Origin of the sequence: Cellulomonas sp. ICMP 17802 (genome assembly GCF_041295535.1) — a bacterium.
Classification (GTDB): Bacteria; Actinomycetota; Actinomycetes; order Actinomycetales; family Cellulomonadaceae; genus Cellulomonas.
The window spans coordinates 330,601-558,372 of sequence record NZ_JBGFQZ010000001.1; the positions used below are offsets into that span (position 1 = coordinate 330,601).

199 protein-coding genes, 4 tRNA genes and 2 pseudogenes (1 of these 205 only partly in view) are annotated in these 227,772 nt (G+C 73.6%); 124 read left to right on the forward strand and 81 right to left on the reverse strand.

Going from position 1 to position 227,772, the window contains the following annotated elements; all coding sequences use genetic code 11:
• Window positions 1-703 carry the 3' portion of an MFS transporter gene (locus AB5970_RS01720; RefSeq protein ID WP_370502170.1) on the forward strand. It extends 581 nt beyond the left edge of the window, so only the last 703 of its 1,284 coding nucleotides appear in the window; its start codon lies beyond the left edge, outside the window; it ends in the stop codon at window positions 701-703.
• Here AB5970_RS01720 and AB5970_RS01725 read toward each other — a convergent pair.
• Both AB5970_RS01725 and AB5970_RS01730 read right to left on the reverse strand, forming a co-directional pair.
• Window positions 700-1,635 (reverse strand): phosphotransferase family protein, encoded by a 936-nt coding sequence (locus tag AB5970_RS01725; protein WP_370502171.1) that lies wholly within the window; start codon window positions 1,633-1,635, stop codon window positions 700-702. The two genes, AB5970_RS01720 and AB5970_RS01725, sit on opposite strands and share 4 nt — an antisense overlap.
• Window positions 1,632-2,945 carry an MFS transporter gene (locus AB5970_RS01730; protein WP_370502172.1) on the reverse strand — a complete coding sequence of 438 codons (1,314 nt, stop codon included), beginning with the start codon at window positions 2,943-2,945 and terminating at the stop codon, window positions 1,632-1,634. Before AB5970_RS01730 ends, AB5970_RS01725 begins: the two co-directional genes overlap by 4 nt.
• 58 nt (window positions 2,946-3,003) lie before the next feature.
• Between AB5970_RS01730 and AB5970_RS01735 the strand changes: the two genes are divergently transcribed.
• The 4 genes from AB5970_RS01735 to AB5970_RS01750 all read left to right on the forward strand — a co-directional run bounded on the left by AB5970_RS01735 (window position 3,004) and on the right by AB5970_RS01750 (window position 8,191).
• Window positions 3,004-3,300, forward strand: coding sequence for a GNAT family N-acetyltransferase (locus AB5970_RS01735; protein WP_370502173.1), 297 nt, complete (start codon window positions 3,004-3,006; stop codon window positions 3,298-3,300).
• 277 nt (window positions 3,301-3,577) lie between these two features.
• A complete protein-coding gene (locus AB5970_RS01740; protein WP_370502174.1) occupies window positions 3,578-5,071 on the forward strand; it encodes a glycosyltransferase family 2 protein in 1,494 nt (497 codons plus the stop codon).
• The gene (locus AB5970_RS01745; RefSeq protein ID WP_370502175.1) at window positions 5,064-6,797 is read left to right on the forward strand and encodes a glycoside hydrolase family 26 protein; all 1,734 of its coding nucleotides are present in this window, start codon (window positions 5,064-5,066) and stop codon (window positions 6,795-6,797) included. Before AB5970_RS01740 ends, AB5970_RS01745 begins: the two co-directional genes overlap by 8 nt.
• A complete protein-coding gene (locus AB5970_RS01750) occupies window positions 6,797-8,191 on the forward strand; it encodes a UDP-glucose dehydrogenase family protein (protein ID WP_370502176.1) in 1,395 nt (464 codons plus the stop codon). Before AB5970_RS01745 ends, AB5970_RS01750 begins: the two co-directional genes overlap by 1 nt.
• A 54-nt stretch (window positions 8,192-8,245) precedes the next feature.
• Here AB5970_RS01750 and pgm read toward each other — a convergent pair whose 3' ends face one another.
• Entirely contained in the window at window positions 8,246-9,919 is a 1,674-nt protein-coding gene (gene pgm / locus AB5970_RS01755) for a phosphoglucomutase (alpha-D-glucose-1,6-bisphosphate-dependent) (RefSeq protein ID WP_370502177.1), read from the reverse strand.
• A 270-nt stretch (window positions 9,920-10,189) separates the two neighbouring features.
• Here pgm and AB5970_RS01760 point away from each other — a divergent pair, with 270 nt between their 5' ends.
• Complete coding sequence (locus tag AB5970_RS01760) at window positions 10,190-11,014, forward strand: DUF5926 family protein (protein WP_370502178.1); 825 nt, start codon at window positions 10,190-10,192, stop codon at window positions 11,012-11,014.
• A gap of 66 nt (window positions 11,015-11,080) precedes the next feature.
• On the forward strand, window positions 11,081-11,992 hold the full coding sequence (locus tag AB5970_RS01765) for a glycosyltransferase family 2 protein (RefSeq protein WP_370502179.1): 912 nt from the start codon (window positions 11,081-11,083) through the stop codon (window positions 11,990-11,992).
• Here the strand turns inward: AB5970_RS01765 and AB5970_RS01770 are convergent.
• Window positions 11,955-14,258 carry a hypothetical protein gene (locus tag AB5970_RS01770; RefSeq protein WP_370502180.1) on the reverse strand — a complete coding sequence of 768 codons (2,304 nt, stop codon included), beginning with the start codon at window positions 14,256-14,258 and terminating at the stop codon, window positions 11,955-11,957. The genes AB5970_RS01765 and AB5970_RS01770 overlap by 38 nt on opposite strands.
• Before the next feature lie 90 nt (window positions 14,259-14,348).
• Between AB5970_RS01770 and pheA the strand changes: the two genes are divergently transcribed.
• Window positions 14,349-15,299: a prephenate dehydratase gene (gene pheA / locus AB5970_RS01775; RefSeq protein ID WP_370502181.1), complete on the forward strand. Its 951-nt coding sequence runs from the start codon at window positions 14,349-14,351 to the stop codon at window positions 15,297-15,299.
• 3 nt (window positions 15,300-15,302) lie between these two features.
• On the opposite strand, the gene AB5970_RS01780 is transcribed toward pheA, so the two are convergent.
• The gene (locus AB5970_RS01780) at window positions 15,303-17,165 is read right to left on the reverse strand and encodes a M48 family metallopeptidase (RefSeq protein ID WP_370502182.1); all 1,863 of its coding nucleotides are present in this window, start codon (window positions 17,163-17,165) and stop codon (window positions 15,303-15,305) included.
• Window positions 17,166-17,274: 109 nt separating this feature from the next.
• Entirely contained in the window at window positions 17,275-18,429 is a 1,155-nt protein-coding gene (locus AB5970_RS01785; RefSeq protein WP_370502183.1) for a diacylglycerol/lipid kinase family protein, read from the reverse strand.
• 82 nt (window positions 18,430-18,511) lie between these two features.
• Between AB5970_RS01785 and serS the strand changes: the two genes are divergently transcribed.
• From serS to AB5970_RS01815, 6 genes are all read left to right on the forward strand, one after another.
• Window positions 18,512-19,777 carry a serine--tRNA ligase gene (serS, locus tag AB5970_RS01790; protein ID WP_370502184.1) on the forward strand — a complete coding sequence of 422 codons (1,266 nt, stop codon included), beginning with the start codon at window positions 18,512-18,514 and terminating at the stop codon, window positions 19,775-19,777.
• A complete protein-coding gene (locus AB5970_RS01795; protein WP_370502185.1) occupies window positions 19,774-20,571 on the forward strand; it encodes an HAD family hydrolase in 798 nt (265 codons plus the stop codon). The genes serS and AB5970_RS01795 overlap by 4 nt, the downstream gene beginning before the upstream one ends.
• Before the next feature lie 229 nt (window positions 20,572-20,800).
• Entirely contained in the window at window positions 20,801-22,174 is a 1,374-nt protein-coding gene (locus tag AB5970_RS01800) for an ABC transporter substrate-binding protein (RefSeq protein WP_370502186.1), read from the forward strand.
• Window positions 22,175-22,266: 92 nt separating this feature from the next.
• Window positions 22,267-23,244, forward strand: coding sequence for a carbohydrate ABC transporter permease (locus AB5970_RS01805; RefSeq protein WP_370502187.1), 978 nt, complete (start codon window positions 22,267-22,269; stop codon window positions 23,242-23,244).
• On the forward strand, window positions 23,241-24,176 hold the full coding sequence (locus AB5970_RS01810; protein WP_370502188.1) for a carbohydrate ABC transporter permease: 936 nt from the start codon (window positions 23,241-23,243) through the stop codon (window positions 24,174-24,176). The genes AB5970_RS01805 and AB5970_RS01810 overlap by 4 nt, the downstream gene beginning before the upstream one ends.
• A 40-nt stretch (window positions 24,177-24,216) precedes the next feature.
• Window positions 24,217-25,086, forward strand: a complete 870-nt coding sequence (locus AB5970_RS01815; RefSeq protein WP_370502189.1) for an EamA family transporter — start codon at window positions 24,217-24,219, stop codon at window positions 25,084-25,086.
• Window positions 25,087-25,088: 2 nt separating this feature from the next.
• Here AB5970_RS01815 and AB5970_RS01820 read toward each other — a convergent pair whose 3' ends face one another.
• Complete coding sequence (locus tag AB5970_RS01820; protein ID WP_370502190.1) at window positions 25,089-25,625, reverse strand: bacterial proteasome activator family protein; 537 nt, start codon at window positions 25,623-25,625, stop codon at window positions 25,089-25,091.
• Between the two features lie 66 nt (window positions 25,626-25,691).
• Between AB5970_RS01820 and AB5970_RS01825 the strand changes: the two genes are divergently transcribed.
• Entirely contained in the window at window positions 25,692-26,921 is a 1,230-nt protein-coding gene (locus AB5970_RS01825; protein WP_370502191.1) for an AGE family epimerase/isomerase, read from the forward strand.
• A gap of 178 nt (window positions 26,922-27,099) precedes the next feature.
• On the opposite strand, the gene AB5970_RS01830 is transcribed toward AB5970_RS01825, so the two are convergent.
• Window positions 27,100-28,080: an NAD(P)H-quinone oxidoreductase gene (locus AB5970_RS01830; protein ID WP_370502192.1), complete on the reverse strand. Its 981-nt coding sequence runs from the start codon at window positions 28,078-28,080 to the stop codon at window positions 27,100-27,102.
• A 239-nt stretch (window positions 28,081-28,319) separates the two neighbouring features.
• On the opposite strand from AB5970_RS01830, the gene AB5970_RS01835 reads away from it, so the two are divergent.
• The 6 genes from AB5970_RS01835 (at window position 28,320) to AB5970_RS01860 (ending at window position 36,825) form a co-directional block, all read left to right on the forward strand.
• Window positions 28,320-33,080, forward strand: a complete 4,761-nt coding sequence (locus AB5970_RS01835; protein ID WP_370502193.1) for an ATP-binding protein — start codon at window positions 28,320-28,322, stop codon at window positions 33,078-33,080.
• Between the two features lie 85 nt (window positions 33,081-33,165).
• Complete coding sequence (locus tag AB5970_RS01840) at window positions 33,166-33,615, forward strand: roadblock/LC7 domain-containing protein (RefSeq protein ID WP_028051268.1); 450 nt, start codon at window positions 33,166-33,168, stop codon at window positions 33,613-33,615.
• Between the two features lie 21 nt (window positions 33,616-33,636).
• A complete protein-coding gene (locus tag AB5970_RS01845) occupies window positions 33,637-34,014 on the forward strand; it encodes a DUF742 domain-containing protein (RefSeq protein ID WP_370502194.1) in 378 nt (125 codons plus the stop codon).
• Window positions 33,995-34,606, forward strand: a complete 612-nt coding sequence (locus AB5970_RS01850) for a GTP-binding protein (RefSeq protein ID WP_055916480.1) — start codon at window positions 33,995-33,997, stop codon at window positions 34,604-34,606. Before AB5970_RS01845 ends, AB5970_RS01850 begins: the two co-directional genes overlap by 20 nt.
• 86 nt (window positions 34,607-34,692) lie before the next feature.
• Entirely contained in the window at window positions 34,693-35,280 is a 588-nt protein-coding gene (locus AB5970_RS01855) for a type II toxin-antitoxin system VapC family toxin (RefSeq protein ID WP_370502195.1), read from the forward strand.
• A gap of 51 nt (window positions 35,281-35,331) precedes the next feature.
• Window positions 35,332-36,825: a DUF2252 domain-containing protein gene (locus tag AB5970_RS01860; RefSeq protein WP_370502196.1), complete on the forward strand. Its 1,494-nt coding sequence runs from the start codon at window positions 35,332-35,334 to the stop codon at window positions 36,823-36,825.
• A gap of 4 nt (window positions 36,826-36,829) precedes the next feature.
• Here AB5970_RS01860 and AB5970_RS01865 read toward each other — a convergent pair whose 3' ends face one another.
• From AB5970_RS01865 to AB5970_RS01885, 5 genes are read right to left on the reverse strand one after another with little or no spacing between them, the layout of a single operon-like run.
• The gene (locus tag AB5970_RS01865) at window positions 36,830-37,555 is read right to left on the reverse strand and encodes a copper homeostasis protein CutC (protein ID WP_370502197.1); all 726 of its coding nucleotides are present in this window, start codon (window positions 37,553-37,555) and stop codon (window positions 36,830-36,832) included.
• A complete protein-coding gene (locus AB5970_RS01870; protein WP_370502198.1) occupies window positions 37,546-38,007 on the reverse strand; it encodes a PTS sugar transporter subunit IIA in 462 nt (153 codons plus the stop codon). The genes AB5970_RS01865 and AB5970_RS01870 overlap by 10 nt, the downstream gene beginning before the upstream one ends.
• A complete protein-coding gene (locus tag AB5970_RS01875; protein ID WP_370502199.1) occupies window positions 38,007-38,237 on the reverse strand; it encodes a PTS transporter subunit EIIB in 231 nt (76 codons plus the stop codon). Before AB5970_RS01875 ends, AB5970_RS01870 begins: the two co-directional genes overlap by 1 nt.
• 11 nt (window positions 38,238-38,248) lie before the next feature.
• Window positions 38,249-38,494: a glucose PTS transporter subunit EIIB gene (locus tag AB5970_RS01880; protein WP_370502200.1), complete on the reverse strand. Its 246-nt coding sequence runs from the start codon at window positions 38,492-38,494 to the stop codon at window positions 38,249-38,251.
• Window positions 38,491-39,294 (reverse strand): GntR family transcriptional regulator, encoded by an 804-nt coding sequence (locus tag AB5970_RS01885; protein WP_370502201.1) that lies wholly within the window; start codon window positions 39,292-39,294, stop codon window positions 38,491-38,493. The genes AB5970_RS01880 and AB5970_RS01885 overlap by 4 nt, the downstream gene beginning before the upstream one ends.
• Before the next feature lie 144 nt (window positions 39,295-39,438).
• On the opposite strand from AB5970_RS01885, the gene AB5970_RS01890 reads away from it, so the two are divergent.
• Both AB5970_RS01890 and ptsP read left to right on the forward strand, forming a co-directional pair.
• The gene (locus AB5970_RS01890; RefSeq protein WP_370502202.1) at window positions 39,439-40,755 is read left to right on the forward strand and encodes a PTS transporter subunit EIIC; all 1,317 of its coding nucleotides are present in this window, start codon (window positions 39,439-39,441) and stop codon (window positions 40,753-40,755) included.
• Window positions 40,752-42,443: a phosphoenolpyruvate--protein phosphotransferase gene (ptsP, locus tag AB5970_RS01895; protein WP_370502203.1), complete on the forward strand. Its 1,692-nt coding sequence runs from the start codon at window positions 40,752-40,754 to the stop codon at window positions 42,441-42,443. Before AB5970_RS01890 ends, ptsP begins: the two co-directional genes overlap by 4 nt.
• Here the strand turns inward: ptsP and AB5970_RS01900 are convergent.
• Window positions 42,440-42,703, reverse strand: a complete 264-nt coding sequence (locus AB5970_RS01900; RefSeq protein ID WP_370502204.1) for an HPr family phosphocarrier protein — start codon at window positions 42,701-42,703, stop codon at window positions 42,440-42,442. The two genes, ptsP and AB5970_RS01900, sit on opposite strands and share 4 nt — an antisense overlap.
• A 113-nt stretch (window positions 42,704-42,816) precedes the next feature.
• Here AB5970_RS01900 and AB5970_RS01905 point away from each other — a divergent pair.
• A tRNA-Ser gene (locus AB5970_RS01905) sits at window positions 42,817-42,908 on the forward strand.
• Window positions 42,909-42,991: 83 nt separating this feature from the next.
• Window positions 42,992-44,812 carry a bifunctional metallophosphatase/5'-nucleotidase gene (locus tag AB5970_RS01910; RefSeq protein WP_370502205.1) on the forward strand — a complete coding sequence of 607 codons (1,821 nt, stop codon included), beginning with the start codon at window positions 42,992-42,994 and terminating at the stop codon, window positions 44,810-44,812.
• Window positions 44,813-44,818: 6 nt separating this feature from the next.
• Here AB5970_RS01910 and AB5970_RS01915 read toward each other — a convergent pair whose 3' ends face one another.
• On the reverse strand, window positions 44,819-46,006 hold the full coding sequence (locus tag AB5970_RS01915) for an MFS transporter (RefSeq protein WP_370502206.1): 1,188 nt from the start codon (window positions 46,004-46,006) through the stop codon (window positions 44,819-44,821).
• 85 nt (window positions 46,007-46,091) lie between these two features.
• Here AB5970_RS01915 and AB5970_RS01920 point away from each other — a divergent pair, with 85 nt between their 5' ends.
• Together AB5970_RS01920 and AB5970_RS01925 are read left to right on the forward strand one after the other, a co-directional pair.
• Window positions 46,092-46,556 (forward strand): winged helix-turn-helix transcriptional regulator, encoded by a 465-nt coding sequence (locus AB5970_RS01920; RefSeq protein ID WP_370502207.1) that lies wholly within the window; start codon window positions 46,092-46,094, stop codon window positions 46,554-46,556.
• A gap of 44 nt (window positions 46,557-46,600) precedes the next feature.
• Window positions 46,601-48,088, forward strand: a complete 1,488-nt coding sequence (locus tag AB5970_RS01925; RefSeq protein ID WP_370502208.1) for an RNB domain-containing ribonuclease — start codon at window positions 46,601-46,603, stop codon at window positions 48,086-48,088.
• Here AB5970_RS01925 and AB5970_RS01930 read toward each other — a convergent pair.
• A complete protein-coding gene (locus tag AB5970_RS01930) occupies window positions 48,064-48,639 on the reverse strand; it encodes a glycosyltransferase (protein ID WP_370502209.1) in 576 nt (191 codons plus the stop codon). The two genes, AB5970_RS01925 and AB5970_RS01930, sit on opposite strands and share 25 nt — an antisense overlap.
• Window positions 48,640-48,812: 173 nt before the next feature.
• Here AB5970_RS01930 and AB5970_RS01935 point away from each other — a divergent pair, with 173 nt between their 5' ends.
• Both AB5970_RS01935 and AB5970_RS01940 read left to right on the forward strand, forming a co-directional pair.
• A complete protein-coding gene (locus AB5970_RS01935) occupies window positions 48,813-49,847 on the forward strand; it encodes a hypothetical protein (protein ID WP_370502210.1) in 1,035 nt (344 codons plus the stop codon).
• A 9-nt stretch (window positions 49,848-49,856) separates the two neighbouring features.
• A complete protein-coding gene (locus AB5970_RS01940; RefSeq protein WP_370502211.1) occupies window positions 49,857-50,453 on the forward strand; it encodes a YdeI/OmpD-associated family protein in 597 nt (198 codons plus the stop codon).
• On the opposite strand, the gene AB5970_RS01945 is transcribed toward AB5970_RS01940, so the two are convergent.
• Window positions 50,450-51,988 carry an MFS transporter gene (locus tag AB5970_RS01945; RefSeq protein ID WP_370502212.1) on the reverse strand — a complete coding sequence of 513 codons (1,539 nt, stop codon included), beginning with the start codon at window positions 51,986-51,988 and terminating at the stop codon, window positions 50,450-50,452. The two genes, AB5970_RS01940 and AB5970_RS01945, sit on opposite strands and share 4 nt — an antisense overlap.
• Window positions 51,989-52,287: 299 nt before the next feature.
• Here AB5970_RS01945 and AB5970_RS01950 point away from each other — a divergent pair.
• Window positions 52,288-52,376 (forward strand) — tRNA-Ser (locus tag AB5970_RS01950).
• On the opposite strand, the gene AB5970_RS01955 is transcribed toward AB5970_RS01950, so the two are convergent.
• Window positions 52,358-53,626, reverse strand: coding sequence for a low temperature requirement protein A (locus tag AB5970_RS01955; protein ID WP_370502213.1), 1,269 nt, complete (start codon window positions 53,624-53,626; stop codon window positions 52,358-52,360). The genes AB5970_RS01950 and AB5970_RS01955 overlap by 19 nt on opposite strands.
• A gap of 99 nt (window positions 53,627-53,725) precedes the next feature.
• Between AB5970_RS01955 and AB5970_RS01960 the strand changes: the two genes are divergently transcribed.
• A tRNA-Arg gene (locus AB5970_RS01960) sits at window positions 53,726-53,798 on the forward strand.
• Window positions 53,799-54,379: 581 nt separating this feature from the next.
• Window positions 54,380-55,066 (forward strand): NYN domain-containing protein, encoded by a 687-nt coding sequence (locus AB5970_RS01965; RefSeq protein ID WP_370502214.1) that lies wholly within the window; start codon window positions 54,380-54,382, stop codon window positions 55,064-55,066.
• 658 nt (window positions 55,067-55,724) lie between these two features.
• On the opposite strand, the gene AB5970_RS01970 is transcribed toward AB5970_RS01965, so the two are convergent.
• Window positions 55,725-56,480 carry a hypothetical protein gene (locus AB5970_RS01970; protein ID WP_370502215.1) on the reverse strand — a complete coding sequence of 252 codons (756 nt, stop codon included), beginning with the start codon at window positions 56,478-56,480 and terminating at the stop codon, window positions 55,725-55,727.
• 204 nt (window positions 56,481-56,684) lie between these two features.
• Here AB5970_RS01970 and AB5970_RS01975 point away from each other — a divergent pair, with 204 nt between their 5' ends.
• Window positions 56,685-56,825: a DUF3263 domain-containing protein gene (locus AB5970_RS01975; RefSeq protein ID WP_370502216.1), complete on the forward strand. Its 141-nt coding sequence runs from the start codon at window positions 56,685-56,687 to the stop codon at window positions 56,823-56,825.
• A 540-nt stretch (window positions 56,826-57,365) separates the two neighbouring features.
• Here AB5970_RS01975 and AB5970_RS01980 read toward each other — a convergent pair.
• The 4 genes from AB5970_RS01980 to AB5970_RS01995 all read right to left on the reverse strand — a co-directional run bounded on the left by AB5970_RS01980 (window position 57,366) and on the right by AB5970_RS01995 (window position 60,338).
• Window positions 57,366-57,788: a tyrosine-type recombinase/integrase gene (locus AB5970_RS01980; RefSeq protein ID WP_370502217.1), complete on the reverse strand. Its 423-nt coding sequence runs from the start codon at window positions 57,786-57,788 to the stop codon at window positions 57,366-57,368.
• On the reverse strand, window positions 57,785-58,429 hold the full coding sequence (locus AB5970_RS01985) for a phage integrase central domain-containing protein (protein WP_370502530.1): 645 nt from the start codon (window positions 58,427-58,429) through the stop codon (window positions 57,785-57,787). Before AB5970_RS01985 ends, AB5970_RS01980 begins: the two co-directional genes overlap by 4 nt.
• A gap of 81 nt (window positions 58,430-58,510) precedes the next feature.
• Window positions 58,511-59,935, reverse strand: a complete 1,425-nt coding sequence (locus AB5970_RS01990) for a PQQ-binding-like beta-propeller repeat protein (RefSeq protein ID WP_370502218.1) — start codon at window positions 59,933-59,935, stop codon at window positions 58,511-58,513.
• A gap of 10 nt (window positions 59,936-59,945) precedes the next feature.
• Entirely contained in the window at window positions 59,946-60,338 is a 393-nt protein-coding gene (locus AB5970_RS01995; RefSeq protein WP_370502219.1) for a hypothetical protein, read from the reverse strand.
• A 171-nt stretch (window positions 60,339-60,509) separates the two neighbouring features.
• Between AB5970_RS01995 and AB5970_RS02000 the strand changes: the two genes are divergently transcribed.
• Window positions 60,510-62,972 (forward strand): glycogen/starch/alpha-glucan phosphorylase, encoded by a 2,463-nt coding sequence (locus AB5970_RS02000; RefSeq protein ID WP_370502531.1) that lies wholly within the window; start codon window positions 60,510-60,512, stop codon window positions 62,970-62,972.
• A gap of 205 nt (window positions 62,973-63,177) precedes the next feature.
• Complete coding sequence (locus AB5970_RS02005; protein WP_370502532.1) at window positions 63,178-63,552, forward strand: DUF5997 family protein; 375 nt, start codon at window positions 63,178-63,180, stop codon at window positions 63,550-63,552.
• 10 nt (window positions 63,553-63,562) lie between these two features.
• Here AB5970_RS02005 and AB5970_RS02010 read toward each other — a convergent pair whose 3' ends face one another.
• Genes AB5970_RS02010 through AB5970_RS02020 form a run of 3 tightly spaced genes read right to left on the reverse strand, consistent with a single transcriptional unit; the run spans window position 63,563 to window position 65,897 of the window.
• The gene (locus AB5970_RS02010; protein ID WP_370502220.1) at window positions 63,563-64,351 is read right to left on the reverse strand and encodes a LysR family transcriptional regulator substrate-binding protein; all 789 of its coding nucleotides are present in this window, start codon (window positions 64,349-64,351) and stop codon (window positions 63,563-63,565) included.
• Complete coding sequence (trmB, locus tag AB5970_RS02015; protein ID WP_370502221.1) at window positions 64,348-65,088, reverse strand: tRNA (guanosine(46)-N7)-methyltransferase TrmB; 741 nt, start codon at window positions 65,086-65,088, stop codon at window positions 64,348-64,350. Before trmB ends, AB5970_RS02010 begins: the two co-directional genes overlap by 4 nt.
• A gap of 26 nt (window positions 65,089-65,114) precedes the next feature.
• Window positions 65,115-65,897 carry a VOC family protein gene (locus AB5970_RS02020; RefSeq protein WP_370502222.1) on the reverse strand — a complete coding sequence of 261 codons (783 nt, stop codon included), beginning with the start codon at window positions 65,895-65,897 and terminating at the stop codon, window positions 65,115-65,117.
• A gap of 106 nt (window positions 65,898-66,003) precedes the next feature.
• Between AB5970_RS02020 and AB5970_RS02025 the strand changes: the two genes are divergently transcribed.
• Together AB5970_RS02025 and AB5970_RS02030 are read left to right on the forward strand one after the other, a co-directional pair.
• On the forward strand, window positions 66,004-66,999 hold the full coding sequence (locus AB5970_RS02025; protein WP_370502223.1) for a cation diffusion facilitator family transporter: 996 nt from the start codon (window positions 66,004-66,006) through the stop codon (window positions 66,997-66,999).
• Window positions 66,996-68,300, forward strand: coding sequence for an ion channel protein (locus tag AB5970_RS02030; protein WP_370502224.1), 1,305 nt, complete (start codon window positions 66,996-66,998; stop codon window positions 68,298-68,300). The genes AB5970_RS02025 and AB5970_RS02030 overlap by 4 nt, the downstream gene beginning before the upstream one ends.
• On the opposite strand, the gene AB5970_RS02035 is transcribed toward AB5970_RS02030, so the two are convergent.
• Window positions 68,297-69,241: an alpha/beta hydrolase gene (locus AB5970_RS02035; RefSeq protein WP_370502225.1), complete on the reverse strand. Its 945-nt coding sequence runs from the start codon at window positions 69,239-69,241 to the stop codon at window positions 68,297-68,299. The two genes, AB5970_RS02030 and AB5970_RS02035, sit on opposite strands and share 4 nt — an antisense overlap.
• Before the next feature lie 102 nt (window positions 69,242-69,343).
• Between AB5970_RS02035 and clpB the strand changes: the two genes are divergently transcribed.
• Together clpB and AB5970_RS02045 are read left to right on the forward strand one after the other, a co-directional pair.
• Window positions 69,344-71,938, forward strand: a complete 2,595-nt coding sequence (gene clpB, locus AB5970_RS02040; RefSeq protein ID WP_370502226.1) for an ATP-dependent chaperone ClpB — start codon at window positions 69,344-69,346, stop codon at window positions 71,936-71,938.
• Window positions 71,939-71,994: 56 nt separating this feature from the next.
• Window positions 71,995-72,621 carry a TetR/AcrR family transcriptional regulator gene (locus tag AB5970_RS02045; RefSeq protein ID WP_370502227.1) on the forward strand — a complete coding sequence of 209 codons (627 nt, stop codon included), beginning with the start codon at window positions 71,995-71,997 and terminating at the stop codon, window positions 72,619-72,621.
• A 12-nt stretch (window positions 72,622-72,633) separates the two neighbouring features.
• Here AB5970_RS02045 and AB5970_RS02050 read toward each other — a convergent pair whose 3' ends face one another.
• The 5 genes from AB5970_RS02050 to AB5970_RS02070 form a co-directional block, all read right to left on the reverse strand.
• Window positions 72,634-73,197 carry a hypothetical protein gene (locus tag AB5970_RS02050; RefSeq protein WP_370502228.1) on the reverse strand — a complete coding sequence of 188 codons (564 nt, stop codon included), beginning with the start codon at window positions 73,195-73,197 and terminating at the stop codon, window positions 72,634-72,636.
• Between the two features lie 35 nt (window positions 73,198-73,232).
• On the reverse strand, window positions 73,233-75,470 hold the full coding sequence (locus AB5970_RS02055) for a beta-glucosidase (RefSeq protein WP_370502229.1): 2,238 nt from the start codon (window positions 75,468-75,470) through the stop codon (window positions 73,233-73,235).
• A 73-nt stretch (window positions 75,471-75,543) separates the two neighbouring features.
• On the reverse strand, window positions 75,544-76,158 hold the full coding sequence (locus AB5970_RS02060; protein ID WP_370502230.1) for a DUF4190 domain-containing protein: 615 nt from the start codon (window positions 76,156-76,158) through the stop codon (window positions 75,544-75,546).
• Between the two features lie 53 nt (window positions 76,159-76,211).
• Window positions 76,212-77,408 (reverse strand): DUF4190 domain-containing protein, encoded by a 1,197-nt coding sequence (locus tag AB5970_RS02065; protein WP_370502231.1) that lies wholly within the window; start codon window positions 77,406-77,408, stop codon window positions 76,212-76,214.
• A 70-nt stretch (window positions 77,409-77,478) separates the two neighbouring features.
• Window positions 77,479-78,270 (reverse strand): exodeoxyribonuclease III, encoded by a 792-nt coding sequence (locus AB5970_RS02070; RefSeq protein WP_370502232.1) that lies wholly within the window; start codon window positions 78,268-78,270, stop codon window positions 77,479-77,481.
• A 127-nt stretch (window positions 78,271-78,397) separates the two neighbouring features.
• Between AB5970_RS02070 and AB5970_RS02075 the strand changes: the two genes are divergently transcribed.
• A complete protein-coding gene (locus tag AB5970_RS02075) occupies window positions 78,398-79,153 on the forward strand; it encodes an SDR family NAD(P)-dependent oxidoreductase (protein WP_370502233.1) in 756 nt (251 codons plus the stop codon).
• 449 nt (window positions 79,154-79,602) lie between these two features.
• Here the strand turns inward: AB5970_RS02075 and AB5970_RS02080 are convergent, their stop codons facing one another.
• Window positions 79,603-80,202, reverse strand: coding sequence for a TetR/AcrR family transcriptional regulator (locus AB5970_RS02080; RefSeq protein WP_370502234.1), 600 nt, complete (start codon window positions 80,200-80,202; stop codon window positions 79,603-79,605).
• Between the two features lie 62 nt (window positions 80,203-80,264).
• Between AB5970_RS02080 and AB5970_RS02085 the strand changes: the two genes are divergently transcribed.
• Entirely contained in the window at window positions 80,265-82,556 is a 2,292-nt protein-coding gene (locus AB5970_RS02085) for an MMPL family transporter (protein ID WP_370502235.1), read from the forward strand.
• Between the two features lie 57 nt (window positions 82,557-82,613).
• Here AB5970_RS02085 and glpK read toward each other — a convergent pair whose 3' ends face one another.
• The 3 genes from glpK to AB5970_RS02100 form a co-directional block, all read right to left on the reverse strand.
• Window positions 82,614-84,137 carry a glycerol kinase GlpK gene (gene glpK, locus AB5970_RS02090; protein ID WP_370502236.1) on the reverse strand — a complete coding sequence of 508 codons (1,524 nt, stop codon included), beginning with the start codon at window positions 84,135-84,137 and terminating at the stop codon, window positions 82,614-82,616.
• A 98-nt stretch (window positions 84,138-84,235) separates the two neighbouring features.
• Entirely contained in the window at window positions 84,236-84,961 is a 726-nt protein-coding gene (locus AB5970_RS02095) for an MIP/aquaporin family protein (protein WP_370502237.1), read from the reverse strand.
• Window positions 84,962-85,034: 73 nt separating this feature from the next.
• The gene (locus AB5970_RS02100) at window positions 85,035-86,843 is read right to left on the reverse strand and encodes a glycerol-3-phosphate dehydrogenase/oxidase (protein WP_370502238.1); all 1,809 of its coding nucleotides are present in this window, start codon (window positions 86,841-86,843) and stop codon (window positions 85,035-85,037) included.
• Between the two features lie 146 nt (window positions 86,844-86,989).
• Between AB5970_RS02100 and AB5970_RS02105 the strand changes: the two genes are divergently transcribed.
• The 3 genes from AB5970_RS02105 (at window position 86,990) to AB5970_RS02115 (ending at window position 89,164) form a co-directional block, all read left to right on the forward strand.
• Window positions 86,990-87,979, forward strand: coding sequence for a sugar-binding transcriptional regulator (locus tag AB5970_RS02105; protein WP_370502533.1), 990 nt, complete (start codon window positions 86,990-86,992; stop codon window positions 87,977-87,979).
• A gap of 61 nt (window positions 87,980-88,040) precedes the next feature.
• Entirely contained in the window at window positions 88,041-88,544 is a 504-nt protein-coding gene (locus tag AB5970_RS02110) for an amino-acid N-acetyltransferase (protein WP_370502239.1), read from the forward strand.
• Between the two features lie 56 nt (window positions 88,545-88,600).
• Window positions 88,601-89,164 carry a GNAT family N-acetyltransferase gene (locus tag AB5970_RS02115; RefSeq protein WP_370502240.1) on the forward strand — a complete coding sequence of 188 codons (564 nt, stop codon included), beginning with the start codon at window positions 88,601-88,603 and terminating at the stop codon, window positions 89,162-89,164.
• Between the two features lie 24 nt (window positions 89,165-89,188).
• Here AB5970_RS02115 and AB5970_RS02120 read toward each other — a convergent pair whose 3' ends face one another.
• Both AB5970_RS02120 and AB5970_RS02125 read right to left on the reverse strand, forming a co-directional pair.
• On the reverse strand, window positions 89,189-89,704 hold the full coding sequence (locus AB5970_RS02120) for a DivIVA domain-containing protein (protein ID WP_370502241.1): 516 nt from the start codon (window positions 89,702-89,704) through the stop codon (window positions 89,189-89,191).
• Between the two features lie 35 nt (window positions 89,705-89,739).
• Complete coding sequence (locus AB5970_RS02125; RefSeq protein ID WP_370502242.1) at window positions 89,740-90,642, reverse strand: A/G-specific adenine glycosylase; 903 nt, start codon at window positions 90,640-90,642, stop codon at window positions 89,740-89,742.
• Between the two features lie 214 nt (window positions 90,643-90,856).
• Between AB5970_RS02125 and AB5970_RS02130 the strand changes: the two genes are divergently transcribed.
• Window positions 90,857-91,450: a hypothetical protein gene (locus tag AB5970_RS02130; RefSeq protein ID WP_370502243.1), complete on the forward strand. Its 594-nt coding sequence runs from the start codon at window positions 90,857-90,859 to the stop codon at window positions 91,448-91,450.
• On the opposite strand, the gene disA is transcribed toward AB5970_RS02130, so the two are convergent.
• Complete coding sequence (disA, locus tag AB5970_RS02135; protein WP_370502244.1) at window positions 91,447-92,517, reverse strand: DNA integrity scanning diadenylate cyclase DisA; 1,071 nt, start codon at window positions 92,515-92,517, stop codon at window positions 91,447-91,449. The two genes, AB5970_RS02130 and disA, sit on opposite strands and share 4 nt — an antisense overlap.
• A gap of 227 nt (window positions 92,518-92,744) precedes the next feature.
• Between disA and AB5970_RS02140 the strand changes: the two genes are divergently transcribed.
• The 6 genes from AB5970_RS02140 (at window position 92,745) to AB5970_RS02165 (ending at window position 99,364) form a co-directional block, all read left to right on the forward strand.
• Window positions 92,745-93,902 carry an ROK family transcriptional regulator gene (locus AB5970_RS02140; RefSeq protein ID WP_370502245.1) on the forward strand — a complete coding sequence of 386 codons (1,158 nt, stop codon included), beginning with the start codon at window positions 92,745-92,747 and terminating at the stop codon, window positions 93,900-93,902.
• Between the two features lie 67 nt (window positions 93,903-93,969).
• Complete coding sequence (locus tag AB5970_RS02145) at window positions 93,970-95,304, forward strand: ABC transporter substrate-binding protein (protein WP_370502246.1); 1,335 nt, start codon at window positions 93,970-93,972, stop codon at window positions 95,302-95,304.
• A gap of 5 nt (window positions 95,305-95,309) precedes the next feature.
• Entirely contained in the window at window positions 95,310-96,245 is a 936-nt protein-coding gene (locus tag AB5970_RS02150; RefSeq protein WP_370502247.1) for a carbohydrate ABC transporter permease, read from the forward strand.
• Window positions 96,242-97,072: a carbohydrate ABC transporter permease gene (locus tag AB5970_RS02155; protein ID WP_370502248.1), complete on the forward strand. Its 831-nt coding sequence runs from the start codon at window positions 96,242-96,244 to the stop codon at window positions 97,070-97,072. Before AB5970_RS02150 ends, AB5970_RS02155 begins: the two co-directional genes overlap by 4 nt.
• The gene (locus AB5970_RS02160; RefSeq protein ID WP_370502249.1) at window positions 97,069-98,334 is read left to right on the forward strand and encodes a 6-phospho-beta-glucosidase; all 1,266 of its coding nucleotides are present in this window, start codon (window positions 97,069-97,071) and stop codon (window positions 98,332-98,334) included. The genes AB5970_RS02155 and AB5970_RS02160 overlap by 4 nt, the downstream gene beginning before the upstream one ends.
• 61 nt (window positions 98,335-98,395) lie before the next feature.
• On the forward strand, window positions 98,396-99,364 hold the full coding sequence (locus AB5970_RS02165) for an N-acetylglucosamine kinase (protein ID WP_370502250.1): 969 nt from the start codon (window positions 98,396-98,398) through the stop codon (window positions 99,362-99,364).
• 3 nt (window positions 99,365-99,367) lie between these two features.
• On the opposite strand, the gene AB5970_RS02170 is transcribed toward AB5970_RS02165, so the two are convergent.
• The 4 genes from AB5970_RS02170 to radA form a co-directional block, all read right to left on the reverse strand.
• On the reverse strand, window positions 99,368-99,961 hold the full coding sequence (locus AB5970_RS02170; protein WP_370502251.1) for a dihydrofolate reductase family protein: 594 nt from the start codon (window positions 99,959-99,961) through the stop codon (window positions 99,368-99,370).
• A gap of 89 nt (window positions 99,962-100,050) precedes the next feature.
• Entirely contained in the window at window positions 100,051-101,115 is a 1,065-nt protein-coding gene (locus AB5970_RS02175) for a LacI family DNA-binding transcriptional regulator (protein ID WP_370502252.1), read from the reverse strand.
• Between the two features lie 68 nt (window positions 101,116-101,183).
• Window positions 101,184-101,399: a hypothetical protein gene (locus AB5970_RS02180; RefSeq protein WP_370502253.1), complete on the reverse strand. Its 216-nt coding sequence runs from the start codon at window positions 101,397-101,399 to the stop codon at window positions 101,184-101,186.
• Between the two features lie 312 nt (window positions 101,400-101,711).
• Complete coding sequence (gene radA, locus AB5970_RS02185; protein ID WP_370502254.1) at window positions 101,712-103,133, reverse strand: DNA repair protein RadA; 1,422 nt, start codon at window positions 103,131-103,133, stop codon at window positions 101,712-101,714.
• A gap of 77 nt (window positions 103,134-103,210) precedes the next feature.
• On the opposite strand from radA, the gene AB5970_RS02190 reads away from it, so the two are divergent.
• The 4 genes from AB5970_RS02190 (at window position 103,211) to AB5970_RS02205 (ending at window position 107,328) form a co-directional block, all read left to right on the forward strand.
• Window positions 103,211-103,852, forward strand: a complete 642-nt coding sequence (locus AB5970_RS02190; RefSeq protein WP_370502255.1) for a TetR/AcrR family transcriptional regulator — start codon at window positions 103,211-103,213, stop codon at window positions 103,850-103,852.
• Window positions 103,849-104,802 carry an ABC transporter ATP-binding protein gene (locus AB5970_RS02195; protein ID WP_370502256.1) on the forward strand — a complete coding sequence of 318 codons (954 nt, stop codon included), beginning with the start codon at window positions 103,849-103,851 and terminating at the stop codon, window positions 104,800-104,802. The genes AB5970_RS02190 and AB5970_RS02195 overlap by 4 nt, the downstream gene beginning before the upstream one ends.
• Window positions 104,799-106,424, forward strand: a complete 1,626-nt coding sequence (locus AB5970_RS02200; RefSeq protein ID WP_370502257.1) for an ABC transporter permease — start codon at window positions 104,799-104,801, stop codon at window positions 106,422-106,424. The genes AB5970_RS02195 and AB5970_RS02200 overlap by 4 nt, the downstream gene beginning before the upstream one ends.
• A 67-nt stretch (window positions 106,425-106,491) precedes the next feature.
• Window positions 106,492-107,328, forward strand: coding sequence for a hypothetical protein (locus AB5970_RS02205; RefSeq protein ID WP_370502258.1), 837 nt, complete (start codon window positions 106,492-106,494; stop codon window positions 107,326-107,328).
• 87 nt (window positions 107,329-107,415) lie between these two features.
• On the opposite strand, the gene AB5970_RS02210 is transcribed toward AB5970_RS02205, so the two are convergent.
• From AB5970_RS02210 to AB5970_RS02225, 4 genes are all read right to left on the reverse strand, one after another.
• Window positions 107,416-107,796 carry a VOC family protein gene (locus AB5970_RS02210; protein ID WP_370502259.1) on the reverse strand — a complete coding sequence of 127 codons (381 nt, stop codon included), beginning with the start codon at window positions 107,794-107,796 and terminating at the stop codon, window positions 107,416-107,418.
• 193 nt (window positions 107,797-107,989) lie between these two features.
• Window positions 107,990-109,537, reverse strand: a complete 1,548-nt coding sequence (locus AB5970_RS02215) for a sensor histidine kinase (RefSeq protein ID WP_370502260.1) — start codon at window positions 109,535-109,537, stop codon at window positions 107,990-107,992.
• Window positions 109,538-109,551: 14 nt separating this feature from the next.
• A complete protein-coding gene (locus tag AB5970_RS02220; protein ID WP_370502261.1) occupies window positions 109,552-110,289 on the reverse strand; it encodes a response regulator transcription factor in 738 nt (245 codons plus the stop codon).
• A 67-nt stretch (window positions 110,290-110,356) separates the two neighbouring features.
• Window positions 110,357-111,010 carry a TetR/AcrR family transcriptional regulator gene (locus tag AB5970_RS02225; RefSeq protein ID WP_370502262.1) on the reverse strand — a complete coding sequence of 218 codons (654 nt, stop codon included), beginning with the start codon at window positions 111,008-111,010 and terminating at the stop codon, window positions 110,357-110,359.
• A gap of 100 nt (window positions 111,011-111,110) precedes the next feature.
• On the opposite strand from AB5970_RS02225, the gene AB5970_RS02230 reads away from it, so the two are divergent.
• The 6 genes from AB5970_RS02230 (at window position 111,111) to AB5970_RS02255 (ending at window position 119,666) form a co-directional block, all read left to right on the forward strand.
• Window positions 111,111-113,624 carry a beta-glucosidase family protein gene (locus tag AB5970_RS02230; RefSeq protein ID WP_370502263.1) on the forward strand — a complete coding sequence of 838 codons (2,514 nt, stop codon included), beginning with the start codon at window positions 111,111-111,113 and terminating at the stop codon, window positions 113,622-113,624.
• Window positions 113,625-113,741: 117 nt separating this feature from the next.
• Entirely contained in the window at window positions 113,742-115,424 is a 1,683-nt protein-coding gene (locus AB5970_RS02235) for an ABC transporter substrate-binding protein (protein ID WP_370502264.1), read from the forward strand.
• A gap of 79 nt (window positions 115,425-115,503) precedes the next feature.
• Window positions 115,504-116,595 carry an ABC transporter ATP-binding protein gene (locus AB5970_RS02240; protein WP_370502265.1) on the forward strand — a complete coding sequence of 364 codons (1,092 nt, stop codon included), beginning with the start codon at window positions 115,504-115,506 and terminating at the stop codon, window positions 116,593-116,595.
• Window positions 116,592-117,569 carry an ABC transporter permease gene (locus AB5970_RS02245; protein ID WP_370502266.1) on the forward strand — a complete coding sequence of 326 codons (978 nt, stop codon included), beginning with the start codon at window positions 116,592-116,594 and terminating at the stop codon, window positions 117,567-117,569. The genes AB5970_RS02240 and AB5970_RS02245 overlap by 4 nt, the downstream gene beginning before the upstream one ends.
• A 1-nt stretch (window position 117,570) precedes the next feature.
• Window positions 117,571-118,563, forward strand: coding sequence for an ABC transporter permease (locus AB5970_RS02250; protein ID WP_370502267.1), 993 nt, complete (start codon window positions 117,571-117,573; stop codon window positions 118,561-118,563).
• Window positions 118,560-119,666: an ABC transporter ATP-binding protein gene (locus AB5970_RS02255; protein ID WP_370502268.1), complete on the forward strand. Its 1,107-nt coding sequence runs from the start codon at window positions 118,560-118,562 to the stop codon at window positions 119,664-119,666. The genes AB5970_RS02250 and AB5970_RS02255 overlap by 4 nt, the downstream gene beginning before the upstream one ends.
• Window positions 119,667-119,705: 39 nt before the next feature.
• Here the strand turns inward: AB5970_RS02255 and AB5970_RS02260 are convergent, their stop codons facing one another.
• Window positions 119,706-120,299: a helix-turn-helix domain-containing protein gene (locus AB5970_RS02260; protein WP_370502269.1), complete on the reverse strand. Its 594-nt coding sequence runs from the start codon at window positions 120,297-120,299 to the stop codon at window positions 119,706-119,708.
• A gap of 67 nt (window positions 120,300-120,366) precedes the next feature.
• On the opposite strand from AB5970_RS02260, the gene AB5970_RS02265 reads away from it, so the two are divergent.
• From AB5970_RS02265 to AB5970_RS02310, 10 genes are all read left to right on the forward strand, one after another.
• Window positions 120,367-121,305 carry an NAD(P)/FAD-dependent oxidoreductase gene (locus AB5970_RS02265; RefSeq protein WP_370502270.1) on the forward strand — a complete coding sequence of 313 codons (939 nt, stop codon included), beginning with the start codon at window positions 120,367-120,369 and terminating at the stop codon, window positions 121,303-121,305.
• A 118-nt stretch (window positions 121,306-121,423) separates the two neighbouring features.
• On the forward strand, window positions 121,424-121,774 hold the full coding sequence (locus AB5970_RS02270; protein ID WP_370502271.1) for a hypothetical protein: 351 nt from the start codon (window positions 121,424-121,426) through the stop codon (window positions 121,772-121,774).
• Between the two features lie 131 nt (window positions 121,775-121,905).
• Entirely contained in the window at window positions 121,906-122,853 is a 948-nt protein-coding gene (locus AB5970_RS02275) for a phosphatase PAP2 family protein (RefSeq protein ID WP_370502272.1), read from the forward strand.
• A gap of 77 nt (window positions 122,854-122,930) precedes the next feature.
• Complete coding sequence (gene topA, locus AB5970_RS02280; RefSeq protein ID WP_370502273.1) at window positions 122,931-125,645, forward strand: type I DNA topoisomerase; 2,715 nt, start codon at window positions 122,931-122,933, stop codon at window positions 125,643-125,645.
• Between the two features lie 30 nt (window positions 125,646-125,675).
• Window positions 125,676-126,683 carry a Gfo/Idh/MocA family protein gene (locus AB5970_RS02285; protein ID WP_370502274.1) on the forward strand — a complete coding sequence of 336 codons (1,008 nt, stop codon included), beginning with the start codon at window positions 125,676-125,678 and terminating at the stop codon, window positions 126,681-126,683.
• A gap of 40 nt (window positions 126,684-126,723) precedes the next feature.
• The gene (gene tmk, locus AB5970_RS02290; RefSeq protein ID WP_370502275.1) at window positions 126,724-127,365 is read left to right on the forward strand and encodes a dTMP kinase; all 642 of its coding nucleotides are present in this window, start codon (window positions 126,724-126,726) and stop codon (window positions 127,363-127,365) included.
• On the forward strand, window positions 127,362-128,501 hold the full coding sequence (locus AB5970_RS02295; RefSeq protein WP_370502276.1) for a DNA polymerase III subunit delta': 1,140 nt from the start codon (window positions 127,362-127,364) through the stop codon (window positions 128,499-128,501). Before tmk ends, AB5970_RS02295 begins: the two co-directional genes overlap by 4 nt.
• A 92-nt stretch (window positions 128,502-128,593) precedes the next feature.
• Window positions 128,594-130,162: an alpha/beta hydrolase gene (locus AB5970_RS02300; protein WP_370502277.1), complete on the forward strand. Its 1,569-nt coding sequence runs from the start codon at window positions 128,594-128,596 to the stop codon at window positions 130,160-130,162.
• Between the two features lie 78 nt (window positions 130,163-130,240).
• Window positions 130,241-130,313, forward strand: a tRNA-Thr gene (locus AB5970_RS02305).
• A gap of 418 nt (window positions 130,314-130,731) precedes the next feature.
• Window positions 130,732-131,853 (forward strand): YibE/F family protein, encoded by a 1,122-nt coding sequence (locus AB5970_RS02310; protein ID WP_370502278.1) that lies wholly within the window; start codon window positions 130,732-130,734, stop codon window positions 131,851-131,853.
• On the opposite strand, the gene AB5970_RS02315 is transcribed toward AB5970_RS02310, so the two are convergent.
• Both AB5970_RS02315 and AB5970_RS02320 read right to left on the reverse strand, forming a co-directional pair.
• On the reverse strand, window positions 131,830-133,110 hold the full coding sequence (locus AB5970_RS02315; RefSeq protein ID WP_370502279.1) for a YibE/F family protein: 1,281 nt from the start codon (window positions 133,108-133,110) through the stop codon (window positions 131,830-131,832). The genes AB5970_RS02310 and AB5970_RS02315 overlap by 24 nt on opposite strands.
• A gap of 232 nt (window positions 133,111-133,342) precedes the next feature.
• A pseudogene (locus AB5970_RS02320) lies at window positions 133,343-133,653 on the reverse strand (metal ABC transporter permease); the annotation flags it as partial.
• Here AB5970_RS02320 and AB5970_RS02325 point away from each other — a divergent pair.
• Window positions 133,632-134,232, forward strand: a pseudogene (locus tag AB5970_RS02325) (TetR/AcrR family transcriptional regulator). The pseudogenes AB5970_RS02320 and AB5970_RS02325 overlap by 22 nt on opposite strands.
• Before the next feature lie 51 nt (window positions 134,233-134,283).
• Here AB5970_RS02325 and AB5970_RS02330 read toward each other — a convergent pair.
• The 3 genes from AB5970_RS02330 to AB5970_RS02340 are packed head-to-tail and all read right to left on the reverse strand — an operon-like array spanning window position 134,284 to window position 137,220.
• Window positions 134,284-135,105, reverse strand: coding sequence for a carbohydrate ABC transporter permease (locus tag AB5970_RS02330; RefSeq protein ID WP_370502280.1), 822 nt, complete (start codon window positions 135,103-135,105; stop codon window positions 134,284-134,286).
• Between the two features lie 2 nt (window positions 135,106-135,107).
• On the reverse strand, window positions 135,108-136,073 hold the full coding sequence (locus tag AB5970_RS02335; RefSeq protein WP_370502281.1) for a carbohydrate ABC transporter permease: 966 nt from the start codon (window positions 136,071-136,073) through the stop codon (window positions 135,108-135,110).
• 7 nt (window positions 136,074-136,080) lie between these two features.
• Complete coding sequence (locus AB5970_RS02340; protein ID WP_370502282.1) at window positions 136,081-137,220, reverse strand: sugar ABC transporter substrate-binding protein; 1,140 nt, start codon at window positions 137,218-137,220, stop codon at window positions 136,081-136,083.
• 334 nt (window positions 137,221-137,554) lie between these two features.
• On the opposite strand from AB5970_RS02340, the gene AB5970_RS02345 reads away from it, so the two are divergent.
• From AB5970_RS02345 to AB5970_RS02355, 3 genes are all read left to right on the forward strand, one after another.
• The gene (locus tag AB5970_RS02345; RefSeq protein ID WP_370502283.1) at window positions 137,555-139,066 is read left to right on the forward strand and encodes an alpha-N-arabinofuranosidase; all 1,512 of its coding nucleotides are present in this window, start codon (window positions 137,555-137,557) and stop codon (window positions 139,064-139,066) included.
• A gap of 4 nt (window positions 139,067-139,070) precedes the next feature.
• A complete protein-coding gene (locus AB5970_RS02350) occupies window positions 139,071-140,087 on the forward strand; it encodes a LacI family DNA-binding transcriptional regulator (protein ID WP_370502284.1) in 1,017 nt (338 codons plus the stop codon).
• Between the two features lie 283 nt (window positions 140,088-140,370).
• Window positions 140,371-141,009 carry a DUF4203 domain-containing protein gene (locus AB5970_RS02355; protein WP_370502285.1) on the forward strand — a complete coding sequence of 213 codons (639 nt, stop codon included), beginning with the start codon at window positions 140,371-140,373 and terminating at the stop codon, window positions 141,007-141,009.
• A gap of 15 nt (window positions 141,010-141,024) precedes the next feature.
• Here AB5970_RS02355 and AB5970_RS02360 read toward each other — a convergent pair whose 3' ends face one another.
• Window positions 141,025-141,555, reverse strand: a complete 531-nt coding sequence (locus AB5970_RS02360; protein WP_370502286.1) for a hypothetical protein — start codon at window positions 141,553-141,555, stop codon at window positions 141,025-141,027.
• Window positions 141,556-141,775: 220 nt separating this feature from the next.
• Here AB5970_RS02360 and AB5970_RS02365 point away from each other — a divergent pair, with 220 nt between their 5' ends.
• Entirely contained in the window at window positions 141,776-145,219 is a 3,444-nt protein-coding gene (locus tag AB5970_RS02365) for a hypothetical protein (protein WP_370502287.1), read from the forward strand.
• A 43-nt stretch (window positions 145,220-145,262) separates the two neighbouring features.
• Here AB5970_RS02365 and AB5970_RS02370 read toward each other — a convergent pair whose 3' ends face one another.
• Window positions 145,263-146,441: an RtcB family protein gene (locus tag AB5970_RS02370; protein ID WP_370502288.1), complete on the reverse strand. Its 1,179-nt coding sequence runs from the start codon at window positions 146,439-146,441 to the stop codon at window positions 145,263-145,265.
• Between the two features lie 112 nt (window positions 146,442-146,553).
• Between AB5970_RS02370 and AB5970_RS02375 the strand changes: the two genes are divergently transcribed.
• Entirely contained in the window at window positions 146,554-146,853 is a 300-nt protein-coding gene (locus tag AB5970_RS02375) for a hypothetical protein (protein ID WP_370502289.1), read from the forward strand.
• A gap of 44 nt (window positions 146,854-146,897) precedes the next feature.
• Here the strand turns inward: AB5970_RS02375 and AB5970_RS02380 are convergent, their stop codons facing one another.
• From AB5970_RS02380 to AB5970_RS02390, 3 genes are all read right to left on the reverse strand, one after another.
• Entirely contained in the window at window positions 146,898-147,335 is a 438-nt protein-coding gene (locus AB5970_RS02380; protein ID WP_370502290.1) for a YdeI/OmpD-associated family protein, read from the reverse strand.
• 49 nt (window positions 147,336-147,384) lie between these two features.
• A complete protein-coding gene (locus AB5970_RS02385; RefSeq protein WP_370502291.1) occupies window positions 147,385-148,101 on the reverse strand; it encodes a DUF5701 family protein in 717 nt (238 codons plus the stop codon).
• 66 nt (window positions 148,102-148,167) lie between these two features.
• Window positions 148,168-149,295, reverse strand: a complete 1,128-nt coding sequence (locus AB5970_RS02390; protein WP_370502292.1) for a DUF3806 domain-containing protein — start codon at window positions 149,293-149,295, stop codon at window positions 148,168-148,170.
• A gap of 199 nt (window positions 149,296-149,494) precedes the next feature.
• Here AB5970_RS02390 and AB5970_RS02395 point away from each other — a divergent pair, with 199 nt between their 5' ends.
• The 3 genes from AB5970_RS02395 (at window position 149,495) to AB5970_RS02405 (ending at window position 154,431) form a co-directional block, all read left to right on the forward strand.
• Window positions 149,495-152,287, forward strand: a complete 2,793-nt coding sequence (locus AB5970_RS02395; protein ID WP_370502293.1) for an ATP-binding protein — start codon at window positions 149,495-149,497, stop codon at window positions 152,285-152,287.
• A gap of 38 nt (window positions 152,288-152,325) precedes the next feature.
• On the forward strand, window positions 152,326-153,171 hold the full coding sequence (locus tag AB5970_RS02400) for an alpha/beta hydrolase (protein WP_370502294.1): 846 nt from the start codon (window positions 152,326-152,328) through the stop codon (window positions 153,169-153,171).
• A 147-nt stretch (window positions 153,172-153,318) separates the two neighbouring features.
• Entirely contained in the window at window positions 153,319-154,431 is a 1,113-nt protein-coding gene (locus AB5970_RS02405) for a M15 family metallopeptidase (RefSeq protein ID WP_370502295.1), read from the forward strand.
• A 216-nt stretch (window positions 154,432-154,647) separates the two neighbouring features.
• On the opposite strand, the gene AB5970_RS02410 is transcribed toward AB5970_RS02405, so the two are convergent.
• The 4 genes from AB5970_RS02410 to AB5970_RS02425 are packed head-to-tail and all read right to left on the reverse strand — an operon-like array spanning window position 154,648 to window position 160,452.
• Window positions 154,648-156,090 (reverse strand): DHA2 family efflux MFS transporter permease subunit, encoded by a 1,443-nt coding sequence (locus tag AB5970_RS02410; RefSeq protein ID WP_370502296.1) that lies wholly within the window; start codon window positions 156,088-156,090, stop codon window positions 154,648-154,650.
• Entirely contained in the window at window positions 156,074-157,144 is a 1,071-nt protein-coding gene (locus AB5970_RS02415) for a DNA polymerase domain-containing protein (RefSeq protein WP_370502297.1), read from the reverse strand. The genes AB5970_RS02410 and AB5970_RS02415 overlap by 17 nt, the downstream gene beginning before the upstream one ends.
• 60 nt (window positions 157,145-157,204) lie before the next feature.
• Window positions 157,205-160,201: a helix-turn-helix transcriptional regulator gene (locus tag AB5970_RS02420; RefSeq protein ID WP_370502298.1), complete on the reverse strand. Its 2,997-nt coding sequence runs from the start codon at window positions 160,199-160,201 to the stop codon at window positions 157,205-157,207.
• Window positions 160,198-160,452: a hypothetical protein gene (locus tag AB5970_RS02425; RefSeq protein WP_370502299.1), complete on the reverse strand. Its 255-nt coding sequence runs from the start codon at window positions 160,450-160,452 to the stop codon at window positions 160,198-160,200. The genes AB5970_RS02420 and AB5970_RS02425 overlap by 4 nt, the downstream gene beginning before the upstream one ends.
• A 236-nt stretch (window positions 160,453-160,688) precedes the next feature.
• Here AB5970_RS02425 and AB5970_RS02430 point away from each other — a divergent pair, with 236 nt between their 5' ends.
• From AB5970_RS02430 to AB5970_RS02440, 3 genes are all read left to right on the forward strand, one after another.
• A complete protein-coding gene (locus tag AB5970_RS02430; RefSeq protein ID WP_370502300.1) occupies window positions 160,689-161,054 on the forward strand; it encodes a VOC family protein in 366 nt (121 codons plus the stop codon).
• Window positions 161,055-161,152: 98 nt separating this feature from the next.
• Window positions 161,153-161,593 carry an ATP-binding protein gene (locus AB5970_RS02435; RefSeq protein WP_370502301.1) on the forward strand — a complete coding sequence of 147 codons (441 nt, stop codon included), beginning with the start codon at window positions 161,153-161,155 and terminating at the stop codon, window positions 161,591-161,593.
• A gap of 209 nt (window positions 161,594-161,802) precedes the next feature.
• Window positions 161,803-163,563 (forward strand): chromosome partitioning protein, encoded by a 1,761-nt coding sequence (locus AB5970_RS02440; protein WP_370502302.1) that lies wholly within the window; start codon window positions 161,803-161,805, stop codon window positions 163,561-163,563.
• Window positions 163,564-163,721: 158 nt separating this feature from the next.
• Here AB5970_RS02440 and AB5970_RS02445 read toward each other — a convergent pair whose 3' ends face one another.
• Window positions 163,722-165,293 carry an HNH endonuclease signature motif containing protein gene (locus AB5970_RS02445; RefSeq protein WP_370502303.1) on the reverse strand — a complete coding sequence of 524 codons (1,572 nt, stop codon included), beginning with the start codon at window positions 165,291-165,293 and terminating at the stop codon, window positions 163,722-163,724.
• Window positions 165,294-165,637: 344 nt separating this feature from the next.
• On the opposite strand from AB5970_RS02445, the gene AB5970_RS02450 reads away from it, so the two are divergent.
• The 4 genes from AB5970_RS02450 (at window position 165,638) to AB5970_RS02465 (ending at window position 169,917) form a co-directional block, all read left to right on the forward strand.
• Window positions 165,638-166,315 carry an RNA polymerase sigma factor gene (locus AB5970_RS02450; RefSeq protein ID WP_370502304.1) on the forward strand — a complete coding sequence of 226 codons (678 nt, stop codon included), beginning with the start codon at window positions 165,638-165,640 and terminating at the stop codon, window positions 166,313-166,315.
• A gap of 253 nt (window positions 166,316-166,568) precedes the next feature.
• Window positions 166,569-167,957, forward strand: coding sequence for a hypothetical protein (locus AB5970_RS02455; RefSeq protein WP_370502305.1), 1,389 nt, complete (start codon window positions 166,569-166,571; stop codon window positions 167,955-167,957).
• 261 nt (window positions 167,958-168,218) lie between these two features.
• Window positions 168,219-169,169, forward strand: coding sequence for a 5'-3' exonuclease (locus tag AB5970_RS02460; RefSeq protein ID WP_370502306.1), 951 nt, complete (start codon window positions 168,219-168,221; stop codon window positions 169,167-169,169).
• A gap of 181 nt (window positions 169,170-169,350) precedes the next feature.
• Window positions 169,351-169,917: a DoxX family membrane protein gene (locus tag AB5970_RS02465; protein WP_370502307.1), complete on the forward strand. Its 567-nt coding sequence runs from the start codon at window positions 169,351-169,353 to the stop codon at window positions 169,915-169,917.
• Window positions 169,918-169,921: 4 nt separating this feature from the next.
• Here AB5970_RS02465 and AB5970_RS02470 read toward each other — a convergent pair whose 3' ends face one another.
• A complete protein-coding gene (locus AB5970_RS02470) occupies window positions 169,922-170,440 on the reverse strand; it encodes a hypothetical protein (RefSeq protein ID WP_370502308.1) in 519 nt (172 codons plus the stop codon).
• Between the two features lie 103 nt (window positions 170,441-170,543).
• On the opposite strand from AB5970_RS02470, the gene AB5970_RS02475 reads away from it, so the two are divergent.
• Window positions 170,544-171,044, forward strand: a complete 501-nt coding sequence (locus AB5970_RS02475; protein WP_370502309.1) for a ribonuclease H family protein — start codon at window positions 170,544-170,546, stop codon at window positions 171,042-171,044.
• 14 nt (window positions 171,045-171,058) lie between these two features.
• On the opposite strand, the gene AB5970_RS02480 is transcribed toward AB5970_RS02475, so the two are convergent.
• The 3 genes from AB5970_RS02480 to AB5970_RS02490 all read right to left on the reverse strand — a co-directional run bounded on the left by AB5970_RS02480 (window position 171,059) and on the right by AB5970_RS02490 (window position 176,584).
• On the reverse strand, window positions 171,059-171,565 hold the full coding sequence (locus AB5970_RS02480; protein ID WP_370502310.1) for a DUF3806 domain-containing protein: 507 nt from the start codon (window positions 171,563-171,565) through the stop codon (window positions 171,059-171,061).
• A gap of 114 nt (window positions 171,566-171,679) precedes the next feature.
• Window positions 171,680-175,837: a S8 family serine peptidase gene (locus AB5970_RS02485; RefSeq protein ID WP_370502311.1), complete on the reverse strand. Its 4,158-nt coding sequence runs from the start codon at window positions 175,835-175,837 to the stop codon at window positions 171,680-171,682.
• A gap of 162 nt (window positions 175,838-175,999) precedes the next feature.
• Window positions 176,000-176,584 (reverse strand): protein-L-isoaspartate O-methyltransferase family protein, encoded by a 585-nt coding sequence (locus AB5970_RS02490; RefSeq protein ID WP_370502312.1) that lies wholly within the window; start codon window positions 176,582-176,584, stop codon window positions 176,000-176,002.
• Window positions 176,585-176,628: 44 nt separating this feature from the next.
• On the opposite strand from AB5970_RS02490, the gene AB5970_RS02495 reads away from it, so the two are divergent.
• Window positions 176,629-178,317 carry an FAD-dependent oxidoreductase gene (locus AB5970_RS02495; RefSeq protein ID WP_370502313.1) on the forward strand — a complete coding sequence of 563 codons (1,689 nt, stop codon included), beginning with the start codon at window positions 176,629-176,631 and terminating at the stop codon, window positions 178,315-178,317.
• On the opposite strand, the gene AB5970_RS02500 is transcribed toward AB5970_RS02495, so the two are convergent.
• Window positions 178,314-178,661 carry a hypothetical protein gene (locus tag AB5970_RS02500; protein ID WP_370502314.1) on the reverse strand — a complete coding sequence of 116 codons (348 nt, stop codon included), beginning with the start codon at window positions 178,659-178,661 and terminating at the stop codon, window positions 178,314-178,316. The two genes, AB5970_RS02495 and AB5970_RS02500, sit on opposite strands and share 4 nt — an antisense overlap.
• A 242-nt stretch (window positions 178,662-178,903) precedes the next feature.
• Here AB5970_RS02500 and AB5970_RS02505 point away from each other — a divergent pair, with 242 nt between their 5' ends.
• The 4 genes from AB5970_RS02505 to AB5970_RS02520 all read left to right on the forward strand — a co-directional run bounded on the left by AB5970_RS02505 (window position 178,904) and on the right by AB5970_RS02520 (window position 184,954).
• Complete coding sequence (locus AB5970_RS02505; RefSeq protein ID WP_370502315.1) at window positions 178,904-179,989, forward strand: M15 family metallopeptidase; 1,086 nt, start codon at window positions 178,904-178,906, stop codon at window positions 179,987-179,989.
• A 65-nt stretch (window positions 179,990-180,054) separates the two neighbouring features.
• Window positions 180,055-181,215 carry an AAA family ATPase gene (locus AB5970_RS02510; RefSeq protein ID WP_370502316.1) on the forward strand — a complete coding sequence of 387 codons (1,161 nt, stop codon included), beginning with the start codon at window positions 180,055-180,057 and terminating at the stop codon, window positions 181,213-181,215.
• 68 nt (window positions 181,216-181,283) lie between these two features.
• Window positions 181,284-181,721 carry an OsmC family peroxiredoxin gene (locus AB5970_RS02515; protein WP_370502317.1) on the forward strand — a complete coding sequence of 146 codons (438 nt, stop codon included), beginning with the start codon at window positions 181,284-181,286 and terminating at the stop codon, window positions 181,719-181,721.
• Window positions 181,722-181,948: 227 nt separating this feature from the next.
• Window positions 181,949-184,954 carry an FAD-binding and (Fe-S)-binding domain-containing protein gene (locus tag AB5970_RS02520; protein ID WP_370502318.1) on the forward strand — a complete coding sequence of 1,002 codons (3,006 nt, stop codon included), beginning with the start codon at window positions 181,949-181,951 and terminating at the stop codon, window positions 184,952-184,954.
• On the opposite strand, the gene AB5970_RS02525 is transcribed toward AB5970_RS02520, so the two are convergent.
• Entirely contained in the window at window positions 184,936-185,364 is a 429-nt protein-coding gene (locus AB5970_RS02525; protein WP_370502319.1) for a DUF6174 domain-containing protein, read from the reverse strand. The genes AB5970_RS02520 and AB5970_RS02525 overlap by 19 nt on opposite strands.
• A gap of 79 nt (window positions 185,365-185,443) precedes the next feature.
• On the opposite strand from AB5970_RS02525, the gene AB5970_RS02530 reads away from it, so the two are divergent.
• Window positions 185,444-185,740 (forward strand): MTH1187 family thiamine-binding protein, encoded by a 297-nt coding sequence (locus tag AB5970_RS02530; RefSeq protein WP_370502320.1) that lies wholly within the window; start codon window positions 185,444-185,446, stop codon window positions 185,738-185,740.
• 183 nt (window positions 185,741-185,923) lie between these two features.
• Entirely contained in the window at window positions 185,924-187,228 is a 1,305-nt protein-coding gene (locus AB5970_RS02535; protein ID WP_370502321.1) for a hypothetical protein, read from the forward strand.
• Window positions 187,229-187,234: 6 nt separating this feature from the next.
• On the opposite strand, the gene AB5970_RS02540 is transcribed toward AB5970_RS02535, so the two are convergent.
• Complete coding sequence (locus AB5970_RS02540; RefSeq protein ID WP_370502322.1) at window positions 187,235-188,203, reverse strand: alpha/beta hydrolase; 969 nt, start codon at window positions 188,201-188,203, stop codon at window positions 187,235-187,237.
• Between the two features lie 18 nt (window positions 188,204-188,221).
• Window positions 188,222-189,181 (reverse strand): zinc-binding dehydrogenase, encoded by a 960-nt coding sequence (locus tag AB5970_RS02545; RefSeq protein WP_370502323.1) that lies wholly within the window; start codon window positions 189,179-189,181, stop codon window positions 188,222-188,224.
• A gap of 45 nt (window positions 189,182-189,226) precedes the next feature.
• Between AB5970_RS02545 and AB5970_RS02550 the strand changes: the two genes are divergently transcribed.
• Window positions 189,227-189,913: a DUF5995 family protein gene (locus AB5970_RS02550; protein ID WP_370502324.1), complete on the forward strand. Its 687-nt coding sequence runs from the start codon at window positions 189,227-189,229 to the stop codon at window positions 189,911-189,913.
• Between the two features lie 34 nt (window positions 189,914-189,947).
• Entirely contained in the window at window positions 189,948-190,763 is an 816-nt protein-coding gene (locus AB5970_RS02555) for a MerR family transcriptional regulator (protein ID WP_370502325.1), read from the forward strand.
• Window positions 190,764-190,776: 13 nt separating this feature from the next.
• Here AB5970_RS02555 and AB5970_RS02560 read toward each other — a convergent pair whose 3' ends face one another.
• Genes AB5970_RS02560 through AB5970_RS02570 form a run of 3 tightly spaced genes read right to left on the reverse strand, consistent with a single transcriptional unit; the run spans window position 190,777 to window position 194,110 of the window.
• Window positions 190,777-191,484, reverse strand: coding sequence for a maleylpyruvate isomerase N-terminal domain-containing protein (locus AB5970_RS02560; protein WP_370502326.1), 708 nt, complete (start codon window positions 191,482-191,484; stop codon window positions 190,777-190,779).
• 22 nt (window positions 191,485-191,506) lie between these two features.
• Window positions 191,507-192,784: a homoserine O-acetyltransferase MetX gene (gene metX, locus AB5970_RS02565; protein ID WP_370502327.1), complete on the reverse strand. Its 1,278-nt coding sequence runs from the start codon at window positions 192,782-192,784 to the stop codon at window positions 191,507-191,509.
• A 6-nt stretch (window positions 192,785-192,790) separates the two neighbouring features.
• Window positions 192,791-194,110, reverse strand: coding sequence for a bifunctional o-acetylhomoserine/o-acetylserine sulfhydrylase (locus AB5970_RS02570; RefSeq protein WP_370502328.1), 1,320 nt, complete (start codon window positions 194,108-194,110; stop codon window positions 192,791-192,793).
• Window positions 194,111-194,613: 503 nt separating this feature from the next.
• Between AB5970_RS02570 and AB5970_RS02575 the strand changes: the two genes are divergently transcribed.
• Window positions 194,614-196,023, forward strand: a complete 1,410-nt coding sequence (locus tag AB5970_RS02575) for an NlpC/P60 family protein (protein WP_370502329.1) — start codon at window positions 194,614-194,616, stop codon at window positions 196,021-196,023.
• Window positions 196,024-196,274: 251 nt separating this feature from the next.
• Here the strand turns inward: AB5970_RS02575 and AB5970_RS02580 are convergent, their stop codons facing one another.
• Together AB5970_RS02580 and AB5970_RS02585 are read right to left on the reverse strand one after the other, a co-directional pair.
• A complete protein-coding gene (locus AB5970_RS02580; RefSeq protein ID WP_370502330.1) occupies window positions 196,275-196,616 on the reverse strand; it encodes a hypothetical protein in 342 nt (113 codons plus the stop codon).
• Window positions 196,617-197,466: 850 nt separating this feature from the next.
• The gene (locus AB5970_RS02585) at window positions 197,467-197,964 is read right to left on the reverse strand and encodes an inorganic diphosphatase (protein ID WP_370502331.1); all 498 of its coding nucleotides are present in this window, start codon (window positions 197,962-197,964) and stop codon (window positions 197,467-197,469) included.
• 166 nt (window positions 197,965-198,130) lie between these two features.
• Here AB5970_RS02585 and dacB point away from each other — a divergent pair, with 166 nt between their 5' ends.
• The 20 genes from dacB to AB5970_RS02685 all read left to right on the forward strand — a co-directional run bounded on the left by dacB (window position 198,131) and on the right by AB5970_RS02685 (window position 217,403).
• The gene (gene dacB / locus AB5970_RS02590) at window positions 198,131-199,543 is read left to right on the forward strand and encodes a D-alanyl-D-alanine carboxypeptidase/D-alanyl-D-alanine endopeptidase (RefSeq protein ID WP_370502332.1); all 1,413 of its coding nucleotides are present in this window, start codon (window positions 198,131-198,133) and stop codon (window positions 199,541-199,543) included.
• 9 nt (window positions 199,544-199,552) lie between these two features.
• Window positions 199,553-200,605, forward strand: coding sequence for a zinc-dependent metalloprotease (locus AB5970_RS02595; RefSeq protein ID WP_370502333.1), 1,053 nt, complete (start codon window positions 199,553-199,555; stop codon window positions 200,603-200,605).
• A gap of 13 nt (window positions 200,606-200,618) precedes the next feature.
• On the forward strand, window positions 200,619-201,614 hold the full coding sequence (tilS, locus tag AB5970_RS02600; protein ID WP_370502334.1) for a tRNA lysidine(34) synthetase TilS: 996 nt from the start codon (window positions 200,619-200,621) through the stop codon (window positions 201,612-201,614).
• Between the two features lie 46 nt (window positions 201,615-201,660).
• Window positions 201,661-202,215: a hypoxanthine phosphoribosyltransferase gene (hpt, locus tag AB5970_RS02605; RefSeq protein ID WP_370502335.1), complete on the forward strand. Its 555-nt coding sequence runs from the start codon at window positions 201,661-201,663 to the stop codon at window positions 202,213-202,215.
• A 109-nt stretch (window positions 202,216-202,324) separates the two neighbouring features.
• On the forward strand, window positions 202,325-204,352 hold the full coding sequence (gene ftsH, locus AB5970_RS02610) for an ATP-dependent zinc metalloprotease FtsH (protein WP_370502336.1): 2,028 nt from the start codon (window positions 202,325-202,327) through the stop codon (window positions 204,350-204,352).
• Between the two features lie 2 nt (window positions 204,353-204,354).
• Window positions 204,355-204,966, forward strand: coding sequence for a GTP cyclohydrolase I FolE (folE, locus tag AB5970_RS02615; RefSeq protein ID WP_370502337.1), 612 nt, complete (start codon window positions 204,355-204,357; stop codon window positions 204,964-204,966).
• Window positions 204,967-204,997: 31 nt separating this feature from the next.
• Complete coding sequence (gene folP, locus AB5970_RS02620; RefSeq protein ID WP_370502338.1) at window positions 204,998-205,951, forward strand: dihydropteroate synthase; 954 nt, start codon at window positions 204,998-205,000, stop codon at window positions 205,949-205,951.
• On the forward strand, window positions 205,948-207,228 hold the full coding sequence (gene folK, locus AB5970_RS02625) for a 2-amino-4-hydroxy-6-hydroxymethyldihydropteridine diphosphokinase (RefSeq protein ID WP_370502339.1): 1,281 nt from the start codon (window positions 205,948-205,950) through the stop codon (window positions 207,226-207,228). Before folP ends, folK begins: the two co-directional genes overlap by 4 nt.
• On the forward strand, window positions 207,228-207,719 hold the full coding sequence (locus AB5970_RS02630) for a DUF3180 domain-containing protein (protein WP_370502340.1): 492 nt from the start codon (window positions 207,228-207,230) through the stop codon (window positions 207,717-207,719). The genes folK and AB5970_RS02630 overlap by 1 nt, the downstream gene beginning before the upstream one ends.
• Before the next feature lie 20 nt (window positions 207,720-207,739).
• Window positions 207,740-208,249, forward strand: coding sequence for a PH domain-containing protein (locus tag AB5970_RS02635; protein ID WP_370502341.1), 510 nt, complete (start codon window positions 207,740-207,742; stop codon window positions 208,247-208,249).
• The gene (locus tag AB5970_RS02640; RefSeq protein WP_370502342.1) at window positions 208,246-209,781 is read left to right on the forward strand and encodes a PH domain-containing protein; all 1,536 of its coding nucleotides are present in this window, start codon (window positions 208,246-208,248) and stop codon (window positions 209,779-209,781) included. The genes AB5970_RS02635 and AB5970_RS02640 overlap by 4 nt, the downstream gene beginning before the upstream one ends.
• Window positions 209,778-210,779 (forward strand): Rossmann-like and DUF2520 domain-containing protein, encoded by a 1,002-nt coding sequence (locus AB5970_RS02645; RefSeq protein WP_370502343.1) that lies wholly within the window; start codon window positions 209,778-209,780, stop codon window positions 210,777-210,779. Before AB5970_RS02640 ends, AB5970_RS02645 begins: the two co-directional genes overlap by 4 nt.
• Entirely contained in the window at window positions 210,776-211,690 is a 915-nt protein-coding gene (gene panC / locus AB5970_RS02650; protein WP_370502344.1) for a pantoate--beta-alanine ligase, read from the forward strand. Before AB5970_RS02645 ends, panC begins: the two co-directional genes overlap by 4 nt.
• Complete coding sequence (gene panD, locus AB5970_RS02655; RefSeq protein WP_370502345.1) at window positions 211,687-212,127, forward strand: aspartate 1-decarboxylase; 441 nt, start codon at window positions 211,687-211,689, stop codon at window positions 212,125-212,127. The genes panC and panD overlap by 4 nt, the downstream gene beginning before the upstream one ends.
• Window positions 212,124-213,863 carry an L-aspartate oxidase gene (locus tag AB5970_RS02660; protein WP_370502346.1) on the forward strand — a complete coding sequence of 580 codons (1,740 nt, stop codon included), beginning with the start codon at window positions 212,124-212,126 and terminating at the stop codon, window positions 213,861-213,863. Before panD ends, AB5970_RS02660 begins: the two co-directional genes overlap by 4 nt.
• On the forward strand, window positions 213,860-214,309 hold the full coding sequence (locus AB5970_RS02665; protein WP_370502347.1) for a GNAT family N-acetyltransferase: 450 nt from the start codon (window positions 213,860-213,862) through the stop codon (window positions 214,307-214,309). The genes AB5970_RS02660 and AB5970_RS02665 overlap by 4 nt, the downstream gene beginning before the upstream one ends.
• A 43-nt stretch (window positions 214,310-214,352) precedes the next feature.
• Window positions 214,353-215,252: a carboxylating nicotinate-nucleotide diphosphorylase gene (nadC, locus tag AB5970_RS02670; protein WP_370502348.1), complete on the forward strand. Its 900-nt coding sequence runs from the start codon at window positions 214,353-214,355 to the stop codon at window positions 215,250-215,252.
• A gap of 37 nt (window positions 215,253-215,289) precedes the next feature.
• Window positions 215,290-216,810 carry a lysine--tRNA ligase gene (gene lysS, locus AB5970_RS02675; protein WP_370502349.1) on the forward strand — a complete coding sequence of 507 codons (1,521 nt, stop codon included), beginning with the start codon at window positions 215,290-215,292 and terminating at the stop codon, window positions 216,808-216,810.
• On the forward strand, window positions 216,807-217,004 hold the full coding sequence (locus AB5970_RS02680) for a hypothetical protein (RefSeq protein ID WP_370502350.1): 198 nt from the start codon (window positions 216,807-216,809) through the stop codon (window positions 217,002-217,004). Before lysS ends, AB5970_RS02680 begins: the two co-directional genes overlap by 4 nt.
• A gap of 66 nt (window positions 217,005-217,070) precedes the next feature.
• Entirely contained in the window at window positions 217,071-217,403 is a 333-nt protein-coding gene (locus AB5970_RS02685; RefSeq protein ID WP_370502351.1) for a histone-like nucleoid-structuring protein Lsr2, read from the forward strand.
• 57 nt (window positions 217,404-217,460) lie between these two features.
• Here AB5970_RS02685 and xylB read toward each other — a convergent pair whose 3' ends face one another.
• Window positions 217,461-218,864, reverse strand: coding sequence for a xylulokinase (xylB, locus tag AB5970_RS02690; RefSeq protein WP_370502352.1), 1,404 nt, complete (start codon window positions 218,862-218,864; stop codon window positions 217,461-217,463).
• Between the two features lie 148 nt (window positions 218,865-219,012).
• Window positions 219,013-220,200, reverse strand: a complete 1,188-nt coding sequence (xylA, locus tag AB5970_RS02695; protein WP_370502353.1) for a xylose isomerase — start codon at window positions 220,198-220,200, stop codon at window positions 219,013-219,015.
• Between the two features lie 77 nt (window positions 220,201-220,277).
• Between xylA and AB5970_RS02700 the strand changes: the two genes are divergently transcribed.
• Window positions 220,278-221,486 carry an ROK family protein gene (locus AB5970_RS02700; RefSeq protein WP_370502354.1) on the forward strand — a complete coding sequence of 403 codons (1,209 nt, stop codon included), beginning with the start codon at window positions 220,278-220,280 and terminating at the stop codon, window positions 221,484-221,486.
• A 20-nt stretch (window positions 221,487-221,506) separates the two neighbouring features.
• Here the strand turns inward: AB5970_RS02700 and AB5970_RS02705 are convergent, their stop codons facing one another.
• Window positions 221,507-221,665, reverse strand: a complete 159-nt coding sequence (locus AB5970_RS02705; RefSeq protein ID WP_370502355.1) for a heme biosynthesis protein HemY — start codon at window positions 221,663-221,665, stop codon at window positions 221,507-221,509.
• Window positions 221,666-221,860: 195 nt separating this feature from the next.
• Between AB5970_RS02705 and AB5970_RS02710 the strand changes: the two genes are divergently transcribed.
• The 4 genes from AB5970_RS02710 to AB5970_RS02725 all read left to right on the forward strand — a co-directional run bounded on the left by AB5970_RS02710 (window position 221,861) and on the right by AB5970_RS02725 (window position 225,571).
• Window positions 221,861-222,898 (forward strand): lactonase family protein, encoded by a 1,038-nt coding sequence (locus AB5970_RS02710; RefSeq protein WP_370502356.1) that lies wholly within the window; start codon window positions 221,861-221,863, stop codon window positions 222,896-222,898.
• Between the two features lie 93 nt (window positions 222,899-222,991).
• The gene (locus AB5970_RS02715) at window positions 222,992-223,375 is read left to right on the forward strand and encodes a hypothetical protein (RefSeq protein ID WP_370502357.1); all 384 of its coding nucleotides are present in this window, start codon (window positions 222,992-222,994) and stop codon (window positions 223,373-223,375) included.
• 71 nt (window positions 223,376-223,446) lie between these two features.
• Window positions 223,447-224,781 (forward strand): glycosyltransferase, encoded by a 1,335-nt coding sequence (locus AB5970_RS02720; protein ID WP_370502358.1) that lies wholly within the window; start codon window positions 223,447-223,449, stop codon window positions 224,779-224,781.
• A 49-nt stretch (window positions 224,782-224,830) separates the two neighbouring features.
• On the forward strand, window positions 224,831-225,571 hold the full coding sequence (locus tag AB5970_RS02725; protein WP_370502359.1) for a phosphoglyceromutase: 741 nt from the start codon (window positions 224,831-224,833) through the stop codon (window positions 225,569-225,571).
• 120 nt (window positions 225,572-225,691) lie between these two features.
• On the opposite strand, the gene AB5970_RS02730 is transcribed toward AB5970_RS02725, so the two are convergent.
• A complete protein-coding gene (locus tag AB5970_RS02730) occupies window positions 225,692-226,102 on the reverse strand; it encodes an MmcQ/YjbR family DNA-binding protein (RefSeq protein WP_370502360.1) in 411 nt (136 codons plus the stop codon).
• A 234-nt stretch (window positions 226,103-226,336) separates the two neighbouring features.
• Window positions 226,337-227,002: a phosphate signaling complex protein PhoU gene (phoU, locus tag AB5970_RS02735; RefSeq protein ID WP_370502361.1), complete on the reverse strand. Its 666-nt coding sequence runs from the start codon at window positions 227,000-227,002 to the stop codon at window positions 226,337-226,339.
• Between the two features lie 234 nt (window positions 227,003-227,236).
• On the opposite strand from phoU, the gene AB5970_RS02740 reads away from it, so the two are divergent.
• Window positions 227,237-227,719 (forward strand): DUF1269 domain-containing protein, encoded by a 483-nt coding sequence (locus AB5970_RS02740; protein ID WP_370502362.1) that lies wholly within the window; start codon window positions 227,237-227,239, stop codon window positions 227,717-227,719.
• Window positions 227,720-227,772: the final 53 nt, after the last annotated feature.

Sequence of the window (227,772 nt, forward strand, 5' to 3'; positions counted from 1 at the left end):
GCCCCCGCAGCCGCCCGAGCACTCCGAGACGCGGCGGGAGCGGGCCGGACTGGCGTCGGTGGTCGACGGGTTCCGGTACCTGGGCACGCAGCGGAACGTGCGCATGACGTTCGCGGTCGACCTCGTGGCCATGATCACCTCGTCGCCGCGCGTGCTCTTCCCCGCGGTCGGCCTGGTCTACCTCGGCGGGGGCGCGACGACCACCGGCGTGATGGCCGCGTCCGCGGCGGTCGGCGTCGGCCTCGCGGGACTCTTCTCGGGCGGCCTGACCCGGATCCGCTGGCAGGGCCGGATCATCGCCGTGGCCATCACGGTCTGGGGGCTGGCGATCGCCGGCTTCGGGCTGGTGCTGGTCCTCGCGGGGCAGTCGCACCCCGACCAGGTGCTCTGGCTCGCGCTCGCGCTCGCGGTCCTCATGCTGGTGGTCGCGGGCGCGGCCGACGCGATCAGCTCGGTGTTCCGGCAGACGATCCTGCAGACCGCGACGCCGGACGACATGCGCGGGCGGCTGCAAGGCGTGTTCATCGTCGTGGTCGCGGGCGGCCCGCGGCTGGGCGAGGCGCTGCTCGGCGGGGCGGCGTCGAAGATTGGCGAGGGCTGGGCGGCCGTCGTCGGCGGCTGCCTGTGCGTGGTGCTCCTGTGGGTGCTCGTGCGGACGCAGCGCTCGTTCTGGGACTACGACGCCCGGCATCCCGTCCCCTAGGGCCGGGCCAGCGCCTCCAGCGCCCGGTGCAGGTTGGCCGTGACCGCCGCGCGGTGGGGCTCCACCCAGTCGCCCTCGAACCTGCGCGGCGTGATCTCGATCATCATCACGAGGCACAGCCGCATCCGGTAGAGCTCGAGCCGGGTGACGGCCGACGCGCTCGTGACGTCGAGCCCCGGCCCGTACCCCTCGAGCAGCTCGGGCGTCCCGACGGACCGGCTCATGGGGTCGACCCCCACCAGGTCCGCCAGCGGGTCGCCCCAGAACGCGCGCTCCGGGTCGATGATGCCGACCACCTGGCCGGTGGCGGGCTCGACGAAGACGTTGCCGGCCCAGAGGTCGGTGTGCACGAGGGACGGCCGCTCCACGTCCGCGAGCGTGTGGCCGTGCCGGGACATGGCGTCGCGCACCGCCGCTGCCGGCACCGCGACCGACCAGCGCGCGGCGTCGTCGAGCAGCTCGTCGATCATCGCCCCGAACGACTCGCGCCAGGTGCCGGCCTGCCGCCCGCAGGGGTACCCGAACGCCGGGCCGGTGACCGCGTGCAGGGCCGCGAGCACGGCGCCGACGTCGCGCATGGCTCGCGGGTCGTCCTGGTCGAGGCCGGAGTCCACCAGGGGCACGCCCGGCAGGTGACTGACCACGAGGGCGTCGCTGGGCACCAGGGTCCGGGAGAAGTCCGTCAGCAGCACCTGCGGCATGCGCAGGGCGGGCAGCGACGCGGCGAGGCCGTAGACCAGCGCCTCGGCCCGCAGGAGGTCGTGCTCGTAGGCCAGCAGCTGGTCGGTGCCCACCGGGGCGGTCTTCACCACCACGCGGGAGCCGTCGGTCAGGGTCACGCGGTAGGTGGTGGCGAACTGGCCGCCCGTGAGCAGCTCGGCGGAGGCCAGCTCCCCCAGGGGGCGGACGAGGTCGGGGAGAGCGTCGATCACGGCCCGAGGGTACCCACGGTCCGCGTGGGCTCGACGGACTCCGCCACCTCGCACGCCGCGACAGCCGCGCCGCCGGTCGCCGAGGGCGAGCCCGGCTCGACGGAGTCGCGCACGTGCTCGCCGACGTCGCCGCGCAGGGTGCGGAACGCCGCCAGCGTCGCGACCACCGCGCAGCCCGCCGAGACGACCACGACGAGGAACCCGGCGTGCGACCCGCTGGCGTCGATCTGCGCACCCGCGATGGACGACCCCACCGACACCCCGACGCCCAGCGACGTGCCCACCCAGGTCAGCCCCTCGGTCAGCCGCTCGCGCGGCACCAGGTCCTGGACCAGGCCGTTGCCGTTGATGAGGGTGGGCGCGATGGCGAACCCCGCGACGAACATCACGGCCGCGAGCGCGGCGAGCGACTGCACGAGGAAGAAGAAGCAGACGCCCACGGCGAGCGCGACGACGCCCGTGGCGAACCGCAGGTGCAGGGGGCGCCGCCACTGCCGCGTGCCGTAGAGCAGCCCGGAGATCAGCGAGCCGAGCGCGAAGATCGCCAGGATGATGCCGGCGGAGCCCTTGGAGCCGGACTCGTCGGCGAACGCCACGGTGGACACGTCGGTGGCGCCGAAGATCGAGCCCATCGCGACGAACACGATGGCCAGCACGATCATGCCCGGCCGCGCCAGCACCGAGCCGCGCGGGCGGGGGCTGCCCACCGGGGCCGGCGGGGGCTCGGTGTGCCGCAGGGACAGGAACCAGTAGCCGCCGACCAGCATGGCGACCAGCGGGACGAGCAGGCCGGCGGTCGGGGCCACGCCGGTGGCGAGCAGCGTGGCCAGCACGGGGCCGACGATGAACACCAGCTCGTCGAGCGCCGACTCGAGCGAGTAGGCCGTGTGCATGCGGTGCGCGTCGTCGCCCAGCACGCGGGCCCAGCGCGCCCGGACCAGCGACCCGAACGAGCCGATGGCCGCGCCCGTGACGACGGCGGCCAGGTAGAGCCAGACCTCGTGGGCCGTGGTGAGCGCGGCGGCGATCATGCCTACCAGCCCCACGGCCGCGATCGCGACGGCGGGTCGCATGATGCGCGACTGCCCGTGCCGGTCCACCAGCCGGGCCAGCTGCGGCGAGCACAGGGCCTGGGCGACCACGTAGACGGCGGACACCCGGCCGGCCAGCCCGTAGGAGCCGTAGAGGGTCGAGACCATGAGCACGATCCCGATGCCGACCATGGACATGGGCAGACGAGCGAGCACGCCCGCGCCGGAGAACGCGAGGGCCCCGGGACGCGTCAGCACGTCGCGGTACGGCTGGAGCATGGAGCCAGTGTGTCATCAGGCCTATCCACCCGGCCCGCGGTGCACCACGATCGCAGGTATGACGGACGTGCAGGTCAGCGACGCCCCCGACGAGCACCGGTTCGAGGCGCGCAGCCCCGACGGCGAGCTGCTCGGGTTCTCGGTGTACGACACGATCGGGCCGACGGTGGTCTTCACGCACACCGAGGTGGACCCGAGGTTCGAGGGTCAGGGCATCGCGTCGACCCTGGTGCAGGAGGCGCTCGACGCCGTACGGGCGAGCGGCCGGGACGTCGTCGCGTTCTGTCCCTACGTCAAGGCGTGGATCGCCCGGCACCCCGACTACCAGGACCTGCTGAGGGCCGGCGCGCGCTGACACCGACCGTTCAGCACGGCGTTACATCCGTTGCGTCCGTTTACACAGAGTTTTCCTAGGGCTCTAGGTGAAGTGGCTCCCGCCGTGCACAGTGGGCTCATCGCCCCGGCACGTCCGGGGGAACGCAGCCGTCACGCCGGGCCGATCCCGACCCCGTGACCTTCCGACGGACAGGTAGACCCGGCCACCGCGGCCGACGGCCCTGACGTCCTCGCTGCATCGTCAACGGCGTCGGTCAGCCGTCCCGTGCCCGCACACGGCCGCTTGGGGTACCGACATGTTCGTCTTCGTCCTGCAGCTCCGGGAGATGTTCGCCGGACAGTCCGAGATCTATCTCTTCGCGTTCTTCTCCACGCTCGTCTGGGCGTTGTGGATCGTCAAGGTCGTCCTGTCGCGCCGCTACCGGCCCGTGACGGCCCCCTACGAGGTCTCCACCAGCGTCGTCATCCCGGTCGTCGACGAACCCCTCGACCTGTTCCGCTCGGTGCTCGCGCGCATCGTCGCGCAGCGTCCCGACGAGGTCATCGTGGTCATCAACGGCGCCGTGAACCCGGCGCTGGAGCAGGTCAGCGACGAGTTCGCGCCGCTGGTGCGCTGGGTGCACACGCCCATCCCGGGCAAGCGGAACGCCGTGATGATCGGCACCCGCATGTCGACGGGCGAGATCACCGTGCTGGTCGACTCCGACACGGTCTGGACCGACGGCACCCTGCCCGAGCTGGTCAAGCCGTTCGCGGACCCCGCGGTCGGGGGCGTGACCACCCGACAGCGGATCCTCGAGCCCGAACGGTCCTGGATCACGCGCTGGGCGGACTGGCTGGAGAACACGCGGGCGCTCTACTCGATGCCGGCGCAGTCCGCGCTGGGCCAGGTGGGCTGCCTGCCGGGGCGCACCATCGCGTTCCGACGCCGCATCCTCATGCAGGTCATGGACGCGTTCATGAACGAGAAGTTCCTCGGGGTGTTCCTCGAGGTCTCGGACGACCGGACCCTGACCAACCTCACGCTCAAGGCCGGCTACCGCACGGTGTACCAGTACTCGAGCCTCTGCTACACGGACGCCCCGCTCAAGGTGAAGAAGCTGGCCAAGCAGCAGCTGCGCTGGGCCCGCGGCAGCCAGTACAACACCTTGCGGATGCTGCCGTGGATGCTCGGGCACGCCCCCGTGCTGGCGGTCTTCTTCCTGACGGACATCCTGCTGCCGTTCCTGCTGTTCGGGACGATCGCCGGCTGGGTCTACCGGTCCGTCTCGAACACCGGCACCAACCTGTACGAGGCCATCCTCGACACCTACACCGGCCTGAACGGCTGGTTCTGGGTGGTCGCGCTGATGATCGTCTCGTCCGTGCTGTCGATGTCGATCCGGCAGATCCGGCACCTGCACGAGAAGCCGTCGGACTTCTTCCGGCTGCCCGTGTTCATCATCGTCTCGACGTTCTTCCTCATGCCGATCCGGCTGCTCGGCTTCGTCCGCATGGCGCACGCCAGCGGCTGGGGCACGCGCGCCGGCGCGTACGGCGGCGGTCCCGAGAACGAGGACCTCATGGCCGAGCTGGAGTCCGCCCCCGGCGGCGCCCCCGTCGACCTGGTCGACCGGGTTCCCGACGACCACGGCCACGCCGTCCAGACCGAGGTGCGCCGCCGCCGCACGGCCGAGGCCACGACTCCCGCCACCCCGACCCCGACCCGACGACGACTGAACCCGCTCGCCGCGGTGCCCTACGGCATCGCGATCGCCCTACTGGCTCTGGAGGCGCTCGCCTATGTCTGAGCACACCAAGAACCGCGTCCTGCACGCCTCACCCCGCGCCCGGCTGGCCGCCTTCGCCGTGGCCCTCTCGCTCCTGCTGGTGTCGGCCGTCGTCTGGCTGTCGCCGTCCACCGCCCAACCGACCGCCGAGCCCAAGAGCGCCGAGCAGCTCGCCCTCGAGAAGGAGAACGCCGAGCTCAAGTCGGCCCTGGCCGCCCGCACCGACGAGGTCGACAACCTCACCACCTCGCAGCAGAAGGCCGCCGCGGAGCGCGCCGCCGGAGCCGCGAGCGGCAAGGCGAAGGCCGCGGCCGAGAAGGCGGCGGCCGCCGCCCGCGGCCAGCAGAAGGCTGCCGCGGAGCGCGCCGCCGCGGCGGAGTCGGGCCGGCTGAACGCCGCCGCCGCGCGGTCGACCGCAGCCGCGCGGGGCCAGGCCAAGGCGGCGGCCGAGAAGGCGGCCGCGGCGGCGAAGGGACAGGCCGAGGCGGCGAACGCCCGTGCGGCAGCCGCCGAGGCCGCGGCGGCACGGGCCAAGGCTCAGGCGGCCGCGGGCAAGCCGGCGACGGTCGTCGCCAAGCCGAGCGCGCCGCCCCTGTCGCAGCTGCTGGCGCCCACCAAGCGCCAGTTCGGCCTCTACACACCGCAGTCGCCCTTCAACTGGGCGGAGTTCGACAACGTCAGCTCGACGGTCGGCGTGACGCCGACGATCGCCGGGTACTTCCAGGGCTGGGACGGACCGTTCCGGCCCGACGCCGTGACGCGCTCGTGGCAGAAGGGCATGCTCCCGCTGCTCACGTGGGAGTCGCGCCCGCTCAAGGCCGCCAACGACCAGGCCGTCGACCCGAACTACTCGCTGCCCAAGATCATCGGCGGCCAGTACGACGACTACCTGCACCAGTACGCCAAGGACATCGTCAGCCTGGGCCTGCCCATGGCCATCCGCCTCGACCACGAGATGAACGGCAGCTGGTACCCGTGGGGCGAGCGGCAGTGGGGCGGCAACTCGCTCAACGGCAACGGCAAGGGCGACTACGTGAAGATGTGGCGCCACGTGCACGACATCTTCGAGGCCGAGGGCGCCAACGCCTACGTCATCTGGGTCTGGGCGCCGAACATCGTCAACGCGCTGCCGGACTGGGCCAAGAACTCGTCCTGGTACATGAAGAGCCTCTACCCCGGCGACGACTACGTGGACTGGGTGGGGCTGTCCGGCTACTACCGGCCGCCGTTCAAGTCGGACCAGACGCCGACCTTCTCCTACACCTACGACAGGTCGCTGCACCAGCTGCGGACCATCACCAAGAAGCCGATCCTCCTCGCGGAGATCGGCGCCACGGAGGTGGGCGGGCACAAGGCGGCCTGGGTCGCGGACCTGTTCGCGTCCTTGGCCAAGCCGGAGAACGCCGACGTCATCGGGTTCGCCTGGTTCAACCACACCGTCACCACGATCTCCGGCGGCCAGCGCGTCACCAACGACTGGCGCATCACGTCCCGGAGCGACTCGTTGCGGGCGTTCGTCGACGGCATCCACAACCCGGCGGCGGGCTTCGTCGACGGGCCTGTCGTGGCCGCGGCGCTCGCCGCACCCGAGCCGGCGGTGACACCGGAACCGACGCCGACACCCACGCCCACCCCGACCCCGACACCGACACCCACACCGACGGCAGCCGATGCCGCGGCCGCCACGGCGGAACCGACACCCGAACCGACGCCCAGCCCGACCCCGACGACCACCCAGGAGCCGTGATGAAGACACCCCGTGTCGCTCTCGACGCAGACGTCCGTCGTCCCTTCGACCCCGACGGCCCCCCGCCGCGCATCGCCGTCCTCGGCACCGGGTACCTCGGAGCCACGCACGCGGTGGCCATGGCCCAGCTGGGCATGGAGGTGGTGGGCGTCGACACCGACCCGCACAAGGTGGACATGCTCGCGGCCGGCAAGGTCCCGTTCTACGAGCCCGGGCTGCCCGAGCTGCTGGCCGAGCAGATGGCCACGGGCCGGCTGCGGTTCACCACCGACGTGGCCGAGGCGGTGGCCTGGGCGGACGTGCACTTCGTCTGCGTCGGCACCCCGCAGTCCAAGACCAGCCACGCCGCCGACCTGCGCTACGTCGAGGCGGCGACCACGGCCATCGCCCGGCACCTGACCCACGACGGGCTGATCGCCGGCAAGTCCACCGTCCCGGTGGGCACCGGCGCACGGCTCCGCAGCCTGGTGGCCCGCGAGGCGCCCTCGGGCGTGCGTGCCGAGCTGGTGTGGAACCCGGAGTTCCTCCGGGAGGGCAAGGCGGTCGCGGACACGCTGCACCCGGACCGGATCGTCCTGGGCGGCACGTCGCCGGAGGCGGAGGCGCTGCTGCGGCGCGTCTACGCAGGGCCGATCGCCGAGGGCTCGCCCGTCGTCGTCTGCGACCTGCCGACGGCCGAGCTGGTCAAGGTGTCGGCGAACGCGTTCCTGGCGACGAAGATCTCGTTCATCAACGCGATCTCCGGGGTCTGCGAGGCGGCCGGGGCGGACGTCACGGTGCTGGCCGACGCGCTGGGTCACGACGTCCGGATCGGGCGCCAGTTCCTCGACGCCGGCCTCGGGTTCGGCGGCGGCTGCCTGCCCAAGGACATCCGGGCGCTGATGTACCGGGCCAACGAGCTCGGCGCCGGCCGGGCCGCGGCGCTGCTGCAGCAGGTGGACGAGATCAACATGGGCCAGCGCGAACGGGTCATCGACCTCGCCGTGCAGGCCTGCGGCGGCTCCGTGCTGAACCGGCGGATCGGCGTGCTGGGCGCCGCGTTCAAGCCGCACACCGACGACGTGCGGGACTCGCCGGCGCTCAACGTGGCGGCGGCGCTGCACCTGCGCGGCGCGCAGGTGACGGTCTACGACCCGCAGGCCGGCGACACCGCGCGGTCGATGTTCCCGACCCTCGGCTACGCGACGAGCGTGGAGGAGGCGGTCGAGGGCACCGACGTGATCCTGGTGCTGACCGAGTGGGACGAGTTCCTCCGCGCCGACCCGGCGCACCTGGCCACCCTCGCGCACCAGGCGGCGGTGATCGACGCCCGCGGCAAGCTGGACGCCGCCCGCTGGCGCGCCGCCGGGTGGGCGTTCACCGGGCTGGGCCGCGCGGCGGTCGCCGCCGCCTGACCCGCACGGCACCGACGGCCCCGGGGTGGACCACCGCCTCGGGGCCGTCGGCCGCTAGGCGCCGAGCGCCGCCGACACCACGTCCTTGGCCTCGGCCTGCACCTGCGCGAGGTGCTCGGCGGACACGAACGACTCGGCGTAGATCTTGTAGACGTCCTCGGTGCCGGACGGCCGGGCGGCGAACCACGCGTTCTCGGTGGTGACCTTGAGGCCGCCGATCGCCGCGTCGTTACCGGGCGCGTTCGTCAGCTTCGCGGTGATCTGCTCGCCGGCCAGCGTCGTCGCGGTCACCTGCTCCGGCGTGAGCTTGGACAGCGTCGCCTTCTCCTCGCGCGAGGCCGCGGCGTCGACGCGCGCGTACCAGGACTCGCCGAACTCGGCGACGAGGTCGCGGTGGTGCTGGGACGGAGACTTGCCGGTGGTCGCGAGGATCTCCGAGGCCAGCAGCGCGGGCAGCATGCCGTCCTTGTCGGTGGTCCACACGGTGCCGTCCGTGCGCAGGAACGACGCGCCCGCGGACTCCTCGCCGCCGAACCCGACGGACCCGTCCACCAGCCCGGGCACGAACCACTTGAACCCGACCGGCACCTCGAGCAGGCGGCGGCCCAGCTTGGCGGCCACCCGGTCGATCAGGCTGGACGAGACCAGCGTCTTGCCGATCGCGGTGCCGGCCGGCCAGCCCTGGCGCGCGCCGCCGTAGAGGTAGGAGATGGCGACCGCGAGGTAGTGGTTGGGGTTCATCAGGCCGTCCGGCGTGACGATGCCGTGCCGGTCGGAGTCGGCGTCGTTGCCGGTCGCGATGTCGAACGGTGCCGGGTCGCCGGCCATGCGGGCCACCAGCGAGGCCATCGCGTACGGCGACGAGCAGTCCATCCGGATCTTGCCGTCCCAGTCGAGGGTCATGAACGCCCACTGCGGGTCGACCGTCGGGTTCACCACGGTGAGGTCGAGGCCGTAGTGCTCGCCGATCGCCCCCCAGTACTCGACGGACGCGCCGCCCAGCGGGTCGGCCCCGATCCGGACGCCCGCCGCGCGGATGGCGTCGACGTCGATGACGTTGGCCAGGTCGGCCACGTACGACGAGAGGTAGTCGTGCTTGAGGGTGGTGTCGGCCGCGAGCGCCGCCTCGGCGCTCAGGCGCGGCACGGCCTTCCAGCCGGTGGCGAGGATCTCGTTGGCCCGGTCGGCGATCCACCCGGTCGCCTCGGACCCCGCGGGTCCGCCGTGCGGCGGGTTGTACTTGAAGCCGCCGTCGCGTGGCGGGTTGTGCGACGGGGTCACGACGATGCCGTCGGCCAGCCCGGGCCCGACCGTGCGCACGCCCTCGGAGGTGCCGGCGCCGTTGTGCCGCAGGATCGCGTGCGAGACGCCGGGGGTCGGCGTCCACGAGTCGCGCGCGTCGACGTGCACCTCGACACCCGCGGCGGCCAGCACCTCGAGCGCCGAGCGCCAGGCGGGGTCGGACAGCGCGTGGGTGTCGCGGCCGATGAACAGGGGCCCGTCCGTGCCCTGCGACCGGCGGTACTCCACGATCGCGGCGGTGATCGCGACGATGTGGGCCTCGTTGAACGCGGTGTCCAGCGCGGACCCCCGGTGGCCGCTGGTGCCGAAGACCACCCTCTGCGCGGGGTCGTCCAGGTCGGGTTCGCGGTCGTAGTAGGCGCCGGTGAGGGCGTCCAGATCGACGAGGTCGGACGGCTGGGCGGGTGTTCCGGCGCGCGGGTCCATGCGGCGATCCTCCCGCACGCTCGGTGCGGGCGCACCCCCCGACCAGCGGCGACGTCGGTGCAGGGATGGATGCGGGCTCGGCGGCGCGGACGACTGCGGATCCTGCATCCATCCGTGCAGCCACGGTGTGTCCGGCCACGCGGGGCGTCGGGTCGCGCGAGCGGCAGAGCGCCGGAGCCGCAAAGAGTGCCGGAGCGGCAGCGCCGGGCGTGGTGGCCCGAGCGTGGTGACCGGCTGGTCGGTGCCGGAGGGACCGGTAGCCTTTCGGGCATGGCCAAGAACTCGTCCGACTTCGTGCTGCGCCCGTTCGAGGGGCTCCCCGGTGAGCCCGACTGGGTGGCGCTCAAGGAGCTCGTCCCGGCGGCGACCGCTACCGCCCGCACCACGAAGGAGTACGGCGCGCGCGAGGTGCTGGTCACCACCGTGCTGCCGACCAGCTGGCCCGCGCTGCACCGCGCCGACGGCGTGATCCTGCTGGCCCTGCAGACCACCAGCAGCTCCAACGACGTGAGCCGCGACCTCGCGCACGCGCTGCTCGAGGCGCTCGAGGTCGAGGCCGGCACCGCCGTGGAGACCGTCGGGCTGCCCGAGCCGGGCCCGCGCCTGCAGGACGTGCTCGACCTGTCGGTGCCGTTCGAGGTGACCGTGCAGGACTCGTTCGCGTACTGGCTCGCGCCCGACACGGAGCGCACCCCCGACCTGCAGGCGGCGATCGAGGAGGCCGACGGCGGCATCATCGACACCGTCAAGCTCGAGGCCGCCGACGCCGCCTACTGGTGCCGCATGGGCGCGCGCGAGTTCCTGCGCTGGGCGCAGCCGCACGAGGAGCAGGTGGTGCTCGACGGCCTGGCGCGCCTGCACGCCAAGCGCGCGTCCGGGTTCGAGGGCGCCAAGTTCGTCGGGTACTTCCGCTCCGCCGGCCTCGTGGTCCCCGTGTGGGAGCTGGCCAAGGGCTCGGAGGCCGAGGACATCGAGAAGCCGGTCGCCGACTTCCTGCCGGCGTTCACGGCCGCCCTCGAGGACACCACGCCGCTCGACGCCAACGAGCGCCGCGCCCGGGCCGGCCTGGTGGCCCGCCAGGTCACGCTGCGCTGACGCTCCTCCCCGGGCAGGGTGAACTGCCGGGCGGGACCCGTGGGGATCGATAGGGTGGCGGACGTGATGCGCAAGGGCCGACAGGCCGTCGACGAACCGGCGGGGACCGCCACGCCGACGGAGACCCGGGACGTCGCCGAGCCGACGGTGGACGGCATCCCGACCGCCGTCGACGCGCGCAAGGCGGCCGTCGACGAGCGCAAGGCGGCCGCCCACAAGGCCCGTCAGCGCGTGGCCGTGATCATCCCGGCCAAGGACGAGTCGCGACGCATCGCCGCGACGGTCCGGTCGGCCCGCGCGATCCCGCACGTGGACCTGGTGCTCGTGGTCGACGACGGGTCCGAGGACAACACGCAGCACGTGGCCCGCGAGGCCGGCGCCGTCGTCGTCCGGCACTCGCACAACCGTGGCAAGGCCGCGGCGATGGAGACCGGCGCCGCGGTGGTCGCCATGCGCGACGCGCCCGACCGGCAGCCGCGCATCCTGCTGTTCATCGACGGCGACCTGGGCGAGACCGCGGTCAACACCGCGCCGCTGGTGCCGCCCGTGTTCGAGGGGCACGCCGACCTCGCGATCGCCCTGATCCCGCCGCAGCCCGGCGCGGGGGGTCGCGGGATCGTGGTCGGCGCCGCGCGCCGCGCCATCGCGTCGATGACCGGCTGGACCCCGACGCAGCCGCTGTCCGGCATGCGCTGCCTGACGCGCGCGGCGTTCGAGGCCGCCACGCCGCTGGCGCACGGCTGGGGCGTCGAGACCGGCATGACCATCGACCTGCTGCGCCGCGGCTTCCGCGTGGTCGAGGTGCCGTGCGACCTGCGGCACCGGCCGTCGGGGTCCGACCTCAAGGGCCAGATCCACCGCGCCGCGCAGTACCGGGACGTGCAGCTGGCGGTCAACGCCCGTCGCGTCCGCCGCGCGGCCGGGGCCGTGAAGCGCACGGTCACGCCGGCGCAGAAACCTCCGCAGACGCACCGCTAGCGGCGTCGTCCAGCTCCCCGTCCGGGGCGCCCAGGCGCCACTGCGCGGCGGCGGCCACCAGGCACGGCACGGCGACCGCGATGCCGGTGGCCGGCACGACGATGCCCGAGTCGTTCATGAGGAACCCGACGGCGAGCGCGGCGCCGATCGCCGCGACCGCGGGCCGCAGGAGCGGGACCGCGTGCTGCAGGCCGGCCATCGAGCTGCCCGTGCCCATGAGCGCGCCGCGGCGCGGCCGGCCGCCGGCGATGACGAGCCACGTGAGCAGCACGCCCCCGATGGCCAGCACCAGGTACCGCCACGACGTCAGAACGCGCAGGTTCACGGCGATCTTGCGGCCGACGACGTCCCACAGGCCGCCGTCGAGCACCGTCGCGAAGAACCGGCCGAGGTGCGTCCGGTCGGCGGGCGGCCGCATCCAGTCGAGCACCGCGAAGCCGCCGACGACCACGACGCCGACCACACCGATCAGCGCGATCCACTTCCAGTTCACCTTGCGACCGCTGACGACGATGGTGAGCATCGCGAACGCGAGGATCAGCGCCGGGGGGCCGCCGAAGTCGCTGCCCAGCCCGGGGGTGCCGTCGACCACCACGAGCAGCAGCCCGAGGCCCGCGACCGCCGCGGTGGCGAGGCCACGCCGACCGCGCCGCAGCAGCGGGTCCGCGATGGCCACCGCCAGAAGCAGGCCCGCGGCCGTGAGCAGCGCGAACGCCTGGTTGCTCATGCCGTAGAACCGCGCGGCGAGCACCCGGTGGGCGCCCATGGGGGAGTCGATGACGAGCGTGGAGCCGGTGCACGCGTCGATCACGAGCACGGCGACGGTCACGCCGGCCACCACGCCGGCCGGTCCGAGCAGGTTGCGCCGCCACGGGCCCACCAGCGCCACCACGGTGATCAGCGCGATCCAGCCGAGCAGCACCCACCAGAACGTGGTGATCGGCATGTCCGACCGCCACCACGGGACCGTGTTGGTGAGGAACGACGCCACGGGGGCGGCCGCGAGGGCCAGCGCGGCGACCTGGAGCACGCGCAGGGCCGGGCGCAGCGGCGCGCGGTCGGAGCGCCCCTTGCGCGTGAGGATGATGGCCGCGGCGATGAAGAGCACGGCCTGGATGAGCACCAGGCGCGTGGAGTACGGGCCGCTGACGCGCGTGACCATCGTCGCGTGCCGCTGGATGTCGAGCAGCCGGTCCACGCGGGCGGTCGCTGCCGCGGTCGACGGGCCGGGCAGGATCTCGGCCCCGCTGAGCGCGGCGGCGCTGTCGTCGAGCCCGATGCCGTCCAGCAGCGTCGGCGTGACGTCGACGGACTGGATGAGGCCTGCCTGTCGGGTGGAGCCCGAGGTCAGCAGGCTCTCGGCGTACTGCTCGCCGTTCGGCGCCAGCCCCGTCGCGGCGGCCAGCTGCAGCGCGGTCCGGCCGGAGTCGGCCAGGGAGACGACGAGCACCGTGGCGCCCGACCGGTGCGCGCCGGCGATGGCGGCACCGATCCGGTCGTCGATCGCCTGCGCCTGCAGGGCCCGAGACGGCTCGATGATCGCGTCGGGGGTCGAGACGTCCGGCGGCGCGGGCTCGTCGAGCGTGCCCGGTGCCGTCTCGGAGGGCTGGGGGGTGGTCGGTCGCGCGGCGGTGGCGTACCCGGGGTCACGGAGCGAGCCGGCGTCGATGACCACCAGCTGGGAGACGTCGAGCGCGTCGCGCACCGCGCGCGTGATGCCGAGCGTCGTCGTCGGCAGGGTCTGGTGCGTGCCCACGGGGACGCCCTGCTCGTCGGCCAGCGCGATCGCGGCCCCGGGCCCGATGCCGGTGACGGCGGAGCCGGCCTCGGCGAGCATGCCCCCGAACAGCCCCGGCGTCGCGCCGTACGACTCGGCGTCCGCCGCGGCGACGTAGTCGTCCCAGCCCGGGACGGTGCCGGACTCGCCGGGCTCCCGCAGGGTCCGGCAGGTGCCGTCCGCCGCCCGCACGTCGGCGGCCCGGGTGCCGGTGGAGACGGCGAGCCAGCCGTCCGCCGGGCAGGACCGGGAGGCGACGCTGCGGGCCGCCACCAGCCCGACCGAGCCCTCGCGCGACAGGCTCCACAGCGCCGGCGTCGTGAGCGTGGTGACGTCGTCCCACCGCACACCGGTGACGCCGACCAGCAGCACCGGGGGCTCGTCCGCCGCCTGCGCCGGCGTCGCCAGCAGCATCCCCGCCACGGCCAGCAGCAGGACCAGCACGACGCCGCGGAACCGGGACGCGCGCGGGCGGGCAGGGGTCAGCACCGTTCCAGCCTACGGGCGCACTACCCTCGACCCCGGCGGCGCTGTGGGCTATCCGTGCAGCGTGCACACGATCTGCACGGGAGGAACGCCATGTCGAACGGGCTACCGCGGTACGCCTACCTGGGCCCGGCCGGCACGTTCACCGAGGCCGCGCTCCGCCAGGTGGTCGCCGTCGACGCCTGCGTCGACCTTCCCGTGGCCGACGTCGCGTCCGCCATCGACGCCGTGCGCACCGGGGAGGCCGACTTCGCGGTCGTCGCCATCGAGAGCACGGTCGAGGGCGGCGTCACGGCGACGCTGGACAGCCTGGCGGGCGGCGACCCCCTGGTGATCCTGCGCGAGATGCTCGTGCCGGTGCAGTTCACGCTCGCCGCGGCCCCGGGGGTCCGGCTGTCCGACGTGCGGCGGATCTCCGCGCACCCGCACGCCTGGGTGCAGTGCCGGCGCTGGCTCGCGCACCACCTGCCGTCCGTGGTGCACGTGCCCGCGACGTCCAACACGGCGCCCGCGGCGCTCATCGCGGAACGGCCCGCGGCCGACCTCGGCTTCGACGCCGCGCTCGTGCCCCCGGCCGCGGTCGACTCGTACGGGCTCGTGCCGCTCGCCACGGACATCGCGGACAACGCCTCGGCGCAGACCCGGTTCGTCGTGGTCGGCCACCCGGGCGACGTGCCGCCGCCCACCGGCGCGGACAAGACGACCCTCGTGGTGCACCTGCCCGACAACGAGGCCGGCGCGCTGCTGGCCATGCTCGAGCAGTTCGCGGTGCGGGGCGTGAACCTGTCGCGGATCGAGTCGCGGCCCATCGGCGACTCGCTCGGCCGCTACTCGTTCTCGATCGACGCGGAGGGGCACATCACCGACGAGCGCGTCGGCGAGGCCGTCATGGGCCTGCACCGCCGGTGCCCGTACGTCCGGTTCCTCGGCTCGTACCCGCGCGCGGACGCCGTCGAGCCGACCGTGCACGTGGGCACCGCCGACACGGACTTCGTCGGCGCCCGGGCCTGGCTGCAGGCCGTGCGGGGCGGCACCGCCACCTGACGGTCAGCCCTGCGCGGCGGCCTCCTCGGGCGCGTACGCGAGCAGGTGGCCGATCAGCTGCACGGCGCTGTCCTTGTCCAGCGTCTCGCCGCTCCACGTCTCCTTGAGCGAGATCGTCCGCCCGTCGTGCAGGGTCAGGTCGGCGTGCACCGGGGTCCGCTTGGTGACGACCGCCGTCGCGATCTCCTCGTAGGCCAGGAACCGGTGGTACGAGGCGAGCTGCACCACCGACCCGGACTGCAGCAGCGCGAGCATCCGCTGCTTGCCGTGCTCGTCGTTCTTGGGGGTCGGCACCAGGATCAGGCCGATGTCGAGCACGAGCACGTCGGTCTTGGTCCCGTCGACCTTGACGCTGGCCAGGCCGCCGAGCACCTCCCCGCCGTGCGCCGTGGGCGCCGCGGCCACCTGGCCGGTCGACTCCACGTCGACGCCGAGCCCCGCCAGCCGGTCCCGCGCGGCGGCCACCGTCCCGGGGGTCAGCGCGAGCGTCGCCACCGGGGTGAGGTCCAGCAGCGCGCCGTCCCGGTCGACCAGCTCGGCCGGCCCGCTCCACGAGTGCTGCCACCGCGCCGCGCCCGCCTGCACCGCGGCCTGGCTGACCAGCAGCAGCATGACGTCGGCCATCGGGTCCGCGCCGTCGTCGCCGGCGGTCAGGCCCAGGTCCTTGTCCAGGGCGGCCCGACGGCCGGTGGCGACCAGGTCCAGCACCGTGCCCAGGTGCGCGCGGGGCTGCCCCGCCGCCCGGGCCGCCGCCCGGTAGACGACGTCGGCGGTGCGCTGGCGGGTCACCACGAGCGAGGTCGCGGTCAGCTCGGCCCAGTCCAGCTGCGTGCGGCCGTCGAGCGACACCACGCGCGCGGCGAGCGCGGTGGCCGCGGCGTCGAAGCCGGGGACCAGCACGGTCGCGGGGCGCGTGTCGCGGGCCGGGGCGGGGTCGCTCATGCGGTCCATCGCGGTCACCCGCACGGCGATCGACGGGTGGCTGTCCCAGCGCGACTGCTCGGCGGGCGGGGCGTCGTCGCGCAGCCGGGCGAGCTCGCCCGAGCGGGCGGCCACCAGCTGGCCGAAGCCCCCGAAGAAGCCCTGCGCCGTCGGCGCGTAGCCGGACTCCCAGGCGTCGTCGAGGTACTGGCTCAGGTAGAACGACCACGCAGCGTCGGCCACCGGGAGCTCGCGCAGGGCGCTCTGCGCGGTCGCCCGTCCGGCGATCCGGACCGACAGCTGGTCGGCCTCGAGCTCCTGGCGGCGGTTCACCGCGGCCGCGACCATCACGTAGAGCCGCGCGTACAGGCCGAGGAACCAGCCGACGACGTTGCCGGACAGCTGGTCGAGCGTCGCGCCGATCGCCTGCTTGCCGCGGTAGGTGATCGGGCCCAGGCGCGTGTGGCTGCGCGAGTAGTGGCCCAGCTCGTGCGCCAGCACCGACCGCAGCTGGCCCACGTCGAGGGTCTGCAGCAGCGGCACGCCGAGGTACAGGTGCCGCGCCCCGCCGACGAGGCCCAGCAGCCGGGTGTCCTCCGAGACGGCGGCGTTCACCTCCGGGATCAGGCGGATGTCGTCGGGCACGCGCGTGTCCGCGGCCGCGGCGAGCTCCCGGACCGTCTCCCAGAGGGCCGGCGCGTCGGCGGGGGTCAGGGTCGGGCCGTCGTCGGCGGTCGGGCGGGCACGGGCGACCTTCCACAGGGCCACGACGACGGCGACCGCGACGGCGACCGCGAAGAAGCCCAGCTTGGCCGCGGCCGCCTCGGCGTCCGACTGGAACGCCCACCAGGCCAGCGCGCCCAGGCCGGCGACGATCGCCAGCGCGACGACGTAGAAGCCGGCCAGCAGGAGCACCGCGAGAGCGGCGCGCAGGGTCGTGGTCACGGGGGTCCTTCCGGTGCGGGTCGCCCGGTGCGACCGTCGTTCGCGGCGGAGCGTAGCGGTCGGGCGCGGGACCCGGAGGCGGGTTGACCCGAACGGGCGATCGCCGGTCTCAGACCAGCGCCACCCGGACCACCAGCGCCGCGGGGTCCACGCGCGCCGACAGCTCCGTGACCCGGCCCACGATGTCGCCGTCGACCTGCACGTGCTCGCCGCCCTGCACCACCACGCGCACCTCCTGGGCGCGCGTGTGGTCGATCCGGCCGATCTTGGCGGGCAGGTCGTTGCGCATCCCGGCGCCCTGCAGCACCACCTCGCCGAACAGCTGCGCCCACCCGGCGACGCCGCCGCGCGTGTCGATCGCGGCGATGTCCAGCCACCCGTCGTCGACGACCGCGTCGGGCAGCAGCGTGAGCCCACCGGGCAGCCGGCCGCAGTTGCCGATGAGCAGGCTGCGCAGGCGCGTGGTGGTCATGGGCTGGTCGTCGAGCCGGACGTGCACGCGGGTGCGGCGGCCGTGCAGGTGGCGCATGCCGGCGACGAAGTACGCGATCCAGCCCACCCGGGCCTTGAGGTGCTCGTCGGTGTCGGCCACCATCGCGGCGTCGAAACCCAGGCCCGCGATGACCAGGAAGATGTGGTCGCGCGGCAGGTCGTCGGGCTGCTCCTCGGCGGCCTCCGTCACCGGGTCGTCGAGGTCGGACTCCCAGCGCAGCACCCGCAGCCACCCGACGTCGATGGTGCGGTCCCGGCCTTCGAGCGCGATCCGCATGGCGGCCAGCGGGTCGCTCAGCGGCAGGTCGAGGTTGCGGGCCAGCAGGTTGCCCGTGCCCAGCGGCATGAGGCCCATGGGGATCCCGGTGCCGACCAGCCCCTCGGCGACCGCGCGGACGGTGCCGTCACCGCCCATGGCCACGACGACGTCCGCGCCCTCGCCGACCGCCTTGCGGGTCTGCCCCACGCCGGGGTCCGCGATCGTCGTCTCGTACCAGAGCGGCTCGGGCAGCCCCTGCTCCTGGCAGGCCCGCAGCACCGCGGCGCGCAGCGCGGGGACGTCCGGCTTGGACGGGTTGGCCACGAACGCGACGAGCTGCCCGGTCTCCTCGACGTCGCGCGCGAGCCGCAGCGCCCGCGCGCTGGTCCCCGCGCGGGGCGACTCGATGCGGCGGCGCAGCTCGCGCTGCCGGAGCCAGAGGACCAGCACCAGCAGGAGCGCCGAGAGCGCGGCGACGGCCGCGCTCACGGCCACCCACGCCTCCCACGTCATGGGCAGAATCTACGACCCCCGCGGTCGGCGCCCCCGGAGGCGCCGGTGCGGGACGCTGCGCGCGGGTCTGTAGGGTTCTTGGGTGATCGATCTGCGGCTCCTGCGGGAGGACCCCGACCTCGTCCGGGCGAGCCAGGTGGCGCGCGGCGACGACCCCCACCTCGTCGACCAGGTGCTCGACGCCGACGCCCGGCGGCGCTCGGCGCTGACCCAGTTCGAGACGCTGCGGGCCGAGCAGAAGTCCCTGGGCAAGCTGGTCGCGCAGGCGCAGGGCGAGGAGAAGCAGGCGCTGCTCGTCCGCGCCAAGCACGTCGCGGAGACGGTCAAGGCGCTGCAGACCGATGCCGACGCGGCGGAGGCGCACGCCACCGAGCTGAGCCGCCGGATCTCCAACATCGTGGAGGACGGCGTGCCGCCGGGCGGCGAGGACGACTACGTCGTGCTCAAGTACGTCGGCGAGACGCGCGAGTTCGACTTCGAGGTCAAGGACCACCTGGCGCTGGGCGAGGGCCTCGCCGCGATCGACACCGAGCGCGGCGCCAAGGTCTCGGGCGCGCGGTTCTACTTCCTCACCGGCGTCGGCGCGCGTCTCGAGCTCGCGCTGCTCAACGCGGCGGTCGACAGGGCCCTGGCCGCCGGGTTCACGCCCGTCATCACGCCGACGCTGGTCAAGCCCGAGATCATGGCCGGCACCGGCTACCTCGGCGCGCACGCGGACGAGGTCTACCACCTGCCCGCCGACGACCTGTACCTCGTCGGCACCAGCGAGGTCGCGCTCGCGGGCTACCACTCGGGCGAGATCCTCGACCTGTCGGGCGGTCCCCAGCGGTACGCGGGCTGGTCGGCCTGCTACCGCCGCGAGGCCGGCTCGTACGGCAAGGACACCCGGGGGATCATCCGGGTGCACCAGTTCCACAAGGTCGAGGCCTTCAGCTACACCACCGTCGAGGACGCCGCCGACGAGCACCGCCGCATCCTCGCGTGGGAGGAGGAGATGCTCGCGCTCGCCGAGCTGCCGTACCGCGTGATCGACACGGCCGCGGGCGACCTGGGCTCGAGCGCCGCCCGCAAGTTCGACTGCGAGGCGTGGCTGCCCAGCCAGGAGCGGTACCTCGAGCTCACGTCGACCTCCAACTGCACGACCTTCCAGGCCCGCCGACTGGGCATCCGCGAGCGCACCGCCGACGGCTCGACCCGGGCCGTCGCCACGCTCAACGGCACCCTCGCCACCACGCGCTGGATCGTCGCTCTGCTCGAGAACCACCAGCAGGCCGACGGGTCGGTGCGCGTGCCCGCGGGGCTGCGCCCGTACCTGGGCGGCCTCGAGGTGCTGGAGCCCGTGCGATGACCCGCTGCCGCCTCGTCGCCCTCGACGTCGACGGGACGCTCATGTCCTACGACGGCACGATCTCCGACGAGGTGCGGCAGGCGGTCCGGGACGTGCGCGACTCCGGGCTGCACGTGGTGCTGGCCACCGGCCGCGGGGTGCACTCGGCCGCGCCCGTGGCCAAGGAGCTCGGGCTGACCGACGGCTGGGTCGTCTGCTCGAACGGGGCCGTCACGGCCCGGCTCGACCCGTCCGTCGAGCTGGGCTACGAGATCGTCCGCGTCGTCACGTTCGACCCCGGGCCGGCGCTGCGGGCGATCGCGATGGAGCTGCCCGACGCGCTGTACGCCGTCGAGGACCTCGGGCTCGGCTTCCGGGTCTCGGCCGATTTCCCCGACGGGGAGCTCTCGGGCGACCTCGAGGTGGTCTCGTGGGACGACCTGGTCTCGACGCCCGCCACCCGCGTGGTCATCCGCAGCCCGCAGAGCACGCCCGAGGAGTTCCACGAGCTGGTCGAGCGGGTCGGCCTGCACGAGGTCGAGTACGCCGTCGGCTGGTCCGCGTGGCTCGACCTGACCCCCGGCGGCGTCTCCAAGGCGAGCGCGCTGGAGGAGGTCCGGCAGCACCTGGGTGTGCAGCCGCACGCCACCGTGGCCATCGGCGACGGCGGCAACGACGTGCAGATGCTGCGCTGGGCGGCCCGCGGGGTCGCGATGGGCCACGCGCCCGCCTCGGTCCGGGCGGCGGCCGACGAGGTCACGGGCGGCATCGAGGACGACGGCGCGCTCGAGATCCTGCGCAGCCTGCTGGTCTGACCTGCGCCCTCGCGCCGACGACGTCTCCGGTCGACGGCGGACCTGCTCCGTCCGACCCCGGATCGAGAACGATTTCCGTCGTTCTGGCCTCCGACGCAGGGCCGTGACTGAATCGTGACCGGATTGCCCAGGCTTGCCGGTTGCGCCCGTCTTGCGTAAGCGATTGCATCGCTTGCAAGGGCGCGGGGGAACCGCTCGCGCCATTCCGACATGACGACGTGGAGGTCTCATGAACGGCACGCGCACGCGCCGCAGCTACCAGGCGGCAGCAGCCGCAGGGGCGGGGTTCGCACTTCTTCTCGCCGGGTGCTCCGGCGGCGACAACGGCGGCGGCGGCGGAAGCACGGGCAGCGCGACGTCGGACTGTGCGGACTACTCGCAGTACGGCGACCTGTCGGGCAAGACGATCTCGATCTACGCGGGCATCGTCACCCCGGAGGACCAGCCGTACATCGACTCGTTCAAGGGGTTCGAGCAGTGCACCGGCGCCAAGGTGGACTACCAGGCGGACAAGCAGTTCGAGCAGCAGATCCTCGTCCGCGCGCAGGCCGGCAACCCGCCGGACATCGCGATCGTCCCGCAGCCCGGTCTGCTCGCCCAGCTGGTGGCCACCGGCACGGTCGTCGCCGCGCCGAAGGGTGTCGCGGACAACGTCGACGAGTTCTGGGACCCGGCCTGGAAGGACTACGGGTCGATCGACGGCACGTTCTACGCGGCCCCGTCGGGCGCCAGCGTGAAGTCGCTCGTCTGGTACTCGCCGAAGCAGTTCAAGGACAACGGCTGGGAGATCCCCAAGACGCTCGACGAGCTGAAGAAGCTGTCGGACACGATCGCGGGCACCGGCATCAAGCCGTGGTGCGCGGGCATCGCGTCGGGTGAGGCCACGGGCTGGCCGATCACCGACTGGATGGAGGACATGATGCTCCGGGTCGCCGGGCCCGAGTCCTTCGACAAGTGGGTCTCGCACGAGGAGGCGTTCAACTCCGCCGACCCGACCAAGGCGCTCGACGCCGTGGGTGACTACCTCAAGAACGACAAGTACGTGAACGGTGGCTTCGGCGACGTCACGTCGATCGCGAGCACCGCGTTCCAGGACGGCGGCCTGCCGATCCTCGACGGGCAGTGCGCCCTGCACCGCCAGGCGAGCTTCTACGCGGCCAACTGGCCGGAGGGCACGAAGGTCGCCGAGGACGGCGACGTGTTCGCGTTCTACCTGCCGAGCGAGAAGGCCGACGACCACCCGGTGCTCGGCGCCGGCGAGTTCGTCACCGCCTTCTCCGACCGTCCCGAGGTGCAGGCGCTCCAGGAGTTCTGGTCCACCGACACCTGGGCCAACCTCAAGGCCAAGGCGAGCTCCGACGAGACCGGCGGCGGCTGGCTCACGGCCAACAAGGGCCTGGACAAGGCGAACCTGGTGAACCCGATCGACATCCTGTCGGCGGACATCCTCCAGGACCCGAACGCCGTGTTCCGGTTCGACGGTTCGGACCGCATGCCGGCGGCCGCGAACAGCGCCTTCTGGAAGGAGGCGACCGCGTGGATCACCGGGCAGTCGACCTCCCAGACGCTCGACAAGATCGAGGCGGCCTGGCCGACGTCCTGACGTGAGTCCGGTCCCCGGGGCGTCCGAACGGCGCCCCGGGGACCGGCCTGCCATCGACTCGTCCACCTCGTCCTCGCCCTCCGGGAGGTCCGATGCAGCTCGCCGACAAGCTCGGCGCGATGGTGCTGGCTCTGCTCGCCTTCACCGCCGTGATCGGCTTGATCCTCTTCGTCGTCGCAGTCCTCGAGAAGCGGGGCGTCCGCCGCGTCGCCTGGTTCTTCGTGGGCCCGACCGTCCTGCTCCTGATCGTCGGTCTGGTCTACCCGGCCGCCAAGACCATCGTCCGGTCGTTCTTCGACGCGGCCGGCAAGACCTTCATCGGCGTCGACAACTACACCGCGATCTTCACGTCGCCCGACCAGCTCATCGTGCTGCGCAACACGGTGCTGTGGGTGCTCGTCGCGCCGTTCGTCGCGACGGCGGTCGGCCTGCTCTACGCGATCATCGTCGACGGTGCGCGCGGTGAGGCGTTCGCCAAGGCGCTGATCTTCCTGCCCATGGCGATCTCGTTCGTCGGCGCGTCGATCATCTGGAAGTTCGTCTACGAGTACCGGTTCTACGACCCGTCGCTCAAGGTCAACCCGCAACAGATCGGCCTGCTCAACCAGATCGTCGTGTGGCTCGGCGGGCAACCCCAGCAGTTCCTCATCAACCAGCCGTGGAACAACTTCTTCCTCATCGTCGTGATGATCTGGATCCAGGCCGGGTTCGCCATGACCATCCTGTCCGCGGCGATCAAGGCGATCCCCGCCGACATCGTCGAGGCGGCGCGGCTGGACGGGGTGTCGGGCTTCCGCATGTTCCGGTTCATCACCGTGCCGACCATCCGGCCCACGCTCGTGGTCGTCCTGACGACGATCGCCATCGGCAGCCTCAAGGTCTTCGACATCGTCCGCACCATGACCGGTGGTCTGTACGGCACGAGCGTCGTGGCCAACGAGTTCTTCACGCAGAGCTTCAGTGCCGGCAACCAGGGGCTCGGTGCGGCGCTCGCCGTCCTGCTGTTCGTCCTGGTCGTGCCGATCATCGTCTACAACGTCCGCCAGATGCGCGCCTCGGAGGCACGATGACCGCCACCGGCCCCCAGCTGGACCTCAGCGGGATGCAGCTGCCGTCCGAGATCCGCGACGGCAGGCCCGCCACCATCGCCGAGGCGACCAAGAAGAGGCTCACGTCGCCGTGGGCCTCGCTCGCCGCCGTCGTGCTGGCGGTGCTCTGGACCATCCCGACGTTCGGCCTGCTGATCAGCTCGTTCCGGCCCGCCCGAGACATCAGCACGTCGGGGTGGTGGACCGCGTTCACCAACCCCAACTTCACGCTCGACAACTACAAGCTCGTGCTCGCACCCGAGGGCACGAACTCGCTCGCGCCGTACATCGTCAACTCGGTGGTCATCACGATCCCCGCGGTGATCATCCCGATCCTCATCGCCTCGCTGGCCGCCTACGCGTTCGCGTGGATGAACTTCCGGGGCAAGAACGTGCTGTTCGTCGCGGTGTTCGCGCTGCAGATCGTGCCCATCCAGGTCACGCTCATCCCGCTGCTCAGCCTGTACGCGGACATCGGGATCGCGGGCACGTTCTGGTCGATCTGGCTGTCGCACACCATGTTCGGCCTGCCGCTGACCGTGTTCCTCCTGCACAACTTCATCCGGGAGGTGCCCGGCGAGCTGCTGGAGGCCGCGCGCGTCGACGGCGCGGGGCACGTGACGATCTTTTTCCGGCTGATGCTGCCGATCCTCAAGCCCGCGCTCGCGGCCATCGGGATCTACCAGTTCCTCTGGGTCTGGAACGACCTGCTGGTCGCCCTGACCTTCGCGGGGTCGTCGCAGGACGTCGCGCCCATGACGGTCGCGCTGTTCAACCTCACCGGGCAGCGCGGGTCGCAGTGGTTCCTGCTCACCGCCGGGGCGTTCGTGTCGATCATCATCCCGGTACTCGTGTTCCTCAGCCTGCAGCGGTACTTCGTGCGCGGCCTGCTCGCCGGGTCGGTCAAGGGGTAGTCGTCGCTCGGCGGGTGCGGGCACGGCCTAGCCTGAGGCCGTGCCCGCACCCCTGCTGTTCGTCCTCTCGGGGCTGACGCAGTACCTCGGTGCGGCGCTCGCGGTCGGCCTGTTCGGCACGATCGCCGCCTCCAGCGTGGCGTGGCTGCGCATCGCGGTGGCCGCCGTCGTCCTGCTGGTGTGGCGACGCCCCTGGCGGTCCCGGGGACTGTGGACGCGCCCCCAGCTGCGCACCGCCGTCGTCTTCGGCGTCGTGCTGGCCGTGATGAACGTGGCGTTCTACGTCGCGATCGACCACCTGCCGCTGGGCACGGCCGTGTCCATCGAGTTCCTCGGTCCGGTGGCCGTCGCCGCGGTGACCGGTCACGGGTGGCGGGACCGCGTGGGCATCGCGATCGCGGCGGTCGGCGTCGTGCTGCTGGCCGGGGTGAGCCTGGACGCCGGACCGGACGCGGTGGTCGGCCTGGTGGCCATCGGCGTCGCGGCGGCGTGCTGGGCGGCCTACATCCTGCTCGGGCGGCGGGTGGCCCGCGCCGCCTCCGGCGGGATCACCGGGCTGTCGGTCGCGATGGCGGCCGGCGCCGTGGTGCTCGCGCCCTTCCTCGTCGCCGGCGCCGCGCCCGTGCTGCACGACGCCCGGCTGGCCGCGCTCGTCGTCGCGATCGCCGTGTGCTCCTCGGTGATCCCCTACGCGCTCGAGCAGGTGGTGCTGCGGCGGGTGCGCGCGGCCACGTTCGCCGTCCTGCTGGCCATGCTCCCGGCGACCGCGGCCGTCGTGGGCGCCGTCGTCCTCGGGCAGGTGCCGCACGGGCTCGAGGTGGTCGGGCTGCTGCTGGTCTCCGGCGCGATCGTGCTCACGGGTCTGGACCGCGAGGAGCCGGCGGCCGACGAGGCGCCGCCGCCGGCGTAGCGCTATAGGTACTGCCCGGTGGACGGGTTGGGGTTGTTCGGGTCCGCCTGCAGGCCCGGCACCGGCCCCGCGGGGAGCTGGCGGCGCATCCCGGACAGCTGCGACTGCGCGGCCATCTGCTGGGCCACCAGCGCGGTCTGGATGCCGTGGAACAACCCCTCGAGCCACCCGACCAGCTGAGCCTGCGCGATCCGCAGCTCCGCGTCCGACGGGGCCTGGTCCTCGACGAACGGCAGCGTGATGCGGTGCAGCTCGGCGACGAGCTCGGGGGACAGGCCCTCCTCGAGCTCGTGCAGCGACCGCTCGTGGATCTCCGCCAGGCGCGCGCGGGCGGCGTCGTCCAGCGGCGCGCTGCGGACCTCGTCGAGAAGCTGCTTGATCATGGTGCCGATGCGCATGACCTTGGCGGGCTGACCCACCAGCGAGGTGATGTCCTCGGGCTCGTCGTCCTCGGGCGTGCCGCCCGGGGTGCCGGGGTCGAGCACGACCACGCGCGGCTCGTCGGGGGTCGGGGCGTCCTGCGCGTCGTTGTCGGTCACCCGGGCATTCTCACCGACTCCGGGCCCGAGCGCAGCGGGTCCGGGCGCGTCAGTAGGGTGGGCGCCATGGCCTGGCTCACCACACCCGCTCATGCCCGGTGGCTCGAGGACGAGACCGACCGGCTGCTCGACTTCGGACGGGCGTCGGTGGTCCCCGGGGGGTTCGCCCGCCAGGACGAGGCCGGAGCCGCCGTCGACGGTCCGCTCGAGCTGTGGATCGCGTGCCGCATGACGCACGTCTACTCCCTGGGACACCTGCTGGGCCGGCCGGGCTCGGCGGCGCTGGTGGACCACGGGCTCGCGGCGCTCGCCGGTGCCTTCCACGACGGCGAGCACGGCGGCTGGTTCGCCGAGGTCGAGCGCGACGGCACCCCGCGCGACACCGACAAGGCCGCGTACCCGCACGCGTTCGTGATCCTGGCGGCGTCGAGCGCGACGGCTGCCGGCCGGCCCGGCGCCCGGGAGCTGCTGGACGACGCGCTGGCCGTCTCCACGCGCTGGTTCTGGGACGACGAGGCCGGCATGGCGGTCGAGCAGTGGGACCGGACGTTCAGCACGCTCGACGGCTACCGCGGCGTCAACGCGAACATGCACACGGTCGAGGCCTACCTCGCGGCCGCCGACGTCACCGGGCAGCGCGTCTGGCTGGACCGCGCGGTGCGGATCGTCGAGCGCGTCGTGCACGGCTGGGCCGCGGGCAACGCGTGGCGCATCCCCGAGCACTTCGACGCCGACTGGGTGGCGGACCTCGAGTACAACGTGGACACGCCGGCGCACCCGTTCCGGCCGTACGGCGCGACCATCGGCCACTGGCTCGAGTGGGCCCGGCTGACCCTGCACGCCCGCGCGGCGATCACGGCCCGCGGCGACGTCGCGCCCGCCTGGATGCTCGAGGACGCGGTCGCGCTCTTCGACGCCGCCGTCCGCGAGGGGTGGGACGTCGACGGCGCCCCCGGCTTCGTCTACACCGTCGACTGGTCCGGCGCGCCCGTGGTGCGCGAGCGCATGCACTGGGTGGCCGCCGAGGCCGTCGCCGCCGCCGCGGCCCTGCACGCCGCGACCGGCGAGGACCGGTTCGACGACGCCTACACCCAGTGGTGGGAGTACATCGGCGCGCACGTGCTCGACCGGGTGGGCGGGTCGTGGTGGCACGAGCTCGGCACCGACAACGAGGTGTCCCGCACCGTGTGGGCCGGCAAGGCCGACCTCTACCACGCGGTGCAGGCGACCCTGATCCCGCGCCTGCCCCTCACCCCGGTGATCGCCCCGGCCCTCGCGGCTGGCCTCCTCGACTGACGGCCCCTGCGGCGTCCGCACCTCGGATCGCCCGGACGATCGAATCTGCGGACGCTAGCTCCTGCCACCCGCAGCGTCCGCACATCGTGTCGCCCGGACGCTCGAATGTGCGGACGCTAGCTTCCGCCAACCGCAGCGTCCGCGCATCAGGTCGCTCCGGCGCTCGAACGTGCGGACGTCAGGGGAGCAGGAGGACCTTGCCGAAGGCCTCGCCGGTCTCCAGCAGGCGGTGGGCGTCGGCGGCGCGGTCGAACGGCAGGCGCGCGTGCACGACCGGCCGCACCGAGCCGTCGGCGACGAAGGGCCACACGTGCCGGCGCACGCCGTCCATGATCGCGACCTTCTGGTGGAGGGGACGCGATCGCAGCATGGTGCCGACGATGCTCGCCCGCTTGGACAGCAGCACCGAGAGGTCGAGCTCGCCCCGGCGGCCCTGCTGCATGCCGATGACCACGAGGCGGCCGTCGTCGGCGAGCACGGCGAGGTTGTCGGCCAGGGCGCCCGCGCCCAGCACGTCGAGCACGACGTCGACCCCGCGTCCGTCGGTGGCCTCCAGCACGCGGGCGACCAGGTCGGGCTCGCGGTGGTCGAGGGCGACGTCGGCGCCGAGCGCCCGGACCCGGGCGGTGCGCTGCGGTCCGCCGGCGGTCGCCACGACGCGGACGCCGAGCGCGTGGCCGAGCTGGACCGCCACCGACCCGACCCCGCCGGACCCGCCGCGCACGAGCAGGGTCTCGCCCGGGGACAGGCGGGCGGCGCGCAGGTTCGACCAGACCGTGGCCAGCGCCTCGGGCAGCGCCGCGGCGTCGACCAGGGGCAGCCCCTCGGGGATCCGGAGCGCGAGCGCAGCCGGCACGGCGACCCGCTCGGCGTAGCCGCCGCCGGCCAGCAGCGCCGCCACCCGGTCGCCCGGCCCGAGGTCGTCGGGACCGAGCCCGTCTCCGCGCGCGACCACCGTGCCGGACACCTCGAGCCCCGGCCAGGCGGGAGCACCGGGCGGCGGGGGATAGCTGCCGGCGCGCTGGAGCAGGTCCGCCCTGTTGACTCCGGCCGCCGACACCTCGACGATCAGGTCCAGCGGTCCGGGGGCGGGTTCGGCCACCTCGCGGACGGCGAGGACGTCCGGATCGCCCGGCTTCGTGATCACGACCGCACGCACGTCCGCACAGTAACCCCCGCACGACCCGCGCTCCGCTGCTAGCACACGACACCCGAAAGGGGTGTCATGTCGCCGTATCCCAGTGGGTGAGGTCCATGGCAAACTCTGCCGCGGGCTAATGGTCCGTCGTCCAAGAGCCGATGAAGGGCAACGGGACACCTCGTGGGTCGTTCGACCTGAGGGCACGACCGGTACGACCTGGCGGAGACGCCTGTTGTCGGAAGACGGAAGGGAACGACATGCTGCGACGGCTCGGCATCCGCGCCAAAGTGATGGCTGTCCTCGCCGTCCCCATGATCGTGCTGCTCGCAGCCGGCGGGTACATCTCGTGGAACGCCCTCTCCGAGCTGCGGTACGCCAAGGCGGCCGACAGCGTCGTGACCACGCTGCAGGCCTACGCCCCGGTCGCCAGCTCGCTCCAGGCCGAGCGGCTCCTCTCGCTGAACGGCGGCGCGCCCGACCAGATCGCTGCCGCGCGCGCCGAGACCGACAAGGCGTTGGCGGCCGTGCGGCCGATCACGGCGAAGCTGGACCTGAGCCAGTTCCCCAAGCCCGTCGTCGACCAGTTCGTCGAGGTCCAGCTGGCGCACAACACCCTGCTGCCGGCCGTCCGTACCGGTGTCGACATCAAGGCCCAGCGAGCGCAGATCGAGCGCAACTACTCCCAGATCATCGAGGGCCAGCTCGGCCTCATGGAGCAGGTGGCCAACAGCCTCCAGAACCGTGACCTGGCGCAGTACGTCACCACCTACCGCGAGATCGGCACCACGGCCGACGGCCTCGTGGTCGAGCTGATCGACGGCATCGCGCTCCTGAGCAACCCCCGCTCGCCCTCGCCGGCCGCCGTCCGCGGGTACGCCTCGCAGGCGGCCTCCGTGGAGCTGGCCCGCACCCGGGCCCACGCCGCGGTCACCGCGCTCGGCATCGACAGCCTGACCATGCCGTCCAAGGACCCGACGTCCAGCTTCACGCGGATGCGGGCCATGATCCAGCAGGGCAACACGGCCGGACTGGTGCAGGTCGACCCGGCGCGGTACGTCGAGGAGATCCAGAACCAGCTGACCACGCTCTCCGCGCTGAACACCGACGTCCTCGGAACGGCGCACGACGTCGCCAGCAAGGCCGCCGACGACGCGCAGGCCCGAGCCTTCATCACCATCGGCATCGTCATCGCGGCCGTCGTGGCCTCGTTCTTCTTCGCCCTCCTCGTCTCCCGAGGCATCGTCGTCCCGCTGCGCCGCCTGACCAAGGCCGCCGCCGACGTCCGCGAGCAGCTGCCGCGACTGGTCGAGCAGGTGGCCGTGCCCGGTGAGGGCCCGGAGATCACGCTGGCGCCCATCCCCGTGACGTCCCGCGACGAGGTCGGCCAGCTGGCTGCCGCGTTCAACTCGGTGAACTCGACCACCGTCGCGGTCGCCCAGGAGCAGGCCGCCCTGCGTGGCTCGATCGCGGAGATGTTCGTCAACGTCGCCCGCCGCGACCAGGTGCTCCTCAACCGCCAGCTGTCGTTCATCGACTCCCTCGAGCGTGCCGAGGAAGACCCGAGCACCCTGGCGAACCTGTTCCGCCTCGACCACCTCGCCACCCGGATGCGTCGTAACGCGGAGTCCCTCCTCGTCCTCGCCGGCATCGACTCGGGCCGCCGCCTGCGCGACGCCATGCCGCTGTCCGACGTGGTCCGCACGGCCTCCTCGGAGATCGAGCAGTACGACCGCGTCGAGCTCGACCTGCAGGTCGACCCGCACATGCACGGGTTCAACGCCCTGGGTGCCGCGCACATGCTCGCCGAGCTCCTCGAGAACGCGACGATCTTCTCCGAGCCGGAGACGCCCGTCATCGTCACCACCGGCGTCTCGGGCCAGTTCGTCGTCGTCCGCGTGCTCGACCAGGGCCTGGGCATGAGCGACCAGGAGCTCGAGGCGGCGAACGCGAAGATCATCTCGACGTCCGCCAGCGACTCCCTGGGCAACCAGCGCCTCGGCCTCTTCGTCGTCGGCCGCATCGCCCAGCGCCTCGGCGCCGAGGTCAAGCTGCTCAAGGCCGCGCACGGCACGGGCACCGAGACCATCGTCAAGTTCCCCGCCACGCTGTTCGTCGCCAACGAGACCGCCCTGTACGGCTCCGGCGCGCCGGCCGCCCTCGCGGCGCCGCGCAACGACCCGGGCCTGCCCCAGATCGAGGCGCCGGTGGTCGAGGAGGTCGACCTCGCCGCCCTGACCGACGGCCAGACCTCGCTCGGCCTGCCCCACCGTCGTCGTCGTGAGGACGGCTCAGACGAGCCCGTGGGCCCGATCCCGGTCACCGAGCTCGCGCAGTCGACCGGCCTGCCCTCGCGGTCCAAGAAGACGTTCGACGAGGACAACCTCGTCCTGCCCGAGGCCCCCGACGGCCACATCGCGCCCGAGATCCAGGCCGCCGGCTCCGACTGGAAGCCCGAGACCCTCGCGCCGCTCAAGGGTGGCCTGCCGAGCCGCAGCCGCGCCGCCACGTCGGCCTGGGCCAAGCCGGAGGAGCAGACCCCCGCCGCCTCCGCCGCCGCGCCCGCCCCGGCCGCCCGTGCCGGCCTGTTCTCCGGCTTCCGTGGCCGCACCGAGGCGGCCGCCGCGAGCACCGACACCGACGCCAACCTCGTCGTGCCGGCCCTCGCGTCGGACGACGACGAGCGCTCGCTGCCCCCGGCCCAGTCCAACGCGGTCCGGGCCCCCTGGATGTCGAGCGGTGCGCACGCGGCGCCGGTCGAGCCCGTGGTCGTCCCGCAGCTCGTCGACGACGAGGACACGTGGGAGGCGCAGGAGGCCGAGAACCGCGAGGCGCAGAACGTCGCCGCGGCCGCCGCCGCGCAGGCCGAGGCCGCCCCGGAGCAGGAGGAGGCGCCCGCGTGGGAGCCGACGCCCGCCTGGGACACCCCGGAGTCCGCGGAGCCCGTCGCCGAGGCTCCGGCCTGGGACGCGCCCGCCGCCGAGGAGACGCCCGCCTGGGCCACCCCCGCCGCGCAGGCTCAGGCCTGGGAGGCGCCCGTCGCCGAGGAGACCCCGGCGTGGGAGGCCCCCGAGGTCGCTGCCTGGGACGCCCCGGTCGCCGAGGAGGCCCCCGAGTGGGAGCCCGTCGCCACGGCGTCGGCTGCCCCCGTCGCCGAGGAGACCCCGGCGTGGGAGGCCCCCGAGGTCGCTGCCTGGGCCGCCCCGGTCGAGGAGAGCCCCGCGTGGGAGCCCGTCGCCGCGCAGGCTCCGGCCTGGGAGGCGCCCGTCGCCGAGGAGGCTCCCGCGTGGGAGGGCCCCGCAGCGTCCGACGCCCAGGCGTGGGACCAGGCGATCGTCGATGACGAGCCCGCCTGGGAGGCGCCCGTCGTCGCTGAGCAGGCCCCCGCAGCCCTGACCGCCCGCGTCGCCGCGCCGGTCGCCGAGCCGGTTGCCGAGCCCGAGCCGGAGGCCCCCGCCGCCGAGGTGGCGGCCCCCGCCGCGCCGGTGCGGAGCTTCACCTCCTACAGCGGCTACGCCGGCTGGGGTGCCCCCGCCGCCGACGCGAGCGCACCGTTCGAGCGCACGCTCGACGAGGCCCGCGCCTGGCACACGGGTGCCATGCCGATCGTCCCGGCGCCCGCCGCCGAGGTCGCCGCCCCCGTCGAGGAGCCGGCCGCGCCGGCCCCCGTCGAGGAGCAGGAGACGCCGGAGCCCGTCGCCGACGACGCCGCCTGGCCGGCACCCGCCTGGGAGCCGCCGACCTGGCAGGCGCCGCAGTGGGACACGGAGGCCGCTGAGGTCGCCGAGGTCGCCGAGCCTGCCGCCGAGGTCGCCCCGGAGCCCGAGGTCGCCCCCGAGCCGCAGCCCGAGCCGGAGCCGGAGCTGGCCGTCGTCGACGGTCTCACGTTCCGCCGCGTCTACCTCGAGCCCGACCCGGAGCCCGAGTACGAGACCGAGGACGAGGCCGCGTACGTGGCCGAGGTCGCCCCCGAGCCGCAGCCCGAGCCCGAGCCCGAGCCGCAGCCCGTCGCGCAGGAGGAGGCGCCCCTCTGGGCCGCCCCCGTCGCCGAGGCCCCGGCGTGGCCGGCGCTGCAGGCGCCGAGCGCCCCGGTCGAGCAGCCGACGCAGCTGTTCACGCCGATCGAGGCCGTGGCCGCCGTCACGCCCGAGCCGGTCGCGTTCGCGCCGCAGGCACCCGTCTACGACCCGGCGCCGGTCACGTTCGCCGCGCCCGACCCGGTCGCCGCCCCCGCGTGGGCGCCCACCGCTGCCGCTCCGGCGGCGCCGGCCGCGCCCGAGGCACCGTTCTCCCAGCTGGTGCAGACGCCGTCGGACGATGCCAAGGGGCGTCGCCGGTGGGGCCTGTTCGGCAAGAAGAAGGGTGAGGAGGCCGCTCCCGAGATCGCCGCGGCCCCCGTCGCGCAGGCGCCCGTCGCCCCGGAGCCCGTCAGCCAGGTCGCCCCCGTGCGCACCTCGGCGTGGACGTCCGAGGCCGCGGCCCCGCAGTCGCCCGTCGGTGCCGACTCGTCGCAGTCCTGGATGGCGTCGACCGCGTGGCCGGCACCGCAGGCCCAGGCCCCGGCCGCGCCGGCGCAGCTGCCCAAGGCTCCGGCCCCGCTCGAGCCCGCGCCGTCCGGCTCGTGGCAGCCGCCCGAGTGGGCCGCTCGTCCCGGTGGCAACCCGGCCCCCCTGTCGACGGTCCCGCAGCCCGCGCTGCCGCCGTCGGTCGCCCCTCGGATCGGCACGCTCGACGACGAGGTGGCGGCCATGCTCGCCCTCCGGTCGGACATCCAGGAGCAGGCACTCTCCGAGCTCTCCCAGCTCTCGGCCTACCGGCCGGCGGCGACGGGTGGCAACGCGGAGCGCCTGACCAAGCGAGTCCCCACAGCTGTCCCGGCGACGACCGTCGCCGAGGACGAAGGGAAGCCCGTGCAGCGTGATGCGGACCAGCTCCGGTCGCGTCTGTCGAGCTTCCAGTCCGGGACCTCCCGTGGCCGTCGTGCCACGGAGGACCCGTCCGGCCAGAACGGCGTGAGCTGATGACTGCCCTCGATCCCACAACCGTCGTCCCCACCATGGTGACGTCTGACCCCGCAGTCACCGACTGCACCAGCAAGGAGGAAGTGTGACCGCGCTCAGCACCGAGGCAGCCAACTTCGGCTGGCTCCTGGACAACTTCGTCCGGACCGTGCCCGGCACCCGCCACACACTCGTGGTGTCTGCGGACGGTCTTCTCATGGCGATGTCCGAGCAGCTCGACCGCACCAGCGGCGACCAGCTCGCGGCCATCGTCTCCGGGATGTCGAGCCTGACCCGTGGCGCCGCGCGCCAGCTCCGTGCGGGGGAGGTGCGTCAGGCGATCATCGAGATGGACAACTTGTTCCTCTTCCTCATGAGCGTCTCGAACGGCTCCGTCCTCGCCGTGGTCGCGGAGTCCAGCTGCGACGTGGGCCTCATCGGCTACGAGATGGCGATGCTCGTCTCTCGTACCGAGGCGACCCTCACGCCGCAGCTCATCTCCGAGATGCGGGGTCAGCTCCCTGTCGACGGCGCCACGCGCGCGCCGGTGGCCTGAGCCACGGAGAGAGACTGATCAATGAGCGAGCACATCGAGTACGAGGCCAGAACGGTCCGGCCCTACGCCGTGACCGGTGGCCGCGTGCGCTCGGCGCGCTCCGACCTGCCTCTCGAGGCTCTGGTCGAGGTGATGCCCGGCGCCGTCACGAGCCAGGGTCTGCCGCCCGAGAAGCGGGCGATCCTGCAACACGCAGCGTCCAACTACATCTCGGTGGCTGAGCTCTCCGCTCTGCTCCACCTGCCGCTCGGCGTCATCCGGATCCTCGTGTCCGACCTCGCCGACCAGCAGTTCGTGCGTGTGCACACCTCACAGCCGGTCGAGGTCAACACCGGTGAGTCACCTGCCCTGTCCCTCAGCGTGCTGGAGAGTGTTCTCAATGGCATTTCCGCCCTCTGACGCCGCTGTGGCCGCTCCGGCGGGCACGGCAGGGAGCGTCGCACCCACCGTCGTCAAGATCGTCGTCGCAGGCGGCTTCGCCGTCGGCAAGACGACCTTCATCGGTTCCATCTCGGACATCGAGCCTCTCAACACCGAGGCCGCGATGACCGAGCACTCGGTCGGCGTCGACGACGCCGGCGGTGTGTCGGACCGCAAGACCACCACCACGGTGGCGATGGACTTCGGTCGCATCGCCCTGCCGGGGTCGCTGTGGCTCTACCTGTTCGGCACCCCTGGCCAGGACCGGTTCCTGTTCATGTGGGACGACCTGGTCCGCGGCGCCATCGGTGCCGTCGTCCTGGTCGACACCGACCGGCTCGACCAGTGCTTCCCGGCCGTGGACTACTTCGAGAGCCGCGGCATCCCGTTCGTCGTCGGCGTCAACTGCTTCGACGGCGTCGCCAAGCACCAGCTGGACGACGTCCGCGAGGCGCTCGCCATCCCGGCGCACGTGCCGGTGCTCTACACCGACGCCCGGTCGCGCGCGGCCACGAAGCAGGCGCTCATCTCGCTCGTGCAGCTCGCGATGGAGCGTCTGCGCAGCCGGTGACCCTCGAGGTCTCACCCGACCGCGGCCGGCCCCTGCAGGGGGGCCGGCCGCCGTCGTTGGCCGACGCGGTAGGGGATCATGGAGGCGTGACCGCCTCGTCCTCCGTCCCGCCGCCGCGTCCGCGTGGCGACGACGGGGGTGCGGTCCTGCCGCAGCCGCGGGCCGCGCGCGACGACGAGCAGCCGGTGGTCGACGCGCCCCCGGCCCGGCCCGCAAGAACGACCTCCCGACCGCCGCTCCCCGCGGCGCCGCGCACCCAGCGTGTCTACGCCGACGGGTCGGCGCTCTCCCGGTACCTCGACGGTGCCCCGTGCCGCGAGCAGTGGCTGGAGTGGGCCGCGGACCACGAGTCCGAGCTCCTCACCACGCCCCTCGGCCTCACCGAGCTCCGGCGGGCGGCCCGGCCGCGCGGGGTCGAGGCGAGCGGGGTGGCCCACGACGTCGAGGAGCGCGTCGAGGTCATCCGCTTCTCGGACCAGACGCTGCGCGCGGCCACGAAGGTCTCCGGCGTGCTGCCCCCGTTCATCGCCCTGCACATCGGCGCCGCGCTGGCCCACCCCGACGTCGCCAGCGTCGCCACGTACGACGTGCAGCTGGCGCAGGTGTCCGCGCTGCACGGGCTGGCTGTCGTCTCGCCGGGGTGGCCCACGCGCTGGTGGGAGCGTGCGGGCTAGCCGGACGCCCCAGCCCTTCCGCCCAGCGCGTCGGCGGCCTAGTTTCGGAACGTGACGGACATCGACCGCGCACCGACCGACGCAGTCCTGGCCCCGGGGGCCATCGGGCCCGCACCGCCGCTGCGGCCGCACCGGCGTCGAGCGGCCGATCCGGTCACGCACCTGACCCGCGACGAGCGGGCGGCCCGCGGTGCCGCGGCCCGGGTGCTGCTGCCGCGCGAGGCCCTGGCCGACGTGGGCGCGGGGGAGTCTCGGCCCGACCCGATCGACCTGTTGGTCGCGCAGGGGCGCACGCGGCTGCCCGAGCTCGTGCCGCTGCGGTACGGCCGCATGATGGCCACGCCGTTCACCTTCTACCGGGGCGCGGCGCTGATCCAGGCGTCCGACCTGGCCGCCACGCCGGACTCGGGCCTCGACGTGCAGCTCTGCGGTGACGCGCACCTGTCGAACTTCGGCCTCTACGGCACCCCCGAGCGCCGGTTGCTGTTCGACCTGAACGACTTCGACGAGACGCTTCCCGGACCGTTCGAGTGGGACGTGAAGCGCCTGCTGGCCAGCGTCGAGATCGCGGCGCGCGGCAACGGCATCGAGGGCAAGGAGCGCCGCCGGCTGGTGCAGGGCGTGGCGAAGGAATACCGCACGACGATCCGCGACTTCGCCACCAAGCCGAACCTCGAGGTCTGGTACGCGCGCCTGGACGTCGACGACTTCATGAAGAAGTACAGCGGGAGTTACGGCAAGACCCAGGTGAAGCGGACCGAGTCCTCCGTCCGCAAGGCGCGCTCGCACGACCACCTGCAGTCGGTGGCCAAGCTGACGACGGTGGTGGACGGCCAGCGACGCTTCCGCTCGGACCCGCCCCTGGTGACCACCCTGGCCGAGCTGCTCGGCGCCCCCGAGGCGGCCCGGTTCACCGAGGGCATGTCCGAGCTGGTCCGCGCGTACCAGTCCAGCCTGCAGCCGGACCGCCGGCACCTGGTGGGTCAGTACCGCGTGATCGACATGGCCCGCAAGGTGGTCGGCGTCGGCAGCGTGGGCACCCGGGCGTGGATCCTGCTGCTGGAGGGGATCGACGACGGCGACCTGCTGATCCTGCAGGCCAAGGAGGCGCAGGCGTCGGTCCTCGAGCAGTTCCTCGGCGCCAGCGAGTACACGCAGGCCGGGCAGCGGGTGGTCGAGGGCCAGCGGCTGATGCAGGCGGCCAGCGACTCGATGCTCGGGTGGCAGCGGAGCCACGGCATCGACGGCGTCACGCGCGACTTCTACGTGCGCCAGCTGCGCGACTGGAAGGGCTCCGCGGTGATCGAGACCATGCTGCCCGCCGGCATGCGCGACTACGGGGCGCTGTGCGCGTGGACGCTGGCGCGCGCGCACGCCCGCTCGGGCGACCGCGTGGCGATCGCCGCGTACCTGGGCAGCGGCAAGGCGGCCGACGAGGCGTTCGCGTCCTTCGCGTCCGCGTACGCGGACCGGACCGAGAGGGACCACGCGGCCCTGGTCGCGGCCGTGGGCTCGGGACGCCTCGAGGCGATCCAGGGGGTCTGAGCGGTCAGCGCCCGCCGAGCGCCGCGACCGCCTCCGCCACCAGCGCGGGGTCGGTCGTCGTGTACCCGGCGCCGCCCCCGCCCCCGGGGCCGCCGTCCTGGGCCACGTGCCGGCTGGCGGACAGGTGCACGGCGTCGACCCCGGCCGCCACCAGCGCCGGGATGTGGGCGGGCAGCACGCCGCCACCGGCCATGACCTGCAGCCGGCCGGCGGCGAGGGCGACGGTCGCCGCGAGCCGGTCCACGCCGTCGATGCTGCGGGCGGCGCCGCCGGACGTGAGGACGCGGACGACGCCCGCGGACACGAGCGCGTCGAGGGCGGGCCCGAGCCTGTCGACGGTGTCCAGGGCGCGGTGGAACGTGACCTCGCGCCCGTCGGCGGCCTCGACCAGCCTCGTGACGGCGGGGCCGTCGACGGCCCCGGCCGGGGTGAGCGCGCCGAGCACGACCCCGGCGGCCCCGGCCCGGACGGCCGACCGCACGTCCCTGACCTGCACGTCGAGCTCGTCGGCGGAGTAGACGAACGACCCCGCGCGGGGGCGCACCAGCACGTGCACGCCGACCGCGGCGGGGGTGGCGGCGAGCACGGCGTCGAGCAGGCCGATCGACGGCGTGATCCCGCCGGTCGCGGCGAGCGCGGCGCACAGCTCCAGCCGGTCGGCGCCCAGCCCCCCGGCGACCGCCGCGCCGGAGACGTCCTGGACGGCGATCTCGAGCAGCGTCACGCCCACAGGAGCAGCGGCTCGCCCGCGGCGACGGTGTCGCCCGGGCTGGCCAGGCGGGTCACGGCGTCGGCGGGCGCCTCGAGGCCGACCACGGGGCACACCGGTGACCGCCCGCCCGACGCCACGGCCTCCGGGTCCCAGGTCACCACGACCTGACCGGCGGTCACGGTGGCCCCCTCGGAGGTGTGCAGCGTGAAGCCCGATCCGCCCAGCTCGACGGTGTCGATGCCGAGGTGCACCAGCACCGCGCGGCCGTCGTCGTGCTGGACCACGAACGCGTGCGGGTGGAGCTTGAGGATCGTGCCGGCGATCGGGGCGATGACCTCGGACCGGACCGCGTGCTCGGGGTCGAGAGCCAGGCCCGGACCCACCAGCTCGGCGGAGAACACCGGGTCGGGCACCTCACCGAGGCCGAGCACCTGCCCGGCGACGGGCGCGAGGACGGTGAGCGTGCCCATCAGCGCAGGTCCTCGATGTCGGAGGCCAGCGTGTCCGCCTCCGGCCCGACGATCACCTGCACGGCGACGCCGGAGCGCACGACGGCGATGGCGCCGGCGGCCTTGAGGCCGTGCTCGTCGACGAGCGAGGGGTTCTCCACCTCGACCCGCAGCCGGGTGATGCAGGGCTCGAGGTCGAGGATGTTCGCGTCCCCGCCCAGCGCCGCGAGGATCTGCTCCGCCTTCGTCATGTCCGTGCTCCTCACATCAGCTCGTCGAGGTCGGTCGCGATCAGGTCGACGTGCGGGCCGACGACCACCTGGACCACGCGCCCGGAGATCATCACCCCGAACGCGCCGGCAGCCCGCAAGCCGGCCGCGTCGACGCGCCCGGCGTCGCGCACCAGCGACCGCAGTCTGGTGGTGCAGGGCTCGATCTCGTCGATGTTGTCCACGCCGCCGAGCGCGGCGAGGATCGCCGCCGCCTGATCTCTGCCTTCCGGCTTCATCGCCGTCCTCCTGCCGTTGCTTCGGTGTCATCGGGCACGACGGAGTCGGCACCGGGAAGTCGTCGTCGCGGGACCAGCGCCGGCCGCGGCGCGCGCAGCGGCACCCACACGCTGTAGCGGTCGGCGCGGTAGCAGGCGCGGGAGAACATGGTGGCCGAGTCGACCGAGTAGGTCCGCCGCTCGGCGCGCAGGACGGCGCGGGCGTCGCCGAGCCCGAGCAGCGACGCCTCGGTGTCGGTGGCCTCGTCGGCGGAGAGCGTGTCCTCGCCCCACTCCGGGGCCAGCCCGAGCTCCCGCAGCGCCTCGTACATGCTCGCCGGGGGGCCGTCGTCGAAGAGGGTGGGTGCCAGGGCGACGGGGACCCACACCTGCTCGATGCAGATGGGCGTGCCGTCGGCGCTGCGCACGCGGTAGAGGAAGTGCACCTTCTGCCGCGGCTCGATCTCGAGCGCGGTCGCGACGTCGGGCGTGGCGGCGACCACCTGCGCGGTCAGCACCGTCGTCGCCGGCTCCATGCCGCGCCGGCGCATCTCCTCGCCGAACGTGGTCAGCCGCATCTCGAAGTCGATGCGCTGGGGGGCGACGAACGTGCCGCGCCCCTGCTCGCGGACCAGCACGCCGTCGGTGACCAGCGTGTCGACGGCCTGCCGCACGGTCATCCGCGAGAGGCCGAACTGCTGGCTCAGGTGGCGCTCGGACGGGATCGCGTCGCCCACCCGCAGCTCCTGCGCGACGAGCGTGGCCAGGTGGTCGCGCACCGTCAGGTACTTGTGCGCGGCGCCCTGCTCCGACTCGTCCACCTGAGGTCACTCCTTCGTGCGACGTCGGTCGTCGTCGCTCCGACGTGACCCTTGACACATCATGAGGTCTAGACCAGTCTGCTCGCAACTGGTCCAGACCAGACACCCCCCGAAACTTCCGGACCACCCAACGAGGAGTGCTCCATGACCACCGTCACCGCAGACGCGACCGAGAAGCGAGGCATCCCCGGCCTCGCCCAGCTCCAGCGCATCGGCCGCTCGCTCATGCTCCCCATCGCCTCCCTCCCGGCCGCGGCGCTGCTGCTGCGCCTGGGCCAGCCCGACATGCTCGGCGCCGACGGGCTCGGCGCCCACCTGCCCTGGATGATCCCGGTGGCCGCCGTCCTGGCCGCCGCCGGCAACGCGCTGTTCGCCAACCTGCCCCTGCTCTTCGCGGTCGGCGTCGCGGTCGGGTTCGCCCGCAAGGCGGACGGCTCGACCGGCCTCGCGGCCGTCATCGGCTACCTCGTGTTCAAGGGCGTCAGCGACGCCCTCTCGCCGTACACCCTGGAGAAGGCGGGGGAGGGGGAGACGCAGGAGCTCATCAACTACGGCGTGCTCGGCGGCATCGTGATCGGCCTGGTCACGGCCCTTCTGTTCCAGAAGTACTACCGGATCAAGCTCCCGCCGTACCTGGCGTTCTTCGGCGGCCGGCGGTTCGTGCCCATCGTCACCGCCGGGGTCTCGGTGCTCGTCGCCGTCGCCGGCGCGCTCATCTACCCCGCGTTCAACTCCGGATTCACCGCGGTCGGCGACTGGGTCACGGGCTCCACCATCGTCGGCGCCTTCGTCTACGGCACGCTCAACCGCCTGCTGGTCCCGCTCGGCCTGCACCACATCCTCAACTCGCTGCCGTGGTTCCAGTTCGGCACCTACACCAACGCGGACGGCGTGGTGGCGCACGGCGACATCAACCGGTTCCTCATCGGCGACCCCACGGCCGGCACCTTCATGACCGGGTTCTTCCCGATCATGATGTTCGCGCTCCCCGCGGCCGCCCTGGCGATCGTGCACACCTCGAAGGCCAAGAACCGCAAGGTCATCGCCGGCATCATGGGCTCGGCCGCGCTGGTCTCGTTCGTCACGGGCGTCACCGAGCCGCTCGAGTTCGCGTTCGTCTACGTGGCGTACCCGCTGTACGTCATCCACGCGATCCTCACCGGCACGTCGCTGGCCCTGGTCAACGCGCTGGGCATCAAGGACGGCTTCGGGTTCTCCGCGGGAGCCATCGACTACGTGCTCAACTTCCGGATCGCGACCATGCCGCTGCTGCTGATCCTCATCGGGCTCGGCTACGCGGTCGTCTACTACTTCCTGTTCCGGTTCGTCATCACGCGCTGGAACCTGCGGACGCCGGGCCGTGAGGACGACGACGACGACACCGCGGCGATCTCCGGCACGACCGACGCCCCGGCGGCGGAGGTCACCAAGGCCGACGAGCCCGCGGCCGCCGCACGATGACCACCGCGGTCGCCGCCGCGCTGACCCTGAGGGGGTTCGGGGTCAGCCCGGGCCGCCGGGTGGGCGTCGTGGCGCGCATGCCCGACGCCCCGCCGGCCCCGTCGCCGGAGCCTGTCGCTCCGGGCTCGGACCTGGGGGCGGCGGCGGCCGCGGTGGACCACGCGGCGGCGCAGGTCAGGGACGCCCTGGCCCGCGCCGCCGAGGCGGCCACGGGTGAGGCGGCCGACATCCTGGCCGTCACCGCGGCGATGGCCGCCGATCCCTCGCTCGCCGACGAGGCACGCCGCCGGGTCCTCGAGACGCGGGTGAGCCCCGCGCGTGCGGTGTGGGACGCGGCCGAGCTGGTGGCCGAGCAGCTGCGCGGCCTGGGCGGCATGTTCGCCGACCGCGCGCGGGACGTGCAGGACGTGCGGGACCGGATCGTCGCCGAGCTGCTGGGCCTGCGGGCGCCGGGCGTGCCCGACCCCGGGCACCCGTTCGTGCTGGTCGCGCGCGACCTCGCGCCGGCGGACACCGCGCGGCTCGACCCGTCGACGGTCCGCGCGATCGTCACCGCCGGCGGCGGCCCGACCGCGCACACGGCGATCCTGGCGCGGTCCCTCGGCATCCCGTGCGTGGTCGCCGTCGGCGGTGCGCTCGACATCGTCGACGGCGAGACCGTCCTGGTCGACGGCTCGACCGGCGAGGTCGTGCGGCACCCCTCGGCCGAGGCGATCGAGCGCGCGTCGCACGCCAGGCCGCGCCCGACCCGGCTCGAGCACCCCGGCGCGACCGCGGACGGGCACCACGTCGCGCTGCTGGCCAACGTCGGCGACCCCGCCGGCGCCGTCGCCGCGGCGGACGCCGGTGCGGAGGGCGTCGGGCTGTTCCGCACCGAGTTCGGCTTCCTCGGCCGCACCGCGCCGCCGGGCATCGCGGAGCAGGTCGCGGCGTACACCCGGGTGTTCGCCGCGTTCCCGGGCCGTCGCGTCGTCATCCGCACCCTCGATGCGGGGGCCGACAAGCCGCTGCCCTTCGTCACGGCCGACGACGAGCCCAACCCCGCCCTCGGCGTCCGCGGCCTGCGCACGTCCTGGTCGCACCCGCAGGTGCTCGACGACCAGCTCGCCGCGATCGCGCAGGCGGCCGCCTCCTCGGAGGCGGAGGTCTGGGTCATGGCGCCGATGGTGGCGACCGCCGACGAGGCCGACGCCTTCGTGGACCGCTGCTCCGCGCACGGGCTCGCGCAGGCCGGGATCATGGTCGAGGTGCCCGCCGCCGCGCTGCGGGCCGGCGACCTGCTGGAGAGCGCCAGGTTCGCCAGCCTCGGCACCAACGACCTCACGCAGTACGCCATGGCGGCGGACCGCGAGCTGGCGGGACTGGCGCAGCTGTCGACCCCGTGGCAGCCGGCGGTGCTCTCGCTGGTCCGGCTCGCCTGCGCGGGGGGCTCGGCGCGCGACCGTCCGGTCGGGGTCTGCGGCGAGGCCGCGGCCGACCCGGTGCTCGCGCCCGTGCTGGTCGGGCTGGGCGTCTCGTCGCTGTCGATGACGGCGCGCGCGCTCCCCGACGTCGGCGCGGTGCTCGCGTCGGTGACCCTGGACGAGTGCCGGGCGCTGGCCGCGCTCGCGCTCGCGCAGCGCACGGCCGACGGCGCCCGGTCCGCCGTGCGGGCCGGGCTGCCGGTGCTGGACGAGCTGGGGCTCTAGGCGGTCTGCTGCAGGAACTGCTCGAGCGCGTCGATCGAGGCGGCCGCGTCGGCGCCGTCGTCGTCCGTGGCCAGCACGACCTCGTCGCCCGCGCCGACGCCCAGCGTCATGATCGCGAGGATCGAGGCGGTGGCGACGGGCGTCCCGCCGGACTTCGCGATGGTCACCTTCGCCGGGAGCCTGCCGGCCGCCGCCACGAACTGGGCGGCGGGGCGCGCGTGCAGCCCCTCGGGAAGAGCGACGACGACGGAACGCTGCATGGCCTGCCTCCAGGGACGGGTCGACGGTGACGCTCGTGACTCTAGTGGTCTAGACCATGTGGGCGCGAGTCGCTGTGGGAGACTCGTGCCGCTGCGGGCCCGAGGTCCGCGCGGGAGGGCTGTCTGAGCGGCCGAAAGAGACGGTCTTGAAAACCGTTGGAGCGGGACAACCCCGTTCTCGTGGGTTCGAATCCCACGCCCTCCGCTCCCGACGGACCCATGGTCACGCGGCCCGCCGCGTGGGAGCATCGCTGAATCTTGCTCGACGACGAGGTCGACGGAGGAATCATGGCGCGGTGGACGATGCGGTTCGGGACGGCGATCGCTGCGGCGGGCCTGGTGGCCGCCTCGGGGCTGCTGGCGGGGCCAGGGATGGCCGGCGACAGGCACGACGACCACGGACACGGCAGCCAGCGGCTGAAGGACATCCAGCTGCTGGCCATCAACGACTTCCACGGCAACCTGCAACCACCGGCCGGCTCGTCGGGCACGGTGACCCGGCTGCAGCCCGACGGCACGACCGTGGCGCAGACGGTCGGCGGCGTGGAGTACCTGGCGACCCACCTCGCCCAGGCCCGGCAGGGTCACGACCGGTCGCTGACCATCGCGGCGGGCGACCTGATCGGCGCCAGCCCGCTGCTGTCGGGGGCGTTCCACGACGAGCCGACCATCGAGGCCATGAACGCGCTCGACCTCGCCGTCACCAGCGTGGGCAACCACGAGTTCGACGAGGGCTCGACCGAGCTCAAGCGCATGCAGAACGGCGGCTGCCGCACCAACCCCGACGGCACGCCCGCGGCCGACAGCTGCCCCGGCGGTCCCGGGTCGTTCACCGGCGCCGACTTCCCGTTCCTCTCGGCCAACGTGGTGAGCACGGCCACCGGCAAGACCCTGTTCAAGCCGTACGTGGTCAAGAAGCTCAACGGCGTGAAGGTCGGCTTCATCGGGATGACCCTCAAGGGGACCCCGGACATCGTCACCGCGGCGGGCGTGCAGGGCCTGACGTTCCTCGACGAGGTGACCACCGCGAACACCTACGCCAAGCAGCTGCAGCGGCAGGGCGTGCAGTCGATCGTCGTGCTGCTGCACCAGGGCGGCACCCCGGCGAGCGGCGCGTACAACTACGACTGCAACGCGGGCGGCGCGCTCGGCCTCACCGGCGCCATCGTGCCGATCGCCCAGCAGATCAGCCCCGCGGTGGACCTCATCGTGACCGGGCACACGCACACGGCCTACACGTGCAACATCCCGGACCCGAAGGGTCAGCCGCGCATGGTGACCAGCGGCTCGTCGTTCGGCCGGCTGTTCACCGACATCGAGCTGAAGTACGACCCGCGGACCAACGACATCGTCCGCTCGTCGGTGGTCGCGACGAACACGCCGGTCACCCGGGACGTCGCCGCGGCCCCCGCGGAGACCGAGATCATCAGCCGCTACACCGGGTTCCTCGGGCCGATCGCCAGCCAGGTCGTCGGCTACATCGGCGGCACGATCCAGGGCCGCGGCTGCACCCCCACGGTGTGCGCGGCGTCGGGCGAGACCCCGGCCGGCGACCTCATCGCGGACGCGCAGCTCGAGGGCATGAACGTCGACCCGCTGAACCCCGCCGGGGCCGACTTCGCGATCATGAACCCGGGCGGCATCCGGGGTGACTTCAACTGCGTCCCGGCCACCTCGCCGTGCGCGCAGACCTACGAGCAGGCGTTCACCGTGCAGCCGTTCACCAACATCATGAACGTGGTCCAGATGTCGGGCGCGGACGTGCTCACGATGTTCGGCCAGCAGTGGACCACGCAGAACGGCTCGAACAAGATCCTGCAGGTCTCGGCCAACGTCAGCGAGGTGATCCGGGCGACCGGGGCGACCAACGAGAACCGGCTGGTGTCGGTCTCGGTCGACGGCGTGCCCGTCGACCCGGCCGCGACCTACCGGGTCGCGATGAACGAGTTCCTCGGCGGGGGCGGCGACAACTTCGTCGCCATCCGCAACGGGACCAAGGTGTTCGTGGGCAAGAGCGACCTCGACGTGCTCATCGCGTACCTGGGGGCCCACAGCAGCCAGGCGGCGCCGTACCCGGTGCCGGCGGGCGGGCGGATCACGCTCGGCTGACCGCGCTCAGCTGACGGCGGCCCGGACCCTCCCGGCCCGGGCCACCACGAGGGCGGCCACGCCGAGCGCGAGCACGACGGGCGAGCCGATCTCGAGCGCGAGCAGCAGGCTCGAGCTCGTGGCCAGCACGCCGATGCCGAGGGCGGCCACGGCCTGCAGCACGTACGCGACCACGTACGCCGCGGACAGCACGGCGGCGCGGTGGTGCACGGGTGCGCTGGCCGTGACCAGCCCGAGGCCGCCCGAGAACAGGAGGCTGTACCCGGCGCCGGCGACGACGGACGAGGCGAGGAACAGCGGGAGCGAGTGCGCGAGGCCCGCGCCGACGAGCAGGGCGAGGCCCAGGATGGCGGCGGGCGGCCCGAGCGTGACCGAGGTGCGAGGGACCAGGCGCCGGGCCAGCACCGCGACGACCCCGATGACGACGGCGGAGACCGAGATGATCGAGCCGGCGACGAACGCGTTCTCCGAGTGCACGAGGTCGCGGGCGATCTGGGCGCCGAGCGCGAGGAAGATCGCCCCCATCGCGTAGGCGCCGCTGACCGCGAGCGTGCCCGCCGTGAACGCGGACCGCGCGTCGCGGGGCACGCGGGGCAGCCGCGGGCGCCACGGGCCCGCCGTCTCGTCGCGCGTGTGCCGGGGGAGCAGCCACACCAGCACGGCGCTGAGCGCAGTGACGACGACCAGCACCCAGAACGTCAGGTGCGTGGGCCACGGGCCGTACTGCACGAGGGCGCCGCCGACGAGCGTGGCGAGCGCGAGGCCGGTGGCGGTCGCGGCGGTGGTCGCCGAGCTGGCGCGGCCCTGCTGCCCGGGGCGGCTGAACTCGATCATCGCCGCAGTGGCCGGGCTCAGCGAGAGGCCGACCCCGACGCCCATGAGCGCGCGCCCGACGAGCACCCAGGCCAGGTCGGGCGCCAGCCCGAACGCGAGCGCGCCCAGCCCGAGCGCGGCGAGGCCGGCCAGCATGGTGGCGCGGCGGCCGATCACGTCCGAGAGGTTGCCGAAGAGCACGAGGACCGGCACGAGGACCAGCGGGTACACGGCGAAGATCAGCGTGGTGACGGTCGGCTCGAGGTCCCACTCGCGGGCGTACAGCGGGTAGACGACCGTGGGGGCGCCGCTGGCCCAGAGGGCGAGGCCGGCGACGAGCGCGGCGGTCCAGAAGCCGGCGCGGCGGCTGAGCTGAGGCACGGTGTCTCCCGGTGACTGCTGAATTGGAATCGCCAACCTAGCATGCTGAATTGGTTTCGCCAACACAGCGCGCTATCCTGTCGTCGTGACCCGCTCGCTCACCTCCGTCGACAGCCGCTGCTCGATCGCGCGCAGCCTCGAGGTGCTCGGCCAGAAGTGGACCCTGCTCATCGTCCGCGAGGCCCTGGCCGGCCGGACCCGCTACGCGGAGTTCCGCGCGCGCCTCGGCATCGCCCCCGACGTGCTGGCCGACCGTCTCGGCACCCTGGTCGAGCACGGCATCCTCGAGCGCCGCGCCTACCGCGAGGCCGGCGAGCGCGAGCGCGAGGAGTACGTGCTCACCGAGGCCGGCCGCGAGCTCACGCCCGTCCTGGTCGCCATGCTCGAGTGGGGCGACGAGCACCGGCCCACGGGCTACGGCTCCGCGGCGCTCCCGGTCGACACCGCCACCGGCCGGTCGGTCCGGCTGGCCTTCGTCGCCGACGACGGTCGCGAGGTCGCCGCGCACGACGTCGCGCTCGTCCGCGGACCCGGGGCGCGCCCCCTCTAGCCCGACCGCAGGCGGGCGCACCGTCCGCCGCCTAGGCTCGCCACGTGCCCCGACGCCATGTCAAGCTGCACGCCCGCCCGCCCCAGGAGGTCCAGGGCGAGGCCGTCGACGTCCTCGTCCGGCGCGGCCTGGACGACCTGCGCCGCGAGCTCGACGTCCCGCCCAGCTTCCCGCCCGACGTGCTGGCCGAGGCCGCCGACGTGGTGCGCCGCGGCCCGTCCGGGTCGCGCGTCGACGCCACCGACGTCCCGTTCGTCACCATCGACCCCGAGGGCTCCAAGGACCTGGACCAGGCCGTGCACATCGGCCGGCTGGGGGACGGGTTCCGCGTGCAGTACGCGATCGCCGACGTGGCCGCGTGGGTGCAGGCGGGGGGCGCGATCGACGACGAGGCGCGCCGGCGCGTCGAGACCCTCTACGCGCCGGACGGCCGCACGCCGCTGCACCCCCCGAGCCTCTCGGAGGGCGCCGCGAGCCTCCTGCCGGACCAGGTCGCGCCGGCGCTGCTGTGGACCATCGACCTCGACGCCGCCGGCGCACCCGTGCAGGTGGGCGTGCACCGCGCCTCCGTCCGGAGCCGGTCGCAGCTGACGTACACGGGCGCGCAGGCGGCGATCGACGACGGCTCGGCGGGCGAGACCCTGCAGCTGCTGCGCGAGGTCGGCCTCCTCCGGCAGGCGGCCGAACGGGCGCGCGGGGGCATCACGCTGCCCACGCCCGAGCAGGTGGTCGAGCAGGGCGCCGACGGCGTGTGGACGCTGGGCAGCCGCGCGACCCTGCCCGTCGAGGAGTGGAACGCGCAGATCTCGCTGCTCACCGGCATGTGCGCCGCGCGCCTCATGCTCGACGGCAAGGTGGGCATCCTGCGCACCCTGCCCGACGCCGACCCGCGCGACGTCCAGCGCCTGCGGCTGTCCGCCCACGCCCTCGGCGTGCCGTGGCCGGACGGCGCCACCCCCGGCGACGTCATCCGCGACCTCGACGCGGCGAACCCCCGGCATGCCGCCCTGCTCACCGACGCGACCTCGCTGCTGCGCGGCGCGGCCTACGTCGCGTTCGACGGCGAGCTGCCCGCGTTCACCATGCACGCCGCGATCGCCGCCCCCTACGCCCACACGACCGCGCCCCTGCGGCGCCTGGTGGACCGGTTCGTGGGGGAGACGTGCCTGGCGCTCAGCGCGGGCACGCCCGTCCCCGACTGGGTGCGCGACGCCCTCCCCGAGCTGCCCGGGCTGATGTCGGCCGGGGACAAGCACGCCGCCGAGCTCGAGCGCGGCTGCCTCGACCTGGTAGAGGCCGCACTGCTCACCGGCCGCGAGGGCCAGGTGTTCGAGGGCGCGATCGTCGACGTGCGCGCCGACCGCGACGAGGGCGTCGTGCAGCTGCGCGACCCCGCGGTGCGCGGCCGGATCGAGGGCGCCGGGCTGCCGCTGGGCGAGGACGTGCGGGTGCGTGTGGTCGAGGCGTCGGTGCCGCAGCGGACGGTCCGGTTCGCGCTCGCCGACGATCAGGCGGACTCGGCGTCGGCCTGAGCCTCCGGCCGCCGTCCGGGCTGGTCGCCGAGGCCGGCCGCACGGAGGTAGGCGTCGGCACGCAGGCCGTGGTGGGCGCCGAGGCCGTGCCGCCCGGACCGGCCGGGGACGCGAGCAGCCCGCCATGCGGCGACCGGCTCCCCGGGGCGCCGGGTGCCGACGGCCGCGTCCGCGCCGGCGTCCGCGAGCCGGACCTGGTCCAGGACCCACGTCGCGGGGACGTCCGAGCCGGCGTCGGTGCTGGCCAGCCACGTTCGGGCAGGGTCGGCGGTCGAGCGGGCCAGCGCGTCCCGGATCCCGGCCGCCCGTGCGGCCGCGGCCCCGCTCCCGTCGTCGAGGTCGAGCAGCCGGACATCCAGGTGGCCCAGCGCGACCGCGCGCGTGCCGTCGGTGCTCCCGTCGAGCACCAGCACCAGATCGACCGAGAGGTCGGGCAGCACGGCCCGGGCGGCCTGGCGGGCGGCCTGCAGCGCGGCCAGGCACCGACCGATCACGCGCTCCTCGTCCCGCGCCGGCACCACGACGACGACGTGCTCGATGCGCGCGGTCATGCGGGCCCGGACGGGATCCCGCTCGCGGCGCTGCCCACCATCGTCGCCATCCTCGCTGGAGTGCCCGCCAGGACCGTTCCTCGATCCGTCCCACCAGGATCATCACCGCGGCGAGGAGCGGGCGCGACCGGAGGGTCGTGGACGGACGCGCGTCCGCAGGGCAGGGTCGGACCATGACCAGCGACCTCGACGACGTCGTCGACGACCTCTACGCGGGAACGCCGGCCGACTTCGTGGCCCGGCGCACCGCCGCGGTCAAGGCCGCCCGGGCCGACGGGGACCGCGACCTGGCGGCGGCCATCGCCGAGCTGCGCAAGCCCACGGTGTCCGCGTGGCTGGTGAACCTGCTGGTCCGCGACGACCCCGACCTCGCCGGCCAGATCGTCGCGCTCGGCGAGGGGCTGCGGGACGCCGAGAAGTCGCTGGACGGCCCCGCCCTGCGCGAGCTGACCGCGCAGCGCCGCCAGCTGGTCCGTTCGCTGGTCGCGCGCGCCCGCCGCCTGGCCCAGCCGACCGGGCAGAAGATCGGCGACCCGATCACCCAGGAGCTGGACGCCACGTTGACCGCCGCGCTGGCCGACCCGGCCGTCGCGCAGGAGGTGGTGTCGGGCCGGCTGACGGCCGCGCGCGAGTACGCGGGCTTCGGGAGCGCGGACGCGATGGGCGCGCCGGTCGCGGTCTCGGTGCCGCAGCGGGCGCCGAAGGAACCGGCCCGGCTCACGGTCGTCGGCGGTTCGGGCCGGTCCCGGGCCACCCGGCCGGCGCCGGCCGAGGAGCCCCCCGAGCCCGAGGAGGGCGGCGAGACGCGCGCCGAGCGGGAGCGCCGGCTGCGCCGCGAGGAGCGCGAGCAACGAGCGCGCGACGAGGCGCAGGCGGCGTGGGAGGCCGCCGACCGGGCGGCCACGGAGGCCCGCCAGCGCCACGACGACGCCGTCGCCGCCCGCGACGACAGCGCCGAGCAGGTGGCCCGGGCCGAGGCGCGCGCCGCCCGCGCGCACGAGGAGGAGGACGACCTGGTGCGGGAGCTGGCCGAGGTGCGGCGCCGGCTCGCCGCGGCGGGCAAGGCCGCGACCGTGGCCGACCGGGACGTCGGACTCGCCCAGCAGACGCTGCGCCACGACGACCGCGAGGTCGCGACGACGGAGCGGGAGCTGAACCGGGCCGAGCGTGCCCGGGAGGCCGCGGCGGCAGCCCGCGACGAGAGGTAGGAGCAGCGCATGGCCGGCAGCAGGGACGACGCCCCGCGGGTGCACGCCGAGACGGTCGAGGAGTGGCGCGACTGGCTCCTGGCGCACCACGCGACCGAGCCGGGTGCGTGGCTGGTGTCGTGGAAGTCGTCGACCGGTCGGCCGTCCGTCGCGTACGAGCGGGCCGTCGAGGAGGCGCTCTGCGTCGGCTGGATCGACTCGTCGGGACGCAGGCTGGACGACGAGCGCTCGATGCTCTGGTTCACGCGGCGCAAGGCGGGCAGCGGCTGGGCGCGGACCAACAAGGAGCGGATCGTGCGGCTCGAGGCCGAGGGCCGGATGACCCCGGCCGGCCGTGCCCTCATCGACGCGGCGAAGGCCGACGGCTCGTGGACGCTGCTCGACGACGTCGAGAACCTGGTCGTCCCGGACGACCTGGCGGCCGCGTTCGACCGCTACCCCGGCTCCCGCGCGTACTTCGACGCGTTCCCGCCGTCGGCCCGCCGCGCGCTGCTGGAGTGGATCGTGCAGGCGAAGCGGGAGACGACGCGAGCCGCGCGTCTCGACGAGACGGCGCGGCTCGCGTCGCAGAACATCCGGGCCAACCAGTGGGTGCCCAAGCGCTAGGCGGCCACCGCCGCCTCGGCCGGGAGGTCGTCCTTCTTGGCGGTGATCAGGGTCAGCGCGGCCACGAAGCCCATCGCCAGGAGGATCGCCCCGCCCAGGTAGGCCACGTGGAACCCGGCCACCTGCGCGGTGGCCAGCGTCGCCCGTGCGGACGCGTCGGCCCCGGCGGCCGTCAGGTCGGAGAGCTTGGACGCCGTCGCGCTGATCGAGAACGTGCTCAGCAGGGCGAGGCCCAGCGAGCCGCCCACCTGCTGCGACGTGGTGAGCAGCGCGCTGGCGACGCCGGCGTCGTGCTTGCCGACCCCGACGAGCGCCGTGCTGGACGCCGGGATGAACACCGCGGCCATGCCGAGGCTCATGACGACGATGCCCGGCAGGACGGTGGTCGCGTAGGACGACTCGGGCGTCGTGCGGAGCAGCAGGAGCATGCCCGTGGTGGCCAGGGCCAGGCCGACGAGCATGAGCGGCTTGGGCCCGACGCGCGGCAGCAGCTGCGCGACGACGCCGGCCATGAGGATGATTCCCGCGCTGAACGGCAGGAACGCGAAGCCGGCCTTGAGCGGCGTGTAGCCCAGGACGTTCTGGAAGTAGAGCGTCATGAACAGGAACATCGAGAACAGCCCGGCGCCCACCAGCAGGAAGACCAGGTACGAGCCACCGCGGTTGCGGTCGAGCGCGACGCGCATGGGCAGGAGCGGGTTCTTCACCCGGGTCTCGACGACGACGAACGCGACCAGGCAGAGCACCGCGAACCCGAGGAAGCCGAGCACGGTGGGGTCGGTCCAGCCGACCGCCGCCAGGGTGCCGTCGGCGCCGACCTCCTGCTTGGCGGCCTCGGTGAAGCCGTAGACCAGCGTGGCCAGGCCGACGCTCGCCAGGATCGCCCCGGGGATGTCGAGCTTGGTGTCGCCGGGCGCCTTGGACTCGCGCAGGTAGCGGATGGCGAGCACGCCGGTGACCAGCGCGATCGGCAGGTTGACGAACAGGCACCAGCGCCAGTCGAGGTACTCGGTGAGCACGCCGCCGAGCAGCAGGCCGATGGCGGCGCCACCGCCGGAGATCGCGCCGAAGACGCCGAACGCCTTGGCCCGCTCGCGGCCCTCGGTGAACGTCACGGTGATCAGCGCGAGCGCGGCGGGGGCGAGCAGCGCGGCGAAGGCGCCCTGCAGCGCTCGGGCACCGAACAGCAGCGCCTCGGTCGCCGCGGCGCCGCCGAGGCCCGACGCGGCCGCGAAGCCGACCAGGCCGATGATGAAGGTGGTCTTGCGGCCGAGGTAGTCGGCGATGCGGCCACCCAGCAGCAGCAGCCCGCCGAACGCCAGCGTGTAGGACGTGATGGCCCACTGCAGGTCGGCCGGCGCGATGTCGAGGTCCTTCGCGGCCGACGGCAGGGCGATGTTCATGATCGACGAGTCGAGCACGATCATCAGCTGCGCGATCGCGATGATCCCGAGGATCAGCCAGCGGCGGGGGTCGTGGGCGGTGGTGGAGTCGGTGGGGGCGTCGGCGACGGTCGTGAGGGCAGGCTCGGGCACAGAGAGCTCCGGGGAGGAGAAGGGGGCGGCATCGCCAGGGGGGAAGAGGGGACCGAGAGACGGTCCGGAGGGCGAACCCGGAGAGCGGGCGCCGTGGTCAGCACACCAGCGCCGCACGGGCCGGTCAAGGTCTTTGCCCCGGGTTCCGACAGAGATCCTCTCAGCCGCTCCTCAGAAAGTTGCACGGAGCAAGCTGTGTCGATGTTCACGATGGTCAGCGGGAATGAAACGGCGCACCGTCGCAGGTCAGAGGCCGCTTTGGAGGTCGACCGCCCGCACGGGTACCCTGTGCAGGTCCTGGAGACGTCGCATAGCCCGGTCTAGTGCGCGACCCTGCTAAGGTCGTGAAGGCGTAAGCCTTCCGTGGGTTCAAATCCCACCGTCTCCGCGTGTGGAAGTGCTGTTCGTCGAGAGCTCGGTCCCCGGACCGGGCTCTTGTCGTCTCCGGCTCAGCACCACGTCGCCGACGATCACGGCGAGCATGACGCCGTTCGAGAGCCAGTTCAGGGCCAGCGGCGAGAGGGCGTCCCGCAGCAGGAACGCCGCGAGCACCGCGACCACGCCCACCAGGTGCGGCGCCGACCACCGGCCACCCGTGGCCCGTCGGAAGAACGCGTTGCCCAGCAGGTAGACCGCCGCCGCCCCGCACACGAGCCCCGCGGTCCACGTGCTGGTGTGCGCGAGCGGGTGCTGCAGCACGAGCTCGTCGGCGACCGCGGTGAGCACGATGCCCGCGATCAGCAGGAACGGCACGTAGGTGTACGCGGTCTGCGCCACCATCCCCGGCTCCGCGCGCGACGAGAAGTACTCGGTGGCGGACTGCTCGGAGCGGTCGAAGAAGAGCAGCCACATCAGCACGGTGCTGACGAACGCGGCGAGGAACGCGAGCACGGTCGTCGTGCTGACCTCGAGCTCCGCGAACGCCCCGCCCGTGACGATGATCGACTCGCCCAGGCTGATGATGAGGAACAGCGACACCCGCTCGGCCATGTGCGACCCGCGCACGGACCACGTCGTCGGGTCGGTGGGCCCCATGAACGGCACCCAGAACAGGGCGCGCGGCCCGACGACGTCGATCAGTGCCGCGACCACCCAGAGGATCACACGGGTCTGCTCGTCGGTCAGCGCGCCGGCGATCCACAGCGCGCCCGAGACCCCGAGCCACACGGTGATCCGCACGAAGTTGACGGCGTTCTCCGGCCAGTGCCGCCCCATCGCCCACACGGTGAACAGCGTGCGTCCCAGCTGGATCACGACGAACGGCACGGCGAACAGCAGCGCCTTCGACCCGAACGCCTCCGGGATCGCGCTCGACATCAGCAGGCCCAGCAGCATGAGCACCAGCAGCATCGCGCGCACCGGCACCTTGTCCGGGTCCAGCCAGTTGGTCACCCACGTGGTGTCGATCCACAGCCACCACACCGCCCAGCCGAGCACCAGCGTGTGCAGCAGCGTGGTGAGGTCGGGGTGCGCGATCAGGCTGTGCGACAGCTGCGTCACCGCGAAGACGAACACCAGGTCGAAGAACAGCTCGATGTACCCCACCCGGCTGCTGTCGCGCCCGTCCCCGTGCCGCAGCACGTCCGCGCGCATGCCCCAGGTGCCGCCGCCGGTGCCCAGCCGCTCCGTGGTCGCCATGCGCGCGATCCTGCCACGGCCGTGTCCCGGGTCACGGCTATCCGGTTTGGGCGACCGGGCCCCTGGCCTGTATCGTCGTCTCCGGCCCTGCGGGGCCATGCGCCCGTAGCTCAATGGATAGAGCATCTGACTACGGATCAGAAGGTTGGGGGTTCGAGTCCCTTCGGGCGCACACAGACGGAATCGGCCCGCCACCTGCGACAACGCAGGGGCGGGCCGATTTTCGTTTCGACGGATCAGAACGTCCGTGTAGCGATCCCGTCAATGATTGCTCGAACCGTACCGCGGCGCTCGACGGGTGTGCCGGCGGGCACGGTCGTCCCCGACCACCGCTCGATGTCGGTGCAGCCCTCGGCGCAGTACATGCCGCACGTGGGGCACCCAGAGCGTGTGGTGCCGCTCGACGGAACAGCTGCAAGTGACGAACCGCTCCGACGGTCGGCCTGGGCCGGAGGTGGTCCAGCGGTGGCCGCGGGGGCAGCCAGGCGGCGGGACGCGGATCCAGCCGCGGCGGGTGTGCTCCCATCGGGACCAGTCAATGTCTCGCGGCATCGAACAAGTGTACGAGGGCTGCTGGAACGGCTCCGTAGTGTTGTCGGCACTCTCCACTACACTGTTGAGTTTTCTCCGCTGTCGGCCTAATCACAGCTCGCGGGCTTGTAGCACGGTCACTGGCTGTGTAACGTTCCTGGCAATCCACCCCGCCGTCCGACGCAAGTCGCACGGCGGGGCTTATTTTTCCCAGGAGCTCTTGTGGCCGACGGCGTCTACTTGTTCCTCGACTGGCAGAACGTCTACATGCGCGCTCGCGAGAGCTTCCATGAGCGGTACGCACCCTTCACGGCAGGGCAGGTGGACCCCGTGGACCTTGCTCATGTCCTGCTCAGCCGTGGTCCCGTAGGCGAGCCCCGTGAACTGCTGCAAGTTCGCATCTACCGAGGGATCCCGGACCAGGTACACGACCCGAAGGCTTACGCGGCAGCCAGACGACAGATCGCCAGTTGGCAGCGTGACCCGCGCGTGCAGGTGTTCAGTCGCGTCCTGCGTGGGTATCCAAGCGACTGGGGTAAGCCCGGCTGCACCGAGAAGCCCCGCGAGAAGGGCGTCGACGTGTCGCTCGCGCTCGACGTCGTTACCTGTGGGCTCGACGGCATGTACGACGTGGGCATCGTGATGTCCTCCGACCAGGACATCGTCCCCGCCCTCGAGTACATGGATAGGCGTCGCATCTCTCGCGGAAAGCCGGTCACGGAGGTCGCGGCCTGGCGCGGTGACATGGGGCGCCGTCCGAATCGGATCACGGTCGGGAAGGGTCGCCCGTACTGCCACTGGCTCTCTCAGGCGGACTACTGGGGTGTACAGGACGAGCGCGACTACACCGCGCCAGCGCCCGAGCGTGCACCCGGACCTCCCCGACCTGGCCCGTATCGCCGACGCTGACGCGATGGACTGCCTCCGCCCTCCCGAAGGGGAGCGGGGGCGATGCCTTGTGGTGGTGGGGTCAGCCGACGTCGATCCGGCCGGCGGGGCGGATGGCGAGCTCGGGGTTGTCGATGTCCCGTAGGTGGACCCAGGTGCTGCCGGCCGCAGCCGGCGCGTCAGCGAGGCCAGGTCACGCGGTGGGCAGTTCGGCGCGGACACCGCGGTCGCGATCCGCTCGCGCATGGCGACGAGCAGCGTCCCGCTGATCGCCCGACGCCGCGGCCTGCGAGACGGTCAGCGGGACAGCTGGCGGGACAGCTGGCGGGGCGGCAGGCTCGGGACGCTCGTCAGCTCCGACGACCGTGAGCTTCGTCTTCGGGGGCATCGAGCTCACCCCCCCGTGGTGGGCTTCGGCGCGTAGCTTCTTCCATTTGCCTGTGCCGGTGCGTGAGGTGGTCACGTGTGCCCCTGCTCGTGCACGGGCCGCCCGCTGCGTGCCGGTCGTGGTGGCTGCCCTGTGGCGAGCCCCGGGCTGCGCCGATCCGGTCTATCCGTCATGACGAAAGGCCCCGGGAGCGTGGGCTCTGACCGGGGCCTTTCGACAGGAGTTCTATCGTGACGGAACGTAGCGTTTCAGCAGGTCAATAGCAATGCGTCACGCGGGACGCCCAGCGCGTCAGGAGCAGGCGAACTCGGGGGGCAGCGGCTCGCGCTGCTCGTTGATTTCGAACAGTTCGCCGTTCGCCATCCGCCGCCATCGTGTCCCGGCAAGGTCACGAAAGTACAGGTACACGATCGGCTTCCGAGCGCGGTCCTTAACGCCTGAATCGAACCAGTCGGAGGCGCCTGGTGGCAGCACTGCGGCTTCATCGCTCTTGTCGGCCTTGTACTCGGCGATCTCTGGGTGCTGCGGGTGATGGCGAAACCTCTGAAACAGCTCGACTTCGACGTCGAATACCGGTGCGGTGGAGTAGTTGCCGTACTCGCCGATCCAGTGGCCGACCTCGGCACCTCCGAGACCCCTGTGGTCCACCTTCCACGAGACCCAAGCGATCACCAGTCGAGCCTGTGCTCGCTTCTCCCGTTCCGCGGCGACTTCGGCTTCGGTCGCCCGAGCGTCGTCGGCTGCCTTCCTTTCAGTAGCTAGGCGGTCGTCGGCCACCTTCGCTCGATCGTCGGCATTCTTGGTCTTCGCGCGCTCGTGCCGGATCCCAGCCAGCGCGACTATCACCGCGCCGGCAGTCGCCAGGGCACCGACGACCTCCCAGGTGTCGTGCCACGTCGCCACGTACTGGTAGAGCGAATCGAGGGCCCGTTGAGTCCAGGCCCGCGCGGTCGGGCTCCGGCACTCGATGAGGACCACCGCGGCCAGGGCAACCAATAGACCGCCGATCCAGGCGAGTCTGCGACCTCTCGTCGACATGCTGGTCATGCTCCCATCGTGGGAGGTCAGGCCGTGGCGGCGTGGCGGGTGAGGATGTCACCCACGCGGTACAGGGGCCGGCCGCGGGTGTCGGCGCCTGTGGGCTCGATCTCCTTGCGGTGCTTCCACAGGCGGATGAGGGCGGCGGGGATGTCGATGCCGACCTCGGCGAGGACGCGTGCGGCGTCGACGGCGGCGAGTTGGTGGTCTTCGATGCGGGCGACGAGGCGGGTCCGCAGCTCGGCGGTCTGGTGCTCGGTGCTGCAGCCGAACGGGTACTACCAGCGGCTCAACGCCCTGCTCGACAACCCTGACGCACTGGCGTACTCGCCGATGCTGGTCAACCGGCTGTGACGGCGCCGGGAACTGGCGCGTCATCGCTAACGACGCCCCCCGTTCACTACTGTCTCGGCATGGCGCAGTCAGGTGACATGGTCGACCGCCGCTATGTCGAAAGGCCCGTCGACTGGGACGCGGTGAACGACTTCAGCGCGCTTGCTGCCTCCGAGCAGGAGCGTGTTCTTGTGGAAGCCCGTGCCTACGCAGCGTTCTACGGTGCCGACCCGGGAGCGCACCCCGCCGCGGTCGCGGGGCCATTCTTTGCTCTGGCAGTCGCCAGTATGGCGATCCTGGTGACGCTAGTCGGTGCCGCGGCCTCCCATCCTGGGCCGAAGGTGGTGTACGGATGGCTTGTGATCGCCTTCGCCGTATGCCTTTTTGGACTGGTTTTCGGGGCATATCGGCTCTGGACGGTTGCGGGGGCCGCGGTCGACAGGCGGATGTGCGCAGCCTCGTGGGTTGCCGCGTTTGAGTCGGTGATCGAAGCGCAGCGGGCGGGAAGGTGGGGTGCGGATCCTGCCGTGATTGGGGGCGCTACATCAGTGTTTCCCGCTGTCATGGCGAGAAAGCGGTTCCGGCTCCGCCCGCCCGGGCGGTGAGCCCGAGCCGAACGGCGACGTCGTCGGGCGCGCGCCGCGCGAGCGCCTGGCTGACGTGCATGTAGCCGCGGCTCGTGACGATCGAGGAGTGCCCCATGATCGCCGTGATGACAGCCTGGTCGACGCCGCCCTCGAGGAGCAGGGTCGCGGTGGTGTGGCGGGCTTCGTGCAGGACGTACCTGGCCGGGGAGCGGTCCTTGCGCCGGTCGGTCGGGGCAACGCCGGCTGACTCCTGGAGGGCATACCAGGCGTCCCGGTCCGAGCTCGACGAGCGGGGCCGGCCGAGCATGCGAGGGTCGTCGTGCTCGACGACCGGCCAGACGAGGTCATGCGGGGACGCCGGCGCCGCTCGCCGCCAAGCGGTGAGCGCCGCGGTCATCCACGGGACGAGAGGGATGACCCGCAGGCCGCTCTCCGACTTGGGGCGCACCAGGTGTGTCGCGCCGCCAGCTGCCGCGCCTCGTACCCGTCGGGGACTCGGAACGTCTTGGTCTTCCGGTCGAAGTAGGGGAGCGCCTGCAGCTGCCAGGACACGTCGAGGGTCCCCGCCTCGAGGTCGACGCATTCCCAGGTGAGCCCGAGGCACTCGCCCTGCCGCATGCCCTGCAGCAGGGCCGCCACCCAGCGGGACCCGTCGGGTTGCGCCGCGGCCGCGTCCAGGAGCGCGAGGGCGTGTTCGAGCGGGATCGCCGCGCGGTCGTTCGTGGACTTGCCCGGGGGCTCGACCTCGCGGGCAAGGCGGGACACGGTGTGCCCGTCGGCCGCGGCCGCGTTCAGGACCCGGATTAGGGTGCCGTGCACGTGGTGCGCCGTGGACGTCGAGCGCTCGGCGGCACGGACAGCGTTCGTGACCGTGCGGATGTCGCCGGGGGTGAGGGCGTCCAGGCGCTTGCCGCCGATCGTGGGGACGATCCAGCGGCGCACGTGGGACGCGTCGGTCGCGTAGTACTTGGGCCGGGCCTTGGTGGCGTGCAGCTGCAGCCAGGTCTCTGACCAGATCCCGAGTACGACTGGTACCAGGACCGCGACGACGACGGTCTCGTGTGCGAGCACTAGACGCGGCGTCGTCGGAGCTCTGGTCGACGTCCCGAGGCAGCGCCGCTACTCCAGCACCACGTACTCGTCGCTGGACCCGTCGTGCCCGATCAGCTGGCGGCCGATCGAGGTCACCTCGGTGACGCCCGGCGGGTAGCTCGCGCGGAAGTCCTCCTGCCCGGTAGCCGGGTCGTAGGCCACCAGGGCGGGGGTCGCGTCGGTGGAGGTCGCGATGAGCCCGACCAGGAGGTGGTCCCCGTCGGTCAGCAGGGCGCGCGGCACGAGGCCCTCCTCCGCGCGGGCGGTCCACAGGACGCGGCCGGTGCGTCCGTCGAGCGCGACGATGCGGCCGCCGGTCGCCAGGTAGACGCGGCCGCGCAGGACGAGTGCGCTCGCGACCGTGTCGTCGGCGTGCGACCACCGGGCGGCGCCGCTGCCGGCGTCCCAGGCGTGCACCGCGGAGTCGGCGCTCAGCAGGAGGCCGGGCACGCTGCCGTCGTCGACGGTCAGGTGCACGGGTCCGCCGGCCACGGTCACGTCGGCGTCCGGGTCGCCGTCCGGTGCGACGATCGTCATCCGCGCCGCGCCCGTCGCATCCTGGCTCTCCAGGACGAGCTGCCCCGTGCGCGGGTCGGTCCCCCAGCCCCAGCTGCCCCCGGTGGGCTGCGTGATCGTGCGGACCGCGGTGCCGTCCGTGGACAGCAGGAGCAGCGAGCCGGGCGACGAGCGGTACGCGAGCAGGTCCCCGGCGCGGAAGAGCGACACGGAGGAGAGGTGGATCGCCGCCGGGTCCGGGTCGACGTAGGTCCAGCGCTCCTCGCCGGTCAGCGAGACGTACGCCGTGACGGTCGTGCCCGTCCCGTACGCCGAGCCGAGGGCCACCCCGCCGGGGAAGAGCGCCATGCTGTCGCCGTGGTCGACCGACCACTGCGCGAGGACGGCGCCGTCGTCGGCCGACAGGACGACCACCTGCCGCGAGGTCGCCGGGACCTGCGCGAAGCTGCTGCCCCCGTCCCGGATCACGCCACCGTCCGTGACCAGGCAGACGACGTGGTCGGCGGTGCTCGGGTCGGCTCCCGCGCGGCTGTCCGGCCGGCACGTGGAGGCGGCGACGACCTGCCCCTCGGCGTCGGCGAGCGCGGCGTTCGGGCCGGCCAGCGTCGTGGTCCACCCGGCCCAGGAGAGGCTCTGCGCGCCGCGGCCGTCGACGTGCACCGCGGCGGCCCCGAGGCCGACGTCGGGCGCGGGGCGCGAGACGACCAGGGTGTCGTCGACCGGAGCCAGCACGCCGGGTACCGCGGCCAGGCGCGCCTGCTCGGCGCGCTCGCCGGTCACGCCGGCCCACTGCGTCACGCCGAGCGCCGCCGCGACGGCCACGGCACCGACCACGAACCATCGGCGACGGAACCGGCGCGGTGCCGCGGTCGTCGGGCCCGGGTCGTCTTCGGCGGCGACCAGCTCGACGTCGAGCATCCCGCCGCTGTGCGTCATGGGGAGCCGCTCAGGCAGGAGCGTTCTTCTTCTGCACGCGGTTGCGCAGGAAGACCAGCGGCAGCAGCAGCGTGCCGAGCATCGTGACGATCCAGACGATGAACGCGCCGAGGATCCACGCCGTCGCACCGTTGATGGTCAGGCCGTCGCCGATGAGGGTCGCGACGAACAGCGCCGCGATGGTGGAGACCAGCCCGACGCCGCCCGTCAGGGCCGTCGCGTACTTGCGCGACATGACGAGGAACCACGGCGTGAGGATGCTCTGCAGGACCGCGAAGACCACGACCACGACGAGGAAGCCCTCGGCCGTGACGTTGAACCCGTCCACCAGCAACGAGGCCACCCAGAGCCCCAGCGCCGCCGAGCCGAGGAAGATCAGGGCCCGGATGAGGAAGACGACCATGGGTGCACCCGCTCCTTCGTGAGTCCGTCCCTGCCTGCAGACCCACCCTAGGGATCCGCGCCCGTGAGCGGAATCCCCGCATGCGGTGTGACCAGTCCGTTTGTTACGAGTCGTCGCTGGGCGTCGAACATGCCGGAACGGGCCGCTACCGTGGCACGGGTGACGGACAACATGACTCGCATCGCCACGCCGGAGCACACCGTCGAGGGCTTCGTCCGGGAGTTCCTGCGGGAGCTCAACTTCGGGCAGGGCACCGACCTGACGCGCGCCTCGGTCAACGACAAGTACCTCGCCATGGCCCGCACGGTGCGCCACTACCTCATGGTCCGGTGGATGGAGACGCTGCGCCGGCAGTTCGAGATCCAGGCCAAGTCCGTGGCGTACCTCTCGGCGGAGTTCCTGCTGGGGCGGCAGCTGGACAACGCGCTGCTGGCGTCGGACCTCGAGAACGTGGTCGAGGACGGCCTGGCGTCGCTGGGTATCGACCTGGCGGAGCTGCGCGAGGCGGAGGTCGAGCCGGGCCTCGGCAACGGCGGCCTCGGCCGGCTGGCGGCGTGCTTCATCGACTCGTTGGCGACCATGAACGTGCCGTGCATCGGCTACGGCATCCGGTACGAGTACGGGATCTTCCGGCAGACGTTCGTCGACGGCTGGCAGGTGGAGAAGCCCGACAACTGGCTGGCTCTGGGCTCGCCGTGGGAGTTCCCGCACCCGGAGGCGGCCGTCACGGTCGACTTCGGCGGCCACACCGAGCAGTACGTCGACGACGACGGCCAGGCCCGGAACCGTTGGGTGCCGGGCTGGAGCGTCCTCGGCGTGCCCTACAACTACATGGTCCCGGGCTTCGAGAACGGCCGCGTGAACACCCTGCGGCTCTGGAGCGCCCGCGCCACGCGCGCGTTCGACCTCGAGATCTTCAACGCCGGCGACTACGCCCAGGCGGTCCGGGCCCAGACGTTCGCGGAGAACATCTCCAAGGTGCTCTACCCGGAGGACTCGACCCCGCAGGGCAAGGAGCTGCGGCTGCAGCAGCAGTACTTCTTCGTCGCCTGCTCGATCCGCGACTTCCTCGACCAGGTGCTGCCCGCCGACTTCGACCTGCACCGGCTGCCCGACCGCATCATCTTCCAGCTGAACGACACGCACCCCGTCATCGCGATCCCGGAGCTCATGCGGATCCTGGTGGACGAGAAGGGCTGGGACTGGGACGACGCCTGGGCGACCACCCAGAAGTGCTTCGCCTACACCTGCCACACCCTGCTGCCCGAGGCCCTCGAGGTCTGGTCGGTGGACCTGCTGGGCAAGCTGCTGCCCCGGCACCTCGAGATCATCTACCGGATCAACGAGGACTTCATGGCCGAGCTGCGGCAGGCCTACCCGGACGACGAGCTCCGCGTGCGCCGCATGTCGATCATCGCCGAGTACCCCGAGCGGGCCGTCCGGATGGCGTACCTGGCGACGGTGGCCGGCTCGAAGGTCAACGGAGTCGCGGCGCTGCACTCGCAGCTGCTCAAGGACAAGGTGCTGCACGACTTCTCGGACTACTACCCCGACAAGTTCACCAACGTCACCAACGGGATCACGCCGCGCCGGTTCGTGCGCCTGGCCAACCCCGGGCTGTCCGAGCTGGTCACCGCGGCCATCGGCGACGGCTGGGTCACCGACCTGGACCGGCTCAAGGAGCTGGAGCCGCTGGCCGACGACGCCGAGTTCCGGCGCGCGTTCCGCGAGGTCAAGCGCGCGAACAAGCTCCGGCTGGTGGACGTGCTGGCGGAGCGCGACGGCATCGCCATCGACCCCGACACGATGCTGGACGTCATGGTCAAGCGGCTGCACGAGTACAAGCGGCAGACGCTCAAGCTCCTGCACGTGGTCACCCTGTACGACCAGGTGACGTCCGGCGCGGTGAAGATCGAGGACATCGCGCCGCGCACGTTCGCGTTCGGGGCCAAGGCGGCGCCCGGCTACAAGATGGCGAAGCAGACCATCGGGCTGATCAACGCCGTCGGCCGCACCATCAACAACGACCCCGCCCTCAAGGGCCGGCTCACGGTCGCGTTCCCGGCGAACTACAACGTGACCCTCGCGGAGAAGCTGATCCCCGCGGCGGACCTGTCGGAGCAGATCTCCCTGGCCGGCAAGGAGGCCTCGGGCACGGGCAACATGAAGTTCGCGCTCAACGGCGCCCTGACCATCGGCACCGACGACGGCGCGAACGTCGAGATCCGCGAGCTGGTGGGCGACGAGAACTTCTTCCTCTTCGGGCTCACCGAGCCGGAGGTCGCCGAGATCGTCGACCGCGGCTACCACCCGACGTCGTACTACGAGAAGAACCGCTCGCTGCGGCACGCCCTCGACCTCATCGCGTCGGGGACGTTCTCGGACGGCGACCGCACGACCTTCGAGCCGATCGTGTCGAACCTGCTGTCCGAGGACCGGTTCCTGGTGCTCGCCGACTACCAGGCCTACATCGACGCGCAGGCCCGCGTGGACGCGGCGTACGCGGACACCGAGGCGTGGACCCGGTCGGCCGTGCTCAACGTGGCCCGCTCCGGCTTCTTCTCGTCCGACCGCTCGATGCGCGACTACATCGACCGCATCTGGCACACGCACCCCGTGCCGCCGGAGCGCTGACCTGGAGTGCAGTGGAGGGTGGGGCGCGAAGCGCTCCGCCCGCAGCGGAACGGAAGGTCAGCGCGACCACAGGAACAGGCGCTGACCCCCACGACCCGCACAACGTCCGAGGACGTGGTCGCCGGAGCGCTCACTTCCTCGGACGTTGCGACGTCGTGCCGGGGCCTACCCTTGACGGGTGACACCGCCCAAGAAGTCCCAGGAGATGAAGGCGTCGACCGCCGCCGCCAAGCTCGACGTGTACCTGCCGGCCACGCCGGAGGACTTCCAGCACCGGATGATCACGCGTGACGAGCTGTCGGAGCTGCAGCGCACGCCCCCGCAGTGGCTGGTGGACCTGCGCCGCGACGGGCCGCACCCGCGCAGCGTGATCGCCGGCCGGCTGCGCATCTCGATCAGCGGCCTCGCCCGCGGCGGCATCACCGACCCGCTGACCACCGCCGAGATCGAGGCGCTGCAGGCGGACCCGCCCGGCTGGCTGGTGCGCGAGCGGGAGATCGCCGCCCAGGTCCGCCTGGAGGAGCGGCTCCAGGAGTCGCGCGAGGCGGACCGCAAGGCGGCCGCCGCCCGCGAGGGCTGATCGCGGCCGGTCAGCGTCCGGGGCGGGGCTTGCGCGGCTTCGGCTTCCCCTTCGCCGACGACGCCCGGCCCTTGCCGGACGACGACGCCCCACCCTTGCCCGACGACGAGGCGCCGCCCTTGCCGGACGACGACGGACCCCCGGCTCGACCGGTCGGCTTCTTCGCGGGCAGCTCGGGCGCGGGAGCCGGCGCACCGACCCCGCGGCTCGACGTCGCCGTGCGGCCGCGGACGATCCCGATGAACTCCTCGGTCAGGTCGTCGTAGCGGTCGGTCACCCAGGCCAGGCCCACGGCGGACCCGGGGGCGTCGCGCACCACGCGCGCGGTCAGCCCACGCCTCTGGTGCAGGCGGCCGAGCGACTGCGGCAGCACGAGCACCGCGACGCCGGCGGCGACCAGGTCGACCGCGTCGGCGGTGGTGGGGACCGGGTCGCCCGCGAACGGCGTGCCGGGCGGCTCGGCCCAGTGCAGCGTGTCGTCGAGCGGGACCACGACGGTCTCGTCCACCAGGTCGGCGGCGTCCAGCTCCTCGACGACGGTGACCAGGTGGTCCTTGGGCACCACGACGACGGTGGCCTCGGTGTACAGGGGGATCACCGAGAGGTCGTCGCCGGCCGCGGGCAGCCGGAGCAGCGCGACGTCGGCGGCCCCGGAGCGCAGCAGGTCGGGGGCGTGGGCCGGCTCGGTGTGCACGAGCTCGACGGGGACGTCGCGCAGCCGCTCCTGCCAGACCCGCAGCCAGCGGTCGGGGTTGACGCCGGGGGACAGGGCGACCCGGAACGTCCTCGGCGCGGTCATCGGACCCTCCGGAAGACGAGGTCGCGCACCTCGTGGCCGAGGTCCAGCCCGCGCTGCTCGAACTTGGTGACCGGGCGGTCCGGCGGTCGGGGGGTGAACCCGTCGGCGGTGTTCTCCAGCCCGGGGTCGGCGGTCAGCACCTCGAGCATGGCGTCGGCGTACTCCACCCAGTCGGTGGCGCAGTGCAGGGTGCCGCCGACGCGGAGCCGGGACCGCAGCAGGGCGACGTGCGCCGGCTGCACCAGCCGGCGCTTGCGGTGGCGGGCCTTGGGCCACGGGTCGGGGAAGTACACGTGCACCGCGTCGAGCGAGTCGACGGGCAGCACCCGGCGGACCAGGTCGAGGGCGTCACCGTGGGCGACCCGCACGTTGGTGAGGCCCGCACGGTCCAGCAGGCCGAGCAGGTGGGCGACGCCGGGCAGGTGCGCCTCCACCGCGAGGTAGTCGCGGGCGGGGTCGGCGGCCGCCATGGTCGCGGTCGTCTCGCCCATGCCGGAGCCGATCTCCAGCACCAGCGGCGCCGACCGGCCGAAGAGCGCGGTGGTGTCCAGCGAGCCGTCCGCGCCGCGGGGGGCGGGGGAGCGGTCGTCGTGCACCGAGAACCCGAACCGCGGCCAGAGGGTCCGCAGCGCCTCCTCGCGTTCGGGACCGAGGGGCGACCGGCGCGGGTGGAAGGTCCGCAGCGGCTCGTGGGGTCGCGAGGCCACGTGGCGGAACGCGTCGGACGGGAGGGTCACGGTCGTCCAGCCTAGGCGGCGGGCCGTCAGTCGCCGACGACGGGGCCCATCAGCGCGAACACCTCGCCGAACGGGCCCGACGCGATCGCCATGCGGCCGAAGGGGGTGTCGGTCGGCGGGCTGACCACCGCCCCGCCCAGCTGGGCGACCTGCCCGGCCGACTCGTCGACGTCGGTGACCGCGAAGTAGAGGGTCCACGCGGCAGGGGCGTCGGCACCGGCCTGCTCCCCGTAGCCGCCGACCCCGGCGAGCGGCGTCCCGCCCAGGGACACCGACGCGTACTCGAACCCGGGCGCGCTCAGGTCCTCGGCGGTGTAGCCGAACACCCGCCGGTAGAACGCCAGCGCGCTCGGCTGGTCGTGCACCATGACCTCCGACCACACCACGGACCCGGGCTCCTCGACGACGTCCCAGCCCGTGTGCGTGCCGGGCTGCCAGACCCCGAAGACGGCCCCGGCGGTGTCGACGAAGATCGCCATGGAGCCGAAGTCCATGATCGCCATGGCCGGCACGATCTCCTGCCCGCCGGCGTCGGCGATCGCGGCCGAGGTCGCGGCGAGGTCGTCGGTGGCCAGGTACACGCACCAGGCCGGGGGCGGCGCGGGCTCGTCGCCCATCGGCTCGCCCAGCCCGACCACCCGTCGCCCGTCGACGAACGCCTGGGTGTAGGAGCCGACCTCGGGCCCACCCACCTCGAACTCCCAGCCGAACAGGGGGCCGTAGAAGGCCCGGGCGGCGTCGAGGTCCGGGACCGTGATGTCGGCCCAGGCCGGGGTTCCGGTGGGCCAGGCCTCGCGATGGGTGGTCATGGTGACACCCAACACCCGGGTCGGTGTCGGCGCCACCAGGTGCCCGGACCAGGGCAGATGCCGACGAACGGGAGACATCGGGCAGCCGGTGTGCTACTCACGTCACATGGCGGACGCGCGCGACGACCGGGAGCCGCTGGTCGACGTCGTGCCCGCGGCGGCGGGCAGCGAGCCGCCCGGCGAGCACGGCGAGAGCGGGCTCACGGTGGTCGTCGCGTTCGGCGCCAACCTGCTCATCGCCGTCGCCAAGACCGCGGCCGCGATGATCACGGCGTCGGCGTCCATGCTCGCGGAGGCCGCGCACTCGTGGGCGGACGCGGGCAACGAGATCTTCCTCCTCATCGCGCAGCGGCGGGCGGGCAAGCCGCCGGACCCCACGCACCCGCTCGGCCACGGCCGGGAGGTCTACGTCTGGTCGCTGTTCGCCGCCATCGGGCTGTTCGCCGTCGGCGCGGGTGTCTCCATCACGCACGGGATCCAGGAGCTCGCGCACCCGGAGCCCGCCAGCGACTTCGGGGTCGCGTACGTGGTGCTCGGGGTGTCGTTCGTGCTCGAGGGGATCTCGTTCGTGCAGGCGTCGCGGCAGGCGAAGCGCGGGGCGGCCCGGCAGGACAAGGACCTGGTGGCGCACATCCTCGAGACGTCGGACCCCACCGTGCGGGCGGTCTTCTTCGAGGACGCCGCGGCCCTGGTCGGCCTCGTCATCGCCGCCGCGGGCATCGGCCTGCACCAGCTGACGGGTTCGCCCGTGCCCGACGCGGTCGGCTCGATCCTGGTCGGCGTGCTGCTCGGGGTCGTGGCCGTGGTGCTCATCGACCGCAACCGCAGGTTCCTGGTGGGTCAGGTGGCGGACCCGCGTCTGCAGGCGGCCGCGCTGCGCGCGCTGCTCGAGCTGCCGGAGATCGAGCGCGTCACCGAGCTGCGCCTGGAGTACGTGGGCGCCCGGCAGGTCTACCTGACCGGCGCGGTGGATCTCACCGGCAACCTGGCCGAGGACGACGCGTCGCACGTGCTGGCGTCCCTGGAGCGCCGGATCGCGCGGACGCCCGCCGTGGTCGGAGCCCTTCTCTCGTTGTCGGAGCCCGAGGAGCCGTCGCTGTGACCACCGCACCAGAGCCCGTCGTCGAGGAGCCGTTCCGCGTCCCGGTAGCGGGCCTCGTGCGGCTCGCCGTGCCCGCCGCGATCATCGGCATCGGGTGCGCGCTCACGCTCTTCGCGCTCAGCTGGCTGGCCAAGCAGCTCGAGGGCTGGGTCTGGGACGACCTCAGCGCCGCGGTCGGCGTGAGCTCGGACTCGGCGCTCTGGATCATCGGCGTGCTCACGGCCACCGGCCTGCTGATCGGGCTCGTGGTGCGCTACGTCCCCGGTCACGCGGGCCCGGACCCGGCCACCCAGGAGCTGGTGGCCGCGCCGCTGCCGCTGCGGGTGCTGCCCGGGCTCGCGCTGGCGCTGGTGCTCATGCTGGCGGGCGGCGTCAGCCTCGGGCCCGAGAACCCGATCATCGGCATCAACGTGGGCCTCGCGGTCGCGTTCGGACTGCGGTTCCTGCCCAAGGTGAACGCCCCGGTCTGGCTCGCCATCGCGGTCTCGGGCACCATCGGCGCGATGTTCGGCACGCCCGTCGCGGCGGCGCTGCTGCTCTCGGAGCTGGACGCCGGCGACCGCAGGATCCCGCTGTGGGACCGGCTGTTCGCGCCGCTCGTCGCCGCCACCACGGGCGCGCTCACCATGCTGCAGCTGGAGGACCTGGACCTCTCCGTGGACGTCCCGGCCTACACGTACGCGGGGCTGAAGGACCTCGGCCTCGCGGTGGTCATTGCGCTGGGCGCGGCCGCCGTCGGGCTGATCGCCGTCTACCTGTTCGTGCCGATGCACCGGATCTTCCAGCGCATCGGCCACCCCGTCCTCATGCTCACGGCGGGCGGCCTGCTGCTCGGCCTGCTCGGTGCCCTCGGGGGAGAGGTGACCCTGTTCAAGGGCCTCTCGCAGATGCAGGAGCTCCCGGGGCTGGCCGCCACCACGACGGCCGCCGGGTTCCTGGCGATGGCCGGCATCAAGCTCCTCGCGCTGCTGGTCGCCGCCACGTCGGGGTTCCGCGGCGGACGGATCTTCCCGGCGCTGTTCGTCGGGGTCGCGCTCGGGTTCGCCGTGCACACCCTCTGGGACGCCGTGCCGCTGGCGCTCGCGGTGGGCGCGGGGGTGGTCGGCATTGTCGTCGCGGCCACGCGCAACGGCTGGCTGAGCCTGTTCATGGCGGTCGCCGTGGTGCCGCAGGTGTCGCTGCTGATCGGGTTGCTGCTGGCCACGCTGGCCGCCTGGCTGCTGGTGACCAACCGGCCGCCCCTGCTGGCGCCGCCCGGGGACGGGCGCGCGCCCGGCCGAGAGCGCGCCCCCGCGGCCTAAGGGAGCCGGGCGTCGAGGAACGCGAGCACGTCGGCGACGTAGGTGTCGCGGGCCGGCCGCGGGGACAGCGCGAGGTCGTGCGCGCCGCCGGGCACCTCGACGAAGGTCACGTCCGGTCCGAGGTTCGGCGCCAGCCGCCGCATGTCCGCCACGTCCAGCACCGAGTCGGTGGTGACCAGGGCGTCGTGCCACGCATCGTCGGGGCCCGAGGCGTCGGAGGCCAGCACCAGCACCGGGACGTCGATCGCGAGCCCCCGGGCCACCCGCTTGTGCCCGCGACGGATCGTCCGGACGAAGCCGGCCCGGACGGGGAACCCGTCGAGCGGCTTCCACGCGAGGTCGTAGGACCACTCTCCGCCGGTGCCCTCGTGCAGCGCGCGGCCGTAGAACGGGCCCAGCTTCGCGATGGGCAGGCTCGGAGCGACCGCGCCGACGCCGTCGAGCACGGTCGTGAGCACCGTGCGCTCGAACCGCGAGCCGCGCAGGTCCAGCCACGGGCTGTTGAGCACGAGCGCGTCGATGAGGCCCTCGCCGCGACGCGAGTCGGCCCACAGGGACGTGACCAGCCCGCCCATCGAGTGCCCGAGCAGCACCACCTCGTCGTGGTCGGCCCGGACCACCCGGACCGCCGCGTCGATCTCCTCGGCGAACGCGCCGAGGTCGGTGACGTAGTTGGCCGGGCGGCCGTCGCGGATCGAGCGTCCGTAGTCGCGCAGGTCGAGGGCGTAGACGTCGTAGCCGTGCGCGCCCATCGCGTCGCCGAACCCGGTGTGGAAGAAGTAGTCGACGAAGCCGTGCACGTAGAGCAGCGCGCGCCGGCTCGGGGTCCCCGTGCGGTGCACCAGGGTGGCGACGGGGTCGGGCGTGCGGCCGTCGGGCCGCAGCGGGAGCGTGCGGGAGGTCCAGCCGGGGCCGAGCACGTCCGGGGCGTCGTCGTCCATGGCGTGATCGTGCCACGGGTGAGCGCGGACAGACTTGAGCGGAATAGACTCAACTCTGACGGTCGTTGCGACGGGCAGAGAACACGACACACAGGAGGACACGTGGACGCCAAGTTCACCACCCGGTCCCAGGAGGCCCTGGGCGACGCCATCCAGCAGGCGTCCGCCGCCGGCAACCCGCAGCTCGAGCCCGCGCACGTGCTCAACGCCCTGCTCCAGCAGGAGGGCGGCGTGGCCAACGGGCTGCTCGACGCCGTCGGCGCCGACCGCGGGGCGCTCGGCCGCGCGGTCCGGGGGATGCTCGTCAACCTGCCCACCACCAGCGGCTCGACCGTCGCGCAGCCGTCCGCGTCCCGTGCCACGTCGACCGCGCTCGAGGCCGCCTCCTCCGAGGCGCGCTCGCTCGGCGACGACTACGTCTCCACCGAGCACCTGCTGCTCGGCCTGGCCACCGGGCAGTCCGGCGTGGCCGACGCGCTGCGCGCCCAGGGCGCGTCCCGCGACGCGCTCGCGGCCGCACTGCCGGCGGTGCGCGGTTCGGCGCGCGTCACGACGCCCAACCCCGAGGGCACCTACAAGGCGCTCGAGCAGTACGGCCTCGACCTGACGCAGCGGGCGCGCGAGGGCAAGCTCGACCCCGTGATCGGCCGCGACGCCGAGATCCGCCGCGTGGTGCAGGTGCTCTCGCGCCGCACCAAGAACAACCCCGTGCTCATCGGCGAGCCCGGCGTCGGCAAGACCGCCGTGGTCGAGGGGCTCGCGCAGCGCATCGTCGCCGGTGACGTGCCCGAGTCGCTGCGCGGCAAGAAGCTCGTGGCGCTCGACCTGGCCGCCATGGTGGCCGGCGCCAAGTACCGCGGGGAGTTCGAGGAGCGGCTCAAGGCCGTGCTGGCCGAGATCACGGGCTCCAACGGCGAGGTCGTCACGTTCATCGACGAGCTCCACACGGTGGTCGGCGCGGGCGCCGGCTCCGAGGGCGCGATGGACGCGGGCAACATGCTCAAGCCCATGCTGGCCCGCGGCGAGCTGCGCCTGGTGGGTGCCACGACGCTCGACGAGTACCGCGAGCGCATCGAGAAGGACCCCGCGCTCGAGCGCCGGTTCCAGCAGGTGTTCGTCGGCGAGCCGTCCGTGGAGGACACCGTCGCCATCCTGCGCGGGCTCAAGGAGCGGTACGAGGCGCACCACAAGGTGACCATCGCGGACTCGGCCCTCGTCGCGGCGGCGACCCTGTCCGACCGGTACATCACCGGCCGTCAGCTGCCCGACAAGGCCATCGACCTGGTCGACGAGGCCGCCTCGCGCTTGCGCATGGAGCTGGACTCCTCGCCGGTCGAGATCGACGAGCTGCAGCGTGCCGTCACCCGGCTCGAGATGGAGGAGGTCGTGCTCAGCGAGTCCGACGACCCCGCCTCGGCCGACCGCCTGGAGCGGCTGCGCAAGGACCTGGCCGACCGGCGCGAGGACCTGGCGTCCCTGACCGCGCGGTGGGAGAAGGAGAAGGCCGGGCACAACCTGGTCGGCGAGCTCAAGGCCCGGCTGGACACGCTGCGCACCGACGCCGAGCGGCTGCTGCGCGAGGGCGAGAACGAGAAGGCCGCGCGCATCCTCTACGGCGAGATCCCCGCGCTGCAGGAGCAGATCTCGGTGGCCGAGGCCGAGGAGGCGTCGATCGACGCCGCGCCCGACGGCCCGCCGATGATCGCCGAAAAGGTGGGTCCCGACGAGGTGGCCGAGGTGGTCGCGCAGTGGACCGGGATCCCCGCCGGCCGGCTGCTCGAGGGCGAGACCGCCAAGCTGCTGCGCATGGAGGAGGTGCTGGGCGAGCGCCTGATCGGCCAGCGCCCCGCCGTCGCCGCGGTGTCCGACGCGGTCCGCCGCGCCCGCGCGGGCATCTCCGACCCCGACCGCCCGACGGGCAGCTTCCTGTTCCTCGGGCCCACCGGCGTCGGCAAGACCGAGCTGGCCAAGGCGCTCGCGGACTTCCTGTTCGACGACGAGCGCGCCATGGTCCGCATCGACATGTCCGAGTACGCCGAGAAGCACTCGGTGGCCCGGCTCGTCGGCGCGCCCCCCGGGTACGTCGGGTACGAGGAGGGCGGCCAGCTGACCGAGGCCGTGCGGCGTCGCCCGTACTCCGTGGTGCTGCTCGACGAGGTGGAGAAGGCGCACCCCGAGGTGTTCGACGTGCTGCTGCAGGTGCTCGACGACGGTCGCCTGACCGACGGGCAGGGGCGCACGGTCGACTTCCGCAACGTGATCCTGGTGCTCACGTCGAACCTCGGCTCGCAGTTCCTGGTGGACCCGATGCTCTCCGAGGACGAGAAGCGCGACGCGGTCATGTCCGCCGTGCGCACGGCGTTCAAGCCCGAGTTCCTCAACCGCCTGGACGACGTTGTGCTCTTCGACCCGCTGTCGCTCGACGAGATCGGGCACATCGTGGAGCTGCAGGTCGCCGCACTGGCCACGCGCCTGACCGACCGGCGGCTGACGCTCCAGGTCACGCCCGCCGCGCGCGAGTGGCTCGCGCTCGAGGGGTACGACCCGGCCTACGGCGCACGGCCCCTGCGGCGCCTGGTGCAGAAGGAGATCGGCGACCGGCTGGCCCGGCAGATCCTGTCGGGCGAGGTCCGCGACGGCGACACCGTGGTGGTGGAGCGCGGCGGGGACGGGCTGGAGGTCAGCAGCACGCGGTGACGGGTGGCGCTGGTTACCACCTGGTCGGGATTGGTCCCGCGTGGGATCCTGGCGCCATGACCACCGAGGTGACGACCGGGCCGGGCGCCCGCGCCGGCGGCTACGCCAAGGGGCGGGCGACCCGCGAGGAGATCCTCGACGCGGCCGTGCAGCTGTTCGGCGAGGTTGGCTACCACACGGCCTCCCTGCGCGAGGTGGCCTCCCGCGTCGGCATCTCGCACCCCGGCCTGCTGCACCACTTCCCCAGCAAGGCGGCCCTGCTGGCGGCGGTCCTGGAGCGTCGCGACGAGGTCGACGGGCTGGCCATCCGCGCCGACCTGGACGCCGGGCACGACTACCTCGACGCGCTGTCGATGCTGGTCGAGCGCAACGCGTCGCGGCCCGGCATCGTCCAGCTGTTCGCGACGCTCTCCGCGGAGGCCACGTCGCCGGACCACCCCGCGCACGCGTTCTTCCAGGAGCGCTACCGCAGGGTCGTGGCGCGCTCGGTCGCCGAGCTCGAGCGGTTCCGCGACGAGGGCCGCCTCCGCCCGGGCATCGACCCGGTGACCGCCGCGCGCCTGACCATCGCGGTCATGGACGGCATGCAGATCCAGTGGCTGCTGGCCGCGGACACCCCCGAGAGCCGCCCCGACATGGCGGCCGCCCTGCGCGCCCAGCTCGCGGCCCTGCTCACCGACTGACTGCGCCTGTCATCACATGCCGGACGGGTCGACGCCGTCGGCGAGCTCGGACCAGAACGGCACCCGGAGCGACGGGTCGGGCACGGGGACGGGCCCCGAGCGGCCGAGGAACTCGCGCGCGAGGTAGTCGGTGAGGTCGGAGCCGTAGCGGATGACGTCCGTCTGGTAGATCGAGAAGACGGGCGTCCCCGGTCGCGCGGCGCCGCCCGGCAGGTAGCGGTGCGCGTAGACCGGCACCATCGTCGGGACGGCCGCGAGCCGGCTCCGCGCGGCGGCCTCGAGGCCCTCGGGCGGCCGGGGACCCCAGGAGGCCGGCCAGAAGCCGTCGTGCAGGACGTCGTGCACGACGCCGTCGACCGGCCACGCCAGGCGGGCGCGCAGCGGTGTCTCGTCGTCGTCCAGCCAGTCCGGCCAACCGTCGCCCACCGGGACCGCGCGACCGAGCAGCTCGCGGTGGTCGGAGCAGAAGGTGAACCCGAACCGCCGCTCGACCTCCGCGATCTCGTCGGAGGTCAGCGCAGGGTCGAGCCACACCCCCGCGGCGTCGAGCCGGTCCAGCGCCGCGTCGAGGTCCATCGGGCGATCCTCGCAGGTGCGGCCGGCCCGCCCGATCAGCCCGCGGCGGCCTCGGTCACCAGGGCGTCCAGCGCCTCGCGGTCGAAGCCGGCCATGCCGAACTCCGCGATGACCTTGGCGGGCATCTGCAGGATCATCGCCTGCATGGTCTCGTCCATCGGGCCCATGCCGGCGGGGGGCACCAGCGCGGCCTGCAGCAGGGGGCCGCCGACGGGGTGCGCGAACCACTCCTCGACCGTCGACATCGGCGTGAGCTCGCCCCAGAGCGGCTCGCCCTCGACGTCGAGCGACACCGACCCGCGCAGGTCCCGGGACGAGGCGCCGACCTCGATGACGAACTCGCCGCCCTCGACCACCCAGCGGCGCAGGCCCGGGTGCCAGTACGACAGGTCCCGCGCGGTCAGCGCGAACGAGACCTCGCGGGACTCGCCCGGCTCGAGCGGCACCTTGGCGAACGCCTTGAGCTCGCGCGTCGGGCGCAGCACCGAGGCCTGCGGGTCCCGGACGTAGACCTGGACCACCTCGGCGCCGGCGACCGGCCCCGTGTTGGTGATCGTCGCGGTCACCGTGACGTCGGTGCCGTCGGCGGTCGCCGCCACGTCGTCATAGGCGAAGGTCGTGTAGGAGAGTCCGTGCCCGAACGGGTAGGCGACGTCCATCGCGCGGGTGTCGTACCAGCGGTAGCCCACCAGCACGCCCTCGCCGTAGCGGACGACGCCGGCCTCGCCCGGGAAGTTGCCGAACGCCGGGGTGTCCTCGATCCGGTGCGGGATCGTCTCGGTGAGCCGGCCGGACGGGGTGCGCACGCCCAGCAGCAGGTCGGCGACCGCCGAGCCGCCGGCCTGGCCGCCGAGCCAGGTCTCGAGGATCGCCGGGGCGAGGTCGCGCCAGTCGGTCACGCTGACGGCCGAGCCGTTGGCGAGCACGACGACCACCCGCGGGTTGACCGCCGCGATCGCGCGCAGGGTCGCCACCTGGTTGTCAGGCAGGCCGAGCCGCGGGCGGTCGTAGCCCTCGGACTCGTCGGGGCCCGGCAGGCCGAGGAACGCGACGACGGTGTCGGCGCCGCGCGCCGTGTCCACGGCCTCGGCCAGCAGCTCCTCGTCGGAACCCGACGGACCGCCCGCGATGGTGAAGCCCGCGGCGAAGGCGACGTCGCCGGCCGACCGCAGCGCGTCCAGCGCGGAGTCGAGCCGCGTCGGGTTCACCTGCGACGAGCCGGCGCCCTGGTAGCGCGGGGTGCGCGCGAACTCGCCGATCACCGCGACGCCCTCGGTCGAACGAAGCGGCAGCAGGCCGCCGTCGTTCTTGAGCAGCACCGACCCGGCCGCCGCGGCCTCGCGGGCGAGCTCGTGGTGGGCGTCCACGTCGAACGAGTCGTCCGACGACAGGCCGGGCAGCGACTGCGCGACCAGCCGCAGCACCCGGCGGACGGCGACGTCGAGCACGGCCTCGTCCAGCGAGCCGTCGCGGACGGCGGCCACGACCTCGGCGTCGGGACGCGGGCCGGCGGCCGGCATCTGCAGGTCGAGGCCCGCGGCGAGCGCGGGGACGCGGTCGTGCACGGCGCCCCAGTCGGAGACGACGAGCCCCTCGAACGCCCACTCGTCGCGCAGCACCTCGGTGAGCAGCCAGTGGTTCTCGGACGCGTACGTGCCGTTGACCTTGTTGTACGCGCACATCACGGTCCACGGCTGGGCGTTCGTCACCACCCGCTCGAACGCCGGCAGGTAGATCTCGCGCAGGGTCCGCTCGTCGACCTCGGCCGACACGCGCATGCGGTCGGACTCCTGGTTGTTGGCCGCGAAGTGCTTGAGCGACGTGCCCACGCCCTGGCTCTGGATGCCGCGGACGATCGCGGTGCCCAGCTCGCCCGCGACCACGGGGTCCTCGGAGACGTACTCGAAGTTGCGGCCGCACAGCGGCGTCCGCTTGATGTTGACCCCCGGGCCCAGCAGGACGGCGACGTCGTTGGCCCGCGTCTCGCGCCCGAGCGCCTCGCCCACGCGGGTGACCAGCTCGACGTCCCACGACGAGCCCAGCGCGGCCGCGGTCGGGAAGCACGTGGCCGGGACGGAGTTGCCGAGGCCCAGGTGGTCGGCGTCCTCGGGCTGCTTGCGCAGGCCGTGCGGGCCGTCAGTGACCATGATCGCGGGCACCCCGGCGCGCTCGACGCCCTGCGTGTGCCAGAAGTCGGAGCCGGACGTCAGGGACGCCTTCTCCTCCAGGGTCAGCTGGGCCAGGACTCGTTCGACGTCGAAGACCTGCGCCATCGCGGGGTTCCTCCTCGGTGGGGTTGGTGCCGCCACCCTAACCCATTACCTACCACGTGGTAAGTGTCTGGGATCAGGGGAGGTTCGCCGACCCGTCGAGGAACGACCCGGTGACGCCGCCCCCGTCGACCACCGCCAGGCACAGCCCGATGCGGTCCCCTTTCGCCCACGAGCGCTCGGTCGGCGACCACGTCACGGTCCGGACGCCGGCGCCGATCTCGGCGTCGTCGAGCACGCAGGCGCGCGCCACGCGGGCGTCGGCCGCCTGCTGGCCGGGCCAGACGGCGTTCTCGGCGAACGAGAACTCGGTGATCACCTGCGCCTCGTGGGGGTCGGCGCAGGGCACCACCCGGACCGAGTCGACCGGGCCGTCCGCCGGGACCGTGGCCAGGCAGTTGCCCGTGACCAGCTGCTGGGCGTGCGCGCTCCGCGCGGAGGGCACGTCGGCGGGCAGGGGGCGGGTGGCCAGCGCCGTGAGCACGAGGGTCGTGCCGACCACGGCCAGCGCTACCGTGCCCAGCATGCCGAGCACCCCGCCGGCGATGGCCAGGCCCCGGCCGCGGGTGTGCCGGGAAGCTACCCGGCGCAGGGCCACGGCGGCGAGCACGAGGGCCACCGGGCCTAGTCCGAGCAGGCCCGTGACCAGGGACCAGACGGCCGTCGGCTCGAGCGGCGGGCGCGGCGCCACCCACCCCGGCGCGTAGTGCGCCTCGGGGTAGGAGTACGGGGACGCGGGACCGGTCAGGACGACGTCCCCGCGCCCGCCAGCTGCAAGGTCCCGGCCGTCGCCGAGCCCGTCATGCCCGGCTCGTCGCCGTAGTAGACGCAGTAGGCCGAGGTGGTGCCCGCGGCGTAGTCGTCCGGGTGCGGGAAGTACAGGCTGATGTCGCCGTCGGAGAAGTAGCCGGGCAGCAGCCCCTCGGTGAGCTGGTCGCAGGCGTCCCACGCCTCGTTGTACGCCGTGTCGAACTCGTCGTCGGCGTCGAGGCTCACGGGACCCGACATCGGGATGAGGCCGACCACCTCGGCGTCGTGCGGCTCGGCGCAGTCGACCGCGTCCGTGTCGCTCATGTCGTACGTCATCGCGAAGGTGGTCAGGCACGTGCCGGTGGTCAGGTCGGTCCGCAGCGCGAAGTCGGGGAGCGTCGATCCGCTGTCCGTGCCCGGCGTGCCGCCGGACCCCTCGTCGATGCTCTGCCCGACCTCGTCGGCGACGTCCGAGAACCCACCGGTGGCGCCGAAGACCGCGAGCACGATCACGAAGTAGGCGATGACGGCCAGCATCCAGAGGATGCCGATCCCGCCGATCACGATGCCCGCGATCGCCCAGCCCCGGCCCGCCTTGCCCGACACCCGGATGCGCCGCAGCGCCGCGATGCCGAGCCCGAGGCCGACCACGCCGGGGAGCCCGCCGAGGAACATCCCGACCAGGCTGGTGACGAACGACGCGATGGCCAGGCCCTCGGTGGGCGGCGTGACGTAGGGCTGCCCGTACGGCTGCCCGTACCCGTACGGCTGCGCGCCGTAGGGCGTGGGCTGCTCGTAGCCGGGCGTCCCGTACTGCGGGGTGCCGTAGGCCGCGGGCTGGGGGGCCCCGTACTGCGGAGCCCCGTACTGGGGCGCGCCGGCCTGGGGCGCGCCGTATGGCGGAGCTCCGTACGGGGGTGCGCCGGCCTCAGGTGCGCCGAACTGCGGAGCTCCGGCCTGGGGCGCGCCGTACGGGGCGACGGGCTGGCCGTACGGGGTCGTGCCCGGCTGCGGCCCGGAAGCGCTCGGCGGCACGGCGCTGCCGGCGTACGGCAGGGGCGCCTCGAAGGCGCCGGGAGCCACGGGCGGCGTCGCCTCGGCGCCGCTGGGCTGCACGGGCGGGCCGGCCGCCGGGTCCGGGACGGCGTAGGGGTCGGGAACCGGAGCCGGCCCCCCAGGCTCGTTGCTCATGCGCGCAACCTAGCCCACTGCGCCCCCGCCCCGAACGGCCTTTCCACCGACATCACCCGCGCGTCCGGGCTCAGTCGGCGATCTCGAGGATGACCGGCACGTGGTCGGACGGCGCCTTGCCCTTGCGCTCGTTGCGCTCGATGGTCACGCCGGTCACGCGGGCGGCGAGCGCCGGCGTCGCGTAGGTCAGGTCGATGCGCATGCCCTCGTTCCGAGGGAACCGCAGCTGCTGGTAGTCCCAGTACGTGTAGGTGTGCTCGGCGGGCAGGTGCACGCGGGAGACCTCGGTGTATCCCGCCCCGGCGATGGCGGTGAACGCGTCACGCTCGGCAGGCGTCACGTGGGTGCGACCGGCGAACACGCCGATGTCCCAGACGTCGGTGTCCAGCGGCGCGATGTTCCAGTCGCCGACGAGGGCGACCTGGGCCTCGGCGTCGCCGGCGAGCCAGCCCTCCGCCGCGTCCCGCAGCCGGCCGAGCCAGTCGAGCTTGTACGCGTAGTGGGGGTCGTCGATCTCGCGTCCGTTCGGCACGTACAGGCTCCACACGCGCACGCCGCCGCAGGTCGCGCCGAGCGCCCGGGCCTCGGCCGCCGCCGGGTCACCCCACGTCGGCATGCCGGGGAACCCGGCCTCGACGTCCTCGATGCCGACCTTGCTCACGATGGCCACACCGTTCCACTGTGAGAAGCCGCTGGTCGCCACCTCGTACCCCAGCGCCTCGAACGCCTCCCGCGGGAACTGCTCGTCCTTGACCTTGGTCTCCTGCAGCGCCAGGACGTCAACACCCGTCCGCTCCAGGAAGGCGACCGCGCGGTCGGTGCGGGCGCGGATCGAGTTGATGTTCCAGGTGGCCAGGCGCATGGGGCAGGACGCTACCCGGCGCCGCCGACACGATAGGCAATCGGATGATTCGGACAGAGTGGTGTTGAGCAGGACGAACCGCTCCCGTACGGTGCGCACAACACATCGGGCACAGGAGGTCGAGGACGTGCAGGACGCGCTCGCGGGTCGTCGCGCTCTCGTCACGGGCGGCGCCTCGGGGATCGGCCGCGCCGTCGCCCTCGCCCTCGCACGGGCGGGTGCCGACGTGGCGATCACCCATCTGTCGCACGACTCGACCGCGGTCGTCGCCGAGATCAAGGACACCGGGCGCACCGCGGCCTCGTTCCAGGTGGACCTGCGGCGCAGCTGGGACGTCGACAAGGCGGTCAGCGACGCCGCGTCCATGCTCGGCGGCGGTCTCGACATCCTGGTGAACAACGTGGGCGGACCCGTCGAGCGCCGCAGCGTGGCGGCCATGGACGACGCCCACTGGCACGGCGTGCTCGACCTCAACCTCTCGTCCGCGTTCTACGCCAGCCGGGCCGCGCTCGCGGTCATGCCCGACGGCGGCCGCATCATCACGATCGGCGCCCAGGCGGCGCGCAGCGGCGGCGGCACGGGGATGGTCGCGTACGCCACGGCGAAGGCCGCGCTCGAGGGGTTCAGCCGGGCGCTCGCCCGCGAGGTCGGGCCGCGTCGGATCACCGTGAACGTGGTCGCCCCCGGGTTCGTCGGCGGCACCCCGCTGCACGCCACGCACACGCCCGAGCCCGCGCAGCGCGCCGCCGTCGCCGCCTCGCCCCTGAACCGCGCGGGCGCCCCCGACGACGTCGCCGAGGCCGTCGTCTACCTCGCCTCGGACGGCGCCGCGTTCGTCACGGGCACGATCCTCGACGTCAACGGCGGCGCGTACTTCACCTGACCTGCGCGGGCTCCGCGCCCCCGAACCAGCGCCAACGTCCGCACATCCGGTCGCCAGGGCGCGCGAATCTGCGGACGTCCGCTCGACTACCCGCCAACGTCCGCACACCGGGTCGCCGGGGCGCGCGAATCTGCGGACGTCCGCGTTCCTGCGGGCCAGGACCCTCACGAGTGCGGACGCAACGGTCCCACCCACGCAACGTCCGCACTCCTGCCGGCCAGGACCCTCACGAGTGCGGACGCAACGGTCCCACCCACGCAACGTCCGCACTCCTGCCGGCCAGGACCCTCACGAGTGCGGACGCAACGGTTCCACCCACGCAACGTCCGCGTTCCTGCGGGTCAGGGCCCACACGAGTGCGGACGCAACGGTTGCACCCGCGCCAACGTCCGCGTTCCTGCGGGTCAGGGCCCCCACGGGTGCGGACGTCCGGCGTCGCGAGCCGGTCGTCAGGCCTCCGGGGGCCAGCCGCTCACCGCGGACCAGGCCCAGGAGGCCACGTCGCGGGGCGGGGGGAGCGGGTCGCGCTCGAGCCACGCGACCAGCACCCCGATGACCGAGCCGGCCAGCGCGGCGGCGGCGATGGGTCGGGGCAGCGCGGACAGGGCGGGCGGCGCGCCGTGCAGCTCGAGGCCCTCGAGCGCCAATGCGCCGATGCGTCGCCGCAGCCGCGCGACGGCCACCGGGGAGCCGTGCTCGCCCAGCGCGCTGCGGTACAGGGCGACGTTCTCGGCGACGTGCGTGGCGTACCGGACGAGGACCTCGGGGGCGTCGTCCTGCGCCGCGCCCGGGCGGATCTGGGTGAGGTCGGCGCCCACCTGGGCGGCCTGCGCGTCCAGCGCGTCGGCCAGCAGGGTGTCCGTGTCGGGGTAGTGCTGGTAGAACGTGCTGCGGTTGACGGTCGCGCGGTCGGCCACGTCCGCGACGGAGATCTCGTCGAGGCTCCGTTCCCGCGCGAGCGACAGCAGGGCATCCTGGAGCAGGCGGCGCGTGCGCAGCACCCTCGGGTCCACCCGGGCGCCCTCGTCCTGGATCGTCACCTTGTCCATGATGCCACCTCGGCTATCCAACAACTGTCGTATATCCTGCGCCCGTCGACCAAGGAGTGAACATGGCACGCGTGCTGGACCGTCTCGGCCGGGGAAGCTTCCGCCACCGCTGGATCGTGCTCGTCGCCTGGCTGGTGGTGCTGGCCGCCGCCGGGTTCGGAGCGATCGCCTCGGGGCTGAACATCTCCGACTCCTTCTCCATCCCCGGGACCGAGTCCCAGCGGGCCCAGGAGCTGGTCGCGGAGCGGCTCGGCGACCAGGCCGCCGACGTCGGCTCCGACAGCAGCATGTCGGCCCAGCAGGGTGGCGACACCTCCAGCGCGCGCGTGGTCGTCGCCGCCCCCGAGGGCGAGTCGTTCCTCACGGGGACCGGCATCCAGGACGTCCTCACGGCGCTCGCGCCGGTGGCCAGCGCCGAGGACGTGGCCGCGGTGTCCGACCCGGTGCAGGCCCAGGCCGTCGCGCCGGACGGCAGCGTGCTGTACGTGGACGTGGCGTTCGGCGTGGGTGTCGACGACATCCCCGACGCGACGACGCAGGCACTCGATGACGCCGCCGCGGGCCTGGAGGCCGACGGGTACCAGGTCGCCCTCGCGGGCGGACCGTTCACGGCGCCCCTCGAGCTGGCCGGCCCGACCGAGGCGATCGGTCTGGTGGTCGCGCTCGTCGTGCTCGTCGTGACGTTCGGGTCGCTGCTCGCGGCGGGCATGCCGATCCTCACCGCCCTGCTCGGCGTCGGCATCGGCGTCGCCGGCGTGCTGTCGCTGTCGGGGGTCGCCAGCATCTCGTCGTCCACGCTGACCCTCGCCCTCATGCTGGGGTTGGCGGTCGGCATCGACTACGCCCTGTTCCTGCTGTCCCGACACCGCCAGCAGCTGGCCGACGGCATGAGCCCGCTCGAGTCGGCCGGGCACGCGGTCGGCACGGCCGGCAGCGCGGTGGTCTTCGCCGGGACGACCGTCGTCATCGCGCTCGCGGCGCTGACCGTCACCGGCATCCCGTTCCTGTCCGCCATGGGCCTCGCGGCCGCCGCCACGGTCGTCATCGCGGTGCTCGTCGCGGTCACCCTGCTGCCGGCCCTCATGGGCTTCGCCGGCGAGCGGCTGCGTCCGCGCGGCCGGGCGCTGAAGCAGGCCGAGCACTCGCGCGCGGCGCGCAACCGCTGGGGCGCGTTCGTCACCACGCACCCGATCGTCACGCTGGTCGTCGGCGCCGGCGTGCTGCTGACCATCGCGATCCCGGCGCTGAGCCTGCGGCTCGGCCTGCCGAACGCCGGCCGCGAGCCCGAGGGGTCGGGCGACCGCGTGGCCTACGAGCTGCTCGCCGACGGGTTCGGTCCCGGCTTCAACGGCCCGCTGGTCGTGCTCGTCGACGCCAAGGACGACCCCTCGAAGCTCCAGGGCGCGGTCGGCGAGGTGACCTCGACGGTCGCCGCGCTGCCCGACGTCGCCTACGCGGCGCCGATCGCCGCACCCGGCGCCACCGAGGGTGCCGAGGCCGCGCTGGTCGTCGTCATCCCGACGGGCGCCCCGGACTCGGTGGAGACCGCGGACCTGGTGCACGCGATCCGCGACGCCCGCCCGGCAGTCGAGTCCGCCACGGGCACGCAGCTGTGGGTCACCGGGGCCGCCGCCGCGAACATCGACATCACCCAGAAGCTCGCCGACGCGTTCCCCGTGTTCCTGCTCATCGTCGTCGGCCTCGCGATCGTGCTGCTGCTCGTCGCGTTCCGCTCGCTGCTGGTGCCGGTCACCGCCGTGCTCGGCTTCCTGCTGACCATCGCCGCCGCGTTCGGCGCGACGACCGCGGTGTTCCAGTGGGGCTGGCTGTCGGGCGTCTTCAACGTCGACTCGACCGGCCCGCTGCTCAGCTTCCTGCCGATCCTGCTGGTCGGCGTGCTGTTCGGCCTGGCCATGGACTACCAGGTGTTCCTGGTGTCGCGCATGCGCGAGGAGCACGTGCACGGCGCCGAGCCGACGCCGGCGGTCCGCCTCGGGTTCGCCCACGGCGCCCGCGTGGTGCTGGCCGCGGCGCTGATCATGATCTCGGTGTTCTCGAGCTTCGTGTTCAGCGGCTCGGCGCAGATCGGCCCGATCGCGTTCGCGCTGGCCATCGGCATCCTGTTCGACGCGCTGGTGGTCCGCATGACCATGATCCCGGCGGCGATGACCCTGCTGGGGAAGTCGGCCTGGTGGCTGCCGCGCTGGCTGGACAGGATCATCCCGAACGTCGACATCGAGGGCTCCGCGCTCGACCGGGCCGGCGCGCACACGGCCGAGGCGCCCGTCGACCAGGTGCCCGAGGGCACCCACACGGGCGCGCACTCGGCGCACGGGGCGCACGCGAGCGAGTGACACGACGAGGGCCGGGGTGCCTCGTCGCACCCCGGCCCCCGCCCGTCGAGCGGGCGATCAGCTCACGTCGTCGTCCACCCAGTCGAAGGTCTTGGTGACGGCCTTCTTCCAGAGGCGGTACTGCCGGGCCCGCTCGTCCGCGTCCATCTGCGGCTCCCAGCGCTTGTCCTCGGCCCAGTTGTCGATGACGTCCTGCTCGCCGTTCCAGAACCCGACCGCGATGCCCGCGGCGTAGGCGGCGCCGAGCGCCGTCGTCTCCGCGACCTTCGGCCGGACCACGGGGACGCCGAGGATGTCCGCCTGGAACTGCATGAGCAGCTCGTCCTGGACCATGCCGCCGTCCACCTTGAGCTCGGTCAGGTCGACACCCGAGTCGGCGTTCATGGCGTCCAGCACCTCGCGGGTCTGGAACGCCGTCGCCTCGAGCGCGGCCCGGGCGATGTGCCCCTTGTTGACGTACCGCGTGAGGCCGACGAGCGCGCCGCGCGCGTCCGACCGCCAGTACGGCGCGAAGAGGCCCGAGAACGCCGGCACGAAGTAGGCGCCGCCGTTGTCGTCGACGGTCTTGGCCAGCTCCTCGATCTCGGGTGCCGACGAGATGATGCCGAGGTTGTCGCGCAGCCACTGGACGAGCGAGCCGCTGACGGCGATGGAGCCCTCGAGCGCGTACACGGTCGGCTGGTCACCGATCTTGTAGCAGACCGTGGTCAGCAGACCGTTCTTCGACGGGATCGGCTCCGTGCCCGTGTTGATGAGCATGAAGTTGCCGGTGCCGTACGTGTTCTTGGCCATGCCGACCTCGAAGCACGCCTGCCCGAACGTGGCGGCCTGCTGGTCACCGAGGATGCCGGCGATCGGGACGCCCGGGACCATGCCGCCCTCGCGGCCGGTGCCGTACACCTCGGACGACGACTTGATCTCGGGGAGCATCGACAGCGGGATGCCCATGTCGGCGGCGATGTCGGCGTCCCACGACAGGGTGGCCAGGTCCATGAGCATCGTGCGCGACGCGTTGGTCGGGTCGGTGACGTGCACGCCGCCGTCGACCCCGCCGGTCATGTTCCACAGCACCCAGGCGTCGGTGTTGCCGAACGCCAGGTCGCCGGCCTCCGCCTTGGCGCGGGCGCCCTCGACGTTGTCGAGGATCCACTTGACCTTCGGCCCCGAGAAGTAGGTGGCCAGCGGCAGGCCGACCTTGGCCTTGTACCGGTCGGCACCGCCCCCGAGCGCCCCCAGCTCGTCGGCGATCTTCTGCGTGCGGGTGTCCTGCCAGACGATCGCGTTGTAGACCGGCTTGCCCGTCGTCCGGTCCCACACGACCGTGGTCTCGCGCTGGTTGGTGATGCCGACCGCGGCGAGGTCCCGGTAGGTGAGGTTGGCGCGGGTGAGCGCGAGGCCGACGACCTCACGGGTGTTCTTCCAGATCTCCTCAGCGTTGTGCTCGACCCAGCCGGCGCGCGGGAAGATCTGCTCGTGCTCGATCTGGCCCGACTCGACGATCTGGCCGGAGTGGTCGAAGACGATGGCTCGGGTGCTCGTGGTGCCCTGGTCGATGGCAAGGACGTACTTGGTGTCGGGCATGGCGAAGATTCCTCCGGGTGGTTCTGGGGGTCCGGACGGCGCTCACCGGGGGTGACGGGCGCCGCCCGGACGGGGACGACTGTGTGGTGTGGTCGACGTCAGACGACGTAGGCGGAGGCCACCAGGCCACCGATGACGCCGCCGACGAGGGGGCCGAAGACCGGCACCCAGGAGTACGACCAGTCGCTCGAGCCCTTGCCCTTGATCGGCAGCAGGGCGTGCGCGATGCGGGGGCCGAGGTCACGGGCGGGGTTGATGGCGTAGCCCGTGGGGCCACCGAGGCTGGCACCGATGCCGACCACGAGGAGCGCGACCGGTAGCGGACCGAGCTGGGCGGGGTTCTTGGCGAACGCGAGGATGACGAACACCAGCACGAAGGTGCCGATGACCTCGGTGATGAAGTTCCACGCGTAGGACCGGATCGCCGGACCGGTCGAGAAGACGGCGAGCTTGATGCCGGGGTCGGCATCCTCGTCGAAGTGCTTCTTGTAGGCGAGGAAGCAGATCAGTGCGCCGATCGCCGCACCCGCCATCTGTGCCGTGACGTACAGGAAACCGTTGGCCGCCGTCACGGGGATGCCCGGAGCGAAGTTGTCTGCTCCGCTCGCCCAGATGCCGATCGTGACAGCTGGGTTCAGGTGTGCCCCCGACTTGAAGGCGGTGTACACACCCGCCATGACCGCGAGGCCCCATCCCCAGTTGATGAGGAGCCAGCCACCGTCGAAGCCTTTGTTCTTCGGCAGGATGACGTTCGCGACCACACCGGTGCCGAGCAGCACCAGCATGCCGGTTCCCATCACCTCGGAGATGAAGGCGTCTCCCATTGTGTAGTCCACTGTCGACCCTTTCTGACGGACGTCGTTGTCACGTGCGCCCCGCGGAGGACCGCGGGGAGTCTCAGGTGCCGGCAGGGCCCGACGAGCCCTTCCCGGCGGGCGATCCGGGCTTGGTGCCCGCGGCGACCGGCTGGTCGGAGAGCATCGGCGACACGTCGGTGGCCCGCAGGCGGACCCTCTCCGCCTCGGCGTCGTCCAGCTCTCGGGCCGCGGCGTCCTCCGCCTCGGCCCGGGCGCGGTACGCCTCGATCTCCTGGCTCCGGGTGTGCTCGTCCCAGCCCAGGATCGGGCCCACCAGGTCGGCGATCTCCTCGAGGGCGCCGACGCCCTTGTCCGCCTGCTCGTAGTTGAGCCGCGTGCGGTGCATGAGCACGTCGTCGAGGTGCAGGGCGCCCTCGTGGCTGGCCGCGTAGACGATCTCCGCCCCGATGTACGCGTCGGCGTTCGCCAGCGGCTCGGCCAGCGTCGGGTCGGCGTCGACCAGGTCGATGAGCTCGCCCAGCAGGGACCCGTACCGGTGCAGCAGGTGGTCCATGCGCGGCCGGCTCCAGCCGTACTTGTGGGCGATCGCCCGGGCCTGGCGCTGGAACACCTGCAGCCCCTCGGCGCCGACCAGCGGGAGGTCGTGCGTGATCGACGGCAGGCTGGTCGCCCGGCTGCCGATGGCGAAGTCGACCGCGTCCTTGGCCATCACGCGGTACGTGGTGAGCTTGCCGCCGGCGATCACGGTGAACCCCGGGGCGGGGGAGGCGACCGTGTGCTCGCGGGACACCTTGGCGGAGCTGGTGCCCTCCTTGACGTGCGGCTGCAGCAGCGGGCGCAGGCCGGCCCAGGTGCCGATGATGTCCTCGCGGGTGATCGGCCGCGACAGCACCGTGTTGGCGTGATCGATCACGTAGTCGATGTCCGCGCTCGTGGCGACGGGGTGCACCAGCTCCTGCTCCCACGGCGTGTCCGTCGTGCCGATCACCCAGTACCTCGACCACGGGATGATGAAGAGGACCGACTTCTCGGTCTGCAGGATCAGTCCGACGTCGCCCGAGATGCGGCTGCGCGGGACCACGATGTGCACGCCCTTGCTGGCCAGCACGCGCAGGCCGCCCTCGGCGCCCGCCAGCGACTCGGTCTGCTCGGTCCACACGCCGGTCGCGTTGATCACGGCTCGGGCGCGGACGTCGATGTGCTCGCCGGTCTCCAGGTCCACCACCTCGGCGCCGGTGACCGCGCCGCCGGTGGTCGTCTGCAGGTCGAGGACCTGCGTGCGGGACGCGGCGTGCGCGCCGTAGCTGACGGCGGTGCGCACCAGGGTCTCGACGAGACGGGCGTCGTCGACGCTCGCGTCCCAGTACCGCACGGCGCCGATCGCGGCGTCGTGCCGCAGGTCGGGGAACAGCCGCTCCATGCCCTTGCGGGTCAGGTGCCGGTGGATGGGCAGCGCGCGGCGCGAGCCGGTGACCGAGGCCAGCGTGTCGTAGAGGGCGACGCCCGCGCCGACGTAGGCCCGCTCCCACACGCGGTTCTCCAGCGGGTAGAGGAAGCTGACCGGCTTGACCAGGTGGGGTGCCAGGCGGTTGATCAGCAGGTCGCGCTCGGTGAGCGCCTCGCGCACCAGGTGGAAGTCGAGCATCTGCAGGTAGCGCAGGCCGCCGTGCACCAGCTTGCTGCTCCGGCTCGACGTGCCGCTCGCCCAGTCCTGGGCCTCCACGATCGCGGTCGAGAGTCCCCGGGACACCGCGTCGAGCGCGATCCCGGCGCCCGTGACGCCGCCCCCGATCACCAGGACGTCGAGCTCGTTCCCGCGTTCGGCACTCCCACGCATCGCGTCGAGTGCGTCCTGTCGTGCCTGGGCCGTCAGCGGCGCCGTCCTCATCCGTGGTACCCCCGGTGGTTCTGTTGTCCTGCTATGTCCCGCTCGCCCGGTACGGGCATGCTCGCTATCGTCGTCATGAGGCGAACGAACGCGCAACTGCGGTGCACAAACGTGCACGATCGGCCGTGAGCCGGAAGGGGGTCCTCGTGTACATCGAGCGGGAGCAGGACGTCCTGCGGGCGGCGTCCATGTACTACCTCCAGGACATCAAGATGGAGGTCATCGCCCGCCACCTCGGTACGTCGAGGTCCACCGTCTCCCGCCTGATCAAGCGCGCGCGGCAGTCCGGGCTGGTCGAGATCACGCTGCGGCCGGCGAGCACCCGTGCACCGGGCCTCGGCCGGACCATCGCCGCGGCGTTCGGCATCGACACCTACGTCGTCCCGGTGCCCGACTCGGCCAGCCACATCGAGCGCCTGGACCAGGTGTCGATCACCGCCGCACGCCTGCTGTCGTCGTGGTTCGACTCCGACATGGTGCTCGGCGTGGCCTGGGGCACCACGCTGGCCTCGGTCTCCCGGTACCTCGCGCCCAAGCCGACCCGCGGCTCGGCGGTGGTCCAGCTGAACGGCGCCGCGAACATGCGCACCAGCGGGATCGAGTACGCCAGCGACCTCATCTCGACGTTCGGCACCGCGTTCGCCGCCGCCGTGCACCACTTCTCGGTGCCCGCGTTCTTCGACTACCCCGACACCAAGGCCGCGATGTGGCGCGAGCGGTCCGTGCGGCGCGTGCTCGACATGCAGCGGCGCGCCGACATCGCCGTCTTCTCGGTGGGCGCGGTCGCCGGCGCGGTCCCCTCGCACGTCTACTCGGCGGGGTACCTCGACGACGCCGACGTGAAGAACCTGCACGACGAGGGCGTCGTCGGCGACGTCTGCACGGTGTTCCTGCGTGCCGACGGCTCGTGGCAGGACGTGCACCTGAACGAGCGCGCCACCGGCCCGACGCCCGTCGAGCTCCAGCGCATCCCGCGGCGCGTCTGCGTGGTCGCCGGCGACAACAAGGTCGCTCCGCTGCTGGCCGCCCTGCGCGCCGGCGTGGTGACCGACCTCGTCGTCGACGAGATCACGGCCACCGGCCTGCTCGACGCCGCCGAGCCGCCCCACCCGCGGCGGGTGCGCGCGCGGGTCTGACCGCCGTCTCGGGGGCCGGGCCCTCCCCGGTCCGGGCCGGGTCCGCCAGTACCGTGGCCCGGTGTCCTACCGAGTCCGTCCCGCCCTGCCGGCCGACGTCCGCGCCATCCGCGCCCTCGTCGAGCCCTACGCCGCCGAGCGCATCCTGCTGGCCAAGGAGTGGGTCGGGTACTACGAGGCGGTCCAGGAGTTCCTGGTGGTCGAGGCCGAGGACGGCTCGCTGATCGGCTGTGGGGCCCTGCACGTCATGTGGCAGGACCTCGCGGAGATCCGCACGCTCGCCGCCGACCGCTCCCGGCGCGGGACGGGCGTGGGGCACGCGCTGCTCGACGCCCTGCTGGACCGGGCACGCGACATGGGCCTGCGCCGGGTGTTCTGCCTGACGTTCGAGGTGGCGTTCTTCGAGTCCCACGGGTTCCACGTCATCGAGGGCACGCCGGTGACGCCCGACGTCTACCTCGAGCTCCTGCGGTCGCACGACGACGGCGTCGCGGAGTTCCTGGACCTCGCGCGCGTGAAGCCGAACACCCTCGGCAACACGCGGATGCTCATCGAGCTGGACTGAGGCGTCGGACCGAAAAGCCGTGGGGCGCCCGAGCGTCGTTGGGGCACGCTGAGCGCGTGGACACCTATCTGGCGACCGACCGCCTCACGCTGCGCCCCTTCACCGCCGACGACGCCGACCTGCTGATCGAGCTGGACAGCGACCCGGCGGTGATGCGCTACCTGTCCGGCGGCGAGCCGACGGCGCCCGAGCTCGTCCGCGAGCGCGACCTGCCGAGCATCCTCGCGGGCTACGACCGGTGGGACGGGGACTTCGGGCTGTTCGCGGCGCACGAGAAGGACGACGACGCGTTCGTCGGCTGGTTCTGCCTGCGTCCCGAGCGGGGTGGCCCGCGGGACGAGGTCGAGCTCGGGTACCGGCTGCGTCAGGACGCGTGGGGCAAGGGCTACGCCACCGAGGGCTCCCGGGCGCTGGTCGACAAGGCGTTCTCCGAGCTCGACGTCCGCGTGGTCTGGGGCGCGACGATGGCGCTGAACCTCGCCTCGCAGAACGTGATGGAGAAGGTCGGCATGACGGTCGCGGAGAGCCTCGACACCCCGGAGGACATGCTCATGGTCGAGGGCTCCGAGCTGGGCGGCTTCCGGTACGAGATCACCAAGGAGAAGTGGGCCCAGCGGTAGCCGGACGCTCGACGAGGCGCATGGTCAGCCGAGCACCAGCTCGACGCCGTCGGCGGTGCTCGCCAGGTCGACGACCGGGTGCACGGTGCCGTCCGGGAGCCGGACGGCCACGGCGTCGGGGGCACCGACCGGCCGGGTGGCCCGGGCCATCTGCAGGCGGGTCACCAGCGCGGACGCCGAGATCGCGGCCGGGCGAGCGCCGATCGTGCTCGGCGGGAAGAGCGGTGCGTCGACCGGGTTCGGCTGCCAGGCGGGTGCCTCGGTCGGTGCGGGAGCCGGGCTCGCGAGCCGCTCACGGACCCGGTCGAGGAAGTCGTCGACCTCGCGCTGGTCGTAGCCCTCGCGCCACTTGGTGGCGGCGAACCGGATCCCGCCGACCTCCTGCGCGGTCACGGGGCGCGAGGCGTGGGCGCCACCCTCCAGCTCCCGGACGGTCTCGGCGACGCGGTCGAGGAAGTCGTCGACCTCGTCCTGGTCGTACCCCTCGCGGAACTTGGTGGCCGCGAACTTCTGGTTCAGGACCTGGTCGGCACTCAGCATGGCCGCATGCTCCCACGGAGCCCGCGTGCGTCCCGTCAGGACGGCAGCCGGTATGTCGGGGGGTCGTCCTCGCTCGCCGCCGGATCACGGGTCACCAGGCCGTCGGCGACCAGTCCGTCCACGCAGCGCGCCAGCTGCCGGGCGTCCGGCCAGACGGCGTCGACGGCGGCCGCCGGCACGGGGCCGAGGGCGTCGCGGAGCAGGGCCATCACGCGCCCCCGGACCTGCCGGTCGGTGCCCTCGAACGCCTGGGTCCGACGACGGCCGGCGTGCTCGTCGGCCGGCCGGCCCGCGGCGTACCAGGCGCACACGTCCCGGACCGGGCAGGCGTCGCAACGCGGGGACCGGGCGGTGCACACGAGCGCGCCCAGCTCCATGGACGCGGCGGCCCAGCGGGCGGCGTGCGCGTGGTCGTCGGGCACGAACCGCGTCGCCCGGCGCACCTCGTCGACCGTCTGGCTCGGCGCGGGCAGCGCGACCCCGTCGACGGTCCGGGCGAGCACGCGGCGGACGTTGGTGTCGAGCACCACGGACCGCCGGCCGTACGCGAAGGCCAGCACCGCGGCGGCCGTGTACGAGCCGACGCCGGGGAGGGCCAGCAGCGCCGCCTCGTCCGCGGGGACCTCGCCGTCGTGCCGCTCGACGATCGCGCGGGCGCACTCCTGCAGGCGCAGCGCGCGTCGTGGGTAGCCGAGCCGGTCCCAGGCGCGCAGGACATCGGCCGTCGAGGCCGCCGCCAGGTCCGCCGGGGTCGGCCAGCGGGCCATCCAGGACCGCCAGGCCGGCTCGACCCGCACCACCGGCGTCTGCTGCAGCATCACCTCGCTGACCAGGACGCCCCACGCGGTCCGGTCGGCGGAGCGCCACGGCAGGTCGCGCGCGTGCACGTCGAACCACGCGAGCACGGGCTCGCGCAGCTGGGCGGGGGTGGGCGGCACCGCAGCATCCTGCCTCACGGCACGCGCGGCGGCCGTCGGAGGTGCGGGATGGTGGCACCGTCGGGTGGTGTCGCCTGCCCCCGCGACGATCCCGCCCTCCTCCCGTCTCGCTCTCTGGGCCGCACCGCGCGTCGGCCGCGCGAGCACGCGAACCTCCCTCTACGGTGGTCGCGCCGCGGGAACGCGCGGCGGAGTCGACCGGGCCGGAGGACGCATGAGCGAGTCGCGACGCCTCCCCGCCCGGGTCTACTGGGTGCGCCGGCTGATCGTCCTCGGCATCCCCCTGCTGCTCGTCGTCCTGGTGGTGTGGTTGGTGGCCGGCCGGGGTTCCGGCGAGGACCCGACGCCCGCGGCCCAGACGACCACGACCCCCGCCGCGACGCCGAGCACGAGCCCGACGACGTCCGACGCCGGGGTGGCCAGCTGCGCCGCGGCGGGCCTGGTCGTGGCGATGACGCCGGACGCGGTGTCGTTCGCCGCCGGCGTCAGCCCGACGTTCACCGTCTCGATCACCAACACCGGGACGGACCCGTGCCTGGTCGACGCGGGGGAGGCGCAGCGCGAGATCGTCATCACCTCGGGCGACGACCGCGTGTGGTCCAACCGCGACTGCATCGTGCCGGGCACCGAGGCCCGGACGCTCCTGCTGCCGGGCGGCGGCAACGACACCACGCCGTTCGCCTGGAACCGGGTCCGCTCGGCGGAGGGGTGCCCGACCGGGCTGCCGGCGCCGGGCGCGGGGACCTACTCCGCCCAGCTCACGCTCGCCGGGGCCAGCGCCCCGCCCGCCGTCTTCGGGCTGGGCTAGACGTACCGCTCGAGGATGCTCGACTCGGCGAGCCGGGAGAGCCCCTCGCGCACGGCCCGGGCGCGCTGCTCGCCGACGCCGTCGACGGCCATGAGGTCCTCGATGCCGGCCGCGAGCAGCTTCTGCAGGCCGCCGAAGTGCGCGACGAGGCGGTCGACGATCGCGCCGGGCAGCCTCGGGACCTTGGACAGCAGGCGGTAGCCGCGCGGGCCGGCGGCCGCGTCGAGGGCGTCCCCGCCGCCCGGCAGGCCGAGCACGCTGGCGATGCGGGCGTTGTCCAGCAGCTCGGTCGAGTCGAGCTCGGCCAGGGAGTCCAGCACCGAGTCGACGTCGCGGCGGCTGGTGTCGACGTAGTCGCGGATGATCAGCGCGCGGTCCGAGCCGATGCCGCCGACGAGCTCGTCCAGCTGGAGCGTGAGCAGGCGGCCGTCGGTGCCCAGCTCAACGACGTAGCCCTCGATCTCCTCGGAGATGCGCCGGACCATCTCGAGGCGCTGGACCACGGCGGACACGTCGCGGACGGTCACCAGGTCCTCGATCTCGAGGGCCGAGAGCGTGCCGCTGACCTCGTCCAGACGCGACTTGTACCGCTCGAGGGTGGCCAGAGCCTGGTTGGCGCGGGACAGGATGGTGGTCGAGTCCTCGATGACGTGCCGCTGACCGCCGACGTACAGGGCGATGATCCGCATGGAGGCGGAGACCGAGACGACGGGCAGGCCGGTCTGCTTGGCGACACGCTCGGCTGTGCGGTGCCGGGTGCCCGACTCGGAGGTCTCGATGGTGACGTCCGGCAGCAGCTGGACGGCCGCGCGCAGGATCCGGGAGATGCCCGCGTCGACCACCACGGCGCCGTCCATCTTGGCCAGCTCGCGCAGGCGCGTCGCGGAAAACTCGACGTCCAGCACGAAGCCGCCCGAGCAGATGCTCTCGACCGTCCTGTCGAAGCCGAGCACGATGAGCGCGCCCGTGCGACCACGCAGGATGCGCTCGAGCCCGTCGCGGAGCTCGCCGCCGGGGGCGACGGCGGCGAGGGTCGACCTCAGGAGGTCGTCGGGAGCGTGCGGCACGTCTGCATGGTAACGACGTGGGGCGACGGCGGCTCCTGCGACCCGCGCCTCGGACCCGTTCGCCTCCGAGTGTTCGCCCGTTCGCCGTCCCGTGGAGAAGTAACGCGGTCGTTACCCGACCGAGACGTGTCCGACGCCGTCGGAGTGTTGTCTATTAGGAAAGTTGCCTGTTAGTTTGACGAGGTCGCGCCTAGCGGCCTCGGTCAACGACGATCGGACGAGTGGACATGAGCGGCACGCCCAGCCAGCCGGGTACTCCCGGACTGCTGCGCGCCATGAACGACAAGGCCGCGCTCGCCCTCCTGCTGGAGCACGGCCCGCTGACCCGGGCGCAGATCGGCGAGCTGACCGGGCTGTCCAAGCCCACGGCCAGCCAGGTGGTCGCGCGGCTCGAGCAGCTCGACCTCATCGACGTCGTCGGGTCCGTCGCCGCGGCGCGCGGACCCAGCGCGGTCACGTACGCCGTGCGCTCCGACCGGGCGCACGCCGTCGCGGTGGACGTGCGCCCGCACCGGGTGCTGTCCACCCTCGTCGACGCCGTCGGCACCGACTTCCCGATCGCCGAGGTGCCGCTGGCCCGCACCGCCGCGGAGCGGTCCGCGGTCGGCGACATCGGCGCCGCGATCCAGGCCGCGTGCGAGGCGGCGGGCACCACCCCCGACTCGGTCGTCACGGTCATCGTCGGTCTGCAGGGGGCCGTGGACCCCCGGACGGACGACCTCGCGTTCGTCGGCCTGATCCCGGGCTGGCCCCGCAAGGCGGTCCGCGCGCAGCTCGAGGACGGCCTGGGGATGAGCGTGCGCATCGACAACGACGTGAACCTCGCCGCGGTCGCCGAGCGGGCCGAGGGCTCCGGGCGGGACGTCGACGGCTTCGCCCTCCTGTGGATGGGCGACGGGCTCGGGCTTGCGGTCGACCTCGGCGGCAGCCTGCACCGGGGTGCGTCGGGCGGAGCCGGCGAGATCGGCTACCTGCCGGTCCCGGGCGAGTCCGCCAAGGACCTGCAGGACCTCATCGGCGGCATCGCCGTCGGACGGCTGGCCCGGGCGCACGGCGTCCGCGGCCGCACCCTCGACGCCACGCTCAAGGACCTCGCGGGGCATCCCGCGCGTCCGGCGGTCCTGGCCGAGCTCGCGACCCGCGTCGCGGTCGGCGTCATCCCCGTGCTCGCCGTGCTCGACCCACCCGTGGTCGTGCTCGGCGGACCGACCGGCGCCGCCGGTGGTCAGACCCTCGCCGACCTGGTGCGAGGGCACATCCGCAGGACCAGTCGCTGGTCCCCGCACATCTCCGTGAGCACCGTGGCTGATCACCCGGTGCTGCGCGGTGCGCGATCCGTCGTCGGCGCCGACCTGCGCTCTCGGCTGCTCGACCTCGTCCCCTAGCCCACACCGACGCACGGCGAACCCGGCCGCCCGGGTGAGTCGTCGCGCCCGATATCAGGAGCACACGATGAGAACACGTAGGTCCCTGCTCGTCGTCCCCGCGATCGCGGCCGTCCTCGGGCTGACCGCCTGCGGCGGCGGAGCCTCCGGCGGCCCCACCGCCGAGGCCACCGCCCCGGCGAAGCTGACCGGCGACATCCAGTTCTGGCACTTCTTCACCGACCGCGAGGCCGACGTCATCCAGTCGGTGGTCGACGACTTCGAGAAGGCCAACCCCGGCGTCAAGGTCACGGTGAAGTCCGGCCAGGACGACGAGAAGATGCGCAAGGCCATCTCCGCCGGCCAGGCCATCGACGTCGGCCTGTCGTACTCGACGGACCAGGTGGGCCCGCTGTGCTCGTCGGGCGACTTCGCCGACCTGACCAGCTTCATCGAGCGCGACAAGGTCGACCTGACGCAGATCCCCGACACCGTGCTCGGGTACACGTCGTTCGAGGGGAAGCGCTGCACGATGCCCGCGCTCGCGGACGTCTACGGCCTCTACTACAACACCGACCTGCTTGCCGCGGCCGGGTACACCGAGCCGCCGAAGACGCTCGCCGAGCTGTCCGACATGGCCGTCAAGCTCACCACGTTCAACGACGACGGCTCGATCAAGCAGCTCGGTTTCATGCCGCTGCTCGGCTACTACGAGAACGCCGAGGCGCACTGGGCGCCCGCCGCCGACGCGCAGTGGCTCAACGAGGACGGCACGTCCGCGATCGGTTCGTCGCCGGGCTGGACCGCGATCCTCGAGTGGCAGAAGGACCTCATCGACCGGCTCGGCGGCTACCAGAAGCTGGCCGACTTCCAGGCAGCCCTCGGCCAGGAGTTCTCGGCCGAGAACGACTTCCAGACCGGCCGCGTGGCCATGAACATCGACGGCGAGTACCGGACGGCGTTCATCGACGACCAGGCGCCGGACCTGAAGTACGCCACCGCGCCGATCCCGTCGGCCGAGGGCTACGAGGACAGCTACGGCGCCGGCTACATCACCGGCAACATCGTCGGCATCGGCAAGGGCTCGAAGAACCCGGAGGCCGCCTGGGCGTTCATCAAGTACCTGACGATGGACACCGCCGCGCAGGTCAAGCTGTCCAACGGCCTGAAGAACGCGCCGACGACGAGCGACGCGATCGCCTCGCCCGACCTCGAGGTCACGCCGCAGTTCCAGACGTTCCTCGACATCTTCGAGAACCCGCAGTCGTCGACCACCCCGCCCAGCGCCATCGGTGCGGAGTACCAGACGATCTTCGGCACCCACACGGCCAAGTGGCAGCAGGGTGACGTCACCGACCTGCCCGGGATGCTGAGCCAGGTCGACGACGAGATCGACGCCGCCGTCAAGCTCCAGGCGGGCTGACGCCCGTGGCCTCGACGATCCAACGCCGACGGAACAGGGCGGCGCTCGCCTTCCTGTCCCCGTCGCTGCTCGGCATGCTGATCTTCTTCGTGTTCCCGCTGGTCATGACGGTCTTCTACTCGTTCACGGCGTTCGACCTGTCGAACCCGCCGAGGTGGAACGACTTCGCGAACTGGACGTTCCTGTTCACGAGCGACCCCCTGATCGGCACCGCAGTGCTCAACACGCTGTGGTTCGTCGCGATCCTCGTGCCGGTCCGGATCGTCGGGGCCATGGTCGTCGCCTGGGTGCTCACCCGGGCGCGGCGCAGCTCCGGCGTGCTGCGCACCCTGTACTACCTGCCGGCGCTGATCCCGCCGGTGGCCGCCACGATCGCCTTCGTGTTCGTGTTCAACCCGGCCACCGGCCCGGTCAACGAGCTGCTCGGCAAGGTCGGCATCGACGGGCCGGGCTGGTTCACCGACCCGGCGTGGGCCAAGCCCTCGCTCGTGCTGCTGGGGCTCTGGGTGCTGGGCGACATCATGGTGATCTTCCTGGCCAGCCTGCTCGACGTCCCCACCGAGCAGTACGAGGCGGCCGAGCTGGACGGCGCCAACGGCTGGCAGCAGTTCTGGTTCGTCACCGTGCCCAACATGACGCCGGTGCTCCTGTTCGCCCTGATCACCGGCATCATCGGCGCGCTGCAGTACTTCACCGAGCCCGCGGTCGCGGCGACCACCGCGCAGGGCAAGGCCAGCGTCGGGCAGGGCGCCGCCGGTGCGCTCGGCTGGCCGGACCAGTCGACGCTCACCTACGGGCAGCTCCTGTACTCCAAGGCCTTCGGCGCCAACCTGCTCGGGTACGCGTCCGCGATGGCCGTCGTCCTGTTCGTCGTCGCCGCCGTCGTCATGGCGTTCCTGCTGCGCCGGTTCAAGGCGTTCAGCCCGGAGGTGGCGTCGTGATCAGGCATCGTTCGCCGCTGGTCTGGGTGGCCGACCACGCGATCTTCGTCGCGCTGTGCGTGCTGTTCCTGGCGCCGTTCGTGTTCATCCTGCTCACGTCGGTGATGTCTCCCGAGCAGGCCGGCACCGCGTTCGGGTGGCCCACGTCGTGGCACTGGGACAACTTCGCGCTCGTCTTCGACAAGCTTCCGATGCTCAAGTACACCGGCAACTCGTTCCTGTACGCGGGGCTCGCGACGGCGTTCATGCTCGTCTCGTCGGTGCCCGCGGGGTACGCCCTGGCGCGCATCCAGTTCCGCGGCTCGAACGTCTACTTCGTGCTCATCATCGCGATGATGCTGCTCCCGCCGCAGGTCACCAGCGTGCCGCTGTACGTCATGTGGTCCAAGCTCGGGCTGACCGGGTCGTTGTGGCCGCTGATCCTGCCCAACCTGCTGGGCGACGCGTTCTCGATCTTCCTGCTGCGCCAGTTCTTCCTGACGATCCCCAAGGAGTACACCGAGGCCGCGCGCCTGGACGGCTGCGGCGAGCTGCGGACGCTGCTGCGGGTGATCGTGCCGATGGCCCGGCCGGGCATCGCGGCGACGGCGATCTTCCTGTTCTTCACGTCCTGGAACGACTACTACGGGCCGCTGCTCTACACGTCCGAGAACGAGTCGGCGTGGCCGGTCTCGTACGCGCTCGCGCAGTTCCGCGGCACCCGCGCCGTGGACTGGAACCTCACGATGGCCGCGACCCTGATCGCGATGGTCCCCGTCGTCCTCATCTTCTTCCTCGCACAACGGACCTTCGTGCGCGGCGTGACACTGACAGGGGTCAAGGGATGAAGCTCACCGTCATCGGCGGCGGGTCGACGTACACGCCCGAGCTCGTCGACGGGTTCGCGCGCCTGCGGGCCCTGCTGCCGCTCACCGAGCTGTGCCTGGTGGACCCGTCCGACTCGCGCCGCGAGCTCGTCGCCGGCGTCTCCCGCCGCATGTTCGCCCGGTACGGGTACGACGTGCGGGTCACGGCGACGTCCGACGTCGTCGCCGGGGTGTCCGACGCCTCGGTCGTCCTGTTCCAGCTGCGCGTCGGCGGGCAGGCGGCGCGGCACACGGACGAGACGTTCCCGCACGCCTGCGGGTGCCTCGGCCAGGAGACGACCGGGCCCGGGGGCTTCGCGAAGGCGCTGCGCACCGTGCCCGTGGTCCTGTCGCTCGCGGAGCTGGTGCGCCGGCACGCCCGGCCCGACGCGTGGCTCGTCGACTTCACCAACCCCGTCGGCATCGTGACCCGCGCCCTGCTGCAGGAGGGGCACCGGGCCGTCGGGCTGTGCAACGTGGCGATCGGGTTCCAGCGCCGGTTCGCGTCGATGCTCACCGTCGACCCCTCGGCCGTCGCGCTCGACCACGTCGGGCTGAACCACCTGACCTGGGTGCGCGGGGTCACGGTCGACGGGGTCGACCGGCTGCCGGGCCTGCTGGCGTCCCGGCTGACCGAGCTGGCCGACGAGGTCGAGCTGCCGCGGTCCGCCCTGTCGCTGCTCGGGTGCGTGCCTTCGTACTACCTGCGCTACTACTACGCGCACGACGAGGTCCTCGCGGAGCAGACGGCGCCGGGGGCGGTCTCGCGGGCGCAGGCCGTGACCGACGTCGAGGACGAGCTGCTCGCGCTCTACGCCGACCCCACCGTCGACACCAAGCCCGAGGCCCTGACCCGCCGCGGCGGCGCCTTCTACTCGGAGGCCGCCGTCGACCTGCTGGCCTCGCTGACCGCCGACCGCGGCGACGTCCAGGTGGTCAACGTCCGCAACGACGGCACGCTGCCGTTCCTGCCCGACGACCACGTCATCGAGGTGCCGGCCACCATCGGCGCGACCGGCATCACGCCGCTGCCGGTCGCGCCGCTGGCCGACGACCTCGCGGGGTTGGTCGGGCACGTGGCCGCCTACGAGCGGCTGGCCCTCGACGCGGCCGTGCACGGCGGTCGCGACCGCGTCACCCGGGCACTCCTGGCCCACCCGCTGGTCGGGCAGCACGCCACGGCGGTCGCGCTGACCGACGCCCTGCTGGCGGCGAACCGCGACCACCTCGCGTGGGCCCGATGAGGGGGTGCGCACCGCTCGACGGTCCGGTGCGGGCCGTCGCCGGGGGCGCGCGGTGACGGGCGTGCTGCTCGCCGTCGACGGGGGCGGCAGCAAGACCGACGTCCTCGTCCTCGCGACCGACGGCACCGTCCTCGCGCACACCCGCGGCGCCGGCTCGTGCCCGCAGGTCATCGGCGTCGCGCCGGCGCTCGCGGTGATCGACGGGCTGGTCCGGGAGGCGCTGGCCATGGTGGAGCGACCCCGGGTGCTGCGCGTCGGCGTCTACCTGTCCGGCCTGGACCTGCCGGTCGAGATCGAGACGTTCCGCGCCGCGCTGGAGGCCCTGCCGTGGTTCGCGCGGGCCGGCGGCGCGGTGGTCGACAACGACACCTTCGCGCTGCTGCGGGCGGGGACCGCCGAGCAGGAGGCCGTCGCGGTGGTGTGCGGTACCGGGATCAACTGCGTGGGCCGACGAGCCGACGGGGTGACCGCCCGGTTCCCCGCGCTGGGCCGCATCTCGGGCGACTGGGGCGGCGGCTTCGAGCTGGGCGAGCAGGCCGTGTGGCACGCGGCCCGCGCCCTCGACGGCCGGGGGGAGCCGACGATCCTGGCGACGCTGGTGCCCGCTGCCCTCGGGCGGCCGAGCATGGCGGCGGTGATCGAGGACCTGCACTTCGGGCGCCTGGGCCACGACGACGTCACGCACCTCTCGCCGGTGCTGCTCGACGCCGCCGGGCGCGGGGACGCGGTGGCGCGCAGCGTGGTCGAGCGGCAGGCCGACGAGGTCGCCGCGCTCGCGCTCGCGGCGCTGCGGCGGCTCTCGCTCGCGGACGCGGCCGTGCCCGTGGTGCTCGGCGGGGGAGTGCTCGCCGCCCGGGACCCCGCGCTCACCGAGGGCATCCGGACCCGGATCGCCGCCGGCGCACCGGGGGCGCACCTGGTGTTCGTCGCGGACCGGCCCGTGCTGGGCGCGGCGTTCCTGGTGCTCGAGGCGTACGGGGCGTCGGCGGCGGCCGTCGACCGCGCCCGGGCCACGAGCCGGGCGGCCTGAGCCCTACGCGGGGTGCACGGGGTAGCGCAGGTGCGTCACCCCGTCGCCGGCGACCACGGTCGGGCTGCCCAGGCGGGTCGGCGTGCCGACGAGGCGGTCGAAGAGCCGGACCCCGGAGCCCAGCAGCACCGCCGCGACGTCCACCTGGAGCTCGTCGAGCAGGCCCGCGTTCAGGCACTGCTGGATGGTGTCGGCGCCGTGGATCCCGACGGCCTTCCCGCCGGCGGCGGCCCTGGCCTGGCGCACGGCGCTCTCGATGCCGTCGGTCACGAAGTGCACGGTCGAGCCGGACCGCGGCCACCCGTCCGGGACCTCGTGGGTGACGACGAAGGCCGGTCCCCACGCGTGGTTCCCGCCCCAGCCGCCGGCGGCGTCGAACGTGCGCCGGCCGGTGAGCATGGCGCCCAGCTCGGACGTGAGGGCGCGGAGGTGCTCGGCGCTCGGCTCGGACACCGAGAACGTCATGGGGTCCGAGCCTCCGGTGTGGATCTCGACGTCCCCCGAGGTGTACCAGTCGAACACCTCGGCCACGCCGTCGTCGGGGTCGGCGACGTAGCCGTCGAGCGACATGGACATGATGGCGACGGTCTTCGTCATCGATCCTCCTCAGGTCGGGGCGTCCCGATGACCACCCTCCACCCGCACGACGAACCGCGCCGCCCGGATCCGACAGCGCGCTGGGTCGCTCAGTCCGCGCTCGCGGGCGGCGCCGTGCTGTCCCGGACCACCAGGTCGACCAGGATCCGGTGCTGCTGGGGCTCGGGCGCCTCGCCGGCGCGGAACCGGGCGATCGACGAGGTCAGAGCCGCCGCGGCCGCCTTGCCCTTGGCGGCGAAGTCCTGGCGGATCGTGGTCAGCGTGGGCCGCAGCCGTCGGGCCAGCGGCGAGTCGTCGAAGCCGACCACCGAGACGTCCTGCGGCACCCGTAGCCCGAGCTCCTCGGCGGCGTGCACCACGGCCGCCGCCATGAGGTCCGAGAAGCACAGCACCGCGGTCGGCCGGTCGGGGCCCGCGAGCAGCCGGCGCGCGCCCTCGGAGACGTACGGCTCCGCGTTGTCGTGCACCTCCATGACGACCGGCGTGACCCCCGCCCGGTCGAGCGGCTCCATCCAGCCGATCTGCCGCTCGCGGGCCACGAACCCCGAACCCGCGCTCGCCGGGTCGGGCGCGAACCCCGGAGGCACCGCGACGTTCATGGTGAGGATGCCGATGCGGCGGTGCCCGAGGTCGAGCAGGTGCTGAGCGCCCAGTCGGGCGCCGTGCTGCTCGTCGAGCAGCACGCTGGCGGCGCCGTCGACCGGCTCGCCGTCGACGAACACCAGCGGGAGCCGCCGTTTCACCAGCCAGCCGACCGCGGGGTAGTCGGCGGCGCACCCGTAGACCAGCGCACCGTCCATCGGGATGTCGCGCGCGGGGATCGTCCCCTCCGACCCCGTCGACGGCAGCAGGACGACGGCCAGGCCGGTGGGCGCCAGCTCCTCGGCGACCGCCCCGAAGAACGCGGCGGCGATCGGGTCCCGGAACGCCGCGCCGACCGACTCCGTGAGCAGCACGCCGACCGCGCCGGTGGTGCCGCGGGCCAGCGCCCGGGCCGAGGGGTCCGGCCCGACGTACCCGAGGTCGGCGGCCGCCGCCAGGATCGTGCGGCGCATCTCGGCCGACAGCTGGTCGGGGCGGGAGAACGCGTTGGAGACCGTCATCCGGCTCACGCCGACCTTGTCGGCGATCGTCTGCAGGGTCACCCGCGACATGACGCCACCCTGTTCCGCTCCATGCGGGACAGGGTAGGTCGCCGGGGCGGATCCCGGAGGCGAGACGGTCATCGTGCCGGGTGACCCACCTCGGGGGAGGTGGGAGCGACCGCGTCGGCCAGGTGGTGCAGGGCCTCCGCCAGCGTGCGGCGGGTGCGTGGTGCCCGGGGCCGTCGCGGGCGGCGCTCCGGTTCCGGCACCTCGGGCGCCCAGGGTCGGGCGCTGTCGGCCTCGTGCTGCGCGACGTGCACGCCGAGCAGCAGTCCGAGCTGCGAGCTGTCCATCGACATCAGGGTCTCCTGTCGGTCCGTAGTTCTCTGTACCGATAAAGTAACCCTCGACACTGTACCGGTCAAGAGACTTCCGGAACTGGATGGCTGGTGAGGTGCGCGGGCCGGGCCGACCGCCTCCGGGACGGGCACAGCGTGGAAAAGGTGAGGGGTCCGGGACGGGCGCAGCGTGGACGGGCCGACGGTGTCCGGAACGAGCGGAGTGGACGGGTCGCCGGTGCGCGAGCGCGCTGAGGGCGTGAGAGCGGGCTCCGGTCGAGTGGCGAAGGCAGGTGTTTCACCGTGCGCCGCGTGCGCCTGCTCGCGTCAGCGGCGTGCGGCCCCGGCGGTGTCCGGCACCAGGCCGGCGGCCGTCACGGCCTCGATCAGGTCGGCGGCCATCAGCACGGTCAGCCCGGCCGGCGGCGTCGCCCCGTCGAGCGCGCCGGCGGGCACGATCGCGCGCGTGAACCCGAGCCGGGCAGCCTCGGCGAGACGTCGCCCGACGCCGGACACGGTCCGGATCTCGCCGGCCAGCCCGATCTCGCCGATGGCGACCAGGCCGCGCGGCAGCGGCACGTTCTCGCGTGAGCTGAGCGCCGCCAGGGCCAGCGCGAGGTCGGCGCCGGGCTCCGCGACACGGGCGCCACCGATGGTCGAGACGTAGACGTCCTGGTCGGCCAGCCGCGCGCCCAGCCGGCGCTGCAGCACCGCGAGGACCATCGCGAGCCGGCTGCTGTCGACGCCGCTGGTGGTCCGGCGGGGGTTGGGCACGGCGCTGGGCGCCACGAGGGACTGCACCTCGGTGACCAGCGGCCGACGACCCTCGAGCGTCACGGTCAGGCAGGTGCCCGGCACGGCGTGCAGAGCCTGCGACACGAAGAGCCCGCTGGGGTCGGGCAGCCCGACGATGCCCGACTCCGACAGGTCGAAGCAGCCGACCTCGTCCGTGGGGCCGTACCGGTTCTTGGTCGCCCGCAGCATGCGCAGGCGCGAGTGCCGCTCGCCCTCGAACTGGCAGACGACGTCCACCAGGTGCTCGAGCGTCCGCGGGCCGGCCACCGACCCGTCCTTGGTCACGTGCCCGATGAGCACCACCGGCATGTCCCGGGCCTTCGCCGCCTGGATGACGGCCGTGGCCACCTCGCGCACCTGCGACACGCCACCCGCCGTGCCCTCGACCTGCGCCGACGCGATGGTCTGGATCGAGTCGAGCACCAGCAGGTCCGGCTCGACCAGCTCGATGTGCCCCAGCACGGCGCCCAGGTCGGTCTCCGCCGTGAGCAGCAGCTGCGGGTCAAGCGCGTGGATGCGGCCGGCACGCAGGCGCACCTGGGCCGCCGACTCCTCGCCGGTGATGTAGAGAACCCGGCGCCCGGTCCGGGCCGCGCGCGCCGCGACGTCGAGCAGCAGGGTCGACTTGCCGACGCCCGGCTCGCCCGCCAGGAGCACCACAGCGCCGGGGACGATGCCGCCGCCCAGCACCCGGTCGAGCTCGTCGACCCCCGTGGGCCGCGACTGCGCCGACTCGACGTCGATCTGGTCGATGGGACGGGCAGGGGACCGCGCCGGCGAGGTGGCGACGGTCCGGGGTGCCCCGCCGCCGGGACCCGTGTCCTCGACCACCGACCCCCACGCCTGGCACTCGCCGCAGCGGCCGACCCACTTGCTCGCGGTCCAACCGCACTCGGCGCAGCGGAAGGCAGGGCGGGCGCTGCGGTCGGGGCGCTTGGCGGAGGTCGACGTCACGCGCTGCACGCTAACCGGAGGGTCCGACACCGGCGGGGACCTTGCACGCCACTGAACGCGTGTTTAATATAGTGAACGTGCGTTCAGACGACCTCACCGCCCGCGCCCGCATCCGCGACGCCGCAGTCGCGCGCTTCGGGCGGGACGGGTTCCAGGCCTCGGTCCGCACCGTCGCCGAGGACGCGGGCGTGAGCGCGGGCCTGGTCATCCACCACTTCGGCTCCAAGGACGCGCTCCGCGCCGAGTGCGATGAGCACGTGCTGGCGGTCGTCCGCGAGGAGAAGTCGTCGGCGATGGCGGAGAAATCGCCCGCCGAGACCATCGGGATGCTCGCGCGCGTGCAGGAGTACGCGCCGCTGTTCGCCTACATCGTCCGGAGCCTCATGGACGGCGGCGTGGTCGCGGCGCACTTCGTCGACGGGCTCATGGACGACGCCGCGGACTACCTGGAGGCGGGCGAGGCGGCCGGCACCGTCCGCCCGTCGCGGGACCCGCGCGGGCGGGCGCGGCAGGTGGTCGCCGCCCAGGTCGGGCTGATCGTGCTGGCCCAGCTGGACGCCGCGGCGGGCCGGGGCGTCGCGCCGACCGAGGACCCGGCCAAGGCCATCGACGAGCTCACGACCCGCACCATGCTCGCCGGCCTGGAGCTCTACACGCACGGGCTGTTCACCGACAGCGCCTACCTCGACGCCTACCTCGAGTACAAGGAGAAGTCATGACCGAGGACGCCATCGCCGTCAGCGGGCTCGTGAAGTCGTTCGGCGCCAAGCGCGCGCTGGACGGGTTCGACCTGACCGTCCGCAGGGGGGAGGTGCACGGCTTCCTGGGCCCCAACGGCGCCGGCAAGTCGACCACCATCCGCGTGCTGCTCGGTCTGCTCAAGGCCGATGCCGGCGACGTCCGGCTGCTGGGCGGCGACCCGTGGCGCGACGCCGTCGCCCTGCACCACCGGCTCGCGTACGTGCCCGGCGAGGTCAACCTCTGGCCCAACCTGTCCGGCGGCGAGTCGATCGACGTGCTCGGCCGGCTGCGCGGCGGCGTGGACCCCAAGCGTCGCGACAGCCTGATCGAGCGGTTCGAGCTGGACCCGCGGATCAAGGGCCGCGCGTACTCCAAGGGAAACCGGCAGAAGGTCGCGCTGGTCGCGGCGCTGGCGGCGGACGTCGAGCTGCTGCTCATGGACGAGCCCACCAGCGGCCTGGACCCGCTCATGGAGGCGGTGTTCCAGCAGGTGGTGCACGAGGCCGCCGCGGACGGTCGGACCGTGCTGCTGTCCAGCCACATCCTGGCCGAGGTCGAGGCCCTGTGCCGACGGGTGACGATCATCCGGCAGGGTCGGGCGGTGCAGAGCGGATCGCTCGACGAGCTCCGCAGCCTGACCCGCACGACCGTGACGGCGGGCCTGCGCGACGCCGACGCCGCCCACCGGGCGCTCGCGGGGATCGCGGGCGTGCAGCACGTGGAGCGCGCCGACGGCCACCTCACGGTCGACGTCGACACCGCGTCGCTCAACGACGTCCTCGCGCGGCTCACCGCGTTCGGCGTGCAGTCCCTCACCGCCCACCCGCCGACGCTCGAGGACCTGTTCCTGCGGGAGTACACCGACGAGCTGGCCACGCTGGGCGTCGGAGGAGCAGCGGGTGCGGGCGTGCCGGAGGGTTCGCGATGACCGTCGTCGCCGACCGGCGCCAGGACAGCGTCGGCGAGCTGGCCGGCACCCGCCACCTCGTGCGCGTCGCGCTGCGGCTCGACCGCTGGCGCACCGCGATCTGGGCCGTCGCGGTGGCCGGGTTGACGCAGGTCTCGGTGAGCTCCCTGTCGCAGGTCTACTCCTCGCCCGAGGCCCTGGCGGGTCGCGCGCAGCTCATCTCCTCGCCCGCGGCGACCGCCCTGGCGGGGCCCGGGTACGGGCTCGACAACTACACGATCGGCGCGATGACCGCGAACGAGCTCGGGCTCTGGATCATGATCCCGGTCGCGATCCTGGCGCTGCTCACCGTCACCCGGCACCTGCGGGCGCAGGAGGAGGACGGGCGGCTCGAGCTGGTGCGGTCGGCCCCGGTCGGCCGCGACGCCCCGGTGGTCGCGGGGCTCGTCGCCGCCGTCGTCGCGACGCTCGCCGTCGGGGGGCTCACGTTCCTGGCCCTGCTGTCGACCGATCTCGACCCGGTCGGGTCGCTCGCGCTCACCGGCGGCATCGTCATGGTCGGCCTCGTGTTCGCCGGGGTCTCCGCGGTCGCGTCGCAGCTCACGGCGCACGCCCGCGCGGCCACGTCGCTCGGCATGGCCGTGCTCGGCGTCGCGTTCCTGCTGCGGGCCGTCGGTGACGTGCGCGGTCCGCAGAGCACCAGCGTGCTGACCTGGCTGTCGCCGTTCGGCTGGGCGCAGGCCACCCGCGCGTACGTCGACGAGCGGTTCTGGCCGCTCGCGATCGGCGTCGTGGTCGCCGGCGCGCTCGTCGCGGTCGCCTTCCGGCTCGTGGGTCGCCGCGACCTGGGGACCGGGCTCGTCGCCGAGCGGCTCGGCCGCCCGCGGGCGTCGGCGCGCCTCACCGGCATGGTCGCGCTGACGCTGCGCCGACAGGCCGGCTCGATCCTGGCGTGGGGCGTCGCCATCGTCGTGATGGGTGCCTTCATCGGCCTGCTGGCGGGCGAGCTGGTGAACTTCATCGCCGACGAGCCGCAGCTGGCGCAGATCTTCCCGACCGGCCCGAACGGTGCCGCCGCGTCCGCGTTCGCCCTCTACGTCGTGTTCCTCGCCGTCATGGCCGGCGCCTACGCGGCGACAGGCGTCGGTGCGGCGCGGTCGGAAGAGGTGGCCGTGCGGGGCGCGATCGTGCTGGCCGGACCCGTGTCCCGGGCCCGCTGGCTCGGCTCGCAGGTGGGCGTCGCAGGCGTGGCCGCGGTCGTGATGATGCTGGTCACGGGCCTGCTCATGGGCGTGATGGCCGCCGTCTCACTGGGGGACCAGTCCTTCGTCGGTCGGCTCGTCGGTGCGGCCGCGGTCACTCTGCCCGCCGTCGGGATCATTCTGGGCGTCGCGGTCGTGGTGATGGCGGTCGCCCCGCGGGCCTTCGGCGTGGTGTGGGCCTACGTCACCTACGTCGGCGTGGTCGGCCTGTTCGGACCCCTGCTGCCCGACGGCTCCGACGTCCTGTCGCCGTTCACGTACACGCCCCAGCTCCCCGCCGAGGCGATGGACTGGCCCCCGGTCCTCGCGCTGTCCGTGGTGGCGGTCGCCTTGATCGGAGGTGGTCTGGCGGCATTCCGGCGTCGTGACGTCCTGGGGTGAGATTGCGTCGGTAGGCTGCGGGGCGTCCGACGAGGGTTCGGGCGACGCGATGCAAGGGGAGCCCCCGATGAGCGACACCGGCCGTCCCGGCCCCGAGCGGCCCAGCGGTCCGCCGACGCCGCCGCCGATCTCGAACTGGCAGGTCCAGCGCCCGACGCCGCCGACCACGCCCGTGCCCGCGCCGCCGTTCGGTGCGGCCACCCCGGCCGCCCCGGAGCGGGCGACCGCCCCGGCCGCCCCGGAGGCGTTCCCGCCGCCGACCGCCGACCGCCAGCCGCCGACCCCGCGCGCGTCGGGACGCCCCCGCTGGCTGGTCCCCGTGATCATCGGCGTGGTCGTGCTGGTGGCCGCGGCGATCGTCCTCGCGATCGTGCTGAGCTCGAAGGGCGACGCGACCGAGACCCCTCCGCCGGCCGTCGCGTCGACCGTGCTGCTGCCGTCCCCGACGCCGACGATCGCCCCGGCCGCCCGGCCCGCGACCACGGCCTTCGCGAGCGCCATGCCGACCACGGTGCTCCAGTACGCGCTCGCCACGTCGGCCGCCGACGCGGAGTGGCAGGCCGCCGGCGCGATCGAGGCGTATACCGAGACCTTCGCCGACGGGGGCAGCGGGACTGCGACGGTCCGCTCCGGCCAGTGGGAGACGCCGGAGGAGGCCACCGCGTTCGCCGCCTCGCTCGTCGCCGGCCTGCCCGCGGCGCCCGCGGCGTCGGCGTCGCCCGACGGGCCGGCGCTGCCGCAGAGCGGCGACGTCAACGCGGGCGGCGCGAAGGCCGGCACGTACTCGATCGTCGACGCCGGCGACGGCACCGGGGTCGCGGTCTGGACCAACGGCACGGCGGTCTTCCAGGCGACGGTCCCGGTGGCGGACGTCGTCGACTTCTACAACGCGTTCCCGCTCTGACGCGCGACCATGCCCTGAGTGCCGCGGGGGCCACCCGAGGCGGCACTCAGGGCATGGTCGACAGTCGCCGGCCGGCGGACCGGTCGGTCAGTCCTCCGCGATGATCGAGAGCACGTTGCCGCCCGGGTCCGTGAACCAGGCGATCAGCGGGCCGCCCTTGCGGAACACGAAGTCGTCGTCGGTCTCGCCGGGCGTGCCCGCGTACTTCTCGAACTGCACCCCCCGCTCGCGCAGCTCCGCGACCGTGCCCGGCACGTCTGCGACCGGGAAGTTGAGCACCGTGTAGGTGGCGGGCGTGTGGGCCGGGCCCTTCGGGTACACGAGCACGTCCCGACCGCCCTCGAAGTGCAGGGTCAGCATCCCGTTCGCCTCGGAGACGTCGATGCCGAGCACCTCCCCGTAGAACGCCTTCGCGGCCGGGATGTCGTCGGTCGAGTACCCGCTGAACGCCTTGCTGAGGTACGCCATCACCACTCCTCGAGATCTCGTCGGGCAATCGCACCAGGTTCCTCCGCCGGGGGGCAGACGGCCACCGGACGTCCGCACGATCGAGCGCCGGGGCGACCGGATCTGCGGACGCTGGGACCTCCGCCGCGAGACGTCCGCAGGAACGAGCGCCGGGGCGACCGGATGTGCGGACGTCCGGTCAAGGGGGCCCGGGCTACAGGCGGGCCGGGGTCCGGGGTGCCGGCGGGGCGGGGGTCGGCGCGGGCGTCTCGGCGGCCGGGAGGGTGACCGTGAACGTGGTGCCAGGGCCGCTGTCGACCGTGATGGTGCCTCCGTGCGCGGTGACCACGGCGTGCACGATGGCCAGGCCGAGGCCGGTGGACCCGGTGGCGCTGTTGCGGGACGCGTCGCCGCGGGTGAACCGCTGGAACAGGCTCTCGCGCAGCGCGGGCGGGATGCCGGGTCCGTCGTCGGCGACCTGCACGACGACGGACGGGCCGGCGCGGCGGACCCGGACCGTCACGGTGGTGTCCGCGGGGGTGTGCAGGCGGGCGTTCGACAGCAGGTTGGCCATCACCTGGCGCAGCCGGTGGTCGTCGCCGACCACGAGGACGTCCGCGTCCGAGTCGTTCTCGGGCTCGGGCAGGTCGAGCTGCCAGTCGTGGTCGGGGCCGGCGGCGTGCGCGTCGGTGACGGCGTCGATCGCGAGCACGGTGAGGTCCACGGGTTCGGACGCCAGCGGGCGCCCGGCGTCGAGCCGCGCGAGCAGCAGCATGTCCTCCAGCAGGGCGGTCATCCGCTGCGACTCCGACTCCACGCGGGCCATGGCCTGCAGCGCGCCGACGGGCATCTCCTCGGGCGACCGGCGCACCAGCTCCGCGTATCCGCGGATCGACGCGAGCGGCGTGCGCAGCTCGTGGCTGGCGTCGGCCACGAACTGGCGCACCTGCGACTCGGACTCGTGCCGCGAGGCGAGCGCCTGCTCGACGTGCCCGAGCAGCTGGTTGAGCGCCGCGCCCACCTGGCCGACCTCGGTGGCGGGGTCGGTGTCCCGCGCGGGCACGCGGTCCGCGAGCACGACCTCGCCGCGGTCCAGCGGCAGCCGGGCCACGCGGTTGGCGGTGCCGACGACCCGGTCCAGCGGCCGCAGCTCGCGGCGCACGAGCACGACGGCGACGGCCGCGGCGGCGAGCAGGGCGAGCGCGGCGACCACCAGCTCGACCACGACGAACGTGGTGACCGTGCTGGTCACGGTGGCTGTCGGGAGTGCCGTGACGTTCGTCGTGCCGTCGCCGCTGACGCTCGCGACGGCCCGGAAGGCGCCGAGCCCCGTGACGTCCACCGAGACCGGGTGGCCGTCGGTGGGCACGGCGAGCAGCTGGGTGATCTGGGCCTCGGTCAGCGCGGTGGGCGTGCCGTCGTCGGCGATGTACCCGGCCTGGAAGAGGGTCAGGTCGGCGGGGTCGACCCCGGCCGGCTGCTCGACGTTGACGGTGCCCGCGTCCTGCCCCGGCCGGAAGTTGCCCGTGCCGTTCGCGGGGGGTGTGAAGGTCGCGTCGGGGCCGCCCGCCTGCCCGCCCTGGCGCGTGAAGTCGGCCGCGCGCGCGTTGGCGGCGCTCAGCTTCTCGTCGAGCTGCGTGAGCAGGGAGCTCTGCAGCGCGAGCGTCGACAGCGTGCCCATGGCGCCCGCGACGACGGCGACGAGCGCGACGACGACCACGACGAGGCGTCGGCGCAGCGTCCACCGCGGACGGGTGCCCATACCCCCAGCCAACCTCAGGTCGAGGGCTTCAGCACGTAGCCGACTCCACGGAGGGTGTGCAGCATCGGCGTGCGGCCCTTGTCGATCTTGCGCCGCAGGTAGGAGACGTACAGCTCGACGATGTTGGCCTGGCCGCCGAAGTCGTACTGCCAGACGCGGTCGAGGATCTGGGCCTTGGACAGCACGCGCTTGGGGTTGCGCATGAAGTAGCGCAGGAGCTCGAACTCGGTCGCGGTGAGGCGGATGTCGTCGCCGCCGCGGGACACCTCGTGGCTGTCCTCGTCCATCCGCAGGTCGCCGACGACGAGCACCGCCTCCTCGCGGGACGACACCGCACCGGTGCGGCGCAGCAGGGCGCGCAGGCGGGCGACGACCTCCTCGAGGCTGAACGGCTTGGTCACGTAGTCGTCGCCACCGGCGGTGAGGCCCGCGATCCGGTCCTCGACCGCGTCCTTGGCGGTGAGGAACAGCACGGGGACGTTCGGGCGCGTGGCGCGGACGCGGCGCAGCACGTCGATGCCGGACAGGTCCGGGAGCATGACGTCCAGCACGATGACGTCGGGGTCCAGCGCCTTGGCGGCGCGGACGGCGGCGTGACCGCTCAGCGCGTGGTCGACCTGCCAGCCCTCGTAGCGGAGGGCGGTGGAGAGCAGCTCGGCAAGGGTGGGCTCGTCGTCGACCACGAGCGCACGGACAGGGGAGCCGTCGGCACGGGACAGGGAGTCCGGCCGGCGGAGGGTGGTCGTCGTCATGTCCCCAGGTTCGGACCGGTTCCTGGCGTACGCCTGAACCGAACCTGTGAAAAGGCTGAGTGCCCGGTCAGTCGAGCGGGTGCGGTCGCTCGGTGCCCAGCATGGCGGCCGCGAGGATCGCCTCGATGGCGAACTGCGTGGCGGCCGGCAGGTCCACGCGGTCGTCGAGCAGCCACTGCACCTGCAGGCCGTCCATGACCCCGATGATCGAGCTGGCGGCGCACGCGGCCACGTCCTCGGGCACGCTCCCACCGCCGACCTCGACGATCGCGGCCTGGATCTCGCCGCGCAGGATGGTGAAGCGGTCGGTGACCCACCCGCGGGCCGGGTGGTTCTCCGTGACGGACTCGCCCGTGAGCACGGAGTAGCCCTGCACGATGCCGGGCCGGTCGACGTTCATCCGCGCTGTGCGGATGAGGTGGCGGAACAGCTCCATGCCGTCGGGGATGTGCTGGCCCTCGAGGTCCCGGACGTCCTCCTTGTCGCGGTACTCCAGCACCTCGACCAGCAGCTGCTCCTTGGAGCCGAAGTGGTGCAGCACGCCGGCGTGCGTGATGCCGACCTGCTCGGCCACCTCGGTCAGCGACCCGTTCTTGTACCCCTTGGACCCGAACGTGTTCGCAGCCGCCCGCAGGATCTCCGCGCGGCGCTCGGCGGTGGCCTGGCGGGGCTGCCGCGCGCGGCGCTTCGGCGCGGCGGCAGGGGGAACGGCGGCGTCCATGACTGAAACCATACTGTGACTATCGCACTTACTGACAGGTCAGTAAGTTGTGCTTTCATTCTCGGCAGAAGACAACGACGTCCGATCGGAGCACCGCCCCGTGTCACTCGACACGGCCACCCAGCCGCCCACGGCTGAACGGCCCACCACCCAGCTCAGCGAGCTGCTGGCAGCCCTGACTCTCGAGGAGAAGGTCCGCCTCGTCGTCGGCGCCGGTCTGTGGTCCACGACCGCCGTCCCGCGCATCGGCCTGCGGGCGATGCACGTCTCCGACGGCCCCGCCGGGGTGCGCGGCGTCTCCGAGTCCGCCGACGAGACGTCCGCGTCCTTCCCGGCCCCCAGCGCGCTCGCCGCGACGTGGGACGTGGACCTGGCCGACGAGGTGGGCCACGTGTTCGCGGCCGAGGCCCGCCGGCACGGCGTCGACGTCGTGCTGGCCCCGCAGGTGAACCTGCAGCGCACGCCCGTGGGTGGCCGGCACTTCGAGTGCTACTCCGAGGACCCGGTGCTCACCGGCGCGATCGCCGTGCACGTGGTGCGCTCCGCGCAGGACCGCGGCGTGGGCATGTGCGTCAAGCACTTCGTGGCCAACGACTCCGAGACCCAGCGCACCAGCTACCTGGCGCGCGTGGACGAGCGAACGCTCCGCGAGGTGTACCTCGCGCCGTTCGAGCAGCTGGTGCACGACGCGCAGGCGTGGTCGGTGATGAGCGCGTACTCCGGCATCGACGACGGCACGACGGCCGCGACCGCCGCCGAGCACCGCCCGCTGCTCACCGGCGTGCTCAAGGAGGAGTGGGGCTTCGACGGCGTCGTCATGAGCGACTGGGTGGCCACCAAGTCCGTGGTCGGCGCCGCCGAGGGCGGGCTCGACCTGCAGATGCCCGGGCCTGACGGCCCGTGGGGCGACGGCCTGCTCGACGCGGTCCGTGCGGGCGACGTCAGCGAGGCGCTGCTGGACGCCAAGGTGCTCCGCCTGCTGCGGCTGGCACAGCGTGTCGGTGCCCTCGAGGGCGTCGAGCCGTCGGGCGCGCACCGCGACCGGGTGGCCGACGTGGACGCCCGCGAGGTGCTGCGCCGGCTGGTGTCCCGGTCGATGGTGGTGCTCCGCGACCACGACCACGCGCTGCCCGTGGCGCCCGACGACGTCACCCGGATCGCCCTGCTCGGGCCCAACGCCGTACACCCGTTCGTGCAGGGCGGCGGGTCGGCGTTCGTCCGTCCGGACCACCTGTCGACGCCCGAGGCCGCGCTGCGCGAGGCGTTCGGCGAGGTCGAGGTCGACGTCCACCCCGGCGCCGTGTCCCGGCTGCTGCCGCCCGCGCTCGACCTGGCCGGCCGCTGCACCACGCCCGAGGGCCACGCCGGCGCGCTGGGCGAGCTGCTCGACGCCGACGGCGCCGTGCTGGCCGGCGCCGACGTCACCGCGTGGCACGGCTGGCTGCGGGAGGTCCCGGGCCTGGCGGCGGCGCTGCGCATCCGCACCACCGTCCGGCTCGACGAGCCCGGCCGGCACGAGGTCGGCGTCGGGACGGTCGGCAAGCACGCGATCACGGTCGGCGGACAGCTGCTGTCGACCAGCGACCACGTGGTCGGCGCCGAGGTCATCCTCGACTCGAGCGTGAACCAGCCGGTGCCCGCGACGCTCGTGATCGACGTGACGGAGCCGACGACGGTCGAGATCGACGCGGTCGTGCAGGCGGTCCACCCGGTGGGCTACGCCAGCTTCGCCCGCGCCGAGCTGGTGCACCGGATCCCCGGCACCTCGCCGGACGAGCTGCTCGCGGTCGCCGTCGAGGCCGCGGCCGCCGCCGACCTCGCTGTCGTCGTCGTCGGCACCAACGAGGAGATCGAGTCCGAGGGCTACGACCGGACCAGCCTCGCGCTGCCCGGCACGCAGGACCAGCTGGTCAAGGCCGCGCTCGCCGCGAACCCCCGCACGATCGTCGTCGTCAACGCCGGTGCCCCTGTGCTGCTGCCGTGGCTCGACGAGGTGCCGTGCGTCGTGTGGGCCTGGCTCGGCGGGCAGGAGTGGCCCGAGGCGCTCGCGGACGTGCTCACCGGCGTGACCGAGCCGACCGGCCGGCTCCCGTGGACGCTGCCAGCGCACGAGTCGGACGTGCCGGTGCCGGACGCGATCCCCGTCGACGGGGTCGTCGACTACCACGAGGGCGTCCACGTGGGGTACCGCTCGTGGCTCCGGCTCGGCCGGACCCCGGCCGCGGCCTTCGGCCACGGGCTCGGCTGGACCAGCTGGGAGTACGAGGCCGTCACGTGCGCCGTCGACCCGGACGGGTCCGTCGTCCTGGACGTCACCGTCCGGAACACCGGCGCCCGCGACGGCCACGAGGTGGTCCAGGTCTACGTCGAGCCGCCCGAGGACGCCCCTGATCGTCCCGTCCGCTGGCTCGGCGGGTTCAGCGTCGTGCACGCCTCCGCCGGCGCGCACGCGAACGTCCAGGTCCGGGTGGACGCGCGAGCGTTCCGGACCTGGGACTCGGCACAGCCCGGCTGGGTCACCCCCGCCGGTACCTACCCGATCCGCGTAGGCCGGTCCTCGGTCGACCTGCGCCTCACGGTCGACGTGGCCCTCCCCAGGACCGCGCCGGCGTAGTCAGCACCTGCAGCCCGACCAGGCACAGCAGCTCCGGTCCGACGGGATCCGCAGTCCCGTCGGGCCGGGCCAGAAGTGAACGACCCGCAGTTCCGACATCAGTGCAAGGAGGCACTCGTGAGAATCCGCAAGCTCTCGACGGTGGTCGCTACGGCAGCCACCCTCGCGCTGCTGGCCACCGCCTGCTCCGGCGGCAGTGGCACCAGCGACGGCTCGTCCGGTGGCACCACCGGCGCGTCGAACAAGATCCTGACGATCGGCATGCCGAACGGCCCGCAGCAGCCCAACCAGAACCCGCTCGCGAACGGCTCCGCGTCGCTCTCGCTCGGGTACGCGTTCGCGGTCTACGAGTCGCTCATGCAGGTCAACGAGCTCAAGCCGACCGACCCCCCGACGCCGTGGCTCGCCGAGTCGGTCGAGTGGAACCCGGACTCGACCCAGGCCGTCATCACGGCCCGCGACGGCGTGAAGTGGTCGGACGGCACGGACTTCACCGCCGACGACATCGCCTACTCGATCCAGCTCCGCAAGGACCACAAGGAGCTGAACACCGACTTCCCCGACCAGTACGGCGACATCACGGTCGACGGCAACAAGGTCACGGTCAACTTCCTGTCGGGCCAGTACGTCAACCAGGCCAAGCTGTACAAGCTCCTGATCGTGCCCAAGCACCTCTGGGAGGGCCAGGACCCGGTCACGTGGACCGACGACGACATGATCGGCACGGGCCCGTTCAAGCTCAAGACGTTCACCCCGCAGTCGGTGACCCTCGAGCCGAGCGCCGACTACTGGGGCACCAAGCCGCTCGTCGGCACGCTGCGGTACGACACGTTCAACGACAACGCGGGCCTGACCACGGCCCTCACCACCGGTGAGGCGCAGTGGGGCTGGACGTTCATCCCGGACTTCGAGAACACGTTCATCGCCAAGGACCCCGACCACTTCCACCAGGTGGCGGGCGGCGGCTTCGGCGTCGACGTGCTCTACCTGAACAACGAGACGAAGCCGTTCAACGACGTGGCGTTCCGCAAGGCGCTGAACATGGTCGTGGACCGCGCGGACATCTCGGCGACCGCCGGCTACGGCGTGTGGCCGCAGATCAAGAGCGTGACCGGCCTGCCGCAGCCCTCGGGCGACGCGTTCATCTCGGACGCGTACGCGGACCAGGAGCTCACGGTCGACGTCGACGGCGCCAAGCAGGTGCTCAAGGACGCCGGCTACACCTGGGACGGCGACGCGCTGGTCGACCCCGACGGCGAGAAGGTCTCCTTCAAGCTGCAGAACCCGACCGGCTGGACCGACTACCTCGACGCGCTCGGGATCATCGGCGAGGGCGCCAAGAAGCTGGGCGCCGAGGCCACGGTCGAGGGCGTCGTGCAGGACACGTGGTTCAACGACATCATCCCGTTCGGCAACTTCCAGGCGTCGCTGCACTGGACCGACGGGGGCTCCACGCCGTGGAACATGTACTCCAACATCATGGACGGCGCGTCCTACGTGCCGCTCGGTGAGTCGGCGACCTGGAACTTCGGTCGCTACAAGAACGACGAGGTCACCCAGGCGCTCGCCGACTTCAAGGCCGGCACCTCGGACAACGACCGCGCCGCCGCCCTGGACGTCGTCCAGAAGCACTTCGTCGAGGACGTCCCGGGCCTGGTCATCTGGTCCCGCCCGGCCGTCGCGCAGTACTCGACGGTCAACTACACGGGCTTCCCCACCGACGAGGACCCGTACGCGAACCCGCAGCCGACGGGTCCGCAGGCTGCGCTCATCCTGTCGAAGCTGAAGCCGACCGAGTGAGGTGACGGAGTGCGGCGGGCGGGCACCCTCGCCCGCCGCACCCCGTGCCCGGCCCGCACCCTGACTGCAAGGTGACCTGATGAGCTCCCCGCACGAAGACCCCCCCGACAGCCCTGTCCTGCAGGCGATCGACCTGCGCAAGCACTTCCCCGTCCGCGGCTTCCGCTCGCAGAAGGTCGTGCACGCGGTCGACGACGTGAACCTCGAGCTGTACCGCGGCCGCGTAGTGGCGCTCGTGGGGGAGTCGGGCTCCGGCAAGTCCACGATCGCCCGGCTGCTCGCGCAGCTCATGCCCGTCACGGGCGGCCAGATCCTGCTGCACGGGCAGGACGCCACGGTGAAGAACCGGCGGGCGTTCGGCGCGTACGTGCGCAAGGTCCAGATGATCTTCCAGGACCCCTTCGGGTCGCTGAACCCCGTGCACACCGTGCGCTACATGCTCACCCGCAGCCTGAAGATCCACCGCGGTCGCCTGCGCGGCGTCGAGCTGGAGGCCGCGCTGGAGGAGCTGCTGGACCGCGTGCAGCTGCGCCCGGCCGCGCGGTACATCGACAAGTTCCCGCACGAGCTCTCGGGCGGTCAGCGGCAGCGCGTCGCCATCGCCCGCGCGCTCGCGGCGGACCCCGAGGTGCTGCTGGCCGACGAGCCCATCTCGATGCTCGACGTGTCCATCCGCCTGGGCATCCTCAACCTGCTGCGCGACCTGCGCGACCGCCTGCAGCTCGCGATCCTCTACATCACGCACGACATCGCGTCGGCCCGGTACTTCGCCGACACCACGATGGTCATGTACGCCGGCCGCGTGGTGGAGAAGGGCGACTCGGAGTCCGTCACGCAGGACCCCAAGCACCCGTACACCCAGCTGCTGGTGCGCTCGGCGCCCGACCCGGACGACCTCGAGGCCCGCGCCCGCGGTGCCCGCGGCGAGGCCCCGAGCCTGGTGGCCCCGCCCGCCGGGTGCCGGTTCAACCCGCGCTGCCCGTTCGCCAACGACCTGTGCCGCTCCGAGGTGCCGCCGCTCATGCCGGTCGGCGAGGGCCGCGAGGCGGCCTGCTGGGGCTACGCCGACCGCGAGGACCGCCCGTCGCTGGGGTCCGTGCTCGACGCCTACGGGCAGCGTCCCGCGGTGGACGTCGCCCTGCTGGACGTGGTGAAGGAGGCCGACCGATGAGGTTCTTCGCGCGTCGCATCGTGTTCTACCTGATCACCGCCTGGGCGGCGATCACCATCAACTTCTTCATCCCCCGGATCATGCCGGGCGACCCCGTCAGCGCCCTGATCGCCAAGAACCAGGGCCGGATCAGCCCCGACGCGGCCGAGGCCCTGCGCACGCTGTTCGGGCTGGACAAGAACATGTCGCTGTGGGACCAGTACGTGGAGTACTGGCGGCTGCTGCTGCACGGCAACCTCGGCATCTCGTTCACGTACATGGCACCCGTGATCGACGTGATCAAGCAGGCGCTGCCGTGGACCATCGGGCTGGTCGGCATCGCGACGCTCATCAGCTTCACCATCGGCACCCTGGTGGGCACCGGCATCGGCTGGCGCCGCGGCACCTGGATGGACGGGCTGCTGCCGCTGTCGACCTTCTTCTCGGCCGTGCCGTACTTCTGGCTGGCCCTGATCGCCATAGCGCTGTTCTCGGTGACGCTCGGCTGGTTCCCCGCCAGCGGCAGCTACGACCGCAGCATGGTGCCCAACCTGTCGTGGGAGTTCATCGGGTCCGTCATCTACTACGGGTTCCTGCCGGCCATGACGATCGTCGTGTCCTCGATCGCCGGCTGGATGCTCGGCATGCGCAACATGATGGTGACGGTCTCGTCGGAGGACTACGTGACCGTCGCGCAGGCCAAGGGGCTCAAGGAGCGGACCGTGCGGATGGGCTACGCCGCCCGGAACGCGATCCTGCCGCAGGTGTCCAGCTTCGCGCTGTCGCTCGGCTTCATCGTCGGCGGCACCCTGGTCATGGAGATCGTGTTCTCGTACCAGGGCATCGGGTACTTCCTGTTCAGCGCGGTCAACGCGAAGGACTACCCCCTCATGCAGGGCTGCTTCCTGGTGATCACCTTCGCGGTGCTGCTCGCCAACATCCTGGCCGACTTCGCCTACGGCGTGCTCGACCCCCGCACGCGTCAGGAGGGCTGACATGACCGTCGAAGCCGCGTTCCTCGAGGACCTCGAGGTCTCGCCCGAGGCGACCCCGCCCCGCAAGGGCAAGCGCCGGTTCCTGTTCATGCGCAACACCAAGGCCCTCACCGGCCTGGGGATCCTCGGGTTCTTCTTCCTCATCGGGATCATCGGGCCGTGGATCGCGCCCTACGACCCCAACGCGCGCAGCAAGGCGATCCTGCAGCCGCCGTCGTGGGAGCACCTCATGGGCACCACGCACCAGGGGCAGGACATCATGAGCCAGCTGATCCTGGGCACCCGCAGCGTGCTGGTGGTCGGGTTCGTGGCCGGCACGGTCGCCACGGTGATCGGCGTGCTGGTCGGCGTGACCGCCGGCTACATCGGGGGCATCGGCGACGAGTCCCTGTCCGCGCTGTCGAACGTGTTCCTGGTGATCCCGCAGCTCCCGCTGATCATCATCATCGCCGGGCAGCTGCCCTCGGCCGGCGGCCTGACCGTCGCGCTCGTGATCGCGGCGACCGGCTGGGCGTGGGGCGCGCGCGTGCTGCGGGCGCAGACGCTGTCGCTGCGGAGACGGGACTTCGTCGAGGCCGCGCGCGCCAACGGCGAGAGCACCTGGCGCATCATCACCGCGGAGATCCTGCCCAACCTCACGGCGATCATCGCGGCGGGCTTCGTCGGCACCGTCGGGTTCGCGGTCCTGTCGCAGATCACGCTGTCGTTCGTCGGCATCACGCCCACCAACGAGTGGAACTGGGGGACCGTCCTGTACTGGGCGCAGGCCCAGCTCGCCCTGCAGCGCGGCGCGTGGTGGTGGTTTGTCCCGGCCGGTCTGCTCATCGCTCTGCTCGGCATGGCGCTGACGCTCATCAACTTCGGCATCGACGAGTTCGTCAACCCGCGCCTGCGGTCGGTCGGGCTCAACGCCCGCACCATGCGCAAGCGCAAGATCCGCCCCCGCATCGGCTTCACGCCGGTGGTCTACGAGGCCAAGGAGGATCGGGCATGAACACCGGCGCCACCGCCACCCAGCGCGCGTTCCGGGCGAACGCCGCCGCCACCGATCCCGTGCTCGAGATCAAGAACCTCTCGGTCGACTACGGGTACGACGACGACCCCACGCACGTGCTGCGCCAGGTCTCGCTGACCCTCAACCGCGGCGAGGTGCTCGGCCTGGCCGGCGAGTCGGGCTGCGGCAAGTCGACGCTGGCCTACGCGGCCACCCGGCTGCTGCCGCCGCCCGGGCTGATCACGGGCGGCGAGGTCATCTTCACCGACCGGTCCGGCCAGCAGACCGACATCCTCACGCTCAACGACGACCAGCTGCGCGCCACCCGCTGGCAGGACCTGGCGATCGTCTTCCAGGGCGCGATGAACTCGCTCAACCCGGTCTACCGGATCGGGCGGCAGATCGCCGACGCCATCACGGCGCACCTGCCGGGCATGACCAAGAAGGAGGCCCTCGAGCGGGCGGCGGGCATGCTCGAGCTCGTCGGCATCTCGGCGGACCGGCTGCGCGACTACCCCCACCAGCTCTCGGGCGGCATGCGGCAGCGCGTGATGATCGCCATGGCGCTGGCGCTCGACCCGCAGGTGCTGATCATGGACGAGCCGACGACGGCCCTGGACGTGGTCATGCAGCGGCAGATCGTCGAGCAGATCGCGGAGCTGCGCGACCGGCTCGGGTTCTCGGTCATCTTCATCACGCACGACGTCTCGCTGCTGATCGAGATCGCCGACCGCATCGCGATCATGTACGCCGGCGAGATCGTCGAGGACGCCTCGGCGCAGGACATGTACCGCCGCCCGCGCCACCCGTACTCCGACGCGCTGCTGCACTCGTTCCCGCCCCTGCGCGGGCCGCGGCGCGAGCTCACCGGCATCCCGGGCTCGCCGCCCGACATGTCGAACCTGCCCAGCGGCTGCCCGTACCGCGACCGCTGCGCGCACGTGTTCGACGCCTGCGCGGCGATCACCCCGGAGCTCGTGGCGCCGCTGGTCGAGGGCGACGACCCCCGCCGGTCGGTCGCCTGCCTGCGGCACGACCCGGCCGCGGTGGCCGCCGCCGGGTTCGACCCGGTGCCCGTGCCGGTGGAGCTGCAGGTCCGCTGAGCCCCGCCCCTGCCCCCGGGTCCCTCTCCACAAGGGCTGCTACCCGGGGGCGGGGCGGTCCTTCGGCCGCGCGCGCAGGTGCACCCGCTCGCCCTGCGTGCCGAAGATGACGAGCAGCTCCACGGGTCCCCGGCCCTCGTTGCCGAACCAGTGCGGCACACGCGTGTCGAACTCGGCGGCCTCGCCCGGCGGGAGCACCAGGTCGTGCTCGCCGAGCACCAGCCGCAGGTGGCCGTCGATGACGTAGAGCCACTCGTGGCCCTCGTGGGTGTTCAGCTCCGGGTCGGGGGTCGGCGGGGCGGGCGGCAGGACGAGCTTGTAGACGAGCTGGCCGCCGGACCGGCGCGACAGCGGGATGACCGTCTTGCCGTGCTCGGTCACCGGGCGCGGGTGGATGCGCGGGTCGCCGGTCGCGGGCGCGCCGACCAGCTCGTCGAGCGGCACCCGGTACAGCGTGGCCAGGGGGACCAGCAGCTCGAGCTGCGGGCGCCGGGTGCCGGACTCGAGCCGGGACAGGGTGCTCACCGAGATGCCGGTCGCGTCGGAGACCTGCGCCAGGGTCAGCTCGCGCTGCTGCCGCGCGAGCCGCAGGCGCGGGCCGACGGAGCGCATGAGCTGGTCGATGTCGTCCACGGGATCCACCTTGCCACTTCGGCAACGATGCTTGCCGACCTTCTACCGGGCGCCGGAAGGTGGCGGCATGAGAGATGTCGTGGTCATCGGTGGTGGCGCTGCGGGGCTGAGCGGGGCGGTGACCCTCGCGCGGGCGCGGCGGTCCGTGCTCGTGATCGGCGACGGGTCGCCGAGGAACGCCCCGGCCGACGGGGTGCACGGCCTGCTCGGGCAGGAGGGCGTGCCTCCGCTCGAGCTCGTGGCCCGTGGCCGGACCGAGCTGCAGGGGTACGGCGGGGAGATCCGGTCCGGGCGCGTCGTGTCCGCGGGGCGCGACGACGACGGCTTCGTCGTGTCGCTGGACGACGGCTCGACGGAGCGCGCGCGTCGCCTGCTGGTCGCGACGGGCCTGGTCGACGAGCTGCCCGAGGTTCCCGGCCTGCGGGAGCGCTGGGGCCACGACGTGCTGCACTGCCCGTACTGCCACGGCTGGGAGGTGCGCGACCAGCCGATCGGGGTGCTCGGGACGTCCGAGCGCTCGGTGCACCAGGCGCTCCTGTTCCGCCAGTGGTCCGACGACGTCGTCCTCCTGCAGCACACGGCTCCCGACCCGACGCCGGAGGAGGCCGAGCAGCTCGCGGCCCGCGGGATCGGGGTCGTCGGGGGCCGGGTCGAGGAGGTGCTGGTCACCGACGGGCGGCTCAGCGGCGTGCGGGTGTCGGGCGGCGAGGTGGTGCCCCGGTCCGCGCTCGCGGTCATGCCGCGGTTCGTGGCGCGGCTCGACGGGCTGGCCGGTCTGGGGCTCGGCGCCGTGCCGCACGAGCTGGGCGTGGGCGAGCACGCCGCCGCAGACCTCATGGGGGCGTCGTCGGTGCCCGGCGTGTGGGTGGCGGGGAACGCCACCGACCTCATGGCCCAGGTGACGGTCGCGATGGCGGCCGGCACGCGCGCGGCGGCGGCGATCAACGCGGACCTGATCGCGCAGGACACGGCGCGCGCGGTCGAGCGGGCCCGGGCAGCCGGGTGAGCCGGCGACAAGCACAGGTAAAGAGCCGGTCATCCCCAGGGAGTCCACAGGCCCGGTCGGTGGAGTGGGGGTCGAGCACGTGGAGGACCACGTGACCGACAGAGCCGGGAGGCCCGCCATGAGCACGGTGACCGCAGCAGTACCCCTCGGGTCGGGCGAGGCACCGGCCCCGGCGTGGCTCACCGCCAACGTGCGACCTGCCGGGTCGTTCGGGCGGGCCGACGTCGGGCGGCTGCGGGCGCTGCTGGGCGCGCTCTCGGCGTCGGCGTCGCTGGTGGTGCTCGACCTCGCGGCGGTGAGCCTGCGCAGCGGGCAGGCGGCGGACGCGATCGACGAGGCCGGCTGGGAGCTCGAGCGCCGCGGCGGGTGCCTGCTGTGCATCAACGCCGACGAGGACGTGCGGGCGCGGCTGGGCGGCTGCGTGCACGCGGTCGTCGTCGGGCCGGGCGAGCCGGCCCCGGCGCCCTGAGCGCGGCCGCGCGGCCCTCTCGCGGACCGGTCGTGCGGACCGTGCGGGGATCGTGTGTGGGGCCGCCGGACACGTGCCCGAGCGGTGGCACGGCGTCCGGTCCGGTCGCGCGAGTGACCTACCGTGGTCGGGTGAGCGACACCCCCGTCCTGCCTGCGCCCGTGCGCCCGGCCCCGGTCACCCGGGACCGGCGCGGCGTCGTGGTCGCGGTGGCGCTGCTCGTCGCGGCGATGTCGTTCGTCGGCGTCTACGTGCTCTGGCGGGTGTTCGTCGACACCCTGGGCGGCCAGCAGGTGGAGAACGCGGCCCTGCAGGGCGCGGCGTACGGGCAGACGCAGCTCTGGCGCGTGGCCGAGCGCGTGCTCGACGTGGTGTCGGTGGGGTTCATCGCGCTGGTGCTCATCGCGGCGATGCTCATCGCCGCCCTGCGCCGGCGCTGGTCTCTCGCCGTGCAGGTCGCCGTGCTGATGATCGGCGCCAACCTCACCACGCGCGTGCTCAAGAACGTCGTGTTCTACCGGCCCGAGCTCGGGGTGGAGGCGTCCTACGGCAACACCCTGCCCAGCGGCCACACCACGGCCGCGGCGTCGGTGTCGGTGGCCCTGCTGCTGGTGGTCCCGCCGCGGGTGCGCCCGTGGGCCGCCGTCCTCGGCGCCGGGTACACCACGGCCACGGGGGTCTCCACGCTCATCGGGCAGTGGCACCGGCCGTCGGACGTCGTCGCGGGGGTGCTCGTCGTGCTGGCCTGGACCGCGATCGCGTGCGCGCTCGTGGCGCTGACGCCGGCCCGCGCGTCCACGGCGACCGGCGCCCTGCGGATCGCCGGGGACCCGCCGCCCACCCCCGCGACCATGCGCGCGGTCGTCGCGGCGCTCGCGATCGTCGGTGCGGCCGCGGGCGCGGTGGCCGTCGTGGCGCTGTCGCACACGTGGCAGAACCGGGCCGATCTGGGTGCGCGCGCCGAGCAGCTGACCGCCTATCTGGGCGGTGCCGCGGGTGCCCTGATGGCGTCGTGCGTGGCGTTCGCGGTCATGCTGGTGCTGCGGCAGGCCGCGGCATCGCGATTGCCACGGGGTTGACGGCACGCCGTAGAGTCCCCAGCGGTGCACGTGGAGCGGGTCGTCCGACCCGCCGAAGTCTGAGAAGGGCCTGACCGATGTCTGCAGGGCGCAAGCTCGTGATCGTGGAGTCGCCCGCCAAGGCGCGCACGATCGCCGGGTACCTCGGCGAGGAGTACGACGTCGAAGCGAGCGTCGGGCACATCCGCGACCTGCCCCAGCCCTCGGAGCTGCCGGCGGACATGAAGAAGGGTCCGTTCGGCAAGTTCGCGGTCGACGTCGACAACGGCTTCGCGCCCTACTACGTGGTCGACGCGGACAAGAAGAAGAAGGTCAGCGAGCTCAAGAAGCTGCTGAAGGACTCCGACGAGCTCTTCCTCGCCACCGACGAGGACCGCGAGGGCGAGGCCATCGCCTGGCACCTGCTGCAGGAGCTCAAGCCCAAGGTCCCGGTCAAGCGCATGGTGTTCCACGAGATCACCCGCGAGGCCATCCAGCGCGCGCTGGCCAACACCCGCGAGCTGGACGACCGGCTGGTGGACGCCCAGGAGACGCGGCGCATCCTCGACCGGCTGTACGGCTACGAGGTCAGCCCGGTGCTGTGGCGCAAGGTCCGGCAGGGGCTCTCCGCGGGCCGCGTGCAGTCCGTGGCCACCCGCCTGGTGGTCGAGCGCGAGCGCGAGCGCATGGCGTTCGTCGCCGCCGACTACTGGGACGTGACCGGCACGTTCGCCGTGGAGGACGCCGCCGAGCCGTCGTTCAGCGCCCGCCTGACGTCCGTCGACGGGCAGCGCGTGGCCAGCGGCCGCGACTTCCTCGACACCGGGCAGCTGCGGGCCGCGGACGTCGCGCACCTCGACGAGGCACGGGCGACCGCGCTGGTCGCCGGCCTGGCCGACGCCGACTTCTCCGTCGCGAGCCTCGAGACCAAGCCGTACACGCGCCGCCCGGCTGCGCCGTTCACCACCTCCACGCTGCAGCAGGAGGCCTCGCGCAAGCTCCGGATGGCGTCGCGGCAGACCATGCGCACGGCGCAGGGGCTGTACGAGAACGGCTACATCACCTACATGCGTACCGACTCCTCGTCGCTGAGCTCGCAGGCGATCGACGCCGCGCGCCGGCAGGCGTCCGAGCTCTACGGCGCCGAGTACGTGCCCGACGCCCCCCGCGTCTACACCAGCAAGGCCAAGGGCGCGCAGGAGGCGCACGAGGCCATCCGGCCCGCGGGCGACCAGTTCCGCACGCCGGCGCAGGTGGCACGCGAGCTGTCCGGCGACCAGTTCCGGCTCTACGAGCTGATCTGGAAGCGGACCGTCGCGTCGCAGATGGCCGACGCCCGCGGGCAGACCGCGTCGGTGCGCCTGGGCGCGACAGCCGCCGACGGCACCGACGTGCTGTTCTCGGCGTCCGGCACCGTGATCACGTTCCGCGGGTTCCTGGCGGCGTACGAGGAGGGGCGCGACGACTCGCGGTACTCCGAGGAGGCGCCCGCCGAGAAGGACGACGCCCGCCTGCCGAAGATGGCCGAGGGCGACCCGGTGACGGGGACCGACCTGACCGCCGACGGCCACCGCACGTCCCCGCCGCCGCGCTTCACCGAGGCCTCGCTGGTCAAGGCGCTCGAGGAGCGCGGGATCGGCCGCCCGTCCACCTACGCCGCGACCATCTCCGTCATCCAGGACCGCGGCTACGTGACCGGTCGCGGGCAGGCGCTCGTGCCGTCGTGGCTGGCGTTCGCCGTGACGCGGCTGCTCGAGGAGAACTTCGACTGGCTGGTCGACTACGACTTCACGGCCGAGATGGAGGAGGACCTCGACGCGATCGCCGCGGGGGACAAGGACCGGGTCGCCTGGCTGTCCCGGTTCTACTTCGGCGACGGCTCGGGCAACGAGGAGGGCGAGGGCCTGCGGGACCTCGTCGCGAACCTGGGCGACATCGACGCCCGCGAGGTCAACTCGATCCCGATCGGCGAGGGCATCGTGCTGCGCGTCGGCCGGTACGGCCCGTACCTCGAGGACTCGGCGGCCGAGCCGGCCGAGGACGGCACCACCCGGAGGGCGTCCGTGCCCGAGGAGCTGGCCCCCGACGAGCTGACCGTGGCCAAGGCCCGCGAGCTGCTGGAGACGCAGCCCGAGGGCGACCAGGTGCTCGGCACGGACCCGGTGGCCGGCACGCCGATCGTCGCGCGCAACGGCCGGTACGGCCCGTACGTCACCGAGATCCTGCCCGACCCCGAGATCGACACGTCCCTGTCGGCCGCCGCCCAGAAGCGCGCGCTCGCGGCGGCCCCCAAGCCGCGGACGGCGTCGCTGTTCAAGTCGATGTCGCTGCAGTCGGTCACGCTGGACGACGCCCTGATGCTCCTGTCGCTGCCCCGCGTGGTCGGCGTCGACCCCGAGACCGGGACCGAGATCACGGCGCAGAACGGCCGCTACGGCCCGTACCTGAAGAAGGGCACGGACTCGCGCACGCTCGCGTCCGAGGAGGCCCTCTTCACGACGACGCTCGAGGAGGCCCTGGCCATCTACGCGCAGCCCAAGCGCGGCCGCGGCGCCACCTCCGCGCCGCCGCTGCGCGAGCTGGGCGACGACCCGACGTCGGAGAAGCCGATCACGGTCAAGGAGGGGCGCTTCGGCGCGTACGTCACCGACGGGGTCACCAACCGGACCCTGCCGCGCGACCTCACGCCCGAGACGATCACGCGCGAGCAGGCCGTCGAGCTGCTGGCCGAGAAGCGCGCGTCGGCCCCCGCGAAGAAGAAGGCGCCCGCGCGACGGGCGCCGGCGAAGGCCAAGGCGTCGACCAAGAAGTAGCGGTGCCGCGTGCGCGCTAGGTTGTCGCCCATGGCAGACCGCGCAGAGGACCCCCGCACCGCACCACCGATCCGCTGGGGCATCCTCGGCGCCGGCAACATCGCGGCGACGTTCGCCGCGGCAGTCAACGCGCACACCCGCGCGCAGCTGGTGGCCGTCGGCTCGCGCAACCGGGACCGGGCGGAGCGGTTCGCCACGGCGCACCACATCCCGACCACCCACGTGGGCTACCGCGAGCTCGTCGAGGACTCCCAGGTGGACGCGGTGTACATCGCGACGCCGCACTCCGAGCACAAGGAGCAGGCGCTCCTGGCCATCCGGGCCGGCAAGCACGTGCTCGTCGAGAAGGCGTTCACGCGCAACGCGGGCGAGGCCGAGGCGGTGTTCGCCGCCGCGCGCGAGGCCGGCGTGTTCGTCATGGAGGCCATGTGGACGCGGTTCCTGCCGCACGTCTACGCGCTGCACCAGGTGATCGACGCCGGCGAGATCGGCGAGATCATCAACCTCTCCGCCGACCACGGCCAGGCGTTCACGTTCGACCCGAAGAGCCGCCTGTTCGACCCCGCGCTCGCGGGCGGCGCGCTGCTGGACCTCGGGGTGTACCCGGTGTCGTTCGCCCACGACTTCCTCGGGGTCCCGGACGCCGTGCAGGCGGTCGGCCAGCTCACCACGACGGGCGTCGACGGCCAGATCTCGATCGTGCTGTCCTACGGCGAGCGCGCGCAGGCCACCCTGTCGACGACCATGTGGGCCAAGACGCCGACCATGGCCATGATCTCGGGCACCGAGGGCAACATCGTGGTCCGCGGCAGCTTCTACGCGCCCACGTCGTTCCGCGTGCAGCGCCTGGACGGCCGCGTCTGGGAGTTCGACCAGCCGGGCACCAAGGGCCTGCAGTACGAGGCCGCGGAGGTGGCCCGGCAGGTGGCCGCGGGCGTGACCGAGAGCCCGCGGATGACCTGGGACAACACGCTCGAGGTGCTGCGGACGATGGACACGGTCCGCTCGCTGATCGGCGTCAGCTACCCCGGGGAGTGAGGCGCCCGGGCTGTCCCCGGCGACGGTTACCCTGACGCACGTGACCTCGCCCGACGCTCCCGTCCCGCCGGGCCTGTTCGTCTCCTTCGAGGGCGGCGACGGCGCGGGCAAGTCCACGCAGGCGCGCCTGCTGGGCGACTGGCTCACCGGCCTCGGCCGCGAGGTGGTGCTGACCCGCGAGCCCGGCGGCACGGAGCTGGGTGTCCTGCTGCGCGACGCCGTGCTGCACGGCGACCACGTCGACGCCCGCACCGAGGCGCTGCTGTACGCGACCGACCGCGCGCACCACGTGGCGTCCCTGGTCCGGCCCGCGCTGGCCCGGGGCGCGGTGGTGGTCACCGACCGCTACCTCGACTCGTCGGTGGCGTACCAGGGCACCGGACGCGACCTCGGGGCCGATGAGGTCGAGCGGCTCTCCCTCTGGGCCGTCGACGGGCTCCTCCCCGCGCTGACCGTCCTGCTGGACCTCGACCCGGTCGAGGGGAAGGCGCGTCTGACCGGGGACCCGGACCGGCTCGAGCGGGCCGGCGACGACTTCCACCGGCGCACGCGTGAGGCCTTCCTGGGCCGCGCCGAGGCGGAGCCGGGCCGCTGGCTCGTGCTGGACGCCACGCGCCCGGCCGACGAGCTCGCCGCGGCGGTCCGCGCGCGGGTCGCCGGGCTGCTCGGGGTGGCACCGTGACCAGCGTCTGGGACGACGTGGTGGGCCAGGAGCCCGCGGTCGAGGTGCTGCGCCACGCGATCGAGGACCCGGCGGCCATGACCCACGCGTGGCTGCTCACCGGGCCGCCCGGCTCCGGCCGGTCCAACGCCGCCCGGGCGTTCGCCGCGGCGCTGCAGTGCGCGACGGGCGGCTGCGGCGTCTGCCACGACTGCACCACCACGCTGCGCGGCCTGCACCCCGACGTCACGGTCGTCGCGACCGAGGGCGTCGTCATCCGCGCCGAGACGGCCCGCCCGCTGGTCGAGCTGGCGCAGCGCGCGCCGTCGCAGGGCCGGCACCGCGTCATCATCATCGAGGACGCCGACCGGCTGAACGACACCAGCGGCAACGCGTTGCTCAAGGCCATCGAGGAGCCCGCCGGCCGCACGGTCTGGCTGCTCTGCGCGCCCAGCCCGCAGGACGTGCTGGTCACCATCCGCTCGCGCAGCCGCTCGGTCGCCCTGCGCGTGCCGCCGGTCGACGCGGTCGCCGCGCTGCTGGTGTCGCGCGACGGCATCGACCCCGCGGTCGCGGCCATCGCCGCCCGCGCGGCCCAGAGCCACGTGGGCATCGCGCGCCGCCTGGCCCGGGATCCCGAGGCTCGCGCGCGGCGCAAGGACGTGCTGGGCATCGCGGCGAAGATCCGTGGGGTGGGCGACGCGGTGCTGGCCGCCGGCGAGCTCGTCGAGACCGCGCAGGCCGACGCGAAGGCGGCGACCGAGCAGCGCGACGCCGACGAGCGTGCCGAGCTGCTCCGCTCGATGGGGGCCGAGGGCGCCGCGACGCTGCCGCCGGCCCTGCGGACCCAGGTCCGCCAGCTCGAGGAGGACCAGAAGCGGCGGGCCACGCGCTCGCAGCGCGACGTCCTCGACCGGGCGATGGTGGACCTGCTCTCGCTCTACCGCGACGTGCTCGTGGTCCAGCTGGGCGCGGGCGTCGAGCTGGTGAACATCGAGCACGAGGAGTCGGTCCGCACGCTCGCCGCGGCCAGCACGCCCGAGCAGACGCTGCGCCGGATGGACGCGATCGGGCAGGCCCGCACGCGGCTGGCCGGCAACGTGGCGCCGCTGCTCGCGGTCGAGGCGATGGCGGTGGCCCTGCGCCCGCAGGGGTGAGCCTCGGCGGCTCCTGTGCAGATCGGGTGAGGGCTGCCCGGTTCGCGCGGATCCCGCGCCGGGCGCCCAGTCTCGGCGGCTACCGTGTGCGCATGCCGCTCTCCGACCGCCCCGCCGCGCCCGCGGGCGTCGCGCGCGACCGACGGCACCGCCTCGTCGCACTGCTCGCCGCCACCGTCGTCCTGCTCGCCGGGTGCGTCGCGCCCAAGAACCAGGCCGCCGGCCCGACCCCGGGCGCGACGACCGAGTCGCCGGCCCCGGAGGCCACCGGCGACCTGGCCCGGTTCTACGGGCAGCAGCTCGAGTGGACCACCTGCGACCAGGGCGAGTGCGCCACGGCGCAGGTCCCGCTCGACTACGCCGACCCCGCCGGCGCCTCGATCGGCATCGCGCTGGCCCGCAGCAAGGCCAGCGGGGGAGAGCCCCTGGGCTCGCTGCTGCTCAACCCCGGTGGACCGGGTGCGTCCGGCGTCGACTTCCTCGACCAGGCGAAGTCGATGGTCAGCGCCGACGTCCAGCGCCAGTACGACCTGGTGGCGTTCGACCCTCGCGGCGTCCAGCGCTCCAACCCCGTGCAGTGCATCGACGGCCCGGCCCTCGACACGCTGATCGCCACCGACCCCGACTACTCCACCGACGCCGGCATCCAGGCGGTCATGGACCAGTACGGCGAGCTCGGCGCGGCGTGCCTGCAGAACACCGGCGCGGCGCTGGGGCACGTCGACACCGTCAGCGCGGCCCGCGACCTGGACGTGCTGCGCGCGGCGCTCGGCGACGACACCCTCACCTACCTGGGCTTCTCGTACGGCACCGAGCTGGGGGCGACGTACGCGGCGCTCTTCCCCGAGAAGGTCGGCCGGCTCGTGCTGGACGGCGCCCTGCCGCCCACCCTCACGTCCGCGGAGGCGTCGGAGGGCCAGGCCGTCGGGTTCGAGAACGCGCTGCGCGCCTACATCGCGGACTGCCAGGCGGGCTCGCGCTGCCCGCTGACCGGCTCGGTGGACGACGGGCTCGCCCAGGTGCGCGGCCTGCTCGACCGCGCCCGGGTCAACCCGCTGCCCACCGGCACGGACCGCAAGCTCACCAGCTCGCTCGCCTTCTACGGCATCGCGCTCCCGCTGTACTCGAAGTCGTACTGGCCGTACCTCACGCAGGGCCTGACCGAGGCGCTCAAGCAGAACAGCGGCGCGACGCTGCTGCTGCTGGCCGACCAGTACTCCGACCGCGGCCCGGACGGCACGTACACCACCAACTCCGTGGTGGCCTTCGACGCGATCAACTGCCTCGACACCCGCGACTCCGCGGACTTCGACACCATGCGCGCCGAGGCCGCCAAGATCGAAGCGGCTGCGCCCACGGTCGGCTCGTTCTTCGGGTACGGCGGCACGCTCTGCGCCCAGTGGCCGGTGCCCGAGGTCGGCGGCCTCGACTCGTACGCGGCGGAGGGCGCGGCGCCGATCCTCGTCGTCGGCACCACCAACGACCCCGCCACCCCGTACCAGTGGGCCCAGAAGCTGGCCGACCTCCTGTCGTCCGGCGTGCTGCTGACCTACCAGGGCGAGGGCCACACGGCCTACGGCTCGTCCAACGCCTGCATCGCGGGCGCGGTCGACGCCTACCTGCTGTCCGGCACCGTCCCCGCGGAGGGCACCCGCTGCTGACCGCCCGCTCGCTTTGGAGCGGCGGGGGTCCGCCGGGTACAGTAAGCGGGCTCGCCGGGGACCACGGTCCACGACGACGCCGCCTTAGCTCAGTCGGCAGAGCGTCTCACTCGTAATGAGAAGGTCAAGAGTTCGATTCTCTTAGGCGGCTCGTAATCAAAGGCCCCGTGACCAGCGGAAACGCTGGTGCGGGGCCTTTGAGTGGGGGCGAGCAATGACCGCCGGGTGCCACATTGGGTGCCAGATGGTAGCCACGATCGGGCGCTCGACGGGCTCGTGGAGCCTGGCGTCAGAAGCGGTGCAACTGCTTGACCTGCAGAAACGTCCGCCGCGGCCAGCCGCGGACCGGCATGACATCTCATGCCAGGTGAGAAGGTCATGGAGATGCTTCTCACGCTGAGGTGGACTGCCCAGGAAGAGGAGCCCGCCTCTCGAGCGTCACTCGACGCTGCAGCACGTGCGGCGTGTCCGCCGCGAAGTGAGCGGGCGCAGCCGATCCTGAAGCGATGACTGCGCACTCGCACGAGAGTCCGCCTGCGTCGCCGCGGGTCCGTCGCCACGCGCGCCGGGTGTTCACGGCGATCTTGGTCCCGGCCCTGCTGCTCACCTTGGTGGGCGCGTGGGTTCTTTGGCCGACGGGTGAGCGACCGGTCCTGCACACGGCCGGCCCAGGGATGACGTTCCCGAGTGTCACGGTGGCGGAGGTGCACCCGGGCGAGGCGGACCCGATGAAGCAGGTGCGGGCGACCCAGGCCGACGGGTCGAGCGTGTGGGTCCAGGTGCCGGCCGAGTATCTGCCGGAGATCCACGTGGGCGACCGGGTCATCGCGGCTGACCTGGGCGATGCGGCGCAGCCGGGTTCGGCGCTGGTGTTCACCGACTTCGTCCGCGGTCCGCCGCTGTTGCTGCTAGCGGTTGTCTTCGTGGTGCTCGTGGTGGCCGTCGCACGGTGGCGTGGGTTTGCCTCGCTCGTCGGGCTCGGCATCTCGCTCGGGGTGATCGGCGTGTTCATGCTGCCGGCGCTGCTCGAGGGCAAGCCGGCGCTACCGGTCGCGTTGGTGACGGCGTCGGCGATCATGTTCGTCGTCTTGTACTTGGCGCACGGGTTCACGCTGCGCACGTCCACCGCTTTGGTGGGCACCTTGCTGGGTCTGCTGGCCACCGGGTTCCTCGCTGCGTGGGCCAGCGGTGCGGCGCACCTGACGGGGCTGTCCGATGAGTACGCGCTGGATCTGCTCTCGTATGCGCCGCAGGCCCGGATGAGCGCGATCTTGCTGTGCGGGATGGTGACCGCCGGCCTCGGGGTGCTCAATGACGTGACGATCACTCAGGCGTCGGCGGTCTGGGAGCTGCACGGCGCTACGCCGGGGGCCTCGTGGCGTGAGCTGTTCGGTCGGGGTATGCGGATCGGCCGGGACCACATTGCCTCGACCGTGTACACGATCGTGTTCGCCTACGTCGGTGCGACCTTGCCGCTGGTGCTGCTGGTGAGTATCTCGGACCGGGGGATGCTTGACGCGCTGACCAGTGGGGAGCTGGCTGAGGAGGTGGCGCGGACGCTCGTCGGGTCGATCGGCTTGGTGCTGGCGATCCCGTTCACGACGGCGGTCGCGGCGTGGGTTGTCCGCTCGGGTGGCCCGGTGGCAGTGGCGCCCGCTGAGCCCGGGCTAGTGGACGTGGCTGTGCCCTGACGCCCGACGAAGCGCCGTAGCGGGTTGCTCGAGCGCTATCCGGGCGGCGATGGCGGTGGTGAACGGGATGGCCAGGATGAGGCCGATCGCACCGGCCAGGGTCCGGACGATCTCCTGCGCGAACTGCCCGCTGGTCAGCGTTTGGGCGAGCGGCAGGCCGTAGATCTGCAGGAGCAGCAGCACGGGCAGGGACGCCCCGGCGTACGCGAACGCGATGGTGTAGATGGTCGAGGCGATGTGGTCGCGCCCGATCCGCATGCCGCCGGTGAACAGCCCCCGCCAGGTCGCGCGGGCGTCGCCGGCCCGCAGCTCCCACACGGCGGACGCTTGGGTGATCGTGACGTCGTTGAGCACGCCCAAGCCGGCCAGGACCACGCCGCACAGGAACACCCCCCGGAGGGCGGACGCGCCGGTGTCGCCGAGGAGCGCGGCTAGTCGGTAGTCCTCCTCGGACGTCGCACCGGAGAGGTGCGCGGCGTGGGCTCCCAGGGCCCCGAGCGCGCCGACAAGCAGAAGGCCGGTCAGGGTCCCGAGCAGGGCGGTTGAGGTGCGTACGGAGAACCCGTGCGCAAGGTAGAGCACAATCGCCATGATGACCGCGGAGGCGCTCAGCGCGAGGACGACAGCGTTTTCCCCGGCGATGAGCCCGGGCAGCAAGTAGACCCACAGCAGGACGAAGGCGATGCCCAGGCCGACGATCGCGCGCAGCCCACGCCAACCGGCCACCAGCGCGGTGATGAGCACGAAGGCGAGTGCGAGGGTGGCCAGCGGGACCCCGCGCGCGAAGTCGGACCATACCCACGTCTCGGGGGAACCGTCCGCGGCCGGGTAGTGCTGGACCACGATGCGCGTACCGTCCGGGACATCAGCGGCGGTCAGGGTCGCCGTCGCCCAGATCTCGATGTCGGTTCCGGCTTGCGGCCCTGTGGTGACGCGGGCCAAGACCTTCAGGCACGGGACCTGGTCCGGCTGCGAGCCGTCCGGGAGTCGGTCTTCGACGGTCGAGGCGCACCGCTCGGAGCGCGTGCCCGTGACCCGAGCCGTCACGTACTGCACATCGACGTCGACCAGCCCGGCTCGCTGACCTGCCCCGCCGTCGTCGTGCGGCCAGGTCAGCACCATCCCGATCACGGCCGCCAGAAGAAGCGGACCGATCGCCAGCGCAAGCATCATCGGCGCTTGGAGCCGCGACCGGCGTGGCCGGCGGCGGCGTGGGCTCAGGAGCTCAGCGGTGTGTGGCTCGTCGGGTGTGCTCACCGGACGATTGTGAGCCACGCCCGCGCTGTCCGGGGCAGCGTCAACCCGACCCAGACCTGGATGCGAGGGCTCCGGTCCGGATCGGGCGCTCGTGCGCGCGGATCAGGCCGGAGGAGCCATGGCCAGGTCGGTCCGCAGGTACCGTTGCGGGCTGAACCGCACCCAGCTGACGTGATCCCGCTGCCGTTGCGACCTCGGTCAGTGTCGATGTGCTCGCGCGGCGTCGAACCCAGCCGCGCCGGGCCCGCCGGCCATCGATCACCCGACAGATCACGTAGATCACGAACGAGACCGTCGTGACGTAAGGGCTGATCGGCACGTTACCGCCGAGCGCGAGCAGGATGCCACCGACCCACGCGCCGCAGCGACGTCGCGATCGACGCTCGCGAACGTCAAGGGCCGCCAGATGACGAGCAACCCAGCGATGACGACCACAGAGATCGAGGCCAGCAGGGACAGCCTCGTGTCGTCGACGGCCACGATCTGCCCCGTGAGAAGTCCGAACGTGTTCGCCGCCCGACCTGGGTAGAGGGCCAGGAACAGGTCGGCGCGAGCGCAACAAGCAGCTCAAGCTCGACCGCATCACCGCCGCCGCCACCGAGCTCTTCGCCCGAGCGCGGCGCCGACGAGGTCACCACCCAGGAGATCGCCGACAGGGCCGATGTCGGTGCGGGCACGCTGTTGCTCTGCGCCAAGTCCAAGGGCGAGCTTCTCCTGCTCGTGCAGAACTCGACCTACGCCGACGCGCTCGCACAGGGAAGGTCAGCCGCCGAGGGCATCACCGGCACCCTCGACGCCGTGATGGCGATCGTCCGCCCGGTCGTGGAGTGCAACCGCAAGCAGGTCGGCAACGGGCGGACCTACCTGCGGGAGATCGTCTTCGGCGACCCGGCCGAACCGCACCACCGCGACGCCCTCGAGCTGACCGTGCAGACCGAGGAGGCGATAGCCGCCGTGCTGCGGCGAGACGAGCGCACCAGCGCGAAGGACGCCGCGGCGCGGGCGCACATCGTCTCCGCCATCATGTTCATCAGCATGGCCGCGACCATCAACGCCGCCAACCCGGGCGAGGGCATCGTGCGGGAGATCCGGGACCAGGTGGGAGTGCTCCTCCCGGAGTGACGCTGCCTTGGGGGTAGCGACCGGTCGCCGACATCCGCCTGTGTTGATCCGTCACTTGACCGCCCCCATCGTCAGGCCGGTGCGCAGGAGTCTGAAGCTCGCGACGTAGACGACGAACACGGGGACAGCCGACACGACGGCGAACGCCATCATCGCTGGCCAGTCGACGCCGTACGCGCCCGACTGGACGGCGATGAGCGCGCTGAGCGGGTACTTGTCCGGCGAGAGCATGAAGGTGATGCCGTACAGGAACTCGCCCCACGAGACGAGGAACACGATCGACGCGACGGTCAGCATGCCGTTGCGCGCGAGCGGCAGTGCGACCGATCGGAACGCGCGGACCGCGGCCGCGCCGTCGATTCGCGCGGCCTCCTCGATCGACACGGGGATCGCACCGAAGAACGGGCGCAGGAGCAGGATCGCCCACGGCAGGAACAGTGCCGCGTCCGCGAGGACGAGGCCGCGCGTCGTGTCGATCAGGCCCCAGCCCGACAGCAGCCAGAACAACGGGATGAGGTTGGCGGTCTGCGGCACCATCTGCAGGACGACGAGCACCGCGAGCGCGGGAATGACGAGCCGAGCGCGCACGCGCGCCAGCGCGTAGGCGGCCGGGATCGCGAACGCCAGGCAGACGAGGGTGGTGCCGACCGCGACGACCACCGACTGCCGCAGCGAGTCGAGCAGCGCCGGGTCCGCGACGGCCGCCCGGTAGGCGTCGAGGGTCGGTCGGAACACGACGGTGGCCTGTGACGACAGGACGTCGCCCTGGCTCTTGAGCGAGGTGAGCACGATCCAGAGCAGGGGCAGCCCGTAGACCAGGTAGAGCAGGGTCCGGATCATGAAGGCAACCGGTTCGCGACGCTGCCGCGTCATGATCACCCCTCCTCGTTGCGACGGACGTCGCGGGCGTAGACGAGCGCGAGCGCGAGGACGACGACCAGGGCCATCAGGGCCGTGGCGGCCCCGCGTCCGTAGTCGAGCTCGACGAACGCGTGGACGTAGGCGAGGTAGGGCAGCGTCGTCGACGAGGTCCCGGGCCCACCTGCCGTCATGACGTAGATGAAGTCGAAGCTGCGGAAGGCGTAGACGACCGTCAAGACCGTCAGGACCGTTGCGGCCGGCCGCACCGAGGGCGTCAGCACGTACCGGATGCGCTGCCACGGGCCTGCGCCGTCGATCTGCGCGGCCTCGAGCACCTGCGGGTCGACACTCAGCAGCGACGCCCGCAGGATGAGCGCGTTGAAGGGCACCACGGCCCACGCGTTCACCAGCGCGACCGACCACAGGGCCAGGTGGCGGTCGTACAGGAAGCCGATGCTCGTCGAGCCGCCCACCGCCTGGAACGCGGCATTGAGCAGGCCCTTGTCCGCGAGCAGGAACTTCCAGATCGACCCGTTGACCACGGGCGGCAGCGCCCAGACGAACACCATCATCCCGAGCAGGAACGAGCCGCCGCGGGTCGACGAGGACATGGACACGGCGGCGACGTACCCGCCGAGCATCCCGAGGGCCGTGACCACGAGGACGAACGTGAGGGTGTTCGCGACGACGCTGGCGAGCTCCGGCTCGTCCAGCACCGCAGCGAAGTTGTCGAGGCCGACGAACGCCCAGTCGTTGTTGAGCGTCGCCGCGGTCACGTCGTGCAGGCTCATGACGCCGAGCTGCACCAGGGGCCAGATCGCCAGCGCGAGCAGCAGCGCTGCGGCGGGCAGGGCGAAGGCGAGCCGGCGATCACGCCGGCGGGTCGCCCTCCTCGTCGGGATGGCGTGTCCCGACGAGGAGGGCCCGTGCGCGAACCCCCGAGGAGAGGAGGGTTCCTTCGAGAGAGCGCGCGTCTGCATCGAGCCGTCAGTCCTGCAGCAGCGGGACGAGCTGGTCCATGAGCTCGTCGGCGAGCGCGTCCGGAGTGCCCTGACCGGCGACGGCCTTGCTCCAGTAGTCACCGACCAACGTCTCGACGGTGTTGACGTTCTTCGACGGGACCTGCGGGCTCGGCGACGGCCGGCCCTGCTTCTGCACGATGTCGACGAAGGTGCTCAGCAGCGGGTCGTCGCTGATCTTCGACGATGACGCCGCGTCGGCGCGCGCCGGGATCGAGCCGAACGAGTCGAGCAGCGTGAGCTCGCCGTCGACCGAGAAGAAGGTGTCCTCGAGGAACTCCTGCGCCAGCTCCTTGTGCTCCGAGAAGGCGCCCACGTTCTGCACCTCGCCGCCAAGGAGCACGCCGCCCTCCGAGGTGATGGGCAGCGGCGCGACGCCGTACGTGAACGTGGCCTCGGCCGCCGCCCCGATCTGCCAGTTGCCGTTGGCTGCGAAGACCGAGTTGCCGGCTGCGAACTGCTGGAACGGGACCGCCTGGTCCCAGGTGGCGGCTTCCTTGGAGAGGTAGCCCTTGGCCGTCCAGTCCTGCAGCATCGAGTAGGTCTGCGCCATCGGTGCCGCTTCCGGGTCGCCGTACGAGAAACCGGCTGACGTGAACCACGGGAATCCCTGCCACTGGCTCTCGAGCCCGGGCTTGCCGGTCAGCGTGATGCCCTGCTTGCCCGCCGCCACGGCCTTGGCCATGGTGTTCTCCATCTCGGGGATCGTGGTGGGCACCTCGGCGCCGAGCTGGTCCAGCAGATCCTGGTTGTACCAGAGGCCGAGCAGGTTCACGTAGCCCTGCACCCCGTAGAGCTCGCCATCCACCGTCTGCATCACGCCCTCGGGGAACTGGTCCTTGTCGGCGAACCCGTCCCACCAGCTCTCCATCGGCTCGATGGCGCCCGCCTGGGCGAGCGAGTAGGTGCCCGAGGCGCCGAAGACCAGGACGTCCGGGCCCTTCTTCGCACCTGCGGCCGTGACCGCCTTGGTCGTCATCTGCTCGACCGGCACGTACTGGAACTTGACGGTCACGCCGGGGTGGTCCGCCTCGAACGAGTCGGCGAGCGTCTGCAGGCCGGCCACCTGGCCGTCGGTGTTGTAGTAGTGCCAGACCGTCAGCGTCACGTCCTCCGCGGTACTCGCGCCGTCCGACGCCGCGGGGTCCGCGCTTCCCGCCGACGAGCACGCCGTCAGGGCGAGCCCCATCCCCACGAGCGCGAGGACCGCGCGGGATCGACTGTGGTTCCTCATGAGCAAGCCGCCTCTCGTTGTCGTCTTTGACCGTGTCCGTGCTGGACGGTGGCGTGCATCATTTCATCGATGAACTGATCGTCCTGGAGCGAGGATGACGGCCGAAACCCTTTTCGTCAAGCGTCGCGTTCCAACCTGACCCCCTAGTTGACAGGGGGAAGCATGGGTCCTAATTTCATCGATGAATTCAACAGAGAGAGAGCAACTCGTGACCACAACCACCTCGGACGAGGTCGGCGCCCCGGCTGCCCCAGCGGTGCTCACCCTCGGGCGCCGCGTCGGTACTGCCGACCCCAGGCTGTTCGGGTCGTTCGTCGAGCACCTCGGTCGCGGGGTCTACGGAGGTCTGTTCTCCCCCGACGACCCGACCGCCACCCCCGAGGGGTTCCGCGCCGACGTGCTCGAGCTGGTCCGCGAGCTGGGAGTGAGCGTCGTGCGCTACCCCGGAGGGAACTTCGTCTCGGGGTACGACTGGCGTGACGGGGTCGGCCCGCCGGGGGCGCGGCCGCGCCGCCTGGACCTGGCGTGGCGGTCCATCGAGTCCAACGCGTTCGGCACCGACGAGTTCGTCGCCTGGTGCCGGCACGCCGGAGTGGAGCCGATGCTCGCGCTCAACCTCGGCCTGGGCGACACACGCTCCGCCCTCCAGCTCCTCGAGTACACGAACCACCCCGGCGGCACCACGCTGTCCGACGAGCGCGTCCGCAACGGATCACCGGAACCGCACGACGTGCGCCTGTGGTGCCTGGGCAACGAGGCCGACGGCCCGTGGCAGCTGGGTCACCGGTCGGTGCACGACTACGCCGAGCGAGCCGCGATGACGGCCGCGGCGATGCGCATGTACGACCCGACGTTGGGGCTGGTAGTCGTCGGCAGCTCCAACCCGCAGATGAGCACCTTCGGCGCGTGGGAGCGCGACGTGCTGACCCGGACGATCGACGTCGTCGACTACCTGTCGTGCCACATCTACTTCTACGACCAAGGCGACCTGAGCACGTTCTTGCGTTCGTCGGACGTGCTCGACCGCTTCCTCGACGACGTCGCGGCGACGATCGCCCACGTCCGGGCGGCGACCCGGAGCGAGCGTGACGTCCGGATCAGCCTCGACGAGTGGAACGTCTGGAACTACGCCGCCTACGACGCGCTCGACAGGAACCGACCGTTCGAAGAGGCGCCGCGGCAGCTCGAGGAGGCCTACACGCTGGCCGACGCCGTCGTCGTCGGCTCCTTGCTGCAGAGCATCCTCGGGCACTGCGACGTGGTCTCGATCGCGGCCATGGCCCAGCTGGTCAACGTCATCGGGCCCATCCGCGCCGAGCCGGGCCGACCGGCGTGGCGCCAGACGACCTTCCACCCGTTCGCAGCCGTCGCCCGCAGCGCCGGGCACACGGTGCACGCCACCACGGGGGCGGACGAGCTCACGACCTGCGTCGTCACCGTCAGCCCCGCCGGCGACGAAGCCCTTGTCCACCTCGCCAACCTCTCCCCTGACACCGTCGGCGACGTCGTGCTCGACCTGACGGACCTGCACGCGACCTGCGTCGAGGGCGCCGAGCTGCTGTGGGCGCCGGACCCGTACACGTCCAACACCCTCGACGCCCCGGACGCCGTCCGCCCGCAACCGCTCGCGACGGACCTGCGGGACGGCTCGCTCAGCCTGCGCCTGCCGCCCGTATCGTGGGCCAGCGTCCGCGTCGCGTGCGCGGCAGAGGGCAGGTGACCGCATGGCTCAGAGGACCGACACCGTCACGATGGCGGACGTCGGCGCGCGTGCGGGCGTCACGGGCCGCACGGTCTCCAACGTGCTCTCGGGTCACCCGTCGGTCCGCGCCGAGACGCGCGAGCGGGTGCTGCGGGCGGTCGACGAGCTGGGCTACCGTCTCAACACCTCCGCACGCAGCCTGCGCACCGGCCGCACGGGCTCGATCACCCTGGCCATCCCCGAGCTGGGCATCGACTACTTCACGGACCTCGCGGGCCGCATCATGGTCGAGGCCGAGCGACACGACTGGTCGGTCGTGATCCAGCAGACCGGCGCCCGGCGCGAGAGCGAGCTGGCCATCCTCAGCGGGGCGAGCCGTCAGCACTCCGACGGGCTCATCTTCCAGCCGCACGCCCTCGGCCCGGGAGACGAGCGCCACCTCACCGGCAACGACCGGCTCGTCATCCTCGGCGACCGCATCTTCAACGCACCCGTCGACCACGTGGCGATGGCCAACGTCGAGGCGGCCCGTCTGGCGACTCGTTATCTCGTCGACCGGGGCTACCAGCGCATAGCGGCCATCGGCTCCAACCCCCGCGTCGCCACCACCAGTGCAGCCTCGCTCCGCCTGGACGGGTTCCGCACCGAGCTGGCCAGCCACGGGCGTCACGTGCCCGACGAATACGTGATCGTCGCCGAGGACTGGCATCTGCGCGACGGCGCGGTCGGCATGGAGCGGCTGCTCAGCATGCCCGAACCGCCTGATGCAGTCTTCTGCTTCAACGACACGATGGCGTTCGGCGCGCTGCACGCGATTGCGGCGCGCGGGCTCACTGCCCCCGATGACGTCGCGATCATCGGCTTCGACAACGTGCCGATGGCCGAGTTCGCCGTCCCGCCGCTGACGACCGTCGAACCCGGCACGAACCAGATCGCCAAGCACGCGGTCGACCTGCTCGCCGCCCGCGTCGAGGGACGCGTCGACGGGCCGACCGAGATCTTCGCAACGTGCTCCCTGGTCGTGCGTCGGTCCGCCTGACCCGCGCTCAGCCGCGGCACTGGGGAGCAGTGGCGCCCGATGTCACCGGCGGCGATGCAGAACGTCGAGCTCGTCGTCGAGCAGCGGACGCCGTGCGTGAGCTTGCATGGGAGCAACCGTCGGGGCATCGATCCGTGGCACGGCACCCCCTCTCGCGCGCGCCGGGCGCGCGCCGGACACCGATGCTACGTGCGGAAGGGCCGGGTGCGGCGTCGGCGCTTCCGGTCGACTTGCAGCCCGTGTTCTCGCACGCATCGACCGTGCATAGCCGTACATTGCACTCATGGCGGACATCCTGTTGGGAATCCTCGCGATACTCGCCGGCGGCGCGATGCTCTTCGCGGGGCAGTTCGTGCTCCGGCTCGTTCTCCCGATCTGGGGCTTCTTCGCGGGCTTCGCGTTCGGGGCGGGGCTCTTCGCGGGGCTCGCGGACGAGAGCTTCCTCGGCACCGTGCTCGGGTGGGTCGCGGGGCTGGTGTTCGCGGTGGTCTTCGCGCTGCTCGCCTACTTCTCCTACGCGGTGGCCGTGATCCTCGCCATGGCGGCGTTCGGCTTCGTGATCGGCTCCGGCCTGGTCGTCGCGCTGGGGATCGACTGGAACTGGGTCGCGGTTCTCGTGGGCGTGGCCGTCGGCGCGATCGTCGGGCTCATCGCGGTCATCGGCAACATGCCGATGGTCGTGCTCGCCGTGGCCAGCTCCCTGGCCGGTGCCGTCAGCGTGGTCGCCGGGCTGATGCTGCTGGTGGGCTCGCTGAACTCCGCCGACTTCACGCAGGGCAGCTTCAGCAGCGCCCTCGACGCGTCCTGGGTCTGGTACGCGCTGCTGCTGGTTCTGGTGCTGCTCGGAGTCGTCGTGCAGACCCGGCAGCAGGCCGTGATGCGCCGGTCCATCAACGAGGCCTGGGCCGCCCAGGCCGTCTGACGCCGGTCGCCCCACTCACGCCGGCGTCGGGCTCTCCCACGCCGCCGGCCGCAGGTACCCCCACGACGCGATCGCGAGCACCACGACCGACGCCACCACCGCCGTGGCGACGGGTCCCAGCCACGGCACCGGGATGAGGAAGAACACGTCGGTGTCCGCCAGGCTCGCCGGCCACCCGGTCAGCACCCGCAGGAAGGCGTAGTAGGTGAGGTCCCACACGGCGAACGCGATGAAGAACGCGGCGACGCCGTGCCAGAACCGGCGCCCGGCCAGCACGGCGACCGCGGCCAGCATGAGGATCGTCGCCGCCTCGCGGGCGGTCTCGGCGCGGGCCAGGTCCGGGTCGATCAGGAGCGTGCGCACGGGCTCGACGAACCGGATCAGCCCCAGGTCGAGGTAGACCCGCCGCACGGGAGCGTCGTAGACGAGCTCCGGGCCCAGCGCGAGGCGCAGGTAGTGGACCACCGCCGCCTCGACGTACCCGAATCCGACGCCGAACGCGACCAGCGCGCCGTAGCGCAGCCAGCGGACCCGCGTGGTCTCCATCGCCGCATCGTGCCGTCTGGCCAGCGGCAGCGCGAGGCGGGTCCGCGGTCGACGGTGTGGATCCCAGCCGGCGACGGGGTGACCGGGTGAATCCGAGCGCGGGGCAGGGGAACCTTCTTTGCCTTCATCGGTGACACGTGTCAATGTATGGGAGCGCACCCACACCGCACGGACGCGGCTCGCAGCAGGCCTGTGCGCGCACGAACGAAGGACATCGGCAATGGCGTCGCAGACCCTCACGCCCGCACCCACGGAGCCGGGCGTGGTGCCCGACGCCGACGGGCTCGTCGACCTCGACGGCCGACGGTTCTACCGCATCACGTCGTACGACGACCTGCCGCCGTTCTTCATGACGCTCGTCGGCGCGAGCGACCTGTGGCTGTTCATCTCCAGCACGGGGGGCGTCACCGCCGGGCGCGAGGAGGCCGACCGCGCGCTGTTCACCTACGCCACGGAGGACAAGGTCGCCGCGGGCGCCGGGCGGACCGGCGGGCTCACGCTCCTGCGCGTCGCGACGGCCGACGGCGCCGTCGTCTGGCAGCCGTTCGCGCCGCGCCGCCCGGGCGACCAGGATGCCGAGCGCCTGTTGTACAAGGACCCGCTCGGCACGGCCCTCGTGTTCGAGGAGACCCGGCCCGACCTCGGGCTCCGCGTGCGCGTGACGTGGCGGACCGCCGCCCGGTTCGGGATCGTGCGCGAGGTCGAGGTCGCCTCGGTCACCGACACGTCGGTCCGGGCCGAGGTCCTGGACGGCTTCGTCGACCTGCTGCCGGCGGGCGTCACGGTGCAGACGCAGGGCGAGCTCAGCAGCCTGCTCGACGCGTACAAGCGCGCCGAGGTCGACGCCGCGACGGGCCTCGGGCTCGTCTACCTGAACTCGACGCTCACGGACAAGGCCGACCCGAGCGAGTCGCTCGCGACGACGGTGGCGTGGCAGGTCGGCCTCGACGACGTCGACCACCTGCTCTCCGCGCGCCAGGTCGACGCGTTCGCGGCCGGCCGTCCCCTCGTCGCCGAGCACGAGGTGCGCGGCGAGAAGGGCGCCTACCTGGTCCGCTCGCACCTCACGCTCGCCCCGGGTGAGCAGCGCCGATGGAGCGTGGTCGCCGACGTCGACCAGAGCGCCGCCGACGTCGTGCGCCTGCAGACCGTGCTCGCCGACCCGGCCGCGGCCGCCGCGGCGCTCGCCGAGGACGTCGAGGGGACGCGGGACCACCTCGACCGGCTCGTCGGCACGGCCGACGCGGCGCAGGTCACGGGCGACGAGCTCGCCACCGCGCACCACCGTGCGAACGTGCTGTTCAACATCATGCGCGGCGGCGTCCCCGTCGACGGGTACACGGTCGCCACGGCCGACCTGCGTGCCTTCGTCGACCAGCGCAGCCCCCGGACCGCGGAGCGCAGCGGCGCATGGTTCGACGCGCTCGCCGCGACCGAGCAGCTGGACCACCTGGTCGAGATGGCCGACGCCTCGGGGGACCCGGACCTGCTGCGGCTCGTGCGCGAGTACCTGCCGCTGACGTTCAGCCGCCGGCACGGTGACCCGAGCCGGCCCTGGAACCGGTTCTCGATCGCGCTCACCGACGAGCACGGCGGGACGCGCGTCGACTTCCAGGGGAACTGGCGGGACATCTTCCAGAACTGGGAGGCGCTGGCCTTCGCCTTCCCGGAGTACGTCGAGTCGATGGTCGCGGTGTTCCTCGACGCGACGACGGCCGACGGGTACAACCCCTACCGGATCTCGCGCTCCGGCATCGACTGGGAGGTGCCCGAGCCGTCGAACCCGTGGGCGAACATCGGCTACTGGAGCGACCACCAGGTGATCTACCTGGTCAAGCTGCTCGAGGCGTCGCGCCGGTTCCACCCGGGCCGCCTCGAGGCGCTGGTCGACCGGGCCGTCTTCACACACGCCGACGTGCCGTACCGCATCGCGACGTACGACGAGACGGTGGTCGAGCCGATCGCGACGATCGCGTTCGACACCGCGACGCAGGAGCGGGTCGACCGGCGCGTCGCGACCGAGGGCGCGGACGGGCGGCTCGTGCACGGGCCCGACGGCGACCTCGTGCGCGTGTCGCTCGGCGAGAAGCTGCTGCTGACCCTGCTCGCGAAGGTGGTCAACCTGGTGCCCGACGGCGGCATCTGGATGAACACCCAGCGTCCCGAGTGGAACGACGCCAACAACGCGCTCGTCGGCAAGGGCCTGTCGGTGGTCACCCTCGCCTACCTGCGCCGCGCCCTGACCCTGGCCCGGGACCTGCTGGCCGACGACCTCACGGTGACGAGCGAGCTGGCGAGCCTGCTGACGGACGTGCACGCGGCGCTCGCCGAGCACCTCCCGCAGGCAGGCTCGGGGTTCGACGACCGGGGCCGGCGGACCGTGATTGACGCGCTCGGCGCGGCCGGCACCGCGTACCGGTCGCGCGTGTACGCCGGGTTCGGCGGAGGGCGCACGCAGGTGCCGGCGGAGGCGGTGCGGGCGTTCCTCGCGGACGCGCAGGTCTACGTCGACGCGGCACTGCGGGCCAACCGTCGCGACGACGGCCTGTTCCACGCGTACAACCTGCTCGACCTGCGCCCGGGGGCCGCGGCGGTCGGTCGCCTGCAGGAGATGCTCGAGGGGCAGGTCGCCGTGCTGTCGTCCGGCCTGCTGACCCCCGCCGAGGCGCTCGAGCTGGTCCGGGCGCTGCGGCGCAGCGCGCTGTACCGGGCCGACCAGCACTCGTACCAGCTCTATCCCGACCGCGTGCTGCCGACGTTCCTGGCGCGGAACCTGGTCACCGCGTCGCAGGCGGCGTCCGCGCCGCTGCTGTCGGCGCTCGTCGCGGCGGGCGACACGTCGGTCGTGCTGCGCGACGTGCGCGGCGACCTCCGCTTCGCGCCCGGCCTGCACAACGCGCGAGACCTCGTCGCCGCCCTCGACGCACTGCCGCGACGGGTGCCGGGCGTGGCCGAGGGCCGACGGGCTGTGCTCGACGTGTTCGAGCAGGTGTTCCGGCACGCCGAGTTCACCGGCCGGTCGGGGTCGTTCTTCGCGTACGAGGGGCTCGGCAGCATCTACTGGCACATGGTGTCCAAGCTGCTGCTCGCCGTGCAGGAGAACCACGAGCGTGCGGTGGCCGAGGGGGCCGACGAGGCCGTCGTGGCGGGCCTCGCCGACGCCTACGAGGACGTGCGGCTCGGCCTCGGGTACTGCACGACCCCCGACGTCTACGGCGCGTTCCCGGTCGACCCGTACTCGCACACCCCGGCCGGCAAGGGCGCCCGGCAGCCCGGCATGACCGGCCAGGTCAAGGAGGAGATCCTCACCCGGCTCGGCGAGCTGGGGCTGCGGGTCGAGGCCGGGCGCCTCGTCGTGCGGCCCGTGCTGCTGCGTGCCGACGAGTGGACGACCACCCCGACGACGTTCGCGTACCACGACGTGACCCTGCAGGAGCGGGGTCTCGCCCTGCCGGCGGGCTCGCTGGCGTTCACGTTCTGCCAGGTGCCGGTGGTGTACCGGCGGGTCGACGGACCCGGCGCGGAGCTGACCGTCGGCGCGCACCTGGCCGACGGCACGCGGGTCGAGGGCGTCGACGGCGCGCTCGACGCCGACGTGAGCGCGCGGGTGTTCCGGCGCACCGGCGACGTCGTCCGCGTGGAGGTCGGGGTCCCCGCCCGCTGACGGCTGCGGAGGCCCAGCAGCACTGGGCCTCCGCGCCGGTCGGTCAGTCGCCCTTCACGTTGACGATCTGGTGCAGCACGTGGCGGACCTCGACCAGGTCGGCGGCGTCGGCCATCACCTGGTCGATGTCCTTGTACGCCGCCGGGATCTCGTCGATGAACGCGTCCGTGTCGCGGTACTCGATGCCGGTCATGGCCTCGCGCAGCTGCTCGTGCGTGAACAGCCGGCGCGCGGCGGACCGCGAGTGGTTGCGACCGGCACCGTGCGGCGACGAGCTCAGCGAGAGCGGGTCGCCCTTGCCGGTCACGACGTAGGACGCGGTGCCCATCGACCCCGGGATCAGCCCGGGGTCGCCGAAGCCGGCCTTGATCGCGCCCTTGCGGGACACCCAGACCTTCTTCCCGAAGTGCGTCTCCTGCTCCGTGAAGTTGTGGTGGCAGTTGACGCGCTCGGCCTCGACCACCGCCTCGCCCATGTGCTCCGAGATGGCGGCCACGACGCGGTCCATCATCTCCTCGCGGTTGAGCAGGGCGTAGTCCTGCGCCCACCGCAGCTCGCGGATGTACGCCCAGAACTCGTCGGTGCCCTCGACCAGGTACGCCAGGTCGCGGTCCGGGAGCTGGATCCACCACCGCGCGCACAGGTCGGCCGCGACCTTGATGTGCCGCTGGGCGATCCGGTTGCCGACGCCGCGGCTGCCCGAGTGCAGGAACAGCCAGACGGTGTCCGCCTCGTCGACCGTGACCTCGATGAAGTGGTTGCCGGACCCGAGCGAGCCCAGCTGCAGCCGCCAGCGGGAGGCGTCGGCACCCGGGTCGAAGCCCGCGGCCGCCGCGGCGGTCTCCAGGGTCTCGACGCGAGCCGCGGCCGTCGTCGTGAGGCGCTGGTTCACGCCACCCGCCGACAGTGGGATCGCCTTCTCGATCGCCCGCCGCAGCGTCGCCAGCGACCCCCGGCCGCGGACCTCCGCCGCCGTCCACTGGGTGCGGACGGCGATCATGCCGCAGCCGATGTCCACGCCGACGGCGGCGGGGATGATCGCGCCCAGCGTCGGGATGACGCTGCCGACCGTCGCGCCCTTGCCCAGGTGGGCGTCGGGCATGAGGGCCAGGTGCGGGTAGATGAAGGGCAGGGTGGAGGTGGCGACTGCCTGGGCCCGGGTGTTCTCCTCGAGGATCGATGCCCAGCTGATCAGTCGCGGGCTGAGGTGCTCGCGTGTCATGGGGCGGGAGCCTGGCACGGCGGGCGGGTCCGCGTCGCGGTCTTTCCCCAGGTCGCGGCCGGACGCCGGGCTAGCCTGTCGCCCATGAGCCGTCTGCCTGGGCGCTGACCCCGTGCCCTCCTACCGGGTCACCGCCGCGATCGGGCTGCTCCAGCCCGGCGTCGCGGCACCCGACGTGCTGCCGCAGGCCGTGGCGACCGCCGAGGCGCTGACCACGGTCGAGGCCCACGACGTCGCGGTCGTGCGCGGCCAGGCGCGGCTGACCGTGCGGTTCCAGGCCGACGACGACCAGACCGCCCGCCGCGTCGGGTGGGCCGTGCTGGCGCGGCTGGACGAGCTGGCGGACATCAGCGGGCGGAGCGTCACCCGGAGGTTCGGCTCGCGCTGGTACCCGGTGCGCGCGCAGTCCTGACCCGGCCGGGCGTCAGCCCGCGCCGAGGTCGGCCCGGCCGGGCGTCAGCCCGCGCCGCCCAGCTCGGCCGCGGCCTTGGCGATGCGGCGCTCGCGGGTCTCCGGGGTCTTCGCGTCCTCGATCGGCTGGACGATCGCGCGCTGCCGGCTCACCGAGAGGGCGTCGAACGTGGTGCGCGCCGGGCCGGTCAGCGCCGCCGCGAGGTCGTCGGGAACCTCGACCGTGCGCGGGGCGTCGTCGAACTCGATGTCGACGTCGATCTCCTGGCCGGCCTCGACGCCCGCGCCGACGCGGTTCTCCGCGCTGAGCGGGAGCATCGTCCTGCCGCGATACGGCGCCACGGTGCTGCGGTACGAGTAGCCGTTGATGGTGACGACGACGGGGAACCGGGCGCCGCGGTCCATCGCCGCGACGACCTCGTCCGGGACGGGCAGCCCCGTCGCGGACTTCCCGCCCAGCTCCACGGTGGTGCGAAAGCGCATGGCCCCTCCTCGGGCAGCGGGTGCGCACGCGCGCACGCTCGGAGACTAGTCACGCATCGGCGTGCACCGCCCGGTCGGCGGCCGAGGCCGCGCCGAGCCACGTGTGCGGGTTGCGGTCCCAGCACCAGCCGAGCTTGGCGCGCCGCTCGCTGATCCACACGGCCGGCACGCGCTGGTTGGTCCCCGTGCGCGACGCCAGGAGCGAGAAGCACTTGTTCGGGCGCAGCATGTCCGGCCGGACGACGGCCAGCGCGACGCCCTCGTCGATGGTCAGCGCCGTGCGCCCGCGGCCCGTGATCGTCGTCAGCGCCTGCTCCGGTCGCACGTTGCAGAACTCCGAACCGGTGTCGACGCCCCGCAGCAGGTACGGCTCGGCCGGGACGTCGATGCCGTCGATCGGGCGGTACGTCGGCGCCTCCTCGCGGTCGATCACGCTCACGCCCCGGTGCGACCCGCGGCGCATCGCCGGGGCCACGTCGTTGAGGTCGAGCCCGGGCAGCACCAGCACGAACGGGACGTCGTCGCCCTCGACCGCGGCCGGCGCGGTGGGCGTCGTCGCGACCTCCGCCAGCGGCGCGAGCCGGTCCCGGAACGCGGCGGGGTCCTCGCCCAGCAGCGCGGGCAGGCCCAGCTCGACGTACGCCGTGATCTGCCGGTCCAGCTCGGACCGGACGTCGGCCGCGGGGTCGAAGCCGGTGGCGGCCGGCGACGGCGGCGCGGTCACCGTGGGCAGCTGCGGGTCGACGGGGGTGACGGGGACGCCCATGGGCTGCTCCTCGGGTCGGCGGGGTCTGTTCAACGACTCCCGCCGGACCGGGGTTCCCGGTGGCCTCTAGAGCAGCGGGGTGCCCTGCCCGAGCACCAGCGGTCCGCCCAGGGAGCGCGCGGCCCGCGCACGACCCGGACCCTCCGGGACGGCAGGCGAGAACCGGTGCGCGACGACGAGGCTCGGCGCACCCGCGTCCGACGCCTCGACCAGCACCGCGAGCGTGCCGGCGGAGGTCGGGTCAGACGGGTCCGGGAGGGTGCCGATCCAGGTGACGGCCGCGCGCGCCGCCCCGGAGGCCCGCACCCACGCGCGGGCGTGCGCCGACGCGTCGGCGTCGAACCGGCGCACGTCGTGGCCGCCGGGCACGCCGCCGTCGACCAGGCCGAGGGGCGCCACGTCGCCGGTGAGGGCCGCCTCGAGCGCCTGCTCGAGCGCGCCGAGGGCGATGTCCTGCGCTGCCGGCGACGGGGGGACCGGGAGGTCGGCCGGGGTCGAGAAGACCGGCGCGGGCGGCGCCGGCTGGGGCGTCCGGGGCGCCCCCGCTGCGTCGGCCAGCGCACGCAGCGCGATCGACTGGTCGGCCACGGGCCGGGCCGCGAGCGGGGGTGTCGGGCGCCGGCTCGAGAGGGGCTGGCCCTCGACGGTCGGGTGGCTGGGCAGGTAGTCCGGGCCGTCGGTCTCGGGCACGAGGTCGTGGCCGCGCTCCGGGGTCCGCGGGGTCGGCACCTCCGTGAGGGGACCGGCCGAGAGGTGGGCCGCGGCCGCGACGACGTACTCGGCGACCCACCCGGGCGTGCAGCCCGTGCTCCAGCGCGCGCTGACGTCGGTGAGGGGCAGGGCGGCGTCCTCGCCGGTCGCGGAGACCACCGCGGGTGCGGGCGACGACCCGATGCGGAGCGCCCAGCGGGCTCCGGGCACGCGGGCGACGATGAGATCGCCCACGCCGACGCCGAGCGCCATGACCATCGCCTGCGGCACGGGGGTCGCGGGCGCCTCCGCCCACCGGGTGCGCGCCGAGTGCAGCAGCGCGCCGACCGCCCACGGGTCGTCGACGTCCGCGCCGCTGGAGCGCAGGTGGGCGCGCGCTCGATCGAGGTGGCCGACCTCCGCGGGGGTCAGGGGCCGCACGCCGGGGACGGATCCGTGCTGACCGGACGCGGGAAGGGACAGCGTCGGGCGCACATCACTCATGGGGTCGGGATCGGTCCCGGCGGCGGCGTTCTTGAGCGCGCCGGGAGCGGTTCCACCGGATGGCGGTCGCGCGTCCGTCCCGACGCGCCGCTGCCGCGCGAGCGGGTGACCCCCGACGCTCCGGGGCGGTCCGTTCTGTATCGCGCTGACCTGCGCCATCGTCCTTGTGGGAGGCCGACGGGCGGGTGACAATACGCCCGTGCCTGACGCCGATCTGCTGGGCAGGGACTCCGAGACGGCCGCTCTCGGGGCGCTCCTCGACGGCCTGCCGCTCGTCGGGGGCGCGCTGGTGCTGCGCGGCGCCGCGGGCATCGGGAAGTCGGCACTCCTGGCGTACGCGGCGCACGAGGCGGGCCGGCGCGGCCAGCTGACCCTCGGCTGCACCGGCGTGCCCACCGAGACCCGGCTGCCCTACGCGGCGCTGCACCTGCTGCTCCGGCCGGTGCTGCTCGACGCGCGCGCTCTCCCGGAGACCACGCGGCAGGTCCTCGACGCGGCGTTCGGGCCGTCCGCCGAGCCCGCGCCCGACCCGTTCCGCCTCGTCCTCGCCGTCCTCGACCTGCTCACGTCGACCGCGGGGGACACCGGGACGGTCCTCCTGGTCGACGACCTGCACTGGCTCGATGCGGCGTCCGCCGAGGTGGTGCTCGCGCTCGCGCGGCGGGCGGTCGACGAGTCGGTCGTGGTGCTCGCTGCGATCACCGAGGGCACGGGCGGCCCGGTCGAGCCCGGCCTGCCGGCGTCGGTCGGGGTGCCGGAGCTCCTCCTCGGGCCGTTGCCGGCCGACGCCGCACGCGCCCTGCTGGACCGCCACGGCGCGAGCCTCGACGACACCGACCGCGCGCGGGTGCTCGAGGTCGCCGACGGCCATCCCCTCGCGCTCGCCGAGCTCCCCGCCGCCGTGCGCGGCCGGACCCGGCGGCCGTCGTCGGACCTGGAACCGGTGCCGATGACCGACCGGCTGGAGCGGGCCTTCGCGGGGCGCCTGGCCGACCTGCCGCCGCGCACCCGCGACCTGCTGCTCGTGGCAGCGCTGCACGACCTGCCCGACGTGCACGGCCACGTGCGGGCCGCGCGGCTGCTGGCGGGGCGACCCGTGGGGGCCGACGACCTGCGCCCCGCGGTGGCCGCCGGGCTGGTCCGGGTCGAGGACCGGCTGGTGCAGTTCCGGCACCCCCTGGTCCGCGCGGCCGTGGTGCGGGCGGCCACCGACGACCACCGCGACGCCGCCCATCGGGCCGTGGGCCAGGCCCTCGCCGCGACCGACCCGCGGCGGGCGCTCTGGCACCGGGCGGCGGCGGCCTCCGGTCCCGACGACGCGCTCGCGGACGAGCTCCGCGACGCCGGGCTCGCGGCGATCCGCCGGGGCTTCGCGGACGTCGCCCTCTCGGCGTTCGAGCGGGCCGCGCGGCTGTCCGCGGAGCCGGTGCGCCGGGCGCACAACCGGCTCGACGCGGCGGAGGCGGCGTACCTGCTCGGGCGTCCCGACGAGATCACGCGCCAGCTCGACGAGGCCGCGCCGGACGCCGTCGACCCGCTGAGTGCCGCCCGCCTGTCCTGGCTCGAGGAGTCGCTGCACCACACGGCGTGGAGCGGTGGCGAGCGGCTGCCCGCCTTCGTCGAGTTCGCGGACCGGCTGGCGGCCGCCGGGCGCAGCGAGCAGGCGCTGGACGTGCTCGAGTCCGTGGCCCTGCGCGCCTACTGGTCGCTACCCGTGGACGGCGTGCGCGAGGGCGTGGCGGCGGCCGTGGGGCGGCTCGACGTGGCGGCCGACGACACCCGGCGGCTCGCCGTGCTGGCCTACGTGGACCCCGACGGGTCCGGCCACGAGGTGCTCGCGGCGATCGAGAGGTACGCGCCGGGAGCGGGGGCCGGCCCGCGGGACGTCGCCGTGCTGGCGAGCGTCGCGACCGCCGTCGGCGCGTACGACCGGGCGGTCGAGCTGTTCGCGGCCGCCGAGCCGCTGGCGCGCGCGAGCGGCCGACTCGGCCTGCTCACGGAGCTGCTCACCGGGTACGCGTGGGCCCTGGTGCACGCCGGCCGCGGGCGACGGGCTGCCGCGGTGGCGGCCGACGCCGTGCGATTGGCCACCGAGACCGGCCAGTCACGCTGGCGGGCGGTCGCACAGCTGGCGGCCGCCTCCGCGCAGGGGGTGCTGGGTCACGAGGACGAGGCCATGCTCGCGATCGCCGCGGCCGAGGCCGAGCTGGTCCCGCTCGGCGCCAGCACCCTGCTCGCGCTCGCGCAGGTGGCGCGGGGGCTCACGGTGCTGGGCTCGCGCCGGCCGGGCGAGGCGTTCGACCACCTGCGCCGCATCTACGACCCGACGGACGTCGGCCACCACCCGCAGGTGCGGACCCTCGAGGTCCTCGACCTCGCCGAGGCCGCCGTGCACGCCGGTCGCCGGGCCGAGGCGTCGCGGCTGATCGCCGACCTGCCCGCGCTGCTCGACCGGACGGGCTCACCGGCCCTGCGCGTCGGGCTCACCTGCGCGGCCCCGCTGCTGGCCGATCGCGAGGATGCCGGTCCTCTGTTCGACGCCGCGCTCGCGCAGGACCTGTCCGCGTGGCCGTTCCACCACGCCCGCCTGATGCTCGCGCACGGCTCGTGGCTGCGCCGCCAGCGCCAGGTGGTCCAGGCCCGCAGCCGGCTGCGGATCGCCGCCGAGCAGCTGGACGCCATCGGCGCGGTCGCCTGGGCGGACCGCGCGCGCGAGGAGCTGCGGGCCTCGGGCGAGACGGTCCGCCGCCGGGTGCCCGACGCGCTCGACGTCCTCACGCCGCAGGAGCTGCAGGTCGCGCAGCTGGCCGCCGCGGGCCTGTCCAACCGAGAGATCGGCGACCGCCTCTACCTCTCCAGCCGCACGGTGAGCACCCACCTGTACCGGCTGTTCCCGAAGCTGGGGGTCACGTCCCGGCACGACCTCGCGCGCGTCGGAGGCCTGGCGCTCCCCGACGCGCTCCCCGACCCCGACGACCCGTACGTCACCTGACGGATGCCTGGCCCGTGGTGCGCCCGGACAGTGGGCGCATGACGACACTGACGGACGTGGAGCTGGCCGACATCGAGAAGGCGAACGCGACCGGGAAGACCCCGATCGTGTTCGTGCACGGGCTGTGGCTCCTGCCCGGCAGCTGGGACCGCTGGCGCACGTTCGTCGAGGAGGCAGGCTTCACGACGATCGCGCCGGGGTGGCCCGACGACCCCGCGACCGTGGCCGAGGCGAACGCGGACCCGACGGTGCTCGCGCACAAGGGGATCAACGACATCGCCGACCACGTCGGGGCGGCGATCGAGAAGCTCACCGTGAAGCCCGCCGTGATCGGCCACTCGTTCGGCGGCCTCCTCGCGCAGATCGTGGCCGGCCGGGGGCTCTCCGCCGCGACCGTCGCCATCGACCCCGCGCCGTTCCAGGGCGTGCTGCCGCTGCCGATCTCCGCGCTGAAGTCGTCGGCACCCGTGCTCAGCAACCCGGCCAACTACCAGCGGGCTGTGCCGCTGACCTACGAGCAGTTCCGGTTTGCGTTCGCCAACGCGGTGCCCGAGGACGAGGCCAAGGAGCTGTACGAGACCTACGCCGTGCCGGGGTCGGGCGTGCCGTTGTTCCAGGCCGCCAGCGCGAACTTCAACCCCTGGACGCAGGCGAAGGTGAAGTCCAAGAACCCCGACCGCGGGCCGCTGCTCATCGTCTCGGGCGAGCACGACCACACCGTCCCGTGGTCCATCGCGAACGCGTCCTACAAGCGGCAGCGCCGCAACGTGGGTGTCACCGAGATCGTCGAGATCAAGGGCGTCGGGCACTCGCTGGTCATCGACCACCGGTGGCAGGACGTAGCGCAGACCGCGCTCGACTTCGTCACGCGCTTCGTCTCCTGACGCGTCTGGCGGGGCGTCCCGACGCCCCGCCAGGGTGATGATCACGCGCCTGGCGGCTACCCTGGCCAACGGTCCGACCGGACCGATCTGCCGCCCGCCACCCGGAGCACCGCTATTCGCCGACCATCGCGCAGCCTCGTCGCCGCCGTGACCGCTGTCCTCGTGGTCGGTGGGGCCGGCGGGGCCTGGGCGTGGACGGAGCACGAGGACCGCGCGGCCGCCGTGCAGGCCGCCGACGCCCGCGCGGCCGACGCCCACGAGGCGCAGGTGCGCGACGCCGACGCGCTCCAGGCGCAGGCCGCCGACGCCACCCGCGTGCAGGCGGCTGCCCTGCGCGCCGACGCCCGCACCGAGCTGGCGGCCGCCGCCGAGCACGCCCGCGCCACCCTCGCCGGCACCCAGGACGCGGTCGCCGACGACGCCGTCCGGCAGCAGCTCGCCGCGCAGCTCGCCGCCGCCGACGCCGCGCTGGCCGCCACCGAGCCGGCCGCAGCAGCCGATGCCACGGCGTCGCCGTCCGGTGCTGCGGGCTCGCCGACCGATTCCGTAGCCGACGCCACCGCTGACGCTGCCTCCGCCACCTCCGTGCCGGCGTCGCCTGGGCTCAGCGCCGCGTCCCTGCGTGCGCTCACGGCGTCGCTCGCGGCCGCCGACGCCGCGGTCGCCGCCGCCCACGACGCGTGGGTGCAGGCGCAGGCGGCTGCGGCCGCTGCCGCGGCGGCGAAGGCGGCCACCCCCGCCAAGACGGCCAAGCCCGCGACACCCGGGACCGCGTCGGGCCCCTCGTGCGAGACCACCTACTCGGGCCCGCCGTTCTACACGTCGCCGGCGACGGTCGGCGGCGACGGCTCGAACGGGAAGCTGCCGCCCGAGGCACTCACCGCGATCTCCTGGGACGTCGACCCCCACGGCACGCCGTACTACCTGAAGAACGCCGCGGCGGCCGCGCTCGAGCGGCTCGACGTGGCCTTCCGCGCGGCGTTCGGCCACCACCTCGACCTCGACCTGACCTACCGGGACTACGACACTCAAGTGGCCATGCGGAACGCCCTGGGGACGGTCGCCGCGAAGCCCGGGACGTCCACGCACGGCACCGGGCTGGCGCTCGACGTGCCCGAGCTCCCCTGCGAGTACGGCTGGGACACCCCGCAGCGCGACTGGCTGGTCACCCACGGGCCGGCGTACGGGTGGACGTCGCCGTCGTGGGCCGGCCGCACCGGCTCGAACCCGGAGTACTGGCATTTCGAGTTCGTCGGCTGAGGTCGCTCGCGTACGGACGCGTCGAGTTGGTCGGCTGACGTCGCTCGCGCTCTTGACACCACGAGTTCATGGGCTGAGATCGCTCGCGTGCTGGCACGTCGAGTTCGTGGGCTGATGTCCCTCGAGTACTGGCACCTCGAGTCTGTCGGCTGACGTCGCCCGAGGCCTGGGACGGCAGGCCCGACCGGCGGCCCACGCCCGCCGTCGGCCGCTCCGTCAGACCATGTCGACCGGCCGCACGGCCTCGGCGCTCGACGGCACGGTGAGCAGCGAGATGACGGCGCCGCCGGCCAGCAGACCTGCGCAGACGAGCATGGCCACCCGGTTGGCCGGCTGCAGGGTCGCGGGGTCGGTCAGTGACGACCCGACGCCCGCCGCCAGGGGCAGGACGGCGATCGCGAGCAGGCCGGCCACGCGCGCGACCGCGTTGTTCACGCCGCTGGCCACGCCGGCGAGGTGGTCGGGGGCCGCGGCGAGCGCGGTCGTCGTCAGCGGCGCGACCGTCGCCGAGAGCCCGAGGCCGAACACGAGCACGCCCGGCAGCACGTGCGTGAGGTAGGGCGCGTCGCGGCCGATGCCGGCCAGGAGTACGGCGCCGACCGCGCAGACCAACGGGCCGACGGTCATGGGGATCTTCGGGCCGATGATCGTGCTGAGGCCACCGGCCCGCGGGGACAGCAGGAGCATGAGGACCGTGACCGGCAGCGGGGCCAGGCCGGCGGCGAGCGGCGAGTAGCCCGCGACCACCTGCAGCGTGACGACGAGGAAGAAGAAGAGCCCCGAGATCGCGGCGTAGATCAGCAGCGTCGCCGCGTTGGTCCCCGCGAACGGCCTCCACCGGAAGAGCGCAGGGGGGAGCAGCGGGGCGGCGGCGCGCGACTCGGCGAGCACGAACGCGACCATGGCGACGACGCCGAACGCGAGGGCGCCGAGGACGATCGCGTCGGGGGTGCCGACCTCGGTCCACCGGGTGAACCCGAAGGTCAGGCCGGCCAGGCCGAGCGCGCCGAGCACGGTGCCCGCGATGTCGAGCCGCTTGACCGCGCTCGGGTCGGCGCTCTCGGGGACGTGACGCATGGTCACCGCGACCACCACGGCGGCGATGGGCAGGTTGATGCCGAAGATCCACCGCCACGTGGTGACCTCTACGATCCAGCCGCCGAGGAAGGGCGCGACCGCGCCCGCGATCCCTCCGAGCCCGGACCACGCGCCGATCGCGCGCCCCCGGTCCGGGCCGCTGAACGTGGACTGCAGGATGGCCAGCGACCCCGGCGTGAGCAGCGCGCCGCCGACGCCCTGCAGCGCGCGCGCCGCGTTGAGCAACCCGATGGTCGGCGCGACGGCGCAGACCAGCGACGCCAGCGCGAACCACACCACGCCGACGAGGAACACGCGCCGCCGCCCGAACCGGTCGCCGAGCGAGCCGCCCAGCAGCAGGAACGCCGCGAGCGTCAGGGCGTAGGCGTTGACGGTCCACTGCAGGTCGGCGGTGGTGGCGCCGAGGTCCTCCGCGATCGTCGGCAGCGCGATGGTGACCACCGTGGCGTCGATGAAGGCGATGGCCGAGCCGAGGACCGTGGCGAGCAGCACCCAGCGGCCCCGCCCGGACGCGTAGACGACGGCGCCGCCGCCGCCGGCGCGCTCAGCGGGGGCGGTCACGGTCCTTGCTCGGCTGGACGCGCTTGGGCTCGCCGGGCATCTTCGGGTACTCGGGCGGGTAGGGCAGGTCGCCCTCGCCGTGGTCGGTCTCCTGGCGGTCGGCCAGCTCCAGCAGCGACTCGATCGAGTACCGCGGGGCGGCGTGTGCCACCAGCGGGGCGAACAGGTCGCCCACCTCGGCGAACCGAGCGGGCATCGTCGTCACGTCGAAGTCGTTCGGGTGGACGTCCGCCACCTCGTCCCAGCGCAGCGGCGCCGACGTGGTGGCGCGTGGGTTGGTGCGGATCGAGTACGCCGAGGCGATGGTGCGGTCGCGCGCCATCTGGTTGTAGTCGACGAAGATCTTGGCGCCGCGCTCCTCCTTCCACCACTTCATGGTGACCTCGGCGGGCATCCGCCGTTCCAGCTCGCGGCCGAACGCGATGGTGGCGCGGCGGGCCTCGACGAACGACCAGCGGGGCTCGATGGGCACGAAGATGTGGATGCCGCGCCCGCCCGACGTCTTCGGGGTGCCCTCCATGCCGTGCTCGGCCAGCAGCGCGCGCACGCGCGGCGCCACGCGGGCGGCGTCCGAGAAGTCGGTGCCGGGCTGCGGGTCCAGGTCGATGCGGATCTGGTCGGGGGAGTCGACGTCCTCGCCCAGCACCGGCCACGGGTGGAACGTCAGGGTGCCCAGGTTCGCCGCCCACGCGACCACGGCCAGCTCGCTCGGCGCCACCTCGTCGGCGGTGCGCCCGCTGGGGAACGTGATGCGGGCCGTCTTGACGTAGTCGGGCGCACCCTGCGGGACGCGCTTCTGGTAGAACGCGTCGCCCGTCGAGTCCATGCGGGTGGCCAGCTTGGCGCCCTCGAACACGCCCTTCGGCCAACGCTCCAGGGTGGTCGGCCGGTCGAGCAGGGCACCGAGGATCCCGTCGCCGACCGACACGAAGTACTGGACGACGTCCAGCTTGGTCAGGCCGCGCTCGGGAAAGTAGATCTTGTCCGGGCTGCTCACCCGGACAGTCCGGCCGCGCACCTCGAGCTCGACCGCGGGAGTCGTCGACGGAGACATGCTGCTCAACCTAGGGGCAGGTCACGGACGGTGCCCATGGGGCGGTGCCGGCATGACCCGTCAGCCCGCACCGATCAGCCCCCGCTGGTGCGCCACCGACACGGCCTCCGCGCGGCCCGACACCCCGAGCTTGGCCAGCAGGTTCGAGATGTGCACCGAGACGGTCTTGCCGGAGATGTAGAGCTTCTCGCCGATCTGCCGGTTGGACAACCCCTGGGCGACCAGCGCGAGCACCTCCGCCTCGCGGGCGGTCAGCACGTCCGCGCCCCCCGCCCGCACGCCCGGCAGGTCGAGCCGTCCGCGCCGCGCCAGCCCCCGGACCGCGGTGGCCAGCGGCACGGCGCCCATCGCGTCGGACTCGCTCAGCGCCAGGCCGGCCTCGTGCAGCGCGGCGTCCCGGTCGCCGCGCTCCAGCAGGGCCTCCGCCAGCCGGAACCGGCTGCGCGCCACCTCGTAGCGGTAGCCGTAGTCGAACTCCGCGACGGTCGCCCGCCAGAGGTCGACGTCGTTCACGCCGGTCAGCCGCGAGTGCTCCGCGTGGGCCCGCGCCAGCCAGGCCCGTCCCTCGGGGCCGAGCCGCCCGCCGCGGGGTCGGCCGCGCTCCGCGGTGGTCGAGGCGCGCTCGAGCAGGCGGTCGCCCAGCGCGAGGCGCTCCGAGACGTCCTTGCCCAGCAGCCGCTCCTGCCCGGCCGCGTCGGCCAGCGCGCCCAGGGCGAGCGCGACCAGCCAGATGCCGCCCAGGAAGTAGTCCGACCACGCTCGCCAGAGGTGCTCGAGCAGGCGCAGCGCCAGAGCGATCGCCTCGTCCAGCTCGCCGCGCCACGTGTGGGCGTCGATCGTGCAGCCTCCCGCGACCAGCGCGATGAGCCCGTCCCGAGCCCAGCTGGGCTCCAGGGCGTGGCCCCGCTCGGCGGCGTCCTCGTCCCCGCGGGCCACGGCCGCGTAGAGGCTCACGGCGAGCAGCGTGTGGGCCAGGTCGTCGGGGACCGCGCCGATCGTCCCCGCGGTCAGGTCGCCCGAGACGTACCGGATGAGCAGCGTGAACATGTGCAGCTCGACCCCGTAGACGCTCCACGACATGCCGAGCGAGCGCGCGCGCTCGACCCCGTCGGCCGTCACGCGTCGGGCGCCCTCGATGTCGCCGGCGTAGTACCGGTTGCTCGCCAGGTTGAACGTGGTGCGCAGCTCGGTGACGTAGTCGCACGCCTCGCGCGCCCGCGCGAGCGCCGTCTCCAGCAGCTCGGCCGCCCGGGTCTCGTCGTCGACCACGAGCACCGCGAGCGTGGTCAGGGCGTCGGACTCCGCGTCCGCCGCGGCCACCTGGCGGGCCAGCGCGACCGCCTCGGTCGCGGCCGCCTCCGCCTCGGCGTCGAGGTCGGCGTTGAGCGCGCTGCGCGCGTACGTAGCGAGCGCCCACGCCCGCGCCGGCGACGGGGTCTCGGGCAGGTCCGCCAGGGCGCGGGACGACTGCTCGAGCGCGTCGTGGATGCTCTCGACGCCCAGCAGGTACCGCGCGAGGCTGGTGCGCAGGTTCGCCTGCCGGGTCACGTCGGCCGCGGTCTCGTCCACCGCCGACCGTGCCAGCTGCACGGCCCGGTCCACCTGTCCCGCGCGGCTCGCGGCGGCGGCCGCCTCCACGAGGACGTGGATGTGGTCCAGGCCGGCGGCGACGTCGGGCGACGGCTCGTCGGCACCCGTCAGCACGGGCGCGGCGTCCTGCGCGGCGCGCGTGCCGGCCCGTCCCGGCCGCTCCCCGCGGCCCAGCGCGGCCGTGACCTCCGGGACCGCCTCCCACAGCCGCAGGACGACCTCGAGGTGCCGCAGCTCCTCCGCGGGTGCGAGCACCTCGCGCGCCTGCTCGGCCGCGTCGAGCGAGGCCAGCAGGGCGGTGGGCAGGTCCGGGGCGCGCAGCGCGTGCGAAGCCAGCTGCGACGACGGCCCGAGCGACGGGTCGTCGCGCAGCACCCGCAGGTAGGCGCGGTGCAGGGACGACTGCTCGCCGGGCAGCAGGTCGGTGTAGACCGCCTCGGCCAGCAGGGCGTGCCGGAACGCGATGAGGTCGTCCTCGCCGACCAGGACGTGGTGGGCGACGGCCTCCCGCAGCGCCGCGTCCACGGCGCCCGGCGCGGTCAGCTGCACGTCGCCGTCCGCCGAGACCGCCGCGCGCAGCAGGGGCTCGGACACCCGCCGGCCCGCCGCCGACGCGACGCGGGCGAGGCGCTGCACCGACGGGTCGAGCAGCTCGAGGCGCGAGCGCAGGACGTCCGCGAGCGACCACGGCAGCTCGTCCGCCTCGGCGCCGGCCTCGAGCAGCTCCTCCGCGAAGTACGCGTTGCCCTCCGAGCGGTCGATGACCCGGCGCAACGTGCTCTCCGTCAGCGGAGAGCCGCTCAGGGCCGTGGTGAAGTCCCGCAGCTCGTCGTCGGTGAAGGGCGCCAGGTCGAGCCGCTCGACCCGCGGGTGGCGTCCGAGCTCGGCGGCGACGGGCCGCCACGGGTGCCGGCGGTGCAGGTCGTCCGTGCGGTAGCTGGCGACGACGAGCAGGTGCTGGTCGCGCAGTCGCGAGACGAGGAACCGCAGCACGTCGCGGCTGGACGCGTCGGCCCAGTGCAGGTCCTCGAGGACCAGCAGCAGCGGGTGGCCCGGTCGGCCGACCGCGCTGAACGCCTCCACCAGCCCGTCGAACAGCTGGAGCCGGTTCGCCTGGTCGTCCGGGGCCGTGCCCGACCCGGACGGGCCCGGGAGCAGCCTGGCCAGCGTCGGGCGGTTGGCGACCACCGCGTCGACCGCCGCGGGGTCGAGCGTGTGGAGCTGGGACAGCGCCTCGGCGAACGGCAGGTACGGCAGGCCGATCTCGCCGAGGTCGACGCAGTGGGCCACGACGACGTGCGCGCCGGCGGCGTCCGCCAGCTCCGCGACGTGCCGCAGCAGCCTCGTCTTGCCGACGCCCGCGTCCGCCCCGAGCAGGACGGCCGAGGGCTCGCCGACGCCCGCGCGCTGCAGCGCCAGCATCAGCTGGTCGACCTGCTGCGCGCGGGCGACGAAGGGTGTGCTCATCGAGCCACGTGCCATGCTCCAGATCCTCGCAGCAGCCACCCACGCGCCGCACTGACGAGCGGGTGCGTGGGACGCACCGGCCGCAGCGAGCCGTCGGGACGTGCGGTTGCCGTGAGCCCCTCGGGCGCGGTCGCGACCGGGCGCACGGCGTGCTCGTCGTCGGCGGCCGGGACCGCGCGGAGCGCCGTGAACAGGCGCTCGTGGCGGTAGGCGAGCTCGGCGTCGAAGGCAGGCCCCCAGAAGTCAGCCATGGTGTCCTCCTCATTCACGCCGGACGATCTGCCCGGCTCTCGTTGACATGGATGACTCTCGTCGTGAGGGGGCGGCCCGCGGATCGGTCGGTCGACGGGTCCTGGGCGCCGGTCCGGGGTGCACGACGACTGAGGCGGGGGTGCTGGACCCTGAGGCGGGGGCCGACCCGTCTGAGGTACCTCAGATCGGCGCTCCGGGGCTCCCGGGCGGTGCTCCCGGACGGCAGGATGGCGGCATGGGACTCGTGCAGGTCGCTCAGCGCGCGGAGGATCTCGACCGCGCGGCCGCCTTCTACACCGACCTCCTCGGAGCGCCGCCGACGGCCCGGTTCGACCCGCCCGGACTCCTCTTCTTCGACCTCGACGGGGTCCGGCTGCTGCTCGACCGGGGTGCGCCGTCGGCCCTGCTCTACCTGCGGGTGGACGACGTGGCCGCGACCGTCGAGCGGCTGCGTGCAGGCGGCGTCGTCGTGGACTCCGAGCCGCACGTGATCTTCCGGCACGAGGACGACACCCTGGGGCCCGCGGGGACCGACGAGTGGCAGGCGTTCGTCCGCGACTCGGAGGGCAACCTGGTGGGCCTGGTGAGCCACCAGGCCTGACCCGGGAGCCTCGTCGGCGGGTCTGACGTGCAGCGTTCACCCGGACGCGCCAACCGTCCCCCCGGGCACGACCGGCCCAGGTCAGGCACTCTGGGCTGGTGGGTGATGTGCGGGACCTCAGCAGCGCTCCGAGCGTGCGTCGTCGTGACGCGCACGTCGTCGACGGCGAGCTCGTCGTCGAGGCGGAGCGATCGGCACCCCGCGCCGCGCGGCACTGGGTCATGCGGACCATCGCCGACGCCGGCGTCGGCGGGGCCTCCAACCAGGTGGTGGAGCTGCTGACCGGCGAGCTCGTGTCCAACGCGGTGGTGCACGGTCCCGACGCCGGTGCCGTGCGGATCCACGTGCGCATCGACGGCGTCACCGTCCGCGTCGGCGTCCGCGACACCGGCGGCGGCACGCCCGTCGTCGGGCACCCCGAGCCCACCGCGCCCAGCGGTCGCGGCCTGGCCCTGGTCGAGGCGCTCTCGTCCGACTGGGGCATCCAGAGCCACCCCGACGGCAAGACGGTCTGGTTCGAGGTCCTCACCGACGAGTGAGCCGGGCTCCGCCGACACGCCCGGGATGCCCGGAGGTGCCCGATCTCACTCCGGAGCGTCCCCGAGGACCGTCGCACCCTGCTCACGCCGGTGCCCTCGGTCGCTCCAGCCCCCCTGCCAGTGCGCTGGCCTGCGGTTCCACGATGCACGCAAGCGCCGCGCGGCGTAGTTTCGAGGGCGGACGACTGGGAGCGAGGGGCAACCACACCATGAGTGACGGCACCGACGGGCACAACACGTCGACGACGACCACCCGACTGCCCGACATCCGCGCCGAGGTGCGCGACGACGGCACCGGAGAGATCTCGGTCGACGGCGTCATCGAGCGCGTGCGGATGGCGAACCTGGCGGAGGCGGGCGCGGCGATCACCACCCGCATCGCCGCCCTGGCGGAGTCGGTCGGGCGGCCCGTCCCGGTGCAGGTGCGCGATCCCGACGGGGTGTGGTCGCTGCTCATCCACCCCGACGGCCTGGTCGACGAAGCGCCCGGCCCGCTGGACGACATCGCGCTCGAGGCCGCAGCCGGGGCGCCGGGCGCACCCCCGGCCTCGCCGAGCGAGGTCACCGAAGGCACCGCGGGCTCGTCGGCCGACGAGCCGTCGGGCGACGCCGCAGGTCAGAGCGGGTCCGCGGACAGCTCGAAGGACTCCGACCGCGACAAGCCGACAAGCTCCGGCTCAGCCTCGCCGACCGTCGGAAGCGCCCCTCGCGCCGGGACGGCCGACTCCGTGTCGACGCCGACGGGCGGACGACCGGTGCCCACGACGCCCGGCGCGGGCGTGCCCGTGAGCTCCCCGACCCCTGGCGCCGGCGCCGCGGCCGTGCCGCCGAGCGGGGGTGCGGCAGCGGCTGCCAGCGCGGCGGCGTCGCCGGCTACCCGGCCCGCCACCGAACCGACGACTCCGTCGCCGAGCCGCGGACCGGCCGCGAGCCGCGCCACGTCCGTGGGAGCCTCTGCTCCCGCCGACAGTCCCTCAGCCGCAGGCGGCCTCACCGGCTCCCGGCTGAGCGCTCCGCCGCCCGACCCGTCCCAGCCCCTGCCGACGCTCGACGACCTCCTCGCGGCGCGTCATCCCGCGGCCGGCGGCCCCGCCGAGCACGGGTGGCGGGCCGGTGTCCGCCGCGTGACCTTCGGTGGGATCGCCCCCGGGCCCGGTCGCGTCGAACGGCGCCGTCGCGTCGCCTCGGCGTCGGTGCGTCGCACGCTCGACGGCCCCAAGACCGTCGTGGTCATCAACCCCAAGGGCGGCGCGCACAAGACGACGGCGACCATGCTGCTCGCCGCGACGTTCGGCCTGCAGCGCGGCGGGTACACGCTGGCCTGGGACAACAACGAGACCCGCGGCACGCTCGGGTGGCGTTCGTCGCACGCCGACCACACCCGGACCGCCGTCGACCTGCTCAATGCCCTGCCCGCCCTCGGTTCCGGCGGGACCGTCCGGATCGGCGACCTCGACGGGTTCGTCCGCACCCAGCCGAGCGAGCAGTTCGACGTGCTGGCCTCCGACGAGAACTCCGCCTCGGCCTCGTCCGTCGACGCAGCCTCGTTCTCGTCGCTGCACCAGGTGCTGTCGCGGTTCTACCGGGTGCTCGTGATCGACACGGGCAACAACATGCGTGCCTCGAACTGGCAGGCGGCGGTCGGCGCCGCCGACCAGATCGTCGTCGTCTCGACCGTGCGGGAGGACACCGCGCAGTCGGCCGCCTGGGCGCTCGACGCCCTGCGGGCGACGGGTCACGACGAGGCCGTCCGGCGAGCCGTGACCGTGCTCTCGGCCCCGGAACCGAAGGTCGACAAGGACCTGCAGCGCCGGCTCAAGAGCCACTTCGGCGCCCTCACCCGCGCCGTCCTCGAGGTGCCCCACGACAAGGCGCTCGTCGCCGGTGGGCCGATCGACTACGAGGCGCTCAGCACCACGACCCGCGACGCCTGGCTCCGAGTCACCGCCGTGGTCGCGGACGGCCTCTGACGCCTTCCGGGACGCGGGGGTCCGTCGACGGTTCGCCGTTCATCGGCGGCAGGCGACCGCTGACAAGGGCCGACCGGCGACCGGCTGCTGCGAGGCGTGGCGACCTCCCGGGTCGCGACTGACTCTCCCGCGATCCGGCAGCTGCCGGCGTCGCGCGGCTAGAACGGCGGTGGTCCCGGATCCTTCGCGGTGGCCGGGAGGACGACCGCTCGCCGTCGTGGCTGGCGGTCGACTCGTTCCACCGAGCCGTCGGCGCCGGGCACGACGAGGTAGCGCAAGCCGGCGGGCGTGATCCACTCGAACCGACCCGGGCTGGGCTGGGACAGTCGATGGCCGCCATCTGTCTTGAGTCGGTGGTCGCGTGGGCACACCGGTCCGAGGTTCCCCGCGGAGGTGGTGCCTTCGCCCCCGCTTCCGTGGAACTCGATCGTGTGGTCGAGGTCGCACTGCTCGGCGGTCGCGGAGCAGTGCGGGCGGACGCATCGCTTGTCGCGGTGCCGGACGTGGTCGGCGAGGTCCGCGGGCGGTCGGTACCGGGTCCGGCCCACGTCGAGGACGGCGCCGCTGGTCGGGTCGGTCACCAGCCGCCGCCAGACACCGCCGAGCGCCAGCGCTCGGGCCTGTGTGGCCTGCAGCGGCCCGTAGCCGTCGAGCTCGGCCGGCTCCTCGTCGAGAGCGAGCAGCGTCGACAGGGCGACCGTCACGTTCACCTGGATCCTCGGTCGTCGTACCCGGACCCCGGTAGGTGCTGCGTCGGCGGTGTCGGCGTCGCTCTCGTCGTCATCGATGGCGGCAGAGCGGCTGTCCGGGTGCGGTGCGGCCTCGACACGGCAGCCGGTGCGGCCGGTCAGGATGTCCACGAGGGTGTCGGCGCGGAGCTGGTCGAGGGTGCGCGGGTCGGCGGCCGCGCGTGCGGTGCGGGCTGTGGCCTCGAGGACGGCATCGATCTCGACCGCCGACTCCGCGGGCAGCACCGCCCACAGCCCCGCCATGCCGTCGGGCAGTCGTCGGGGGCGGTCGACGCGACGGGCCGCGCGGGCGACGCGGTGGCGGACGTCCGCATCGGCGGGGGAGAGGGTGACCAGCGCCCGCTCGACGTCGGTGGCGAGCTGGCTCGGGGTGCGTACCTCAGCGCGCGGCAGCACCTCCGCCTGCACGGCGTCCGCGAGGTCGGGCGCGGCGTTCCAGAGCCGGTCGATGAGCACGAGGGCCTTGGGGGTATCGATCTCGCCGGCCGCCAGCGCGTCCGCCGTCGCGAGCATCGCGCCGGTCAGGGCCCGGCCGTTGCGCACGAGCTGGGCGCCCGCTCGTCGCGACCAGGCGAGCCGCATCGCGATCTCGTCGCCCGCCGTGCACGACAGGTCCGTCCTGGTGGCCTGGTACGGCCACGAGGGATTCATCGACGCCCGCCCGGCCAGCGATGCGGCGGCGCGCGCGCTTCCGAGGAACACCCACGACGCCAGCCGCTGCCACGCGGCGACGACCTCCGCCAGCTCCTCGTCCGAGAGCGTGTCCCGGTCGATCGACTCGAGGACGATCGCGAGCTCCGGCCCTGCTGGGGTGAGCGCCACGTCCGTAGGACCGAACGCCGGTCGCCTCAGGTGGTCGTCGGGGTGCTCGACGACGTCCGCCTCGTCGATCCACCGATCGCCGTCGAGGACCGCCAGGGACTTCGACAGTGCGAACCAGGGATCGTCGCCGAGGATCTCCGAGGTCGCCGGGTCAGTCACCGACGAGTGCTCGGCCGGGGCGGCGGCGCGGTCCGGGCAGATAGCGGCACCCGACGACCACGAGCCCGGGGGTGGTGGTGAAACGGACGAATCGAACATACGTACGAATCTACCGTCCGCCGCGGACGCGTCAGGTGGCGTACGGGAAAGGTTGTGGACAGCGACGACAACGTGGGGGCTGTGGGCGGCTCGGCGCCGGACGGTCGAGAACGCACGAGACCGAGAAGGGGCAAGAATCCCCAGCCGCACGAAACTCCGCACCCGGTGGTGCAAGAACCGGAGTCCACGCGACAGAGTGCAGGTGTAGGCCTTCGCCCGACCGACAACGACCACCTGGGAGCACCGTGCCGTCGCGGACACCGAGTACGCCGGACCTCGAGCCGGACGACCCGCCGCTCGACGACCGGCCGGAGGAGACCGTCGACGCGGATGGCGTCGCCGATGCGACGGCCGGTGCCACCCCGGCCGCCGCGGCGCCCACCGACACGACAGCCGAGGCAGTCCCGATCACGGTCGCGTCCCACGGGGCCGTCCCGGACGCCACCCACGACGCCGTCTGGTTCGAGGCCGTGGTCCGCGCGCACGCGTCGGCGGTGCACCGCTTCGTCGTCCGCCGGGCCGGGCGGGACGAGGCCGAGGACCTCACGGCGGACGTGCTCGCGGTGGCGTGGCGCCGGCGCGAGGACGTGCCGCACGGCGCCGAGCTGCCGTGGCTGTACCGGACGGCCGGCTTCGTCGTCGCGAACCACCGTCGCAAGGGTCGCCCGGTGCCGGTGGGCGACCTCCCTGACGAGATCGACGCCGACGATCCCGCGACGCGCGCGGTGCAGGACGAGCGGGTGCGGGAGGTGCTCGGCGGACTCGGCGCCCGGGACCGGCAGATCCTGCTGCTCAACGCGTGGGAGGGCCTGACGGGCGACGCGCTCGCGGAGGTGCTCGGGATCGGTCGCGGGGGAGCCGACGCCGCGCTGAGCCGCGCCCGTGCGCGCCTGCGCGACGCCTGGGCCGCAGCGGAAGCCTGAGCGGCAGCTCTGCAAGACGCGGTCGGGCCTGAGCGGCAGCGCCGCAAAGACGGGCCTGAGCGGCAGCGCCGCAAAGACGGGCCTGAGCGGCAGCGCCGCAAAGACACGGTCGGGGCCAGAGCGGCAGCGCCCGCAAGACGCGGCCGCGCCCGCAGGCAGCGGAAGCCCGCCGGCCGCCGCCTGCAAGCCCGGCCCGGGTCGGCACACAAGTGGGGTAGAGAGCACCGCACCCCCCGACCCAGGAGGCAGGACCGTGAACGACAGCACCGAGCACGAGCAGCCAGAAGGCACCGACGACGTCGCGTTCGCCCGGCTCCAGGCCGCGGACCCGGCGGCGGGCAGCGAGCCGGACCTGGCCCGCCTCACGGCGGCGATCACGGAGCGGACGGGCGTCGAGCTGGGCGGTCCGACCGACGAGCTCGCCGCCCGTCGCAACCGCCGCGCCCCGCGCTGGCTGCAGATCGCCGCGGCGGTCGCGGGCGTCGCGGTGATCGGCGGGGGCAGCTACGCGTACGGGCTCAACAACGCCCCGGAGACGGTCACGGCCTCCCCGGCGATGTCGCTCGCCAACAGCGGCGGCGGACGGGACGCCGCGGCGCCGGAGTCGGCGTCGATGGCGGCCGGCGGGGGTGTGGCCTCCGACCAGTCCAAGCTCATGTACCCCTGGTACGGCGGGCGCACGGTGTTCACGGCCAGCGGGCTGTCCACCGAGGGCGGGTCGGGCAAGGCCTACGGCTTCGACGCCGCGGGCACGTTCTCGCAGGAGACGCTCGTCGCCGCCGCCACCGCTCTCGGAGTGACCGGGCAGCCGCGGCAGGAGTACGGCTCGTGGTCGGTGGGCGCGACGGACGGCACCGGTCCGTCGGTGTCGCTGTCGCCGGACGGCCTGGCGAGCCTCTCGTACTACGACCCGACGCGGGACCCGTGGAACTGCTCGCGCTCGGCGGAGGACTCCATCCAGGCGCCCGGGACGGACTCGGCCGGCGGCGGCGTCGCGGTGCCCGAGCCGGCCGGCACGCCGGAGTGCACCACGGCCGGTGCGGCCCCGACGGGGGACGCGGCGGTCGCGCAGGCCGCCGACGTGCTGAAGTCCCTGGGCATCGACACCTCGGGCTACCAGCTCGCGGCGACGACCGACCCGGGCAGCCCGCAGGTCACCAACGTCACCGCCACCCAGGTGGTCGACGGCCAGCAGACCGGCGTCACCGCGAGCGTCACGATCGTCGCCGACGGGGTCCAGTCGCTGTACGCCCCGCTCGCGCCGATCGTCGACCTGGGCGCGTACGACGTCGTCAGCCCGACGGAGGCCGTGGCCCGGCTGGGCGACCCGCGGTTCGGCATCTCGGGCGGTGGCGGCGTGATGCCGCTCGCGTCCGAGGGCATGAAGGTGGCCGACGACTCCGCGGCGATCGCCCCGTCCGACGAGCCGACCGTCCCGGCGACGCCGACCGCGGGGAGCCCGCTGGCGTGGCCCGTGCAGCACGTCACGCTGGTCTCGTCCCGCCTCGGCGTCGCGCTCACCACGCTGCCGACGGGGGCCTCGGTGCTGGTGCCGACGTACGAGCTCGCCGACGCCGACGGCATGACGTGGAGCGTCATCGCGGTCGTCGACGACCAGCTGGACTTCTCCGCAGCGGGCTGACCCCGGAGGTCCCGCGGAGAGAGCACGAAGGCCGGCCGGCGTCGGAGGGACGCCGACCGGCCTTCGTCATGCCGCATCGCAGGACCGACCAGCGCGAGCCCGCGACCATGTGATCAGCGCCGTCATCGGCGCTCGTGGGCCCGTCAACGACGTGCTCGCGAGAACGCGAGCCCCGCGACCATGCGATCAGCCGCGCCATCGGCGCTGGTGGGGCCGCCGACGACATGCTCGCGGTCGGTGGTTCCTGCCAGACTCGCCCCCATGGCCGACCGCACCGAGAAGCTGCTCCTGCTGGACACCGCGTCGCTGTACTTCCGCGCGTACTTCGGGGTCCCCGACTCCGTGAAGGCGCCGGACGGGACGCCGGTCAACGCGGTGCGCGGGCTGCTCGACATGATCGCCACGCTGGTCACGACCCACCGGCCCACGCGGCTGGTCATGTGCTGGGACGACGACTGGCGGCCGCAGTTCCGGGTGGACGCCATCCCGTCGTACAAGGCCCACCGGGTCGCGGTCGAGGTGCCCGGCACCACGGGCATCGAGGAGGTGCCCGACACCCTGTCCCCGCAGGTGCCGGTCATCGTCGACGTGCTGAGGGCGCTCGGCATCGCGCGGGTGGGCGTCCCCGGGTACGAGGCGGACGACGTCATCGGCACCTTCGTCGCGCGCGAGGTGGCTCGCGACGAGCGCGCCGCGGTGGACGTCATCACCGGCGACCGGGACCTGTTCCAGCTGGTCGACGACAGCGTCCCCGTGCGGGTGCTGTACACGATCCGCGGCATCCGCGACCTGATGGCCGTCGACCAGGCGCTGCTGCAGGAGAAGTACGGGGTGCCGTCGGGCCAGGCGTACGCCGACATGGCCGTGCTGCGCGGGGACCCGAGCGACGGGCTGCCCGGCGTGCCGGGGATCGGGGAGAAGACGGCCGCGCAGCTCATCCACCGCTACGGCTCGCTTCCCGGCATCCTCGCCGCGCGGGACGCGGGCGACCCCGGGCTGTCGGCGACGCAGAGGCGCCGCCTGGTCGAGGCGGCGGCCTACCTCGAGGTCGCCCCGGCGGTGGTCCGGGTCGCTCCCGACGCGCCCGTGGGGGACGTCGACGACCGGCTGCCGCACGTCGTCGCGGACGCCGAGGCGCTGGTCGCGCTGGCGGAGCGGTGGGGCCTCTCGTCGAGCGTCAAGCGGGTGGTGGACGCGCTCGCGCTGGGCTGAGACCGGCCTGTGTCACGGGATGTGACGCAGCCCGGAGCGGGTGAAGCCAGGAAATCGGACGTATCAGACATGGACGGACGTCCTCCTGCTGGGACGTGCGTTACCGACCGGTAGCCACGTCCCACCGGAGATCACCGGCACCCGCACCCCGACCAGGGGTCTCGATCGGAAAGGCACGTCCATGTCCTCCGTCCCCACCCTGACGTCCACGGCGAAGAAGCACCCCGCGGCCCGGACGTCGGCCCCCGTCCCGAGCAACACGCTCGCCCGGCCCGCAGCCGCCGCCACGTCGGTCATCGACCGCTCGGTCGCCGGCCTCGCCACCGTGCTGACCCGGCACTCCATCACGGCGCTGCGGATCAGCCTCGGGCTCGTGTTCCTCGGCTTCGGGGTGCTGAAGTTCTTCCCCGGCATGAGCCCGGCGGCCGAGCTGGCCGAGCGCACCATCGGCGCGCTCACCCTGGGCCACGTGGGCCCGACCGCGGCGCTGCTGCTCACCGCGACCATGGAGACCGTCATCGGGCTCACGCTGGTCACGGGCCTGTTCCTGCGGACCGGCCTGGTGCTCCTGGCCGGGGCGCTGGTCGGCATCATGTCGCCGATCGTGCTGTTCTACGGCGAGCTGTTCCCCGCCGGCGGACCGACCCTGACGGGTCAGTACGTGGTGAAGGACATCGTGCTCGCGTGCGCGGGTGCCGTCATCGGCGCCGCGGCGCTGGGTGCGCGCCTGCGCCTGCCGCAGGAGTGAGCGGTCAGTCGTTCACGAACACGTCGGGGCCCGCCTCGCGCCAGCCGTCCGCGGCGGCCGGGGCGGGCCCCGACGACGCCACGACGAACAGCGTGTCGTCGACGGCGATCCGGGCGGTCGACGACGGCGCCGTGCAGCTCACCTGGGGCAGCTCGCCCGACTGGATCGTCACCACGCAGAGCTTGCCGGAGACCCCGACGGCCGCGTAGTGGCGACCGGTCGACGTCTCGGTGAGGAACCGGGTGGTGTGCGGGTCGACGCCCAGTCCGGCGAGGTCGTCGGCAGGCACGCGGTCCACGGACGTCTGCTCCGCCGCGAACGCCGGCAGCAGGCTCGATGCCCCGATCGCGGGGTCCGCGACCATCGGGCCGCCCCGGGCCCAGACGAACCCCACGGCCACCAGCACGGCGGCCGCCACGAGGACGAGCCCCGTGAGCGCCCCCGAGCGGCGCCGGGCGGCACCCACGCCACGGAAGTCGTGGAACGCGTCGGTGAAGAGGTCCGTGTCGTCGAACGTCGTCATACCGTGCACATCGGCCGGATCGGTGGGTCACGTGAGCACCTGTGCACCGAATGACCCCGTTCGGGTGCAGGAGCGGCCCCGGCACAGGGCAGAATCACCCCCCGTGATCACGGTCAGCACGGACGGCTCCTGCCTGCGCAACCCCGGCGGGGCCATCGGGTGGGCATGGGCCAACCACGACGGCACCAGCGCCAGCGGCGGCCACGCCTCCGGCACCAACCAGGTGGCCGAGCTCATGGCCGTGCTCGAGGCCATCCGCTCGCACCCCGGCGACGAGCCGCTCACCATCCAGGCCGACTCGCAGTACGCGATCAAGTGCTCGTCGGAGTGGGTGCACGCCTGGAAGCGCAAGGGCTGGCGCACCGCCGCGGGCGGACCCGTGCAGAACCTGGCGCTCATCCAGTCCATCGACAAGGCGATCGCCGAGCGCGCCGGCGCCGTGACGTTCGTGTGGGTGCGCGGGCACCGCGGCGACGAGTTCAACGAGCGCGCCGACGAGCTGGCCGGGATCGCGGCCCGCGGCGTGCGCGACGGGGAACCCGCGGACGTGGCACCGGTGGCCGTCGGACCCGTCCCGGTGGTCGTGCCCGACGTGCTCTTCTAGCCTCGCCCCGCCGCTCAGTGCGCCTGGCGCTCGCCGGCCAGGATCGCGAGCGCGCCGCCGGAGGCCTCGTGCACGTAGTCGGCCACCCAGCCGACCGGGGCCTCGCCCCAGCTCGCGGCGACCGCGGCCAGCGGGAAGACCACGATGTCGTGCTCGGGGTGCGTGAGCACCAGCTCGGGCGCGCCGTCGTCGTGGGCGGAGCCCCACACGAGGCCCGGCACGCGCTGCGCGACCAGGTCACCCACCGAGACGCCGAAGGCGTGCACCAGGGACTCGGGGTCGGTCCGGTCGTCGGACTGCAGCCAGATGGCCTGGACGCGGTCGAACAGGTCGCCCAGCGTCTGCGTGTCGACGGTGCCCGAGCAGAGCCCGGTGATGATCTCGCGGTGCTGCGCGGCCCACACGATCTCGGCGGCGTTCAGCGGTTCGACCCGCACGGAGCGGCGTTCGTCGCCCGGCGTGTGCGGGTGCGGCACGTCCGATCCGTCGGTCGGCCGCGCGGCGCGTCGGAACAGTCCCATGTCCGTGTTATCGACCTCACAGCCCAGATGCTTGACCCGCAGAGCGGTGGAAAAGACGCGGGCCGCGCCGACCCGGAGGTCGACACGGCCCGCGTCAGGCGGGCGGACGGCGCGTCAGCGCTTGACCGCCACCGCGTGCGCCGTCGCCGTCGGCAGGTAGCCCGCGTCGCCCTGGTAGGTCGCGGCGACCACCGTCGAGCGGGTGAGCGCCGGCAGCGTCACCGTGGCGACCCCGCCGGCGAGCGGCACGGTGGCCACCCGCTGCAGACCGACGAGGACGACCACCGACCCGGTGGGTGCCGGGGCGCCGGAGGGCCCGGCCACCGTGATGGTCACCACGGGCTTGGCACCCCGGGCGACCGTCCACGACGTCGTCGAGAGGGTGGCCTTGGCGGTCGCCCTGGTCACCGTGAGCCGGCGCTCCGCCTGTGACCCGGACACGTCGGCGTTGCCGGAGTAGACCGCGGTCAGCCGGTGGTTGCCGGCCGGCAGCGAGGCCGGCAGCGCGACGTCGGCGACGCCGCGCAGCCCGGTCACCGTCAGCGTCCCGGTGGCGACGGTCGTCGCACCGTCCTTGATCTCGACGGTCCCGGCCGGGGGCGCGGTGGCCCCCGTGACCACGATCTTCGCCGTCGTGGGCGACCCGTAGCGGACGGTCGACCGCGAGAGCGTGAACGAGGTGGCCGACGCCGACTTCGCCGTCTGCACGACCACGGGGTCCGACGTGGACGGCGCGAACTGGGCGCCGTCCGGTGCGAACGCCGCGGTCAGCGAGTGCGACCCCGCGCCGAGCGCGACCTTCGCGGAGGCCTTGCCGCCGGTCACGGGCGCCGAGCCGATCGCCGTCGTCCCGTCGAGGAACGTGACGGTGCCGGTGGCCTGGGCGGGCGTGACGGTGGCCTTGAGGGTGACCTCCTGGCCGGCCTTCTTCCCGCCGCTGACCGCGAGCGTCGTGGTCGTCGGCGTCGCCACCGGGACCGTCGCGTCCACCAGCTGCACCCGCGACACGGGGTCGGCGTTCTGGTGCTGGAACACCAGCACCTGGCCGCTGGCCGCGCCGGTGCCCTTGTGCACCGGGATGGTCGCGCCGTCGGCACCGAGCGACGAGAGCGACCCCGCGATGTCGGTGTCGAACCACAGCGGCGGGTCGTACGGGTTCACCGCGAACGACTCGGCCGTGTCGACCACGCCGGACGGGTCCTGCGCGTAGCCCGACCGCGTCGACACGGTGATCCTCGGCGTCGCGCCGGCGGGGATCCCCGCGTTGTCCAGCTCGATCGGCGCCACGAGCACGTTGTTGTCGAACACGCCGGACTCGACGCTGCCGTCGAAGCCGTTGACCAGCTGGACGTCGACGAACTCGCCGCTGGCCAGGTCGAGCGTGGCCGCCACCGTGACGTCGAGGGACGGGTCGTACTTCTGGACCGTGGTCTCGAGGTCGTCGGTGCCGTCACCGTCGATGTCGATGTCGATCACGGGCGTGACGTACCCCGCCAGGCTCGCCCAGTCGCCGTCCGTCGCGATCCCGATGCCGAGGAGCCCGGTGCTCGGGTCCCCGCCGGCCGCCGCGATCGCCGGGGCGGTGGAGGCCCAGCCGACGTACCGGATGTCACCGGCGGCGATCGCCGACGCCGACGTGCGGAACCCGGGGGTGTCCTCGAGCTTGGGGCTCGTGGCGCCGAGGTTCAACGGCGTGGTCAGCGAGTACCAGCCGCCCGACGCCACGCCGCGACCGGTGAGGGCCAGGTCGGCCGTCGTGGCGGCGGGGTCGGCGAACGCCAGCGGCTGCGCGTGCAGGTCGCTGACCAGACGGGGAGCCGCCTGCAGGGGCACCCGCAGCTGCGACGCGCCGGACGTGAGGACCAGCCGGCCCGACACCTCGGCCACGTACTCGCGCGGGATGCCGGACTGGACCTGCTCCGAGGTCGGGTCGATCTGGCGCTCGAGCGTGGCCGGGTCGGCCGTCAGCGTGAGCGTCACGACGGCGGACCGTCCGGGCGCGAGCGTGAGTGCCGCCGGTGAGGCCGTGATGGTGGCCCCGCCCGCGGTCGACGCGCTCGACACCGAGGTGGTGTACCGCTTGCTCGTCGAGCCGTAGTTCTTCACGGTGACGGTCTTCTTCTGGACGACGGTCGAGGCACCCACGGGCACGACGCCCCAGGTGACCGACGTCTGCTCCGGGTTCTGCGTGTTGTAGGCGATGACGTCCGTGGACACGGCGTCGAACGCGTCGACGCGGCCCGACCCGACGCGCTCGGGGCCGTACGCCGTCCCGGTCCCCTTCGGGCCGGTCCACACGTCGTGCGTGGCGGTGTTGACCACGGCGGACTTGACCTGCGCGGCCTCCCACGCGGGGTGGGCGGCCCGGACGAGGGCGGCGATGCCCGCCACGTGGGGGCTCGCCATCGACGTGCCGCTCAGGCTCTGCGACTGGTTGCCCGAGCCGGAGGCCGCCGAGAGGATCTGCGTGCCGGGCGCGGCCACGTCGGGCTTGGACCACCCGAGCGAGCCGTGCACGCCGCGCGACGAGCTGGAGTTGAGCATGTCGCTGGAGATGTCCTCCACGACCGCCCCGGCGAGCGACGGGCCGATGTGGACCGTGAGCGTGCCGGCCTGGATCTCGGGCAGCAGGGCGTCGGTGGTCGTGGCCGTCATCTGCAGGCCGGGGATGGTCGCGGTGCCCGAGATGCCGGCGGAGAACACCGCGTTCTCGGTGGGCAGCAGCACGCCGACGGCACCCGCCTTGGCGGCGTTCGTGAAGCGCGTGACGGACCCGCACACGCGGGTGGCGTCGTCGTCGTCCCACCACAGGTACGCGATCTTGCCGGCCACGGCCGCCGTCTGGGCGGGCGTGAAGGCGGTGCAGCCGTCGAAGTTGTTGCCGGGGTCGCCCACGGGGGCCGTGACGTCGGGGCTGGTGGCCGGGTAGGCCACCGAGTTCTGGCCCGAGTGCAGGCCGACCAGCGACGCGTTCGCGGCCGCGGTGACCTCGACGCCGTCGTAGGTCTGCGGTGCGCCGACGGAGTTGGCGACGGTCAGCGCGCTGGCGGAGTTGCCCGGGCTGCCGCCGACGTCCGTGATGTCGCCGGCGTTGCCGGACGCGATCACCATGACCGTTCCGAGCGCCGTGAGCTTGTCGATCAGCATGCTGTCGGGGTCGTCGGCCGGGGCGGCGTCGCCGCCGAGCGACAGGTTGACCACGTCGAGGCGGTCGCTCAGGTCGCCGTCCCCGTTCGGGTCGGCGGAGCGGTCGAGGGCCAGCGACGTCAGGTCGGTCGAGCCGCCGATGTCGCCGAACACCTTGAGCGAGTAGAGCTCGGCGCCGGGAGCGGTGCCGGGCCCGACCTGCCAGTCGGAGACGTCGGTCAGGCCGCTGTAGTCGCCCGCGAACGTGGTGCCGTCGGCCTGCACGCCGTAGCCCGCGGCCGTGCCGGCGACGTGCGTGCCGTGCCCCACGTTGTCGGACAGGTACGTCGAGTCGATCGGGTTCGCGTCGGGCGTCGGCACGGGGGTCGAGCCCGGGAGCTCGGAGTTCGGGTCCGCGTCGTACAGCGGGCCGGCGAAGTCGTAGCCGCCGATGAACTTCGCGGGGTTGTACAGGCCGGCCGGGATGGGGCCGGAGCCGTCCGTGCCGTAGGCCGCCTGGTACGCGGCGACGGTGCCGGGCCCGCCGAAGTCGGCGTGGGTGTAGTCGAGGCCGGTGTCGATCACGCCGATGCGGACGCCCGCGCCCGTCTGGCCGGTGTCCTGCCAGACCTTCAGCGCGCGCGTGAACTCGACGCTGTGCGCGTTGTCCGCGGTCTTCGGCGTCACGCGGTAGACCGCGACGACGTCGGGGGACTCGGCCAGCGCACGGACCTGCGCCGCGTCGCCCGAGACGAGCGTGCCGGCCACCAGGTTGGTGAGCGTGGCGATCTTCTTCGGCGCCGCCGAGCGCGCCGACCGCGCGGTCATCTGCTGCGGGACGACCTCGTCCGCCAGGGCCTTCGTGTCCGCCGCGGCCTTCTTGACCTCGGCCGGGCTGCCGCCGTCGGCCGTGACGTCGGTGCCGGACCTGGCGTCGAGCTGGACGAACGCGGTCACCGTGCCCGTGGCGTCGGCCAGGCCCTTCGCCACCTTGTCGTCCACCGTGCCCGTCAGGGCTCGCGCGTCGCCCGCCTCCGGTCGGTCCGGCGGCGTGGGCGCGGCCGAGGCCCCTCCTGCGCCGAGTAACGCTGTGCTGGCGGCCACCGACAAGGCGGTGAACGCGGCGAGGACGGGTCGACGTGGCATGTGCGCATCCCTGCTCGTGGAGGATCGACAGGCGCGCGCGGCCCAAGTGACGCTAGTCACAAGGCCGCGCACGCCGTGTGCACGTTACTGGCAGGTACGGCATTCGTCACCTTGTGGCGAAATGATCGTTTCCGACTCGTGACCTTGGTTGTCCCGGGGAACTCACCGCAGCGGGACGAAGGTGTAGGAGCCGTGCGTGCTGACCTCCGTGACGCCGGCCCGCCGGACCACGAGGTGCATCGTCGACCGGACCGGGATCACCAGGCGCGCGTCCTCACCCAGCTGGTCCACCAGCGTGGCCGGGAGCTCGCGGGGCGACGCGGAGACCAGGATCCGGTCCCAGCCCCCCGCGACCGGCCGGCCCAGCAGCCCGGGCGTCGCCCGCTCGATCCGCGCCCACGGCATGCCGCACGCGTCCAGGTTGGCGGCGCCCCACTCGGCGAGCTCGGGGTCGAGCTCCAGCCCCAGCACCTCGCCGCGCGGGCCCACCAGCCGGGCGAGCAGTGCGGTGGTCCACCCCGAGCCGGACCCGACGTCGAGCACCCGGGCGCCGACCGGCACCTGCAGGAGCACGAGCATCGCCGCCACCGTGCTCGGCTGGGAGCTCGTCTGCCCGTGCCACAGGGGCAGGGGGTGGTCCTCGGCGGCACGGGCGCGCTGCTCGGGCGGCAGGAACCGCTCGCGGGCGAGCTCGCGCATCGCGTCGGCCACCTCGGCGGCGCGCCCCGGGTCTGCACCCTTGCGCATGGAGTCGAGCCTACGATCGGCGCACTGACCGCTGGGAGGTGCGCATGGCCGACTACGACGTCGTGGTCGTCGGCTCCGGGTTCGGCGGGTCGGTGGCGGCCCTGCGGCTCGTCGAGAAGGGGTACCGCGTGCTCGTCCTCGAGGCGGGCCGGCGGTTCACCGACGAGACGCTGCCGCGCACGTCGTGGGACGTGAGCCGGTTCCTCTGGGCGCCGCGCCTCGGCTGGCTCGGCATCCAGCGCATCCACGTGCTGCCGGACGTCGTGGTGCTGGCCGGCGCGGGGGTGGGCGGCGGCTCGCTGGTCTACGCCAACACGCTCTACCGACCGTCGTCCGACGCGTTCTGGGACGACCCGCAGTGGGCGGGCATCACCGACTGGCGGGCCGAGCTCGCGCCGTTCTACGACCAGGCGAGCCGGATGCTGGGCGTGGTCGACAACCCCACGTGCACGCCGGCCGACGACGTGGTGCGCCGGGCGGCGGACGACCTCGGGGTGGGCGCGTCGTTCCGGCTCGCGCCCGTGGGCGTGGTGTTCGGGACGCCGGGCGCCCGCGTGCCCGACCCGTTCTTCGGCGGCGCCGGGCCGGAGCGTCGGGGCTGCCTCGAGTGCGGCGAGTGCATGACCGGCTGCCGGCACGGCGCCAAGAACACCCTGCCGACGAACTACCTCTACCTGGCCGAGCGGGCCGGCGCGCGCGTCGTCGCGGAGACCACCGTGACCTCGCTGCGGCCCCGCGGGCAGCACTGGGAGGTCAGGACCACGCGGACCGGCCGGCGCGGCGGCGACCGCACGGTGACGGCGGACCAGGTGGTGGTCGCCGCGGGCACGTGGGGCACGCAGGAGCTGCTGCACCGGCTGAAGGCGGACGGCACGCTGCCCGGCCTCTCGGACCGGCTCGGGGCGCTCACCCGGACCAACAGCGAGTCCCTCGGGGGCGCCGCCACGCGCTGGCGGGGGTGGCGACGCCGGCCGGACATGAGCCGGGGCGTCGCCATCACGTCGTCGGTGTACCTGGACGACCGGACCCACCTCGAGCCCGTGCGGTACGGGCGCGGGTCCAACCTCATGGGCCTGCTGAGCACCGTGCTGACCGACGGCGGAGGCCGGGTGCCGCGTCCGCTGCGGTGGGCCGGCAACGTGCTGCGGCACCCGGGCCAGGTCGCGTCGCTGCTGCTGGGCCTGGGCAGCTGGTCGCAGCGCACCGTCATCGGGCTCGTCATGCAGACCGGCGGCGCGTCGATCACCGTGCGACCCCGTCGCACCTGGCGCGGCACCACGCGGCTGACGTCGACGCCCGGCGAGGGCGAGCCCAACCCCACCTGGATCCCGGCGGCCAACGCGGCCTACCGACGGATGGCCGCGCACCTGGGCGGCTTCGCCGCGAGCAGCCTGGGCGAGGTGGCCGACGTGCCGATGACCGCGCACTTCATCGGCGGGTGCACCATCGGCTCCTCGGCGGCGACCGGCGTGGTCGACCCCTACCACCGCGTGTTCGGGTACCCCGGGCTGCACGTGGTGGACGGCTCGACCATCTCGGCGAACCTCGGCGTCAACCCCTCGCTCACCATCACGGCGCAGGCCGAGCGGGCGTGCGCGCTCTGGCCCAACGCCGGAGAGCCCGACCCGCGTCCGGCCCTGGGTGCGCCGTACGTGCGGCTCGCGCCCGTGCCGCCCGTGCGGCCGGTCGTGCCGGCGTCGGCACCGGGGGCGCTGCGCCTGACGGTGCTCTAGCCGGCGGTGCTCGAGCTGGTCGGCCGGGCCGCGACCACCGGGATCATGCCGGTGCGCGGCACGTCGGCCGCCGCGGGCGCGGGCACGAACTTCGGCTTGCGCCCCGGGCGGCCGCGCTCGCGCCGCATCTCGATGCCCTCGAGGGTCGTCGCGCGCCACACCGCGCCGCCGTTGAGCCGTCCGTCGGGCTGCGGCAACCACGGCACCTTGCGGGAGAGCCAGACGCGGATGGTGGCGTGCTCGACCCCCAGCCGCTCGGCCAGCCGGGCGATGTCGTACAGGTCGTCGAGGCCCTGCACGGGGGTGGCGTCGGCGGGCGGCGAGGGGGGTGATTCGGGGAGCACGGCGGAATCGTAGCGTCCCGAGCCTATGAATTGTGTGACGGAGCCGTGACGAGATCCACACGAGATCTCCCCCGCCCCAAGGCCTCAAGTGTCCGGGACGACCGTCCGAAGAACTTAACGTGTTACGCGTGAGTAACAAGATTCCGTTCCGAGGTCGGCCCGCGAGTGGCCGGCACGCTGCGGCGCGCCCTGCGCCGGCACGTGCCGCCCACCACCCGGCCCGCCTCGCACAAGGTGCCGTCGTGGCGGCGCTCGCCGTGAGCATGTGCGCGATCGTCGCCGCGACCGCGAATGCCGAGGACGGTGGGAGCGCGTTCATCGCGTCCCCGACGGCCACCGCGGGCGCGCAGGTGAAGCAGGCCCGGGTCGGCGCGGTCCATGTCGCCTCCGACGCGATCGAGGTCGCGAAGACCGTGCAGACCGAGGCCGCGCAGGCGCAGGTCGACGCCGCGCAGCTGGCGGAGCTCCAGGCCGCGACCGCCCACCTGGACGAGCTGGTCGCCGCCGCGACCGCGGACGACCCGACGATCGACCGCGGCGCCGCCACCTCGCGCACCGCCGACCGGGCCGAGACGCCCGCCGCGACCGAGACCCCGGCGGCCGACCAGCCGACCGCCGCGGCGTCGCCCGAGGCCAGCCCCGACCCGGCGAGCGTGTTCGAGACCACCGCCGCCCCGGCGCAGGTGCCGACGATCCCGCCGACCACCGGCAAGGAGGACGCGACGACGGCCGAGCTGCGCGAGGCGGTCGCCACCGTCGCCACGCTGGCCACCACGGTCCGGCAGAGCGCCGAGGCCAAGAAGGCCGCCGACGCCGCCGCGGCGAAGGCCGCCGCCGACGCCCAGGCCGCCGCGGACGCCGCCGCCGCCGCGCAGGCCCAGGCCGAGGCCGACAAGGTCGCCCAGCGGGCCGCCTGGAAGAAGTCGCTGCAGGGGTACGCCAACGGCAAGATCCCCGAGTCCGCGCTCTGCGGTGTCAGCTTCGACGCGTCCGTGCGGCTGCGCTGCGACGCCGCCGAGCAGCTCGAGGTGCTCAACACCGCCTTCAAGGCGAAGTTCGGCAGCAACCTCGTGGTCAACGACTCCTACCGGTCCTACGCCGGCCAGATCCTGTGCAAGCAGACCAAGGGCTACCTGTGCGCGACGCCCGGCACCTCCAACCACGGCAGCGGCATCGCCGTGGACCTGGGCGGCGGCATCGACTCGTTCGGCACCGCTCAGCACCGGTGGATGGACGCCAACGCCTCGGCCCTCCAGTGGGTGCACCCCTCCTGGGCCGAGCGCGGGGGCAGCAAGCCGGAGGCGTGGCACTGGGAGTACTCGGGCTGACCCGCGCGGCCACTTCGCCCGGTCGGACGAACCGGACACGGCGTCGCGGCCCTACGATCGGGCGCATGAGCACCTCGGCCGAGCCGGGGCGGACCTGGCCCCTGGTGGGCCGTGCCGCCGAGCTCGACGACCTCGACGACCTCCTGTCGACCGCGGCCGACGGCGTGGGCGTGACGGTGCTCCTGGAGGGCGAGGCCGGCGTCGGCAAGACCAGCCTGGTCGACGCCATCCGCGGGTCCGCCCGGCTGCTCGACGTCGAGCTGCGCACCGCGCGGGCGTCCGCGATGCGGGCGTGGCCGTACGCGCTGCTCGCCGACGCCCTGGTCATGGGTCCGGGGCGCAGCGCCGGTCGTGGCCCGGTCGAGACGGAGCTCGCCGACCTGCTCGACGCGATGTACGCCGACCCGTCCCACTCCGTCGCCCGGTACGCGCGCGCCGGCGAGCTGTTCGCCGCCCTGCTGCGCCGGCGCGGCGACTCCCGGCCCTGGGCCCTCGTGCTCGAGGACGTGCACGAGGCCGACGCCGCCTCGCTCGAGGTCCTGCTGCAGCTCGCGCACGAGGGGGCCGTGCCGCGCGCGCTCGTCGTGCTCACCATGCGTCCCGTGCCGTACCGGCCGGAGCTGGCCGAGGTGGTCGCCGCCTGGACCCGGGCCGGCGCGCGGTACCTCGAGCTGCGGCCGCTCAACGCACGGGCGACGATCGAGCTCGCGGAGAGCCTCGTCGGCGGACCCGTGGGCCCCTCGCTGCGCGGCACGCTGGCGACGACGGGCGGCAACCCCCGGCTGGTCGCCGACGTCGTGCGCACCGCGCGCTCGGCGGGCGCGCTGGTCAACGCCGACGGCGTGCTCGACTGCAGCGGCGAGCGGTGGCTGACGCCGCTCGACGAGGTGGTCCGGCGGCGCGTGGAGTACCTCGGTGCCGACGTGCTCACGCTGCTCGGGCAGGCGTCGGTGCTGGGCACGTCGTTCGTCATCGCGGACCTCGCGACGCTGTCCGGGGACACCGTCGCCGACTGCTGGCGGACCCTGCGGCACGGGCTGGCCGCGGGGGTGGTCCGGGCGCGCGGCGACCGGCTGGTGTTCGGCCACGACCTCGTGCGCGGCGCTCTGTACAACGGGCTGGACCCCGAGCAGCGGCGGGCCCTGCACGCCCGCGCCGCCTGGGCCCTGCGGCAGGCCGGGGCGCCGTCGCAGATCGTCTCGGGTCACCTCGAGCGCGCGCGCTGAGCGGGATCGCTGCCTAGCGTGGGACCGCGGGCGGCGGTCGCCCGCCCCGTCCACACCCGAGGAGCACCATGGCCACGCGCACCGCACGAACCGCTTGGAACGGGACCCTGCAGGAGGGCTCCGGACAGGTCGAGCTGTCGAGCTCCGGCGCCGGCACGTTCGACGTCTCGTTCCCCAAGCGGACCGCCGACGACGCCGGGGGGACGACGAGCCCCGAGGAGCTGATCGCCGCAGCGCACTCGTCGTGCTTCGCCATGCAGCTCTCCGGCGTGATCGCCGCCGCCGGCGGCACGCCGATCGCCCTCGAGATCAGCGCCGACGTCACCCTGCGTCCCGACCCCGCCGGCGGCCTGCGCATCTCGGGCATCGTCCTGACCGTCCGCGGCGAGGTCGAGGGTCTCGACGCCGCCGGCTTCCAGGCCGCCGCCGAGAACGCCAAGGCCACGTGCCCGGTGAGCAAGGCGCTGACCGGCACGGAGATCACGCTGCACGCCTCGCTGGCGTAGCCCTCACGGGCAACGTCCGAGCATCCGGTCGCCAGGGCGCTCCCTTCCTCGGACGTCCGCACTCGTGGGGGTCCCGACCTGCACGAGTGCGGACGCTGCCGCCGGCGATCCCGCGACGTCCGCACTCGGACGGGTTCTGGGCCGCTCGAGTGCGGACGTCCCCGGTGCGATGACCACGCCTCGGTGACGTGTGCGGGGGAGCGCGTCGCCGATGGGAGACTGCCCCCGTGGTGGCCGTGACCGAGACCGTGGCAGGGGACGTGGGCAGCGCCGACGTGGTGCAGGCGCTGCGGTCCGCGCTGCGCGGGGTCGTCGACGACAGCACCCGGCGCCGCGCCGAGTACTCGACCGACGCGTCGAACTACCGCGTGGTCCCGCAGGTCGTCGCGTTCCCGCGGGACACGGACGACGTGCTCGCGGCCCTCGCGGTGACCCGGGAGCTGGGCGTCCCGCTGACCGCTCGTGGCGGCGGCACGTCGGTGGCCGGCAACGCGGTGGGCACGGGCGTGGTGCTCGACTTCTCGCGGCACGTCAACCGGATCCTCGACATCGACCCGGACGCGCGGACCGCGCGCGTCGAGCCCGGCGTCGTCATGGCGAGCCTGCAGAAGGCCGCCGCACCGCACGGGCTGCGGTTCGGGCCGGACCCGTCGACGCAGGCGCGCGCGACGCTCGGCGGGATGATCGGCAACAACGCCTGCGGCCCGCGCGCGGTGGCCTACGGGCGGACCGCGGACAACGTGCTCGCGCTCGACGTGGTGGACGGGACCGGCCGCCGGTTCGAGGCGCGCTCGGGGGCCGGTGCGCTCGACGTCGTGCCGGGTCTCGACGCCCTGGTCCGCGCCCACCTCGACGTCGTCCGCACGGAGCTGGGCCGGTTCGGCCGCCAGGTGTCCGGCTACTCCCTCGAGCACCTGCTGCCCGAGAAGGGGACCGACCTGGCCAAGGCGCTCGTCGGCACCGAGGGGACGGTGGCCACGCTGCTCGGCGCGACCGTGCGCCTCGTGCCGATCGCCGCGGCCCCGGTGCTCGTGGTGCTGGGCTACCCCGACATGCCGACCGCGGCCGACGCCGTCCCCGCGCTGCTCGCGCACGCGCCGCTGGCCATCGAGGGGATGGACTCGCGGCTGGTCGACGTGGTCCGCCGCGTCCGCGGTGCCGCCGCCGTACCGCCGCTGCCGGCCGGGGGCGGCTGGCTCATGGTCGAGGTCGGCGGGGACTCGCTGGACGAGGCGATGGACCGGGCGCGCGCGCTCGCGGCCGACGCCGGGACGACCGCCGTCGGCCTCTTCCCGCCCGGGCCGGAGGCCGCCGCGATGTGGCGGATCCGCGAGGACGGCGCCGGGCTCGGCGGCCGGACCCCGTCGGGCGAGCAGGCGTGGCCCGGGTTCGAGGACTCGGCGGTGCCGCCCGCGCAGCTGGGCGCGTACCTGCGCGAGCTCGAGGCGCTCATGGCGTCGCACGGCGTGGACGGCCTGGCGTACGGGCACTTCGGCGACGGCTGCGTGCACCTGCGCCTCGACATCCCGCTCGAGCGCTCGGGCAACCCGCTGCGCGCGTTCATGACCGACGCCGCGGCGCTCGTCGCGAGCCACGGCGGGTCGTTGTCCGGCGAGCACGGGGACGGCCGCGCGCGCTCCGAGCTGCTGCCCGTCATGTACTCGGCCCAGGCCATCGACCTGTTCGGCGCGTTCAAGGACCTGCTCGACCCGCACGACCTGCTCAACCCCGGCGTGCTCGTGCGGCCCCGCCCGCTCGACGCCGACCTGCGCCGGCCCTGGGCCCGCCCGCTGCTCGCCGACGGCCACGGCTTCTCGTTCGCGCACGACGCCGGCGACCTCACGACCGCGCTGCACCGCTGCGTCGGCGTCGGCAAGTGCCGCGCGGACAGCACCACGACCGGCGGGTTCATGTGCCCCTCGTACCTGGCGACGAAGGACGAGAAGGACTCGACCCGCGGCCGGGCGCGCGTGCTGCAGGAGATGGCCAACGGCACGCTCGTCGCCGGCGGCTGGGGATCGCCCGAGGTGCACGAGTCCCTGGACCTCTGCCTGTCCTGCAAGGCGTGCTCGTCCGACTGCCCGGCGGGCGTCGACATGGCTCAGTACAAGTCGGAGGTGCTGCACCGTACATATCGCGGGAAGCTGCGCCCGACCTCGCACTACGCCCTCGGCTGGCTGCCCCGCTGGGCCCGGCTGATCACCGGCGTGCCCGGTCTCGCGGCGCTGACCAACGCCGTGCTCGGCGTCCGCCCCGTGGCGAAGGTCGTGCTGGCCAGCGGTGGCATGGACACGCGTCGCCAGATGGTCACGTTCGCCCGGCAGCCGTTCCGCGCCTGGGTGCGCGGCGAGGGCCGGGACGCCGTGACCCTGACCGGGCGCGACGGGGGCGACGTCCGCGCGAGCGAGCGCCCCGGCCACCAGTTCCAGGGGCGTCCGGGCAAGGGGACCGGGGGCTCGGCGGGCAGGCGCCCCCGGGTCGTGCTCTGGACCGACTCGTTCTCCGACACCCTGTCGCCGTCCGTCGCGCAGGCGGCCGTGGCCGTGCTCACCGACGCCGGGTACGAGGTGCTCGTGCCGCAGGGCAACGCGTGCTGCGGCCTCACGTGGATCAGCACCGGCCAGCTCGACGGCGCCAAGAAGCAGCTGACCCACCTGCTCGGTGTGCTCGGGCCGTTCGCGGTCAACGGCATCCCCATCGTCGGGCTCGAGCCGTCCTGCACCGCGGTGCTGCGCTCCGACCTGCTGGACCTGCTCCCCGACGACCCGCGCGCCGTCGCGGTCGCCCGCGAGACCCGCACGCTGGCGGAGCTGCTCACCGCCCCCGCGCCGATCGGTCCCGGCGACCGCTGGCAGGTGCCCGACCTGTCCGACGTCACGGCCGTGGTGCAGCCGCACTGCCACCACTACTCGGTGATGACCTGGACGGCCGACCGCCGCCTGCTCACGGACGCCGGCGCGCAGTTCTCGGCGCTGGCCGGCTGCTGCGGGCTGGCCGGGAACTTCGGCATGGAGAAGGGGCACTACGACGTGTCGGTCGCGGTGGCCGAGAACGCCCTGCTGCCCGCGCTGCGCGACGCCGCCCCCGGGGACGTCTACCTGGCCGACGGCTTCTCGTGCCGCACGCAGGCCGACCAGCTGGCCGGCGTGCAGGGGATCCACCTCGCCGAGCTGCTGGCCGCGCACCTGCCGGGCCGGGTGGGAGCGCCCGGCGGTCAGGGCGTCGGCGTGTAGCTCCGGACGGCGTAGCAGGACTCGTCGTCGACCGCGCGAGGGTCCGGGTCGAACTCGACCCACGTCGGCACGCCCGTGACCGGGTCGTAGGTGACGTCCTTCGCGCCGCTGGTCGGGTCCTGGATCCGGTCGATCAGGTCGTCGATCGTGGGCGTGACCGCGATCAGGGTGGACGAGCTCTCGAAGCTCTGCCCCTCGATCGCCGTGATCTTCCCATCCACGACCGTCACGACGAACGTGCCGATCCCGCCGCGCTCGCCGCACGAGGAGGCCAGCTCGTAGGTGTAGTCCTGCGACGCGTGGGCCGCCCACGCGGAGGACGTCGGCGCCGGCTCGGCCGGGCTCGCGCAGCCGGTGATCCCGAGCGACACCCCGCACAGCACGGCGGCGGGCAGGCGGCGGCGGACCATGGACGCAGACGCTACGACGACCGCGGACGCCGCGGGCCCGGAATGGACACGCCCGTTCCGGACAGCCAGGCTGGGCCGCATGCTCGTCGCCTTCTCCGTCGCCCCGCTCGGTGCGGGCGAGTCCGTGACCGCCGCCGTCGCCGATGCCGTGCGCATCGTCCGCGAGTCCGGGCTCCCCAACCGCACCGACGCCATGTTCACCACGATCGAGGGTGAGTGGGACGAGGTGATGGACGTGGTCAAGCGGGCCACCGAGGCGGTCGGCCGGCACGGCAACCGGGTCAGCCTGGTGCTCAAGGCCGACATCCGGCCGGGGCACGACGGCGAGCTGACGGGCAAGGTCGAGCGGGTCGAGTCGGCGCTCACGAACGGGTGACACAAGCGGCCCACCGGACGTTCCGGACGGCCGGAAACCGGACCATCCGGGTGATGTGACCGATCTCCCGCGACCTCGTCGGACGGACGGGCTGACGGGCTCAGCGCGCTGTGGGACAGTGTGGTCGCGAGCGCGCCGGCCGGGGTGCGCGGGCGCATGACGGCACGCGGAAGGCCAGGACAGATGCCCATCTTCGAGCTCGACGAGGGCCGACCACGCCTCGTCCAGCCGATGCAGCCGCTGACCGGATCGTTCGCGCAGGAGTGCGCGGCACTGCTCACCCACCACCTCGCCGCGATCGCCGGCGAACCCCTGTTCGCCGTCCGGTCCCGCACGAACGCGCCCGACCACGCCGACCTTCCCGAGCTGCTCGCGCTCGACGCCACCGGCCGGGCCGTCGTGATCGACGTGGTGCAGGTGGTCGACGACGACGCCGTCATCGCGGCCCTGCGGCACGCAGGTGCGGCGTCCCGCATGACGACGACGGACCTGGCCCGCGCCTACCACCCGGACCCCAGCCGGTTCGCGGTCGACTTCGCGGCGTTCCGCGAGCAGGCGGCGTTCGGCACCCAGACCAACCGGCGCGAGGGCGTGCGGCTCGTGCTGCTCTGCTCCGAGGTCGCGGCCGAGGCGGGCGACACCCTGGGCTTCCTGCGCGGACCCGGGCGTCACGTGGACGTGCTTCAGGTCGGCGTCGTGCGGGGCGTCGACGACCGCCGGCTGCTCGACGTGTCGCCGCTGGCCACGCACGAGGGTGCCCGCCGGTCGGTCGAGCCGACCGCGCTGCGGCTCGTCCGCTCGAGCGAGGGCTTCACGGCCAGCGCGCCGTACGAGCCGCGCATCACGCTCGGGACGCCCGGCGGGGGAGCGCGCAAGCCGGTGTCCGGCGAGCTTCGCGCGGTCACGCCGCCGCCCGCGCCGCCGGGACCGCCCGCCCCGACGCCGCTGCGCGCGCCCGAGCCGGCAGCCGAGCAGAAGCCGCGCCCGTCGACCGTGCACGAGGCTCCCACCACCCTGACCCCCGTGGTCGGCCTGCGGTTCGGTGCCGAGCAGGTGGTGCCGCGGGACGACGACGAGGTGGCCGGTCCGCGCCCGTTCGCGCCCGTGCCGGCCCCGGCGCCGCTGCCCGTGTCGTCGAGCTTCCCGACGCTGCCCGCCCCTCCGCAGGCCACCGAGGAGATCGCCCCGGTGCCGCCGGAGCGGCCCGACGGCCACCTGCAGGCCCTGCCCGAGCTGGCGACGCTGGCCAAGAGCCGCCGCGCGATCACGACCCTGGTCTGGGTCCGGGCCCGCCGCGGCCAGCGGCTGGTCGCCATGCTGCGCACGGACGGCCTGCTCGAGCTGCCGTCCGGCGAGCTGTACGCCGAGCCGGACGACGCCGCCTCCGCGGCCGTGAGCGCCGAGAACCCGGTGGACGGCTGGCGCGCGTGGCGGCTGGGCGAGGGCGGTCCCACGCTGGCCGAGGCCACGGGCATCCTGCGGCCCTGAGCCCGCTCAGCCCCACCCGTACGCGGCGGCCCAGCGGTCGATCTCGGCGTAGAAGCGGTTGCGCACCGGCAGGGGCGAGAGCGACAGGTCGTGCAGCCCGTCGCGGATCCGGACCACGGTCACGTGCGTGCCCAGCTGCACTGCCCGGCGCGCCAGCAGCTCGACGTCGAGCACCACGTCGGCGTGCCGCATGTCCTCGCTCCAGCGCGGGCTGATCACGGTCCGGCTGGAGGCCAGCATGAGGATCGGCTGCTCGACGGACAGCCCGCGGGCCACGCGGCCGTGCCCGGTCATGACCGCCTGCAGCCAGCCGGCACGGACGGGGAACGAGGGCGTCGGCCGCCAGCGGGTGTCGTAGGTCCACTCGCCGCCGCTGTCGCTGCTCAGCGTGCGCGCGTAGTAGCCGGGGTCGATGTTGGGCAGCGGCGCCTTCGGCTGGAACCGGGCGATGCGCGCGACGGCCGGCCCGCTGATGTGCCGGAGCACCGACGACCCCTGCAGCTCGAGCCACGGGCTGTTGAGCACGAGTCCGCTGAGCTCGTCGGGGTGCCGGTGTGCCCACAGGGCGGCGATGAGCCCGCCGGTCGAGTGGCCCATGATCATGACCCGCGCGCGGACCCCGAGGTCGCCGCGGATCACGTCCAGGGACGCCTCGATCTCCTCGTCGTACACGTCGAGGTCGTCGGCGTAGCCGGGGGTCTGCCCGGGCCGCAGGCTGCGGCCGTACTTGCGCAGGTCGAGGGCGTAGAACGCGGCGCCCCGGGCGTGCCAGTACTCGGCGAGCCCGGTCTGGAAGAAGTAGTCCGACCAGCCGTGGAGATAGAGGATCGCGCGGGACGGCCGCAGCGGCTCCGGCGTCGGCGGCGCGTAGCGCACGAGGCTCGCGACGACGTCGCCCTCGTCGTCCGGCCGCAGCGCGAGCGTCCGCACGCGGTAGTCGGGGCCGAGGACGTCCTGCGCCCACTCGTCGCTCAACCGCCGCCTCCCGTCCGCCTAGGGCTCGAGCACGATCTTGCCGAACTGGGTCCCGTCCGCCAGCCGCCGCACGGCGTCGCGCGCGTCCGCGAGCGCGAAGGTCGAGTCGACCAGCGGCCGCACGCCCGTCCGGGCGAGGAACGCGAGCAGGTGCTGCAGGTCGTCGCGCGTCCCCATCGTGGTGCCGACGACGCTGATCTCCTGGAAGAAGATCCGCGTGAGCTCCGCCGGCTCCGCGTCCCCGCTGGTGGCCCCGGCGACGACGATCGTGCCGCCCGGCCGGACCGAGCGCACGGAGTGCGACCAGGTGGCCTTGCCGACGCTCTCGAGCACCACGTCGGCGCGCGGCACCCGGGCCCCGCTCTCGACGGCGGCTGCCGCGCCGAGCGACAGCGCCTGCGCCCGGCGCTCCGGCGAGCGGCTGGTGACGAAAATCTCGAGGCCCGCGGCGGCGCCCAGCAGGATCGCCGCCGTGGCCAGCCCGCCGCCCGCGCCCTGCACCAGCACGCGCTGGCCGGGGGTCGCGCCGCCCGAGCGGAAGAGCATCCGGTAGGCGGTGAGCCAGGCGGTCGGCAGGCACGCGGCCTCGACGAACGAGAGCTCCGCCGGCTTGTCCACCAGGTTCCAGGTGGGGACGGCGACCTGCTCGGCCAGCGTGCCGGGGTAGCGCTCCGAGAGCAGGCTGCGCGGCTCGTCGGCCCCCACGCCGTGCCCCGACGGCCCGCCGATGACGCCGTGCACCACGACCTCGCGGCCGTCGGCCGTGACCCCGGCCGCGTCGGTGCCCAGGATCATCGGCAGCTGCTCGGCCCGGATGCCGACGCCGCGCAGGGTCCACACGTCGTGGTGGTTGAGGGCGGCGGCGCGGACGTCGACCACCGACCAGCTCTCGCGCGCCACCGGGGCCGGCTGCTCGCCCACCTCGAGGGCGCTGACGGGGTCGTCGGACGAGAAGCGGGCGGCGTAGGCGGCGATCACGGGCCCAACGTATCGGCCGCCGACCGGTGGTGTGATGCTGGGCGCGTGACCTCCAGCGCCGTCATCACGAACGTCGTCGCCGAGATGGACCGGGTGCGGTCCGGCTGGTCGCCGCACGACGGGCTCGGGGTGTTCCTCGACGTGTACCGCCAGGTCACGGCCCTCGTCGCGACGAAGGTCACCGACCGCACCTTCGCCGACCGCGCCTTCGTCGAGGACCTCGACGTGCGGTTCGCCGGCCTGTTCCTCGACGTGCCTCGCGACCTCGCGGCGCACCGGCCGGTGTCGAAGGCCTGGGAGCCCCTGGTCGAGCGCCGCACCACCCCGGGCCTGCTGCCGATCCAGTTCGCGCTCGCCGGCATGAACGCCCACATCAACCACGACCTCGCGCTGGCCGTCGTCGCCACGTGCCGGGCCCGGCGCTCCACCCCGGAGCACGGGTCGCAGCATGCCGACTTCGAGAAGGTCAACGCGGTGCTGGCCCAGGTGGTCCGACCGATCCGGCAGTCGTTCCTGGACGAGGAGGTGGTGCGCCTCGGGGCCGCCGCGTCCCCGGTGGCGGACCTCGTCTCGAACTTCTCGATCGACCGGGCGCGCGACGCCGCGTGGGTCTCCGCCCTGACGCTCTGGCACGTGCGCGACGTGCCGTTCCTGGCCGCCGCGGCCCGTGACACCCTCGCGCGGACGGTCGGCCTGGTCAGCCGGCAGCTGCTCACCGTCGTCGAGGCTTGAGCTTGCCCCGCGGCAAGGCCCTAGGTTCACGGGCATGGACGACGGGCTGCTCACGGTCGGTCAGCTGGCCCGCCGGGTCGGGCTGACCACCAAGGCGCTGCGCCACTACGACCGCATCGGGCTGCTGGCCCCGGCGCAGGTCGACCCGGTGACCGGCTACCGGCTCTACGGCGCCGACCAGGTCGCCGCCGCGCACCTGGTGCAGGTGCTGCGGTCGGTCGACGTGCCGCTGGACCAGGTGCGCGCCTGCCTGGCCGACGGGTCGGTGGTCCCCGGCGTGCTCGCCCAGCACCGACGTCGCCTCCAGGCCCGGCTGGACCGGGTCCGGGGCCAGATCCACCGCACCGATCACCTTCTCGAGGACGGAGCCCCCATGACGGACACGCAGAGCACGACGAGCACCGACGAGCGGCAGCTCGCCATCGACCTGTTCAACGGGGTCTGGCGGCTGCTCGAGAACGAGGACCGCTCGGTCGAGGACGACGACCGCATGGTGCACATGGCGCACGCGTCGCGGTACCACTGGGGTCAGGTGGGTGCGCCCGAGAACCGGAGCCGCGGCGAGTGGCAGGTGTCGCGGGTGTACTGCGTCCTCGGCCGGGCGGAGCCGGCGCTGCACCACGCCCGCCGCGGGCTGGAGATCTGCCAGGAGCACGGCCTGGTCGACTGGGACCTCGCGTACGCCTACGAGTCGCTGGCCCGCGCGCACGCCGTCGCCGGCGACACGGAGCAGGCGCGCGCGTGGACCGAACAGGCGCTGGCCGCGGCGGACGAGATCGCGGAGGACGACGACCGCGAGCTGCTGCTGTCCGACCTCGAGTCGGTCCCCGGGCAGCCGCGGTTCTGGTGACGGCGGGCCGTCGTCAGAGGATCGGCAGCATGCGTCCCAGGTCGGGCACGGCGTCGGACGTGTAGCGCGGGTGCAGGGCCTCGGCGAGAACGTCGACGTCGTACGGCTGCCGGCCGGCGGCGAGACGCACCCACGTGCGGGCGTCGGCGACCTCCAGGCTCCAGCCGCCGCGCGCGACGACGATCTCCAGCAGCGCGTCGGCCACCAGACGGAGCGCGCCCGGCTCGACGGGGTCCGGCCCCCGCGGGACCGAGCGGGCGAGGTCGTCCGCGTGCACCACCAGCTCGACCACGCGCGACACCGCCATGGTGCTGAGCAGCACGGGGCCGCGGCGCGCCTGCACCACGCGGTCGTCGGGACCCAGCTCGTCGAGCCGCGCGAACGCCGCCTCCGCGCGGGCGTCGACCTCGGCCAGCGGGTCGTGCGCGATCTCGGCGGCGAGGGTGCGGGTGGTCTGCGCGATGTCCGCGGCCCGGTCGGCGTAGGTGCCGACGTACTCGCCGAGGCTCAGCGGCACCGTCCCCTCGGGTACCGGCACGCACACGGCCAGCGCCTCCATCGCGCGGCCGAGGTGCGCGACCAGCTCCGCGACCGTCCAGCCGGCCAGGACCGAGGGGTCGTCGGCGACGTCGGCGTCGACCACGTCCCCGACCCAGCGGCGCAGCAGGTCCCACTGGGCGTGCAGGGCGGTGCGGGCGTCGGCGAGCTCTCCGGAGGGCATGGCGCCCATCGTGCCGTACGGGTTATCGCACGGCGTTCTGCTCGAGGAACTCGCGCACGTACGAGCCCACGAGGTCCTCCTCGATGAGGAAGCCGTCGTGCCCGTAGTCGGAGTGGATCGTGTGCAGCGACGCGCCGGGGATGCCCGCGGCGATGCGCTCGGACTGCGCCGGCGGGAACAGCCGGTCGGAGTCGACGGCGATGACCAGCGCCCGCGCCGTGATCGCCCCGAGCGCCTCCGCCACGCCCCCGCGGTCGCGGCCCAGGTCGTGCGTGATCATCGTGCGCGTGAGGATCACGTAGGTGTTGGCGTCGAACCGCCGCGCCAGCTTGTCGCCGTGGTGGTCGAGGTACGACTGCACGGCGAACCGCCCGCCCTCCAGCGGCTCCTCGCCACCCTGCGGGATGCGGCCGAACCGCGTGTCCAGCTCGAGCGGGCTGCGGTACGTCTGGTGCGCGATCTGCCGCGCCAGGCCCAGGCCGACGTGCGGCCCCTCGCCGGCGGGTGCGTCGTAGTAGTCGCCGTCCCGGTAGTGCGGGTCGGCGCGGACGGCCGCCAGCTGGGTGTGGAAGCCGGCGATCTGGTCGCCCGAGGTCTGCGCGGCGGTCGCGATCGCGGCGATCGCCTCGACCCGCTCGGGCGCGCTCGCGGCCCACTCGAGGACGCGCAGGCCGCCCAGCGAGGCGCCGATGACCAGCGACCACGAGTCGATGCCGAGCAGGTCGGCCAGCCGGATCTCCGCCGCGACCTGGTCGCGGACGGTCAGCAGCGGGAAGCGGCTGCCCCAGGGGCGTCCGTCCGGGCCGGCGCTCGACGGGCCCGTCGAGCCCTGGCAGCCGCCGAGGACGTTGGGCGCGACGACGAACCAGCGGTCGGTGTCGATGGGCGCGCCCGGGCCCACCATCGACTGCCACCACCCGGCGGTCGGGTGGCCCTCGCCCGCCGCCCCCGTGACGTGCGAGTCGCCGGTCAGGGCGTGCAGGACGAGGACCGCGTTGGTGCCGTCCTCGTTGAGCTCGCCCCACGTCTCGTACGCCAGCCGCACGGCCGGCAGGCGCCCGCCGGACTCGAGCTTGAGCGGCCCGAGGTCGGCGAACTGCCGACGCCCCACCGGGTCGCCGTCGCGCCAGGCCGCGCTCGCGGGCACCGGCGGGCGGCCGGTCTCGGGCGCGCGGGTCGCCAGCGTGCGCGGGCGGGCGGGGGACAGGGTCAGGTCGGGCACGTGCTTCCCTTCGCGGTGCGCCGCCGGGCCGTCGGAACCCGTGGTGGGCTCCGACGGCGTCGGCGGCGTCGTGCTCATGCGCGGTCAGGCACCCTTCGCGGCGCGGAAGCCGGCGTCGAGGTCGGCCAGGATGTCGTCGATGTGCTCGATGCCGACCGCCAGCCGGACCAGGCCGGGGGTGACGCCGGACAGCGCCTGCTCCTCGGGGGTCAGCTGGCTGTGCGTGGTCGACGCCGGGTGGATGACGAGCGAGCGGACGTCGCCGATGTTGGCCACGTTCGAGTGCAGCTCGAGCGCGGAGACGAACGCCTGACCGGCCTCCGTGCCGCCCTCGAGCTCGAATGCCAGCACCGCGCCCGCGCCGCGCGGCGCGTACTTGAGCTGCGCGGCGTGCCACGGGCTGGACTCCAGCCCGGCGTAGTGGACCTTGAGCACGTCGTCGCGCGCCTCGAGCCACGCGGCCACCTTCGCGGCGTTCTCGACGTGCCGCTCGACCCGCAGCGAGAGCGTCTCGATGCCCTGCGCGATGAGGAACGCGTTGAACGGCGAGATGGCCGGGCCGATGTCGCGCAGCAGCTGCACGCGCGCCTTGAGGATGAAGGAGAGGTTGACGCCGAAGATCCCGCCGACGCCCAGGTCCCGCGCGAACACGAGGCCGTTGTAGGACGGGTCGGGCGTGTTGTAGTTCGGGAACCGCTCCGGGTGCTGCGCGAAGTCGAACGAGCCGCCGTCGACGATGACGCCGCCGATCGCCGAGCCGTGCCCGCCCAGGTACTTGGTCGCCGAGTGCACGACGATGTCGGCGCCCCACTGCAGCGGGTTGATCAGGTACGGCGTGGCCACCGTGTTGTCGACGATGAGCGGCACGCCGGACTCGTGCGCGACGCCGGCCACGAGCTCGATGTCGAGGATGTCGGACTTGGGGTTGGGGATCGTCTCCGCGAAGAACAGCTTGGTGTTCGGGCGGACCGCGTCCTTCCACGCCTGCGCGTCGTGCGGGTCGGTGACGAACGTCGTCTCGATGCCGAGCTTGGGCAGCGTGTAGTGGAGCAGGTTGTACGTGCCGCCGTACAGCGACGGGCTGGCGACGATGTGGTCGCCCGCCTCGGCGATGTTGAGGATCGCGAGCGTCTCGGCCGCCTGGCCCGACGCCACGAGCAGCGCGCCGACGCCGCCCTCGAGGCTGGCGATGCGGTTCTCGACGACCTCCTGCGTGGGGTTGCCGATGCGCGTGTAGATCGGGCCCAGCTCGGCGAGCGCGAAGCGCTTGGCGGCCGTCGCGGCGTCCGGGAAGACGAACGACGTCGTCTGGTAGATCGGCAGCGCGCGGGCGCCCGTGGTCGGGTCGGGCTCCTGGCCGGCGTGGATCTGGCGGGTCTCGAAGTTCCAGCTCTCGTTGCTCACGGTCTCGTTCTCCTCGGAAGGTCTCTGCAGGGGGATTCCGCGGAGGGGCCTCGGGCAGCCGACGTCCGTCCCGCGGAGGGGGAGGGGAGTGGCGCACGGGTCGAGCCGTGGCTCGGGCGGGTGTCAGGTCCGTCCGGAGAGGACGGCGACCTGCCCGCGGGCACAGCCGAGCGTGCGCTGGGTCAGCGACACATTCGGCGGGACATGGGGCGAGACTAGGGCGCCGTGTCCGGGGGATGGAACAGGCGTCTCACGGTTCGGACGGTCGCGGTCTCGTCCTCGTCCTCGGTCGCGCGCGTGCCGATGCTCCCTGGGGTCGCCGCGCGACCTCGGACGTGGCGAACGGGTGATTCGTCGCCGATCGTGTCGGGTTCGTCCCAAACCACACGCGTGTGACTCGTGGGACTGGTGTGACAGATGTTCTCTTCTGAGGTTTCCGCAGGTAGCGTCCTTCGAGGACGGCCGCCCGGAGGCCGTGCGTCGACGTCGGGGAGGACGTACAGGTGAGCTGGAGCGGGACCACGCGCAGGGCCTCTCGGGGCCTGGTCGCCGGCGCGCTCGTCGCCACCCTGCTGGCCGCGGGTGCGTCGAGCGCCCTGGCCGACCCGACGCCGCCGTCCCAGCAGGACGTCGACCAGGCCAAGGGCGCGGTCAAGAGCGCCGAGCGCTCGGTCGCGTCGATGGAGGTGCGCCTCGCCCAGCTGAGCGCGCAGACCGACGCCGCCGACCTCAAGGTCGCGCAGGCCGGCGAGGCCTACACGCAGGCCCTGTCGGACGCGGACGCCGCCCAGCAGGCCTGGGACGACTCGGTCGCCCGCTCGAAGGCCGCCGACGCGCTGGCCGAGGACGCCCGCCGCCAGCTGGTCGCCATCGCGCGTGAGGTCGCGCGCTCGGGCGGCTCCAACGACCTGCTGCAGGCCATGCTCTCGGCCGACGGGTTCCAGGACGTCGCCCGTCGCACCACCGCGCTGGACCAGATCACCGGCAAGGCCGACCGCGCGGTCCAGCAGTACCGCGCGACGCAGCTCGTCGCCACCACGCTGGCCACCCGCGCCGCCGACGCCGCCGACGAGGCCAAGGCCGCCAAGGCAGCGGCCGCCGACGCGCTCGCCGCCGCCGAGAAGGCCCAGTCCGACGCGGTCGCCGCGCAGGCCTCCGCCGCCGCCGAGCGCGACAGCCTGATCACGTCGCTCGCCGCCGCCCGCCAGACCAGCGCCGCCGTCGAGCGCGAGCGCCAGGACTTCCTCGACCAGCAGCGCCGCGACCGCGAGGAGGCGGCCGCCAGGACCGCCGCCCTGCGCCCGCCCGCCGTCGTGGTCTCCACCCCGCCGGCGACGACGAGGCCCCCCGCCTCGGGCGGCACCACCGCGCCGCCGACGACCACCACCCCGCCGGCGACCACGACGCCGCCCGTCACGACCCCGCCGGTCACGACGACGCCCCCGGTGGTCACCACCCCGCCGCCCGCCACCCCCACGCCTCCCCCGGCCACCACCCCCGCGCCCCCCAAGTACGGCCTCGGCACCGGCACCTCGCGCGGGTCGGCAGCCGGCGGCGCCGCCGCCCTGGCCTGGGCGCAGACCAAGATCGGCCTGCCGTACATCTGGGGCGGCGTCGGCCCGGCCGGCTACGACTGCTCCGGCCTGACGATGACGGCGTGGCGCACCGCCGGGGTCAACCTCGCGCGCACCACCCGCGACCAGTACAAGCAGGTGCTCAAGATCAGCTACAACGAGCTGCGCCCGGGCGACCTGGTCTTCTGGTCCACCGACCCGAACAACGCCGACGCGATCTACCACGTGGCCATCTGGGCGGGGAACGGCCAGATCATGGAGGCGTCCAAGCCGGGCGACCCCCTGCGAGTCACCTCGATGCGCTGGGGCAGCACGATGCCCTACGCGGGCCGCCCGTAACCCGACCCGCCTGCGCGGCCCCGCCCGCCAGGCGCGGCCCCTCGACCGGCTGCACAGCCGTGCCTCGCTGCGTCCGCAGATTCGGTCGCCGGAGCGCATGAATCTGCGGACGTCCTCACCGTGGGCCGCTGACGTCCGCACTTCCGGTCGCGGGAGCGCACGAATCTGCGGACGTCCTCACCGTTGGCCACCGACGTCCGCAGTTCCGGTCGCGGGGGCGCTCGAGTGTGCGGACGTCGCCGGTGCCGGAGTCAGGCGTGGGGGGTCCAGCCCCGGTTGCGGAGCGCGCGCTCGACGGCGTCGAGATGGCGACCCGGATCGAGCCGGAGACCCAGGCTCGGCACGCGCAGCACGATCTCGCCACTCAGCGCGATCTCGTTGTGCCGGAGGCTGTCGTCGATCCAGCGATCGGGCTGGAGATGGCCCACACCGTCGACCTCGACCACCACGCGCCAGCGTCGCCATCGGACGTCGAGGTACGCGCGCCCCCCGGGACGGGAGACCACGACCTGGCGATCGGGCTCGGGCAGGCCGCGGCGGCGGCACAGCGCGGAGAAGTCGAGCTCGTTCAGCGATCGGACGCCGTCGGTCACGTCCAGGAGCACCGTGCGGAGGAACGCTCGGCGCTTGTCCCGTTGCACCCGATCGAGGACCTCGGCGACAGCGGTGGCGCTCGTCAGCCTCTGCTGCACAGCGGCGACGAGGAGGAGGGCCGCTTCCCGGTCCGTGCGCGCCCACAGGGCTGCCTGGGCGGTGGCGACGTCCGGCCTCGTACGGGGGATGCCGGTCCCGACGACGTCTTCGTCGCGCCACCGTCGCGTCTCGTGCAGGCGGACGTCGGACGTCGTCGACACCGGATGCGACGACTTGGGTGCGCAGACGTGGACCAGGCCGTCACCGGCGATTCCCTCGAGCCCCGCGACGTGCAGGGAGGTGACCCCACCGAGCGCAGCGCGCGGCGCGGACCCACGGGCCGCCTGCGGCGCGCACTCGAGCACCGCGAGCCAGAGGTCCGGTCGATCGTCGCGCCCGCACGGCCGGACGACGAGGCTGCGCCTCCCCGCGGGCAACCAGCGCTCCGCCGAGACCTCCGCACGCAGCTGCGAGGGCGTCAGTCCAAGCGCGAGGGCCTGCGACCGGGCGACCAGGCCGGCCTGGCGCGCGGCGAGCTCCCGCACCGCGGATCGGCGGAGGGCTCGGTCGGGTGTGGGTGGCACCGAGCGAGCGTGCGTCTCACCGGCGCGACATGGGCCCCGCGACGACCGTTCGGTGGAGGAGCCGTCGTGTCAGCCACCCTGTGGACGTCTCGAGCTGAGGGTGAGACGTCCGCACATCAGAGCGCCGGAGCGACCGAATGTGCGGACGCGAGGCCCTCATGAGCGCAACGTCCGCACGATCGGTTGCCGGGGCGACCGAATGTGCGGACGTTGCGGGAAACCGGGCTCAGTGGGCGTAGTAGTTGGTGTCGATCGCGCGCTGGCGGCTGCGCTCGATCTCCGCCTCGGCCTCGGAGCGGCCCGTCCAGTGGGCGCCCTCCACCGACTTGCCGGGCTCGAGGTCCTTGTAGACCTCGAAGAAGTGCTGGATCTCGAGGCGGTGGAAGTCGGACACGTCGTCGATGTCCTGGCGCCAGGCGGCGCGCTGGTCGCCGGTCGGGACGCAGAGCACCTTGTCGTCGCCGCCGGCCTCGTCGCGCATGCGGAACATGCCCAGCGCCCGGCAGCGGATGAGGCAGCCGGGGAACGTCGGCTCCTCGAGCAGCACCAGCGCGTCCAGCGGGTCGCCGTCCTCACCGAGGGTGCCCTCGATGAAGCCGTAGTCGTCGGGGTACCGCGTCGAGGTGAACAGCATGCGGTCGAGACGGATACGCCCCGTCGCGTGGTCCACCTCGTACTTGTTGCGCTGGCCCTTCGGGATCTCGATCGTGACGTCGAACTCCACAGCTCTCCTCCGGCCCACGTCCGCGCCCCGCGAATGGACCGGCGGTCGCGCGACACTCGTCGTCGTGCGGCGCGCCGGGATGTCAGGGGCGCCCTTGTCTCGGACAGTAGTCTGACGCACCGCGGGACGCGGCGTCCCACCGAGGATCGAGCGGGGCAGGGTGACGATGACCACAGCGGCGAGGGTCGTCGGCACCGGCCTGCTCGTGGTCGTGCTGGCCGGCGCCGCGTACGTGACGGCGGACGCGTACGACGTGGTGCCGGGCATGGTGACGCTCCAGGAGCCGCCCCCGGACCCGCTGTCGTTCCCCACGGCGCCGGGCGCGGTCGAGCCCACGACGACGGTCCCGGCGCTGACGGACCTCGACCCGCAGGCGCCCGTGCCGGCCGACGCGAAGGTCCAGGCGCTCGTCGACGGCCTGGTGAAGGACCCGCGCATGGGCACGAGCGTCGGGGTGGTCGTCGCGGACCAGCTCACGGGCGACGTGCTGGCCGGCCACCTGCCGGAGGACGGCCGGACGCCGGCGTCGACGGCCAAGCTGGTCACCGCGATCGCGTCGCTCGACACGCTGGGCCCCGACGTCACGTTGCCGACGAGCGTCGTGCGCGGCCCGGGCAGCAGCATCGTGCTGGTCGGCGGCGGGGACATGATGCTCGCCGCGGGGGCCGGCGACCCCGACGCGGTCGAGGGCCACGCCGGCCTGGGCGACCTGGCGACGCAGGTGGCCAAGGCCCTGCAGCTCGAGGGCGTCACCACGGTGAGCCTGGGGTTCGACGACTCGCTGTTCGCCAGTCCGACGCTGAGCCCCACCTGGAACCCGGCGGACATCGCGGCGGGGTTCGTCGCGCCGGTCACCGCGCTCGCGGTCGACACCGCCAAGATCAGCCCCGGCGAGTACCCGCCGCGCTACCCGGACCCGTCGCTCGCGGCCGCCAAGACGTTCGCGCAGCGCCTGACCGAGGCCGGGATCACGGTCGACGGCACGCCGAGCCGCACGGGGAAGCCGGAGGGCGGCCGCGAGATCGGCGTGGTGCAGTCCGCGCCGCTCGACGGGATCGTGCACCACTTCCTCGACACCTCCGACAACACGATCACCGAGGTGGTCAGCCGGCTCGTCGCGATCCACGAGGGGCTGCCGCCCAGCTTCGAGGGCGGCGCGACGGCCGTGCTGCACGCGGTGGCGGTGGCGGGCATCGACACGCACGGCGCGCACCTGGTGGACGCGTCGGGCCTCGGCGCCGGCTCGGTGCTGCCGCCCGACCTGCTGCTGGGCCTGCTGCGCCTGGCCACGGACCCGGCGCACGGGGTGCTGCGCGACGTCGCCACCGGTATGCCGATCGGGGGCCTGACGGGCACGCTGAGCGACCGGTACACGCAGTCGAGCGCCCGCGGGCTGGTGCGCGCGAAGACCGGCAGCCTGCCGCACGTCACCGCGCTGGCCGGGACGGTGCTGGACGCCGACGCCCGGCAGCTCGTGTTCGTCGTGCTGGCGGACGCGACGCCCGACGGGGGCCAGTGGGGGCCGCGCGCGGCGATCGACGCGTTCGTCACGACGCTGTCCGGGTGCGGCTGCGGTTAGTTTGACCGGGTGGACACCCCCGAAGGACCGGTCGACTGGGAGCTCGCCGCCCGCATCGCGGGTCGGCTGGCCCCGCCCGGCCCCACCGCCGACCGCGCCGAGCTGACCGCCCTCGTCGACGAGCTGCGCGACGCCGCCGGGCGCGCCGCGGTGCACGCGTCGGCCATCACGGGGCTGACCGCCGCCGACGGCACGCCGCCGGAGCAGGTCTCGCGGGTGGTCGTGGTCGACCGGGCGCGCTGGGCGCAGGCCAACGCCGGGGTGTTCGCGGCGATGACCGGGCCGCTGGCGACGACGTCGTCGAGCCCCGCGTCCCGGGCCGCCGCGGCGACGCAGGTGGGTGGCGTGCTGGCGCTCCTGTCCGGCAAGGTGCTCGGCCAGTTCGACCCGTTCACGGCGGAGGACGGTCGGGGCCGACTCCTGCTCGTCGCGCCCAACGTGCTGCACCACGAGCGCCGGCTCAAGGTCGACCCGTCGGACTTCCGCCTCTGGGTGGCGCTGCACGAGCAGACGCACGCGCTGCAGTTCGCCGCGGCACCCTGGCTGTCGGCGCACCTGCGCAGCCGCTCGGCCGAGCTGCTGACGGACCTCGTCGCGGACCGGTCGCTGGTCCCGCGCGTGGGCGAGCTCGTGCAGGCCGTCGCGCGTGCGGTGGCGGGGGGTGCCGACGACGGCGTCGGCGTGCTCGACCTGCTCTCCGCGCGGCAGCGCGCGGTGTTCGAGGAGGTCGGGGCCGTGATGGCGCTGCTCGAGGGGCACGCCGACGTGGCGATGGACGAGGTGGGGCCGCGGGTGGTGCCGAGCGTCCGCACGATCCGCAAGGCGTTCGAGGCGCGGCGCGACGAGGCGGCCAAGGCCCGCGGCCTGGACCGCGTGCTGCGCCGGCTGCTGGGCCTGGACACCAAGCTCGCCCAGTACCGCGACGGAGCGGCGTTCGTGCGGGCCGTCCGCGCCGACGTCGGCCTGGACGGGTTCAACGCGGTCTGGGCGTCGGCGGACCGGCTGCCGCTGCCGCAGGAGATCGCCGACCCGCGGGCGTGGGTGCGCCGGGTGCACGGGTGATCCGGCGGCCCCGGTGAGCGGTCCCGCCCCCGCGGTCGCGGCGGTGCGCTCGGCGGTCGCGGCCGCCGTCACCGACCTGCCGGCAGGCTCGCTCGTCCTCGTCGCGTGCTCGGGCGGGCCGGACTCGCTCGCGCTCGCGGCGGGCGCGGCGTTCGTCGCGCAGCGGTCCGCCCGCCGGGGTGCGGGGTGGCGGGCCGCGGCGGTCGTCGTGGACCACGGTCTGCAGCCCGGCTCGGCGCGGGTGGCCGACGACGCCGCCGCGGCCTGCCGGTCACTCGGCCTGGACGCCGAGGTGGTCCGCGTCGTGGTCGACGGCCGTGGCGAGGCCGCCGCGCGCACGGCCCGGTACGCCGCGCTCGGGCGGGTGGCCGACGAGCGCGGGGCCGCCGCCGTGCTGCTGGGCCACACGCTCGACGACCAGGCCGAGACCGTGCTGCTCGGCCTGGCACGGGGGTCGGGCGCGCGGGCGCTGGCGGGCATGCCGGCCGTGCGCGGACCGTTCCGCCGGCCGCTGCTGGGCCTGCGCCGAGCCGACACGGTCGGCGCGTGCGCGGCGCTCGGGCTCACCCCGTGGCAGGACCCGACCAACGAGGCCGGTCATGCGGACGCGGCGCTGCGCAGCCGGGTGCGCGGCGAGGCCCTGCCGACGCTCGAGCGCGTGCTCGGTCCGGGCGTGGCCGAGGCGCTCGCCCGCACGGCGGCCCAGCTGCGCGAGGACGCCGACCTGCTGGACGCGCTCGCGGCCGAGCTGCTCGACGCCGCGCAGACGGACGGGGGGCTCGACGTCGCCGTCCTCGCGCAGGCCCCCGCGGCCCTGCGGACGCGCGCCCTAAGGGCCGCCGCGATCGCCGCCGGCAGCCCCGCGGGAGCCCTGCACCGCAGCCACGTCCTGGCGGTCGACGCGCTGGTCACGGACTGGCACGGGCAGGGTGCCGTCGCCCTCCCCGGCGCGGTCGCGGCCCACCGGGCGTGTGGCAGGCTTGCCCTGGGCCCGGCCCCCGCGTCGTAGCGGGAGCCCGCCGGGCGAATCAGGTGGATCAAGAGGAGCGACTTCGGTGGACCCTGCGGACATGGGCGGCGACCTCGAGCGGGTGCTCCTCAGCGAGGACCAGCTGCACCAGCGGCTCGACGAGATCGCGGCGCAGATCGACGCCGACTACGAGGGCAAGGACCTGCTGCTGGTGGGCGTGCTCAAGGGCGCGGTCATGGTGATGGCGGACCTGGCCCGGCGCCTGCACCACTCAGTGCAGATGGACTGGATGGCGGTCTCGTCGTACGGCTCGGGCACCAAGTCGTCGGGCGTCGTGCGCATCCTCAAGGACCTCGACGCGGACCTCACGGGCCGCCACGTGCTCATCGTCGAGGACATCATCGACTCGGGCCTGACGCTGTCCTGGCTGCTGTCGAACCTGCGCTCGCGCGGGCCGGCCACGGTCGAGATCGCGACCATGCTGCGCAAGCCCGAGGCCTCCAAGGTCGACGTCGACGTGCGGTACGTGGGCTTCGACATCCCGAACGAGTTCGTCGTCGGCTACGGCCTGGACTACGCGGAGAAGTACCGGAACCTGCCGTTCGTCGGCACCCTCGCGCCGCACGTCTACGGGGCCTGAGAACGAGTGCGCCCTCGGTGAACACGGACCGGTTCCCCCAGGAACTCCGTGTAACTTCGAGGCCACCTGTCCCGCGAGCGGAGGTTGAGGGGTTCTGCCCCGATCGCCCATGAACGTCAAGCGACTAGCCCGAGGCCCCATCCTGTGGGTCGTCATCGCCGTGATCCTGCTGTACATCGGCGCCTCCACGCTCGCCCAGCCGCGCATCAGCAAGATCGACACGTCCGACGGCATCTCGCTGCTCGCGGACGGCAAGGTCGAGCAGGCCAAGATCACCGAGGGCGTGCAGCGGGTCGACCTGACGCTCAAGGACGACTTCACCAAGGACGACAAGAACCTGGGCAAGCTGGTCCAGTTCAACTACGTCGTCCCGCAGGGCGAGTCGGTGGTCACCGCGATCGCGGACGCGGACCTGTCCAAGGGCTACACGTCGATCGTCCCGCAGACGTCGTGGTGGAGCAGCCTGCTCGGGCTGGTCCTGCCGTTCGTCATCATCCTGGGCATCTTCTGGTTCCTCATGTCCAACATGCAGGGCGGCGGCTCGCGCGTGATGAGCTTCGGCAAGTCGCGCGCCAAGCTGGTGAACAAGGAGTCCCCGCAGGTCACGTTCTCGGACGTCGCGGGTGTCGACGAGGCGGTCGAGGAGCTCCAGGAGATCAAGGAGTTCCTCGCGGAGCCGGCCAAGTTCCAGGCCGTCGGCGCCAAGATCCCCAAGGGCGTGCTGCTGTACGGCCCGCCCGGCACCGGCAAGACCCTGCTGGCCCGCGCGGTCGCCGGCGAGGCGGGCGTGCCGTTCTACTCGATCTCCGGCTCGGACTTCGTCGAGATGTTCGTCGGCGTCGGCGCCAGCCGCGTCCGTGACCTGTTCAACCAGGCCAAGGAGAACGCCCCGGCGATCATCTTCATCGACGAGATCGACGCCGTCGGCCGCCACCGCGGCGCCGGCATGGGCGGCGGGCACGACGAGCGCGAGCAGACCCTCAACCAGATGCTGGTCGAGATGGACGGCTTCGACGTCAACGCCAACGTCATCCTCATCGCGGCGACCAACCGCCCCGACATCCTCGACCCCGCGCTCCTGCGCCCGGGCCGCTTCGACCGGCAGGTCGCCGTCGACCCGCCCGACCTCAAGGGCCGCGAGCGGATCCTGCAGGTGCACTCGCAGGGCAAGCCCATGGCGCCGCACGTCGACCTCAACGTGGTCGCGCGCCGCACGCCCGGGTTCACGGGTGCGGACCTGGCGAACGTGCTGAACGAGGCCGCGCTGCTGACCGCGCGGACCGGCCAGGCGACCATCACGGACCACACGCTGGACGAGGCGATCGACCGCGTCATCGCGGGGCCGCAGAAGCGCACGCGGATCATGAACTCCAAGGAGATCAAGATCACCGCGTACCACGAGGGCGGTCACGCCCTGGTCGCGGCGGCGCTGCGGTACACCGACCCCGTCACCAAGGTGACGATCCTGCCGCGCGGTCGGGCGCTCGGGTACACGATGGTCATGCCGACCGAGGACAAGTACTCGACCACCCGCAACGAGCTGCTGGACACCCTGTCGTACGCCATGGGCGGCCGCGTCGCCGAGGAGCTCGTGTTCCACGACCCGACGACGGGTGCCAGCAACGACATCGAGAAGGCGACCTCGACGGCCCGCAAGATGGTCACGCAGTTCGGCATGAGCGCGCGGCTCGGCGCGATCCAGCTCGGCCAGGCCTCGGGCGAGGTCTTCATGGGCCGCGACATGGGCCACGGGCGGGACTACTCCGAGGACATCGCGGCGTCGATCGACCTCGAGGTGCGTTCGCTCATCGAGCGCGCGCACGACGAGGCGTGGGAGATCCTGGTCGAGTACCGCGACGTGCTCGACGCGCTGGTGCTCGAGCTGCTCGAGAAGGAGACGCTCAACCAGGAGCAGCTCGCCACGATCTTCGCGCCGATCACCAAGCGGCCGCCGCGCCAGGTCTGGCTGTCCAGCGACCAGCGCGCCGTCTCGGACCGCCCGCCCGTCATGACCCCCGCGGAGAAGGCGGCGCTGAACGGCCACCCGATCATCCCCGAGGACGAGGCGGCGGAGGCCTTCGGTCACCCGAAGGAGCAGATCGTCGAGGTCCCGCCGTCGCAGACCCCGGACGTGTGAGCATGACGGACGGGATCGCGCCGGTGAGCTTCCACGGCACCGCCATCGGCGAGTACGACCAGGACCGGGTCGAGGCGGCCATCCGCGAGCTGCTGATCGCGGTCGGCGAGGACCCGGACCGCGAGGGCCTGCGCGAGACGCCCGCCCGTGTGGCGCGGTCGTACCGCGAGATCTTCGCAGGCCTGTACCAGGAGCCCGCCGACGTCCTGACGACCACCTTCGACATCGGTCACGAGGAGATGGTCCTGGTCAAGGACATCGAGGTGTACTCCACCTGCGAGCACCACCTCGTGCCGTTCCACGGGGTCGCGCACGTCGGGTACATCCCCGGGGTCGACGGCCGCATCACGGGCCTGAGCAAGCTGGCGCGCCTGGTCGACGTGTACGCGCGCCGCCCGCAGGTGCAGGAGCGGCTCACGTCGCAGATCGCCGACGCCCTGGTCACGGAGCTGGAGCCGCGCGGCGTGCTGGTCGTGGTCGAGTGCGAGCACCTGTGCATGTCGATGCGCGGCGTCCGCAAGCCGGGGTCGCGCACGGTGACCTCCGCGGTGCGCGGGCAGATGCGCGACGTGGCCACCCGGGCCGAGGCGATGAGCCTCGTGCTCGGTCGCTGACTGCACCGGCCGCACACCCTAGGCTCGCACCGTGACAGGCCCCTCCGCCCGCCCGGCACCGCTGCCGGCGCGGCTGCACCACCCCCGACGCACGCTCGTCATGGGCGTGGTGAACGTGACCCCCGACTCGTTCTCCGACGGCGGCCGCTGGTTCACGCCCGGCGCGGCGGTGGCCCACGGGCTCGCGCTGCTCGACCAGGGGGCGGACCTGCTGGACGTCGGCGGGGAGTCGACGCGACCGGGCGCGCGGCGGGTCGCGGTCGACGACGAGCTGGCCCGGGTGCTGCCGGTGATCGAGGAGCTGGTGGACCGCGGGGCGACCGTCAGCGTCGACACCACGCGCGCCGTGGTGGCCCGGGCGGCGGTCGGCCGCGGCGCCGCGATCATCAACGACGTCTCGGGCGGCCTGGCCGACGACGCGATGTACGGGGTCGTCGCCGAGACGGGCGTGGTGTACGTGGCCATGCACTGGCGCGGCCACGCGGACGTCATGGACGAGCAGGACGACTACGACGATGTCGTGGCGGACGTGCGGCGCGAGCTCGCCGCCCGCGTGGCAGCGCTGCGCGCCGCGGGCGTCCGCGACGAGCAGGTGGTGCTCGACCCGGGCCTGGGCTTCGCCAAGTCGGGCGCCAGCAACTGGCCGCTGCTCGCGCGCCTGCCCGAGCTGGTCGCCGACGGCTTCCCCGTGCTGGTCGGCGCCAGCCGCAAGCGCTTCCTCGGGCACCTGCTGGCCGGCCCCGACGGGGAGCCCGCGCCGCCGCTCGCGCGCGACCGCGCCACGGCCGCCGTGACGGCGCTGGCCGCCGCCGCTGGGGCCTGGTGCGTGCGGGTGCACGAGGTGGCGGGCTCGGCCGACGCCGTGCGGGTGGCCGCGGCGTGGCAGGGTGCGCACCAGCAGGTCACGGGGACCGGGGAACCGTCCGGCGACGAGGACGAGCTGGCCGTGGACGAGGACGCGAGAACCGGAGGGAGCACGCGGTGACCACGAACGACGAGAGCCGGCAGGACGCGCTGGACGCTGGTGGCCGCCGGCTCGACCAGATCCGGCTGACGGGCATCACGGCCATGGGCTACCACGGCGTGTTCGAGCACGAGCGCCGCGAGGGCCAGACCTTCGTCGCCGACGTCGTGGTCCACCTGGACACCCGCCGCGCGGCAGCCCGCGACGACCTGGCGCACACCCTGAACTACGGCGAGCTGGCCGAGCAGGTGGCGGCGGTGCTCTCGGGCGAGCCGGTCGACCTCATCGAGACCGTGGCCGAGCGCATCGCGGCGACGGTCCTGGCGTCGGGCATCGTGCAGGCCGTCGACGTCGCCGTGCACAAGCCGAACGCGCCCATCCAGGTGCCGTTCGGCGACGTGGTGGTCGCCATCCACCGCGACCGGTCCAAGCTGCCCGCCGCGGAGCCGTACCTCCCGCGCCCCGTCGCCGAGCCGGTCTCGCGGCCGGTGCCCACCGCGACCGCGACGTTCCCGGTGACGCCGGCGCCCGGCGGCCCGGTGGTCGCCGCCGCCACGCCCGCGGCCGGCCCGTGGTCGGATGCGGTCGCGCCCGCGCCGGGCGCGCTGTCGGTGGACGGGCCGGACGCCCCGTCCACGGAGCTCGCCCCCCTGGCGCCCGAGCAGGCCGTCGTGCAGGGCGAGGTGGTCGCCGACGTCCTGGACCAGGTGCCGGGCGGACCGGTCCCGGTCGTCCTCGCGCTCGGCGCCAACCTGGGCCCCGCGCAGGAGACGCTCCGGCAGGCCGTGACCGACCTGGCAGGCACCCCGGGCATCGAGGTGCAGGAGGTCTCGCCGCTGGCGCGGACAGCGGCGGTCGGCGGTCCGGAGCAGTCCGACTACCTCAACGCCGTCGTGCTGGCGACCACCACGCTCGCGGCGCGCGAGCTGCTGCACGCCACGCAGGCGATCGAGCAGGCGCACGGCCGCGAGCGCCAGGAGCACTGGGGCCCGCGGACCCTCGACATCGACATCGTGCTCTACGGGTCGGTCCTCGCCGTGACCGACGACCTCGAGCTGCCGCACCCACGTGCCCACGAGCGCGCGTTCGTGCTGCAGCCGTGGGCGCAGCTGGACCCGCACGCGGTGCTGCCGGGTCTGGGCGGGGGACCGGTGGGAGCGCTGGCGGCGACGGCGCCCGACCGCGAGGGCGTCCGCTGGCTCGCGCTCGACTGGCTCACCGCCCCGATCTCCGCGCTCGGCAACGAGACTGGCGCCGTGCCCGCCGGCGGACCCGGCCCGGAGGCCCTGGACACGTGATGCACCGCACCCGCTGGCAGACCCTGCTGCTGGTCGCCGCCGCCGCAGCCGCCGTCACGTGGATCGTGCTGCGCGCCGTCGTGAACCGGGGCGGCATGCTGCCGTCCGTCTCCTGGCTCGTCGTCGTGGTCGAGCTGCTCATCGCCGGCGTCGTGTTCTCCATGGGCTGGGCGGTGCGGCAGTTCCTGCGCGGCAAGCGGCCCACGCTCGACCCCATCCGGGCGGCCCGCACGGCGGTGCTCGCCAAGGCGTCCTGCTACACGGGCGCCCTGCTGACGGGGTGGTACGGCGGGCAGGTGCTCGCGCTGGTCAGCGACCTGAGCGTGCCGGGCAGCGGCGGCCGCGCCGCGGCCGCCGGGGTCGCCGCGGGCGGCGCGGTGGTGCTCGCGGTGGTCGGCCTGGTGGTGGAGTGGTTCTGCCGCGTCCCGCCCCCCGAGGAGGGCGCGGAGGCCGCGCGGGAGCACCCCGCGACCGATCCCAGCGCCACCTGATCCGGTGGGAGGATGACCGCATGACCTCCGACGCCGTCCCCGGCACGCGCGAGCCGTTCGACCCCGCCGACGTCACCTGGACCCCGGTGTCGCGGCGGCTGGTGGGCGCCCGGCTGACCGTCACCGCGATCGTGCTGTCGCCGGTGCTGGTGGCCCTCGTCCTGCTCGCGGTGCTCGTCGGCGACGCGTGGCTGTGGGTGTTCCCCGGGGCGGTCGCGCTGCTCGCGCTGTGGATCGCGTGGCTGGTGCCGCGCCAGGTGGGGGCCATGGCCTACGCCGAGCGCGCGGACGACCTGCTGGTGCGGCGCGGCATCATGTTCCGCTCGCTCGTGGTCGTGCCCTACGGCCGCATGCAGTACGTCGACGTCAACGCGGGCCCGCTCGCCCGCCGGTTCCAGATCGCCTCCGTGCAGCTGCACACGGCGTCCCCGGCCACGAGCGCCTCGATCGACGGCCTTCCGCCCCACGAGGCCGCGCGCCTGCGCGACCGGATGGCGTCGCGGGGCGAGGCGCGGCTGGCGGGGCTGTGACCAGCGCACCGGACGTCGAGACCGAGAGCGACGAGGGCATCACCGGCTGGCGGCGGATGCATCCGGTCACCCCGGCGCTCAAGGGGTGGAAGGTGCTCGTCGCGGTCCTGGCCATCGGCTGGTTCCAGATCGGCGAGAACCTCAAGCAGGCCATCGACCTCATGCACGGCACGGCGTTCCTGGCGCTGATCGGGTCGATCATCCTGGTCGGCCTGATCGGGTTCGCGTACTCGGCGGTCGCGTGGCGCGTGACGCGGTTCGCGGTGACCGACGAGGCCGTGCACCTGCGCACCGGCATCCTGTTCCGCCAGCAGCGCCAGGCGCGGCTGGACCGGCTGCAGGCGGTCGACGTGGTGCAGCCGCTGCTCGCCCGGCTGGTCGGCCTGGCCGAGCTCAAGCTCGAGGTCGCCGGCGGCAGCGGGTCGGCGGTCTCGCTCGCGTTCCTGCGCGAGAGCGAGGCCGAGGCGCTGCGCGCGGAGCTGCTGGCGCTGGCCGCCGGCCTGCGGCGACCCGCGGCGGCGCCGGCGCCGGTGGTCGACGACGGCGCGACCCCCGCACCCGCCCCGCCCGCCACCCCGGAGCCGTTCGAGGTCGCGCCCGAGCGGCAGGTCTACGAGCTGCCCATGGGCCGCCTGGTCGCCGCGACGCTGCGGTCCGGCGTGGTGCCCGTGCTGCTGCTGCTCGTCGCCGGCGCGATCACGATCGGCATCGTCTCGCGGGACGTCAGCGCGGCGTTCGCGCTGGTGGCGCCCGTGTTCGGTGGCATCACGTTCGTCTGGAGCCGGATCAACCAGGGCGCCAACTTCCGCGCCGCCATCTCGCCCGACGGCATCCGGCTGCGGCACGGGCTCACGGAGGCGCGCGCCCAGACCGTGCCGCCGGGGCGGGTGCAGGCGATCCGGCTGCGCCAGGGCCCGCTGTGGCGCGGCCCGGACTACTGGCGCGTCGAGATCAACGTGGCGGGCTACGGGCAGGGCGACCAGCAGCAGCGCGACACCGTGCTGCACCCGGTGGCCACGCGCGGCGAGGCGATGACCGCCCTCTGGCTCGTGCTGCCCGACCTGGGGGTCGCCGACCCCGCGGCGCTGCTCGACGCCGCGCTGTCGGGCAAGGACACGGACGGCGGCTTCACGGCGGCCCCCCGGCGCGCGCGGTGGGTCGACCCCGTGGGCTGGCGACGCCACGGCGTGCGGGTCACGGACCGCGCCCTGGTCACGCGGTCCGGCCGGATCTGGCGCAACGTCGACGTCGTGCCGCACGAGCGCACGCAGTCGCTGGGCATCGCGCAGGGACCCGTCCAGCGGCGGCTCGGGCTGGCGTCCTTCGTGCTGCACTCGACGCCGGGCCCGGTGGCCCCCCGCGTGGACCACCTCGACGCGGGCGTGGCCGCGGCGCTGCTCGACGAGCAGGCCGAGCGCGCCCGCAACGCCCGCGCGACCGCGACGCCCGAGCAGTGGATGCGGGCCGTGGGTGCCCCGACCCCGGTCGCGCCGGAGCCCCCCGCCGACGAGCACGCGGGACCGGCCTCGTGACCCCACCGGACCCGGCCTCCCGCCCGGGCCGGCTCGGCGTCGGCGTCGTCGGCACCGGCCGCGTCGGCGCGGTGCTGGGCAGCGCGCTGCGGGCAGCCGGGCACCCGGTGGTCGCGGTGTCGGCCATCTCCGAGGAGTCGCGCGAGCGGGCCGCCGCCCTGCTGCCCGGCGTGCCCGTGCTCGACATCCCCGAGGTGGTGCGCCGGGCCGAGCTCGTGCTGCTCACGGTCCCCGACGACGCGCTGCCCGACCTGGTGCGCGGGCTGGCGGACCTGGGCGCGTGGCAGGTGGGCCAGATCGTCGTGCACACGTCGGGGCGGTTCGGCGTCGACGTGCTCGGTCCCGCCCGCGCGGCCGGCGTGATCCCGCTGGCCCTGCACCCGGCGATGACGTTCACCGGCACGTCGCTGGACCTCGCCCGGCTGGTGGGCTGCTCGTTCGCGGTCACCGCTCCGGCGCCCGTGCTGCCCATCGGGCAGGCGCTCGTGGTCGAGGTCGGCGGCGAGCCCGTCGTGCTGGCGGAGGAGGCGCGCGGGCTGTACCACGCCGCGCTGGCGCACGGGGCCAACCACCTCGTGGTGCTGGTCGCACAGGCGGCGCAGGCCCTCGCCGCGGCGGGCGTCGCGGACCCCGGCCGGATGCTCGCGCCGCTGCTCGAGGCGGCGCTCGACGGCGCCCTGCGGGCGGAGGCCGCCGGTGGGCCGGGGGCCATCACCGCGCTCACGGGGCCGGTGCGCCGCGGCGACGCGGGGACGGTCCGCGAGCACGGTGTGGCGCTCACCACGTTCGCCGCGGCATCGGGGGCGGTCGACGTCGTCGCGGGATACCGTGCCCTGGCGCGCTCGGCGACGGGCCGCGCCCTGGCCGCCGGCCTGATCAGCCCGGCGGCAGCCCAGGAGCTGCTGGACGCCGTGGCGAGCACGCGGGAGCCGGGCATCGACGGGGACGCCGGGACGTTGCAGGTGGAGGACGGGCCGAGCCCGCAGGAGGACGAATGACCACGCAGACCACCACGCCGACGCTCGTGCACACGCGCGGCGCGCTGGCCGCGGCGCTCGCGGTGCAGGACGTGCAGGCGGTCCCGCGCACCGAGAGCAGCGCGGGCGGCGTCGGCACCGCCCACACGGCCCGCCCGTACCGGCGCGCGGTCGTCATGACGATGGGCGCCCTGCACGCCGGCCACCTGTCGCTCGTCGCGCGCGCGCGCGAGCTGGCGGACGCGGTCGTGGTGACCATCTTCGTCAACCCGCTGCAGTTCTCCCCGTCGGAGGACCTGGCCCGGTACCCGCGCGACCTGGAGCGCGACCTCGCGCTGCTGTCGGGCCCGGGCCTGCTGGGCCCCGACGACATCGTGTTCGCGCCCGGCCCCGAGGTGGTGTACCCCGACGGCGACCCCGTCGTGCGGGTGAGCGCGGGCGCGATCGGCGACGTGCTCGAGGGCGCCAGCCGCCCCGGCCACCTCGACGGCGTGCTCACGGTCGTGCTCAAGCTCCTGCACCTCACGCGCCCCGAGGTCGCGCTGTTCGGCGCCAAGGACGCCCAGCAGCTGGCCGCCGTGCGTCGCATGGTGCGGGACCTCGACGTGCCGGTGACCGTGGTGGGCGCGCCGATCGTGCGCGACGACGACGGGATCGCCCTCTCGAGCCGCAACGCGTACCTCAGCGCCGACGAGCGCCGCCGCGCCCTCGGGCTGTCGCGCGCCGTGCGGTCCACGGGCGGTGCCGACGAGATCCGCGCGGCCGCCCGGCGCGCGCTCGCCGACGTCGACGTCGACTACGTCGCCCTGGTGGACCCGGACACGTTCGCCGAGGTCCCGCCGGGGTTCGTCGGCGAGGCCCTGCTGCTCGTCGCAGCCACCGTGGGCTCGACGCGGCTCATCGACAACGCCCTGGTGGAGGTGCGCCCGTGACGGCGCTGACCCGCACGATGATGACCGGCAAGATCCACCGCGCGACCGTGACGCAGGCCGACCTGCACTACGTCGGGTCGATCACGGTCGACCAGGACCTGCTGGTCGCGGCCGACATCCTGCCGGGGCAGCAGGTGGACGTCGTCGACGTCACCACCGGCGCCCGGCTGACCACGTACGCCATCGCGGGCGAGCCCGGGTCGGGCCAGGTGTGCGTCAACGGCGCCGCCGCCCACCTGGTGCACCCCGGCGACGTCGTCATCCTCATCGCCTACGGGCAGCTGCCCGACGCCGAGGCCCGCACGTACGAGCCGCGCGTGGTGCTCGTGGACGGCGCCAACCGGGTGGCGGACGTGGGTGGCGACCCCGGGCGGGTCCCCGACGGCTGGCCGGGCCTGGTGCCGAGCGGCATCCCGCTGGCGACGGCCCGCCGGTGACCGCCGTCGCGAGCACGCCCCCGAGCACCGAGCCCCTCGTGGTCGGTCGCCTGGCCACCCGCCTGGCCGCGCCCGAGCCGGGCTGGACCGTCGAGGCCGACGCGGTCGTCGTCGGCTCCGGCATCGCGGGCCTGACCGCCGCGCTCGAGCTGCGCACCCGCGTGCCCCGCGTCCTGCTGGTGACCAAGGACATCCTCGCGTCGGGGTCCACCGTGTGGGCCCAGGGGGGCATCGCGGCCGCCCTCGACCCGTCGGACTCGCCCGCCGCGCACCTGCAGGACACGCTCGTGGCCGGGGCGGGGCTGTGCGACCCGCGTGCCGTCGAGGTGCTGGTGACCGAGGGGCCGGCGCGCGTGCGTGAGCTGGTCGCCCGCGGTGCCGTCTTCGACACCGCGCCCGACGGCTCGATCTCGCTGACCCGCGAGGGCGGACACCACGCCGACCGGATCGCGCACGCCGGCGGCGACGCCACGGGCGCGGAGATCTCGCGGGCGCTGGTCGCCCAGATCGAGGCGGTCCGCGACGACCCGGGCATCGAGGTCATCGAGCACGCCCTGGTGCTCGACGTGCTCACCGGCCCGCCGGGACCCGACGGCGCGCCCGGCCGGGCCTGCGGCGTCACGCTGCACGTGATCGGCGAGGGGCAGCGAGACGGCGTCGGCGCCGCGCTGGGCCGCGCCGTGGTGCTGGCGACCGGGGGCATCGGCCAGGTGTTCCGGTCCTCCACCAACCCGGCGCAGGCGACCGGCGACGGGATCGCGGCGGCGCTGCGCGCGGGCGCGACGCTGGGCGACGTGGAGTTCGTGCAGTTCCACCCGACCGTGCTCTGGCTCGGCTCGGGCGTGAAGGGGCAGCTGACGCTCGTCTCGGAGGCGGTTCGCGGCGAGGGCGCGCTGCTGCTGGACACCGATGGCGTGCGGTTCATGCCCGACGTGCACCCGATGGCCGAGCTGGCGCCGCGGGACGTGGTCGCGCACGCGATCGTGCGCCGCATGGCCGCCACTGGCTCGGACCACGTCTGGCTCGACGCCCGGCACCTCGGCGCCGACTTCCTGCGCCAGCGCTTCCCGACGATCAACGAGCGGCTGCTCGAGCACGGCATCGACATGACGACCGACCTCGTCCCGGTCGCGCCGGCGCAGCACTACCACTCGGGCGGCGTGGCCACGGACCTGGTCGGGCGCACCAGCCTGGCTGGCCTGTACGCGGTCGGCGAGGTGGCCTGCACCGGGGTGCACGGCGCCAACCGGCTCGCGTCGAACTCGCTGCTCGAGGGCCTGGTCTTCGCCACCCGGGCCGCCCGGCACATCGCCGAGCAGGTCCGCGCCGGCGCCCTCACCCCGCTCGCGCCCGTGACCCGGCCCGGGGACGAGGCGCTGGTCGCCGCCGCGTCGCGCGCCCGGGTGCAGCGGATCGCCTCGGAGGGGCCCGGCCCCCTGCGCTCGGGCGACGGGCTGCGGCGCGCCGTGTCCGCGCTCGCCGCCGTGCCCACCGACGCCCACCTGCGCACCGACGAGGGTCGGCGGCTCGCCGCCCCGCAGGTGGCCGAGTGGGAGACGACGAACGTGCACCAGGTGGCGACCGTGCTGACGGCGGCCGCCCTGGAGCGCGAGGAGAGCCGCGGGGGACACGCCCGCAGCGACTTCCCGCTGACCGACCCGGCGTGGCGGGTCCGGCTGGAGGCCTCGCTCGACGCCGACGGCACCCTGGTGACGCGGCGGGTCTCGCTGACGTGAGCGAGGTCGCGCTGCGGGAGGCCACGCGGGCGGACCTGGACCGGATCCTCGAGCTGCTCGCGGACGACGCGATCGCGGCCGGGCGGACCACCGGCCTCGGTGCCGGGGAGCTGGCGGCGTTCGAGGTCATCGCGTCCGACCCGCACAACGAGCTGGTGGTCGCCGAGCTCGACGGCCGGGTGGTCGGCGTCATGCAGCTCACCTACATCCCCGGCCTGACGCGCCGCGGCGCCACCCGGCTGCACGTCGAGGCGGTCCGCGTGGACTCGGCGCTGCGCGGCCGCGGGATCGGCCGGACGATGATGCTCGGCGCCCACGACCGCGGCCGGGCGCGCGGCTGCACGCTGGCGCAGCTGACGTCGGACAAGGACCGGGCCGACGCCCACCGCTTCTACCGCTCGCTGGGCTACGCGCAGTCCCACGAGGGCTTCAAGCTCGTGCTCTGACGGCGGCACACGCCGTGCCCGCGGGCGCGGGTAGCGTGACGCCGTGATCGAACAGATCGAGCCCGGACTCGACCCCGCATGGATCGCGCGCACCGTGACGACCGCTCTCGACGAGGACCTCGGCCCGGCCCCCGGCCGCGACGTCACCACGCAGTCGACCATCCCCCGCGAGGCCGTCGGGGCGGCGGACCTGGTCGCGCGGCAGGACGGCGTGGTCGCCGGGCTGGTGGTGGTGCCGGAGGTCCTCGGGCAGGTGGCGGGCCGGCTCGGGCTGCCTGCGCCGTCGGTCGACCAGCGCGTGGCGGACGGCTCGCGGGTGGCGCGCGGGGACGTGCTCGCGGTGCTGCGCGGCCCGGTGCAGGTGCTCCTCGTCGCCGAGCGGACCCTGCTCAACCTCGCCTCCCGCGCGTCCGGGGTGGCCACCCACACGCGCCGCTGGGCCGACGCCCTGGAGGGCACGGGCGCACGGGTGCTCGACACCCGCAAGACCACGCCCGGGCTGCGGGCGCTCGAGAAGTACGCGGTGCGCTGCGGCGGCGGCACCAACAAGCGCATGGGCCTGTACGACGTGGCGATGGTGAAGGACAACCACGTGGTGGCCGCCGGCTCGGTGTCGGCGGCGATCGACGCCGTGCGCGCGGGGTTCCCGGACGTGACCGTCCAGGTCGAGGCGGACACCCTGGCCCAGGCGCTCGAGGCCGTCGCGGCGGGTGCGCGGTTCCTGCTGCTCGACAACATGCCGACGCCGCTGCTCGCGCAGGTGGTGTCCGCCGTCCGCGCGGCCCAGGACGGGGTCGAGCTCGAGGCCACCGGCAACCTCACGCTCGACCGCGCCCGGGAGGTCGCGTCGACGGGGGTCGACTACCTGTCGGTGGGCGGTCTGACGCACTCGTCGCCGATCCTCGACCTGGCGCTGGACCTCGAGGCACCCGCCCGGGTGTGACGCGGGGCGCACAGGTGCGCGCCGGTAGGATCGACCGGTGAGCGAGACCCCCCAGAGCACCCCTGCAGCCGACGACGCCCCCGAGCAGATCCGGGTCCGCCGCGAGAAGCGGGAGCGGCTGCTCGCCGCCGGCGTCGAGGCGTACCCGGTCGGGGTGCCGCGCACCCACTCGATCGCGCAGGTGCGCGCGGAGCACCCGGACCTCGAGCCGGGGCAGGAGACCACCGACGAGGTCGGCGTGGCCGGTCGGGTCGTGTTCGTCCGCATCGGCGGGAAGCTCTGCTTCGCCACGCTGCAGGACGGCGAGGGCAACCGGCTGCAGGCCATGTTCAGCCTCGACGCGGTCGGGGCGGAGCGGCTCGCCGCGTTCAAGACCGACGTCGACCTGGGCGACCACCTCTTCGTGCACGGTCGCGTGATCAGCTCCCGTCGCGGCGAGCTCTCGGTGTACGCCGACGAGTGGCAGATCGCCGCCAAGTCGCTGCGCCCGCTGCCCAACCTGTACGACGGCGTCGAGCTGTCCGAGGAGGCGCGCGTCCGGCAGCGGTACGTCGACCTCATCGTGCGCCCGGCCGCCCGCGAGACGGCCCGGCAGCGCCCCGCGCTGATGCGGTCGCTGCGCGACAACTTCCACCGGCGCGACTACATCGAGATCGAGACGCCGATGCTGCAGACGCAGCCCGGTGGCGCCGCCGCGCGGCCGTTCGTCACGCACATGAACGCGTTCGACATGGAGCTGTACCTGCGGATCGCCCCGGAGCTGTTCCTCAAGCGGGCGCTGGTCGGGGGCATCGAGCGCGTCTTCGAGATCAACCGCAACTTCCGCAACGAGGGCGCCGACTCCACGCACTCCCCGGAGTTCGCCATGCTCGAGGCGTACGAGTCCTACGGCGACTACGACACCATGGCCGCCCTCACCAAGGACCTGGTGCAGACGGCCGCCAAGGACGTGCTGGGCACCACCGTGGTGACGCTGCCCGACGGCGAGGAGTACGACCTCGGCGGCGACTGGGCGGAGCTGACCATGTACGGCTCGCTGTCGGAGTCGCTGGGTGAGCTGATCACGCCCGACACGCCGCTCGCCGCCCTCCAGGCGCACGCGGCCCGGCTCGGCATCGAGACCGACCCCAAGCGCGTCAGCCACGGAAAGCTGGTCGAGCAGCTGTGGGAGCACCGGGTGGGCGACCACTTGTTCGAGCCCACATTCGTGCGCGATTTCCCGGTGGAGACCAGCCCGCTCACGCGTGATCACCGCACCATCCCCGGCGTGGTCGAGAAGTGGGACCTCTATGTGCGCGGCTTCGAGCTGGCCACCGCGTATTCGGAGCTGGTCGACCCGGTGATCCAGCGCAAGAGGTTCGAGGCGCAGGCGTTGCTGGCGGCGGCGGGCGACGACGAGGCGATGCGCGTCGATGAGGACTTTCTCATGGCCGTCGAGTACGCGTTGCCGCCCGCGGGCGGTCTGGGCCTCGGCATCGACCGGCTCCTCATGGCGATCACCGGCCTGGGTATCCGCGAGACGATCCTGTTCCCGCTCGTGAAGCCGCTGAGCTCATGAACCCCCTGTTCACGGCCGTGGCGGCCCTCCTGCCGTCCATCGGCGTCGGGCTGCTGTTCTGGTTCGCCATCCGCGCGCTGGTCAATGCGGACCGCACGGAACGGCAGGCAATGGCGAGAATGGATGCCGCCGAACGCGCCGCAGAACGTGCGGCCGCGGGGGAATTCAATAGGGATTCCACGCCGTCCGATTGACGACGTAATGCGCCGATGCGATAGTGAACGCGACAGCATTCATACATCTGCCATACGGAGCGAGCAATGGCTCAGAAGGTCCAGGTCCTCCTGGTCGACGACATCGACGGCGGAACTGCAGACGAGACGGTGACTTTCGGGCTCGACGGCGTCACCTACGAGATCGACCTGACGTCCTCGCACGCGAGCGAGCTGCGCGACGCATTTGCGCAGTGGGTCGGTCACGCACGCAAGGTCGGCGGGCGCACGGCGGCGAAGTCGACCGCCACCCGCGGGCGGCGCTCATCGTCCGGCGACGCGCAGGCGATCCGTGAGTGGGCCAAGGAGCACGGGCACCACGTGTCCGAGCGCGGCCGCATCTCCGCGGAGGTCAAGTCCGCGTACGACGCCGCACACTGACGCAGGGGCACGACGAGAGCCCGGTACCCCCGTACCGGGCTCTCGTCATGCCTGCGCTCAGGCCGGTCGCGTCCCGGTGAGCTCGCGGACCGCTGCGTACTGCTCGCGGACGCGCGCGACGGGGTCGCCGCGGAACGTCGTGGCCTCGGACGCCGAGCTCCACGCCGGCGGCGTCGCCGCACCGGAGAGCACCCAGGCGGCCTGCCGCGCGGCGCCGTCGGCCACGTACTCGCCGGGCGTCGGCACCAGCACGTCGAGCCCGAGCACGGACGGCGCGATCGCGCGGACCGCGGCGGACTGCGCGCCGCCGCCGATGAGGAACAGACGCTCCACGGCCACGCCCTGCGCGCGCAGGGCGTCGATGCCGTCGGCCAGGGCGCAGAGCATGCCCTCGACGGCCGCCCGGGCCAGATGCGCGGGCGTGGTGTTGGCCAGCCGCAGGCCGTGCAGCGCGCCCGTGGCGTCCGGCTTGTTCGGGGTCCGCTCGCCCTCGAGGTAGGGCACCAGCACGAGGCCGTCCGCGCCGGCGGGGGCCGACAGGGCCAGCGCCGACAGGCCCTCGTGGTCCACCCCGAGCATGCGGGCGGCCGCGTCGAGCACGCGCGAGGCGTTCAGGGTGCACGCGAGGGGCAGGAACGCGCCGGTGGCGTCGGCGAACCCGGTGACCAGGCCGGAGCCGTCGGCCGTGGGTGCCGACGCGATCGCGGACACCACGCCCGAGGTGCCGATGGAGACGGCGACGTCGCCGGGCTGCAGCCCGAGGGCCAGGGCCGCGGCGGCGTTGTCGCCGGCGCCCGGGCCCAGGATCGCGCCGCCCGTCGAGCGCGGGCCGGCCTGCGACGGGCCGAGCACGCGGGGCACCAGGGCGTCGTGGCCCAGCGCGAGCTCGAGCAGGTCGTGGCGGTAGTCCTCGGTGGCGGGCGACCAGTAGCCGGTGCCGGAGGCGTCGGAGCGGTCGGTGACCAGGGCGTCGAGCCCAGGGGCGCCCGCCAGGCGCCAGGTCAGCCAGTCGTGGGGGAGGGCCACCGCGGCGACCCGCGCCGCGTTGGTCGGCTCGGCGTCGCGCAGCCAGCGCAGCTTGGTCACGGTCAGGGAGGCGACGAGCACCGAGCCGACGGCGTCGGCCCACGCCTGCGGTCCGCCCAGCTCCTCGATGAGGTCGAGCGCGGCCGGCGCCGAGCGGGTGTCGTTCCACAGGAGCGCGTCGCGGACCACCTCGCCGTCCGCGTCGAGGGCGACCATGCCGTGCTGCTGGCCGCCGACCGAGACCGCCTCGACGTCGTCGAGACCCCCCGCGTCGGCGATCGCCGACTGGAGGGCGTCCCACCAGTGCCGGGGCGCGACCTCGGTGCCGTCGGGGTGCGAGGCCCGCCCGGAGCGCACCAGCGCGCCGGTGTCGGCGTCGCGCACGGCGACCTTGCAGGACTGCGTCGACGAGTCGATGCCGGCGACGAGTGCCATGAGCTACCTCCACGGAGTTCCGCGACGTCCGAGCAACGGCAGGTCAGGACCCGCAGCTGCTCGGACGCACGAAGTGGTTGATGCGCAACGTCCGAGCATGTGCGGGTCAGGACCCCTGCATGCTCGGACGTTGCGGAGAACGGACGGGTCAGCGGGCGCCGAGGGCGTGCTCGAGGGCCAGCTGGTTGAGGCGCACGAAGCCGAAGCCCCGCTCGGCGACGGCGTCGACGTCGAGGTCCTCGTAGGCGGAGCGGTCAGCCAGCAGGTCGGCCAGGGTCTCGCCCGCGGCCAGCGTCGGCTGCGAGAGCTCCAGCACGCCGGACTCCTCGAACGCCGCCTGGACCTCGGGGTCGGCGCGGAACGCCTGGGCGCGCTCCTTGAGCAGCAGGTACGTGGCCATGTTGGCCGACGCGGAGTCCCACACGCCCTGGAAGTCCTCGGTGCGCGACGGCTTGTAGTCGAAGTGGCGCGGGCCGTCGTAGGTCGGGCCGCCCGACGGGAAGCCGTTCTCGAGCAGGTCGACCGTGGCGAACGCGGAGAACAGGTCGCCGTGGCCGAACACCAGGTCCTGGTCGTACTTGATCGACTTCTGGCCGTTGAGGTCGATGTGGAAGAGCTTGCCCGCCCACAGCGCCAGCGCGATGCCCTGCGTGTAGTTGAGGCCCGCCATCTGCTCGTGGCCGACCTCGGGGTTCAGGCCGACGATGTCGGCGTGCTCCAGGCGGTCGATGAGCGCGATCGCGTGACCGATGGTCGGGAGCAGGATGTCGCCGCGGGGCTCGTTGGGCTTGGGCTCGAGCGCGATGCGGAGCTTGTAGCCCTTCTCCTTGATGTACGCGGCGACGGTGTCGATGCCCTCGGCGTAGCGGTCGTGCGCGGCGTTGAGGTCCTTGGCGGAGTCGTACTCGGCGCCCTCGCGGCCGCCCCACATGACGAACGTGTCGGCGCCGAGCTCGGCGGCCAGGTCGACGTTGCGGACCACCTTGCGCAGGCCGTAGCGGCGCACGCGACGGTCGTTCGACGTGAACGCGCCGTCCTTGAAGATCGGGTGGCTGAACGTGTTGGTGGTGACCATCTCGACCGTGATGCCGGTCTCGTCGAGCGCGCCCTTGAAGCGGGCGAGGATCTTGTCGCGCTCGGCGTCGTCCGAGCCGAAGGGGACGACGTCGTCGTCGTGGAACGTCACGTGCGCGGCGCCCAGCTCGGCCAGCTTGTGGACCGACTCGACCGGGTCGAGCCACGGCCGGGAGGCCGAGCCGAACTGGTCCTGGGCGTTCCAGCCGACCGTCCAGAGGCCGAACGAGAACTTGTCTGCACGGGTGGGCTGCGCTGCCATCACGCGTCTCCTCATCGAGATGAATCCGGTTTAGTTTGCCGGATGAATTTATCCCGTCCGGCCGGTAGGGTCAAGCCATGCCGACGACCGAGCCCCGCGACCCGTCGCGCGTGGCCCGGCAGGCGCAGATGCGCGACCAGAACCTGGGCGTCGCGCTGCGGGGGATCGTGGACGCCGCCGAGCCGGTGTCCCGCGCCCAGCTGGCCGCCGCCGAGGGTCTCGCGCGGGCGACCGTCTCCGGGCTGGTCGACCACCTGATCGAGGCGCGCCTGGTGCGCGAGCTCGACCCCACCCCGACCCAGCGCGCCGGCCGCCCCGCGGTCCCGCTGGCGCCCGCGCGGGGGACCGTGGCCGGCGTCGGCATGGAGGTCAACGTCGACTACCTGGGCGTCCGCGCGATCGACCTGGCCGGCGACGTGCTGGCCGAGCACGTCGAGCTGGACGACCTGCGGGGGGCCGACGCCGCCGTGGTGCTCGACCGGCTCGCGTCGCTGGCGGAGCCCGTGGTCGACGACCTGCGCGCGGCCGGCGTGCGCGTCGCCGGCACGGCGCTGGCGCTGCCGGGACTGGTCGACCGTGTCACCGGACCGCTGCGCGTGGCGCCGAACCTCGGGTGGCGCGACGTCGACGTCGTCGGGCTCGTCGAGGCGCACCCCGCGCTGGCCGCGTTCCCGCCGCGCGTGGCCAACGAGGCCAACCTCGCCGCCCGGGCCGAGGCCCACGCGCGCCGCGGCTCGCCGAGCTTCGCGTACGTCTCGGGCGAGGTCGGCATCGGTGGCGCGATCGTGCTGGACGGCGAGATCTTCCCGGGCCGGCACGGCTGGAGCGGCGAGATCGGGCACGTCGTCGTCGACGCGTTCCGCGGACCGCGCGCCTCCGACGGCAGCCTCGAGGCCCTGGCCGGCCAGGACGCGATGCTGCGCGCCGCCGGCCTGCCGCCGACCTCGCGCCTCGACGCGCTGCTGGACGCCCTGGAGGCCGGCGAGCCCCGCGCGACCGCCGCCGTGGCACAGGCCGCCCGGGCGCTCGGCGTCGCGCTCGCGTCGGTGGCCAACGTGGTCGACGTGGGCGAGGTCGTCCTCGGCGGCAGCTTCGGCCAGCTGTTCGGGTACGTGCACGACGAGGTGGCCGCCCGGCTGGACGAGCTGGTGATCTTCGCGCCCTGGTCCCCGCTGCGCGTGTCGCCCGCCCGCGCCGGCCAGTACCCCGCGATGACCGGCGGCGCGCTCGCGGTCCTGGCGACGGTCCTCGCGGACCCGGCGGAGTGGCTCCGCACCCACGCCTGAGCCCGCGCGCGGAGGTGCGGTCAGCGCGCGTTGCGGAGCATGAACTCCGTCTCGGTGTCGCGCCCCATGGTCGGGTCCGGCGCGGCCTCCGTCTCCACGCTGGCGATCGTGTCCTCGACCCGGATCCGCTCGGGGAGCGTCGCGAAGCGCGAGGCCGCGGGTGTGGGCTCGTCAGGCATGCCGTCTCCTCGATCGCTGGGGCCTCGTGGTCCGACTGTAGGACCGCAACGTCCGCACCTCCGGTCGCCCGGGCGCGCGGATCTGCGGACGTCCCGGCGGACGACCCGCAACGTCCGCACATCCGGTCGCCCGGGCGCGCGAATCTGCGGACGTCCTCGTCGCCGGTCCGGGCCGCGGCCGTAGGCTCCCTCGTCGTGAGCGCGCAGCAGACCCCCCTCTGGATCGGCACCTACCCCGTCGCGGGTGCGGGGACTCCCGTCGGGCAGGGGGAGGGGATCTGGCGCGTCGACCTCGACCCCGCGACGGGGGCGCTGAGCGGCGCCCGGCAGGTGGCGCAGACGCCGTCGCCGAGCTTCCTCGCGCTGCACGGCACGGTGCTGTACGCGGTGAACGAGCAGGCGGGCGGCACGGTCGGCGCGTTCGACGTCGTCGGCGACACGCTGGTGCACCGCGGAACCGTGCCGTCGGGCGGCGCGGACCCGTGCCACCTGCTGCTCGACTGCGACGGCCGCGCCCTGCTCGTCGCCAACTACTCGTCGGGCACCCTCGGCGTGCTGCCGCTCGACGCGGACGGCGGGTTCGCGACGCCGGGTCCGGACCTCGTGCTCGGGCACGCGGGCTCCGGCCCCGACGAGAGCCGGCAGGAGTCCCCGCACGCCCACTTCGTCGCGCACGACCCGAGCGGTGCGTTCGTGCTGGTGGTGGACCTGGGCACCGACGAGATCCGGCGGTACCGCCGGATCGACGGTCGCCTGGTGGAGGACGGGATCGCGGCGTCGCTCCCCGCCGGCACCGGCCCCCGGCACCTCACCTTCAGCGCCGACGGGCGGCTCGCGTACGTCGTCGGCGAGCTGGACGTCACGGTCCGGGTGCTGGCCTGGAGCGACGGCGCCGGGACCCTGGTGCAGACGCTGCCCGCGACGACGGTCCCCGCGCGCGAGCCGGGCCGGCGCGTGCTGCCGTCGCACATCGCGCGGGACGGCGACCGCGTGCTCGTCGGGGTGCGGACGTCCGACGTGCTCGCCCGGTTCGCGGTCCGGGCCGACGGGCTGCTGGAGCCGGTGGCCGACGACGCGCTGCCGGGGGCGTGGCCGCGCCACTTCGCGGTCGTGGACGGCTGGACCGTGGTGGCCGAGCAGGTGTCGGGGGGCCTGGCCGTGCTCGCGGCCGACGGCGCGGTCGTGAGCACGCTCGACCTGCCGGCCGCGGCGTGCGTCCTGCCGGCCCGGTGACGCCTTACGGGTGAACCTGGGCCCGGTGGGCTCCAGGACCCTTGCCCACCTGCCGATCCCCCTGAGGTCGTCGACGAACAGGGAGGTTCCGCGGTGCGCAACGGATTCGACATCTATCGGCAGGGCCCGGACCGGAACCACCAGGAGCCCGCCAGCCCGTGGGGCTGGACGCCGCGCCGTGGCGAGGTTCCCACCGGTGAGACCGTGGTGCAGGAGCACGACCACACGCTGACGTACACGGGCAGCGACCCGCAGCTGGCCGCCGCGTTCGCGCGCGGGGCTCGGCTCAAGGAGATCGTCACCATGTGGCCCGAGCTCGTCTTCTACCCGTCGACGGCCGGCGGCTTCCTGCCGGACGGCAACATCTTCCCCATCCGAGGCGACTACAAGCCGCCGAGCGGGCTCAGCGCGCTCAAGGGCCGTTTCGGCCGCCGCCCGGCGGGTGCGCACGCCGCGGAGGCCACCGCGCAGTCCTGACCGGACCCCGCGCGCTCTGTGCGCTCCGTGCGTGAGAATGGGTGCAGACCCGTCCGCGAACAGGAGCACCCGTGACCCTCGAGCACGCCCCGCGCGTCGCCATGCTCTCGGTGCACACGTCACCGCTCGAGCAGCCCGGCACGGGCGACGCCGGCGGCATGAACGTCTACGTGCTCGAGCTGTCGCGCGCGCTGGCCGCCCGGGGTGCGCGCGTCGAGATCTTCACGCGCGCCACCTCCTCGGACCAGCCGGAGACCGTGGTGCTGCCCGGGGTCGACGCGCACGGGGCCCCGCTGACGGGTGACGACGCCCGCGCCGTGCTGCTGGCGCAGGACGTCGAGCCCGGCGTGACGCCGCCGATCCTCGTGCACCACGTGCCCGCCGGCCCGTTCGAGCGGCTGGACAAGAACGACCTGCCCGGGGTGCTGTGCGGCATGGCCGCCGGCGTCCTGCGCTGGGAGGCCGCGCGCCGTCCCGGCTGGTACGACGTCGTGCACTCCCACTACTGGCTGTCCGGGCAGGTGGGCTGGGTCGCCGCCGATCGCTGGGAGGTGCCGCTGGTGCACACCGCGCACACGCTCGCGCGCGTGAAGAACGCGTCGCTGGCGCCGGGCGACACCGCCGAGCCGAGCCAGCGGGTGGTCGGCGAGGAGCAGGTGGTGGCCGAGGCCGACGCGCTCGTGGCCAGCACGCCGGTCGAGGCCGAGGAGCTGGTCGAGCTGTACGGCGCCGACCCCGACCGCGTGCACGTGGTCGAGCCGGGCGTGGACCTCGACCGGTTCGTGCCGGGCGACCGGGCGTCGGCGCGTCGGGAGCTCGGGCTGCCGGCCGACCGCCAGATCGTCCTGTTCGCGGGCCGCGTGCAGGCGCTCAAGGCGCCCGACGTCCTGGTCAGCGCGCTGGGCGTGCTCCGGGCGACCGGCCGACCCGTGCCCCTGCTCGTGGTGCTCGGCGGTCCGTCGGGCCGGTCGAGCGCGGTGCGGGAGCTCGAGGCGCTCGCGACGATGACCGGGGTGGCCGACGACGTCGTCGTGCACCCGCCCGCCGACCGCGACACCCTGGCGCGCTGGTACCACGCGGCCGACGTCGTCGCGATGCCGTCGCGCAGCGAGTCGTTCGGGCTGGTCGCGGCCGAGGCCCAGGCCAGCGGGGTCCCGGTGATCGCCGCCTGCGTGGGCGGGCTGCGCACCATCGTCGACCACGACGTCTCCGGCCGGCTGGTCCGCGGTCACGACCCGGAGGTGTGGGCCGACGTCATCGCCGACGTGCTGGCCTCGTCCGACGACCGCGCGCGGTACGCCCTGGGCGCGCGGCAGGTGGCAGAGCGCTTCGGCTGGGGGACCACCGCCGACCAGATGCTGAAGGTCTACGCGGTGGCCGGCGAGGTGCGGGCGTCCCGCGTCTGAGGGCCGGACGTCCCAGGACGCCCGACGGCGCCTGCGGCAGGATGAACCCATGACCTACACCCTCGTGCTGCTCCGCCACGGCGAGAGCGAGTGGAATGCCAAGAACCTGTTCACCGGCTGGGTCGACGTGGCCCTCTCGGAGAAGGGCGTCGAGGAGGCCAAGCGCGGCGGGACGCTGCTCACCGACGCGGGCGTGCTGCCCGACGTGGTGCACACGTCGCTGCTGCGTCGGGCCATCACGACGGCCAACCTGGCGCTCGACGCCGCCGACCGGCACTGGATCCCCGTCAAGCGCTCCTGGCGCCTGAACGAGCGGCACTACGGCGCGCTGCAGGGCAAGGACAAGAAGCAGACGCTCGAGGAGTACGGCGAGGAGCAGTTCATGCTCTGGCGCCGCTCGTACGACTTCCCGCCGCCGGACATCGAGCTGGGCTCGGAGTTCTCGCAGGACGCCGACCCCCGGTACGCCGGCGAGCCGATCCCGCGCGCCGAGGCCCTGTCGAACGTCCTCGAGCGGGCGCTGCCGTACTGGGAGTCGGACATCATCCCTGACCTGCGGGCCCGCAAGGTCGTGCTCGTCGCCGCGCACGGCAACTCGATCCGCGCGCTGGTCAAGCACCTCGACGACGTCGACGACGCCACGATCGCCGGCATCAACATCCCGACCGGCATCCCGCTGCTCTACACGCTGGACGAGCAGACGCTGAAGCCGACCAACCCGGGCGGCACGTACCTCGACCCCGAGGCTGCCGCGGAGGCCATCAAGGCCGTCGCCAACCAGGGCCGCTGACCGCCCTCACCCCCGCAACGTCCGAGCAGAGGTAGCCCCTGGGCCCCATCTGCTCGGACGTTGCTGCGTGGGGGGGAGGTGCGGACGTTGCTGTCGGCGGGCGATGATCGGTCCCGGGGGTCAGGGGTGCGCGGTGTCGAAGGCCGTCAGGGCCTTCTTCGACGCCGAGCGGCGCCAGGCCGCCTCGACCAGCTCCGCGAGGGCGTCCCAGTCGGGGTGGTGGCCGGGGTCGAGGTGCGCGCCGACCCAGCCGAACCGGCCGAGGTACGGCGCCACGAAGTACCGCTCGGGGTCCCGGGCCACGACCGCCTGCTGCTCGTGCCGGTCGGCCTTGCACCACAGGGCCAGCCGGCCGTCGCCGTGGTGGTCGGGCAGGATCCACGCGAACCGGCTGCCGCGCGTGAAGAACCCGGTGTTGCCGTACTCGTCCACCTCGGCGGTGGTCTCGGGCAGCTGCTCGACGACGCCCCCGAGGCGCTCCCGGGCAGCCGCGACGTCGTCGTCCCCCCACCCGAGCTCGCGCTCCGCCATGCCACCACGCTACCGACCGGCCCCCGGGGGGAGTCCACCGGTACGAGAACGAGGGTCCGGCGCGAGATCGTGGATCTAGACCCACGTTCTCGTGCCGAACCCTCGATCTCGCGCCACAACCAGCCGCGCGGGCCGCTCGCAGAGTTGGCCGCGCGCAGGGGCCAGCCGCGAGCGGAACAGGCCGCGCCTCCGGTGTCAGGCAGTCCCGACCGGTCCGCGCGACCCCTCGCCAGGTCAGCCGGCGGTGCGGTCCAGCTCGCCGCGGGCGGCACCCGTGACCAGGTAGGTCACGCGGCGGGCGACGGAGACGCCGTGGTCGCCGAACCGCTCGTAGTACCGGCCGAGCAGGGTGACGTCGATGGTCTCCTGCGTGGTGCCGGCCCACGCGCCGCCCAGCAGGGCCGCGAAGGTGTCCTCGTGCAGCTCGTCCAGGAGGTCGTCGTCCTGCTCGATGCTCTCGGCCAGCAGCACCTCGCGGCTGTTCAGCAGGGTCGTGGTGCGCCGGGCCACGCGGACGGCCGCATCGTGCATCTCGGCGAACGTGCCGGACAGCGCGTGCGGCACGGCGTGCCGCGGGTAGCGACCGCGGGCGACCTGGGCGACGTGACGGGCGAGGTCGCCCATGCGCTCCAGGGACGCGCTCATGCGCAGCGACGAGACGACGATCCGCAGGTCGGTGGCGACGGGCTGCTGCTGCGCGAGCAGCAGGACGCAGCGCTCGTCGAGGTCGCGCTCGATGGCGTCGATGGCCAGGTCGTCGGCGATCACGGACTCCGCGAGCGCGAGGTCTGCCGTGAGCAGCGCGATGCCGGCGTTGGTGATGGCCTGCTCGACCCGGCCGCTCATCGCCGCCAGGTCCTCGCCCAGCTGGTGCAGCTCGGCGTCGAAGATGTCCCGCATGTGCTCCCTCTCGTGCAGGCGGCAGGTGCCGCGCGCAGGTCAGGCTGACATTTCCAGGTGAACGGCGGGGCCCGTGCAGGTGAACGGACGACGGCCGTTGCGTACCTCTGGCGACGATACGCGCGCGGGAGCCCGCCGGGCCCGTACCGACCGCCCCTGTCCAGCCGCTGGTCGGCGGGCCAAGATGGGGGCACAAGGTGCGGACACGGACACGACGGGTCGAAGGGGACCACGATGACGACGTTCACGGCGTGGAAGTTCGAGGCGGTCGACGGTGCACAGAAGGCGGTCGAGGCGCTCAAGGGCGCGCAGGCCGACGGTCTGGTGAAGATCGTCGACCACGCGGTCATCAGCTGGCCCGAGGGCGCCCCTCGGCCGGAGATGCACCACGCCAACGAGGACAAGTGGCGCGGCACCGGGTGGGGGGCGTTCTGGGGGGTGCTGTTCGGCGGGCTGTTCTTCGTCCCGCTGCTGGGCGCCGCCGTCGGGGCCGCCGCGGGCGCGATCACCAAGGCGGTGTCGGCGGTCGGCATCACCGAGGGCCAGCTGGAGAACATCCGCGCGCAGATCACGCCGGGCACCTCGCTGCTGTGCGCCGTCACGGAGAACGCGAACATGGACCGGCTGGGCGAGCGGCTGCACGGCCTGCACAGCACGCTGGTCGACACGAACCTCACGGACGCGGAGAAGTCGCTGCTGCTGGAGACCTTCGGCTGAGCGGCCCGCGCGCCCGGACCCGATTAACGGTCGGTGAACGCTCGACGGCGGGC

What these genes read in the sequence shown, in the direction of transcription:
- AB5970_RS01730 (WP_370502172.1), bottom strand. Translation starts at nt 2,945, where the DNA reads ATGCTCCAGCCGTACCGCGACGTGCTGACGCGTCCCGGGGCCCTCGCG.
- AB5970_RS01735 (WP_370502173.1), top strand. Translation starts at nt 3,004, where the DNA reads ATGACGGACGTGCAGGTCAGCGACGCCCCCGACGAGCACCGGTTCGAG.
- AB5970_RS01740 (WP_370502174.1), top strand. Translation starts at nt 3,578, where the DNA reads ATGTTCGTCTTCGTCCTGCAGCTCCGGGAGATGTTCGCCGGACAGTCC.
- AB5970_RS01745 (WP_370502175.1), top strand. Translation starts at nt 5,064, where the DNA reads ATGTCTGAGCACACCAAGAACCGCGTCCTGCACGCCTCACCCCGCGCC.
- AB5970_RS01750 (WP_370502176.1), top strand. Translation starts at nt 6,797, where the DNA reads ATGAAGACACCCCGTGTCGCTCTCGACGCAGACGTCCGTCGTCCCTTC.
- pgm (WP_370502177.1), bottom strand. Translation starts at nt 9,919, where the DNA reads ATGGACCCGCGCGCCGGAACACCCGCCCAGCCGTCCGACCTCGTCGAT.
- AB5970_RS01760 (WP_370502178.1), top strand. Translation starts at nt 10,190, where the DNA reads ATGGCCAAGAACTCGTCCGACTTCGTGCTGCGCCCGTTCGAGGGGCTC.
- AB5970_RS01765 (WP_370502179.1), top strand. Translation starts at nt 11,081, where the DNA reads ATGCGCAAGGGCCGACAGGCCGTCGACGAACCGGCGGGGACCGCCACG.
- pheA (WP_370502181.1), top strand. Translation starts at nt 14,349, where the DNA reads ATGTCGAACGGGCTACCGCGGTACGCCTACCTGGGCCCGGCCGGCACG.
- AB5970_RS01785 (WP_370502183.1), bottom strand. Translation starts at nt 18,429, where the DNA reads ATGACGTGGGAGGCGTGGGTGGCCGTGAGCGCGGCCGTCGCCGCGCTC.
- AB5970_RS01795 (WP_370502185.1), top strand. Translation starts at nt 19,774, where the DNA reads ATGACCCGCTGCCGCCTCGTCGCCCTCGACGTCGACGGGACGCTCATG.
- AB5970_RS01800 (WP_370502186.1), top strand. Translation starts at nt 20,801, where the DNA reads ATGAACGGCACGCGCACGCGCCGCAGCTACCAGGCGGCAGCAGCCGCA.
- AB5970_RS01805 (WP_370502187.1), top strand. Translation starts at nt 22,267, where the DNA reads ATGCAGCTCGCCGACAAGCTCGGCGCGATGGTGCTGGCTCTGCTCGCC.
- AB5970_RS01810 (WP_370502188.1), top strand. Translation starts at nt 23,241, where the DNA reads ATGACCGCCACCGGCCCCCAGCTGGACCTCAGCGGGATGCAGCTGCCG.
- AB5970_RS01825 (WP_370502191.1), top strand. Translation starts at nt 25,692, where the DNA reads ATGGCCTGGCTCACCACACCCGCTCATGCCCGGTGGCTCGAGGACGAG.
- AB5970_RS01835 (WP_370502193.1), top strand. Translation starts at nt 28,320, where the DNA reads ATGCTGCGACGGCTCGGCATCCGCGCCAAAGTGATGGCTGTCCTCGCC.
- AB5970_RS01845 (WP_370502194.1), top strand. Translation starts at nt 33,637, where the DNA reads ATGAGCGAGCACATCGAGTACGAGGCCAGAACGGTCCGGCCCTACGCC.
- AB5970_RS01850 (WP_055916480.1), top strand. Translation starts at nt 33,995, where the DNA reads ATGGCATTTCCGCCCTCTGACGCCGCTGTGGCCGCTCCGGCGGGCACG.
- AB5970_RS01870 (WP_370502198.1), bottom strand. Translation starts at nt 38,007, where the DNA reads ATGGGCACGCTCACCGTCCTCGCGCCCGTCGCCGGGCAGGTGCTCGGC.
- AB5970_RS01875 (WP_370502199.1), bottom strand. Translation starts at nt 38,237, where the DNA reads ATGACGAAGGCGGAGCAGATCCTCGCGGCGCTGGGCGGGGACGCGAAC.
- AB5970_RS01880 (WP_370502200.1), bottom strand. Translation starts at nt 38,494, where the DNA reads ATGAAGCCGGAAGGCAGAGATCAGGCGGCGGCGATCCTCGCCGCGCTC.
- AB5970_RS01890 (WP_370502202.1), top strand. Translation starts at nt 39,439, where the DNA reads ATGACCACCGTCACCGCAGACGCGACCGAGAAGCGAGGCATCCCCGGC.
- ptsP (WP_370502203.1), top strand. Translation starts at nt 40,752, where the DNA reads ATGACCACCGCGGTCGCCGCCGCGCTGACCCTGAGGGGGTTCGGGGTC.
- AB5970_RS01900 (WP_370502204.1), bottom strand. Translation starts at nt 42,703, where the DNA reads ATGCAGCGTTCCGTCGTCGTCGCTCTTCCCGAGGGGCTGCACGCGCGC.
- AB5970_RS01910 (WP_370502205.1), top strand. Translation starts at nt 42,992, where the DNA reads ATGGCGCGGTGGACGATGCGGTTCGGGACGGCGATCGCTGCGGCGGGC.
- AB5970_RS01930 (WP_370502209.1), bottom strand. Translation starts at nt 48,639, where the DNA reads ATGACCGCGCGCATCGAGCACGTCGTCGTCGTGGTGCCGGCGCGGGAC.
- AB5970_RS01935 (WP_370502210.1), top strand. Translation starts at nt 48,813, where the DNA reads ATGACCAGCGACCTCGACGACGTCGTCGACGACCTCTACGCGGGAACG.
- AB5970_RS01940 (WP_370502211.1), top strand. Translation starts at nt 49,857, where the DNA reads ATGGCCGGCAGCAGGGACGACGCCCCGCGGGTGCACGCCGAGACGGTC.
- AB5970_RS01955 (WP_370502213.1), bottom strand. Translation starts at nt 53,626, where the DNA reads ATGGCGACCACGGAGCGGCTGGGCACCGGCGGCGGCACCTGGGGCATG.
- AB5970_RS01970 (WP_370502215.1), bottom strand. Translation starts at nt 56,480, where the DNA reads ATGACCAGCATGTCGACGAGAGGTCGCAGACTCGCCTGGATCGGCGGT.
- AB5970_RS01975 (WP_370502216.1), top strand. Translation starts at nt 56,685, where the DNA reads ATGCGGGCGACGAGGCGGGTCCGCAGCTCGGCGGTCTGGTGCTCGGTG.
- AB5970_RS01980 (WP_370502217.1), bottom strand. Translation starts at nt 57,788, where the DNA reads ATGACCGCGGCGCTCACCGCTTGGCGGCGAGCGGCGCCGGCGTCCCCG.
- AB5970_RS01990 (WP_370502218.1), bottom strand. Translation starts at nt 59,935, where the DNA reads ATGACGCACAGCGGCGGGATGCTCGACGTCGAGCTGGTCGCCGCCGAA.
- AB5970_RS01995 (WP_370502219.1), bottom strand. Translation starts at nt 60,338, where the DNA reads ATGGTCGTCTTCCTCATCCGGGCCCTGATCTTCCTCGGCTCGGCGGCG.
- AB5970_RS02000 (WP_370502531.1), top strand. Translation starts at nt 60,510, where the DNA reads ATGACTCGCATCGCCACGCCGGAGCACACCGTCGAGGGCTTCGTCCGG.
- AB5970_RS02005 (WP_370502532.1), top strand. Translation starts at nt 63,178, where the DNA reads ATGAAGGCGTCGACCGCCGCCGCCAAGCTCGACGTGTACCTGCCGGCC.
- AB5970_RS02010 (WP_370502220.1), bottom strand. Translation starts at nt 64,351, where the DNA reads ATGACCGCGCCGAGGACGTTCCGGGTCGCCCTGTCCCCCGGCGTCAAC.
- AB5970_RS02020 (WP_370502222.1), bottom strand. Translation starts at nt 65,897, where the DNA reads ATGACCACCCATCGCGAGGCCTGGCCCACCGGAACCCCGGCCTGGGCC.
- AB5970_RS02025 (WP_370502223.1), top strand. Translation starts at nt 66,004, where the DNA reads ATGGCGGACGCGCGCGACGACCGGGAGCCGCTGGTCGACGTCGTGCCC.
- AB5970_RS02035 (WP_370502225.1), bottom strand. Translation starts at nt 69,241, where the DNA reads ATGGACGACGACGCCCCGGACGTGCTCGGCCCCGGCTGGACCTCCCGC.
- AB5970_RS02045 (WP_370502227.1), top strand. Translation starts at nt 71,995, where the DNA reads ATGACCACCGAGGTGACGACCGGGCCGGGCGCCCGCGCCGGCGGCTAC.
- AB5970_RS02050 (WP_370502228.1), bottom strand. Translation starts at nt 73,197, where the DNA reads ATGGACCTCGACGCGGCGCTGGACCGGCTCGACGCCGCGGGGGTGTGG.
- AB5970_RS02055 (WP_370502229.1), bottom strand. Translation starts at nt 75,470, where the DNA reads ATGGCGCAGGTCTTCGACGTCGAACGAGTCCTGGCCCAGCTGACCCTG.
- AB5970_RS02065 (WP_370502231.1), bottom strand. Translation starts at nt 77,408, where the DNA reads ATGAGCAACGAGCCTGGGGGGCCGGCTCCGGTTCCCGACCCCTACGCC.
- AB5970_RS02070 (WP_370502232.1), bottom strand. Translation starts at nt 78,270, where the DNA reads ATGCGCCTGGCCACCTGGAACATCAACTCGATCCGCGCCCGCACCGAC.
- AB5970_RS02080 (WP_370502234.1), bottom strand. Translation starts at nt 80,202, where the DNA reads ATGGACAAGGTGACGATCCAGGACGAGGGCGCCCGGGTGGACCCGAGG.
- AB5970_RS02085 (WP_370502235.1), top strand. Translation starts at nt 80,265, where the DNA reads ATGGCACGCGTGCTGGACCGTCTCGGCCGGGGAAGCTTCCGCCACCGC.
- glpK (WP_370502236.1), bottom strand. Translation starts at nt 84,137, where the DNA reads ATGCCCGACACCAAGTACGTCCTTGCCATCGACCAGGGCACCACGAGC.
- AB5970_RS02095 (WP_370502237.1), bottom strand. Translation starts at nt 84,961, where the DNA reads ATGGGAGACGCCTTCATCTCCGAGGTGATGGGAACCGGCATGCTGGTG.
- AB5970_RS02100 (WP_370502238.1), bottom strand. Translation starts at nt 86,843, where the DNA reads ATGAGGACGGCGCCGCTGACGGCCCAGGCACGACAGGACGCACTCGAC.
- AB5970_RS02120 (WP_370502241.1), bottom strand. Translation starts at nt 89,704, where the DNA reads ATGCTGAGTGCCGACCAGGTCCTGAACCAGAAGTTCGCGGCCACCAAG.
- AB5970_RS02130 (WP_370502243.1), top strand. Translation starts at nt 90,857, where the DNA reads ATGAGCGAGTCGCGACGCCTCCCCGCCCGGGTCTACTGGGTGCGCCGG.
- AB5970_RS02140 (WP_370502245.1), top strand. Translation starts at nt 92,745, where the DNA reads ATGAGCGGCACGCCCAGCCAGCCGGGTACTCCCGGACTGCTGCGCGCC.
- AB5970_RS02145 (WP_370502246.1), top strand. Translation starts at nt 93,970, where the DNA reads ATGAGAACACGTAGGTCCCTGCTCGTCGTCCCCGCGATCGCGGCCGTC.
- AB5970_RS02160 (WP_370502249.1), top strand. Translation starts at nt 97,069, where the DNA reads ATGAAGCTCACCGTCATCGGCGGCGGGTCGACGTACACGCCCGAGCTC.
- AB5970_RS02170 (WP_370502251.1), bottom strand. Translation starts at nt 99,961, where the DNA reads ATGACGAAGACCGTCGCCATCATGTCCATGTCGCTCGACGGCTACGTC.
- AB5970_RS02175 (WP_370502252.1), bottom strand. Translation starts at nt 101,115, where the DNA reads ATGTCGCGGGTGACCCTGCAGACGATCGCCGACAAGGTCGGCGTGAGC.
- AB5970_RS02180 (WP_370502253.1), bottom strand. Translation starts at nt 101,399, where the DNA reads ATGGACAGCTCGCAGCTCGGACTGCTGCTCGGCGTGCACGTCGCGCAG.
- AB5970_RS02195 (WP_370502256.1), top strand. Translation starts at nt 103,849, where the DNA reads ATGACCGAGGACGCCATCGCCGTCAGCGGGCTCGTGAAGTCGTTCGGC.
- AB5970_RS02200 (WP_370502257.1), top strand. Translation starts at nt 104,799, where the DNA reads ATGACCGTCGTCGCCGACCGGCGCCAGGACAGCGTCGGCGAGCTGGCC.
- AB5970_RS02205 (WP_370502258.1), top strand. Translation starts at nt 106,492, where the DNA reads ATGAGCGACACCGGCCGTCCCGGCCCCGAGCGGCCCAGCGGTCCGCCG.
- AB5970_RS02210 (WP_370502259.1), bottom strand. Translation starts at nt 107,796, where the DNA reads ATGGCGTACCTCAGCAAGGCGTTCAGCGGGTACTCGACCGACGACATC.
- AB5970_RS02215 (WP_370502260.1), bottom strand. Translation starts at nt 109,537, where the DNA reads ATGGGCACCCGTCCGCGGTGGACGCTGCGCCGACGCCTCGTCGTGGTC.
- AB5970_RS02220 (WP_370502261.1), bottom strand. Translation starts at nt 110,289, where the DNA reads ATGACGACGACCACCCTCCGCCGGCCGGACTCCCTGTCCCGTGCCGAC.
- AB5970_RS02225 (WP_370502262.1), bottom strand. Translation starts at nt 111,010, where the DNA reads ATGGACGCCGCCGTTCCCCCTGCCGCCGCGCCGAAGCGCCGCGCGCGG.
- AB5970_RS02240 (WP_370502265.1), top strand. Translation starts at nt 115,504, where the DNA reads ATGAGCTCCCCGCACGAAGACCCCCCCGACAGCCCTGTCCTGCAGGCG.
- AB5970_RS02245 (WP_370502266.1), top strand. Translation starts at nt 116,592, where the DNA reads ATGAGGTTCTTCGCGCGTCGCATCGTGTTCTACCTGATCACCGCCTGG.
- AB5970_RS02250 (WP_370502267.1), top strand. Translation starts at nt 117,571, where the DNA reads ATGACCGTCGAAGCCGCGTTCCTCGAGGACCTCGAGGTCTCGCCCGAG.
- AB5970_RS02255 (WP_370502268.1), top strand. Translation starts at nt 118,560, where the DNA reads ATGAACACCGGCGCCACCGCCACCCAGCGCGCGTTCCGGGCGAACGCC.
- AB5970_RS02265 (WP_370502270.1), top strand. Translation starts at nt 120,367, where the DNA reads ATGAGAGATGTCGTGGTCATCGGTGGTGGCGCTGCGGGGCTGAGCGGG.
- AB5970_RS02270 (WP_370502271.1), top strand. Translation starts at nt 121,424, where the DNA reads ATGAGCACGGTGACCGCAGCAGTACCCCTCGGGTCGGGCGAGGCACCG.
- topA (WP_370502273.1), top strand. Translation starts at nt 122,931, where the DNA reads ATGTCTGCAGGGCGCAAGCTCGTGATCGTGGAGTCGCCCGCCAAGGCG.
- AB5970_RS02285 (WP_370502274.1), top strand. Translation starts at nt 125,676, where the DNA reads ATGGCAGACCGCGCAGAGGACCCCCGCACCGCACCACCGATCCGCTGG.
- AB5970_RS02300 (WP_370502277.1), top strand. Translation starts at nt 128,594, where the DNA reads ATGCCGCTCTCCGACCGCCCCGCCGCGCCCGCGGGCGTCGCGCGCGAC.
- AB5970_RS02330 (WP_370502280.1), bottom strand. Translation starts at nt 135,105, where the DNA reads ATGACGCGGCAGCGTCGCGAACCGGTTGCCTTCATGATCCGGACCCTG.
- AB5970_RS02335 (WP_370502281.1), bottom strand. Translation starts at nt 136,073, where the DNA reads ATGCAGACGCGCGCTCTCTCGAAGGAACCCTCCTCTCCTCGGGGGTTC.
- AB5970_RS02350 (WP_370502284.1), top strand. Translation starts at nt 139,071, where the DNA reads ATGGCTCAGAGGACCGACACCGTCACGATGGCGGACGTCGGCGCGCGT.
- AB5970_RS02355 (WP_370502285.1), top strand. Translation starts at nt 140,371, where the DNA reads ATGGCGGACATCCTGTTGGGAATCCTCGCGATACTCGCCGGCGGCGCG.
- AB5970_RS02360 (WP_370502286.1), bottom strand. Translation starts at nt 141,555, where the DNA reads ATGGAGACCACGCGGGTCCGCTGGCTGCGCTACGGCGCGCTGGTCGCG.
- AB5970_RS02365 (WP_370502287.1), top strand. Translation starts at nt 141,776, where the DNA reads ATGGCGTCGCAGACCCTCACGCCCGCACCCACGGAGCCGGGCGTGGTG.
- AB5970_RS02370 (WP_370502288.1), bottom strand. Translation starts at nt 146,441, where the DNA reads ATGACACGCGAGCACCTCAGCCCGCGACTGATCAGCTGGGCATCGATC.
- AB5970_RS02380 (WP_370502290.1), bottom strand. Translation starts at nt 147,335, where the DNA reads ATGCGCTTTCGCACCACCGTGGAGCTGGGCGGGAAGTCCGCGACGGGG.
- AB5970_RS02385 (WP_370502291.1), bottom strand. Translation starts at nt 148,101, where the DNA reads ATGGGCGTCCCCGTCACCCCCGTCGACCCGCAGCTGCCCACGGTGACC.
- AB5970_RS02390 (WP_370502292.1), bottom strand. Translation starts at nt 149,295, where the DNA reads ATGAGTGATGTGCGCCCGACGCTGTCCCTTCCCGCGTCCGGTCAGCAC.
- AB5970_RS02400 (WP_370502294.1), top strand. Translation starts at nt 152,326, where the DNA reads ATGACGACACTGACGGACGTGGAGCTGGCCGACATCGAGAAGGCGAAC.
- AB5970_RS02415 (WP_370502297.1), bottom strand. Translation starts at nt 157,144, where the DNA reads ATGTCTCCGTCGACGACTCCCGCGGTCGAGCTCGAGGTGCGCGGCCGG.
- AB5970_RS02420 (WP_370502298.1), bottom strand. Translation starts at nt 160,201, where the DNA reads ATGAGCACACCCTTCGTCGCCCGCGCGCAGCAGGTCGACCAGCTGATG.
- AB5970_RS02425 (WP_370502299.1), bottom strand. Translation starts at nt 160,452, where the DNA reads ATGGCTGACTTCTGGGGGCCTGCCTTCGACGCCGAGCTCGCCTACCGC.
- AB5970_RS02430 (WP_370502300.1), top strand. Translation starts at nt 160,689, where the DNA reads ATGGGACTCGTGCAGGTCGCTCAGCGCGCGGAGGATCTCGACCGCGCG.
- AB5970_RS02440 (WP_370502302.1), top strand. Translation starts at nt 161,803, where the DNA reads ATGAGTGACGGCACCGACGGGCACAACACGTCGACGACGACCACCCGA.
- AB5970_RS02460 (WP_370502306.1), top strand. Translation starts at nt 168,219, where the DNA reads ATGGCCGACCGCACCGAGAAGCTGCTCCTGCTGGACACCGCGTCGCTG.
- AB5970_RS02465 (WP_370502307.1), top strand. Translation starts at nt 169,351, where the DNA reads ATGTCCTCCGTCCCCACCCTGACGTCCACGGCGAAGAAGCACCCCGCG.
- AB5970_RS02470 (WP_370502308.1), bottom strand. Translation starts at nt 170,440, where the DNA reads ATGACGACGTTCGACGACACGGACCTCTTCACCGACGCGTTCCACGAC.
- AB5970_RS02480 (WP_370502310.1), bottom strand. Translation starts at nt 171,565, where the DNA reads ATGGGACTGTTCCGACGCGCCGCGCGGCCGACCGACGGATCGGACGTG.
- AB5970_RS02485 (WP_370502311.1), bottom strand. Translation starts at nt 175,837, where the DNA reads ATGCCACGTCGACCCGTCCTCGCCGCGTTCACCGCCTTGTCGGTGGCC.
- AB5970_RS02490 (WP_370502312.1), bottom strand. Translation starts at nt 176,584, where the DNA reads ATGCGCAAGGGTGCAGACCCGGGGCGCGCCGCCGAGGTGGCCGACGCG.
- AB5970_RS02495 (WP_370502313.1), top strand. Translation starts at nt 176,629, where the DNA reads ATGGCCGACTACGACGTCGTGGTCGTCGGCTCCGGGTTCGGCGGGTCG.
- AB5970_RS02510 (WP_370502316.1), top strand. Translation starts at nt 180,055, where the DNA reads ATGAGCACCTCGGCCGAGCCGGGGCGGACCTGGCCCCTGGTGGGCCGT.
- AB5970_RS02515 (WP_370502317.1), top strand. Translation starts at nt 181,284, where the DNA reads ATGGCCACGCGCACCGCACGAACCGCTTGGAACGGGACCCTGCAGGAG.
- AB5970_RS02525 (WP_370502319.1), bottom strand. Translation starts at nt 185,364, where the DNA reads ATGGTCCGCCGCCGCCTGCCCGCCGCCGTGCTGTGCGGGGTGTCGCTC.
- AB5970_RS02530 (WP_370502320.1), top strand. Translation starts at nt 185,444, where the DNA reads ATGCTCGTCGCCTTCTCCGTCGCCCCGCTCGGTGCGGGCGAGTCCGTG.
- AB5970_RS02535 (WP_370502321.1), top strand. Translation starts at nt 185,924, where the DNA reads ATGCCCATCTTCGAGCTCGACGAGGGCCGACCACGCCTCGTCCAGCCG.
- AB5970_RS02555 (WP_370502325.1), top strand. Translation starts at nt 189,948, where the DNA reads ATGGACGACGGGCTGCTCACGGTCGGTCAGCTGGCCCGCCGGGTCGGG.
- AB5970_RS02560 (WP_370502326.1), bottom strand. Translation starts at nt 191,484, where the DNA reads ATGCCCTCCGGAGAGCTCGCCGACGCCCGCACCGCCCTGCACGCCCAG.
- metX (WP_370502327.1), bottom strand. Translation starts at nt 192,784, where the DNA reads ATGAGCACGACGCCGCCGACGCCGTCGGAGCCCACCACGGGTTCCGAC.
- dacB (WP_370502332.1), top strand. Translation starts at nt 198,131, where the DNA reads ATGACCACAGCGGCGAGGGTCGTCGGCACCGGCCTGCTCGTGGTCGTG.
- ftsH (WP_370502336.1), top strand. Translation starts at nt 202,325, where the DNA reads ATGAACGTCAAGCGACTAGCCCGAGGCCCCATCCTGTGGGTCGTCATC.
- folE (WP_370502337.1), top strand. Translation starts at nt 204,355, where the DNA reads ATGACGGACGGGATCGCGCCGGTGAGCTTCCACGGCACCGCCATCGGC.
- AB5970_RS02630 (WP_370502340.1), top strand. Translation starts at nt 207,228, where the DNA reads ATGCACCGCACCCGCTGGCAGACCCTGCTGCTGGTCGCCGCCGCCGCA.
- AB5970_RS02635 (WP_370502341.1), top strand. Translation starts at nt 207,740, where the DNA reads ATGACCTCCGACGCCGTCCCCGGCACGCGCGAGCCGTTCGACCCCGCC.
- panC (WP_370502344.1), top strand. Translation starts at nt 210,776, where the DNA reads ATGACCACGCAGACCACCACGCCGACGCTCGTGCACACGCGCGGCGCG.
- AB5970_RS02680 (WP_370502350.1), top strand. Translation starts at nt 216,807, where the DNA reads ATGAACCCCCTGTTCACGGCCGTGGCGGCCCTCCTGCCGTCCATCGGC.
- AB5970_RS02685 (WP_370502351.1), top strand. Translation starts at nt 217,071, where the DNA reads ATGGCTCAGAAGGTCCAGGTCCTCCTGGTCGACGACATCGACGGCGGA.
- xylB (WP_370502352.1), bottom strand. Translation starts at nt 218,864, where the DNA reads ATGGCACTCGTCGCCGGCATCGACTCGTCGACGCAGTCCTGCAAGGTC.
- xylA (WP_370502353.1), bottom strand. Translation starts at nt 220,200, where the DNA reads ATGGCAGCGCAGCCCACCCGTGCAGACAAGTTCTCGTTCGGCCTCTGG.
- AB5970_RS02700 (WP_370502354.1), top strand. Translation starts at nt 220,278, where the DNA reads ATGCCGACGACCGAGCCCCGCGACCCGTCGCGCGTGGCCCGGCAGGCG.
- AB5970_RS02705 (WP_370502355.1), bottom strand. Translation starts at nt 221,665, where the DNA reads ATGCCTGACGAGCCCACACCCGCGGCCTCGCGCTTCGCGACGCTCCCC.
- AB5970_RS02725 (WP_370502359.1), top strand. Translation starts at nt 224,831, where the DNA reads ATGACCTACACCCTCGTGCTGCTCCGCCACGGCGAGAGCGAGTGGAAT.
- AB5970_RS02730 (WP_370502360.1), bottom strand. Translation starts at nt 226,102, where the DNA reads ATGGCGGAGCGCGAGCTCGGGTGGGGGGACGACGACGTCGCGGCTGCC.
- phoU (WP_370502361.1), bottom strand. Translation starts at nt 227,002, where the DNA reads ATGCGGGACATCTTCGACGCCGAGCTGCACCAGCTGGGCGAGGACCTG.
- AB5970_RS02740 (WP_370502362.1), top strand. Translation starts at nt 227,237, where the DNA reads ATGACGACGTTCACGGCGTGGAAGTTCGAGGCGGTCGACGGTGCACAG.